Annotated in this window: 238 protein-coding genes, 2 tRNA genes, 1 other RNA gene, 1 pseudogene and 1 riboswitch (1 of these 243 cut by a window edge); of the genes and pseudogenes, 118 read left to right on the forward strand and 124 right to left on the reverse strand. The window is 40.0% G+C overall.

From position 1 onward, the window contains the following. Window positions 1–218: 218 nt before the first annotated feature. Complete coding sequence (gene thiE / locus N0B29_RS04450) at window positions 219–863, forward strand: thiamine phosphate synthase (RefSeq protein ID WP_263832504.1); 645 nt, start codon at window positions 219–221, stop codon at window positions 861–863. Between the two features lie 116 nt (window positions 864–979). After that, window positions 980–1966: an acyltransferase family protein gene (locus tag N0B29_RS04455; protein WP_263832505.1), complete on the forward strand. Its 987-nt coding sequence runs from the start codon at window positions 980–982 to the stop codon at window positions 1964–1966. A gap of 48 nt (window positions 1967–2014) precedes the next feature. Here the strand turns inward: N0B29_RS04455 and N0B29_RS04460 are convergent, their stop codons facing one another. Together N0B29_RS04460 and trhA are read right to left on the reverse strand one after the other, a co-directional pair. Beyond that, complete coding sequence (locus N0B29_RS04460) at window positions 2015–2524, reverse strand: ferritin family protein (protein ID WP_263832506.1); 510 nt, start codon at window positions 2522–2524, stop codon at window positions 2015–2017. Between the two features lie 79 nt (window positions 2525–2603). After that, window positions 2604–3245 (reverse strand): PAQR family membrane homeostasis protein TrhA, encoded by a 642-nt coding sequence (gene trhA / locus N0B29_RS04465; protein ID WP_263832507.1) that lies wholly within the window; start codon window positions 3243–3245, stop codon window positions 2604–2606. A gap of 134 nt (window positions 3246–3379) precedes the next feature. On the opposite strand from trhA, the gene N0B29_RS04470 reads away from it, so the two are divergent. The 4 genes from N0B29_RS04470 (at window position 3380) to N0B29_RS04485 (ending at window position 6869) form a co-directional block, all read left to right on the forward strand. Continuing rightward, entirely contained in the window at window positions 3380–4006 is a 627-nt protein-coding gene (locus tag N0B29_RS04470) for a LysE family translocator (RefSeq protein ID WP_263832508.1), read from the forward strand. Between the two features lie 165 nt (window positions 4007–4171). Further along, window positions 4172–4915, forward strand: a complete 744-nt coding sequence (locus N0B29_RS04475; RefSeq protein ID WP_263832509.1) for a (Fe-S)-binding protein — start codon at window positions 4172–4174, stop codon at window positions 4913–4915. Beyond that, window positions 4912–6285, forward strand: coding sequence for a lactate utilization protein B (locus N0B29_RS04480; protein ID WP_263832510.1), 1374 nt, complete (start codon window positions 4912–4914; stop codon window positions 6283–6285). Before N0B29_RS04475 ends, N0B29_RS04480 begins: the two co-directional genes overlap by 4 nt. Next, window positions 6282–6869, forward strand: a complete 588-nt coding sequence (locus N0B29_RS04485) for a LutC/YkgG family protein (protein WP_263832511.1) — start codon at window positions 6282–6284, stop codon at window positions 6867–6869. The genes N0B29_RS04480 and N0B29_RS04485 overlap by 4 nt, the downstream gene beginning before the upstream one ends. Before the next feature lie 154 nt (window positions 6870–7023). Here N0B29_RS04485 and N0B29_RS04490 read toward each other — a convergent pair whose 3' ends face one another. Continuing rightward, window positions 7024–7929: a DMT family transporter gene (locus N0B29_RS04490; RefSeq protein WP_263833326.1), complete on the reverse strand. Its 906-nt coding sequence runs from the start codon at window positions 7927–7929 to the stop codon at window positions 7024–7026. Window positions 7930–8010: 81 nt separating this feature from the next. Between N0B29_RS04490 and N0B29_RS04495 the strand changes: the two genes are divergently transcribed. Further along, a complete protein-coding gene (locus N0B29_RS04495) occupies window positions 8011–8661 on the forward strand; it encodes an arylesterase (protein ID WP_263832512.1) in 651 nt (216 codons plus the stop codon). Here N0B29_RS04495 and N0B29_RS04500 read toward each other — a convergent pair. Then, on the reverse strand, window positions 8644–8895 hold the full coding sequence (locus N0B29_RS04500; protein ID WP_263832513.1) for a hypothetical protein: 252 nt from the start codon (window positions 8893–8895) through the stop codon (window positions 8644–8646). The genes N0B29_RS04495 and N0B29_RS04500 overlap by 18 nt on opposite strands. Before the next feature lie 131 nt (window positions 8896–9026). Here N0B29_RS04500 and N0B29_RS04505 point away from each other — a divergent pair, with 131 nt between their 5' ends. The 4 genes from N0B29_RS04505 to N0B29_RS04520 all read left to right on the forward strand — a co-directional run bounded on the left by N0B29_RS04505 (window position 9027) and on the right by N0B29_RS04520 (window position 12369). Then, window positions 9027–10844: a putative nucleotidyltransferase substrate binding domain-containing protein gene (locus N0B29_RS04505; protein ID WP_263832514.1), complete on the forward strand. Its 1818-nt coding sequence runs from the start codon at window positions 9027–9029 to the stop codon at window positions 10842–10844. A 1-nt stretch (window position 10845) separates the two neighbouring features. After that, entirely contained in the window at window positions 10846–11457 is a 612-nt protein-coding gene (locus N0B29_RS04510) for a 3'-5' exonuclease (RefSeq protein ID WP_263832515.1), read from the forward strand. 140 nt (window positions 11458–11597) lie between these two features. Continuing rightward, window positions 11598–11915, forward strand: coding sequence for a YMGG-like glycine zipper-containing protein (locus N0B29_RS04515; RefSeq protein WP_263832516.1), 318 nt, complete (start codon window positions 11598–11600; stop codon window positions 11913–11915). A gap of 268 nt (window positions 11916–12183) precedes the next feature. After that, window positions 12184–12369: a 3'-5' exonuclease family protein gene (locus tag N0B29_RS04520; protein ID WP_263832517.1), complete on the forward strand. Its 186-nt coding sequence runs from the start codon at window positions 12184–12186 to the stop codon at window positions 12367–12369. On the opposite strand, the gene N0B29_RS04525 is transcribed toward N0B29_RS04520, so the two are convergent. Continuing rightward, complete coding sequence (locus tag N0B29_RS04525) at window positions 12366–12764, reverse strand: RrF2 family transcriptional regulator (RefSeq protein WP_263832518.1); 399 nt, start codon at window positions 12762–12764, stop codon at window positions 12366–12368. The genes N0B29_RS04520 and N0B29_RS04525 overlap by 4 nt on opposite strands. Window positions 12765–12985: 221 nt before the next feature. On the opposite strand from N0B29_RS04525, the gene N0B29_RS04530 reads away from it, so the two are divergent. From N0B29_RS04530 to arsB, 5 genes are all read left to right on the forward strand, one after another. Next, complete coding sequence (locus tag N0B29_RS04530) at window positions 12986–13573, forward strand: cupredoxin domain-containing protein (protein WP_263832519.1); 588 nt, start codon at window positions 12986–12988, stop codon at window positions 13571–13573. Next, on the forward strand, window positions 13570–15225 hold the full coding sequence (locus N0B29_RS04535) for a cbb3-type cytochrome c oxidase subunit I (protein ID WP_263832520.1): 1656 nt from the start codon (window positions 13570–13572) through the stop codon (window positions 15223–15225). The genes N0B29_RS04530 and N0B29_RS04535 overlap by 4 nt, the downstream gene beginning before the upstream one ends. A gap of 51 nt (window positions 15226–15276) precedes the next feature. Further along, window positions 15277–15885 (forward strand): hypothetical protein, encoded by a 609-nt coding sequence (locus tag N0B29_RS04540; RefSeq protein ID WP_263832521.1) that lies wholly within the window; start codon window positions 15277–15279, stop codon window positions 15883–15885. A 77-nt stretch (window positions 15886–15962) separates the two neighbouring features. After that, the gene (locus tag N0B29_RS13000; RefSeq protein ID WP_318526689.1) at window positions 15963–17540 is read left to right on the forward strand and encodes a methyl-accepting chemotaxis protein; all 1578 of its coding nucleotides are present in this window, start codon (window positions 15963–15965) and stop codon (window positions 17538–17540) included. A 299-nt stretch (window positions 17541–17839) separates the two neighbouring features. Then, the gene (arsB, locus tag N0B29_RS04550) at window positions 17840–18895 is read left to right on the forward strand and encodes an ACR3 family arsenite efflux transporter (protein ID WP_263832522.1); all 1056 of its coding nucleotides are present in this window, start codon (window positions 17840–17842) and stop codon (window positions 18893–18895) included. Between the two features lie 48 nt (window positions 18896–18943). Here the strand turns inward: arsB and metE are convergent, their stop codons facing one another. Further along, a complete protein-coding gene (metE, locus tag N0B29_RS04555; RefSeq protein WP_263832523.1) occupies window positions 18944–21139 on the reverse strand; it encodes a 5-methyltetrahydropteroyltriglutamate--homocysteine S-methyltransferase in 2196 nt (731 codons plus the stop codon). Window positions 21140–21260: 121 nt separating this feature from the next. On the opposite strand from metE, the gene N0B29_RS04560 reads away from it, so the two are divergent. The 5 genes from N0B29_RS04560 to N0B29_RS04580 all read left to right on the forward strand — a co-directional run bounded on the left by N0B29_RS04560 (window position 21261) and on the right by N0B29_RS04580 (window position 24190). Beyond that, the gene (locus tag N0B29_RS04560; RefSeq protein ID WP_263832524.1) at window positions 21261–21398 is read left to right on the forward strand and encodes a hypothetical protein; all 138 of its coding nucleotides are present in this window, start codon (window positions 21261–21263) and stop codon (window positions 21396–21398) included. 105 nt (window positions 21399–21503) lie between these two features. Further along, window positions 21504–21698, forward strand: coding sequence for a hypothetical protein (locus N0B29_RS04565; RefSeq protein ID WP_263832525.1), 195 nt, complete (start codon window positions 21504–21506; stop codon window positions 21696–21698). 19 nt (window positions 21699–21717) lie between these two features. Further along, the gene (gene htpX, locus N0B29_RS04570) at window positions 21718–22575 is read left to right on the forward strand and encodes a zinc metalloprotease HtpX (RefSeq protein WP_263832526.1); all 858 of its coding nucleotides are present in this window, start codon (window positions 21718–21720) and stop codon (window positions 22573–22575) included. An 87-nt stretch (window positions 22576–22662) separates the two neighbouring features. Next, the gene (locus tag N0B29_RS04575; RefSeq protein WP_263832527.1) at window positions 22663–23034 is read left to right on the forward strand and encodes a cupin domain-containing protein; all 372 of its coding nucleotides are present in this window, start codon (window positions 22663–22665) and stop codon (window positions 23032–23034) included. After that, window positions 23024–24190 (forward strand): YbfB/YjiJ family MFS transporter, encoded by a 1167-nt coding sequence (locus tag N0B29_RS04580; RefSeq protein ID WP_263832528.1) that lies wholly within the window; start codon window positions 23024–23026, stop codon window positions 24188–24190. The genes N0B29_RS04575 and N0B29_RS04580 overlap by 11 nt, the downstream gene beginning before the upstream one ends. 8 nt (window positions 24191–24198) lie before the next feature. On the opposite strand, the gene N0B29_RS04585 is transcribed toward N0B29_RS04580, so the two are convergent. Continuing rightward, entirely contained in the window at window positions 24199–24735 is a 537-nt protein-coding gene (locus N0B29_RS04585) for an RBBP9/YdeN family alpha/beta hydrolase (RefSeq protein ID WP_263832529.1), read from the reverse strand. 94 nt (window positions 24736–24829) lie between these two features. Between N0B29_RS04585 and N0B29_RS04590 the strand changes: the two genes are divergently transcribed. Next, the gene (locus N0B29_RS04590) at window positions 24830–25378 is read left to right on the forward strand and encodes an isochorismatase family protein (protein WP_263832530.1); all 549 of its coding nucleotides are present in this window, start codon (window positions 24830–24832) and stop codon (window positions 25376–25378) included. Window positions 25379–25404: 26 nt separating this feature from the next. Here N0B29_RS04590 and N0B29_RS04595 read toward each other — a convergent pair whose 3' ends face one another. The 11 genes from N0B29_RS04595 to folD form a co-directional block, all read right to left on the reverse strand. Then, the gene (locus N0B29_RS04595) at window positions 25405–26244 is read right to left on the reverse strand and encodes a CheR family methyltransferase (protein WP_263832531.1); all 840 of its coding nucleotides are present in this window, start codon (window positions 26242–26244) and stop codon (window positions 25405–25407) included. Then, window positions 26244–26813: a CheB methylesterase domain-containing protein gene (locus N0B29_RS04600; RefSeq protein ID WP_263832532.1), complete on the reverse strand. Its 570-nt coding sequence runs from the start codon at window positions 26811–26813 to the stop codon at window positions 26244–26246. Before N0B29_RS04600 ends, N0B29_RS04595 begins: the two co-directional genes overlap by 1 nt. Before the next feature lie 155 nt (window positions 26814–26968). Next, window positions 26969–28420 carry a leucyl aminopeptidase gene (locus tag N0B29_RS04605; RefSeq protein ID WP_263832533.1) on the reverse strand — a complete coding sequence of 484 codons (1452 nt, stop codon included), beginning with the start codon at window positions 28418–28420 and terminating at the stop codon, window positions 26969–26971. Continuing rightward, window positions 28410–29099: a DedA family protein gene (locus tag N0B29_RS04610; RefSeq protein WP_263832534.1), complete on the reverse strand. Its 690-nt coding sequence runs from the start codon at window positions 29097–29099 to the stop codon at window positions 28410–28412. The genes N0B29_RS04605 and N0B29_RS04610 overlap by 11 nt, the downstream gene beginning before the upstream one ends. Window positions 29100–29103: 4 nt before the next feature. Beyond that, a complete protein-coding gene (trpB, locus tag N0B29_RS04615; protein WP_263832535.1) occupies window positions 29104–30309 on the reverse strand; it encodes a tryptophan synthase subunit beta in 1206 nt (401 codons plus the stop codon). After that, a complete protein-coding gene (locus N0B29_RS04620) occupies window positions 30309–30866 on the reverse strand; it encodes an adenine phosphoribosyltransferase (protein ID WP_263832536.1) in 558 nt (185 codons plus the stop codon). Before N0B29_RS04620 ends, trpB begins: the two co-directional genes overlap by 1 nt. A gap of 147 nt (window positions 30867–31013) precedes the next feature. Further along, window positions 31014–31346, reverse strand: coding sequence for a hypothetical protein (locus N0B29_RS04625; protein WP_263832537.1), 333 nt, complete (start codon window positions 31344–31346; stop codon window positions 31014–31016). Window positions 31347–31348: 2 nt separating this feature from the next. Continuing rightward, entirely contained in the window at window positions 31349–31777 is a 429-nt protein-coding gene (rpiB, locus tag N0B29_RS04630; protein ID WP_263832538.1) for a ribose 5-phosphate isomerase B, read from the reverse strand. Window positions 31778–31864: 87 nt separating this feature from the next. Next, on the reverse strand, window positions 31865–32518 hold the full coding sequence (locus tag N0B29_RS04635; protein ID WP_263832539.1) for a site-2 protease family protein: 654 nt from the start codon (window positions 32516–32518) through the stop codon (window positions 31865–31867). After that, window positions 32518–33345, reverse strand: a complete 828-nt coding sequence (gene lepB / locus N0B29_RS04640) for a signal peptidase I (RefSeq protein ID WP_263832540.1) — start codon at window positions 33343–33345, stop codon at window positions 32518–32520. The genes N0B29_RS04635 and lepB overlap by 1 nt, the downstream gene beginning before the upstream one ends. A gap of 13 nt (window positions 33346–33358) precedes the next feature. Further along, window positions 33359–34198 (reverse strand): bifunctional methylenetetrahydrofolate dehydrogenase/methenyltetrahydrofolate cyclohydrolase FolD, encoded by an 840-nt coding sequence (folD, locus tag N0B29_RS04645; RefSeq protein ID WP_263832541.1) that lies wholly within the window; start codon window positions 34196–34198, stop codon window positions 33359–33361. A gap of 70 nt (window positions 34199–34268) precedes the next feature. On the opposite strand from folD, the gene N0B29_RS04650 reads away from it, so the two are divergent. From N0B29_RS04650 to recG, 7 genes are all read left to right on the forward strand, one after another. After that, complete coding sequence (locus tag N0B29_RS04650; protein ID WP_263832542.1) at window positions 34269–34613, forward strand: c-type cytochrome; 345 nt, start codon at window positions 34269–34271, stop codon at window positions 34611–34613. A gap of 61 nt (window positions 34614–34674) precedes the next feature. Next, window positions 34675–35961: a glutamate-1-semialdehyde 2,1-aminomutase gene (hemL, locus tag N0B29_RS04655; protein ID WP_263832543.1), complete on the forward strand. Its 1287-nt coding sequence runs from the start codon at window positions 34675–34677 to the stop codon at window positions 35959–35961. Beyond that, window positions 35958–36260 (forward strand): AtpZ/AtpI family protein, encoded by a 303-nt coding sequence (locus N0B29_RS04660; protein ID WP_263832544.1) that lies wholly within the window; start codon window positions 35958–35960, stop codon window positions 36258–36260. Before hemL ends, N0B29_RS04660 begins: the two co-directional genes overlap by 4 nt. Further along, the gene (locus tag N0B29_RS04665; protein WP_263832545.1) at window positions 36244–36750 is read left to right on the forward strand and encodes a hypothetical protein; all 507 of its coding nucleotides are present in this window, start codon (window positions 36244–36246) and stop codon (window positions 36748–36750) included. Before N0B29_RS04660 ends, N0B29_RS04665 begins: the two co-directional genes overlap by 17 nt. Beyond that, window positions 36734–37783 carry a dehypoxanthine futalosine cyclase gene (locus N0B29_RS04670; RefSeq protein WP_263832546.1) on the forward strand — a complete coding sequence of 350 codons (1050 nt, stop codon included), beginning with the start codon at window positions 36734–36736 and terminating at the stop codon, window positions 37781–37783. The genes N0B29_RS04665 and N0B29_RS04670 overlap by 17 nt, the downstream gene beginning before the upstream one ends. A 44-nt stretch (window positions 37784–37827) precedes the next feature. After that, entirely contained in the window at window positions 37828–39078 is a 1251-nt protein-coding gene (locus N0B29_RS04675; protein WP_318526690.1) for a M16 family metallopeptidase, read from the forward strand. After that, window positions 39065–40903: an ATP-dependent DNA helicase RecG gene (gene recG, locus N0B29_RS04680; RefSeq protein ID WP_263832548.1), complete on the forward strand. Its 1839-nt coding sequence runs from the start codon at window positions 39065–39067 to the stop codon at window positions 40901–40903. The genes N0B29_RS04675 and recG overlap by 14 nt, the downstream gene beginning before the upstream one ends. A 2-nt stretch (window positions 40904–40905) precedes the next feature. Here the strand turns inward: recG and hpf are convergent, their stop codons facing one another. From hpf to fliW, 6 genes are all read right to left on the reverse strand, one after another. Further along, window positions 40906–41430 carry a ribosome hibernation-promoting factor, HPF/YfiA family gene (gene hpf / locus N0B29_RS04685; protein ID WP_263832549.1) on the reverse strand — a complete coding sequence of 175 codons (525 nt, stop codon included), beginning with the start codon at window positions 41428–41430 and terminating at the stop codon, window positions 40906–40908. 90 nt (window positions 41431–41520) lie between these two features. Beyond that, window positions 41521–41982: a type II secretion system protein gene (locus tag N0B29_RS04690; protein ID WP_263832550.1), complete on the reverse strand. Its 462-nt coding sequence runs from the start codon at window positions 41980–41982 to the stop codon at window positions 41521–41523. Next, window positions 41982–42917: a type II secretion system protein gene (locus N0B29_RS04695; RefSeq protein WP_263832551.1), complete on the reverse strand. Its 936-nt coding sequence runs from the start codon at window positions 42915–42917 to the stop codon at window positions 41982–41984. Before N0B29_RS04695 ends, N0B29_RS04690 begins: the two co-directional genes overlap by 1 nt. Further along, a complete protein-coding gene (locus N0B29_RS04700) occupies window positions 42914–43600 on the reverse strand; it encodes a type IV pilus modification PilV family protein (RefSeq protein ID WP_263832552.1) in 687 nt (228 codons plus the stop codon). Before N0B29_RS04700 ends, N0B29_RS04695 begins: the two co-directional genes overlap by 4 nt. Further along, window positions 43600–47805 carry a PA14 domain-containing protein gene (locus N0B29_RS04705; protein ID WP_263832553.1) on the reverse strand — a complete coding sequence of 1402 codons (4206 nt, stop codon included), beginning with the start codon at window positions 47803–47805 and terminating at the stop codon, window positions 43600–43602. Before N0B29_RS04705 ends, N0B29_RS04700 begins: the two co-directional genes overlap by 1 nt. Before the next feature lie 61 nt (window positions 47806–47866). Continuing rightward, window positions 47867–48262: a flagellar assembly protein FliW gene (gene fliW / locus N0B29_RS04710; protein ID WP_263832554.1), complete on the reverse strand. Its 396-nt coding sequence runs from the start codon at window positions 48260–48262 to the stop codon at window positions 47867–47869. Window positions 48263–48428: 166 nt separating this feature from the next. Between fliW and N0B29_RS04715 the strand changes: the two genes are divergently transcribed. Continuing rightward, window positions 48429–49076 (forward strand): outer membrane protein assembly factor BamD, encoded by a 648-nt coding sequence (locus tag N0B29_RS04715; RefSeq protein ID WP_263832555.1) that lies wholly within the window; start codon window positions 48429–48431, stop codon window positions 49074–49076. A 115-nt stretch (window positions 49077–49191) separates the two neighbouring features. After that, window positions 49192–51615, forward strand: coding sequence for an endopeptidase La (gene lon, locus N0B29_RS04720; protein ID WP_263832556.1), 2424 nt, complete (start codon window positions 49192–49194; stop codon window positions 51613–51615). A gap of 47 nt (window positions 51616–51662) precedes the next feature. On the opposite strand, the gene rpsR is transcribed toward lon, so the two are convergent. From rpsR to N0B29_RS04750, 6 genes are all read right to left on the reverse strand, one after another. Next, window positions 51663–51929, reverse strand: coding sequence for a 30S ribosomal protein S18 (gene rpsR, locus N0B29_RS04725; protein WP_041959792.1), 267 nt, complete (start codon window positions 51927–51929; stop codon window positions 51663–51665). A gap of 106 nt (window positions 51930–52035) precedes the next feature. After that, complete coding sequence (locus N0B29_RS04730; RefSeq protein WP_263832557.1) at window positions 52036–52542, reverse strand: single-stranded DNA-binding protein; 507 nt, start codon at window positions 52540–52542, stop codon at window positions 52036–52038. A gap of 13 nt (window positions 52543–52555) precedes the next feature. Next, complete coding sequence (rpsF, locus tag N0B29_RS04735) at window positions 52556–52966, reverse strand: 30S ribosomal protein S6 (RefSeq protein WP_263832558.1); 411 nt, start codon at window positions 52964–52966, stop codon at window positions 52556–52558. 119 nt (window positions 52967–53085) lie between these two features. Further along, complete coding sequence (holA, locus tag N0B29_RS04740; RefSeq protein WP_263832559.1) at window positions 53086–54072, reverse strand: DNA polymerase III subunit delta; 987 nt, start codon at window positions 54070–54072, stop codon at window positions 53086–53088. Then, window positions 54065–56011 (reverse strand): VacB/RNase II family 3'-5' exoribonuclease, encoded by a 1947-nt coding sequence (locus tag N0B29_RS04745; RefSeq protein WP_263832560.1) that lies wholly within the window; start codon window positions 56009–56011, stop codon window positions 54065–54067. The genes holA and N0B29_RS04745 overlap by 8 nt, the downstream gene beginning before the upstream one ends. Continuing rightward, the gene (locus N0B29_RS04750) at window positions 56008–56820 is read right to left on the reverse strand and encodes an HDOD domain-containing protein (RefSeq protein ID WP_263832561.1); all 813 of its coding nucleotides are present in this window, start codon (window positions 56818–56820) and stop codon (window positions 56008–56010) included. The genes N0B29_RS04745 and N0B29_RS04750 overlap by 4 nt, the downstream gene beginning before the upstream one ends. 140 nt (window positions 56821–56960) lie before the next feature. Here N0B29_RS04750 and ilvC point away from each other — a divergent pair, with 140 nt between their 5' ends. Genes ilvC through N0B29_RS04785 form a run of 7 tightly spaced genes read left to right on the forward strand, consistent with a single transcriptional unit; the run spans window position 56961 to window position 62346 of the window. Beyond that, complete coding sequence (gene ilvC, locus N0B29_RS04755; RefSeq protein ID WP_263832562.1) at window positions 56961–57983, forward strand: ketol-acid reductoisomerase; 1023 nt, start codon at window positions 56961–56963, stop codon at window positions 57981–57983. A gap of 19 nt (window positions 57984–58002) precedes the next feature. After that, a complete protein-coding gene (gene minD / locus N0B29_RS04760) occupies window positions 58003–58812 on the forward strand; it encodes a septum site-determining protein MinD (protein ID WP_263832563.1) in 810 nt (269 codons plus the stop codon). Further along, window positions 58809–59048, forward strand: coding sequence for a cell division topological specificity factor MinE (minE, locus tag N0B29_RS04765; RefSeq protein ID WP_263832564.1), 240 nt, complete (start codon window positions 58809–58811; stop codon window positions 59046–59048). The genes minD and minE overlap by 4 nt, the downstream gene beginning before the upstream one ends. An 8-nt stretch (window positions 59049–59056) precedes the next feature. Continuing rightward, entirely contained in the window at window positions 59057–60199 is a 1143-nt protein-coding gene (locus tag N0B29_RS04770) for a divergent polysaccharide deacetylase family protein (protein WP_263832565.1), read from the forward strand. After that, the gene (locus tag N0B29_RS04775; RefSeq protein ID WP_263832566.1) at window positions 60199–60969 is read left to right on the forward strand and encodes a DNA-processing protein DprA; all 771 of its coding nucleotides are present in this window, start codon (window positions 60199–60201) and stop codon (window positions 60967–60969) included. Before N0B29_RS04770 ends, N0B29_RS04775 begins: the two co-directional genes overlap by 1 nt. Before the next feature lie 9 nt (window positions 60970–60978). Then, the gene (locus tag N0B29_RS04780) at window positions 60979–61785 is read left to right on the forward strand and encodes a sulfite exporter TauE/SafE family protein (RefSeq protein ID WP_263832567.1); all 807 of its coding nucleotides are present in this window, start codon (window positions 60979–60981) and stop codon (window positions 61783–61785) included. Window positions 61786–61815: 30 nt separating this feature from the next. Continuing rightward, window positions 61816–62346: a hypothetical protein gene (locus N0B29_RS04785; RefSeq protein ID WP_263832568.1), complete on the forward strand. Its 531-nt coding sequence runs from the start codon at window positions 61816–61818 to the stop codon at window positions 62344–62346. Between the two features lie 21 nt (window positions 62347–62367). On the opposite strand, the gene N0B29_RS04790 is transcribed toward N0B29_RS04785, so the two are convergent. Next, window positions 62368–63558, reverse strand: coding sequence for an L-serine ammonia-lyase (locus N0B29_RS04790; RefSeq protein ID WP_263832569.1), 1191 nt, complete (start codon window positions 63556–63558; stop codon window positions 62368–62370). Between the two features lie 156 nt (window positions 63559–63714). Between N0B29_RS04790 and ruvX the strand changes: the two genes are divergently transcribed. Genes ruvX through thiS form a run of 5 tightly spaced genes read left to right on the forward strand, consistent with a single transcriptional unit; the run spans window position 63715 to window position 67184 of the window. Beyond that, a complete protein-coding gene (gene ruvX / locus N0B29_RS04795; protein ID WP_263832570.1) occupies window positions 63715–64122 on the forward strand; it encodes a Holliday junction resolvase RuvX in 408 nt (135 codons plus the stop codon). Beyond that, window positions 64115–64723 (forward strand): trimeric intracellular cation channel family protein, encoded by a 609-nt coding sequence (locus tag N0B29_RS04800; protein WP_263832571.1) that lies wholly within the window; start codon window positions 64115–64117, stop codon window positions 64721–64723. The genes ruvX and N0B29_RS04800 overlap by 8 nt, the downstream gene beginning before the upstream one ends. 41 nt (window positions 64724–64764) lie before the next feature. Continuing rightward, window positions 64765–65952: an aspartate aminotransferase family protein gene (locus tag N0B29_RS04805; protein ID WP_263832572.1), complete on the forward strand. Its 1188-nt coding sequence runs from the start codon at window positions 64765–64767 to the stop codon at window positions 65950–65952. A gap of 9 nt (window positions 65953–65961) precedes the next feature. Next, window positions 65962–66987, forward strand: a complete 1026-nt coding sequence (locus tag N0B29_RS04810) for an SAM-dependent methyltransferase (RefSeq protein WP_263832573.1) — start codon at window positions 65962–65964, stop codon at window positions 66985–66987. Then, window positions 66987–67184, forward strand: a complete 198-nt coding sequence (gene thiS / locus N0B29_RS04815; RefSeq protein WP_263832574.1) for a sulfur carrier protein ThiS — start codon at window positions 66987–66989, stop codon at window positions 67182–67184. The genes N0B29_RS04810 and thiS overlap by 1 nt, the downstream gene beginning before the upstream one ends. On the opposite strand, the gene acpS is transcribed toward thiS, so the two are convergent. From acpS to N0B29_RS04840, 5 genes are all read right to left on the reverse strand, one after another. Then, the gene (gene acpS / locus N0B29_RS04820; protein ID WP_263832575.1) at window positions 67181–67555 is read right to left on the reverse strand and encodes a holo-ACP synthase; all 375 of its coding nucleotides are present in this window, start codon (window positions 67553–67555) and stop codon (window positions 67181–67183) included. The two genes, thiS and acpS, sit on opposite strands and share 4 nt — an antisense overlap. Beyond that, the gene (gene fliL / locus N0B29_RS04825; protein WP_263832576.1) at window positions 67552–68097 is read right to left on the reverse strand and encodes a flagellar basal body-associated protein FliL; all 546 of its coding nucleotides are present in this window, start codon (window positions 68095–68097) and stop codon (window positions 67552–67554) included. Before fliL ends, acpS begins: the two co-directional genes overlap by 4 nt. Before the next feature lie 63 nt (window positions 68098–68160). After that, window positions 68161–69516, reverse strand: coding sequence for a DNA repair protein RadA (radA, locus tag N0B29_RS04830; RefSeq protein ID WP_263832577.1), 1356 nt, complete (start codon window positions 69514–69516; stop codon window positions 68161–68163). Next, on the reverse strand, window positions 69509–70396 hold the full coding sequence (ftsY, locus tag N0B29_RS04835; RefSeq protein ID WP_263832578.1) for a signal recognition particle-docking protein FtsY: 888 nt from the start codon (window positions 70394–70396) through the stop codon (window positions 69509–69511). The genes radA and ftsY overlap by 8 nt, the downstream gene beginning before the upstream one ends. Further along, window positions 70397–70945, reverse strand: a complete 549-nt coding sequence (locus tag N0B29_RS04840; protein ID WP_263832579.1) for a TlpA family protein disulfide reductase — start codon at window positions 70943–70945, stop codon at window positions 70397–70399. Window positions 70946–71133: 188 nt separating this feature from the next. Here N0B29_RS04840 and N0B29_RS04845 point away from each other — a divergent pair, with 188 nt between their 5' ends. The 6 genes from N0B29_RS04845 to N0B29_RS04870 all read left to right on the forward strand — a co-directional run bounded on the left by N0B29_RS04845 (window position 71134) and on the right by N0B29_RS04870 (window position 77272). Beyond that, window positions 71134–71793 carry a 5-formyltetrahydrofolate cyclo-ligase gene (locus N0B29_RS04845; RefSeq protein WP_263832580.1) on the forward strand — a complete coding sequence of 220 codons (660 nt, stop codon included), beginning with the start codon at window positions 71134–71136 and terminating at the stop codon, window positions 71791–71793. Then, window positions 71699–73255, forward strand: coding sequence for a ribonuclease Y (gene rny / locus N0B29_RS04850; RefSeq protein WP_263832581.1), 1557 nt, complete (start codon window positions 71699–71701; stop codon window positions 73253–73255). Before N0B29_RS04845 ends, rny begins: the two co-directional genes overlap by 95 nt. 56 nt (window positions 73256–73311) lie before the next feature. Further along, window positions 73312–75120, forward strand: a complete 1809-nt coding sequence (locus tag N0B29_RS04855; protein WP_263832582.1) for an ABC transporter ATP-binding protein — start codon at window positions 73312–73314, stop codon at window positions 75118–75120. Next, window positions 75098–75769, forward strand: a complete 672-nt coding sequence (locus tag N0B29_RS04860) for a lipid-binding SYLF domain-containing protein (protein WP_263832583.1) — start codon at window positions 75098–75100, stop codon at window positions 75767–75769. The genes N0B29_RS04855 and N0B29_RS04860 overlap by 23 nt, the downstream gene beginning before the upstream one ends. 8 nt (window positions 75770–75777) lie before the next feature. Then, window positions 75778–76341 (forward strand): DedA family protein, encoded by a 564-nt coding sequence (locus N0B29_RS04865; RefSeq protein ID WP_263832584.1) that lies wholly within the window; start codon window positions 75778–75780, stop codon window positions 76339–76341. A gap of 271 nt (window positions 76342–76612) precedes the next feature. Further along, the gene (locus N0B29_RS04870) at window positions 76613–77272 is read left to right on the forward strand and encodes a LexA family transcriptional regulator (protein WP_263832585.1); all 660 of its coding nucleotides are present in this window, start codon (window positions 76613–76615) and stop codon (window positions 77270–77272) included. 49 nt (window positions 77273–77321) lie between these two features. Here the strand turns inward: N0B29_RS04870 and N0B29_RS04875 are convergent, their stop codons facing one another. The 3 genes from N0B29_RS04875 to N0B29_RS04885 form a co-directional block, all read right to left on the reverse strand. After that, on the reverse strand, window positions 77322–77816 hold the full coding sequence (locus N0B29_RS04875; protein WP_263832586.1) for a peptidylprolyl isomerase: 495 nt from the start codon (window positions 77814–77816) through the stop codon (window positions 77322–77324). A 62-nt stretch (window positions 77817–77878) separates the two neighbouring features. Beyond that, window positions 77879–80029, reverse strand: coding sequence for a hypothetical protein (locus N0B29_RS04880; RefSeq protein WP_263832587.1), 2151 nt, complete (start codon window positions 80027–80029; stop codon window positions 77879–77881). Continuing rightward, the gene (locus N0B29_RS04885) at window positions 80005–81294 is read right to left on the reverse strand and encodes a response regulator (protein WP_263832588.1); all 1290 of its coding nucleotides are present in this window, start codon (window positions 81292–81294) and stop codon (window positions 80005–80007) included. Before N0B29_RS04885 ends, N0B29_RS04880 begins: the two co-directional genes overlap by 25 nt. Window positions 81295–81421: 127 nt before the next feature. Here N0B29_RS04885 and N0B29_RS04890 point away from each other — a divergent pair, with 127 nt between their 5' ends. Beyond that, window positions 81422–82114 (forward strand): response regulator transcription factor, encoded by a 693-nt coding sequence (locus N0B29_RS04890; RefSeq protein ID WP_263832589.1) that lies wholly within the window; start codon window positions 81422–81424, stop codon window positions 82112–82114. Here the strand turns inward: N0B29_RS04890 and N0B29_RS04895 are convergent. The 4 genes from N0B29_RS04895 to N0B29_RS04910 all read right to left on the reverse strand — a co-directional run bounded on the left by N0B29_RS04895 (window position 82095) and on the right by N0B29_RS04910 (window position 88372). Beyond that, window positions 82095–83834: an EAL domain-containing protein gene (locus N0B29_RS04895; RefSeq protein WP_263832590.1), complete on the reverse strand. Its 1740-nt coding sequence runs from the start codon at window positions 83832–83834 to the stop codon at window positions 82095–82097. The genes N0B29_RS04890 and N0B29_RS04895 overlap by 20 nt on opposite strands. Continuing rightward, complete coding sequence (locus N0B29_RS04900; protein WP_263832591.1) at window positions 83824–85998, reverse strand: ATP-binding response regulator; 2175 nt, start codon at window positions 85996–85998, stop codon at window positions 83824–83826. Before N0B29_RS04900 ends, N0B29_RS04895 begins: the two co-directional genes overlap by 11 nt. Window positions 85999–86002: 4 nt before the next feature. Beyond that, complete coding sequence (locus N0B29_RS04905) at window positions 86003–87220, reverse strand: sensor histidine kinase (protein ID WP_263832592.1); 1218 nt, start codon at window positions 87218–87220, stop codon at window positions 86003–86005. 99 nt (window positions 87221–87319) lie between these two features. Then, window positions 87320–88372, reverse strand: coding sequence for an FIST signal transduction protein (locus N0B29_RS04910; RefSeq protein WP_263832593.1), 1053 nt, complete (start codon window positions 88370–88372; stop codon window positions 87320–87322). A 136-nt stretch (window positions 88373–88508) separates the two neighbouring features. Between N0B29_RS04910 and N0B29_RS04915 the strand changes: the two genes are divergently transcribed. After that, window positions 88509–88910 carry a PAS domain-containing protein gene (locus tag N0B29_RS04915; protein WP_263832594.1) on the forward strand — a complete coding sequence of 134 codons (402 nt, stop codon included), beginning with the start codon at window positions 88509–88511 and terminating at the stop codon, window positions 88908–88910. Here the strand turns inward: N0B29_RS04915 and ybaK are convergent. Next, complete coding sequence (gene ybaK / locus N0B29_RS04920) at window positions 88907–89386, reverse strand: Cys-tRNA(Pro) deacylase (protein ID WP_263832595.1); 480 nt, start codon at window positions 89384–89386, stop codon at window positions 88907–88909. The two genes, N0B29_RS04915 and ybaK, sit on opposite strands and share 4 nt — an antisense overlap. Then, entirely contained in the window at window positions 89383–89994 is a 612-nt protein-coding gene (locus N0B29_RS04925; RefSeq protein ID WP_263832596.1) for a hypothetical protein, read from the reverse strand. Before N0B29_RS04925 ends, ybaK begins: the two co-directional genes overlap by 4 nt. A gap of 253 nt (window positions 89995–90247) precedes the next feature. Between N0B29_RS04925 and N0B29_RS04930 the strand changes: the two genes are divergently transcribed. Both N0B29_RS04930 and N0B29_RS04935 read left to right on the forward strand, forming a co-directional pair. After that, window positions 90248–90574: a hypothetical protein gene (locus N0B29_RS04930; RefSeq protein WP_263832597.1), complete on the forward strand. Its 327-nt coding sequence runs from the start codon at window positions 90248–90250 to the stop codon at window positions 90572–90574. A 101-nt stretch (window positions 90575–90675) separates the two neighbouring features. Further along, window positions 90676–91059: a hypothetical protein gene (locus tag N0B29_RS04935; RefSeq protein WP_263832598.1), complete on the forward strand. Its 384-nt coding sequence runs from the start codon at window positions 90676–90678 to the stop codon at window positions 91057–91059. Between the two features lie 61 nt (window positions 91060–91120). On the opposite strand, the gene N0B29_RS04940 is transcribed toward N0B29_RS04935, so the two are convergent. The 4 genes from N0B29_RS04940 to N0B29_RS04955 all read right to left on the reverse strand — a co-directional run bounded on the left by N0B29_RS04940 (window position 91121) and on the right by N0B29_RS04955 (window position 92433). Next, window positions 91121–91462, reverse strand: coding sequence for a hypothetical protein (locus N0B29_RS04940; protein ID WP_263832599.1), 342 nt, complete (start codon window positions 91460–91462; stop codon window positions 91121–91123). A 148-nt stretch (window positions 91463–91610) separates the two neighbouring features. Beyond that, entirely contained in the window at window positions 91611–92120 is a 510-nt protein-coding gene (locus N0B29_RS04945) for a thermonuclease family protein (protein ID WP_263832600.1), read from the reverse strand. A 145-nt stretch (window positions 92121–92265) separates the two neighbouring features. Then, a tRNA-Met gene (locus N0B29_RS04950) sits at window positions 92266–92341 on the reverse strand. A gap of 17 nt (window positions 92342–92358) precedes the next feature. Further along, window positions 92359–92433 (reverse strand) — tRNA-Gln (locus N0B29_RS04955). 91 nt (window positions 92434–92524) lie between these two features. Between N0B29_RS04955 and N0B29_RS04960 the strand changes: the two genes are divergently transcribed. The 3 genes from N0B29_RS04960 to N0B29_RS04970 are packed head-to-tail and all read left to right on the forward strand — an operon-like array spanning window position 92525 to window position 95793. After that, the gene (locus N0B29_RS04960) at window positions 92525–93547 is read left to right on the forward strand and encodes a bifunctional 3,4-dihydroxy-2-butanone 4-phosphate synthase/GTP cyclohydrolase II (RefSeq protein ID WP_263832601.1); all 1023 of its coding nucleotides are present in this window, start codon (window positions 92525–92527) and stop codon (window positions 93545–93547) included. Between the two features lie 23 nt (window positions 93548–93570). Next, the gene (locus N0B29_RS04965) at window positions 93571–95262 is read left to right on the forward strand and encodes a monovalent cation:proton antiporter-2 (CPA2) family protein (protein ID WP_263832602.1); all 1692 of its coding nucleotides are present in this window, start codon (window positions 93571–93573) and stop codon (window positions 95260–95262) included. A 36-nt stretch (window positions 95263–95298) separates the two neighbouring features. Beyond that, entirely contained in the window at window positions 95299–95793 is a 495-nt protein-coding gene (locus N0B29_RS04970) for an META domain-containing protein (RefSeq protein WP_263832603.1), read from the forward strand. On the opposite strand, the gene N0B29_RS04975 is transcribed toward N0B29_RS04970, so the two are convergent. Genes N0B29_RS04975 through N0B29_RS05005 form a run of 7 tightly spaced genes read right to left on the reverse strand, consistent with a single transcriptional unit; the run spans window position 95784 to window position 102026 of the window. Next, entirely contained in the window at window positions 95784–96470 is a 687-nt protein-coding gene (locus tag N0B29_RS04975; protein ID WP_263832604.1) for a histidine kinase dimerization/phospho-acceptor domain-containing protein, read from the reverse strand. The genes N0B29_RS04970 and N0B29_RS04975 overlap by 10 nt on opposite strands. After that, window positions 96457–97224, reverse strand: coding sequence for a metallophosphoesterase (locus N0B29_RS04980; protein ID WP_263832605.1), 768 nt, complete (start codon window positions 97222–97224; stop codon window positions 96457–96459). The genes N0B29_RS04975 and N0B29_RS04980 overlap by 14 nt, the downstream gene beginning before the upstream one ends. Before the next feature lie 9 nt (window positions 97225–97233). Next, window positions 97234–97776 (reverse strand): YceI family protein, encoded by a 543-nt coding sequence (locus N0B29_RS04985; RefSeq protein ID WP_263832606.1) that lies wholly within the window; start codon window positions 97774–97776, stop codon window positions 97234–97236. Next, window positions 97766–98767, reverse strand: a complete 1002-nt coding sequence (locus N0B29_RS04990) for a hypothetical protein (protein ID WP_263832607.1) — start codon at window positions 98765–98767, stop codon at window positions 97766–97768. Before N0B29_RS04990 ends, N0B29_RS04985 begins: the two co-directional genes overlap by 11 nt. Next, the gene (locus N0B29_RS04995) at window positions 98760–100337 is read right to left on the reverse strand and encodes a heme-copper oxidase family protein (protein WP_263832608.1); all 1578 of its coding nucleotides are present in this window, start codon (window positions 100335–100337) and stop codon (window positions 98760–98762) included. Before N0B29_RS04995 ends, N0B29_RS04990 begins: the two co-directional genes overlap by 8 nt. Then, window positions 100321–100947, reverse strand: coding sequence for an ABC transporter ATP-binding protein (locus N0B29_RS05000; protein ID WP_263832609.1), 627 nt, complete (start codon window positions 100945–100947; stop codon window positions 100321–100323). The genes N0B29_RS04995 and N0B29_RS05000 overlap by 17 nt, the downstream gene beginning before the upstream one ends. Continuing rightward, on the reverse strand, window positions 100944–102026 hold the full coding sequence (locus N0B29_RS05005) for an ABC transporter permease (RefSeq protein WP_263832610.1): 1083 nt from the start codon (window positions 102024–102026) through the stop codon (window positions 100944–100946). The genes N0B29_RS05000 and N0B29_RS05005 overlap by 4 nt, the downstream gene beginning before the upstream one ends. A 136-nt stretch (window positions 102027–102162) precedes the next feature. Between N0B29_RS05005 and N0B29_RS05010 the strand changes: the two genes are divergently transcribed. After that, complete coding sequence (locus N0B29_RS05010) at window positions 102163–103050, forward strand: 3'-5' exonuclease (protein WP_263832611.1); 888 nt, start codon at window positions 102163–102165, stop codon at window positions 103048–103050. 23 nt (window positions 103051–103073) lie between these two features. Then, the gene (locus N0B29_RS05015) at window positions 103074–103922 is read left to right on the forward strand and encodes a toll/interleukin-1 receptor domain-containing protein (RefSeq protein WP_263832612.1); all 849 of its coding nucleotides are present in this window, start codon (window positions 103074–103076) and stop codon (window positions 103920–103922) included. Here N0B29_RS05015 and N0B29_RS05020 read toward each other — a convergent pair. From N0B29_RS05020 to N0B29_RS05035, 4 genes are all read right to left on the reverse strand, one after another. After that, complete coding sequence (locus N0B29_RS05020; protein WP_263832613.1) at window positions 103917–104357, reverse strand: methyltransferase family protein; 441 nt, start codon at window positions 104355–104357, stop codon at window positions 103917–103919. The two genes, N0B29_RS05015 and N0B29_RS05020, sit on opposite strands and share 6 nt — an antisense overlap. A gap of 64 nt (window positions 104358–104421) precedes the next feature. Further along, window positions 104422–104730 carry a DUF6172 family protein gene (locus N0B29_RS05025; RefSeq protein ID WP_263832614.1) on the reverse strand — a complete coding sequence of 103 codons (309 nt, stop codon included), beginning with the start codon at window positions 104728–104730 and terminating at the stop codon, window positions 104422–104424. Window positions 104731–104797: 67 nt separating this feature from the next. After that, window positions 104798–105190 (reverse strand): thioredoxin fold domain-containing protein, encoded by a 393-nt coding sequence (locus tag N0B29_RS05030; protein WP_263832615.1) that lies wholly within the window; start codon window positions 105188–105190, stop codon window positions 104798–104800. Between the two features lie 155 nt (window positions 105191–105345). Beyond that, window positions 105346–107451 carry a TonB-dependent siderophore receptor gene (locus N0B29_RS05035; protein WP_263832616.1) on the reverse strand — a complete coding sequence of 702 codons (2106 nt, stop codon included), beginning with the start codon at window positions 107449–107451 and terminating at the stop codon, window positions 105346–105348. A 189-nt stretch (window positions 107452–107640) separates the two neighbouring features. On the opposite strand from N0B29_RS05035, the gene N0B29_RS05040 reads away from it, so the two are divergent. Then, window positions 107641–108015 (forward strand): YbgC/FadM family acyl-CoA thioesterase, encoded by a 375-nt coding sequence (locus N0B29_RS05040; protein ID WP_263832617.1) that lies wholly within the window; start codon window positions 107641–107643, stop codon window positions 108013–108015. On the opposite strand, the gene N0B29_RS05045 is transcribed toward N0B29_RS05040, so the two are convergent. From N0B29_RS05045 to N0B29_RS05075, 7 genes are all read right to left on the reverse strand, one after another. After that, a complete protein-coding gene (locus tag N0B29_RS05045; protein ID WP_263832618.1) occupies window positions 108012–109310 on the reverse strand; it encodes a hypothetical protein in 1299 nt (432 codons plus the stop codon). The two genes, N0B29_RS05040 and N0B29_RS05045, sit on opposite strands and share 4 nt — an antisense overlap. Next, window positions 109307–109969 carry a uracil-DNA glycosylase gene (locus N0B29_RS05050; protein WP_263832619.1) on the reverse strand — a complete coding sequence of 221 codons (663 nt, stop codon included), beginning with the start codon at window positions 109967–109969 and terminating at the stop codon, window positions 109307–109309. Before N0B29_RS05050 ends, N0B29_RS05045 begins: the two co-directional genes overlap by 4 nt. Before the next feature lie 35 nt (window positions 109970–110004). Then, window positions 110005–111000 carry a leucine-rich repeat domain-containing protein gene (locus N0B29_RS05055; RefSeq protein ID WP_263832620.1) on the reverse strand — a complete coding sequence of 332 codons (996 nt, stop codon included), beginning with the start codon at window positions 110998–111000 and terminating at the stop codon, window positions 110005–110007. Continuing rightward, complete coding sequence (locus N0B29_RS05060; RefSeq protein ID WP_263832621.1) at window positions 110993–111250, reverse strand: hypothetical protein; 258 nt, start codon at window positions 111248–111250, stop codon at window positions 110993–110995. Before N0B29_RS05060 ends, N0B29_RS05055 begins: the two co-directional genes overlap by 8 nt. A gap of 4 nt (window positions 111251–111254) precedes the next feature. Next, window positions 111255–112367, reverse strand: a complete 1113-nt coding sequence (gene nifV, locus N0B29_RS05065) for a homocitrate synthase (RefSeq protein WP_263832622.1) — start codon at window positions 112365–112367, stop codon at window positions 111255–111257. An 18-nt stretch (window positions 112368–112385) separates the two neighbouring features. Continuing rightward, window positions 112386–113813, reverse strand: coding sequence for a nitrogenase cofactor biosynthesis protein NifB (nifB, locus tag N0B29_RS05070; RefSeq protein ID WP_263832623.1), 1428 nt, complete (start codon window positions 113811–113813; stop codon window positions 112386–112388). A 64-nt stretch (window positions 113814–113877) separates the two neighbouring features. Beyond that, on the reverse strand, window positions 113878–114969 hold the full coding sequence (locus N0B29_RS05075) for an HD domain-containing phosphohydrolase (protein WP_263832624.1): 1092 nt from the start codon (window positions 114967–114969) through the stop codon (window positions 113878–113880). Window positions 114970–115089: 120 nt separating this feature from the next. On the opposite strand from N0B29_RS05075, the gene N0B29_RS05080 reads away from it, so the two are divergent. The 4 genes from N0B29_RS05080 (at window position 115090) to N0B29_RS05095 (ending at window position 119254) form a co-directional block, all read left to right on the forward strand. Further along, window positions 115090–115758 carry a response regulator transcription factor gene (locus N0B29_RS05080; RefSeq protein WP_263832625.1) on the forward strand — a complete coding sequence of 223 codons (669 nt, stop codon included), beginning with the start codon at window positions 115090–115092 and terminating at the stop codon, window positions 115756–115758. A gap of 96 nt (window positions 115759–115854) precedes the next feature. Continuing rightward, the gene (locus N0B29_RS05085; RefSeq protein ID WP_263832626.1) at window positions 115855–117636 is read left to right on the forward strand and encodes a two-component system response regulator; all 1782 of its coding nucleotides are present in this window, start codon (window positions 115855–115857) and stop codon (window positions 117634–117636) included. Continuing rightward, on the forward strand, window positions 117624–118835 hold the full coding sequence (locus N0B29_RS05090; RefSeq protein WP_263832627.1) for a sensor histidine kinase: 1212 nt from the start codon (window positions 117624–117626) through the stop codon (window positions 118833–118835). Before N0B29_RS05085 ends, N0B29_RS05090 begins: the two co-directional genes overlap by 13 nt. Then, window positions 118835–119254 carry a response regulator gene (locus N0B29_RS05095; protein ID WP_263832628.1) on the forward strand — a complete coding sequence of 140 codons (420 nt, stop codon included), beginning with the start codon at window positions 118835–118837 and terminating at the stop codon, window positions 119252–119254. Before N0B29_RS05090 ends, N0B29_RS05095 begins: the two co-directional genes overlap by 1 nt. On the opposite strand, the gene N0B29_RS05100 is transcribed toward N0B29_RS05095, so the two are convergent. From N0B29_RS05100 to N0B29_RS05110, 3 genes are read right to left on the reverse strand one after another with little or no spacing between them, the layout of a single operon-like run. After that, window positions 119219–120451 (reverse strand): FprA family A-type flavoprotein, encoded by a 1233-nt coding sequence (locus N0B29_RS05100; protein ID WP_263832629.1) that lies wholly within the window; start codon window positions 120449–120451, stop codon window positions 119219–119221. The genes N0B29_RS05095 and N0B29_RS05100 overlap by 36 nt on opposite strands. Next, window positions 120423–120806: a NifB/NifX family molybdenum-iron cluster-binding protein gene (locus N0B29_RS05105; RefSeq protein WP_263832630.1), complete on the reverse strand. Its 384-nt coding sequence runs from the start codon at window positions 120804–120806 to the stop codon at window positions 120423–120425. The genes N0B29_RS05100 and N0B29_RS05105 overlap by 29 nt, the downstream gene beginning before the upstream one ends. Window positions 120807–120809: 3 nt before the next feature. After that, entirely contained in the window at window positions 120810–121187 is a 378-nt protein-coding gene (locus N0B29_RS05110) for a DUF362 domain-containing protein (RefSeq protein WP_263832631.1), read from the reverse strand. 231 nt (window positions 121188–121418) lie between these two features. Between N0B29_RS05110 and N0B29_RS05115 the strand changes: the two genes are divergently transcribed. The 3 genes from N0B29_RS05115 to mmuM are packed head-to-tail and all read left to right on the forward strand — an operon-like array spanning window position 121419 to window position 124996. Beyond that, entirely contained in the window at window positions 121419–122735 is a 1317-nt protein-coding gene (locus N0B29_RS05115; protein WP_263832632.1) for a nitrogenase component 1, read from the forward strand. Next, window positions 122723–124015, forward strand: coding sequence for a nitrogenase iron-molybdenum cofactor biosynthesis protein NifN (gene nifN, locus N0B29_RS05120; RefSeq protein ID WP_263832633.1), 1293 nt, complete (start codon window positions 122723–122725; stop codon window positions 124013–124015). The genes N0B29_RS05115 and nifN overlap by 13 nt, the downstream gene beginning before the upstream one ends. 45 nt (window positions 124016–124060) lie before the next feature. Continuing rightward, on the forward strand, window positions 124061–124996 hold the full coding sequence (gene mmuM, locus N0B29_RS05125) for a homocysteine S-methyltransferase (RefSeq protein ID WP_263832634.1): 936 nt from the start codon (window positions 124061–124063) through the stop codon (window positions 124994–124996). A 2-nt stretch (window positions 124997–124998) separates the two neighbouring features. On the opposite strand, the gene N0B29_RS05130 is transcribed toward mmuM, so the two are convergent. Continuing rightward, entirely contained in the window at window positions 124999–126840 is a 1842-nt protein-coding gene (locus N0B29_RS05130; protein WP_263832635.1) for a mechanosensitive ion channel domain-containing protein, read from the reverse strand. Between the two features lie 194 nt (window positions 126841–127034). Between N0B29_RS05130 and N0B29_RS05135 the strand changes: the two genes are divergently transcribed. The 10 genes from N0B29_RS05135 to N0B29_RS05180 all read left to right on the forward strand — a co-directional run bounded on the left by N0B29_RS05135 (window position 127035) and on the right by N0B29_RS05180 (window position 132114). Further along, a complete protein-coding gene (locus tag N0B29_RS05135) occupies window positions 127035–127391 on the forward strand; it encodes a NifB/NifX family molybdenum-iron cluster-binding protein (RefSeq protein ID WP_263832636.1) in 357 nt (118 codons plus the stop codon). Between the two features lie 4 nt (window positions 127392–127395). Continuing rightward, entirely contained in the window at window positions 127396–127827 is a 432-nt protein-coding gene (locus tag N0B29_RS05140; RefSeq protein ID WP_263832637.1) for a NifX-associated nitrogen fixation protein, read from the forward strand. Between the two features lie 12 nt (window positions 127828–127839). Then, the gene (locus N0B29_RS05145) at window positions 127840–128358 is read left to right on the forward strand and encodes a flavodoxin (RefSeq protein ID WP_263832638.1); all 519 of its coding nucleotides are present in this window, start codon (window positions 127840–127842) and stop codon (window positions 128356–128358) included. 24 nt (window positions 128359–128382) lie between these two features. After that, window positions 128383–128715, forward strand: a complete 333-nt coding sequence (locus N0B29_RS05150) for a nitrogenase-stabilizing/protective protein NifW (RefSeq protein ID WP_263832639.1) — start codon at window positions 128383–128385, stop codon at window positions 128713–128715. Beyond that, window positions 128705–129073: a nitrogen fixation protein NifZ gene (locus N0B29_RS05155; RefSeq protein WP_263832640.1), complete on the forward strand. Its 369-nt coding sequence runs from the start codon at window positions 128705–128707 to the stop codon at window positions 129071–129073. Before N0B29_RS05150 ends, N0B29_RS05155 begins: the two co-directional genes overlap by 11 nt. A 127-nt stretch (window positions 129074–129200) precedes the next feature. Further along, window positions 129201–129539 carry a hypothetical protein gene (locus N0B29_RS05160; RefSeq protein WP_263832641.1) on the forward strand — a complete coding sequence of 113 codons (339 nt, stop codon included), beginning with the start codon at window positions 129201–129203 and terminating at the stop codon, window positions 129537–129539. A gap of 10 nt (window positions 129540–129549) precedes the next feature. Continuing rightward, complete coding sequence (locus tag N0B29_RS05165) at window positions 129550–129846, forward strand: 2Fe-2S iron-sulfur cluster-binding protein (RefSeq protein WP_037961522.1); 297 nt, start codon at window positions 129550–129552, stop codon at window positions 129844–129846. Window positions 129847–130003: 157 nt separating this feature from the next. Continuing rightward, window positions 130004–131230, forward strand: coding sequence for an RNA polymerase factor sigma-54 (locus N0B29_RS05170; RefSeq protein WP_263832642.1), 1227 nt, complete (start codon window positions 130004–130006; stop codon window positions 131228–131230). After that, window positions 131227–131586, forward strand: a complete 360-nt coding sequence (locus N0B29_RS05175) for a nitrogen fixation protein NifQ (protein ID WP_263832643.1) — start codon at window positions 131227–131229, stop codon at window positions 131584–131586. Before N0B29_RS05170 ends, N0B29_RS05175 begins: the two co-directional genes overlap by 4 nt. 9 nt (window positions 131587–131595) lie before the next feature. Then, complete coding sequence (locus N0B29_RS05180) at window positions 131596–132114, forward strand: GNAT family N-acetyltransferase (RefSeq protein WP_263832644.1); 519 nt, start codon at window positions 131596–131598, stop codon at window positions 132112–132114. A gap of 229 nt (window positions 132115–132343) precedes the next feature. Here N0B29_RS05180 and N0B29_RS05185 read toward each other — a convergent pair whose 3' ends face one another. After that, a complete protein-coding gene (locus N0B29_RS05185; protein WP_263832645.1) occupies window positions 132344–133345 on the reverse strand; it encodes a hypothetical protein in 1002 nt (333 codons plus the stop codon). A gap of 203 nt (window positions 133346–133548) precedes the next feature. On the opposite strand from N0B29_RS05185, the gene blaOXA reads away from it, so the two are divergent. Next, window positions 133549–134319, forward strand: a complete 771-nt coding sequence (gene blaOXA / locus N0B29_RS05190; RefSeq protein ID WP_263832646.1) for a class D beta-lactamase — start codon at window positions 133549–133551, stop codon at window positions 134317–134319. A 29-nt stretch (window positions 134320–134348) separates the two neighbouring features. On the opposite strand, the gene N0B29_RS05195 is transcribed toward blaOXA, so the two are convergent. Beyond that, window positions 134349–135401: an OmpA family protein gene (locus N0B29_RS05195; RefSeq protein WP_263832647.1), complete on the reverse strand. Its 1053-nt coding sequence runs from the start codon at window positions 135399–135401 to the stop codon at window positions 134349–134351. Next, window positions 135401–136561: a MotA/TolQ/ExbB proton channel family protein gene (locus tag N0B29_RS05200; RefSeq protein WP_263832648.1), complete on the reverse strand. Its 1161-nt coding sequence runs from the start codon at window positions 136559–136561 to the stop codon at window positions 135401–135403. The genes N0B29_RS05195 and N0B29_RS05200 overlap by 1 nt, the downstream gene beginning before the upstream one ends. A gap of 182 nt (window positions 136562–136743) precedes the next feature. Here N0B29_RS05200 and N0B29_RS05205 point away from each other — a divergent pair, with 182 nt between their 5' ends. The 4 genes from N0B29_RS05205 to N0B29_RS05220 all read left to right on the forward strand — a co-directional run bounded on the left by N0B29_RS05205 (window position 136744) and on the right by N0B29_RS05220 (window position 139830). After that, window positions 136744–137631, forward strand: coding sequence for a CHAD domain-containing protein (locus tag N0B29_RS05205; RefSeq protein ID WP_263832649.1), 888 nt, complete (start codon window positions 136744–136746; stop codon window positions 137629–137631). 2 nt (window positions 137632–137633) lie between these two features. Beyond that, the gene (locus tag N0B29_RS05210; RefSeq protein WP_263832650.1) at window positions 137634–138137 is read left to right on the forward strand and encodes a M48 metallopeptidase family protein; all 504 of its coding nucleotides are present in this window, start codon (window positions 137634–137636) and stop codon (window positions 138135–138137) included. Between the two features lie 48 nt (window positions 138138–138185). Further along, window positions 138186–138908, forward strand: coding sequence for a hypothetical protein (locus tag N0B29_RS05215; protein ID WP_263832651.1), 723 nt, complete (start codon window positions 138186–138188; stop codon window positions 138906–138908). Window positions 138909–139023: 115 nt separating this feature from the next. After that, a complete protein-coding gene (locus N0B29_RS05220; protein WP_263832652.1) occupies window positions 139024–139830 on the forward strand; it encodes a PhzF family phenazine biosynthesis protein in 807 nt (268 codons plus the stop codon). Window positions 139831–139864: 34 nt separating this feature from the next. Here the strand turns inward: N0B29_RS05220 and N0B29_RS05225 are convergent, their stop codons facing one another. Next, entirely contained in the window at window positions 139865–140746 is an 882-nt protein-coding gene (locus N0B29_RS05225; protein WP_263832653.1) for an EamA family transporter, read from the reverse strand. 151 nt (window positions 140747–140897) lie between these two features. On the opposite strand from N0B29_RS05225, the gene N0B29_RS05230 reads away from it, so the two are divergent. Further along, a complete protein-coding gene (locus N0B29_RS05230) occupies window positions 140898–141779 on the forward strand; it encodes an AraC family transcriptional regulator (RefSeq protein WP_263832654.1) in 882 nt (293 codons plus the stop codon). A gap of 28 nt (window positions 141780–141807) precedes the next feature. Here the strand turns inward: N0B29_RS05230 and N0B29_RS05235 are convergent, their stop codons facing one another. Then, window positions 141808–142281 carry a hypothetical protein gene (locus tag N0B29_RS05235; protein WP_263832655.1) on the reverse strand — a complete coding sequence of 158 codons (474 nt, stop codon included), beginning with the start codon at window positions 142279–142281 and terminating at the stop codon, window positions 141808–141810. Between the two features lie 143 nt (window positions 142282–142424). After that, on the reverse strand, window positions 142425–143342 hold the full coding sequence (locus tag N0B29_RS05240) for an alpha/beta fold hydrolase (RefSeq protein ID WP_263832656.1): 918 nt from the start codon (window positions 143340–143342) through the stop codon (window positions 142425–142427). A gap of 215 nt (window positions 143343–143557) precedes the next feature. Here N0B29_RS05240 and N0B29_RS05245 point away from each other — a divergent pair, with 215 nt between their 5' ends. After that, window positions 143558–144511 (forward strand): DMT family transporter, encoded by a 954-nt coding sequence (locus N0B29_RS05245; RefSeq protein WP_263832657.1) that lies wholly within the window; start codon window positions 143558–143560, stop codon window positions 144509–144511. A gap of 53 nt (window positions 144512–144564) precedes the next feature. Further along, on the forward strand, window positions 144565–145092 hold the full coding sequence (locus N0B29_RS05250; RefSeq protein ID WP_263832658.1) for a hypothetical protein: 528 nt from the start codon (window positions 144565–144567) through the stop codon (window positions 145090–145092). A 30-nt stretch (window positions 145093–145122) separates the two neighbouring features. Here N0B29_RS05250 and N0B29_RS05255 read toward each other — a convergent pair whose 3' ends face one another. Both N0B29_RS05255 and pdxR read right to left on the reverse strand, forming a co-directional pair. Then, window positions 145123–149490: a transporter substrate-binding domain-containing protein gene (locus N0B29_RS05255; RefSeq protein ID WP_263832659.1), complete on the reverse strand. Its 4368-nt coding sequence runs from the start codon at window positions 149488–149490 to the stop codon at window positions 145123–145125. A 250-nt stretch (window positions 149491–149740) separates the two neighbouring features. Continuing rightward, window positions 149741–151126: a MocR-like pyridoxine biosynthesis transcription factor PdxR gene (pdxR, locus tag N0B29_RS05260; protein ID WP_263832660.1), complete on the reverse strand. Its 1386-nt coding sequence runs from the start codon at window positions 151124–151126 to the stop codon at window positions 149741–149743. Between the two features lie 102 nt (window positions 151127–151228). Here pdxR and N0B29_RS05265 point away from each other — a divergent pair, with 102 nt between their 5' ends. Next, window positions 151229–151597: an FMN-binding protein gene (locus N0B29_RS05265; protein ID WP_263832661.1), complete on the forward strand. Its 369-nt coding sequence runs from the start codon at window positions 151229–151231 to the stop codon at window positions 151595–151597. Window positions 151598–151605: 8 nt separating this feature from the next. After that, window positions 151606–152214, forward strand: a complete 609-nt coding sequence (locus tag N0B29_RS05270) for a pyridoxamine 5'-phosphate oxidase family protein (RefSeq protein WP_263832662.1) — start codon at window positions 151606–151608, stop codon at window positions 152212–152214. 45 nt (window positions 152215–152259) lie between these two features. Here the strand turns inward: N0B29_RS05270 and N0B29_RS05275 are convergent, their stop codons facing one another. Continuing rightward, window positions 152260–155130 carry a DUF2135 domain-containing protein gene (locus N0B29_RS05275; protein ID WP_263832663.1) on the reverse strand — a complete coding sequence of 957 codons (2871 nt, stop codon included), beginning with the start codon at window positions 155128–155130 and terminating at the stop codon, window positions 152260–152262. A 51-nt stretch (window positions 155131–155181) separates the two neighbouring features. Continuing rightward, window positions 155182–156039, reverse strand: coding sequence for a D-amino-acid transaminase (gene dat / locus N0B29_RS05280; RefSeq protein WP_263832664.1), 858 nt, complete (start codon window positions 156037–156039; stop codon window positions 155182–155184). Between the two features lie 257 nt (window positions 156040–156296). Between dat and N0B29_RS05285 the strand changes: the two genes are divergently transcribed. Beyond that, a complete protein-coding gene (locus tag N0B29_RS05285; protein WP_263832665.1) occupies window positions 156297–156881 on the forward strand; it encodes a hypothetical protein in 585 nt (194 codons plus the stop codon). A gap of 184 nt (window positions 156882–157065) precedes the next feature. Next, window positions 157066–157650, forward strand: coding sequence for a hypothetical protein (locus N0B29_RS05290; protein ID WP_263832666.1), 585 nt, complete (start codon window positions 157066–157068; stop codon window positions 157648–157650). 211 nt (window positions 157651–157861) lie between these two features. Here N0B29_RS05290 and N0B29_RS05295 read toward each other — a convergent pair whose 3' ends face one another. Then, complete coding sequence (locus tag N0B29_RS05295) at window positions 157862–160003, reverse strand: methyl-accepting chemotaxis protein (RefSeq protein WP_263832667.1); 2142 nt, start codon at window positions 160001–160003, stop codon at window positions 157862–157864. Between the two features lie 205 nt (window positions 160004–160208). On the opposite strand from N0B29_RS05295, the gene nifH reads away from it, so the two are divergent. The 4 genes from nifH to nifK all read left to right on the forward strand — a co-directional run bounded on the left by nifH (window position 160209) and on the right by nifK (window position 164728). Further along, window positions 160209–161120: a nitrogenase iron protein gene (nifH, locus tag N0B29_RS05300; RefSeq protein WP_263832668.1), complete on the forward strand. Its 912-nt coding sequence runs from the start codon at window positions 160209–160211 to the stop codon at window positions 161118–161120. Window positions 161121–161238: 118 nt separating this feature from the next. Further along, window positions 161239–161598 carry a hypothetical protein gene (locus N0B29_RS05305; protein WP_263832669.1) on the forward strand — a complete coding sequence of 120 codons (360 nt, stop codon included), beginning with the start codon at window positions 161239–161241 and terminating at the stop codon, window positions 161596–161598. Window positions 161599–161709: 111 nt separating this feature from the next. Then, window positions 161710–163164, forward strand: coding sequence for a nitrogenase molybdenum-iron protein alpha chain (gene nifD / locus N0B29_RS05310; protein WP_263832670.1), 1455 nt, complete (start codon window positions 161710–161712; stop codon window positions 163162–163164). A gap of 10 nt (window positions 163165–163174) precedes the next feature. Further along, on the forward strand, window positions 163175–164728 hold the full coding sequence (gene nifK / locus N0B29_RS05315) for a nitrogenase molybdenum-iron protein subunit beta (protein WP_263832671.1): 1554 nt from the start codon (window positions 163175–163177) through the stop codon (window positions 164726–164728). 26 nt (window positions 164729–164754) lie between these two features. On the opposite strand, the gene N0B29_RS05320 is transcribed toward nifK, so the two are convergent. The 3 genes from N0B29_RS05320 to N0B29_RS05330 are packed head-to-tail and all read right to left on the reverse strand — an operon-like array spanning window position 164755 to window position 166824. After that, a complete protein-coding gene (locus N0B29_RS05320; RefSeq protein WP_263832672.1) occupies window positions 164755–165156 on the reverse strand; it encodes a hypothetical protein in 402 nt (133 codons plus the stop codon). Beyond that, a complete protein-coding gene (locus N0B29_RS05325; protein WP_263832673.1) occupies window positions 165153–166202 on the reverse strand; it encodes a sensor histidine kinase in 1050 nt (349 codons plus the stop codon). Before N0B29_RS05325 ends, N0B29_RS05320 begins: the two co-directional genes overlap by 4 nt. Continuing rightward, window positions 166189–166824 carry a response regulator transcription factor gene (locus N0B29_RS05330; protein ID WP_263832674.1) on the reverse strand — a complete coding sequence of 212 codons (636 nt, stop codon included), beginning with the start codon at window positions 166822–166824 and terminating at the stop codon, window positions 166189–166191. The genes N0B29_RS05325 and N0B29_RS05330 overlap by 14 nt, the downstream gene beginning before the upstream one ends. Window positions 166825–166955: 131 nt before the next feature. Between N0B29_RS05330 and N0B29_RS05335 the strand changes: the two genes are divergently transcribed. Both N0B29_RS05335 and N0B29_RS05340 read left to right on the forward strand, forming a co-directional pair. Then, window positions 166956–167288, forward strand: coding sequence for a DUF1104 domain-containing protein (locus N0B29_RS05335; protein ID WP_263832675.1), 333 nt, complete (start codon window positions 166956–166958; stop codon window positions 167286–167288). Window positions 167289–167435: 147 nt separating this feature from the next. Continuing rightward, a complete protein-coding gene (locus N0B29_RS05340; protein ID WP_263832676.1) occupies window positions 167436–167915 on the forward strand; it encodes a ribonuclease HI in 480 nt (159 codons plus the stop codon). A gap of 104 nt (window positions 167916–168019) precedes the next feature. Here the strand turns inward: N0B29_RS05340 and N0B29_RS05345 are convergent, their stop codons facing one another. The 10 genes from N0B29_RS05345 to N0B29_RS05390 form a co-directional block, all read right to left on the reverse strand. Further along, window positions 168020–168310: a sll1863 family stress response protein gene (locus N0B29_RS05345; protein ID WP_263832677.1), complete on the reverse strand. Its 291-nt coding sequence runs from the start codon at window positions 168308–168310 to the stop codon at window positions 168020–168022. A 43-nt stretch (window positions 168311–168353) separates the two neighbouring features. Continuing rightward, window positions 168354–168650, reverse strand: a complete 297-nt coding sequence (locus N0B29_RS05350; protein WP_263832678.1) for a sll1863 family stress response protein — start codon at window positions 168648–168650, stop codon at window positions 168354–168356. A 266-nt stretch (window positions 168651–168916) separates the two neighbouring features. Continuing rightward, window positions 168917–170059: a methyl-accepting chemotaxis protein gene (locus tag N0B29_RS13005; protein ID WP_318526691.1), complete on the reverse strand. Its 1143-nt coding sequence runs from the start codon at window positions 170057–170059 to the stop codon at window positions 168917–168919. Between the two features lie 118 nt (window positions 170060–170177). Further along, a complete protein-coding gene (locus tag N0B29_RS05360; RefSeq protein ID WP_263832679.1) occupies window positions 170178–171602 on the reverse strand; it encodes a glutamate synthase subunit beta in 1425 nt (474 codons plus the stop codon). Window position 171603: 1 nt separating this feature from the next. Next, window positions 171604–171951 carry a hydrogenase maturation nickel metallochaperone HypA/HybF gene (locus N0B29_RS05365; protein ID WP_263832680.1) on the reverse strand — a complete coding sequence of 116 codons (348 nt, stop codon included), beginning with the start codon at window positions 171949–171951 and terminating at the stop codon, window positions 171604–171606. Window positions 171952–171957: 6 nt separating this feature from the next. Then, window positions 171958–172431 (reverse strand): 4Fe-4S dicluster domain-containing protein, encoded by a 474-nt coding sequence (locus tag N0B29_RS05370; RefSeq protein WP_263832681.1) that lies wholly within the window; start codon window positions 172429–172431, stop codon window positions 171958–171960. A 1-nt stretch (window position 172432) separates the two neighbouring features. Continuing rightward, window positions 172433–173521: a hydrogenase large subunit gene (locus N0B29_RS05375; RefSeq protein WP_263832682.1), complete on the reverse strand. Its 1089-nt coding sequence runs from the start codon at window positions 173519–173521 to the stop codon at window positions 172433–172435. Further along, complete coding sequence (locus N0B29_RS05380) at window positions 173514–174008, reverse strand: NADH-quinone oxidoreductase subunit C (RefSeq protein ID WP_263832683.1); 495 nt, start codon at window positions 174006–174008, stop codon at window positions 173514–173516. The genes N0B29_RS05375 and N0B29_RS05380 overlap by 8 nt, the downstream gene beginning before the upstream one ends. Then, on the reverse strand, window positions 174009–174434 hold the full coding sequence (locus N0B29_RS05385) for a 4Fe-4S binding protein (protein WP_263832684.1): 426 nt from the start codon (window positions 174432–174434) through the stop codon (window positions 174009–174011). Beyond that, the gene (locus tag N0B29_RS05390; RefSeq protein WP_263832685.1) at window positions 174431–174844 is read right to left on the reverse strand and encodes an NADH-quinone oxidoreductase subunit B family protein; all 414 of its coding nucleotides are present in this window, start codon (window positions 174842–174844) and stop codon (window positions 174431–174433) included. The genes N0B29_RS05385 and N0B29_RS05390 overlap by 4 nt, the downstream gene beginning before the upstream one ends. A gap of 174 nt (window positions 174845–175018) precedes the next feature. On the opposite strand from N0B29_RS05390, the gene N0B29_RS05395 reads away from it, so the two are divergent. Beyond that, window positions 175019–175582, forward strand: a complete 564-nt coding sequence (locus N0B29_RS05395) for an HDIG domain-containing metalloprotein (protein WP_263832686.1) — start codon at window positions 175019–175021, stop codon at window positions 175580–175582. A 1-nt stretch (window position 175583) separates the two neighbouring features. On the opposite strand, the gene N0B29_RS05400 is transcribed toward N0B29_RS05395, so the two are convergent. Together N0B29_RS05400 and N0B29_RS05405 are read right to left on the reverse strand one after the other, a co-directional pair. Further along, complete coding sequence (locus N0B29_RS05400; RefSeq protein WP_263832687.1) at window positions 175584–176360, reverse strand: NYN domain-containing protein; 777 nt, start codon at window positions 176358–176360, stop codon at window positions 175584–175586. Window positions 176361–176400: 40 nt separating this feature from the next. Then, complete coding sequence (locus N0B29_RS05405; protein ID WP_263832688.1) at window positions 176401–177624, reverse strand: MFS transporter; 1224 nt, start codon at window positions 177622–177624, stop codon at window positions 176401–176403. A 312-nt stretch (window positions 177625–177936) separates the two neighbouring features. On the opposite strand from N0B29_RS05405, the gene N0B29_RS05410 reads away from it, so the two are divergent. Both N0B29_RS05410 and ldhH read left to right on the forward strand, forming a co-directional pair. Next, complete coding sequence (locus tag N0B29_RS05410; RefSeq protein ID WP_263832689.1) at window positions 177937–178500, forward strand: LutC/YkgG family protein; 564 nt, start codon at window positions 177937–177939, stop codon at window positions 178498–178500. Further along, on the forward strand, window positions 178497–180623 hold the full coding sequence (gene ldhH / locus N0B29_RS05415; protein WP_263832690.1) for an L-lactate dehydrogenase (quinone) large subunit LdhH: 2127 nt from the start codon (window positions 178497–178499) through the stop codon (window positions 180621–180623). The genes N0B29_RS05410 and ldhH overlap by 4 nt, the downstream gene beginning before the upstream one ends. Window positions 180624–180665: 42 nt before the next feature. Here the strand turns inward: ldhH and N0B29_RS05420 are convergent, their stop codons facing one another. The 6 genes from N0B29_RS05420 to cstA form a co-directional block, all read right to left on the reverse strand. Continuing rightward, the gene (locus N0B29_RS05420; protein WP_263832691.1) at window positions 180666–181142 is read right to left on the reverse strand and encodes an FKBP-type peptidyl-prolyl cis-trans isomerase; all 477 of its coding nucleotides are present in this window, start codon (window positions 181140–181142) and stop codon (window positions 180666–180668) included. 19 nt (window positions 181143–181161) lie between these two features. After that, window positions 181162–181575: a YiiD C-terminal domain-containing protein gene (locus tag N0B29_RS05425; protein ID WP_263832692.1), complete on the reverse strand. Its 414-nt coding sequence runs from the start codon at window positions 181573–181575 to the stop codon at window positions 181162–181164. Next, window positions 181572–182699, reverse strand: coding sequence for a pyridoxal phosphate-dependent aminotransferase (locus tag N0B29_RS05430; RefSeq protein ID WP_263832693.1), 1128 nt, complete (start codon window positions 182697–182699; stop codon window positions 181572–181574). The genes N0B29_RS05425 and N0B29_RS05430 overlap by 4 nt, the downstream gene beginning before the upstream one ends. Before the next feature lie 78 nt (window positions 182700–182777). Then, complete coding sequence (locus tag N0B29_RS05435; RefSeq protein ID WP_263832694.1) at window positions 182778–183821, reverse strand: CobW family GTP-binding protein; 1044 nt, start codon at window positions 183819–183821, stop codon at window positions 182778–182780. Next, window positions 183802–183999 (reverse strand): YbdD/YjiX family protein, encoded by a 198-nt coding sequence (locus tag N0B29_RS05440; protein ID WP_263832695.1) that lies wholly within the window; start codon window positions 183997–183999, stop codon window positions 183802–183804. The genes N0B29_RS05435 and N0B29_RS05440 overlap by 20 nt, the downstream gene beginning before the upstream one ends. A gap of 61 nt (window positions 184000–184060) precedes the next feature. Further along, entirely contained in the window at window positions 184061–186184 is a 2124-nt protein-coding gene (gene cstA, locus N0B29_RS05445) for a pyruvate/proton symporter CstA (RefSeq protein ID WP_263832696.1), read from the reverse strand. 340 nt (window positions 186185–186524) lie between these two features. Here cstA and N0B29_RS05450 point away from each other — a divergent pair, with 340 nt between their 5' ends. The 5 genes from N0B29_RS05450 to N0B29_RS05470 all read left to right on the forward strand — a co-directional run bounded on the left by N0B29_RS05450 (window position 186525) and on the right by N0B29_RS05470 (window position 191802). Further along, window positions 186525–187652 carry an aldo/keto reductase gene (locus tag N0B29_RS05450; RefSeq protein ID WP_263832697.1) on the forward strand — a complete coding sequence of 376 codons (1128 nt, stop codon included), beginning with the start codon at window positions 186525–186527 and terminating at the stop codon, window positions 187650–187652. 1 nt (window position 187653) lies between these two features. Further along, a complete protein-coding gene (locus tag N0B29_RS05455) occupies window positions 187654–189291 on the forward strand; it encodes an L-aspartate oxidase (RefSeq protein WP_263832698.1) in 1638 nt (545 codons plus the stop codon). Between the two features lie 10 nt (window positions 189292–189301). Beyond that, window positions 189302–189511, forward strand: coding sequence for a putative nitrogen fixation protein NifT (gene nifT / locus N0B29_RS05460; RefSeq protein ID WP_263832699.1), 210 nt, complete (start codon window positions 189302–189304; stop codon window positions 189509–189511). A 79-nt stretch (window positions 189512–189590) separates the two neighbouring features. Further along, on the forward strand, window positions 189591–190988 hold the full coding sequence (locus tag N0B29_RS05465; protein WP_318526692.1) for a sigma 54-interacting transcriptional regulator: 1398 nt from the start codon (window positions 189591–189593) through the stop codon (window positions 190986–190988). After that, window positions 190975–191802: an SIR2 family protein gene (locus N0B29_RS05470; RefSeq protein ID WP_263832700.1), complete on the forward strand. Its 828-nt coding sequence runs from the start codon at window positions 190975–190977 to the stop codon at window positions 191800–191802. Before N0B29_RS05465 ends, N0B29_RS05470 begins: the two co-directional genes overlap by 14 nt. Before the next feature lie 22 nt (window positions 191803–191824). Here the strand turns inward: N0B29_RS05470 and N0B29_RS05475 are convergent, their stop codons facing one another. The 3 genes from N0B29_RS05475 to N0B29_RS05485 form a co-directional block, all read right to left on the reverse strand. After that, the gene (locus tag N0B29_RS05475; protein WP_263832701.1) at window positions 191825–192217 is read right to left on the reverse strand and encodes a class II SORL domain-containing protein; all 393 of its coding nucleotides are present in this window, start codon (window positions 192215–192217) and stop codon (window positions 191825–191827) included. Window positions 192218–192508: 291 nt separating this feature from the next. After that, the gene (locus N0B29_RS05480; RefSeq protein ID WP_263832702.1) at window positions 192509–193354 is read right to left on the reverse strand and encodes an HdrB C-terminal domain-containing protein; all 846 of its coding nucleotides are present in this window, start codon (window positions 193352–193354) and stop codon (window positions 192509–192511) included. Between the two features lie 9 nt (window positions 193355–193363). Further along, complete coding sequence (locus tag N0B29_RS05485) at window positions 193364–194041, reverse strand: DUF5644 domain-containing protein (protein WP_263832703.1); 678 nt, start codon at window positions 194039–194041, stop codon at window positions 193364–193366. Window positions 194042–194233: 192 nt separating this feature from the next. Here N0B29_RS05485 and N0B29_RS05490 point away from each other — a divergent pair, with 192 nt between their 5' ends. The 5 genes from N0B29_RS05490 to N0B29_RS05510 all read left to right on the forward strand — a co-directional run bounded on the left by N0B29_RS05490 (window position 194234) and on the right by N0B29_RS05510 (window position 200690). Then, entirely contained in the window at window positions 194234–195058 is an 825-nt protein-coding gene (locus tag N0B29_RS05490; RefSeq protein WP_263832704.1) for a thiamine-phosphate kinase, read from the forward strand. A gap of 17 nt (window positions 195059–195075) precedes the next feature. Then, window positions 195076–196161 carry a tRNA pseudouridine(13) synthase TruD gene (gene truD / locus N0B29_RS05495; RefSeq protein ID WP_438874158.1) on the forward strand — a complete coding sequence of 362 codons (1086 nt, stop codon included), beginning with the start codon at window positions 195076–195078 and terminating at the stop codon, window positions 196159–196161. A gap of 12 nt (window positions 196162–196173) precedes the next feature. Further along, window positions 196174–196511, forward strand: an RNA gene (rnpB, locus tag N0B29_RS05500) — RNase P RNA component class A. Window positions 196512–196537: 26 nt separating this feature from the next. Further along, window positions 196538–197716, forward strand: coding sequence for a cation:proton antiporter (locus N0B29_RS05505; RefSeq protein ID WP_263832705.1), 1179 nt, complete (start codon window positions 196538–196540; stop codon window positions 197714–197716). Window positions 197717–197732: 16 nt separating this feature from the next. Continuing rightward, window positions 197733–200690: a bifunctional diguanylate cyclase/phosphodiesterase gene (locus N0B29_RS05510; RefSeq protein ID WP_263832706.1), complete on the forward strand. Its 2958-nt coding sequence runs from the start codon at window positions 197733–197735 to the stop codon at window positions 200688–200690. Between the two features lie 27 nt (window positions 200691–200717). Here the strand turns inward: N0B29_RS05510 and N0B29_RS05515 are convergent, their stop codons facing one another. After that, window positions 200718–200969, reverse strand: coding sequence for a helix-turn-helix domain-containing protein (locus tag N0B29_RS05515; RefSeq protein ID WP_263832707.1), 252 nt, complete (start codon window positions 200967–200969; stop codon window positions 200718–200720). Window positions 200970–201067: 98 nt separating this feature from the next. Between N0B29_RS05515 and N0B29_RS05520 the strand changes: the two genes are divergently transcribed. From N0B29_RS05520 to N0B29_RS05555, 8 genes and pseudogenes are all read left to right on the forward strand, one after another. Further along, on the forward strand, window positions 201068–201664 hold the full coding sequence (locus N0B29_RS05520; protein WP_263832708.1) for a GGDEF domain-containing protein: 597 nt from the start codon (window positions 201068–201070) through the stop codon (window positions 201662–201664). A gap of 35 nt (window positions 201665–201699) precedes the next feature. Beyond that, a riboswitch (TPP riboswitch) is annotated at window positions 201700–201809 on the forward strand. Window positions 201810–201892: 83 nt separating this feature from the next. Continuing rightward, window positions 201893–202696, forward strand: a complete 804-nt coding sequence (thiD, locus tag N0B29_RS05525; RefSeq protein ID WP_263832709.1) for a bifunctional hydroxymethylpyrimidine kinase/phosphomethylpyrimidine kinase — start codon at window positions 201893–201895, stop codon at window positions 202694–202696. Beyond that, window positions 202693–203904 carry a putative hydroxymethylpyrimidine transporter CytX gene (cytX, locus tag N0B29_RS05530; RefSeq protein ID WP_263832710.1) on the forward strand — a complete coding sequence of 404 codons (1212 nt, stop codon included), beginning with the start codon at window positions 202693–202695 and terminating at the stop codon, window positions 203902–203904. The genes thiD and cytX overlap by 4 nt, the downstream gene beginning before the upstream one ends. After that, window positions 203883–204686, forward strand: a complete 804-nt coding sequence (gene thiM / locus N0B29_RS05535; protein WP_263832711.1) for a hydroxyethylthiazole kinase — start codon at window positions 203883–203885, stop codon at window positions 204684–204686. The genes cytX and thiM overlap by 22 nt, the downstream gene beginning before the upstream one ends. Window positions 204687–204760: 74 nt before the next feature. Further along, window positions 204761–205276, forward strand: coding sequence for a ferritin-like domain-containing protein (locus N0B29_RS05540; RefSeq protein WP_263832712.1), 516 nt, complete (start codon window positions 204761–204763; stop codon window positions 205274–205276). A gap of 705 nt (window positions 205277–205981) precedes the next feature. Continuing rightward, window positions 205982–206248 (forward strand): annotated as a pseudogene (locus N0B29_RS13055) (methyl-accepting chemotaxis protein); the annotation flags it as partial. 66 nt (window positions 206249–206314) lie between these two features. Next, window positions 206315–206656: a CZB domain-containing protein gene (locus N0B29_RS13060; RefSeq protein ID WP_263833328.1), complete on the forward strand. Its 342-nt coding sequence runs from the start codon at window positions 206315–206317 to the stop codon at window positions 206654–206656. A gap of 38 nt (window positions 206657–206694) precedes the next feature. Next, window positions 206695–207435, forward strand: a complete 741-nt coding sequence (locus N0B29_RS05555; RefSeq protein WP_263832713.1) for an MBL fold metallo-hydrolase — start codon at window positions 206695–206697, stop codon at window positions 207433–207435. Window positions 207436–207438: 3 nt separating this feature from the next. Here the strand turns inward: N0B29_RS05555 and N0B29_RS05560 are convergent, their stop codons facing one another. The 8 genes from N0B29_RS05560 to N0B29_RS05595 form a co-directional block, all read right to left on the reverse strand. Beyond that, window positions 207439–207732, reverse strand: a complete 294-nt coding sequence (locus N0B29_RS05560; protein ID WP_263832714.1) for a hypothetical protein — start codon at window positions 207730–207732, stop codon at window positions 207439–207441. Between the two features lie 31 nt (window positions 207733–207763). After that, window positions 207764–209596, reverse strand: a complete 1833-nt coding sequence (locus N0B29_RS05565) for an ABC-F family ATP-binding cassette domain-containing protein (protein ID WP_263832715.1) — start codon at window positions 209594–209596, stop codon at window positions 207764–207766. 145 nt (window positions 209597–209741) lie between these two features. Next, window positions 209742–210536, reverse strand: a complete 795-nt coding sequence (motB, locus tag N0B29_RS05570) for a flagellar motor protein MotB (RefSeq protein ID WP_263832716.1) — start codon at window positions 210534–210536, stop codon at window positions 209742–209744. An 11-nt stretch (window positions 210537–210547) separates the two neighbouring features. Next, window positions 210548–211321, reverse strand: coding sequence for a flagellar motor stator protein MotA (gene motA, locus N0B29_RS05575; RefSeq protein WP_263832717.1), 774 nt, complete (start codon window positions 211319–211321; stop codon window positions 210548–210550). 125 nt (window positions 211322–211446) lie between these two features. Beyond that, the gene (locus tag N0B29_RS05580; RefSeq protein ID WP_263833329.1) at window positions 211447–212178 is read right to left on the reverse strand and encodes a TIGR03915 family putative DNA repair protein; all 732 of its coding nucleotides are present in this window, start codon (window positions 212176–212178) and stop codon (window positions 211447–211449) included. Further along, on the reverse strand, window positions 212178–213410 hold the full coding sequence (locus N0B29_RS05585) for a putative DNA modification/repair radical SAM protein (RefSeq protein ID WP_263832718.1): 1233 nt from the start codon (window positions 213408–213410) through the stop codon (window positions 212178–212180). Before N0B29_RS05585 ends, N0B29_RS05580 begins: the two co-directional genes overlap by 1 nt. A 97-nt stretch (window positions 213411–213507) precedes the next feature. Continuing rightward, window positions 213508–214137 (reverse strand): NAD(P)H-dependent oxidoreductase, encoded by a 630-nt coding sequence (locus N0B29_RS05590; protein ID WP_263832719.1) that lies wholly within the window; start codon window positions 214135–214137, stop codon window positions 213508–213510. A gap of 82 nt (window positions 214138–214219) precedes the next feature. Then, a complete protein-coding gene (locus tag N0B29_RS05595) occupies window positions 214220–215569 on the reverse strand; it encodes a cryptochrome/photolyase family protein (RefSeq protein WP_263832720.1) in 1350 nt (449 codons plus the stop codon). A 120-nt stretch (window positions 215570–215689) separates the two neighbouring features. Here N0B29_RS05595 and N0B29_RS05600 point away from each other — a divergent pair, with 120 nt between their 5' ends. Continuing rightward, window positions 215690–217816: a methyl-accepting chemotaxis protein gene (locus N0B29_RS05600; protein WP_263832721.1), complete on the forward strand. Its 2127-nt coding sequence runs from the start codon at window positions 215690–215692 to the stop codon at window positions 217814–217816. On the opposite strand, the gene N0B29_RS05605 is transcribed toward N0B29_RS05600, so the two are convergent. The 6 genes from N0B29_RS05605 to N0B29_RS05630 are packed head-to-tail and all read right to left on the reverse strand — an operon-like array spanning window position 217817 to window position 224214. Further along, window positions 217817–218764, reverse strand: a complete 948-nt coding sequence (locus N0B29_RS05605; RefSeq protein WP_263832722.1) for a YbgA family protein — start codon at window positions 218762–218764, stop codon at window positions 217817–217819. Between the two features lie 56 nt (window positions 218765–218820). Continuing rightward, window positions 218821–220119 carry a phenylacetate--CoA ligase family protein gene (locus tag N0B29_RS05610; RefSeq protein ID WP_263832723.1) on the reverse strand — a complete coding sequence of 433 codons (1299 nt, stop codon included), beginning with the start codon at window positions 220117–220119 and terminating at the stop codon, window positions 218821–218823. 15 nt (window positions 220120–220134) lie between these two features. Next, window positions 220135–220569 carry an ACT domain-containing protein gene (locus tag N0B29_RS05615; RefSeq protein ID WP_041957393.1) on the reverse strand — a complete coding sequence of 145 codons (435 nt, stop codon included), beginning with the start codon at window positions 220567–220569 and terminating at the stop codon, window positions 220135–220137. After that, on the reverse strand, window positions 220569–221867 hold the full coding sequence (locus tag N0B29_RS05620; protein ID WP_263832724.1) for a phenylacetate--CoA ligase family protein: 1299 nt from the start codon (window positions 221865–221867) through the stop codon (window positions 220569–220571). The genes N0B29_RS05615 and N0B29_RS05620 overlap by 1 nt, the downstream gene beginning before the upstream one ends. Continuing rightward, entirely contained in the window at window positions 221864–222400 is a 537-nt protein-coding gene (locus N0B29_RS05625; RefSeq protein WP_263832725.1) for a 2-oxoacid:acceptor oxidoreductase family protein, read from the reverse strand. The genes N0B29_RS05620 and N0B29_RS05625 overlap by 4 nt, the downstream gene beginning before the upstream one ends. Before the next feature lie 2 nt (window positions 222401–222402). Beyond that, window positions 222403–224214 carry a thiamine pyrophosphate-dependent enzyme gene (locus N0B29_RS05630; protein WP_263832726.1) on the reverse strand — a complete coding sequence of 604 codons (1812 nt, stop codon included), beginning with the start codon at window positions 224212–224214 and terminating at the stop codon, window positions 222403–222405. A gap of 214 nt (window positions 224215–224428) precedes the next feature. Between N0B29_RS05630 and N0B29_RS05635 the strand changes: the two genes are divergently transcribed. Next, window positions 224429–224596, forward strand: coding sequence for a symporter small accessory protein (locus tag N0B29_RS05635; RefSeq protein ID WP_263832727.1), 168 nt, complete (start codon window positions 224429–224431; stop codon window positions 224594–224596). Next, a complete protein-coding gene (locus tag N0B29_RS05640; RefSeq protein ID WP_263832728.1) occupies window positions 224596–226236 on the forward strand; it encodes a sodium:solute symporter family protein in 1641 nt (546 codons plus the stop codon). The genes N0B29_RS05635 and N0B29_RS05640 overlap by 1 nt, the downstream gene beginning before the upstream one ends. Window positions 226237–226372: 136 nt before the next feature. Here N0B29_RS05640 and N0B29_RS05645 read toward each other — a convergent pair whose 3' ends face one another. The 3 genes in view from N0B29_RS05645 to fliD are tightly spaced (at most 15 nt apart) and all read right to left on the reverse strand, a layout consistent with a single transcriptional unit that may run on beyond the window. After that, window positions 226373–226624 (reverse strand): hypothetical protein, encoded by a 252-nt coding sequence (locus tag N0B29_RS05645; RefSeq protein ID WP_263832729.1) that lies wholly within the window; start codon window positions 226622–226624, stop codon window positions 226373–226375. Continuing rightward, the gene (gene fliS, locus N0B29_RS05650) at window positions 226611–226988 is read right to left on the reverse strand and encodes a flagellar export chaperone FliS (protein ID WP_263832730.1); all 378 of its coding nucleotides are present in this window, start codon (window positions 226986–226988) and stop codon (window positions 226611–226613) included. Before fliS ends, N0B29_RS05645 begins: the two co-directional genes overlap by 14 nt. A gap of 15 nt (window positions 226989–227003) precedes the next feature. Next, a protein-coding gene (fliD, locus tag N0B29_RS05655; RefSeq protein ID WP_263832731.1) for a flagellar filament capping protein FliD crosses the window boundary here: on the reverse strand, window positions 227004–228076 show its 3' portion. Its footprint extends 610 nt past the window's final position; 1073 of the gene's 1683 nt are visible here — the last part of the coding sequence; its start codon lies off the right edge, out of view — the gene reads right to left on this strand; it ends in the stop codon at window positions 227004–227006.

Raw genomic sequence — 228076 nt, forward strand, 5'->3', positions numbered from 1 at the left:
AATTGAGAAGATCAATGTGATCTCTAAAGAGAATGTTGGAAGTATCGACAATGTCTCTCAAGCATCAGAACATTTACATGTAATGACTGAAAATCTCAACAATGAGCTTGGGAAGTTTAAGTCGTAAATGATCCTCTTTGCCCACGTTGTATCTCACTACGTGGGCAATTTAAGCTTTGAGTCTGTACAATCTTTGTTAAAAAAAACAGAGAGTATGCATGTTAAACAAAGAACTCCTCAAGGGACTTTATGTCCTTACCGACGCAACACTTACCCCTACTGAAACGATGCTTGAACAAGTTGAACGTGTTTTAAAATCGGGTGTAAATATCATTCAGTACCGTGATAAATATGCGAGTGATGAAGAAGCTGAGAAACAGTGCATTAGACTTCAAGCCTTATGTGATTATTACGAGGCGATTTTTATCATTGATGATCGCTTAGAAATCGCCCATCGCATCAATGCGGATGGTCTACATGTAGGCATGGATGATGTAAGCTATGAAGAGGCTAGGGAACTTTTGGGAGCCGATAAAATCATTGGTGTTTCGTGTTATGGTGACATTGAGCGTGCAAAAAAGTACGCGGCTCTTGGAGCAGATTATGTTGCCTTTGGTGCGTTTTTCCCTTCGCCTACAAAACCACTCGCACACGTGGTGGAACATGAGGTTCTAGGTGCTGCAAAAGCTGAGTTAAATGTTCCTATTTGTGCCATTGGTGGCATTAATGAAGAAAACATCCATTGGCTTTCACAGTATGATATTGCGATGTATTCGGTGATAAGTGCAGTCTATCAAGAAGATGCTATTGAGGAAAATTTAGAAAAATTACAAGCAAAAATAGACTTTTTGCAAAACAAATAAAGCACCAAGGGTGCACGGGCTTTCTGCCGAAGAAAACCTAGTGTTAACGTAGTTTTTGAAGCTTTGCTTTAAAAACGTGTTTAAAGTTCTGCAAGAACTCTAATAAAGGAGCGGGCATGATTTTGGAAAAGTTTGATGTCTCCATCACCAATGCGAGTAAAGGAATGGCGCTAATGCTTATTTTATGGCATCACCTTTTCTATGAGAAGCCAGAGGCTGGCTTTATCGTGTTTCAAGCAGCACTTTTAGCTAAAGTGTGTGTGGGCATTTACGTTGTGCTCAGTGGTTATGGTCTGGCAGAATCGGTGAAGAAAAAAGGGCTTGAATTAGGGGCATTCTATAAACGAAGACTCCTTAAACTCTACATGAATTACTGGCTAATCGCGCTTATTTTTGTGCCAATTGGCGTATGGTTTATGGGAAGAACCCTTTCAAGTGTTTATGGCGAGCATGTTTTTCAAGGCTTCATCATTCAAATGCTAGGGCTTCACATGTTCACGTGGGTGAGTTATGGTTATAACGCTACGTGGTGGTTTATGAGCCTCATCATCGTACTGTATGCGATCTTTCCGTTTGTGAATACACTCACTAAAAAGTACCATCTTTGGTTTTTGGCATTGACGGCGCTACTATTATTTGCACCGATTCCTCTTGTCAACGACTGGATTTTTCCGTTTGCCGTAGGTGTCTATCTTTCGCATAAAGATGGCTTTGTCAAAATGATTATTTGGTTTGATAAACAAGGCAAGTGGCGTTTTTTAACGCTGGCAATTTTCACAGCGTTTGCGGCATGGTACAGACAAAATGGTTGGCTTTTCGATAGCATAAGAGCCGATACTTTTTTTGGAATTTTACTCATTCTTTGGACAACAGAGCTGATTGTTTTTTCTTCTTGGGCAAAGAAGGCATTTGAGTTTGTAGGGGTTCATTCGTTCAATATCTTTTTATTTCATACATTCATTTACTACTATTATTTCCCGAATTTTATTTACAGCTTTAAATATCCTGTGGTAATTTTTGCGGTACTTTTAGGTGTTTGTTTAGTGGTTTCTGTGGGAATTGAAAAGTTTAAAAAGAAAATAGGATTTGATAAATTGATCTAACGCAAAAAGGGAAAGATAACGCTCTTTCCCTTTTTACATGTAAACGCTTTAAAGCGTTATTTTTTGGACAAATTTTTCGCTCATGTGATTAAACTCCGCGCTTTCAATCCAACTCTCTGGTGCTGAGATATACTCAACTAAATTTTCCAAAAGAACATAGTGTGCTCTCTCTTCTTCTGCAATGCGTAGAAATGCAGCTTTTTGTTCGCTATCTTCAATCATAAGTGCTTTTTCTATGTAAAACTTGTAGCTGTTCTCTTCTGAGCGTAAAGCGCTTTTGTAAAACTCTATTTGGTCTTGGCTAAAACGAGGAGATTGATTCTCTTTTCGCATTTTTTCGAAGATGTTTTTTGTATGGCTAAAAAGATCGACACTTGGTTGTGTTGGGATGATTTGATTTTTGTTCATTCTATCAAATACAATGTAATGTTTCACTTCTTCATCTGCAAGCATTGTCAGAATTGACTTTACACCTTTGTCTTTTGTTTTCTCCGCAAGCTCTCTGTAGTAACGTTCGCCGTCTTTTTCGACTTTCATCGCGTATTCGTAGACATTCATCGTACACCCCTTTTGTGATATTTCGATAGATACTTATTTTATAGAGTATCTAGGATAAAAATCTGATAAAGAATTATGCTTAATTCAAGATCAACATTAAAACTGCAAAGAAATGGCAAATGCTTCCACCTAGAACAAAAAAATGCCAAATGACATGGTTAAGATACAATCTCTTCCATACGTAAAAGAGAATCCCTATGGTATAAACAAGTCCTCCCGCGACTAAAAGAGATAAAAGGAGCGTGTCAAGGTTTGCTAACATAGGTTTTACCGCTACCACGACCATCCATCCCATCAGTGCATATAATGCTAAAGAGAGACGTCCAAATCGCTCTGGATAAAAAAGCTTTAAACTCATACCAATACTTGCAATCGCCCATGCAATACCAAATAATGTCCAACCAAAAGCTCCTTTAATCCCTAAAAGGCAGATGGGAGTATAGGTTCCGGCAATGAGAATATAAATGGCGCAATGATCGGCTTGGCGCAAAATAGATTTTATTTCGGGAATACGTATAGCATGATAGAGCGTAGATGTTCCATACATAACCATTAAAGAGAGTCCAAAGACAAGCGCACTTGCAATTTTTGCACCATCGCCACTTTGTCCTGCAAAAACCGTTAAAAGTGTAAGCGCACTGACGCTCAAAAGAAGTCCTATCCCATGCGTAATGCTATGCCAAATCTCTTCCATGAGAGAATAAGAATGGGTTTCATCCATTAGGGGTGCTCCTTTGTCATTAATGGCTCATTATACTCCGAAATAGTCAATAGTTTTTCTATAATGTATTGAGAGTATAATCTAAGGCAGATGTCGATACAATTTTGTATCTTTACATGTAAAAGGAGAGTGTGATGCTCGAGCTTCAAACCATTATGATGTTTGTGACTGCTTCAACGCTTTTAGCGCTAGCTCCTGGTCCTGACATACTTTTTGTTTTAACCCAGTCGATGACAAAAGGAAGCCGCTCAGGCATTGTGATAGCACTGGGTCTTTGCAGTGGACTTATTTTTCACACAACAGCCGTAGCGCTTGGTGTTGCAGTGATTTTTCAAACTTCCATTCTTGCTTTTACTATTCTCAAATTTGTGGGAGCAGCGTATCTTTTATACCTTGCTTATATGGCTTTTAAAGATGCCAGTAAGAGTAAACTAGAGTCTGACAAAAGCCCACTGAGCCTTAAAGCACTCTATAAGCGTGGCATTTTTATGAACATTACTAATCCGAAAGTTTCCATTTTCTTTTTAGCCTTTTTACCACAGTTTACGAACGCTGAAATTGGGAACGTAACCGCTCAAATCTTTACACTTGGGGCGCTTTTTATGCTTTGTGCTTTTGTGGTCTTTAGTCTCGTCTCTCTTTTAGCGGGTCGTGTGGGTGCATGGTTTGCTCAAACCAAAAGTGGCGAGAAGATTTTAAACCGTGCGGCAGGAACGATCTTTGCGGTCTTGGCGCTCAAATTAGCCTTTGCGTCAAAGTAGGCTTGTACGATGAAAAAGTCTCAGCTTTTAGCCATCATTCTTGCACTTTTTGCAGGAGTGTTACTTATTGAAATTTTTTTACAAAATATCTTAGGCTCATAAAAAAATATCATACGCTTGTTCGACCTAACTGTTACGATAAGCCAAAAAATTATGGGAGTCTGTATGAAAATAGGTCTTTTTATCCCCTGTTTTATGAATGAGTTATATCCTGAAGCCTCTATGGCAACGCTTAAAGTGCTGGAGAATTTAGGATTGGATGTGGAGTACCCACTTGAACAAACGTGTTGTGGACAAGCACAAGCCAATACAGGTTGTGCCAAAGAGACAGCCGTTCTTGCAGAACGATTTTTTAAAATCTTCAAAGATTATGACTACATCGTAGCCCCTAGCGGAAGCTGTGTCAGTATGGTGCGCCATAACTACGCGCAGTTTTTAGAAGGAAGGGATGGTTTTGAACGGATGCGAAGCCATACCTATGAACTTGTTGAGTTTTTACATGATGTTGTTAAACCAACCTCTATGAATGCTACCTTTCCTCACAAAGTAGGCATTCACAACAGCTGTCATGCTCACAGGGAACTTGGACTTGCTAGCATGAGTGAGAAAAATGTACCCGAATTTTCCAAAATCAAAAATTTACTGGATAAAGTAAAAGGCATTAGCTACTCAGAACTGACACGCAAAGATGAGTGTTGTGGTTTTGGCGGTACGTTTGCCATCACCGAAGAGGCGATGAGTGTTGCGATGGGCAGAGCACGTTTGCAAGATCATCTCGATGCAGGAAGTGAGTACATCACAGGCGTGGATATGTCGTGCTTGATGCACATGCAAGGGGTGATTGATCGTGAAAAGATGCCACTTAAAACCATTTATATCGCCCAAATTTTAGCAGGAGATGTCCAATGAGTCACAACCATCCTGAACTTGCCGAAAAATTTGCCAGCAACGTTGAGCGCATGAAATGGCACGACAAAGCACTTTGGTTTGTCCGTGTTAAACGCGACACTCAAGCAAAAAGCTTAGACGAGTGGGAAGCGCTTCGCAATACGGCTGATAAAATCAAATCGCACACGCTTAGTAATTTAGATGAATACCTTGATATCTTTGAGAAAAATGCTCTTGCACGAGGTATTCGCGTGCATTGGGCCAAAGATGCGAAAGAGCACAATGAAATTGTTTTAGATATTTTACGCTCTAAAGGTGTGAAGATGCTTGTAAAGAGCAAATCCATGCTGACCGAGGAGTGCCATCTTAACCCATACCTTGAAAAAAATGGCATTGAGGTGGTCGATACCGATCTTGGAGAGCGCATTGTACAACTGCGAAATGAGCCACCTTCCCACATCGTTTTACCTGCGATTCACCTCAAAAAAGAGGACGTTGGAACCACTTTTGAGAAGTTTTTGAAAACAGAAAAAGGCAACTCTGACCCGACGTACCTCACTCGTGCCGCACGTGCGCATTTGCGTGAGAAGTTTTTAGGGGCGGATGCTGCGATGACTGGTGTGAATTTTGCTATTGCTGAAACGGGTGGCATTGTCGTGTGTACCAATGAAGGCAATGCTGACTTGGGGGCAAGTTTGCCAAAGCTTCATATTGCGTGTATGGGCATTGAAAAGATTATTCCTCGCCTAAAAGATCTCAGTGTTTTCACACGCTTACTCGCTCGTAGCGCAACAGGTCAGCCCGTTACTACCTACACGTCTCATTATCATGGCGCAGTCGAAGGTGGCGAAATGCACGTGGTTATCGTGGACAATGGGCGATCCAAAATCCTCAGCGATGAGCGTTATGTCAAATCACTTCAGTGTATCCGTTGCGGTGCATGTTTGAACACATGTCCGATTTATCGAAGAAGTGGAGGGTATAGCTATGGTTATGTGATCCCAGGACCCATTGGCTCAACACTAGCCCCTAGCCGTGATTTGAAAAAGTATTATAGTTTGCCATTTGCCTGCTCGCTTTGTTCTTCGTGCTCAAATGTTTGCCCTGTCAAAGTCGATTTGGCGCAACAGCTTTATCTCAAACGCCAAGATGTGGTGGATGCGGGGTATTTGAGTCCAGTCAAACACAATGCCTTAAAGATGGCAACATGGCTGATGTGTCGTCCAAAACTCATGGATTTAGCAGGGTTTATGGCGCGCAAGATGGTGCCTATCTTGCCACGTTTTCTTGTCTATTCAAAATTCAATCTGTGGGGAAAAAATAGAGAGTTACCACCATTCCCAAAAAACAGTTTTAAAGAACTTTACAAAGCAAAAAAGGGTATTAAATGAGTTCACGTGAAGCCATTTTAAAAGCGATCAAAGAGGGTAAGCCACGAAGTGAAAACGCTTTGCCAGAAGTTAATATTCTTCACACAACGTATGAAGATTTGGATGCTAAGTTTGCAACGACGCTAGCCAGTGTGGGTGGTAATGCGGTTCATTTGGAAGACAAACACGCCATAGAAGCCTACGTTAAAGAGCATTATAAAGATGCAGCCGTGATCGTCTCAACCGTAGAAGGCTTGTCAATAAACACCAAAGAACTGAATGCAACGGACGATCCGCATACGCTAAAAGACGTTGATTTGGCGATCATCAAAGGCGAATTTGCCGTGGCAGAAAACGGCGCGGTATGGGTGAAAGAGGCAGATGCAAGACACCGTGCGCTCTATTTCATCGCTCAAAAGTTGATGATTGTTGTTCCTAAAGGTGAACTTGTCCACAGTATGCATGAAGCCTACACCAGAGTGAATTTTGATGCAAAGGATGTTTTTGGTCTTTTTATCAGTGGACCATCCAAGACAGCTGACATCGAGCAATCTTTGGTTATCGGAGCGCATGGCGCTACTGAGGCATGTGTGGTGTTCGTATAATAATGCTATACGCTTTCAAAGCACAGCTCTGAAAGCTACGTTAACACTGGGTTTCCTTCGGCAGGAAGCCCATGCACCTTTGGTGCTTTTACTTCTTGCAAAATAGATTTTGCAAGAAGTCTAATATCGATACCTCTCTTTTTACATGTAAAGACTAAAGAAGTTTCTCTTTGGCACGAAATCTAGGAAGTTGAGAGATAATAATTCCCCCAAAGATCACAAAGCTTGCCATCATTTCCGTTTGACTAAGCACTTCTCCCAAAAGAATATAAGCCAGTAAAACCGTAAAGACAGGAATGAGGTTGACAAACACAGATGCTTTTGAAGCTTCAATGCGACCAAGGGCAAGGTTAAACATGCCGTATCCTCCAAGCGTAACCACAATGCCTAGATAGCAAATCCAGCCAACGACTTCTCCTGTAATGGTCATAGGAAGTGTTAGATACTCCCAAAGTGCCAATGGCGCAAAAAAGATTGTACCTATAAACGTTTGGATGGCAGTCAAGAAAAGGGCTGAAAATCTTTGGCTGAGGTAACGCACCGAGATGGCATACCATGTACCACAGACCATTGCACAAAATTCTAAGAGATTCCCTAAAAGTGGGTTACTGGCGTGTTCGCTGCTTTGTGCGCCAAGACTGAGCCAAACAGCTCCTGAAACGGCAAGAATAGAGCCGATGACGACGCGCTTGCTAAGATACTCTTTGAGCACGAAACTTGCGGCTATGGCAGTCATTAAAGGCATCATAGAAGTGATCATACCTGCTTGGGAAGCGGTGGTCAGTTGCAGTGCTTTGGCTTCAAAGATAAAGTAAAGGCATGGTTCAAAGAGCGTGAGCAAAAAAATGTATTTGACATCTTTTTTCGTAAATTCAAGTTTGCAAAAGCCTTTGATAAAATAGACAAAACAGAGACTGGCTACCAGCATACGACCAAACATCAAGCTCATAGGTCCCAGCGGTCCTAAAGCGGCTTTAAAAGCAATAAATGAACTCGCCCATGTCAGCATAGCGGTGAGTAAAAATAAAATGCCAATCAAATCAATGCGTTGTTGCTTCATCACGTAATCTCTTTATTAAAAAATGTTTGAAATTGTATCTTTTGTTTGCTAAAACCATCTGCCTTGGTGTACAATGTACGCATGGAACTTTTCAACCTACGCAACATCATTCTTATCATTGTTCTCATCGTAGGTATCAACTATTACAAAAGCAGACAAGAAGTTGATGTGCAAAGTCTCTCTTTGCCACTCGATACCAAAATACTCGCTTTTGGCGATAGCCTGACGTTTGGATATGGCGCACCCAGAGATAAAAGCTACCCCTCTGTGCTGGTTGAGCTTTTACATGTAAGCGTGATCAATGAAGGTATTTCAGGGGAACTCAGTGCGCAAGGATTGGAGCGATTGCCAAGTGCTCTTGAGCGTCACAAACCCGATATTTTAATTCTTTGCCATGGTGCAAATGACATTTTACGTAAACAAGATCTGGTACAAACCAAAATTAATCTCGACAAAATGGTCAAAATGGCAAAAGAGAAGGGCATCTATGTCCTTATAGTGGGCGTTCCAACCTTTGATATTTTAAACTTTAACGTGCCTTCCTTTTACTATGAAGTTGCCAAAGAAAACAACATTGAGATCGAAGATAGCAGTTTAAAAAAGATATTTGACAATGAAACCACGCTTAAATCTGACAAAGTGCATCCCAATGAACAAGGCTATGAATTGATGGCAAAAAGCATCGCGCGCATACTCAGCGAAAACTACCACCCATCAGCGAAATCGTTTTAAAATTCCTTTGAGGTACTCTTCAGCTAAAGTCGCTATTTCAGCTTCAGAGAGCGTAATAGGTGTCGTTTGACTGGGTACATTGTTAAGAAGTACAGAAAGTTGTGTGCAGGTTTTAAAAAGCTCTTCAGGACTCATTTTTACCATAACATGTAAAACATCACTGGGGAGATTTTTGGGCTCTAATTGATGAAGCGCGGTCAAGTTGGCTAAAAAAGTTTCGATCGTTGGGTGCAAGTTCCTATCCTTATTTTTTGTGTGCAATTATGCCACATTCTTTGTTTAACTTCTTTATTAATTTTACGGTGTAAGCATTTTTTGGCTCGCACCACGTTACAATCAAAGTCACTCTCACTAAAGGGCTTTGCATGAGTATGTACGATCTTGAGGCATTTTTACGCTCCATTCACCCGTTTCAATTGCTTTCCAAAACAGAGATAAGCAAAGCCATAAGTGCTATGAACATTGCTTACTACAAAAAAGAGACGTTGCTTCTCTCTCCTTCAAAACCCTCCGAATTTCTTTACATCATCATCAAGGGTGAAGTAGGGGAGTATAACGAGGATGAACTTCTTAAAGTTTACAGTAAATCCAACTCGTTTGATGCTGATGCACTCATTTATAACAAAAGCGAGAGTAGTTTTAAAGTGCTGGAAGAACTCATCTGTTACGAGCTTAAAAAAGAGGATTTTCTCTCTTTGTTGGACTCAAATGCAGCCTTTAAAGCTTACTTCATTCAAGACCTTGCCAACAAAATCCAATCTGCCAAAGCTAAAGAGTACACCACTGAACTTTCAGGTTTTATGATGGCGCGTGTGCAGGACAGTTACTTGCATGAACCGACCATTGTTGAGAAGGATTGTTCCATTATGGAAGCTTTAAAGCAAATGGAAGCGAAAAAGAGCAGTTGTATCATCGTACGTAATGGCGATGGCTATGAATATGGCATTGTGACCGATAGCATCGTGCGTCGTCATGTGCTTTTTGAAGAGTACGATAAACATGCCGAAATTGGACCTATTGCGCTTCATCCCATCATCACCATCGAAGCCGATGACTATCTTTTTAACGCACTTCTGGCGTTTACAAAGCATTCTATCAAGCGCATCGTTGTGACACGCGATGGCGAGATTATCGGTATTTTAGAACAGCTTGATTTGCTAAGTTACTTTGCCAACCACACCTATTTGGTTGCCGTTCAGATCCGAAAAGCGACGAGTATTGAAGAGCTCAAGCAAGCCAGCAGTGATCTTATTAACATTGTTAAAAAGTTACATGTAAAAGGGACAAAGGTTGATTATATTGCGAAGCTGATCTCTGAGATTAACGAGAAAATTTATGAAAAACTCTATGGTATGATCGTTCCAGAGGCGCTTGCCAAAAAAGCGTGTTTGATCGTCATGGGTAGTGAAGGACGTAAAGAGCAGTTATTGAAGACCGATCAAGACAATGCGCTTATCATTGATGATGGGATGGAGGAAAGCCTTTATACACCTTACATGCAACGCTTCACCGAAACGCTCATCGACTTTGGTTTCCCACGTTGTGAGGGAAACATCATGGTTTCAAACCCTTATTGGTGTAAGCATTGGAGTTCTTATCACAAGGAAATCGTAAGGTGGTTTGATGCTCCTACCATGGAAGATGTCATGAACCTTGCGATCTTTTTTGATGCCATCCCCGTGGCAGGCGATGCGTCGATGTTACGTAAACTCAAAGCTGAAGTGTTTGAACATATCGAAGAGCAGAGCCCTTTTTTAGCCAACTTTGCCAAAGCTGCCACGGCATTTGAAACACCTATCGGCATCTTTACAACTCTTATTTCGGAAAACAATAAAATCGATGTCAAAAAAGGTGGCATTTTCCCCATCGTTCAAGGTGTTCGCGCCCTTGCGTTGGAGCATAAAATAGAGCCAACCGATACCGTAACACGCATCAAAAAACTAGCAAAGCTCGATGTCATAGACAGCGATTTTGCGGGTGCTCTCATCGAAGCGCTCGATACGCTTTTGAACTTACGCCTCAAAGAACGATTGGCAAGGGGTGAAGACAAAGGGCTTGACAACTTTGTCAATATTGAAAACCTTAACCAATTAGAGCTAGAGCTTCTCAAAGACAGCTTTAAAATCGTCAATAAATTTAAGAAGTTTTTGACGCACCATTTTAAACTCTCGATGGTAAGCTAGCATGTTCGCCTCTTTTTTTAAAGCGCGCAATGCTAAAAAGCTGAAAAACGAGCAGTACCGCTTTTTATTTGAAGAAGCCCCCGAAGATGAGGTCGTGGTGTTCGATACTGAAACCACAGGACTGAACCCTAAAAAAGATGAGATTCTCTCCATCGGAGCGGTGAAGCTCAAAGGCAATAAAATCTTGATGTCCCAGAAGTTCGAGCTTTTTGTCAAACCCACACAGGAAGTAAACGAGCAGAGCATCAAAATTCATCAGATTCGCAATATTGACCTACAAAATGGGTGCGAGCCCCGTGAAGCCATTACGCAATTTTTACACTTTATAGGCTCACGCCCACTGGTTGGCTACTACCTTGAGTTTGATATGAAGATGATCAACAAGTACGTCAAGCCCTATCTTGGTATCAACGTGCCCAATCCCCAAATCGAAGTCTCAGGACTCTACCACGATAAAAAGATAAAGTTCATTCCCGATGGTGTGATAGACCTGCGCTTTGATGTGATGATGAAAGATCTGGGCTTGCCCATTTTTGGGAAGCATGACGCGCTCAATGATGCGGTGATGACAGCGATGATGTATATTAAACTTCAAAATATTGGGAAGGTTTAGGGAGGTTTTTGTTTTACATGTAAACGTTAAAAGTTTAGCTCCAGTATGTTTGACTCCCATACTTTGTTTTTAGGTAGAGATGACCATTATATGACCGTCCTGATGGTAAAATTCTTGAGGAAAACAAAAGGAGTAAGAATATGAAATCAAAATGGATTTTAGGTGTATTGGCTTTTGTTGCCACTACAATGTTGAGTGCTGGGGATATTGATGGTGGAGCGGTAGTCGGCAGTATGGTTGGCGCAGGAGTTGGTTCAGCGGTCGGCTCGGCAGCAGGCGGTAAAAATGGCGCTATCATCGGTGGTGGAGTTGGTGGGGCCGTTGGTGCTGCGGTAGGCAGTAGTGAACCTGCAAAAACAGAAACACATGTTGTACATAGAGATGTGGTCTATGAGGACCATGAGCATCATGATAATGGAAAGCATAAAGGGCACCATAAGCATCACGATGACGACTAAATTGTGATGATAACTTTTAAAAATACTGATTATGTGATAGATACAATCGCGTAATCAGTATGCGAAGTTTTGCACTGAACTGGAGAAGTTAAATTACTTCGGAGTTTTGAACAGATATTTCGAAAACGATAATTCTTGCAGTAATACCCCTAAATCGATAAATCAGTCTTTCCCTCCCCACCATAAAGAAAAAAACTAAGCTAAATTTTTTCATTATACGAGGGCTAAACTTTTAAACAAGTACGTCAAACCTTGGCTTGGTATAAACGTGCCCAATCCCCAAATCGAAGTCTCAGGACTCTACCACGATAAAAAGATAAAGTTCATTCCCGATGGCGTGATCGACCTGCGGTTTGATGTGATGATGAAAGAGTTAGGCTTGCCTATTTTTGGGAAACATGATGCGTTCAATGATGCGGTGATGTATATTAAACTTCAAAATACAAAACTTTAACACTTTCTATGAAGATCTTTGAGGGTAGAGTTTTTAAACATTTCATCAATAAGCTGTTTAGGTTTTGACCAACATTCGTGCAATGCACAATGTTCTCCTTGTCCACATAGACCTTCTCCCATAATGCAAACATCATCATTAAGATCGTTCATGGCTTCTAAAATATCATAGAGCGTTATCTCATCAACAGGTTTTGCAAAGATAAATCCACCATTTTTTCCTCTGGTAGAACTAATAAATCCAGCTTTTCCTAAATTGGTCATAATACGAGTGAGGTATTTGTAAGGAATTTTCAATGTTTCAGAAAGTCCTTTTGCCGTATGCTGCTCTTCTTCATGGAGGCTCATGTGAGACAAGATACGTAGGGCGTATTCTGAAGTTGTTTTTAGTTTCATGGTATTCTCCGTAAAATCGTGAGCTTCTTTAGATAGAAAAATTAATGTTATTGAGCGAAGAAGTCATCTGTATTGTATAGAAAAAATATTAAACACAGATAACACAGCCAATATAGTATTTTTAAAATAAGAAACTATCAGGAATTTTTAATTTTTGCTTTAGTAGTATTGCATTGTTAAATACTACATCAAGGTAGTAATAATACAACAAAGGATGAGGCATGACGTTTTTGAACTCTTTAGAGTTGTTGGCATTCCATAACGTTGCGTATACAGTGTATTCAGTGCTGATTATCGCAATTATTGCTTGGTTTGGTTACAACCTTACACGCAGTGAAAAAGCTGAACCTATGGTGCGTATCCCTTTTTATGGGTTTATTGCATTTTTAGTTGCGGCGGGTGTTGGACATCACATTTTTACTTACAATGTGGTTCCTTGGGTTGCGCAGGACATTATGCGTGAAAGCATAAAGCCTGATCAGGTTTATAAAGTGACGATTGAAAAACATCAGTTTCAACTTCCAAGTGAAAAACTAGTCGTTGAATGCGGGCAAAAGGTGTTATTTGACGTAACCAGCCAAGATTTGGTTTATGGTTTTGGGTTGTTTAGAAAAGACCATACGATGGTCACCCAAATGCAGGTTAATCCAGGTTCAAAAAATACTATTTTATGGACATTTCACGAAAATGGTGTTTTTGACTTGATGTCAACAGAGTACTCTGGCCCTAAAGGCAATGGTATGTTCGTACCAAGTATTATGGAAGTCAGAGGCTGTAAGACAAACGTAGCTCAAGGAGGTTCTAAATGAGTTTTATGAATGATCTCATTCATGGTGCAGACAGTAAATTTGATCATACGAGTCTGAATGCTTTACAAAAAGCAACCCTTCGAGCGGTTGTTGTCTCATTTTTATTTTATGGGCTTGCAGCATTAGAGGGTATGATTATGCGTGCGGCGTCAATAGCGCCTTCTATCAAACCTGTCAATGGTAGTGTCGATCATTACTTTGCGATTATGACGGTGCATCCTATTGTTGGTATTTTTGGGTCAACCTATCAACTGGTTTTTGCAGCATTTCTTTTCTTAGTGCCGTTTTTAACAAAAAAGCCTTTGTATAGCATTAAATTGGCCAATGCTACATGGATTTTAATTACGATTGGCACAATGGCATCTTGGTTAGCTTCATTTGTCTATAACTATGCGCCATTGTACACACTTTACTGGCCATTGCCTGCCGATACAACACAGTTTAAAGCGATTGGTGGTGTGATGTTTATCGTAGGTGTTGCACTCATTATGGTGGGAACATTACTGTTCATTTACAACATTTACGCAACAGTGTTCTCAAAAGTAGGCGTACATAAAAACAAAACAACGAAAGAGCTTTTGATTTCTGGTTTTGGTATTGACGGTATGTTAAACCTCGTTCATAAATTGACTGGAAAAGAGCCATACTCAAAAGAGCCTGCACTCTCATTACCCGTTGTTGCTATCTTTAGAGGAACGGTTGATACGTTCCTAGATGCATTGGTTATTTTATCGGCGGGTGTTTTGGTATTGGTTTATCTTTTTGCTGATATGGGTGGCGTTAAGTTAGATGTGGCTTCCATTGATGCACTTTTATATAAAAACTGGTTCTGGTGGGGACTCGATCTTGTAGCCGATGGCTTGGTGCTTATCTATGTTGCGGGCTCATGGTATCTTTTAGCAACGCTGATTACAGGGCAAAAACTCTTTATGGAGAACGTTGCGCGTGCAGCGTTGATGCTTGAACTTTTGGTTTCGTGGATGGTCTGGTCTCACCACTTGCTTGCAGATCAAGGTCAACCTGAAATGATGAAACTCATCTCAGGTGAGATGGTCACCGCATTTGAGCTTCTCACACAAGGTTTAGCACTTTTCATTACGCTTGTCACACTTTGGAAAGCGCGACCACTTAAAATGACAATGGAGCTCAAATACCTTCTTGGGGGTTTGATCGGCTTTGGTTTAGCTGTTCCTGCGGGTATCATTCAAGCTGATATGGCAATGAACCGTGTGCTTCACAATACACAATGGATCATCGGTGCGCACGTTCATATCGCGATTATCGTTGGTCTTTATATGACACTTTACAGTGCTGTTTATGTGCTTTGGCCGCTTGTAACCAACAATGCGAAACTTTGGAGTACAAAACTTGCCAATGCGCACTTCTGGTTGCACCTCATTGGTGGTATCGGTATGGGTGCATTTATGGGTATGGCAGGACTTGATGGTATGCTTAGACGTCATCTTTATTTCAATGGCGAATACAATTTCTTTATGATTCTTGCAGCAATTTGTGGCACGATGTTGCTTGTTGCTTGGCTTCTTTTCTTGTTCAACGTCATTATGTCTGTTGGGCTAAAAGGTCTTATTGGTATCTTCTTACCATCTCATAATAAAGAAGCAAGTTATGGCATTGAGCCAGCAAATGCTTAATCTTTTTCGCACCGCTTTATGCGGTGCGATCTTAGTGATAGAGTGTGAGCGATGATACACTTAGAGCGCGTTGCGCGAGAGATTAAAACAATAGGTCTTTATGACTTGGTCTATCAAGATGTCGAAAAAGCGCTTGGTAAAAAGCATATTGAACTCATCGATATTGAAAACTGCTTACAAACACATCCCGAAATTCTGGAAGCTTACAAACAAACCAACCTCGAATATAACATCAGTAACATTCACATCAAAGCGATTGATGAAGCGAGTGTTACTCTTACATGTAAAGATGACGTCAAACGTGTTAATGCCAATTTAGCAAAACTTCGTCAGATTGAAAAATATACAATAGATTTTGAACAAAGCTCCATCTTGGTCATTATCATGTCTATTGAATTTTTTGTCCTCTTTTCCGTGCAATATTTTATTGTCTTACTCAATCTAAAAGAGTGGCAATGGGAAATTTACGGTGTTTTTGGACTCTCCGTGCTTTGGGCTTGGTTGTATGCTAAAAAAGAGCGCAAAAAATTTGAATGCCATGCGCGTCATTATGCACAACTTTACGAAGAGACACTTCAACTTTTAGATGAACTTGAAACACATGGGTGTATTCATAAAAAAAGTTTAATGATTGAAGAGAGTAGCGAAGATCATATTTAGAAGTGTCTAGAATTTTTTGAAAATAAAGTTAAGGGATAAATATGTTTTTTGCGACGATTAAAAGAAAATTGTTTCTTATGTTGAGTATTTTATTGATAGGCGTTGTGATTTTAGGGTACGAAATTGTACTATTAAGCCATGATGGGAAAATGGCAGCAACAAGGCTATGGATCATTGGAAAAGTCGAGACACATGTGGCTCAAAGTATGATGGAATTAAGAGGCTTCCAACTTTTTACTGATTCGAAGCGATTGGAAGCATTTGAACAAAATTATAAAGAATCACTCTCATCGATAGATACACTTTTTCCCATTTTACTTGCAAAAGTAAATCAAGATAGAATTTCCACACTGAAACGCGATGTCGAGAAATGGTATTCTATTAGTGGGCAACGCATTGTGTTGCTACAAAAATATGGATCTATTATTCAAGAGAACTCTTTTGCTCAAACAAACAAGGCTGAATATGAAGCGTTTAAGACATTAACGCTCCAATCTGCGGCACTTTTTGATGCTATTATTTATCAAACAAATGTATTGGGCGAGAGTGTGAAAGAAGTTAATTTTGATAGCCTTGATAGCAGTGCAATGACGGGGAAAATAGCTCTGGGCGCCGTCTCGTTTTTCTTGCTTCTCCTTTTTGGAATCACCAACCAAAGCATTCAAAAATCTGTTATCAACGCAAAGCAATGGATAGAGTACATTCAAAATCATAAAGATTTACATGTAAAGATAGAAACAGGTTCAAACGATGAGATTAATGACACTATGAACTCGTTAAATCTGCTTTTAGATGAGATAGCACAAACGCTTAATGTTGCAAAAAATAACGCTATTGAAAATGCCTCTGTTGCGGAGGAACTTTCACAAACAAGCTTTCAAATTGGGCGAAGGGCGGAAGAAGAAGCAGGCATTGTGACCGCAACGACTCAAGAGGCGCAACAGGTTTTAGTGCAGATGGAAGAGATGAACCAGAGTAGCTATGAAGCAGAAAATATAACCCTTCAGGCACAAAAGAGTTTGATGATCGCACAACAATCTTTACATGAGACATTGACGCAACTTAATGAAACTGTTCAAATTGAAGCAAAAATGAATGATCGCCTCAATCATCTTTCAACCGAAGCAGTTCAAGTCAAGTCGGTTTTAAATGTTATTAGTGAGATAGCCGATCAAACCAATCTTTTAGCCCTTAATGCTGCTATTGAAGCGGCACGCGCGGGAGAACATGGACGCGGTTTTGCCGTAGTGGCAGATGAGGTGCGAAAATTGGCAGAGCGAACACAAAAAAGTCTATTGGAAACCAATACGACAGTCAATTTGATTGTTCAGTCCATCAACGACATTAGTGGCGAGATGAATGCAAACAGCGTACGTATTCATGCACTATGTGATCTTTCTGAAAAAGTTTCGCTTCAAACCGATGAAGCTGTTTCAATGCTCAATCAAACTACAGATGTCACCCATCATGTCGTTTTGAAAATGAAAGCGAACATGCAACTTGTTAATGACGCTGTTATCAATAAAATGAGCTTAATTAATGAACTCTCAAGCTCAAATGCGAGAAGTGTTGAAGAGATTGCATCTTCTGCCAAATACGTATCGACTTTGGCAGAGTCACTTAGTCAGTCTCTCGCTGTTTTTAAAACAGCATAAGGATGAGGAGAAATTCTCCTCATCCCTTGAGTTTTTAAACTACAATCAGGGTTAATCCAAAGCTCCTCTTGAAGAATCACTTACAAACGTACCTTGGCTACTCACTTATTTTCAACACTTAGCACACGTAACAAATACATTTAGAGTATGCTATGTTCATGCTATGAAATTGATATAATATTATTTAATAAATGTTTGAGATAAAGTTGCTGGGTCAAACTGGCTCATTTACATCGGTTGTTTGTTTCTACGAATGAACAATTTAAATCAATATATGTTGATATGTAAAGGATGTTGTAATGGAAAATGAATCTACAAAACCCGCTTCGGGCATGGGCTTTTTTGAGCGTTATCTCACCGTATGGGTGATATTGTGTATTATCGCGGGTGTGGCTATTGGTCAGTTTCTTCCTATCATTCCACACACCTTGAGCCGTTTTGAATACGCCAATGTCTCCATTCCTATAGCCATTCTGATTTGGCTTATGATTTACCCGATGATGCTCAAAATCGACTTTGCGAGTATTTTGGATGCGGGTAAAAAACCTAAAGGGTTGTGTATTACGTGTACGGTCAATTGGTTGATTAAACCTTTTACCATGTATCTTATCTCCGCTTTCTTTTTTAAAGTTCTGTTTGTAAACTTTTTGCCTGAAAATCTCGCCAATGAATACTTAGCCGGTGCGATCTTACTAGGAGCAGCACCTTGTACGGCAATGGTGTTTGTATGGAGTCATCTCACCAAAGGCGATGCTGCTTATACCTTGATCCAAGTTGCCGTCAATGACCTTATCTTGCTGATTGCATTTACTCCCATTGTGGCTTTTTTACTGGGTGTGAGCAATGTATTTGTACCTTATGACACTCTGTTTTTATCGGTCATTTTGTTTGTAGTCATTCCCTTGTTAAGCGGTTATCTCTCAAGACGGTACATCATCAAGCACAAAGGGCTTGGTTACTTTGAAAATGTGTTTATTAAAAAATTTGATAAAACCACCATTCTTGGGCTTTTGCTGACGCTTATTATTATCTTTACGTTTCAGGGCGATGTTATTTTAAACAATCCTCTGCATGTTCTTTTGATCGCTATTCCACTCACCATTCAAACCTTTTTTATTTTTTATATATCGTATGGTTGGGCACGTGTATGGAAGCTTCCTCATAACATTGCTGCACCTGCTGGAATGATCGGGGCGAGTAACTTTTTTGAGCTTTCCGTAGCCGTAGCGATTACTCTTTTTGGCTTGCAATCAGGTGCAACATTGGCGACAGTTGTGGGCGTTCTTGTGGAAGTCCCTGTTATGTTAGCACTGGTACGCGTTGCGAACAATACTAGACATTGGTTTGAAAAGTAAAGAAAAAAACGTGAGCTACGAGAGGAAAACTCCCCTCGTAGCAAACGCTTAACGCGCTAAATGCACGGCTTTAATCATGTTGGTTAAAGCCGCTTTTGTCTCACTCCATCCTCTTGTTTTAAGCCCGCAATCAGGGTTAATCCAGAGTTGCTCTTTAGGAAGCACTTGCAAGAACGCTTTGATCTGCTCGCTCATCTCCTCCACACTTGGAACGCGAGGCGAGTGGATGTCATACACACCCGGTCCAATTTGCGCTTTGTAGTTTGCTTTTTGAAAGACTTTAAGTAGCTTATTGCCACTGCGTGAAGTCTCGATGGTGATGACATCGGCATCCATGCGCTCTATCGTGTCGATGATGTCATTGAAGTTGCTGTAACACATGTGCGTGTGAATCTGTGTTTGATCCCATGCAATCCCAATTGAAGCTTTGAAACTCTCCACCGCCCATTTTTCATAGGCTTTGATTTTCTCTTCGCGCAGAGGATACCCCTCCTTGAACGCCGCTTCATCGACTTGAATGATCTTGATGTCATGACGTTGAAGCTCATCGACCTCTTCGGCGATTGCACGTGCGACTTCAAAAGCAACTTCACTTTTAGGAATGTCATCGCGTACAAATGACCAGTTGAGAATGGTCACAGGCCCTGTGAGCATGCCTTTCATTGGCTTATCGCTCAAGCTTTGCGCATAAACCGTCCAGTCGACGCTTAGAGATTGTTTACGGCTCACACTTCCATAAAGAAGAGGTGGCTTGACACAACGACTGCCATAGCTTTGAACCCAACCATTTTCACTAAAGGCAAAACCCTCTAAGAGTTCACCAAAGTACTCGACCATGTCGTTGCGCTCGAACTCGCCATGTACTAAAACATCCAGTCCCAGTTCCTCTTGGAGCTCAACGCACTCTTTGATCGATTCTTTTAAAGATGCCTCATACTGCTCACGTGAAATCTCACCTTTTTTATAGGCATTGCGCACGGTTCTCGTCTCTTTAGTTTGAGGAAACGAGCCGATGGTGGTGGTAGGGAAAAGTGGCAGATTCAGCTCTTTTTGTTGTAAGGCAAAACGGGTAGCGTAAGGTGATCTGGTGTAGGCAATGGCACTGTTTTTAACCGGAGTTGCTTTTTTAGCGCAGATGCTAGCAACAGGTTTTTCTCTTTTTTCCCAAAGGGTATTGATCTGCTCTAACTCTTCAAGTTTTTCCAGTGCAAAACTGAGGCGACTTTTAGCTTCAGGTGCCATTTTCTCTTCAAAACGGGTTGAAAAAGGTACATGTAACAGCGAGCATGAAGTGGAAATAATGATTTGCTTAGGATCAATTTTTTCGCTTATTCTTTCCAACAATTCATACGTTTTTGAGGCATTGTTTTTCCAAACATTGCGCCCATCGATGAGCCCAGCAATAAGTACTTTATCGTTTACATGTAAAAGGGCATCCAGATTTTCTTCACCGTAAACAAAATCAAGCCCAATCGCCCAAATAGGGCAGTTCCCTAAAATGACAACGGCTTCATTGGCACGATCAAAATAGGTCACTACGGCGATTTTTAAGTTTTTGCTGACACTTCCTAATGTTCGATAAGCAATTTTAAGCAGGCTTAAAAATTTTGGTTCTAAGCTTTTTGCACATAAAGGCTCATCAAATTGTACGACGATGTTTTCGCCTAAACTTTCAATGGCTTTTAGCACTTTGATATATGCCTCAAGAATTCCATCAAAAAGTGAAAAAATATCGCTTCCATCAATAGAATTTGAGAGTGCTAAGAAAGTCAATGGTCCGATCAGGTTTATCTTAGGATTGACGCCATGCTCTCTAGCCTCAAGATACTCTTCTGCAATTTTGGAGATGTCAACGTGAAAGTTCATGTTGGCATGAATTTCAGGCACAATGTAGTGGTAATTGGTGTTAAACCACTTGGTCATCTCCATTGCTGCACGTTCATCGTCGCCTCTTGCCATTGCAAAGTAACGCGCTGTTTTATCTTCAATATTTGCAAAGCGTGAAGGAATGGCTCCTAGCATTACGGTAGTGTCAAGCATCGTGTCGTACAGACTAAAGTCATTGCACGAGATAAAGTCTATATGACGCTCTTTTTGGTAGTTCCAATGGCGTGCACGCAATGTTTTTGCAACTGTTTTCACCGCTTCAAAATCTGTTTTTCCTGCCCAATACGCCTCTAATGCGAATTTGAGCTCACGTTTTTCCCCAATGCGAGGGAAACCGGTAACATAAGTTTGTGACATACTTCTTTTCCTTGTTCATTTACACATCAAAAAAGCACTGCTTTTTTGATAAATTAAGCCAGCGCATGCATGCGTGGCAAAGCTCGTTGTTTAATGGTTGAAAGAAAGGAAAAAGGGGAGGATGAACACCGGTTCGGCGGAAGCTGAAGTAGCGGGAGTGGCAGTTGCATTTACGTCTTTTTTTGGCACGCTTTATGGCAGAGTGGGCGCGTTTTGCAAACAGTCGACTGCATTTGCACAGTCTTGGGCGGTACGATGAGACAAATCCGAGAAGAGCAGCGCTAAGAGGTGGCGGATCGTCCTCAACGGCTTCTTGGTCACACGTGTCGGCAAAGAGGCGGGTGGTATGCAATAGGCGTGTTTGATGGCGTTTGGTTTTGTATTCAATCGTAGAAGCTTGAATAGAAGCGAGCCTAAAGTAGCCCTTTTTGCCAAAGCCCAGAGGCAGTCTCACGTGTTGTGCATCCTTAAATTTGATGGCGGCATTATAGCACAATGGTTTACATGTAAAAATTGTGCGAAAAATTATTTACCAATCTTGGGTAAAATGAGTGTTTAATTTTCTCAAAGGAACGCAGATGGAAGTCATAAAAACGGTTGTCCTATTGACCTTGATGACACTCTTATTTGTCTGGGTTGGTGGCATGATGGGAGGAACGCAGGGCATGCTTATCGCTCTTGTGATGGCAGGTGTTATGAACTTTGTGAGCTATTTTTACTCTGACCAACTTGTCTTGCGCCACTACAATGCTGTGCCTGTGTCGCGTCAAGAAGCCAATGGACTTTATACTATTGTTGAGCGTTTAAGCCAAAAAGCCAATCTTCCGCTTCCTCAAGTTTACATTATTCCCGATTCAACGCCCAACGCGTTTGCCACCGGACGCAACCCAAAACATGCCGCAGTTGCAGTCACCGAAGGGCTTTTACAGCTTTTAGATGATGAGGAGGTTGAAGCGGTTTTAGCGCATGAACTCAGTCATGTAAGACATTATGATATTTTAGTGGGAACCATTGCCGCAACCATCGCAGGAGCGATTGGTGTGATTGCCAATATGTTGCAATTTGGAGCTATCTTTGGAGGTGGCGATAGGGAAAATAGACCAAATCCTATTGTAATGATCGCTCTTGCCATCATTTTGCCTCTTGCGGCAGCGGTGATACAAATGGCGATTAGTCGCAATCGTGAATATATGGCAGATGAGGGAGCGGCTCGTTTGACACGTCATCCAGAGTGGCTTCAAAGCGCACTGGCAAAACTTTCGAACTACAACCGACAAGGCATGGTGCATGAGGCAACGCCAGAGAGTGCGCATCTGTTTATCGTCAATCCTTTTTCGGGTAAAGATATTTCGTTTGCTTCGCTTTTTTCAACGCACCCATCTACGGAAGATCGCATTGCGCGACTTGAAGAGCTCAAATTAGAGTTAAAATCATAAGGCGAACTTAAAATCTTTGCGCTAAAATGAGCTATATTTTAAGGTAAAAAGTACATTACCATCTACATTACATGTAAAGGATATAAGATGAAAAAATCACTCCACGAAATTCCAAGTACACCGCTTCAAGCAGGCGAGGGTGCGAGTATGCAAATGCTGATTTCTCCAGAAGTTGCGCCTCATTTTGCGATGCGCAAATTTGTTCTTAAAAAAGATGGACACATGCCATTTCATACCAATACGGTTGAACATGAGCAGTATGTTTTAAAAGGCAAAGCCAGAGTTCAAATGGGAGATGAGAGTTTCATCGCTGTAAAAGACGACATTATTTTTGTCCCAGCAGGTGTGCCTCATTCGTATCATGTAATTGGCGATGAAGATTATGAATTTTTATGCCTCGTTCCAAACAAAGATGACACAATAGAGATGGTTCCCACAGGTTCAATCAGTGGCTGTTAGAGCGCACTTACAACCAATTGTCGCAGGCATTTTGGTTGTATTTGCCTGTTTAGGGCTAGCTCGTTTTGCGTTTGGTATGATTCTTCCTAGCATGCAAGGCGAGCTTTTGATGAACGCTACTGAAGCTGGCATTGTTGGCAGTGCCAATTTTGTGGGTTATTTTATAGGTCTTTTTGTCACATCACAGTTTTACCGTAAATTTGGTGCGGCAACACTGATAACACGTTCTTTACTAACCCAGGCGATCAGCATGATCTTTATGGCACTGGCTCCCAACTACTGGAGTGCGGCGATGATTTTTGCCGTAACGGGTTTTTTTGGAGCGCAGGCGAATATTGCGATTATGACTTACATTGCTCAAGTTGTTCCCTCTCATATCAAAGGACAAGCAACAGGCTTGGTGGTTGCTGGGATTGGCTGTGGCATTATTACCAGCGGTATCATTGTTCCGTATCTTGAATTTTTTCCTTTCCCTGAGTGGCGGGTAGGGTGGAGCTTGTTTGCGCTCATCATTGTGTTGATCGCTTGGTTTGCACACGGCACACTTAAAGCGTTTCCAATTCACAGTTCCCTCTCTTCTCATCACGATAGCCTTGAGTTCAAAACGATTTTAAGTTCACGTGCCTTCTTGAAAACAGGTGTTCTGTTTGGAATTTTTGGGATGACTGCCATTATGTTTATGACCTTTTTTGTCTTGACGGCCGTTCGTAAATGGGGTGTAAGTACGGAGATTTCAGGGACATTTTGGTCAATCTTAGGCATTGCGAGTCTCTTCTCAGGACCTTTGTTTGGTTTTGTGAGTGATAGAATGGGGCGCTACAAAACGCTTGGAATTCTTTTTTTAGTGCAAGCAACAGCGCATGCTATGCTCGCTTCAACACTTCCTTCTGGTTGGCTTTTTGTCTCCGCAACACTCTTTGGGCTTTCTACTTGGGCAGTGCCTTCCATTATGGCCACTTTAAGTACGGAGTTATTTGGCACACAGCATACGGCACGCATTTTGAGCTTGCTTACGCTCTTTTTTGGCGTAGGGCAGATTGTAGGGCCTTTGCTTTCAGGCATAATGATTGATTTTACAGGCGATTTTAGCGTGAGTTTTATAACCTCTGCACTCTGTTTGCTTGGTGCGATGATTATTTCATGGATAAGCCTCTAAAAAGAGGATTATTCACGTTGGAGTTGCTTTAAGTAGACAAGACCTTCTTCCCAAAGTCCTAAATTGCTAGCAGTGTTGATATGTCCTTTTTCGCCAATATTTACAAAATGACTTCCCCATGCTTTGGCTAAATCTTGCGCGTAAGTAAGGCTTCCATAAGGGTCATTACTGCTTGCGATGATGATGCTTGGAAAGCCAAAAGATAGCAGAGGTGTTTGTTCAAAACCTTCGGCAATACGTGGAAATGAGCTTGTTGTTGGATCGGGTGGCGCGACAATCAGTGCGCCTTTGATGCGAGTGTGATTTTGAGAAGCTGCCCAGTGCGCAAGAACTAAACAGCCAATACTATGCGCAACAATAATGACATCTTGACCTGCTTGCTTAACACTTTTTTCAAGTTTCTCAACCCATTCTTGACAGATAGGATGCTCCCAATCACGCTGTTCTACGCGTTTGAAATCAGCATGTTCTTTTTCCCAAAGTGTTTGCCAATGCATTTCTCCTGAGCCTTGATAGCCGGGTAAAATCAGTACCGATGTTGCCATAAATCCCTCATATACTAAAATAAAAATGTATTGTAGTCTAGCATGACTTAAGAGAGTCTAGGTTATGATAATATCAAAAAAATAAGGAGTTTTGATGCGTCTAAATCCTGAACAGACCGCTATGTTGCTCGTTGATGTTCAAGAGCGTCTTTTCCCCCATATTGAGGGGCATGCGTCTTTAGAGAAGCATTTGGTAGTCTTACTCAAAGGGCTTCAAACTTTCAATATTCCCATTCTGTGCAATCAGCAATACACGCAAGGTCTTGGCGAGACAATTCCATCGCTATGTGCATTGTTGGACGATAAAACGGTGTATGAAAAACGTACATTTAGCTGTTATCAAAACGAAGAAGTCGTCAATGCTGTCATTCAAAGCGGAGCGAAAAGCATCATACTTGCAGGAATTGAAAGTCATGTTTGTGTGTTACAAAGTGCGCTCGATCTTTTAGAAGCGGGATTTGAATTAATCGTGTGTGTGGATGCAATGGGTTCTCGAAAAAGGCATGACCATGAGATAGCGCTTCGCCGTATGGAGCAAGAGGGAGCAAGACTATGTACCACAGAATCACTTCTCTTTGAGTTGCTTCAAAGCGCGCTTCATCCAAAGTTTAAAGAGATAAGTAGCCTCGTTAAAGCACTCTAAATCTTTTACATGTAAAGAAGTTTGAACTACTTCTTTACATAATAGGAGAGTCGGTTGTCGGTGTGTTTGGTAAAGTAATGATTATCGGGGATAATGTCAGCATGCCCTAAAAAGAGCTTGCCCTCAGGCTTAAGAAGGGTAGCAAAGCGTTCAATGGTTTTAAGGCGAAAATCGTCATCAAAATAGATGAGCATATTGCGTGAGAAGATGATGTCAAATTTGCCTAGTGAAAGAAACTCATGCTCAAAAATATTGACTTTTGTAAACGAAATGGAGGAAAAATACTCTTTTCTCGCGTGATAATAACGATCTTCATGCGTGAAAAATTTGTCTTTAAGACGCTCTTCTAATTTGTGCAATGAACGCTCCGAAAAAACGCCTTTTTGTGCTTTGTCAATCGCTTCTGAGTTAATGTCAATGCCTGTAATGCTAAATTCTCTAGGCTCTCTGCGACGTTCTTGAAGCATCATGGAGAGAGAATAGACCTCTTCACCCGAAGCACAAGGAGCGCAGAGAATTTTGACATTGGGAATGGCAAGTGCAAAGGTCACGGCTAGATCCAGTTGGGACTCTTCCCGGTAAAAATAGGTTTCGTTGACGGTGACCAAGTCAATGAGGTCTTGTCTGAGTGTTCGATCCGTTTGGAGTGTCTCAAAGAGCTTGCGAAAACTATAAATCTCTTTGCGTTCACAAAAGAGACGAAGCTTGGTTTCGATGACACTATTTTTAGAAAACAGATCAACGCCAATTTCGCGTTTAATGTAATGCAAAAGGTCTTGGAGCCCAAATGTATTGAACTCTTGGGGTGTTACGACTTCTTGTTTGGTCGCAGTCGCTGGCTCTTTTTTTCGATTCCAAAAAAACATCAAGATTCTCCAAATTTTTTAATGGTTTGAATAATATCGTCCAATGGTAACGAAACGATATTAGGATTAATTTCCATAGCACGTTTTGGCATACCATACACTATAGCGCTTTTTTCACTCTCAGCAATACATTGAGCCCCATTTTTTTGCAATTCACTGAGCCCATTGGCACCATCATGCCCAATTCCTGTGAGTAAAACTGCTAATATCTCCGCGTCTTTAATGTACTCAACCGCAGAAGAAAAAAGAGTGTCAATGCTTGGATTGTAAGGCGTTTCTCCCTCAGCAATAGGCTCTATTTTAGGTGAAAAATCACCTTTGATGAGATGGCAATTTTGAGGACAAATATAAATATTGGTGTTACTTAATGGCATTCTTTGATTGATGGCATGAACAGGAAGGCTCAGTTCATTTTGAAATTGGCTAATAAAGCTGGGAATAAACGTTGCATTCATGTGTTGTGCAATAACAATAGCACCATTATACGTTGGGGAAATCGCAGATAAAATCTTTTTAAGATGACCGGGTCCTCCTGTAGAGGCTCCGATCAACACAATTTTTGGTTTCATAAAGCTCCAAGTCTTCTTATTAGAGTTCTTGCAAAACTCTAAACACGTCTTTAAAGCAAAGCTCTAAAGACTACGTTAACACTGGGTTCTCTTAGGCAGAGTGCCCACGCACCTTTGGTGCTTTTACTTCTTACAAAATGTGTTTTGCAAGAAGCTTATTTTTTGTTGTCTTCAAACATCCAGTAAAGATTCATTCTAACCCCTGCTCCGCTTGCGCCAAATTGGTTGTATCCCCACGCTTTTTCAAGATAAGCAGGTCCTGCAATGTCGAGGTGAAGCCATTTGTCTTTATTTTCATCTTCAATGAAATTATCTAAAAATAACCCTGCTGTAATGGCACCACCGTAACGGCTAGAACTGATGTTTGACATATCGGCGACTGAGCTTTTGAGTAGTTTTTTAAGGTATTTGTTAAAAGGCAAGACACCACTAAGTTCACCACTGGTATCACTTGCTTTTCGCATAGAGTGTTTAAGCTCGCTGTTGTGACCCATAATGCCTGTTGTGTATTCGCCAAGTGCAACAACGCATGCACCCGTAAGTGTAGCCATATCAACCAGTAGGTCAGGCTTTAGCTCTTGTGCGTAGCACAGACAATCGGCCAAGACTAAACGACCCTCAGCGTCTGTATTGCGCACTTCAATCGTTTTACCGTTCTTGGCAACCAGTACGTCATCGGGTTTATAAGCATTACCACCGATCATATTTTCGGTCGCGCCAATAATGGCATGAATTTCATAAGGAAGCTCAAGGGTTGCAGCTGCTTTTAAGATAGCCATAACAGCCGCCGCGCCGCTTTTATCCGCTTTCATAGTGACCATGTGCTCACTAGGTTTTAGGCTTAGTCCACCGCTATCGTACGTTAAACCTTTACCCACATAAACCAGACGCTTTTTAGCATTTTCAGGCTTATAGGTAAGATGAATGAGGCGAGGAGGGTGTACACTGGCACGATTGACGGCAAGGAACGCGTTCATGCCTTGCTCTTTTAGAAAATGCTCATCCATCACTTTACATGTAACATTTGGAATGGATGTTAACGTTTGCGCAGCTTCTGCAAGAGCAATCGGTGTCATGTCATTGGGTGTTGAATTGACAATCTCTTTGGCAAAGTTAGTCGCTTCGGCAACGGCTGTGGCTGCGCGAAGGGCTTTGTTAGCTGTTTCCATTGAAACATCTGTTCTGCTGTAATCTTCCAAACAGATCGTAATTTTTTCAAGTTTTGAAGGCTCTTTTTTGCTTTTATAAGCATCAAAAGTATAGCTTCCTAAGATGAAACCTTCTACGAGTGCCTTGATGTTCATACCAGGGCAATCATGAGAATACGTTCCAATCGCCAGTGTTTTGAGATTTGTTTTTTTGATACTCTCAAGTGCTTTAGAAGCTGCAAGGCGAATCTCATCAGCATCGAGCGAGTCACATCCAACATAAAGTGTTTTACTTGAAGGTATAAAAGCACTCTCTTCACTTTCGCCTTTAAATCCTAAAAGTTCCAAAGTCTCTTTATCGATAACCCATGTATGGGTTAAATCTTTATTAATAACAAAAACGATTTTAGCGTCAGCGGATGCGCTATTTAATTTTTGATTGATAACTTCAATTTGCATGTTTTTCCTTAAATGTCTTGTCGGTTACTTTGTGAAAGTAGTAAGAGATGCCACCACCAATGATTCCCGCTAATGGGAGGGCGAAGTACCAGTGATCTTTTGCCCAGTGGATAACGATGAGAATTTCTTGACCAAAATACCATGTAGGTACGATGGTAAGTGCTGCCCAAAACCATGCTGAGATAAGATTGATTAAGGCAAACATTTTTCCACTGTACCGTGTCAGTCCTATGGAGATAGGAATAACCGTGCGTAAACCATAAAGGTAACGCTGTGCGAAAATAATAGGCCAGCCATGTTTTTTCAAAAGAAGATGTGCGAGAGCTAGTTTGCGACGCTGACTTCGGAGTTTTTTATAGACAAATTTTTTATTGAATCGGCCAATGTAAAAATAGACCTGATCCCCCGCAAACCCACCCAGTCCTGCCACGAAAATTGCAATGAAAAGATTCATATCTCCTGTATGGGTAAGAAGTCCTGCCATCACAAGTCCCATCTCTCCTTCAAGCATTCCCCAAAAGAAGAGAATGATATAGCCATACTGTTTCATAAGGTAGATAAATTTATTTTCTAACCCTTGGACAGGAGCCATGTATAAAACATAGCCCAGTGTTGAGAGAATGACGACCATGAAAAGGGTAAAAAGTTTTCCAGAGTGCTTATTGAAAAATTCACTCATCTTTTTATCCTATGTTTAAAATAGATTTTGCTTGCACCATGTCTTTATCACCACGTCCAGAAAGATTGACGATGATGACTTTGTTTTTGATCTCATCTTTAGGGATTTTTTTCAAATAAGCCACCGCATGAGCACTCTCAAAAGCAGGGATAATACCCTCTTTACGGCTCAACCATACAAACGCATCGAGTGCTTCTTGATCGGTAATGTTATCGTAATGAGCCACGCCTTGCTCTTTGAGGTACGCATGTTCTGGTCCAATGCCAGGGTAATCAAGTCCCGCAGAAATAGAGTGCGCCTCTAAAATCTGTCCATCATCATCTTGGAGAAGGTAGCTCATTTGACCGTGAAGGACACCAGGACTTCCTTTAGCAAGAGAACAGCCGTGTTTATCGGTGTCAATGCCAAGACCTCCTGCTTCGATGCCTACGCACTTAACACCCTCATCACCCAAGAAGTGACTAAAGATACCCATAGCGTTACTGCCACCACCAATACAAGCAACAACCATATCGGGAAGACGTTTTTCTTTGACTAAGATTTGCGCCTTAGCTTCATAGCCGATGATCGCTTGAAAATCACGTACCATCATAGGGTATGGATGAGGACCTGCAACCGTTCCAATGATGTAAAAGGTGTCTCTTGCATGAGTTACCCAGTAGCGGATCGCCTCATTCATAGCATCTTTAAGGGTTCTACTTCCACTTTTTACGGCATGCACTTTAGCACCCAAAAGCTTCATGCGAAAGACGTTCAGTTCTTGTCGCTCGACATCTTTCTCCCCCATAAAGATTTCACATTCAAGTCCTAAAAGTGCTGCAACGGTAGCCGTAGCAACACCGTGTTGTCCTGCACCAGTTTCTGCGATAACACGTTTTTTACCCATCTTTTTAGCGATTAAGCCTTGAGCGATGGTGTTATTAATTTTATGAGCACCCGTGTGGTTAAGGTCTTCTCGTTTAAGATAGACTTTTGCTCCTAACTCTTGTGAAATATTTTTGGCGTAGTAAAGCGCAGAAGGGCGTCCTACATAATCTTTCATGTAGTGTTCAACTTCGCTCCAGAAGTTTTCATTGAAGCGAAGAGTCTGGTACTCTTTTTCAAGTTCAATCAGCACAGGCATTAATGTTTCAGGAACATAACGTCCTCCAAAAATACCAAAGTGTCCATTTTGATCAGGATCGAATTTAGAAATTCTAGGAATATACATTAAAACACCTCTAAGACGGAATAAACAGAAGTGTTCTTTTTGATGTCAAGATCACCTTGCAAAAAGGTAAGGTTGATGATAAAACAGGCCTCAATACACTTTGCTCCAGCTTTGTTGATAAGGTTTACGGCTGCTGTTGCAGTACCACCTGTTGCAATAAGATCATCGATCAAAAGAACTTTTGGTTGAGCGATGCCAGCGGAAGTAAAGGCATCAATATGAATTGAAACAGCATCAACACCATATTCTAAAGAGTATTTTTCACTAATGGTTGTGTAAGGAAGTTTGCCTGGCTTTCGAATAGGAACGAAACGCGTTTTAAGACGCGATGCCAAAGCTGCACCAAAGATAAATCCACGACTTTCAATACCCGCAATATAGTCAATCTCCATTTGAGAATAGCGATCAACTAAGTGATCCATCAAAAGTGTAAATGCTTTTGCATCGCCTAGAAGGGTTGTAATATCCTTGAATTTAATGCCTGGTTTTGGAAAGTCTTCGATTTCTCTAATAGAATTTAAAAGATAAGTTTTATCGGCTTCACTTAAATGACTCATACAATAACCTTTTTTATTTTTATACGCTTTTTAAGCAAAGCTTAGAAAGCTACGTTAGCCACTGAGGCGCTAAAGCTTGCCTCTTGCGAGGCAGAAAAATGTTTACATGTAAAACGAGAAAAGTAAAATACTTCCAACATAAATTTATTATAAAAGTGCTTCGATTTTTCCTTCGAGCTCTTTGATATGTTGGCGTAGCTTATCGCCTTCCATGCGGTATTGACTGTTACGGGTACGAAGTGATTTAAGGTCATTTTTGACCTTTTTAAGTTCATCACTTAAAATATCAATATTACCCAGTGAGCGTTGAAGCTGTACTTGATATTTACGGATGACTACTTCGGCATCGTTGAGAGTTTGTTTGACGACAATATTACTGCGCTTCTCTTTGCGTAGAAGCGTTTTGAAGTAAAACACCATAATCAACAAATAGATACAAGCGGAAAAAAGTACCGTTGCTACAACCCAGTCAAATGCCATGGTTATAACTCTATTTTAAGAACGCGTTCAGCGTGTCTACCACCCTCGAATGAGGTAGTACACCAAGCTTTAAGCATGGACTCAATAACACCTAGTCCCACGATACGCTGACCAAAACAGAGTACATTGGCATCATTGTGTGCTCGCGCCATCTCAGCTGTGTAAGCATCATGACAAAGGGCTGCTCGAATACCAATATGTTTATTGGCAGCCAAGCTCATACCGATGCCTGATCCACAGATAAGAATGCCTTGTGTGCCACTGTTCTTGAGAACTTCGAGGCAAAGAGCGTGTGCGTAGTCAGGATAATCAACGCGCTCATCGTTAAAAGGTCCAAGATCAATGACTTCGTGCCCCATGTGCTGAAGCATGACAATGACATCGGGTTTGATGGCGATGCCTGCATGATCGGTTGCGATAAAAAACTTCAAGGAAATGTCCTTCTATAAGGTAATAAGGACGATTATAGCACAAGGATTATTATAAATTCCAAAAACAGACTCTCCTTAGAGAGCCTGTTAATATAACCATCCGATAACGTAGCGAATTGGTAGAAAAAAGTAGTGTGAAAGCGGGGTTGCAATGAAAATAATAAGAATGATCATGCCATAGCGTTCCATGGATTCATAAAAGCGCACAATAGGAGTCCATTTCATAATCATCGCAAAGTACGTCAACGCATGTGAACCATCAAGAGGTGGAACAGGATAGAGGTTGAAAAGTCCTAAAACCACATTGTAGATTAACGACTGGATTAAGAAATAGACAAAGAAATATTCTATCAGCGTATTGACTTCGTGCAGGTCTTTAAAAAAGCTGAGTAAGCCTGCGCATAAAAGTGCGAGCGTAAAGTTGTAAGCAATGCCCGCTAAAGCGACGTGAATGGCAGCCTTATAGCCGCCATTGCGAATCACCGTAGGGATAAAAATAGGCACAGGTTTTGCCCAACCAAACATAAAAGGAGCACCGCTAAAAAAAAGCACAGCGGGCACGATGATGGTTCCTACAATGTCAACATGTACAATAGGGTTGATGCTAAGGCGACCTTGATATTTAGCGGTTGTATCGCCATAACGGTACGCGACATAGCCATGCATGATTTCATGCCCAATAATAGCCATCATAAGGGCTAAAACAGTGGCAACGATCTCAAGAATGTGAATATTGTCCATTACAAAAAGCTCTCGTCGTATTGCATAGAGTCAACAAAACGGCCTATTCGGTTCCATCTGATTTTGTAGTCATCATCCCATGAAAAATAGATAAACCAAGGTTTTCCTACAATAAGGCTATACGGGACACTTCCCCAAAAACGACTGTCATTAGAGTGGTCACGATTATCGCCCATCATAAAAAAGTGATCTTTTTCAACTTTCGCATAAAACGCATTAAATCCATATCCTGATAGGCTAGGAAGCTCTTGGACAAGGGCTGGTTTCATTGCAAGTTGATTGGCGCCTAAATGTAAAACCATTTGTTGGAAAAGATTGATAGCGTCATCGTAGTGGATGCCATGAAATTTCTCAATGTAAGGGTTGTTTACCCAGAGTTTGCCAGCAATAGTTTTGATCTTCGCTTCAGGATAATTGGCTTTAATGTACTCATCACCTTCTGAAAAATGGATATAAAGGTTTTTTTCTTGGAAAAGAATCTCATCGCCCTCTGTGGCAACACAACGCTTAACATAATGTACTTTTTCATCTTTTGGATAGCGAAAAACAACAATGTCTCCACGTTGGGGACGACTGCCTTCTATAATGTGCCCATTACCTTTAAAATCGGGCAATACAGGAACTTCTATCCAAGGAAGATGTGGCGTTGCAATGCCATACGAGAATTTTTTAACAAAAAGATGATCGCCAATAAGCAATGTTTTGATCATTGACCCACTAGGAATGACAAACGCTTGCGCGACAAAGAAAATAACAAATAAAACGATAACAATCGTACCTGTCCAACTGTTGGAAAAGGTATAAAAACGGTTTAGTAAATTTTTCATAGATATCCTAATGTTAACGGTGATGTGCAGCTTTGATGGTGTTTTCCAACAACATTGCGATGGTCATAGGCCCAACTCCGCCAGGAACGGGGGTAATGTAACTGCATTTTGGTGCGACATTTGCAAAGTCAACGTCACCTACGATGCGTCCGTCTTCGGTTTTATTGATGCCAATATCAATGACAATCGCACCCTCTTTAATCATATCTTCGGTAATAAGGTTTTGCTTACCCACTCCCACGATGACAAGGTCAGCCTTCTTCGTATGTGCTTTAAGATCTTTGGTGAAGATATGGCAAATATCAACCGTTGCACCTGCATTTAAAAGAAGGTTCATCATCGGTTTTCCAACGATATTGCTTGCACCCACGACGCAGGCATCAAGACCTTTTGTGTCAATTTGATAGTGTTCTAAAAGACGCATTACACCCAGAGGGGTGCATGGTACAAAACTGTCCAGTCCAGCAACCAAACGACCAACATTGAAGGGATGAAAACCATCAACATCTTTTTTAGGATCAATCGCTTCAATAATTTTTGTGGTATCGATATGTTTTGGAAGAGGGAGTTGAACGAGGACACCATCAATATTTGGATTGTCGTTAATCATAGCGATAGTCTCTAGAATTTTCTCTTGCGAAATCGTCGTTGGCATCTTATGAATGATGGAGTAAATGCCCGCAATATCACACGCTTTTTCTTTCATTTTGACATAGGTTTGGCTCGCGGCATCATCGCCGACTAAAATCACGGCAAGACCTGGTGTTACACCTTTTTCGCCTAGTTTGATACTCTCTTTTTTGAGTTCAAGTTTGATTTGATCTGATAGTGCTTTTCCATCGAGGATCTGCATTCAAACATCCTTTTAGTTCATTTTTGATACTATACCAAATTACGAATAAAGAGAGGATAAAGCAGTTTTGATGCGATTTTGGCTTACATGTAACGTGTTACTATTTTTGTTTATAACACCACTTTTAAGTGAAGATTTTATCTCTAAAATGGAATACGCAAAGATGCTTTATTCCAATCCACGAGGTATTGGATGCAACAAATGCCACGGTGAAAAAGGTGAAGGTGCGGTCATCTCAAAATACTCATCCAAAAACAGAGATGTTGTTCTTGAAGCGCCCAATATAACCACGGTTTCAAAAGAGCGTTTTTTTCAAGCACTGACCTCTCAGCACAGAGTGATGCCAACATACTTTTTAACATGGCAAGAGATCGACAGCCTGTACTATTATGTTTCCAGTGAAGTCAAAAAGTAGAAAGTCGTTTGTTTAAAAACTTTCTGTAAAATAATATAAAAATAACGAGAGGAAATGAAAAATGCACTATGATAAAAGCATTAAAGCGTATGAAAAAGCTAGAAATGTTATTCCTGGCGGAGTAGATTCTCCTGTACGTGCGTTTAAAAGTGTGGGTGGAACGCCCTTGTTTATTAAAAAAGGTGAGGGTGCGTATCTTGTCGATGTCGATAACAATCGTTATGTTGATTATGTTCAAAGTTGGGGTCCACTGATTTTTGGGCATGCTAATAAAAAAATTGAAAAAGCGGTTATTAAAGCGGTTAAAAAAGGACTTAGTTTTGGTGCTCCTACCAAAGCGGAAACCAAGCTGGCAAGCCTTATCTGCTCACTCTTTCCTGAAATGGATAAAGTGCGTTTTGTCAGCAGTGGCACCGAAGCGGTTATGAGTGCGATTAGACTAGCGCGCGGCTTTACATGTAAAGATGACATTATCAAGTTTGAAGGCTGCTATCACGGACATAGCGACTCGCTTTTAGTCCAAGCAGGAAGCGGTGCGGTTACTTTTGGGTGCCCAAGCTCTCCGGGTGTTCCTGCCGATTTGACGAAACATACACTTTTAGCAAAATATAACGACATCAAAAGTGTCAAAGAGTGTTTTAAAAATTCTAAAAACATTGCTTGTATTATCATCGAGCCAATTGCGGGCAATATGGGTTTTGTTCCTGCCGATGCAAAATTTTTGGAAGAGCTTAGAGCTTTATGCGACAAACACGGAACATTGCTGATTTTTGATGAAGTTATGAGCGGATTTAGAGCAAGCCTCAGAGGTGCTCAAGGTGTTTACCAAACCGTGCCAGACTTGGTGACGTTTGGTAAAGTTATCGGTGGAGGAATGCCTGTGGGTGCGTTTGGTGGACGTGCTGAAATCATGGATAAACTCTCCCCAGATGGTCCCGTATACCAAGCAGGTACACTCAGTGGAAATCCTGTAGCGATGGCGGCGGGACTTGCTTCTTTGGAGCAAATTATTGATGAGTCTGATTTATATATAAGACTAGAGAAAAAAGCGAAAAGACTTGTTGAAGGGCTTAGAGATGCGGCTGCAATTTCGGGCATTACCCTTCAAGTAGGCGCTATTGGCTCAATGTTTGGCTTCTTCTTTAATGAAAAACCTGTGAAAAATTTTGATGATGCCCTAAAAAGCAATACAACATGTTTTGCCGCCTTTCATCAAGGTATGTTGAGTGAAGGTTTTTACTTTGCATGCTCGCAGTTTGAAACAGGCTTTATTAGTGATGCCATGAGCGATGAAATGATTGAAGATACCATCGAAGCGGCAATAAAAGTATTTGAAGAGATAGCATGAGCGAAGAGAAAAAACCAAAATACGGTAAACTCATTGAAGGTGCTGAACAGCTCTCATTAGGTATTTCTATTGTCGTCGCTGTTTTGATTGGTATTGGTGTTGGAATGCTTATGAGCAACTGGTTTAATACACCATGGCTTCTATGGGTCGGTGTTTTTTGGGGCGTTGGTGGAGCGATCCTCAATGTCTATAAAGCTTACCAAAAAAATGTTGCTTCCTTGGATGAACTCAAAGATGATGTAAGGTATAAAAAATACCAACAACCCAAAGATGATGATGAAGATGAAGACGACAAGTAGGCTTTTGCGCTTTTACCTCATGGGTGATGTTCTTGTCATTCTTCTCTCTTTGGTGCAAGGCGGAGATTGGCTACTCAACACGCAAATAGCTTTTGCATGTTCACTGCTCATCACAATGGCATCGTTTCGCTCGTATCATACATTTGTTCAAAGACGAGTCGATGCAGGACTCATTCCCAATGATAAATTTGACAAGTATTATGAAGATGACAAAGAAGATGATGAGGATGATGAAAAAGAGAGCGTTGCTCCAAGAGTCTCTAAAATAGGCTTTAAACAGAGCTTTCAAAATCTTGCTTTAAGCTATAAAAGTGCGCTTTCACTGTATCGTATCCTCTCGTATGGCGTACTTTTCTTGGCGGTGCTTTTTTTAATTCGCCATGATAACTTGGATGCGATGGCATTTTTTGTGGGACTCAGTGTGGTGCCACTTTCGAGCTTTTTATCTGTTTTTTTTGTTAAAAAGGGTTTGAATGAAACGAATGAGTAATGAAGAAGCCTTACGTCTGATTCGTGAGGTAGACCTTAATACATTAGGGGAAATGGCGTTGAAGCGAAAAATGGAGCTTCACCCTGAAAATTTGACCACGTTTGTTGTTGATCGCAATATAAACTATACCAATGTTTGCTGGGTTGATTGTAAATTTTGCGCTTTTTATCGTCACCATAAAGAAGATGAATCTTATGTGCTCTCTTTTGAAGAAATTGGTCAAAAGATTGAGGAATTGATCGAGATTGGTGGAACGCAAATTCTTTTCCAAGGCGGCGTTCATCCAAAGCTTAAAATCGAATGGTATGAAGAGCTCGTAGAGTGGATTAGTACGAATTACCCTAGCATTACCATTCATGGATTTTCAGCCATTGAAATTGATTACATCGCTAAAATCTCAAAGATCAGCTACCAAGAGGTTCTGTTGCGTCTTCAGAAAAAAGGACTTTACAGCATACCAGGAGCAGGAGCTGAGATACTGAGTGACCGTGTCCGTGACATCATAGCCCCTAAAAAATTAGGGACTGAAGAGTGGCTGGGTGTGCATAGAGCCGCCCATAAAATCGGTATGCGTTCAACGGCTACAATGATGTTTGGAACCTTAGAGAGTGATGAAGAGATCATTGAGCATTGGGAAAAAATCAGAGAGCTTCAAGATGAGACAGACGGCTTTAGAGCGTTTATCATGTGGAGTTTTCAAAGCGACCATACCAAGCTCAAAGAAGAACATCCTGAAATCAAAAAGCAGTCATCAAATCGTTACCTCAGGCTTTTAGCCGTCAGTCGTTTATACCTCGATAATTTTAAAAACATCCAAAGCTCATGGGTGACGCAAGGCAGCTACATCGGTCAGCTTGCCCTCATGTTTGGAGCAAACGATCTAGGCAGTACGATGATGGAAGAGAACGTCGTCAAAGCAGCAGGAGCAGCAAACCGCATGAATCAAGCGGAGATGATTAAACTCATCAAAGACATCGGTTCTATCCCTGCCAAACGCGATACTTCGTACACGATATTGGAGAAGTTCGCATGAAAAGAGTATTTTTTACAATAATGATTTTGTTACAAGGAGTATTAGTGAGTCAAGAGATTAGTCAAATCAATGTCAATGGTGTGGAAATTCCTATCGTATTTGAAAAGGATGCCTCACTTCCTCTGGCTTCGATACAACTTGTGGTTAAAAATGCGGGTAGCATGGAAGATGCGCATAATGAAGGTGTTGCCAAATTTTTAGCAGCAATGCTGGGCGAAGGTACCAAAGAGATGGGTGCAACGGCATTTGCAGAAGAGCTTGAATTTCGTGCCATTAGTCTAGGTGCTCACAGCGGTGTTGAAACCCTTGTCTTTGAAGCATCTGCCCTAAAAGAGCAGTTCCCTTATGCTATGGATATGCTTAAAAAATTGCTTAAAAGTCCGAACTTTACCAAAGAGAGCTTCGATAAAATCAAGCTTCTAACCCTTGGAATGCTTTCCAATAAAGAGAGTGATTTTGACTACATCGCCAATCTCAATTTGCAAAAACTCATTTTTGAAAATACGCCATTTGCCCATGCGTACAGTGGCGATGTGAAAAGCATTAAAGCACTTAAACTGAAAGATGTTGAGAATTTTTACAAAGAACATGTGAATTTGGAGAGTCTTATCATCGTTGCGGGTGGCGATATAGAACTCGAAGAGGTGAAGAAACTGCTTCTTCCGGTGTTGGCTGAAATCAAACATGGAAAACGCCGTGACATGGCTTACTTTGATGCTAATAAAAATGCAAAAGAGCTGATTGTTTCTAAAGAGAGCGAACAAGCGTACATCTATTTTGGTGCTCCTTTTTACATGAAAAGTGGTGATGAAGAGGCGTATAAGGCCAAAGTAGCAAGTTTCATTTTAGGAGAGAGTGGTTTTGGAAGTCGTTTGATGGAAGAGGTGCGCGTGAAGCGAGGTTTGGCATATTCAAGTTATAGTCGAACGAGCATAGGTAAATCAAACAGTAGTTTTACAGGACATCTTCAAACGAAAAATGAGAATTTGGATGAAGCTAAAAAAGTGGTTGCCGCTGAAATTAAACGTTTTGTGGATGAGGGCGTTACAGAAGATGAACTTGCTCAAGCAAAACGCTTTTTACTTGGGAGCGAGCCACTTCGCAATGAAACGCTTTCTCAGCGTCTTTCTCGCGCATTTTTTGAGTATTATGGTGGATTTGAGTTGGGACATTCTAAAAAGCAGTTAGAGAAAATCGAGAAATTAAGCCTTGAAGAGCTTAACCGTTTCATTAAAAAACACGATGAGATCACAGCCCTTAGCTTTTCGGTAGTCACGAAACGTGAAAAACCTTGATCTTGATCCGATCGATAAGGAACGCTTTAAAAAAATAGGGGTAGTAACGCTACTGGATTTAGCGCTACTCCTCCCTCATTCTTATGAAAACACAACCCTTTCTCCCACACCGCTTTTAGAGCAAATCAACACCTTACATGTAAAGGTGATTTCGCTCAAACAAAGCCCTAAAGTTTTTCAAATTCTCTTTTATGTTGAGGCATGGAAAACGCATCTTGACGGTGTCATTTTTGCGGCAAAACCTTACCATAAAACACTCTTTAAAGTGGGGAATGAGCTTTATATTAACGGGAAAGTGCAGTACAATGGTGGCAGGATGCAGATGGTACAGCCTAAAATTGTGACAACCATCAACACCTTAATACCAAAGTATAAAACAACCCTTCAAAACAAAACGGTTATAGCTTTGATGGAGTGTTATCTCACCCTTGATGCACTCTTAAATGAGGGCTTACATGTAAAAGAAGCCGAGAGTATTTTAAGCTTGCATAGACCTAGTGCCAAAGAGGCAAGTACCATAAGCAGTTTTGGTTACTCGGAATCCATACAAAAAGTGTTGAAATATGTCGAAATTCATAACTACCTCAAAAAACTCTCTGGTAAAAAGGTGAGTTTTCCCTCTTGTGCAAAACTTGATGGCGATGAAAAACCGTTCATCGCCTCGCTTCCTTTTACGTTAACGACCGATCAGCAAAAAGTCATTGGTGAGATCAAAAATGATTTTTTAAGTGAAAATGCTGCCAAGCGTGTCATTATGGGTGATGTTGGCTGTGGTAAAACCATGGTTATCTTGGCATCAGTTATGATGGCGTATCCTAAAAAATCTGTTTTGATGGCACCAACCACCGTACTTGCCAACCAACTTTTTGAAGAGGCAAAGAAGTTTTTGCCTTTACATGTAAAGAGTATTTTAGTGACACAAGAGGCAGAGAGTAAAGATCCTTTAGAGAATTTTGATTTTATTATCGGCACACATGCTCTTTTGTATAGGGAACTTCCAGAGTGTGCGCTTGTGATGGTCGATGAACAACATCGCTTTGGTACGAAACAAAGAGCACTCCTTTCAGCACTTGTTTCAAAACAGGCGTGGCATCCGCATTACTTACAGTTCTCAGCGACGCCGATTCCAAGAACTCTGAGCATGATTCAGTCTTCCTTGGTTGATTTTTCATTTATTAAAATGCTTCCATTTCCAAAAGACATTACCACCAAAGTGATTGTCAAAAAAGATTTTAAAGCGTTGGTTGAGCATCTCAAAAGTGAAATTGCACACAATCATCAGTGTATTATCGTCTATCCTTTGGTGGAAGAGAGTGAGATGGTGAACTACCAGTCCATTGATGAAGGGCGTGGTTTTTGGGAGAAAAATTTTGAGAAAGTCTATGTAACGTATGGGAAAGATAAAAACAAAGAAGAGATATTAAAAGCCTTTAAAGAGGAGGGCAATTTGCTCATCTCTACGACAGTGGTCGAAGTGGGTATATCGCTTCCAAGGCTTTCAACCATCGTTATCGTCGGTGCAGAACGATTAGGGCTCGCTAGTTTGCATCAACTTCGTGGACGCGTAAGTCGAAATGGTTTAAAAGGATACTGTTACCTTTATACCAATTTAGCCAAAAGCGAGAGGCTTGAAAAGTTTAGTCAAACGCTTGATGGTTTTGAGATCGCGGAGCTTGATTTACAGTACCGCCAAGGTGGTGATGTGGTGGAAGGAAGCATCCAAAGCGGTAAAAAGCTGGTTTGGTTTGAAATGGGTAGCGATGAGGAAATTTTAAAAGAGGCGAAAAGCAGAATAGAGGAGGCTAAAAGCCTCCCCAAAGCTTAGGTTTAATAAAGTCCGAATCTTCCATCGGTTTTTTTATACATAACGCGGAATTTATCTTCCATATCGTGGAAAACGATAAATTGTCTATCTGAGGCTTTGAGTTCATTCATAGCATCTTCAACCTCGACAGGTTTATAGCTGTTAAGACGCATTGGAACGATCTCATCATCACTTCCTTCAGCATTCTCGACAACTTCAGGTACAGCAACAATACCTTCAATTGGTTTATGGGTATTAATTTTATCGTGGTGACGTCTAAGCACTTTTTTTGCTCGTTCAATCGCAAGATCTACCGCAGCATAAACATCTTTATCTTTTTGTTGAATAACAACGGTGTTTTTATGTGCCATGTTAATAGCAAATTCGACATTAAAGCCTTTTTTGCCATTTTTTTCATCCGCTGAGATCACAGTACGCACAGAGATAATGTCCAAATTGTATTTGCCAAGAGCATCAACTGCTCCTTCGATATAAGCCTTGATTGGCTCGGTCAAATCAAATTGTTTTCCTACGATACTTGTGTTCATCTTGTCTCCTTTTCCTTACCCTTTTCGGGGTTGATAAAACAAGTATAACAAAACGAACCTTAAAGCAAAAGGAGGTTTGAAAGGCTAAGATTAGGGCTTTTGGATAGTGCGGCGATGAAGACGAATTGGCTCTGAGGAGATGTTGTTATCAGTATTCGTTGAAACAATTGTGTCGATGATAACGGTACGATTGGAGTCTGCTGTTTCAACCAAGTCACTAAGGATATTGCAGTTGTTATTGGAAGCTGTAGCCAAACCTCTCCCTAAGTAATTAATTGTGACATTGATGTCAAAAATGGCATTTGCTCCCGCTTTTGGGTATTGCGCATTAATAGCATTCAGACAACCATTAGTCGTGTTGATATCATGCCCACTAATCGCAAGAAGCGCGAACTCAGTGCCACTTTGCACGAGGAGTTCAGCTTGTTCTCTTAAAAAGAGATCGGTTGTTTGTTTGGTTGAGAAGCTCGAAAACGAGAGTGCAAGAGCGGCGATAGAAGCGACAAGCACTATAAAAATAATTGCGGTTATGAGTGTAAATCCTCTACGCATTAGAATATTACCTTTTCTTTACAGGCACTAAAATCAAAGTCGCCACTTTGGTTATTGTCATGAATACAAAGTTTGATACGCACAACATCTCCTTCTTGGCGAATTCTAAAGGTACTGACGTGTTCAGAAAGGACAGAGGTTGTTCCATTTGCTGTATATGTTTCGCCTTGCCAAGGTTGATAATTATAGACAAGCGTAAGGTTGAAATCACTGGCATTGCCAACAGGTACGAGTGCATAAGCGGTATGCGAGAGATAGTACTGCTCGAAGAGATCACCAGAACCAACACCATCGTTATCAAAATCGGTCAAATTGTCATCAGCAGGAATATGTAAGCGGGTATTGGCTCCAGCAACTTTCGAAACGCGAACCGTATAATTCCCACCACCTTGTGAATAGTAGCTGTTAACATTATAAAGAGGTTTAGAATTTTTGAAAATGAGAGCTGGTAAATTTCCATTTTCATTGTTCATATCGACGTCACCGTTTGTGAGTGCCAAAATGATATCGCGTGCAAAATCAAGTCTACTACCAGGTGTTTCCAATGTTCGTGTGGCAAGCTTGGTATTGTTACTATCCATATCGATAAATCCACTCCACCCTGGCACAACAGAAACACCATCATGTTCACCTAAAAAGCTTTCATTGCTAATGCCAATCCATTCAATCGTTCCATAAGTACCATCAGCACTTGGAAGAGGAACAATACTTCCTGGTTTGATAGCTCTTACACTATCTTTAATGCGGTATTGTAATCGTTTGGCTATTTGCTCTAGTACAATTTCTGTTTGGCTTTGCAGACGATTTATAGCGCGGGTACGCAAATAGTTTTTATATAAACTCGCCACAATCTCTGCTCCAATACTCGCCACAATACCAAAAACGACGATAACCATTACCAATTCTATCATAGTAAAAGCGGAGTGTTTTTTCATTGGTAAGGCCTTGATGGAAGAAGAGTTGATTCACCTATGTTGCATGAAAAAGCCCGTAAAGTTATAGCACTTTGTGCTCCAGCAACTTGAACAGAAATCGTTTTAATGTTGGTAATAGTTGCATTGTTGTCAGGATTTAACACAAAAGTTCCCAGCGTTGATGAAGTATAGTTTGCAGCATCTGCAGCATAGGTAACAGTCGTGGTTAAGTTAAGATCAAAAATATAATCTAAATTTTGAGCATCTTCGCCTGCTGTAACCGTTAGAGCAATAGCTGGCAAGCCACTAAAATCATCAATGTCATCTAAATCTCCACCATCAGAACCAATAGCAGACGCAGATCTATTATTTAGAGCTACTGTTGCATCATACAATTTACGTCTATTGTCGGCATTGATATGACCTATACGCTGATTGGTTGTTCCAATGCGTCCTAGTTCTGGATCGCCATTGGTAGTATCTAAAACAAACGAGCGCTGTGCAGTTGCATCATAGCTTTTATCATCCCATTCGTAGGTCAAAATATCGCCTATTTTGGCTTTCGCAGCAAGGATGGCTTCTTGTTGCATAGCAAAGGCATTGTTGTTTTGTACTTGGGTGAGAATGAGTGGTAAGCTCATGACGACTATGCCCATGACAACTATAGCAACAACTAATTCGAGCATCGACATTGCAGAACGCATTACCATTCCATCCTACGGTTCGTTCGTGTAGAAGTGTTAACATCCACAGTTTGACCAAGCTTTCCTTCTCCTGCCCAATTTCCAGGACGTGTGAATTCAACATTAAAATCATTGGTTGCAGCGTTAGCGTTGAAAAGGTTGAACAGTAACCAAGAAGAAGGCGTCATTTGTATACGGTCAGTGTAAGGGGCTAGTGTTCCAATTGGTAAGGAAAGCGTATTTGCTTCAAATCCATTAACAATAGCATTTGACGCATTTGGATTAACAATTGTTGTTCCTCGTGGTGTAAAGGCTGTTACTTTACCATTTGTTAAATCATTATGCAAGTTGTTTTGATACCAGTTGAGTGAAATAGGGCTTTGGGAACCTGTGATATTAAAATCAGCTTTATTACAGTTTGAATTACAATAAACTTCATAACGAATTGTTGCAGGAATGGGGCTTTGACCTCGATAATCTGTAGAATTTACCCTACCATAGTAAAAAAGAGAGCTTTGGTTCAGGTCTGTAGTTCCTTTAATTGTATCGGTATCGGTTACATTGAGGTCACGAAGATTAAGCTTTATAGGATTAGAAGATTTTGTAGTATTCCTATCAAAATTGAGTTTAAGATTTAGTTTTGCTGTACCATTAGTGTCTGTTCCAAAAATATTTTTGCTAATTCCTGCAAGGTTTAGTCCTGCATTAATAAGAGAAAACCCCGATGTTGAAGTATTGGTCTCTAAAAATTTGATTTGTGTAATGGAATTAGCAGGAGAAACTGTAAGTGCATCATAAGAGATATTGTAGTCTGTAGCTTTTGCATAACAAGCACTGTTATAGTTTGTTGCATTAGTGTCTAAAAACGATTTAGCAGTAATGGTAACATTAAGCTCTGAAGACATATTCAGATCATTTGAAATATAGGTAAAATTGCCATCATTGTAATTCTTAAACGTTGAAGCCAATGAAAAATGATCTGGAGTATAAGATATATTTTGATCAAATGGTGTTATATAGCGTTGAGAATCTGATGTATCACTTCGATCAATGTATGCGAATTCTGTGCCAGATGTTTCTCTCATTTTTACATTAATAATCCCTATTTCACTATAAACAAGATCATAAGTAGCAAAACCATCTATTAAAGGGACGGAGGTTCCTGTTATATTATAACTTCCTGTCAGACAACCTGTTTTTGTTTCAATGTATTCAAAAGGAGCACCTTGTGTATAGTTTAGAGCTGCAGCATCGGCATCATCTTTAGCATAAAACGAAACAGTGTATGTTTTTCCAGCTTTATATGGAGTTGCTCCTGTAATAACAAAATCAAACTTATTGGGTCTTACTGCAAAATCATCAGAATCGACAGATTTACAATACGTCTCTTTACCCGATATGCATGTAGCCGTATTGCCTGTTTTTGTCCAGCAATCTGTCCATTCTTGTGTGTCCAAAGAACAGTACTTAAATTTGACAAATAGCCTTTTTTTTGCTTGTGGCCATATCTGATTTCCTGATGGCCAACTAGAAGCAGGGAGTTCAAATCTACCTGTGGTTTTTAATGCATTAAATGACCCTGATCCATTTCTCTTTATATCACCAAAATAGTGTATGTCTCGAGGCGTTTCAGTAGATCCAACCATATAGGTATCATCCATAAAAATACCAACACTCACATTGCGATTAGCTTCAAGTGCTGTTAAAGAGTCATTTAAAATAGCGATATCAAGGCTGAAAGGTCTGTTGACAACTTTTGTTTGAATCGCTGTATTAGTAGCTTCACTGCCCGAAGCAACCGAATGTTCAATCGCTTTAAAGGGTCCAAGTACAAGTCCATAACGTGTGGTAAAGTCATAGTTGTCTTCTGCCATACACATGTAATCGTAGTAAGCATAACGAGCGTCGTAGTCATCCAGATGTCTTACTCTTCCATTACTATCAAATAAAAAGTTGAGCCAAGCACCACCAGTATAGTTACCATTCGGCTCATAGTAGGGGTAGTCTGACGTTGAATGATCAAAATTGACACCCGCTCCTGTCCTTGAGATAAACCACTCATTGGTTTTATTGAGATCTGCTGCACCTAAAATAGAAACCCAACCTTTAGCACCCATGGTTGCTGAAAAAGGATATGCGCCATCTGATGAGTTTGTATCGGTCGTTGAATATATTGCTTTTGCAGATGAAATACCTAATTCTGATGTGTTTAGCCCCCAACTGTAATAATCCCTATTGGCATCACCTCCATCATTACTGACACGTGCATAATCTGTTGCAATTGCGCTAATGTTGTGCATGGGTGAGCCGCTCATCCATCCTGGAGAATGATTGTCAGTGCCGTTATTTCCTTTCCACATTTTGCTTGCACCTGAAGAGTCATGGTTGCCATTGTAAGGAAAATAGACACCAAAGGAACCATACGGCCAAATAATACTACTTTGTTCTGAGGCTAAATAGTAATGATCATTCATAAAAACATTATATTTTTCTTCAATGGTGCCGGTATAGTGTACCCATTCCGATTTTTTATTGTATAAAAATGCTCTAACTCTCTCAAAAGTGTCTTCATTGTTGGGGACAAAAGGGAAAAGCCCAAACTTTGAGCATGTATCACTTTTATTGACCAAATCACTTTTTGTATTAGTTACTTTTCCATCCATTGCCAAAGAAAATGTCCATACCCAGTTTAGGTCGGTCTGATACCAACAGTAGGTAACAATAGGGCGACTAGCAGATGTAATATCAGTAGCGTTATAACTTCTTGCTTTAGAAAAAGGTGAAATCCAATAATGCCCTTGTATAGAAGAGCTGGCTAAAAAAGTTGTTGGCACAGCTTCTGCCATCGTTTTACAGCTTTTTTGTAAGACTTCATTTCCGTCATAGACTAAATAACGGTAATCATCCAGTAGTTTTAATTTCATCTTATCAATATTACAGATGGCTTTATTATCGTAATCAAGGCTATTAATTTTGACATCTTGCCCATAATAGGCAGTTCTTAGTTTTGCTTGTGTACAGTTTGAGATGGTTGTATTGCCCCAGTCGATAGCAAAAGGTGTAGCTGTCAAGTTAATATTACTAAATGAAGAGCCCATCGTTTGAAACGTACTGACTGTTTGAGGAGATCTTAATGAAGGATTGACAATGACATCCAGTGTGTATGCATTAATTTCTATAGCTTGAAAAGGGACTCCATTAGTTGTAGCTTCATTATAATAATTTGTACTACCTAATGTATTGCTATTAAAGACAAAGTTATTCGAACTATTTTTATTTGGGAGGGCTATAAAATCGCGATTGTTATAGCAGTAAATCTCAATCGATTTGTTGATGTCATTATAAGGGTTAACAACATGAAAGCCATTAGAAAGTGCATTTGTGCCACAGTATCCCATGTCATCATTGATGATAGTACCTGTAGCAGTTGCTCGTGCAAGAGTTGCGTTGACTTCATTGGAAAGTATGATGGTGAATGTCTCATTATTTTCTACTAGAGTATCGCCTTTAGTGAGTACAGAAATAATTTTTGTGAGATTTGCATCTGATGAGCGAAAAAATAGTGTTCCATTTGTAGCGTTATAATCGCTTCCTGCCGTTGCAGTTCCATCCAATGTCGCGTACTGCACAGACGCGTTTGCCGCTTCTGAAATGGTAACAGTGAAGTTCATATTGCTATAGCTGGTATTGCCTTCTGTTAGATTTGCATCGGCAATAGTTATTAAAGGATACGTGCGAAGGTTTGTTGATGGAACAATTTGAAAAGGAATAGATTTATTATTTTGCCAAGCAAAATGAGCATAAGCTCCTCCACCACCTTCTTGAAAACGAATTTCAATAGGATAAGTACCTGCATTCAAGTTATTAATCGAAAAATTATTATATGATGTATCTCCTCCTGTCCATGTTCCGTTGCTATAATATTGCGTTCCATTAATTTTAACACTCATAAAATCATCATGTGCGCAATAAAAAGTATAATTCGCTTTTTCTGGGATGATAATATAGCCTGACCAGATAATGCTAAAGTTATCATTATTGATAGAGCCAGAAGGACTCCCATATCCCCAGCTAAAATCGATAATTGAATCTGTTCGTATGAGTGTAACAGGTTCTGTATAACTAGTATTGTTATAGTATTTACCCGTTAAACCATTTGCGGCATTTAAGTTTGAAATAGAGATTAACAGTAAAAAAAATAATATTAAAAGGCTATTTTTTTTCATACATCACCTCTTGAATCTTTACATGTAAAGGTTTGAAAACGGGTACAAAGTAGTACACGTTTTACTCAGATTTTTCTTTATTCAAAAATTGTGAAATACTTTCCATTAAGCCAAAATCAGGATAGAGGTTTGCGTCTAAAACAACTTGTGCAACGCTTCCATTGTCGACGTTAAAGACAAGTGGCGCAATAAAATTAATCGTTGAAGTCTCGATAGGGGTTGCAATAATCATAATGTTTAAAATAAGAATGTTGGTTTTTTCATTAATATCAAGGAGTGCTCTAAAGTACTCAGGAATCTCAAACTCGTAAGGACGAATCATAAAAGGATTGATAAGGACAAAGGTTGTTGCATCAGATTTTGAGATAAATTTCACAAAAAAATCATCGACTTTTTCAAGTTCAGCTTCTTTAATGGTTTCAAATCCAGGGATCGGTGCTTTAACAGAGAAGATCATACTATTCCTTTTGCAAAATAATTATTTTATCTATTGTATCATTTTGTACGTTAAATGAGTCAATAACCTCAAAACAAATCGTCTCAAATGGGAAAATATCTATTTTTATTTTAGGATAACAAAAAAGAAGATACAATAGGTTTTTTTAACACAAAGGATAGAGTGAATGAAGATAGCAAATGTTCTTATTGTGGCGTCATTGATGGTTTTAATCAGCGGTTGTGCCTCCAAAGATAAAGAGGTTTTCAATATGCCAGCAACCTATTGGTATGAAGAGATTGCCAAAGAGATTAAAGCTCAAGATTTGGAAAAAGCAGACTCGCGCTACACTTCTTTAGCCAGTGAGCATATCGAATCTCCACTACTTCCTGAAGCAATGATGATGTTAGCCAATGCACATATTCAAGACGAAGAATATGTTTTGGCAAATTTTTACCTTGATGAGTATCTTAAGCGTTATGGTAACAAAGCCAATGCTGATCATGTTCGTTATATGAAGATCAAAGCTAATTATGAAGCATTCCCTAACCCAAATAGAAATCAACAACTTCTTTTAGATACCATTGTTCAAACAAAAGATTTTTTAGCGAAGTATCCAAATTCGAAATTCCGCCCTTTGGCTGAGACTATTTTGGTGAGATTGCAACTAGGTGAGTACTTTTTAGATGAAAACATCAAAGATCTCTACTCACGTGTTGATAAACCAGAAGCATCTAAATCATTTGAAGAAAAATTGAAACAATCTTCTTTGGGTGAAGCTAAAATCGTAGAACCAAACATCCCTTGGTATCGTTCTTGGTTTGAAAAAAAGTAGACAACAAAACTTTTTATTTACTTCTTTACTATACAATCTAATTATCGCATAAGAGCTTGGCTCTTATGCTCTTACATGTAAAATACCAAAAACACAATATGACGGAGGTTGAGAGATGAAACTCAGTGACTATACCGCATTCCCAGCGGACATTCCTATTGTCGTAGAAGACAATCTATTTTTATATCCTTTTATGATTTCACCACTTTTTTTAACCGATGAAGAAAATATTCGCGCGGCTAATGATGCATTAGATCACAATTCCTTAGTCATGGTTTGTACAGCAAAATCGGGTAGTGAGCATGGGCGCGATTTTAATGCGATTTATCCAGCCGGTGTCATCGGCTCTATTATGCGCAAAGTTGACCTTCCTGATGGAAGAGTGAAAATTCTTTTTCAAGGCATGCAAAAAGGCAGAATTATAAAAGAGCTCACGAGCACACCCCTTCGGGCAACAATCGATTTGATCCATACGCATCGCTCTGAGGCTATGAAAGTTGAAGCGACGTTGGCAGTTTTGAGAGAAAAAATTGCGCTTTTAGGAAGCTTGGGAGGACAATTTCCACCTGATTTGATTAAAACGATTGAAGATAACAATGACATTCATCGCATCACCGACCTTGTTGCAAGCAGTATGAAACTCAAAAAAGAGCAAGCTTATAAGCTTTTTATCGAAGAAGATGATGAAGCTAGGTTGTTACAACTTATTGACTATGTCATTGAAGAAATTGAGTCAAGCCGTTTGAAAAAAGAGATTAAGACTAAAGTGCATTCTCAGATTGAAAAAGTGAATAAAGAGTATTTTCTTAAAGAACAACTCAAACAGATTCAAAAAGAGTTAGGAACGGACAATCAACGCGAAGAAGAGATTGAAGAGTATCGCAAAAAATTAGAAACTAAAAAAGAGCACATGGACGAAGATGCGTACAAAGAGATCAAAAAGCAGATCGACAAGCTTTCTCGTATGCACCCAGATTCGGCTGATGCCAACTTAATTCAGAGCTATCTTGATTGGGTTATTGAGATACCTTTTGGAAAAGCAGCGAAGAAAAACCTTGATGTTTTAGAAGTTAAATCACAACTTGACAAAGACCATTATTCGCTTGAAAAGCCAAAAGAACGCATTGAAGAGTTTTTTGCTGTACGCGAGTTGCTTTCAAAACGTGGCATTGCAGACAAATCAGCGAATGGTGCTATTTTATGTTTTGCAGGCCCTCCAGGTGTGGGTAAAACCTCTTTGGCAAATTCGATTGCAAAAGCGCTCAAGCGTAAACTTGTACGTATTGCACTGGGCGGTCTAGAGGACGTCAATGAGTTAAGAGGTCATAGACGCACGTACATTGGTGCGATGCCAGGGCGTATCGTGCAAGGCATCATCGAAGCTGGAGAGATGAACCCTGTTGTGGTACTTGATGAGATCGATAAAGTCGCACGAAGTTTCAGGGGAGATCCAACAGCGGTTCTTTTAGAAGTGCTTGATCCAGAGCAAAATAACAAATTTAGAGACTATTACCTAAACTTTAACATTGATCTTAGCAAAGTGATCTTCATTGCCACTGCGAATGAAGTAGGCTCTATCCCTGCACCGCTTCGTGATCGTATGGAGTTTATCTTTGTGAATTCGTATACGCCACAAGAAAAGTATGAAATCGCTAAAAAATACCTCATTCCTCAAGAGCTGAAAAAGCATGGTTTGAAAAATAACGAAGTGAATATTTCTAAGCCTACATTACAGCTGGTTATTGCAAATTATACACGAGAATCAGGGGTAAGAAATTTACGTCGTAGAATCGCTGATATTTTACGTAAAGTGGCGAAACAGCTTTTAATAGATCCAACGATTGATAAAGTGAGTATTACCCATACTAATTTAAAAGAGTACTTGCCAAAAACCGTTTTTGAAATCGATGAAGTCGATAAAGAAAACAGTGTTGGTATCGTTAATGGACTTGCTTGGACGAGTGTCGGTGGCGATGTGCTCAAAGTTGAGGCGATTCGCATTCAAGGAAAAGGCGGCATTCAGATCACAGGCTCACTCGGTGATGTCATGAAAGAGTCTGCCAAAATAGCACTTAGTGTGGTTAAAGTCTTGATCGATAACGGCAAGATAGACGTACCACTTTCCATTATCCCAACAACAGGGACGGATAAAGAAGATACCGCTAAGAAGATTGAGCCAAGCGATGTGTACAGACGCTATGACCTTCATATACATGTACCAGAGGGTGCTACGCCAAAAGACGGCCCAAGTGCGGGTATTACCATGGCAACAGCGATTGCTTCGATACTGTGTGATAAAAAAGTCAAAAGCGATGTGGCGATGACGGGTGAGTTGACCTTAACGGGTAAAGTACTCCCTATTGGTGGACTTAAAGAAAAACTCATAGCTGCGTACAAAGCAAAGATCAAAACAGCATTGATTCCTAAGAAAAACTATGAAAAAGATTTGGACGAAATTCCTGATGAAGTCAAAGAGAAGATGAAGATTATCCCTGTGTCTAGGGTAGAAGAAGTCTTGGAATTTGCGTTAGTGAAATAAACAAGAGAGAAGCTAGATGGGAGACCATCTAGCTTTACATGTAAGGCTTATTGTTGTAATTGCTCGAAAGGAACAGCAACAACTTTTTGAGTGTCAATGATGTATGGGATAACCGCTGTAGCACGAGCGCGTTTGATCGCTAGTTCTACCATCTCTTGATGTCTTTTGCAGTTACCAGTTAAACGACGAGGCATGATTTTGTATCTCTCGGAGAGAGAATGTCTCAAAATTTTTGCATCTTTATAGTCAACGTATTCTACTTTTGCTTCACAGTATTTGCAGTATTTGCGTGCAAATTTTCTTTTCTCTGCCATTTTTTATCCTTTACTTATTTTTATCACGACTCTTAGGCAAAGCCTAATCGTCACTAAAGCTTGCCTTTTTCAAGGCAGATATTTTTACATTGTTATGTAAAAATAGCTAAAACGGTATTTCGTCATCGTTAATATCGATGCTCGGAATTTCATGACCACTATATTCAGGAGTAGATTGTCTTGGATAGGCTGCGGGTTTTTGTGGGTTAGCGTTATAACCTACGTTTGGCGTAGCTGAAGGCTCACCATAACTTCCACCCATCTCTGCACCGCCTTCTTGTCCAGCACCACGTGAATCAATCATCTGGAGTGTTTCAACAGTGATAGAGTGCTTAGAGCGCTTTACACCTTGTTGATCAGTCCATTGATCGAGTTTCAAACGACCCTCTACCAATACTTTTTTGCCACGGCTTAGGTATTGATTCGCGATCTCTGCAGTACGTCCAAAAAAGGTGATGTCGATAAAGCACACTTCTTCACCTTGACTTCCATCTTGCTTTTTAAAGCGACGATTGGTCGCAAGTCCAGTGGTACAAACAGCGCCACCATTAGGTAGGTAACGAAGTTCGCAATCACGTGTGAGGTTACCAAGCATAATTACTCTATTGAACATCATGGCTCCTTAATTAAGCTTCAGTTGTAACAACAGTTGGTTCTTCTACGATCTCTTTAGCTTCAACAACAGCAGCAGGTGCTTCACTTTTTTTAGTGATTTTCTCAACTTGTTTGTTCCAGAATCTAAGTTCTTTTTGATTTTCAAATTTAACAGTCATAAAGCGAATAAACTCTTCAGTAATTCTGATAAGTCTCTCAACTTCAGCAATAGCAGCTGTAGGAGCAGTGAAGTAGAATACTACATAAGTTCCGCGCTCAAATTTATCGATTTGATACGCAAGTTTGCGTGTACCCATCTCAAGTTTTGCAGTGATTACTGCACCATTTTTCTCTAAAATTTCTTTTAGATAGTTTAGTTTTGCTTGTAGTTCTTCTACAGTTAATGTAGGTTTTACTACAACAAGCAACTCATAATGTCGCATCGTTTCTCCTTCTGGATTTCACCCAAATAGATTAGTATTTGAGTAAGGATTTTTTAGAATAGGCGTGGATTATACTGTAAATCACCTTATGCATTTCTTATTTCGCTAAGTCGGGAAGGTTATAAAGAACTTTGAAGTTTAATTAAACGAGAGAGAAGATAACTTGTTTTTTCAACATTTCCCATTTTTTTGAGGCGGTATTCAGCATCGATCAATAGATTAGAAAGCTTATGATAGGTCGCAAGATCAATCTTGATAGAGTGCTGGGAGCGTTGCGCTGCTAACTGTGGAGGAAGAGGGTAGCCAAGAATGGCCTTAGCATCGAAGGCACCGTTTAATTTAATATAAGCATGGAACAAAAAGAGCTGTGTTACATGGGCTTGAATAGCGTTTATAATTCTAATTTCTTCGACGCCATCACCTTCAACAAGGCGTTCAAACTCTTCTTTGATGTCTTTTTTCTCAAGTAGTTTTGTAATGAAATGATCCATGGAAACAGACCCAAGTCCATAGACAAGTGTGTTAATATCGTTGATTCCAATTTCGCGATTTAGCACCAAAAGTTTTTCGCATTCATTAACACACAAAGAGAGATCTTCGGTGTGGATCATGTAGAGGTGCTGCAGGGCATAGCGGTCAATGGAAAGTCCAATGGCATGGGCATGGTTGTGCAGTAGCTGTATGGCTTCATTAAACTCGGCTTTAAAGAGGCGTACAAAAGCACCCTCATTTTGTTTATCGAAGAGCTTGGTAAGTGGGGTTGCTTTTTTATCTTCTCCAAAATATTGGTAGATAAAGTAGCTTGAATCATTTTTGGTACACAATCCAACGAGTGTCTCAATCTCTTTTGTGGGAATCGTTTTATCGGTTTTAACAATCAAAATATTGCGATCGCCAAAAAGAGATGACTGGGAGAGAAAATTCTTCGCAGAACTGAAGTTGTACTCATCAAAATACATCATCACTTTCTCTTCGCTTCCCGCATTTAAAAGAGTCAAAAGTTGTTGTGCAAGCACGTTGTTTTGGTATGCGCATGCACCGTACAAAAGAGTTGATTTTGGGGCTTTATTCGCTTTTAAAAGTCCTTCAAATTCTCTTTTATACATCAAAACTCCTCGTTACTCTGGCGTAAATTCTAGCGGTTGCAATATTACTCTCGACAATTTTAATTTCAATACGTTGGAGCAAATGGACATCATTGTCGAGTAAAAAGATGCGAGCACCTTTAAGTTCATCGTCCAGTTTCGCAATAGGATTTTGTTCGGTTTCAACGACAATGGCTTTGAAATTATCGCCTACATGTAACGCCATATAACGCGCAAATTTACGGTCCATAAAATCCCACGCGACTTTGTCACTCTCTCGTTCTAGGTTACTAATTTTTTCGCACAGCGGTGCAATGTCTTTAAGTAAGAAGGTGAGCTTTTTCTCATCATTCGCCATCTTCGCTTTTAACAGACGGTGCAACGTAAGATCACTGTATCGTCTAATTGGGGAGGTGAAGTGTGTGTACATATCAAAGCCAAGTCCAAAGTGTCCTTTGTTCTCAGGCTCATAAATTGCCTTTTTTTGACTTTTGATGATGAGTTTATCGACTTCTTCACGAAGTCCTAACGTATCAGCTTTGGCTTGAATTCCTTGGATCATCTTAGGAATATCAGCACTTAGTTTTGCATTAATGCCAATAAGGGCTAAGTCATTTAAAAGCATTTCCATTCGTTCATACGACGGGCTATCGTGTGTTCTAAAAATACCAAAGCCCAGTTTTTTTGCTGCGGCTTTATTGGCTAAAAGCATACAATCTTCAATCAAACCATGCGAAGGTGTCTCTTCTTCTATGGTTGTGGAAAGGAGGTTTTGGTGCTCATCAACCCGCATTCGCACTTCGGAAGAACGAAACGAGAAGGCATTTTCAAGCCTCATGTCTCGCAATTTTTGGGTGAGTGAATGCAAGGGTAAAAGATACGCTAAGATTGTTTTATCTGCAGCATCAGCCTCATCGGTTTTACCTTGTAAAAATTGGTCTATTTTTTCATAAGTATAGCGCTTGGATGAATGAATAATACTTTCAAAAAGTTCCTCTTTGAGCGGTTTACATGTAAGAGGATCGAGCGTGATTTTAAAGGTATAAGCAAGGCGGTCGACATTGGGTTTTAGGGAACAGATGTTTTCACTGAGTGCGCGTGGAAGCATCGGAATAGATTTGTGGGGAAAATAGATCGAAAAGCCGCGTTCAATGGCTTCTTTATCGATAGGTCCCATTGGATAAACGTATTCACTGACATCGGCAATAGCAACGTAGAGCGTGTGGTTTTCGACATCAAAATAGATGGCATCATCAAAATCTTTCGCGTCTACGGGGTCGATGGTGCAAAAAGGCAAATGAGTGAGATCAACACGGTGCGGATAGTACGATTTTTCGACAAAATCACCGTGGCTTTTGGCTTCCGTTTCGGCTTCTTTAGAGAAAAACTCTTTTTTATCAAAAAGAGCTAAAGAAATTTTTTCATCGACCAATGGGTCGTTCAATACGCCTAAAACTTCTTCAATGACATTGGTAATGTTATCAATCTTTAAAACGCTTCCAAGTGGAAGTTGCTTGAGTGATTTTTGGCTGGCAGTAATGTCAAAAATAGACTCATTTTTAACATTAATCCCAACGACTTTACCTTTACTCATCTTCGTGTAAACAATGCTTTTTGCAAAAGCGCGTTGGGCAATGTAGACAACAACAGCTTTGGCACGTCCTCCTCGTTTATTGGCGACGCGTTTTGCGACAACGAAATCGCCACGCATGGCACCATGCAGGTCTTTCGCTTCAATGATAATGTCTTTTGAACGCGTAGGTTCCAAAGAGCTTAAAAATCCTGTTCCACTAAAAGCCACGTCCATTTTTCCGACGAGATGGGAAGAATCGAGTACATAAAGATCATTTTTAGCAACCAGTGCTCGAAGTTGGATTAAGGTTTTAAAATGAGGGAGAAAAGGGGAAGGCACATCTTTTTGTGCCACCCCTTGGCTAAGGCTTAAAAGAAAGTTTTTCACTGTTTAAATTGCTCAACGGTTTGTAAAAATGGCTCAGTGTTTAATCCGTACTCTTCAAGAAGTTTGAGTGAGCGATCAATCGATGTCTCATCAAGTTGTCCAAAAATATTAATACTGTTTTTAACAATATTGAGTGCAGCAGAAAAAGCACGGATGTGCTCTTGCGCATTTTCTGGGTCATTCGAAAATTTAATGGATTCGACCAGTTCAGCTTCTAAATTCCATTGTTCAAAAATTTTTGCTGTAATCTCTTCGTTTGAAAAGCCCACATACTCTTTTTCTAAGGCTGAAAGTTCATTGGGTGTTCTAACAGAGGCAAGCGCTGCTTTAAAAGCACCATCTTTTTGTTGCTCAATGAGCTCATGCGCAATGATGATTTTGCCAACTTCCATCATAAAAGAAGCAGGTTGAAGAACATCGAGCATTGCCTTATTGACTTTTGAGTACCACTTAAACATGAATGTGCTTTGAAGCGTACTAATTTCTAAAAAAGTGGTGTTCGATAAGTGGTATGGTGCAAGATCAATTTTGATGTTTTGTTTGATAGCACTAGAAAGGGCAAAACCACGTACGGTTGCCATGCCAAAAAGCGATACCGCATGAGCGATATTTTTAATTTCCCTGCTAAAGCCATAAAGAGGTGAGTTGGAGGACTTTAAAATGTTGGCAGTTAGCATTGGATCGCTCTCAACGACTTTGACAAGATCGGCTAATGAGCTGTTTTTATCGACGCAAATACGCTGTATTTTTAAAACCGTATCATCAAGAGGCGGAAGCGCTTTGATTTTTTTTAAAATATTTTCGTCCATAAGTGATTCCTAGTGATTTGTTTATGACCAAATTCTATCTCTTGTTGGTTTATAGTTTCCTTTGTTCATTTACATGTAAAGTTTTTAAGTAACTATTCTGTAAAATGCCGACATTTAATATTACATGTAAGGATTGACAAATGGCAATAACCGTCTTTTATGACAAAGATTGTGATTTAAGCATTATTCGCTCTAAAAAAGTTGCGATGATTGGTTTTGGTTCTCAAGGACACGCACATGCAGAAAATCTTCGTGATAGCGGTGTAGAAGTCGTTGTAGGTCTTAGAAAAGATGGTAGTTCATGGGCAAAAGCGGAAGCAAAAGGTTTCCGTGTTATGACGGTAGGTGAAGCGACAAAATACGCTGATGTTATCATGATCTTGTTGCCAGATGAGATGCAAGGTGATGTTTTTGCATCAGAAATTAAGCCAAACTTGAGTGAAGGTAAAGCGATTGCGTTTGGTCATGGTTTTAACATTCACTACGGTCAAATCATTACTCCTAAAGGTGTTGACTGTATCATGGTTGCTCCAAAAGCACCAGGTCATACCGTAAGAAGTGAGTTTGTAAACGGTGGTGGTATTCCTGATCTTATTGCAATCGATCAAGATGCGACTGGTAAAGCAAAAGCACTTGCACTTAGTTATGCATCTGCAATTGGTGGCGGAAGAACTGGTATTATTGAGACGACTTTCAAAGACGAGACTGAGACCGATCTTTTTGGTGAGCAAGCTGTTCTTTGTGGTGGTGCTACTGCACTTGTAGAAGCAGGTTTTCAAACATTGGTAGAAGCGGGTTATGAGCCTGAAATGGCATACTTTGAGTGTTTACATGAGCTTAAACTTATCGTTGACTTGATGTATCAAGGCGGTATTGCTGATATGCGTTACTCTATCTCTAATACAGCAGAGTATGGTGACTATGTGAGCGGAAAAAGAGTTATCAACGCTGAGTCAAAAGCAGCAATGAAAGAGATTTTGGCTGAGATTCAAGATGGTCGTTTTGCCAAAGATTTTATTTTAGAGCGAAAAGCAGGATACACTCGTATGAACGCAGAGCGCGCTAAAACGGAGAGAAGTCTTCTTAACAAAACAGGCGAAAAACTTCGTTCTATGATGCCTTGGATCACCTCTAAAAAAATCATCAATAAAGACAAAAATTAAATCGTACTAAAGAGGTTACATGGGTATAGTTATCACCGTAACGTCTGGTAAAGGTGGGGTGGGTAAATCCACTACCACCGCGAACCTAGCCGTTGGACTTGCAAATTTAGGCAAAAAAGTTGTTGCGATTGACTTTGACATAGGTCTTAGAAATCTTGACATGATCTTGGGACTTGAAAATCGCATTGTGTATGATGTGGTCGATGTTATGGAAGGTCGTTGTAACCTTGCACAAGCCCTTATCAACGATAAAAAGTCTAAAACACTCTATTTTTTACCTGCGAGTCAAACCAAAGATAAAGATATTTTGAATAAAGATAAAGTTAAAGCATTGATCGAAAATCTCAAAGAGAGTTTTGACATCGTTATGATTGACTCACCTGCGGGTATTGAAAGTGGATTTGAACATTCTATTTTTCTAGCCGATCGTGCACTCATCGTTTCGACTCCCGATGTAAGTTCTGTACGCGACGCGGATCGTGTTATTGGTATTATTGATGCTAAAAGTGAGCGTGCTAAAAATGGTTTAGAAGTTGAGAAGCACATTATCATTAACCGTATTAAGCCAGAGATGGTTGATGCGGGCAATATGCTCAGTGTGGATGATGTTCTAAGTATCCTTGCACTTCCACTTATTGGTATTGTGCCTGATGATGAAGATATTATTACATCAACGAACACAGGCTCACCAATTGTGAATAAAGATAAATCACTCTCAGCAGAAGCATACCGTAACATTGCACGACGTATTTTAGGCGAAGAGGTCGAATTTTTAGACATTCGTGTGAAAAAAGGACTTCTCTCAGCACTCAAAGGAATTTTCAAATGAGTTTCTTCAGTGATCTTTTTGGAAAGAAAAAAAATACGGCAGATGTGGCAAAAAATCGCCTTAAAATCATGCTTTCCCATGAGAGAGCGAGTTGTAAGTTACCTTATTTAGACGATCTTCGCAACGATTTGATCGCTGTTATTAAGAAATATACCAAAGTGGAAGATGTTAAAATCACCTCCCACAACAATCAAAATCTCGAGCTACTAGAAGTTGAAGTCATTCTTGGAAAGTAATTGCATTTATGGTAAAAAAAAATAAAGAAAATCAAAAAACAGAAGAGGGTATGCCTCTTACAGAGATAAAGTCCGCTCAACTTAGAAAGTATAGTTTGCTTATAATGCTTATTTTTACGCTTCTACTGACAGCTTTTGGTGTGTATATCTACATGACTACTTCGTACGAACGCTACAAAATAGTTCAAAAAGACCAGATGTCCGCTAATGATGAATTGATGCGTAAGATGAAGCAGATGTTAGATGATGAAAAAATGCGTCAAGCATCGCTGCCTCAACCACCATCGACTCCTCTTGTTGAAGCCAATGTGACAGAAAGTAATCAAAGTAGTGAAAAACCTGTTGAAAACAACGAGACACACACGACTCCTGTTGTGGTGCAACAGACTCCTGAAGAGGAGAGTAAGACGCAAGAACTCTCCGAAGTCCATGATTATCAGCGAAGTATCAAAGAGAGTGGAAAGCCAGCGCGCCCACACGAAGTTGTTCGTAAAAAATACCCAGAAGGAACAACGCCAAAGCTTGCCATTATCATCGATGATGTTTCTTTCGCTTGGCAAACACGCTCCATTAAAGAGATACCGTATAAAGTGACTCCTTCATTTTTTCCTCCAACAAAAGGGCATCCTGATACTGTACGTTTGTCGCATGATTTTGAATTTGCGATGATCCATCTCCCCATGGAGTCAAAAAACTACTCTTCGCCTGAGCCTGAAACACTTAACGCGGTTGATTCAAGTGAGGTGATTGAGAAGAGAATTAAACGTATAAAAGCGTTGTTTCCAGAGCTAATTTATTACAACAACCATACCGGTGGTTCCTTCACAGCAGATTACAATGCAATGGATCGCTTGGTGAAAGTTTTGAAAGAGAATGGTTTGGTGTTTGTTGATAGCCGCACCGTTGGTAACAGTAAAGCGCCTGAGATTACGAAAAAATACGATATGTTTCTCTACTCAAGAGACGTTTTTCTCGATAACTCACTTGATAAAAACTTGATTCGTACGCAACTGAGAGAAGCTGTTACAAAAGCTAAAAAACATGGTTATGCCATTGCAATTGGACATCCGCACAAAAATACTTTAGAGGTTTTAAGAGATTCGAAAGAGCTCTTAGAAGGTGTGGATTTGGTTTATCTAAAAGACTTATAATGATCCAAACGATAGACTTTCATGTCCCTGAATTGGAGATAATGAAAGTCTATCCAAAACCGCTTTACTACCTCGGTAATCCTGCTCTTTTAAAACGCCCTAAAATTTCTATCGTGGGTACTCGCCATCCCATTGCTTACACAAAAATTTACACACAAGAGATTGCTCGAAAACTCTCCCTTGCAGGTGTCTGCGTTGTAAGTGGCGGAGCGCAAGGCGTTGATGGGCTAGCGCACTTTTCTGCAGGGGTTGAAAACACGATAATGGTTGCAGGAACGGGTTTAGATATTCGTTATCCCTCTTTACATGTAAAGCTAATTGAGGGGATTGAAAAAGAGGGGTTGGTGCTCAGTCAATTCGAGGCAGGGCAACCCTCACTCAAATGGAATTTTCCTCTGCGCAATGAACTTGTTGTAGCCCTTGGTGACGCGCTTATTGTCACACAAGCCGATCTTAAAAGTGGCACAATGCACAGCATAGAGTTTGCTCTTAAAATGCAAAAGCCTATTTATGTGCTTCCACATCGTTTGGGTGAGAGTGAAGGCACAAACTGGCTTCTCTCCAAAGGGTTGGCCACACCTATTTATGACATTGATGCGTTTGTCGCTCTTTTTGGTAAAATTGATGTTACATGTAAAGATGATTTCCTCATCTATTGTGACACACATCCGCTCTACCACGATGCTGTCGCAAAATTTTCACAAAAAGTATTTGAATATGAATGTTTGGGTAAAATAAGAGTTGAAAATGGACGCATTCTACGCGCGTAAAGGAAAAGTATGGGTTTTGAATGGATTTTGGCATTTTTAGCTTTGGGCTTAGTCGTTGGTTTTATGGCGGGATTACTTGGAATCGGTGGAGGAGGCATTATGGTGCCTGTTTTGACCTCAATTTTCTTAGCGCAAGGTGTTCCTGTGGAGCAAGTTGTCCACATGGCACTTGGAACCTCAATGGCATCCATTGTTTTTACATCCTTTGCCAGTATGCGAGCACACCATAAAAAAGGTGCTGTGATGTGGAATGTTGTCAAATATATGGCTGGTGGCGTTGTCATTGGCACTTTTGCGGCAACGTTTCTCGCAACCTACATGAAATCTGTTCATCTTGCCATCTTTTTTGCTATCTTTATGGCGTATGTTTCCATTCAAATGGCGATCGATAAAAAGCCAAAACCAAGCCGTGAACTCTCAACTCCTGCTTCTTTGTTCAGTGTGGGCTCACTGATTGGCATAGTCTCCGCTTTGGTTTCCATCGGAGGAGGCTCACTGACTGTTCCTTATCTTGTGTGGCAAAATGTGGATTTGAAAAAGGCAATAGCAACGTCTGCAGCCATTGGATTTCCACTCTCCATAGCGGGCACGGTTGGTTACATCGTTAATGGCATGATGCACAGCTCCGGTAGTGGAGCAGAGATGATGTTAGGATTTGTGTATCTGCCGGGTGTTGTGCTTATTTCAATTGTGAGTTATTTTACTGCCCCGTTGGGTGCAAAGATGGCACATACCCTTCCTGTTGGCAAACTCAAAAAGATTTTTGCTTTACTTCTGATGATACTCAGCATTAAAATGCTCACGTCTGTCATCTAAAATATTTTTACATGTAAAGAGGAAAATATGATGCGAAAAGGTTTTTTACTGACACTTTTACTTCCACCGTTTCTTATGTGCGCGAGCAGTAGCAATCTTTTTGATGAAAATAAGCCGCTTGTTGCCCTAAGCAGTTGCATGGAGCGCGTTGAGATCAAAAATAGTCATACCCCTGTTGATCTATTTAAATCGAGTGCAAAGTGCATTGAAGAAGAAAAATACCCTCAAGCAGTTGAGCTTTATCTGGTGGCGACGGCGTATGGCTATTTTGATGGAGCACGTGTGGTTGATAAAAGCACACGACAAGTTTTAGATACGCTCAAAACAGAAATTTTTGGACCACTCGATGCCAATAAGCGCAACCAGTTTGCAGAAGTTTTACGTACTAAATTGGACGATATGAAATCAAGCTGCAACTTTTTAGAAAAACTGGGAAAGCCGACCTATTATCCAAAATACATGGTACAAAATGGTGTCACACGTGGTGATGGACTTATTTTGAATTATGATGCAAGAGTGATCTGGGAAGATACCCGCTTTAGCTATTTGAAATGCCCGTAAATCATCTTTACATGTAAAGCTCTAAAGATAACGTTTGGCTAGACCTCCGAGCGAAGTCTCTTTGTAGTTGGTGTTCATGTCTTTTCCCGTTTCGACCATCGTTTGGATGATCTCATCAAAACTTACTTTATGCGCTCCATCGGTGTATGAGGTGTATTCTGCTGCGTCAATGGCGCGAATGGCCGCCACCGCGTTGCGCTCGATGCAGGGTACTTGCACGTAGCCTGCTATGGGGTCGCACGTCATACCAAGATGATGCTCTAACCCCATCTCTGCCGCATAATCAATCTGTTGTAAATTGCCGCCAAAAAGATACGATGCCATGCCTGCTGCCATCGAACATGCCACACCTACTTCGCCTTGACATCCCACTTCTGCACCCGAAATGGAGCCATTGAATTTTACGATATTCCCCAAAAGTCCCGCAACGGCAAGAGCACGCAAACAGTCAATTTGATCTAAGTTGTAGAGTTCTTTAAGGTAGCGAAGGACAGCAGGTACGACCCCACATGCCCCACAAGTGGGTGCTGTCACGACAATATTGCCAGACGCGTTCTCTTCACTGGTGGCGAGGGCATAGGCGAAGATGATGCCATGTGCTCGTTTTTCTTCTTTTCGTGCTTTGGCAAAGAACATGGGAGCTTTTCTGGGGTATTGGAGAATGCCTGGCAGAACGCCGGATTGTTTCAATCCTCGATCGATTGTAGTCTGCATGCTCGCCCACACCTCGGCAAGATACTCCCAAATCGCTTCGCCTTCGTACGTTTCGACGTATTGCCACAGCTCTTTATGCTCTTTTTCGCACCATTTTATAATCTCGCCAAGCGTTGTGAGCGGATAGATCGAAGGCTCAGGTGTAGCACTCTCTCCCGCTTCTTTAAGCGCACTGCCTCCCACGCTGTAAACTTCCCAAGAGCCTAGTAGCTCTTGTTTATTGTCAAATGCTTCAAAAAACATGCCATTGGAGTGAAACGGTTTGGTGATGTCGGGGCGAAAAAGGATTTCAACACCCTTCGTTGCTAAGGCTTGATGCAAGGCATCATCGGTTAAGTGACCACGCCCTGTGGCGGCAAGCGAGCCAAAAAGCGTGACGCGGTACAAAGAGGCATTTGGGAAGCGTTTTTTAAAAAGCGTGCCAGCGTTATAAGGTCCCATCGTGTGGCTAGAAGAGGGTCCATGCCCAATGCAGTAAAATGATTTGAGTGATTGCATGACACACCTTTTACATGTAAAAATTGTGGTGGATTATAGCACATAAACAGATTTTCATTTCGAGAGAATGCTTAAAAAATGAGCCAATAAAAGGTGTAAAGAGCGCTTTAAATCAATCTTAGATAGAATTAAGTCATTCCAATAAAGAGCAAATTCGTGAAAAAAATAGCAAGTATTGATATTGGGTTGAAACGTATTGGTGTGGCACTCTGTTTGGCGGCGGGAATTGTCTCACCGCAAGAGGCGATATTGCGTAAAAATCGTGACCAAGCCGCGCGCGATGTTGATACTTTTTTAAACGAATGGAGCATCGAGCTTCTGGTTGTAGGACTTCCAAAAGGCGGCAGTAGCAGCGAAGAGATGGAGCGGCGCATCAAACACTTTGTAAGCCTGCTAAAATTTAGCGGCGAAGTGGTGTACCAAGACGAGTACGGCTCAAGCAATGAAGCCAAAGAGATGATGCAAGGTGTCATTCGTCAAAAACGTGATGGACGCATTGACTCTATGGCGGCAAAAGTCATTTTAGAACGCTATTTGGATGCAGAAAAGGCGAGTCATGGTTGAGCTTGAAGTTGCCGAGATTATCGGTACGGTTGCTTTTGCGCTGAGTGGTTTTTACGTAGCAGTCAAAGAGAAGCTTGATCTTTTGGGTGTTTTTATTGCTTCCTTTTTGACAGCACTTGGCGGAGGTCTGGTACGCGATATGCTAGCCGATCGTCCTCCTTACACTTTTACGCATCTATTGCCTTCTTTCTTGGTGATTGCCGTGATCGTTTTGAGTGTTCTTTTGCAATTGCACCGTAAAGATGAGATTGAAAAAAAAATCTATTTTATCATTAGCGATACGTTAGGGTTGGTCTCTTTTTCGATTTCTGGAGCGTTGATTGGGTTGCAAGTAGGGTTTAACTTTTTTGGTGTGGTACTTTTAGCGCTTGTAACCGCTGTTGGAGGTGGTGTCATTCGAGACATCTTGCTCAACCGTGTACCCTTACTCTTAACCAGTGAGTTTTACGGTACGGTCTCGCTTTTAGTAGGGGCGATTTTGTTTGTGTTTGCGCAGTTTGACATTGGTGGATATGTACCTGTGATGGTCGTATTTGCTTTTGGCGTAGCGCTTCGGTTGCTGGCGTATTATAAACAGTGGAATTTGCCCAAAATTGGGTAAGGTTTTTTTTGCTATAATTGCGTTTTTTAGAGGAGTACGTGATGGATTTTGAAACAATGGATAAAGAGTATGTGTTGCAGACGTATGCGAGAAACTATGTCAATTTTAAACACGGTATTAACGCAACACTTTTTGATGATAAAGGCAGAGATTATATCGATTTTACGAGCGGTATAGGTGTGGTCAGTGTAGGACATGGCAATCAAAGACTTGCCGATGCGATAAGTGAGCAAGCACGCAATATCATTCATACGTCTAATCTTTACATGATCGAACCACAGGCAAGACTCGCCAAAAAAATCAATGAACTTACAGGCTTTGATGTTGCGGTCTTTTTTGGAAACTCAGGCGCTGAGGCGAATGAGGGAGCCATTAAACTAGCACGCAAATACGGTGAGAAAAAATTTGCCAATAAAAAATATAAAGTCTTAACCCTAGAACACTCGTTTCACGGAAGAACCATAACAACGGTGAAAGCAACAGGTCAAGAGAGCTTTCATAAAACGGCTTTTGCACCGTATCCAGAAGGATTTTCATACACAAAAGAGATCGCAGATCTTTACAATGCTATCGATGATGAAACGGTTGCCGTCATGATCGAACTCGTGCAAGGCGAGGGTGGCGTTAAAGCGTTTCCAAAAGCAGACATTCAAGCGTTGGCAAAGTTTTTAAAAGAGAAAGAGATTTTGCTCATTATCGATGAAGTGCAAAGTGGCGTCTTTAGAAGCGGCGAGTTTTTAGCGACATCTCTTTATGAGATTGAGCCAGACATCATCACGCTTGCAAAAGGTCTTGCGGGTGGCGTGCCTATCGGTGCGGTTGTGACCAAACACAAAGACATCTTTGAAGCGGGAGATCACGGCAGTACGTTTGGAGGAAACTTTCTCTCCACACGCGCAGGACTTGAAGCGTTAACCATCTTAGAAGAGTACAAACAAAGCGGTATGCTGGATGAGGCACTGATCTATTTTGATGAGAAACTAAAATCTACATGTAAAGCATTTCCAGAGCTTTTTGAAAGCGTAGAAGGACTTGGTTTAATGCGTGGTATGAGATGTCTTAATGGCGACATCTTAGCCAGTGTCATCAAAAAAGCGTTTGAGCATGGTGTCCTTGTACTCAAAGCGGGCAAAAATACGCTTCGTTTCTTGCCACCACTCACGATCTCTAAAGAAGAGATGGATGAGGGCTTTAAACGTCTAGAGAGTGCGTGCAAAGCGCTTTTGTAAAAGAGATACGTGAAATTTAGCGAGTATATGCAAACGTGGCTCTATGGCAATGAGGGCTACTACACTAAAGAGCGAACCATTGGAAAAGAGGGTGATTTTTACACCGCTGTGAGTACGAGTATGTTCTTTGGTGGATCTATTGCTAAACGACTGATTTCAACCATTGAGTGTGGGTTTTTAAGCCCAACTTGTCATGTGGTTGAGATCGGCGCGCACAAAGGCTATTTGCTTGCCGATATGATTCAGTTTATCTATACCCTCAAACCAGAACTTCTTCAAACCCTTACATTTATCATTGTTGAGCCTTTTGGCGCGAACCAAGCGATGCAAAAAACGTACTTTGAAGAGGCATTTGGTGATGCCATAAAACTTTTACATGTAAAGTGTTTGGAAGCGTTTACATGTAAAGAGGCATTCTTTGTTGCCAATGAGATTTTCGATGCTTTTTCGTGTGAACTCATCAAAGAAGATCAAATGCTTTTTATTGAAAATGGAAAAGCTTTTTTTGATGTAATGGATGAAGAAACGAAGGGAAAAGCGGACGAATATGGCATTCACAAAGGAGAGCTTTGTTTAGGGTATGAGCCTTTTGCAAAAGCAATGAGTCACTGTTGTGGACGCTTTGAATTTGTCACGTTTGATTACGGCGAAAAAGAAGCGAGAGATGATTTTTCACTGCGTGTTTATGCGAGCCATCAGGTGTATCCTTTTTTTGCACTCACCGATTTAGTGGAAGAAAAGCTGCGCGAACAAAATGATTTTAATACCTTTTTTGCCAATTCAGACATTACGTATGATGTCAACTTTAGTCATCTTTTTCATGCCTTTGAAAAAAGCGGCATCAGAGTGCATGACTATGGCACTCAGATGAAAGCGTTAGTCGATTTTGGATTGATTGAGCTTTTAGAACTGTTTGCTAAAAACGTTTCAGAAAAGCAGTACGAGATAGAATTAAACCGTATAAAAACATTGATCGATCCCTCTTTTATGGGCGAGCGATTTAAAATGGCGTGTTTTCGCAAAGGAGAAGTGTAATGCAATTAATCATCAATGGCGAAAAAAAAGAGAGCAAAGCCAAAACAATCAAAGCTCTTTTGGATGAACTAGGCATTGAGAGCAAAGTGATGGCAGCGGCAGTGAATATGAATGTCGTTAAAAAAGAGCAGTGGGAAAGCTATGAGCTTGCGGAAAGTGATAAAGTGGAATTTCTACAGTTTGTGGGTGGCGGTTAATGCCAAAGTTGGCGGGTGCTTTTTTGACCTTCAATAATCACTACAGCGATAGCAAAGCCGTTGTCATGAGTGATGGAGAGCGAAAGATCGGTTATTTCATACATTTCAATCAAATGACGTGAAAGCGTAAAGTAGGGTGCATTGCGTGCATCTTTGTAGAGTTTAATGTCAAAAAATCCGCATTGTTCACTAATCCCAATGCCAAGGGCTTTCGAAACAGCCTCTTTCGCGGCATAAAATCCAGCAGTCGTAGCATCGTTTTTAGCAAGAAGTATCTCTTCGGGGGTTAAAAATTTAGCAAGCGCCTTGTCTCCAAAGCGCTCTTTGAGTTTTGTAATTCGTTCTATCGAAACGAGGTCTATACCGATCATTGAACCACGAAATCTGTAAAGTAGATGTTTTTGACTTGTCCATCGGAAAGATTTTCATTGATTTTATCAAGCACTTCTTCTTTGAGCTTGTCTTTGCCTTTAAGTGTGCTAATTTCTTCAAATGTTTTAGAAGAGAACGTACGAATGATAATGTCTCTAATCAACGATTTTTTATGATCCATCTCAGGCTGAAGTTTAACGTCACTGAGTTCTAAATCGACAGCAACTTTTAAAAAGCGGTTACCGCTTTCACTGAGTAAGTTGACAACAAATTGTGCCATTGGGTACATCGGACCTATAGCAAGGTGATCGGTTGATTTTTTGCTACTACTGCTTTTTTTCTTCTCTGTTTTCACATCTGGGGCATGTGCCGCTGTTGACGCTGCTTCTTCATGACTACTACTGCCTAAAAGTAAAAAAGCCGCCGCACCTCCACCTACAAGGAGTACTACCAATAAAACAATAACAATGATGAGAACCATATTGCCTTTGGGTTTCTTTTCAACTGCGACGTCGCCATCTTCAGGTTTTTTACCAGCCATTCTTCTTTCCTTTTTTACATGTAAATATGCTTTTCACATATATCGTTTAATTTTGTGAAAAATTTACATCCATTCGATTAATTTTGAAACTTCATCGATATTATAACACTTGATTCCCTCAATTTTTTCCAATGGAAGGGATGGAACAACTGCTTTTTCAAACTGCTGAGACTTCGCCTCTTTGAGTCTAAGATCAAGGTTGAAGATGTCACGTACATCGCCAATCAAGGAGACTTCACCTATGAAGATGGTGTCTTTGCTAATAGGGCGATTGCGATATGAGCTAATAATCGCTGCAATAATGGCAAGATCGGCAGAGGTTTCGCTGATCTTAATCCCTCCAGCGATGTTGATATAGACATCGTATTGATTAAGAGGCAGATCAAGCTTGCGCTCTAAAAGTGCCAAAAGCATAGTAAGGCGGTTGAGTTCATATCCGGTTGCACTGCGTTTGGGGTTGGGGTAGCCACTATCACTCACCAATGCTTGCACTTCGAGCACGATGGGACGGCTTCCTTCCATCAAAACGGTGATAGCAGAGCCCGCTTGTGCTTTGCCACGAGTAAAAAACTTTTTAGAAATGTCTTTAGCGCTAACTAATCCCGCTTTGGTCATCTCAAAAATGCCCACTTCGCTGGTTGTGCCAAAACGGTTTTTAAAACCTCGAAGCAATCTGAGTTCGCGTGAAGAGTCGCCCTCAAAATAGAGCACCGTATCAACCATGTGTTCAAGCACACGAGGCCCTGCGATAGAACCCTCTTTCGTAATATGCCCGATAATGAAAATAGCGATATTTTTATCTTTGCCATAACGCATCAACTCAAATGTAATCTCTCGGACTTGTGAGACACTTCCTGGCGCTGAGGCTACTTTTTCGCTGTAAATAGTTTGAATTGAATCAATGATGAGGACTTCAAATGCGTGTTGCTCAAGTTCTTTAAAAATCGTATCGAGTCTGATTTCAGAAAGAAGGTAGAGATTTGGGTAGTTACTGTCAACACGGTTAGCGCGAAGTTTGATCTGGCTTGAAGACTCTTCGCCACTCACATAGAGAACTTTTTTACCCTCTTTGGCAAGGTTTCCCGCAATTTTTAAAAGCAGGGTTGATTTCCCCACACCTGGGCTTCCACCAATGAGCGTGAGACTTCCTTGAACAATGCCTCCACCAAGAACGAGGTCAAGCTCGCAATCGCCTGAACTGTAGCGCTCAATCTGTTCAAAACTTACTTCCGTAATAGGAATAGCGTTACTTTGTGTACTGGTCGTAGGTTTGGAGTTAATCTCTTTAAGGACTTCTATCTGTTTATCGCTCAGTTCTATATACTCATCCCATGCACCACAATTTGGGCATTTACCAAGCCATTTGGCACTTTGATGTCCACAGGCTTGGCATTCAAAAAGAATCTGTTTCTTAGCCATGGGTACTAGTAAAAATAGAGTCTAAAATCGTGTTGATGTAATCATCTGCATTAAAAGGTATGAGGTCGTCTCGTCCTTCTCCCACACCGACATAGATAATAGGAAGTGCCAATGCTTTAGCTATGCCAAAGAGAGAGCCACCTTTAGCCGTACCATCAAGCTTCGTGATGATAATCGCATCAATGCTAATCATTTCATGAAAGGCTTTTGCTTGGTTAATGGCAGAAGTGCCTTGTGTCCCATCTAAGATCAAAATCTTACGGTGAGGAGCGCCACTCAGTGCTTTATCACAGATACGTACAATTTTTTTAAGTTCATTGGCAAGATTGACTTGGTTGTGTAACCGTCCTGCAGTATCGATGATGACATGATCAATCTTGCGAGCAATAGCGGAACTGATGGTATCGTATGCAACAGCTGAGGGATCATGCCCTTGTTGTGTAAAGATGATGCCAACATCAATTTTTTCTGCCCAGCTTTTAAGTTGTTCAATCGCTGCGGCTCTAAACGTATCAGCAGCTCCTAAAAGCACACTTTGATTCTCTTTTTTATAGTTGTGAGCCAGTTTTGCAATGGTCGTTGTTTTTCCTGCACCATTGACGCCAATCACAAGCTCGACAAAAGGCTTTTGAAGCGTTTCAATGGACGAAGTAGTATCGTATTTAAAATAGGCTTTGAGAACACGCTCTACATCAACACGTGCTACATTTTGAGAAGGGGGAAGATAGTAAATAATCTCTTCCACGAGTTCATAAGGAATATCAGACTCAATTAAAATCTCTTCTAAAAGCGTTTTATCAATTTTTTCGACTTTTTCAGGGAGTATCTCTTTGATGACTCCAAGAGTTTTACCCAGTCCTTTTTTGATTAGTCCAAACATTTAAAGCACTTTTTTGATGTCGGCGTCGATCATCTCTTCGGGGATGGCACCTACATAATGTGTGGAGTATTTACCTTCTTTGTCATACAAAAACATTAAAGGGATATTTTTAACGCCACCCGCACTTTGCGCAAATTTGAAGTTTTCGATACCGTTTGTAATGATGTAATTAATGTTATTAAATTTCACAAAACTGCTGATTTCTTCATTGGATTTGTTTTCTTCTAAAAGAACACTAATAATGACCAAGTTCTCTTTATATTTTTCTTGAAGGTTATTAAGATGCGGAATTTCAGCTTTGCAAGGTGGGCACCATGTGGCAAAGAAATTGACTAAAACGACTTTATTTTCATATCCAGAGAAGCTAAAACCTTTTTCAAGAGGGGTAACAACAATCTGTTTACCTGAAATATCTTGAAGTACAATCTTTTCATTTTTAATCTCTTCTTGCACTTTCGTTGATTTATCTTCTGTTTTCTTTTTTTCTGAAGAACATCCGCCCAAAAAGAGCATAGAACAAGCAATAAACACAGCAAACCAAAACTTCATCATGATCCTTTAATTAAGAGTTTCTATAGAACTCTGTTTGATATGCTTTCAAAGCAATGCTTAGAAAGCTACATTAGCCACTAGAGCGCGTGAACTTGCCTCAAATGAGGCTAAAACTTCTTGCAAAACGACAAGAAGTCTATTATAATGGCTATGATTGTATTCAAACATGCCTTAAAGTGACAACAATGCAAAAAATTAAGTTCGAAACAAAATCAGAATTTCGCTCCTTCGCAAGAGCCAAACTTTGTTCATTGCGCAATTCTTACAAGCGCGATAAAATAGTCGAAAAAAATATTTTGGATCTGTTACATCACGTTAAAGCTCGTTCGGTTTTACTCTATGTTTCATTGCCTATTGAAGCCAATACGCAGGGCATTATTGCTACATGTAGACGAAGAAAATATAAGGTCTATGTTCCGTTTATGGAAGGTATTAGTTTCAAGATGGTAAAATGGAGATTGCCTTTGAGTACAAAAAAATTTAACATTGAAGAGCCTAAAAACTCTTTTGCTGTTAAACCAAAAATTGATTTTGCGATAGTGCCCGTCATTGGGGTTGATGGGGCATTCAAAAGAATTGGTTTTGGAAAAGGGATGTATGATCGATTTTTCGAGTCTCTTGCACCAAAACCTCCAATAGCATTTGTTCAAAAGGAGTTTTGTATGACACAAAACCTTTTATCAGAAGAACATGATATTGCAGCAGATATTTATTTAACCCCTTATAAAACTATTATTAAAAGAGGGAAAAATGGTTCTAGAGTCACTAGCGGTAGGTGGAGCTGCTGTAGTCAGCGGCGTTGCAGGATTTTTCATCGCAAAAAAGATGGAAGCTGCCAATTATGAGATACACGTTGCCCAAGCCAGGGCTAAAGCGAAAGCGATTGAACACGAAGCGGAGTTAATCCTTAGTAGTAGTAACATTAAAGTTAAAGAAGCCGAATTAGAGGCTAAACGCAAGTACGAAGACCGTACGATCACTCTTAAAAAAGAGCATTCTGAGAAGATTTTAGAGCTTGATAAAAAAGAGCGTGGTTATAAAGAAGAACTCAAAAAAATTACAAAAGAACGTGAAGATTTACAACTTTTACAGACCAATGCAGCCTCTTTGTTTGATGAGGGAAAGCAGCTTAAAGAAGAGTACAACATTAAGGTCAATGAAGCACTTGTTGTGTTGGAACGCTCATCGGGTCTGACACAAAGTGAGGCTAAAGAGATTGTTTTAGCCAAAGTTGAAGAGCAGTCTCGTGCTGAAATTGCGCATACGGTTAGACGCCTTGAAGAAGATGCAAAACAAGACATTAAACGTCGTGTCAATTATATTTTAGCGCAAGCAACAACGCGTTTTGCGGGTGAATTTGCGGCTGAACGTCTTATCAATGTGGTTAATATTAAAGATGATGAACTCAAAGGTCGTATTATTGGTAAAGAGGGTCGCAATATCAAAACCCTTGAGATGCTTTTAGGGGTTGATATTATTATTGACGATACTCCAAATGCGATTATTTTAAGTAGCTTTAACCTCTATCGTCGTGCAATTGCAACCAAAGTCATTGAACTTTTGGTTCAAGATGGCAGAATTCAGCCTGCGCGCATAGAGGGTATTTATGAGAAAGTCAAAGATGAATTTGACCAAAGCTTGACCGAAGAGGGTGAAAATATCATCATCGATCTTGGTATTTCTAAAATGCATCCAGAACTTGTAAAGCTTATAGGTCGTCTAAAATTTAGAGCAAGTTATGGTCAAAATGCACTAGGTCACTCTCTTGAAGTGGCGCACCTTGCAGGTATTATTGCGGCAGAAACGGGTGGCGATGTTCTGCTTGCTCGTCGCGCTGGTATCTTACATGATATCGGTAAAGCGTTAACCCATGAAACAGCAGGAAGCCACGTTGATTTGGGTGCAGAAATTTGTCGTCGTTATAAAGAGCACGATGTCGTTATTAACGCTATTTTTGCGCACCATGGACATGAAGAACCAACTTCGGTTGAAGCCGCAGCTGTCTGTGCTGCCGATACGCTCTCCGCTGCACGTCCAGGGGCACGTAGAGAAGTTCTTGAGAGTTTCTTGAAACGTGTTCAAGATATTGAAGAGATCGCAAAAAGTAAGCAAGGTATTAAACAAGTGTATGCGATTAATGCGGGTCGTGAGATTCGTGTTATTGCCAATGCCAAATTAATTAATGATGACGAAGCTGTACTTTTAGCCAAAGAGATTGCTCAAGAGATTGAGAGTAAAGTGCAGTACCCTGGTGAGATTAAAGTCAATGTCATCAGAGAGTTACGCGCTGTTGATTTCGCGCGCTAAACACTTTTACATGTAGAGGAAATTTCCTCTACATTCTGCTTCTTAATGGAAATCTAATGCACAACACACTCTATACTTTCAAAACCCTTTTTCACGAGATGAAGCGCTATAAAAAAGAGTTGATCTTTGCCAATGTTGTAGCTTTTCTAGCAGTGCTAGTGAGCACACCTGCACCTCTTTTGATGCCAATGTTGGTGGATGAAGTATTACTCGGCAAAAAAGGCTTTTTAACGCATAGCATTGATACTTTGTCGGCGCAAAACAACCCCGCTTATGTTTACATTGCTTCTGTTTTGTGTGTTGTTGTGTTGCTCAGATTTTTTTTCTTTTTATTGAACTATTGGCAAACGAAACTGTTTACGATTGTTTCTAAAAATATCGCTTTCAAAATGCGTAAAGATGTGTTAGCACACTTAAGCCATGTTGCAATGAATCAATTTGAATTTTTTGGTTCAGGTAAAGCAGCTTCACTGCTTGTAACCGATGTTGAAACCATTGATAATTTTTTAGGTGTTTTTGTCAGTCGTTTAATTATCTCAGTGTTTACCATTGTAGGGGTAGGTGCTGTGCTTTTGATGATTCATTGGCAATTGGGACTTTTTATCTTGATTTTAAATCCAATAGTTATTCTTTTTACAACCAAATTGGCAAAAAAAGTAGCAAAACTAAAAAAAGAGCAAAATAAAGCATTTGAACTTTTCCAAGACGCTCTTTTAGAGACGCTGGATATGTTTGTACAAATTCGCGCAACCAATAAAGAGAGACTCTTTTTTGATAAAGTTGAGCAACATGCTAAAACAATTAAAGAGAGCTCAATCATATTTGGCTATAAAAGTGATGGTGCTAACCGTCTTTCTTTCCTTGTTTTTTTATCAGGCTTTGAACTTTTTCGAGCGGCAAGCATCTTTGTTGTTGCCTATTCGGATTTGAGTATTGGTTCAATGCTTGCTATTTTTGGTTATTTATGGGTAATGATGCCACCTATTCAAGATATTTTGAATATCCAATATACTTACCATAATGCAGGTAAAGCACTGGATCGTATTAATGAAATTATGAGATTAAACACAGAAGAGAGAGGTTTACATGTAAAGAATCCCTTTTCACAAAACAGTACCAATGCAATTGAGGTCAAAAACGTCAGCTTTAGCTACGATGGCGGTAAAAAGATTTTAGAGGACATTAGCCTTAGTATTCCAAAAGGCTCAAAAATCGCTATAATAGGGGCAAGTGGAAGTGGAAAAACCACGTTGGCTCATTTGTTAGTTGGGCTTTATCCTCTTGAAGCTGGTGATATTTTGTTTGATGGTATTTCAATCAAAGAGATTGGCTTGGATGTGGTGCGTGAGCATCTCTTTTTAGTGTTACAAAATCCACAACTTTTTAATGCTTCTATGGCTCAAAATTTGATGATTGATGCAAAAACGGATAGAGGGTTGATCAGCGAGGCACTTCAAATTGCTCAGTTGGAGAGTTTTGTCAGCGAATTGCCCGATGGGCTAGACACGCAAATAGGCAAGCATGGCATTAAACTATCAGGTGGTCAAAGACAGCGCCTATCCATTGCGCGCATGGTGTTGCAAAATCCTAACGTGGTTATCTTGGATGAGTCCACATCGGCTTTGGATGTGCATACAGAAGCAAAACTCTTTAATGCGCTTGAAAACTATCTTGAGGGCAAAACGACAATTATTATTGCCCATAGGCTTAGTACCATTAAAAAGGCTGATTTTATCTATGTCCTTGACAAAGGAAAAATTGTGGAGTCAGGAACACAAGAAGCATTGATGCGCCAAGAGGGTGCATTTTATGAATATGTTGTACAAAATAGAAGGAGTAAAAATGATGAAAAAATTATGGCTTAGCCTACTGATGGGATTATTAATTTCCACAGCACTCTACGGTTCAGCAGAAGAAAAATTACTTGATTCTTCCAATGCCCTTAAAAATATGATGCGCGATTCTAAGATTAGAATTCCTCAAAAAGTCTTAGATAACGCTCAAGCGATTGCAATTTTTCCCGCTACCATTGAAATTAGTATGTTCCTAGGTGGTAAAACGGGCAATGGCGTTATGGTTGTACGTCGCAGTGACGGCTCTTGGAGCTATCCTTTCTTTGTCAATTTGGGAGGGGCTGGACTTGGTTTCCAAGTGGGCGTTGAGAAAAAAGATATCTTGATGATTTTCAAAAGCACAGACAGTGTGAAGAAGCTTATGAACAATAAAATTACACTGGGTGTTGACGCATCTGTTGCTGCTGGTCCTGCGGGAGATAGTGCTGGCAGAGGTAGCGAAACTGACTTTAAATCGGAAGTGTATACCTATACCAAAACACAAGGTGCTTTTGTAGGTGTTTCATTTGATGGCTCGGTTATGAACCATGACTATGATCAAAATATTGAGCTTTATGGCAACAATATCACCCCTGAGCAGATTATAGAGTCTGATGGTTTGCTTTCATCGTATGCTATTGAGGAATTTCTCAAAGCAGTGCGTAAGCTTACAAGCTACTAAGGATTCGTGTGGAAGATATTCTTAGTTCTCTCTCAACGTATGGTTATATTATACTTTTTGCGTACTCTTTTGGCGGCGGCATGATAGCAATCATCGCCGCAGGAGTACTCTCTTATGCAGGCAAGATGGATCTTACAACCTCGATCGTTGTAGCGGCATTTGCTAACGCTATTGGCAGTACTTTTTTATTTTACATGGGGCGATACAACAAAAAAGCACTTATACCCTACATCAAAGCACATAGACGAAAACTAGCGCTCAGTCATATCTTGATGAAAAAGTATGGTGACAAGATCATCTTTATTCAAAAATTTATCTATGGGCTTAAAACGTTAGTTCCTATGACGATAGGACTGACAAAATATCCACAAACTAAATTTCATATTATCAATACGATTTCAGCCATTTTATGGGCGGTTATATTAGGTATAGGAAGTTTTAGGGCAGGGGAGCTTTTAATGCGTATTGCTGCTTATTTCTCAGACAATACAATACTCGCTCCACTTATACTACTCTCCATTGTTGGAATAATCTGGTCTTACTTCCAATACGCTACCAAAAAAAAGCATTAGCATTAGCCCTAAGAGACTTCATACACGTGAAGTCTCTTATTTAAAATATCTTATTACTCAAAACAAGCATTTTCTGCTCGAAGCGATTCATAAATTCATTGTATGCTTTACGTGAGTGACTGATGGTACAGATTAAACTTTTCATAGAAGGCTCCTCTGTTTTAGACTTTTTTCAAAAGGTTATGAAAGAAGTCTATTAAATTTTCATTATTGTAATAAAATTTGAAAATATGCTATAATAATATTTCAAAATGAAATGTTGGAGGATGAAATGCCAGATATTTTAGCTGTTTTGCATAAAGTTAAAGATATTCTCTCTCAAGAGTTGGGCGAGCGCAAAGTCTTTGACAAAGATGTTGCCGAAGCGCTTGGTATCAATCAACTGACGCTTGCTACTATGAAAAATCGTGCCAAAATTCCTTATAAAGAGATTTTAGAGTTTTGTGCTAAACGTAAAATTTCGATCAATTGGCTTTTATTTGATCAAGTGGTTGAAAGCTTGCAAGCCGAGACTGATAAGTTTGCTCGCGTACACTATTTTAGAGATATTTACGCTTCTGCTGGTGGAGGTGCTCTCAACGAAGAAGAAGAGGGTGAGATGATGTACCTCGATGAAGAGATTGTTCAAAAGCTCGGTGGCATTGGAATGATCAAATACATTCAAGCGATTAATGTGTTGGGCGATTCAATGGAGCCAACGCTTTACAGTGGCGATGTTGTTTTTATCAATAAAGAATATACCAATGCTCGTAAGGCTGGCATTTATGTTGTTTCAACGCCCGTAGGTCTGTTTATTAAACGTCTTCAACTTCATGCCAATGGTACGGTTGCCCTTGTCTCTGACAATGAGGCGTATGCTCCTGAGATTATTAACGCTGAGGATGTTCAAGTGATTGGTAAAGTGGTTGGGAAGTTATCGGCGAATGTTTAAAATGCCGTCTTACATGTAAAGCAAAAATGCTTTACATGTAAAGATTTTTTTAGAGTTTATCTTTGATTTCGATGGTGATCATTTTATCGTTTTGAGCGATACTATCAAGCACTTTGAAGCTCTCTTTGTCGTCTTTCTCAATTGCACCAAATACAGTGTGTACGCCATCTAAGTGAGGACAATCAACAAAGCAGATGAAAAATTGGCTACCGCCAGTATTTGGACCTGCATGTGCCATTGAAAGCGAGCCACGTTTGTGTTTACTTTTTTGACCTTTACATTCGCACGCAATATTCCAACCAGGACCGCCAGTTCCTCTACCACTTGGACAACCGCCTTGTGCCATAAAGTTTTTAATGACACGGTGGAAAATGAGCCCATCGTAAAATTTGTCATTGGCAAGTGTTGCGAAGTTAGCGACTGCAATAGGTGTCTCTTCAGGGTTTAATTTAATGACGATATCACCTTTTTCTGTTTTGATAATAGCGTATTGAAAAGCAGCCAATTGCTCTTTTGTGTAGTCGTATGTTTTAAGTTTGCTCATCGTTTAAAGCCTTTATGATTAAGTTAAGTGCGGATTATAACAAGCGATTCCTATAAGCTGTATTAACCCTTTTTGTTAACCGATACATTTATGCGTGTTAAGACATTTTTAGGATAGACTGGGTCTTGCGGTGGAGGCGAAGCAATGATAATATGTTGCAGCACACTCATCTTTTGACTCTCTTTTGCAAACTCGACCAATAGCTTATCCATAGGAAAAAACTGTAGGTATGTTAAAAAGGACTTTTCCCAGTCAATTTCATTATCCATTAAATTTTTAGCCTCTTTGAATTGTGCAATATAGATTTTTTTCATAATATTGGCAACATTTTGTTTGCAGATAGAGATATTCATATAAGGCTCAATGTTGTTAAAGACCTTCTCATATTCTCTTGCTTCAACCAGCGCCATTTGTTGATTATGAAAAAGCTGCTTCATCTCCTCAAGGGTTTGCACCAATGCGTAATGACTTTGAAGTTTGAACTGTTCTTGTGTTTTAACGGCTTCAAAAAGCATGTTGTTAGACACTTGATGCTCTAAAATGAGTAGAGCTTTGGATGCTTCTTTAAGCCGATTGGCTTGATTTTGATAAGGTCTAAACTGATGCAAGATATCCGCTAAGATCAAAGATTGCTTGTAATTTTTTTCCTCTAAATATTTCAGTGTTTCTTGCTGTAAACGTTCTCCTACTTGAAGGACTTTTTGGTACAAAGAGGTCGCTTCTAAGAAGTTGTTTTGGGCGACCAGTCTAAAATAAAAGTTAAAATTTTTCTCTTTAACGGAAGATTCTGCCAGCGTAAAGATACCTGAGCGTTTGAGCATATTTTCGATGAGTTGCTTTTTCTCTTCGACTTCTAAAAAGAGTTTAAGACTCTCTTTGGCAGCCTCTTTATTGAGCAATGGTTCACGCGCAAGGAGGATTTGTGCTTTCTGGAGACTTTTATTCCACAGAGCTTCTATTTGAGCAAATATAGAGCTTTTTCTAAGTTCTGGTTTAAACTTGACAAGATCATACGCAGGTGCATAGCTCATACTTCTAAAATATCTTTGAAGTGCTATAAGATCAGGCTGTAATGCTTCAATTTCGCTAAACTCAAGTTTACATTTTGGATGAAATAAGAAGGGTTCAGCGATCTTTTGTGCTTGCTCAATTTCGCCACGAGAGAGAAGATTCATGATGGTTTCTTTCTCTTCAAGCCAATATTCATAGATTTTTTTGGTCTCTCGATGCGACATGAGAAAAATATTTTTTTGAAAAAGAAGACAGGCGTTTTTGACCTGTTTGAGCTTGATAAACGTAATAAATTGCTCTTCGAATTCTCTATGATTGTAAAAGATAAGTTCGCCTGTTTTGAACCCCATAATAAAGTATTTTTGGGTTCGTGAAAGCGTTGTTACACCATAATAAGGCAATTTGACTTGGTATAAAATATCAAGGGTTTTAACATAAACGGCAAAAAGTATCGATTCACGCGTGCCAATATAAACAAATTTCTTACTGTGAGAAAGCACCATAACAGAAGGCCAGACACTTTCATCTAAGACCATTTCTTTGACAATTTTGCCTTTGAAAAGGTCGATTTTAAGTATTTTACCATTTCGTGTAATGGCAAGAAGCGTTTGGTCGTCCACAAAAGTCATCATTTCGATGACTGCATTTAACTTTTGTTCAAATACGATTTTAAAGCTATTGATTTTGTAGATGATAAGTTCGCGTGAAAAAGAGGCACGTGCAGCAAGGCTGTACTCTTCTGAGATCGCTACAGCACTGATGGAATCACTTGATACAGGAAGTTCAGCTTGAATAGTACCATCTTCGGGACTGATGATGTAACTGCGACCTCGTTCGTTACCTGTAATGAGAAAAAGGTCATCTTCACTAAGGGCTGCTTTACTGACGGCTTGATGTTGGTTGTAATGAAAAGAACTGATAGGCATGATTTTAGCGCGCGTATCAATGACATGTTCCAAGCTTTGTTCTGAAAAAGAGACATAAGCAAAGTTGTGTCCCACGGCAAAAGGGCGTTTATAGTAATCGAAAAGGTTTTGTTGGTATTGGCTAGAAAGAGGCGTACTTTTGGTGATTTTTAGTTCATTAAGGTCTATTTTGTGCAGATGGCACTGATTGTCAATGACATGTAAAATCGATTCATCGGCGACACTCGCACAGGAGATTGCCGTATGAAAGGCTATCTCTCTTGAACTTGGCAGCATAATTCAAAGTCCTCTTGTTTGACGATACAGATCATATAAGCCTGAGGTTTGTATTGACTGATTTTGACTAAAACTTCCAGTATATGCCCTATGGATTTTATGACACCTTTAAAGGTAATATCACCATCATAAGGCCAATTGTTTTTTATAGACTCTATACTGGTAAAGTAGTCCATTTCTTCAAATGTGATCAACTCTTTGAGCTGGAGTTCTTGGGTTGTAAGCTTCAGCAGAAGAGTCTCATCAATGTGATTGCTTACGATCTCCTCAAAAAGGGCATTATAGTTTTCTAAGATCAGATTATCGGTTAAAAGTGCCGATGCAAAAGGAATCTGTTTTAAAAGCTCATCTTCTTTGACGTCCATCGCAAGGCTTAGGTTCGCCTTAGATGTCTCTTCATTGTTTTTGTAGAGTTCGGTGAGGTCTTGAACTATGCTGATAAATTCAATGATTTCACCTTGAGCATCTAAAATAGGGACAATGGTTTTATAGTGATACAAAGGGGTTAACGTGCGTGTTTGATTGATCATAAGACCTTGCCACGTTTTTTTAGCTAAGATTGTTGTCCAAATATCAGAGTACAATGTTTTTGCATTCGAAGGGTGGCTGATGATGTCGTGTTTTTTCCCGATAATTTCTTCTTTGCTATAACCTGTTGCCTTACAAAAATTGTCATTGACATCAGTAATGATGCCATTTTTATCGGTAATGGAAACGATGGTCGCTTTATCAAGTGCCTCTTTGTAGGCTTTTAAAATAGAATTTTTAAGATCAAGTGATTTGGATTGGACGTGGGCAATTTTTTTAAGTTTTTCATTAGTGATTTCTAAGTCATGTTTGTATTGAATCAACTCTTTATCTCGTTGTATACGTTCAACAATGGTATGCAATACGCGAAATATTTGCTCACTTTGAAGTGGTTTTGTAATGAAATTATCGACACCTAAGTTGATAAGTTTCATAAGATATTCGCTCTCATTGTGTGCAGAAGTGACGAGAATAGGAAGTTTAGGATAGAGCATTTTGATTTGCTCAATCATCTCAATGCCATCCATAACAGGCATTCGCATATCGGTAATAATGAGATGGTAAGACTCTTGTGCAAGCTTTTGAAGTCCCTCTTGCCCGTTGGTTGCTACATCTACTTGTGCAAAAATATCACTTAGAAAAAGACTTACCTCTTCACGAAGAGAAAGATCATCTTCTACGTACAATACTTTTAACTCTTTGCTCCAAGCGATAAGCTGGTCGATAGGGTTTTCCATTACGGTTCTCCATATGGATTTGATGGGCTTATTATATACTTTTGGCGTTGTATTTGTGTTGTATTTTTTGCTATACTTTCTCCGATTGCTCGTTTTTAAGCGAGAATTTACTCATTGAGGAAAAAAAGTGCGCGAATCGTTATCTTTACTCCTTATCGAAGATGATGTCTCTTTGAATGAAGAGTTAGGCATCTTTTTAAGCGATTTTTTTGATACGATAGATTCATGCGGTTCTGCGGAAGAAGCGTATGCCAAATACCTTACGTCTTCTTACGATCTTGTTATAACAGATATTCAACTTCCCAATCAAAACGGTCTTTCTTTAGTCGAAAAGATTAAGAAAAAAAATCCTTCACAGATGGTCATTGTTATCTCGGCGTATAAAGAGGTGGACTATTTTCTCAAAAGCATTGATTTGGGGATTTATAGCTTTCTCACCAAGCCGTTTGATTCTCAGCTTCTTATCAATACGATGATCAAAGCGACAAATCAGCTTCGTAATCAGAAAAGTAAACCGGATTCTTCGCTGGTTTATCTGCATGAAGGAGTAAGTTTTGACATGAAAACAAAAGCTTTACATGTCAATGAAATGCAACAAGAATTGACAACGAAAGAAGAGCTTTTACTCTATATCTTAGTCAAAAATGCCAATACCTTTGTACGCAATGAACAGCTTGCTCAAACAATCTGGCAAAGTGATGAAGTGAACAACTCAACCCTTAGAGCTTTAGTTAAGCGACTGCGCGATAAACTTGGGTATGATGAATGTATCATTAACCTCAAAAATCGAGGGTATAAACTTACTGCACATCTTTCATAGGTAATTCTAAAGGAACATTGAAAAAATAGCCTTGAGAGTAATCGACACCCAATTGTCTAACCATCTCAAACTCCTCTTTTGTCGAAACATACTCCGCAACGACTTGTATCCCCATTTTTTTAGCCATTAACGCAATGGATTCTACGATGTCTTGATTACGAGGATTGGTGTCAATGCCTTTGATAAACTGTCCATCAATTTTAATAAAATCCACACCCAGATTTTCCAAGCGATTAAAATTGGAGCGGTCACTTCCAAAATCATCAAGGGCAAGAAGATAACCCATATCTTTAAGTACTTGCAAGTTAAGCAGTGGGAGGTGGTTGATGTCGCTGATGATGATATCTTCCAAAATCTCAAATGTGACCAATGCAGGATCAATCTGGTAAAGCTTTTGCTTTGCGATCAAAAAGTCAAGAAAGGTTTGATTGAGCAGATCCTCGTTGGTAATGTTCAGTGAAAATGCAACATTTTGTCCGGAAAAGATTTTAAACGATTTATTGATCATAATGCGTGTTAGATTGCTCATAAGTCCACTACGTCTCGCCGCTTCCAAAAAATGAGAAGGAGAGATGATCTCACCATCATCTTCAATACGTGCCAAGCACTCATATTTGGTAATTTTTTGCGTCACATTATCGACAATAGGTTGAAAATAGGGCACAACACGGTCTTCTTCGAGTGCAATGCGAAACTTTTGAATCCACGTGGTTTCGATTGTGGTGCGTTTGAGAAAAATATCTTGGGTGTTGTAGATGTTGTATTGATTAGGAATACCGCGCATACGAGCTTCACGTAGCGCAATACGTGCATTTGGCAATAACGAAGCTGGTGAATTAGAGGTTGCAATGCCGCATGAGAGTGTAATGTAAACGGGTTTCTCTTTGTCTTCACCAATAGGTGTTTCTCTAAAAAATGCTTGTATTTGAATCGCGACAAACTCTGGATTGATGATCTGTGGATCGAAAATAATGACAAACTCATCAGAATTATAACGGTAGAGATGAACATCTTGTGAGAGATTGTACTGTAAATATTCACCGACTTTAAAGAGCGCTTCATCGGCAAATTCTGCGCCATACGTTTGGTTGATAAAGCTGAAATTATCGATGTTGTAAAGCATAATGGTCAGTTGATGATCTTGTTGAAAATTGTCTAAGAAGTGATAGAGCATCGTAGCATTCTGAAGTTTAGTCACTTTGTCTACGGTTAAAAATTCATGTACGATCTGAGAGTTTTGTGCAAGTTGTAGACTCTGCTCTTCTAATGTTCTCTGTAATATCTCTTGCTCTTGCGCTTTTTCTTTACGCGTTTTCACTAAAGAGGCGACTTTATAAAGTGTTTCAATGAGCTGATCAAAGTCGATAGGTTTTAAGATATATCCATTGATGTTGTTGCGGATACTCTCTAAAAAGTATTCTGTTTCATTGTGCGCTGAAACAACGATGATCGGCTGTTTTGGATTGATGGCTTGAATGCTTCTAATCAGATCCATACCATTCATGTGTGGCATATTAAGGTCGGTGATGATGATATCGTAACCATTTTCTTTTTCATTATAGAGCTTTAATGCCTCTACACCATCGGTTGCTTCATCGATCTCGGCGAAGAGATCAAGCAGAAGTGCTACGGTGTTTTCTCGCAATACCACATCATCTTCGACGTATAAAATACGCAAAGTTGAGGTAATGTCGACTAGATCTTTAAGGCTAATTTGCACTGTATTCTCCACGAATTTTAATTATAAATTTTGCACCTTGTGGTGTATTGATAACATGTAAAGAGCCATGACAGTGCTCTTCGATAATTGTTTTGGACATATAGAGTCCCAGACCTGTACCATTTTTTTCTATTTTTGTAGAAAAATAGGGGTCAAATATTTTTGGAATATTTGCCTCAGGAATACCACCTGCATTATCCTCAATCTCGATCACAAAGAGGGCATTTTCTTCATACGCATTGATCCATATAGTACCATCTTCTAACTTTTTTTCAAGTATGGCATCTTGTGCATTTTTTAAAATATTGATTAAAACTTGCATCACTTGGGTCTCATACGTAATGAGTTCACTTTTAGAACTATTATTTACATGTAACGTTATCTTATGCACATCCAAACTCTTGCCAATGATTTTGATCGCTTTATCAATAATGGTAGATAGTAAACTTTTTTCACAGTGCTGTTCAGGCCTAAAAAAGTTCCTAAAATCATCAATGGTGCATGTTAAAAATTGGATGTAATTTTCGATTTTACCAATGGCATTGTTTAAAAACTCCTCTTGGTCAATTCTTCCTTGCTCACTTTTTAAGTCAAATTTTTTAAGACTTTGTTTGAGCTTGATACTTGCCGTCACCGTAGAGATAGAGCCAAGCGGTTGACGCCATTGGTGTGCAATCATGCTGATCATTTCGCCCATCTGCGCGAGTCTTGATTGGTAAAGCATCATTTTTTGGGTTTCCATATTTTCGATGACGCCCTCTTTGATTTTTTTATCCATAGAGTCGTACAGCTCTTGCAACTCATGGCTCATGGCGGTAAAGTTGTCTAAAAGTGTGTTGATCTCTAAGATATTGGAGCGAGCTATTTTGGTTGCGATAAGCTTATCTTTAAACTGTTTAGTTGCCTCAATAAGATCGTACAGAGGCGAGAGGATCTGGGTTGAGAATTTCTCAGCACGAGAAAGCAGTACAAAGAGGAAAACAAGGTAGAACAGAGCCATCAAACCAAGTGCAAAGTAGCCTATTTTATCGGTTTTTGCTTTCAGTTTTGTGCTATTGGCAAGCAATGAATCTTGATCAAGCAAGAGAATAAATTTCCAATTGGTTTGGGGAATTGTATTTTGCGTAATGATAAAATCACTCCCTTTACCATGAAATTCAGAAAGACTGTTATTTTCTTGAACGATACGGCCAAGTGTCATTGCAAGTGCATTGGTTTTATTGGTAAAAAGATTGAAGTCTTGCGGTTTGCTAATGGTATTGGCTATAGGCGCACTATAGGTATGCGATTTAAGCTCTTTAATGCCAAGATGAATTTCGAGTGCTTCATTCATTCCCAAAATTTGCCCCTCTTCATTGACAAGCATCGCCATTGAAGTGTAGGGAAGTTTAATGGAGAGAATATTGTTGATGAGTTGATCTATCGTAACATCAATGCCTACAACGCCCTCTAAGAAGTCTCCTTTGTACACAGGTGCAATGGCACTGATCATCCATCCAAGCCCCGCTGGGTCTAGGTAGGCACTTGTCCAAACCACTTTTTTTGAAGGGTTGTGTATTTTATCGGCTAGGTAGTAAAAATTAAATGTTGGAATGTCCATGTCATGGGTGTATTGACTTAAAGCATCTGGCATAAAAGGGCAGAGTCTGTTCATGGAGTCATAGGAGTTAAAATAGACCTGCGCAATGTTTTCATTGGTCTTTAAAACAGCATTATAAAACGTATCGAGCTTTTCAGTGGCAATGGCTTTTGCAAGGCGATTTTGGCTTCCTTTTTGAACATCAGAGAAAAAGAGGGTACATGAGTCATCGTGTTTTTTTGTATTGGTGATGACACCGTTATTCATAAGGGTATACGTACTATCTTTGGTGTTTACATGTAAAGGATCAAAAGAGGTAAAAAAGTTTTCATGCTCTTTTTGAAACAAGAGGGTAATGTTTGAAATCGTTTTAAATTCATTATTGATAATGGTAGCCGAACGATTGCTAATCTCTTGAATATGTACCTTTGTCTCTTCAATGAGAGCATTTTTAGTGGTTTCATTCACATAAGAATTACTCCAAAAATACGCCCAAAGCAACATCACTTCAATAAGAATTAAAGGGAAAATGATTGATTTTAAATACTCTTTTTTGATGAGTTTTGAGAGCGTATTTTGTATCATCTGCTTATCCTTCTTTTAGCTTGATAATGAATTTTGCTCCAGCTGGACTGTTGGTTGCTATTATTTCGCCTCCACAATGCTCTTCAATGATGGTTTTTGACATATACAGACCTAGTCCTGTGCCATTTTTTTCCTGTTTAGTTGAAAAATAGGGTTCAAAAACATGTGGCAATACAGACTTAGGAATACCTCCAGCATTATCTTCAATACAAATAGTCTGCCATATTCCTTCAGATCCAATAGTAATGGTAATATGAGGATTGGGTGTCTCTCGCTCTTTGATGACATCTTCTGCATTTTTGAGAATATTAAGAATGACTTGCGTGACTTCGTTGGCATACGTAAAAATTTCATTGGTAGCATGTGTTTCGATGCTAATGGTAATGCCATTAATCTCTAAAGCTTTACCAATGATCTCTAAAGTACGGTTGACCAACTGCGAGAGTGTGACGCTCTCCTTTTGTTTGTTGGGTTTGAAAAAATTGCGAAAGTCATCAATGGTGTGGGTCAGAAATTGGACATAAGATTCGATCTTGCTCATCGCTTCATTCAAAAAGAGTTTGCTCGCCTCTTGTCCCTCAGGCGTTGAGTAGTCAAAGCGGTTTAGTGTGATTTTGAGTTTGATAGACGCTGCAACTGCAGAGACAGAGCCCAAAGGTTGGCGCCATTGATGCGCAATCATACTGATCATCTCACCCATCTGCGCAAGACGAGATTGTTGTAAGATATGCTTATCTTTTTCTCTATTTTTGGCAACTTCTTCTTCGATGCGGCGTTCAAGTGTTTGGTTGATTTCAATGAGTTCTAAATGGTTTTGACATGCCCGTACCGCATTTTCAAGTTTTGCATGAAATGAGGAAATGATGGCTTTGATAAGTTCAAGTTCAACGATCGTCGCCTCAAAAACAAATACGATCCAATCTTCTCCCATCTTTACATGTAAAAGGTGCTTACCACTTGGAGCATCGAAAGTGATCATCTCATCATACATGTTTGCCGAAGGGGTGACAAAGAGATCACTAAATGCTTTTTTACCATGTAAACAGATCTGCTTATATGTTTGAGTGCGTTTGTTATATTCCCAATATACAGACGCAAGAGCGCCTGTTTTGCGTGAAAAGACTTTCAAAAAATGTTTGACCATCTCTTCGAGTTGAAGTGATGTTCCTATTGCACTAACACATTCAAAAGTAATTAAAAGTTGTTCATTGAGTTGCTGCATCAAATGCCTCCTGCGACACACATTTGCTAAAAGAAAATCATTGATTTTGCATCAGAGTAAGATACCATAAAGATGCTGATACCCGCAAATCATTCAAAATTAAAGTGTGCCTACAACACATGTGTTATTATAAAATTCGATGCCTTCTTGATTGGCATTAGCTATTTCACCTAGGCTTAACATCCCCCAAATCATCGTCTCTTTTGGGTAGGGCTTTGCAATGGCTTTAACCTCTTGTTTAAACTCATTATCTAAAAAGCAAAAACGTGAAATACAATCAACGAGTAATACCGATGAAATGCGTTCTTCTTCAATGCCATCACGGGAAATGTATGCTGCTTCTTGAGCGGCTTTGATGAGGTCTTCTTTTTCGCCTTTTAAGATCGATAAAACAGAGTTTGAGTCTAATTTACCGACTAAAACGATATTCTTGCCATCTGTGGTAACAGGTTCGCGGACAATAAAGTCTCTATTATAACGCACAATTCCCAGTGGATAACGTTGAGAAATCTTGAAAAACGGTGTGTTTTCAAAGCGCAAATCGCTATCTTTCTCAATCGCTTCTTTATAGATGCTAAAGGCATCTTTAAAGTTGATTTTTTCGACAACATTTTCATGACAATTCGTAGCAATAAACGGACCTACAAGAGATTTCCATCCATGCTTAACACCAATACCTATGGAACTTGTAGAGGTAATAATAATGGCAGAATTCATATAAAAACGGTACATATCAAACATAATAGGCTCTTGGATAAGATTTGATGTCCCCGCTCCTCCACCTATAAGTTTTGCCTTTGCTGGTAATTGAGAGTAAAATTCCTCTAAAAAGTCATCAATTTGTGTTGAAAATGCATCGACGATAGTGAAGATAGAGTTTGTATCGGGCGATGGAATAAATTGGCGTGGGGTATCCATATCGACAATTTGCATTGAAGTTGTGGGGCTGAGTTTTGCCGCAACAATGCCTTTTTCATACGTTTTACCTTTGAAAATAACCCTTGGGAAAATGGCTCCACACATAGATACATCTTGATGTTTTGGAATATCTAAAAATGGAGTTTCTTCCGCAATGAGGAGTAAATAAGAACCTTTTTCAAGCTTTTTGTTCAAATCCTCAATGCGCTTAAAAAAAGAGATACGTTCAAACATCGTCTTCTCCCAGATTTTGTTATGAGAATTTTATACTACAAGTGTGACAAACGCGTTGTAAAAATAAATACAACTCCTTTGCAACACTTGCACGTTATGATTTTATTAACTAATCAAAGGTGAAGGATGTGTATCGATGGAAGAGATGCAACAACATTATATTAATACGCTGAATTATGCAGGGCATGGCGTATGGGACTGGAATACTATAACCAATGAGATCTTTTTTTCGCACCAATGGAAAAAAATGCTAGGTTATGAGCCAGAAGAGATTGCCAATAACCTAGAAGAGTGGCGCTCACGCATCCATCCTGATGATTTTAACCAATGCCTCAATGAGCTTGCCGCTTTATTTAGTGGGCAGAATGAACGTTACCGTAATGAACATCGTATGCTTTGCAAAGATGGAACATATCGGTGGGTGCTTGATCAAGGAAGTATCGTAGAGAAAAATGTAGATGGTATTCCTGTGCGTATCATTGGAACTTACACAGACATCGATGATCTAAGACGTGCTCTAGAAGAAAAAAACAGTTAAGTTTTAATCAACGCTTCACATGTAGCTTTTGAAGCTTCAATGAGCGCATTAGGCGCAAGGCAGAGTTGTACACCTCTAAGACCTGCACTTACATAAACTTTTGTATGCTCATGAATTGAGCTGTCGATGAAAGTAGGATAAACTTTTTTCATAGCCAGTGGCGAACAACCACCTCTGATATACCCCGTAAGTCCCAAAAGCTCTTTTACTGCAACTAACTCACAGCGTTTTACTTTGGCAACTCTGGCTAAGGCTTTTAGGTCGATTTCTGCTTCGGCTGGAATGCATGCAACAACGATATGCTTGGCATCGTCGCGTGCTACAAGTGTTTTAAAAACACATTTTGGATCAACGCCCAATGCTGCTGCGGCATGTGTCGCACTAAGATCTTCCTCATCCACTTCATACGAAGTCATCTCATAAGGAAGTTTTAACGTATCTAAAAAACGTGCTGCATTGGTTTTTTTTAGGCTCATTTCTCGACCTTTTTATAGGTCGTTTTGACGCCTAAGAGATTGGTTTCGATGGTCTTATCGCCCGTGATGTAAAACGTAATGCCTGTGTTTGTTGCTGGGTCTATGACATTGATTTTGGTAGGATCGATGTCGTACTTCACCATCGTTGTAATATTAAGCGCTTGGATTTTGTCTTTAGTAAACTCAATGTCACCGACAGGTAAAAAGATATTTTTTCCTGTCGGTCGCCATTTCCCAATGAGAGGATTGGGTGTTTCACGTAAGGCAAAAACTAAAATAACAGATCCTATGAGTGCCGTAGCAATACCGAGAACAATTTTGGGATGGTGTTTTGGATTCCAGTCGCGCTCTTTCATACATTGGCGCATTTTTTCTAAAACAGATTCTCTTGTAGCCGCTTGGTGCACTTCAACACGTGGCTCTTGATACACTTTTTGTGATTCATACGCATTTTCTTCTTCAAGTTGACGGAAAAACTCATCTTCATCTTCTTGATTTAAAGGGTCTTTGAGGACTTTCTTTTTATTTTTTTGGAGTTTGTCAGGGTCCATATAATCAAGCGTTTCATCTTCTTTGACTTCAAAAAATTTCATAAATTTAGAAAACATTGTTTGCCTTGTGTATTAATCTCTGTGTGGAAAAATTATAACATGAGATTCTTTTAAGGACGATGAGGGCGCGAAAAATCTTTACATGTAAAAGAAGGAGCAGGCTTTTAAATGCTATAATAATGGTAGAGCAATAAAATCCTGTAAAAGAGAACCTATCAAAACAAAACCCATAAAACCAAAATCAGCAACTAAAAAAGTAGCACCAAGAGCACGAAGAGCTACGGCACAGAAGAGTCCTAAACGTTCCTCATTGCTTTTAAATCTCTTAGCAAGCGCTCTTGTTATTTTTTTTGTAGCGTTTGGCATTAAATACGCCATAGACCATACGATCAATTACAATCCATTGCTTGGAAAGTGGAGGGCACAAACCGCTTTAGGGATTATGGAAATAGAGTTTGACCGTAGTAGCATCTCCTCTTTTGGCACCAAAAATCCTGTAACGTATGATGTTTCAGAAAACAAAGTCATTGTGATTGATGATACCATCAAAGTAGGTAATACCTATAAAATTGTTGATGAAAATACCATTTCAACAGAAATAGGTGGATTTAAAACCGTTTATAAACGGGTGAAGTGATATAATGGTCTGTTTTAAAAGAGTCGACATAGGAAGTGATTGACTTCAAACTAAAATCCTAAGAGACAATTTGTATTTATACGAAAAACAAGGCCTTTACAATGTTCCATAAAGAAAATAACACGCTCGACCTACTCGAACAATTCTCCCAAAATACTCAAAAAACGAATCATGCCGAAGATGATAAAAATAAAATCATGTTTCGAGAATTAGGGCAATTTATATCCAAAACGGATAAACGAGGAAGCAAGAGTAGTTTTGGTATAAGCACTTTGATTTGGTATGCAATCATTGCTGGTATTCTCTTTTTTGCATTCAGAGAAATATTTTTTCTCAACCAAATCAATAATTTCTCAGATGTTATCTCGACAATCAATAAAGTGATTGTCGAGGGAACCAATACAGTAACGGAAACAATAACAGAAATACAAAAAGCCGCCAATAAAGCTTCTCAAAATGCAAGTAATCAAAAAGAAGAGAGATAATCGTCGATAAAAAAAGCCTTTCTATCGACGTAAGTGGTTATTATAACTGAGGTAGAGTTTTTTATGGAACAGGTTGTATAACCACACTAAATGGCATGTTGTTGTGTTTTTGACTGGATTCTCCATGTATTGTAAAAGTGTTGTGAAGCTCGTCAAATTTATACTCTTGATAACGTTGTGAAAATCCCGTGTGGTACTTATGCGAATCGAACTCACCAATGGTAATGGTGTCAACGTATTCTGGATTGTTCATATAAAACGTAACGGTAGCGATGGAAGATTCTACAAGGTCATGGTTAATGTAGTAATTGACTAAAAATTTCTCTTTTCCAACACCTAAATCATAAGTTATTTCATTTTTATCTAAAAATGCCTTCATCATTGCATTTGCTGTGTCGCCCATTCAATCCCTTTTAACTTCATATTCTACAATTTTATATTTTCTCATTTGTATTTTATCTTAAAGATGATGATTAAGGTATGACATTTCAGAAACGATCAAAACTAAGTCGCTCATACGTGTGCATAAAGCTTTAACCAAATCTAGTTTGCTATCGACACCATTTATTCATCGCATCAAAATTGATTGCCCAAAGACCTTTTTTCGCTTCTTTGGCACTTTTCAAATCTTTTTCAAGTTCGCCAGGGTAGGCAACTTTTTTATAGATGCACGCGTAACCATCTTTAATGATTTGAGATGAATAGTCTACTCCATCCTTACTTACGGTTGCTAGCATGCGTCCTGATTGATCTTTTTTGTCTGAGTCAACGACAACTTTGTCACCTTTTTTAAAAAACTTGGAAGCATACTCACTTGCCAATTTTCCTAATTCTTGTTCATCTTTAGCCAAGATACCCGCTCTCTTGGCATCTTTTTCAAGCTTTGTACCACTGTTTTTTAGAGGTGTTTGTATGTAGAGCACTCTAACTTTTTCTTCTTTTTTATCTATCATTATATGAAAGACTTCGCCATCGGTGACTTTGGTTACGATTCCCGTACTTTCTGCTGCAAAAAGAGGTAGGGTTGAGAGCATAGAAGCAATGACCAATTTTCTAAACATGCTATTCCTTTTGAAGGGTTGTTTTTTTCTTAAGCGGATTATAGCATTTTGGTACAAAGCTTGTGTTTTGAAAAGAAGAAATCGATAAAAAAGTTAAATTGACTTTAGAAGTTTTATTTGTGGAAGTTAAGTAAATGAAGAAAAATGGTTGCGGGAGCCGGACTTGAACCAGCGACCTTCGGGTTATGAGCCCGACGAGCTACCAACTGCTCTATCCCGCGACGGAAGATGTAAAAGGTGGATGGGGTAAAGGGATTCGAACCCCTGAATGACTGGACCAAAACCAGTTGCCTTACCGCTTGGCTATACCCCAATGCCTTTAACGAGGTGAAATTATAGTCACTTTTAATTTGTTTGTCAAGGGGAATTTACTATAATCAATGAAATAATTTTTTGGAGCGAAAATGCCGATACAAAGAGTCAAACAAGCGATAGAAGATATCAAGCATGGCAAGATGGTAATGATGGTGGACGATGAAGATAGGGAGAACGAGGGAGACCTTGTTTACGCTGCAACATTTTCAACTCCTGAGAAAGTTAACTTTATGGCTTCAGAGGCCAAAGGCTTGATTTGTGCTCCTGTCACCGAAGAGATTGCAAACCGTTTGGGACTCAATCCCATGGTGAAAAACAATGACTCTCAGCATGAGACAGCCTTCACCGTTTCAGTGGATGCACGTGTATGTACGACGGGTATTTCGGCTTATGAGCGTGACATTACGATCAAAATTCTTGCAGACTCACTCTCTCAACCTTCTGAGCTTGTAAAACCAGGTCATATCTTCCCGCTAATAGCGCGTAAAGGAGGAACACTTGTTCGTACTGGGCACACAGAGGGGTCGGTTGATCTTTGCCGTTTAGCAGGGCTTTGTGAAGTTGCAGTCATCTGTGAAGTCATGAAAGAAGATGGACACATGGCACGTCGTGATGATCTTGATCTTTTTTGTAAAAAACACAACATTAATATTGTGTATATTTCTGATATTGTGGCGTATCGCATGCAGTCTGAATCATTGGTGCGTGAAATTTTTTCTTCCAATGTTCAGTTCTTTGGCGCGCAAACACGTAAGATTGATATGGTAGACCACGAAGGCAATCACCACATCGTCTATGCTTTTGGCGAGATTGGCAAAACAAGTGCCGTGAAGTTTCACCATATTTTGCCAGATAATGAGCTTTTTGCTGATGAACAAAAGTACCAAGGTATTTTAAAAGCGATTGAGTATCTTAAAAAGAACAATGGTGTTTTCATCTTTGTCGATAGCGAATACAGCACAAACCAAGAATTACGTGAGTTTGGCATTGGGGCTCAAATTCTTAAAAAGCTGGGTATTGAAAATATTGATCTTATTTCGATTACAAAACATAAAGATTATGTTGGTCTTTCAGGCTTTGGGCTCAATATCAATCAAGAGATCGTTCTATAATCTTTACATGTAAAGGGGTGTGAATGGATTTTTTTCTTCTTTCATCACTCGTACTTTTAGCTGTGACTGCCATTATGGTGACCATCTCCAAACATATAGGGCTTGGCTCCATCTTGGGGTTGCTTATTGCTGGAATTATTGTAGGACCTCACACCCCAGGTCCTATCGTGACAAGCGAAGTGGAGAATCTACGCCATTTTACTGAATTTGGTGTGGTGTTACTGCTCTTTGTCATCGGTCTTGAGATGCAACCTTCCAAGCTTTGGTCGATGCGAAAAGAGGTTTTTGGCTTAGGCTCACTTCAAGTCATCGCCTCTGGCATTGTGCTGGGGCTTTATATGAATTTTTTTGTTGATCGTTTCAGTGTCGCAATGCTTTTAGGCTTCACGCTGGCTCTTTCTTCTACCGCGTTTGTTATGCAATTGTTACAAGAAAAAGGGGAGGTTGCCAGCGAGCATGGTAAAAGTGCTTTTGCGATTTTGCTCCTGCAAGATTTGGCGGTTGTTCCTCTTTTAGCCACGCTTCCTTGGCTTGCTCAAAGCCAAGAAAATACGCAGAGTTCATGGATAGAAAGCATTGTAATGGTCATCTCAATGGTCGCATTGCTGATTGTTTTTGGACGTTATATTATTCCTAAAGCACTCGACAAAGTGGCAAAACAGCGCAATAAAGATGCCTTTTTACTTTTGACGTTACTGAGTGTTGTGCTCTCCGCATATTTGATGGATCATGCAGGGCTTTCAATGGCTCTGGGTGCGTTTTTGATGGGTATGTTTCTCTCCACTTCACGCTATAGCTATCAAATCGAGTCTAGTTTGGAGCCTTTTAAAGGCATCTTGATGAGTCTCTTTTTTATCGCCGTTGGCATGTCCATTGATTTTAAAGCTATTATGAATGATCCATTGGTTTTTTCTGAGCATGTGGTCATGATTTTGGTGCTAAAAGCGGTTGTTATTTTTGGGTTGATGCTTGCCTTTGGTGCTTCAAAAAGTAATGCCATCAGATTGGCATTTTTGCTTAACCAAAGTGGCGAGTTTGGTTTTGTTCTTTTTGGCGCGGCTAAAGCGCTTGGAATTATCGACGATCAGCTCTTTGTTGTTGGCATTGGTGTTATTTCTATTAGTATGTTGGTAACGCCTGTGCTTTACAATTTTGGGTGTAAACTGGCTCATAAACTTACCAATGCCTCACCTTTTTCATACCTCCATGCTGATGAAGAGAGTGAACAAAAAGTGGTTATAGCTGGGTATGGCAATACGGGTAAAGTGATTGCAAAGATGCTTAAAAACAGCTCCATCCCGTTTATGGTTTTTGATGTAAACCCTACCGAAGTCGCCATCGGGCGCAATGAGGGCTTACCTGTTTTTTTCGGCGACATCACGGATTTAAAGCTACTCAACACCATCAAGCTGGAACAAGCTTCGATGATCATCGTTTCAATTGACCACAGTTTAAATGCCATCAAGGTTGTGAAGCACATTAAGGAGTACTATCCGCACATTAAGATTTTAGCACGTGCTTTAGACATCAAAGCGATGGATAAGCTTCTTTTAGCAGGGGCTAACTGGGTGATTGCTGAGACGCTTGAGAGTAGTATTCGAACAGGAGCAGAAGCGCTGAGTCTTATGGGATCTTCACCTGAGGAGATTCATACGCTTTTAGAGGCTCTACGAAAAAACGAGTATGAGCTGATCCGTGAAATGACTAAGGGCTAAATAATGTTTACATGTAAAGATAGAAAGGAGCGTAGAATGCGTCGTTTGTCGGCTACTTTGAGCACTTTGCTCGCTGTGAGCATGATGGTAGGTTGTGCGGCATCCTCATCTCAAGATAATCAAACAGAAGCGATGAGTGTCGATGTTAACCAAACTGGCGCTGTCGACATTGCTTCAGAGGTAAGGTTACAAGAAGTGTACTGGAGACTGATAGGGGTAGAGGGTAAAGCGGTTCTTCAAAATGCCAATGAGCGCGAAGCCTACATCATTTTAAAATTGGAAAAACAGCGACTCCAAGGCTTTGGTGGATGCAATATTTTAATGGGAAGTTACGATATAAGCGAAGCGGAACACAAAGTACACTTTTCGCGTGTTGCTTCAACCATGATGGCATGTCCTCGCTTGTCTGACGAGTCTGCTTTTTTAAAAGTATTGGAGCGCGTTGAGCATTATCGTATTCAAGATGGTGTTTTACTGCTTCAAAAAGAGGGTAAAACGATGGCGACATTTGAAGCGGTTTATCAGCCTTGAGAAGGCACTTTCTTCGTGCAACACGCTTTACGCATTTCTAAAAGGCTTTTGGTGTGCGAGCCAAGCCCTTCAAACGCATTTTGAGATTCTAAGAGATCGTATTCTGCGAGAAAAAGTAGGTCTTCCATAATCTTTTGAAGTGCCATAATTTCCACCAGTTGGTCTTTTAAAACGCTTTGATACTCTTCATTCGAACGCTCTTTTCGCAAAGCTATTTCGATTTCGCCTCGCATGATGGTTAGGGGTGTGCGTAGTTCATGTGAAGCATTGGTATTGAACTGTTTCATCGTCATGAACGACTCTTGCAGTCTCTCAAGCATTGCATTAAATGCGTGCGCCAGTTCGTTAATCTCATCGTTGCAAGGACGTTTTTGGATGCGCAATGAGAGGTCTTTGTACGTAATCGCTTGAATGTCTTTAAGCATCTCTTTGAGAGGTTTAAAATACCGACTCATCAAAAAATAACCACCAATACTCGATAAAATTAAGATAAATGGGTCTAGTATCCACATTCGGGTCAAAAAGTGCTCTATTGCTTCATGGGTTTGAAGCGTACTGTAGAGATTTTCACGCAGGTTGTTCTCGACATAGACATACAAGGCATAGTTGAAGCTGGCTAAAACAAGCGTCTGAACGAGCAGATACCACAACAGTAATTTCACTTTAATGCTTGACATTTTGTCCCTTTGTTAACCTGATAATAACCACTTCACTGGGAGCATGGAAACGAAAATTAAAGCCCCAACTGCCATACCCTGTGGTCACAAAGATTTGCGTTTTACCCTGCTGATGCAAACCATGAAGATAGGGCTGAAAAAGCCTGACGATATAGCCAAAAGGGTAAATTTGCCCACCGTGCGTATGCCCACTGAGTTGTAAGTCTATGGGGAAATTTTTGGCAAAACGGATGTCTTTAGGTTGATGGGCAAGTAATATGGCAGGCACGTCGGGATTGAGGTTTGAGAAAAGTTCTTTTTCATGGCGTTTGATGCCAAAATATTGACTAAACGCATCGCTAAGACCGACAAGTTGTAGCGCTTCACTACCTCGATGGAGCGTAATAATGCGGTTGTCTAAAAGTATAAATCCAAGCGCTTCAACCTCTTTTGCAAGTGTTTTACATGTAAAAGTAAGGTCGTGATTGCCACTGACAAAATAGACAGGATGTTTGATCTTTTTGAGAATTTCAAGGTGCGCTTTGATGTATTTGACGTTTGTATCGAAAAGGTCGCCCGTGAGGGCAACCATATCAATCTCAAGATCGTTGATTTTCTTCACTAAGTGTTCAAGCGCATGAAGTGGTGTTTTTGCGTTTACATGTAAATCGCTTAGATGCACCATTGTAAAGTTTTCAAAGGATGAAGGTAGTCTTTCTATCTCGACAAACATCCTTTTAAAATTGAGCTTTTCATACGCCTTTTCAAACATCATGAACTACTTTTAATTCTTTGCTAACGTAAGGTCGTAAGAGATGACGACTTCATCACGTACGCTTAAAAAAAGCAAGGTTGGCGGCTCGATGCCAAACTCGCTCATCTTGATGCTAAAGCCGCCTTTGAGTTTAAGAAGATCACTTTGATCGGTAATGTCAGCTTTTGTGTTGATCTCTTTGATCTGTTTATTGAGGGTGAGTGTCCCTAAAAGATGGTAGCCATCAGCCTCTTTTTTAACCTCTTTGAGTTTAAACATTGTGCTTGGATGCTCTTTTACATGTAAAGCTTCATACATGTGCTCATCACGTTTTTCATTTTCACTTTTGAGGTTTATAAGATCCATTGAGATTTCACCTTTAAGTGACTCAAGGGCTGCATCGTCCATATTAAGTTTAGCCGTGATGTGACTGCATTTAGGCGCAATGTTGCTATCTCCTAAGATTTCTGTTTGAGCCCCAATAACGCCCTCTTTAAAATTAAGCTCACGAGCGAAAGAGGCACTGGTAAGAAGTGATGTGGCAAGAACTGCCAAAGCGATTTTACTGAACATTGTTGATCCTTTTTTGAGAAGTTTGATAAATAAAGTTGTAGATTTCGGCACATAAAAGCACACAAATCATCATAACACCAATATAGGTGTAACCAAACAGCGCACTCATAAGTCCGCCGCCACCTGCGATCCAGCCGGTAAAGACCATAATCATCCCCAGCACTCTGAGGTTTCCCAATGAGGAGAGTCTCTTCATGATGATAAAGTTATAGTACGAAATAACAAACGGATAAACCATGCTTAGAAGTATGGCTTCGCGTGCCGCATAGAGCATGTAACTGAGTGCAAACAAAAGAGCGATAATAAAATGATGATGCTCTTTGAATGTATCGCGAAGCAGATACGCCGCTGCCATGCCAACAAGATGAAAAACAAGAATGACATGCCATGTCTGCGCTCTCCAAATCGAAATATCGCTACTTCGTGAAAGCGTTTCAAAGAGATTGGCATCTAAAAATGCCCAGATTGCCATAGCTAAGATGGCATAGACACCAAGATGCTCTGACTCAATTTCAACAGTACGTTTTGGTAAACGGTCTATAAAAAAGCTACATGTAAGCGCAACAAACGAAAGAGCAATGGCGAGATTGCCCCGCAAATGTGGCTCGTAGGTAAAGAGTGCCGTAGCGATAGCATAAGTGATACCAAGAGCTATTGCAATTTCAGTGTATCGCCATTTGGTCAGCTTGATAAGAAGCGGCGCACTCATGCCAAGGCTAATGCCCAAAATACCTAAAACCACAAGGTTTAACGAGGGGTAAAAGAGCGAGCAGAGTGCTTGAAGTCCCACAAAAAAGATGATCTTTTTCTGGTCAGTATCAAGGATGCCAAAAGAGCGATAGACAAGTAAACTGCCCATTACCCCGCCTAATGGAAGCGTAAAAAATGCACGAATATCGGAGTGAAACACTTCGACAATGCCCGTTTGTGCGATGAGCAAATAGTAGCAAAACTCACTCGCGACAAAGAGCGTAAAGAGAGCATTAAACATAAAGCCTCCTTTGTAATTTTGATGCAAAAATGACATAGACAGACGCAAAAGAGAGGTCATACACAGCGATAAGCATCGCTTCAACACCTAACTGGTGCGAAAGATAAAGTGACAAAAACATGGCAGAAACGGCGATACGGTTGAATGCGCTTATTTTGGCAAGGATCTGAGCAAATGGCGGATGCATTAAACCAAAAAGGTGAAGGATGCCAGTGGTTGTCATAAAGGCAAAAACGATGTACTCATACTTTCCTTCAAAACCAAATCCCAAAAGAGGGTAGAGGGTTGAGGCAAAAGCAAACAAAAAGATGCCACCGAGTGCGTCAGAGAGAAAGCCTGTAAGATGGTAGAGTTTAAGCGTATTGATCTTGTCAACACTCAGCCCCAATTGCGGGTAGAAAAAGCCCATCGTCACAAGCAAGATAAAAAGCCCGCAGAGCATACGAATCGTCCATAAAAGGCTAATGTCTGCTTGCATAAAGCCCGCTTCCATCATACCCGCCATGGAAAGAGCAATAAGCATGAGCGTAAATCCAAGTGTGTAGAAGAGGCTAAAAGATTTATGGTTGAGCTTTTTAAGGTATGGGGAAACTACTGCCATTGCCATAAAAAAGATGTTGACACCCATAGCGATGTGCGCGTGTGCCACAACAAGGTCATTGCGGTGAAATAGCCAGCGAATGGAAGGGATAAACAAGATGTTTCCCTCGATGTCCACAAACAAAAAAGAGTAAACAGCGATGACTAAGAAAGGGTTGTTTTTAAACGTGATCTTCGCGTCACTGAGCCATTTAATCAAAAGGGGCACATAACAAAGGGTAAGGTACTGGAAAAACCACTCTTGATTGTAGCTAAGATCTCCTATAAAGATGCGATGTGCCACAGAGGCGATGTACCCGACTAGCGGAATAATCCACATGGCATGGTACTTCGCCACAAACGTCTCTTTGGCATGGAGTTTGATAAGCAGATAAAAAATAGGAATCAGCGTGTAACTCATACCCAGTGTATTGTCTCCATGCGGGCCTACGATGGTTTTCTCCACTTGTCCGATGACAGGGTTCATAAGCACCAAAAGCGCGATAGGCGAGGCGATAACAAGGTATAAAGAGACTTTGATCCATAACGGAATGACTTTGTACTCTTTGATGTAGTCATACAGCGCTAAGATGTAAAAAACACCTGAAAAGGCGAGAATGAAGTTGAGTTCATACGCAAAGTCATAAAAAACAAGCCCACGGTGAACGCCCATCAAAAGGCTAATGGTCATAAAGACCAAAAAGATGCACCAAAGGGTGAAGTAGATTTTTAGTTTTTCAAGCCCTTTTTCACTGTGGATGTTCTCTTTTTCCATTAAAACAAACGGCAAAAATGAGAGCATTAACGGCACAAAACCATACAGCATCAACGAAACATGCACACTTCTGGCATTGACCGCTGAGAGTGTGGAGGAGGGCAAGAAGTGCCCTAAAAGATTGAGCGAATACTCAAACCCAAATGCCAAGCCAAGCACTAAAAAGAGTGAGCCTATGAGAAAGGCCTTTTGTATAAAACTAGAGAATTTTTCCATCTTTTACCTCGATAATTTTGTCTGCATAATCTGATACTTTGCGGTCGTGTGTCGCGATGATAATGGTCGTGCCACTTTTGGAGAGCGTTTTGAAAAGCTCATAGATATTTTGCGAATTGTGTGAGTCTAGGTTTCCCGTTGGTTCATCGGCGAAGATGATTTTTGGTTGGTTGACAAGTGCTCTAACAATGGCAGCGCGTTGGCGTTGTCCGCCTGAAATCTCATCTGGGTATTTGTCTTTAATCGCTTCGATGTCGCATTGCTTAAAAAGTGTATCAATGTAAGGGCTCTTGTTGTTAATTGCTGCAAGCTTGATATTTTCCAAAATCGTTAAATAACCGATGAGGTAGTGAAACTGGAAGATAAACCCCACCTCTTTTTGACGAAACGCATCAATGTCTTTGATGAGCGTGTATGCTTTTCCCTCAAAGAACAGTTCGCCATGACTTGGGCGAAGCAGGGATGAAAGAATGGAAAGTAGAGTAGACTTTCCACCGCCACTTTCGCCCACAATAGCGATGAAATCGCCACGTCTAGCTTCAAAGTTGACGTTATCAAGTGCGAGGTCATTTTTGTAGTAATGCGTAATGCCATGAGCTTCAAGTATCATAGCGCACCCCTTTGAATGAGGATGATCGGGTCGATCTTTGAAGCACTATAGGCTGGAAGCAATGCGCCTAAAAGTGCCATAAAAAGGGAAAAGCAAAAGACAGCGATGATGGTTTCTAAACTTAGCTCACCATTGACATAGCCTTGAAATTTTTCAATGTGCGCGATCATAAAAAGTAACGCTTTGGAGAAGAGAAGCGCTGAGATAAAACCAACGCACGTGATGACAAACGTCTCACCAACGACCATACTCATAATAAAATTGGACGACTTACCGATGGCTCTTAAAATGCCAAATTCGCTTCTTCGCTCATTGATCGTAATGCTAATAAGACTTGCAATGCCAAGCAGTCCCATCAAAAAAGCCACCGCGCTGATGACGTTGGAGGAGGTTTCGATGATTTTGAATTGATTGTAATTGTCCACAAACTCATGCGTGGTTTTGGCTTCGATGTCTGAACTTTGCGCGTTGATGTTTTCAATAAGTGTGTTGGCTTCATATCCTCGCTCCATGCTGACGAGCAAGATGGACGCCTCTTTATTAAAGATAGCACTTGCATCCTCGCGATTGAGCACAGCGCCACCGTCTTCAAAGCCCACGCCATTTTCAAAGATGCCTGAAACAGTGAATGTTTTGTTTGAGATAGAGACAAATTTGGGTGAATGAAGTCTTGCATTGATGTTTTTGCCCAGAATGACTTCGCCTTTTTTAGGGTAAATGCCCTCAGTAAGTGCATAGGTTTTAAAACGATTTTCGCTTACACCGTAAATGGCAGCAATAGGTAAGTCGTTGATAGGGCTAGCACCCAGAATGAGCGCATACACCTCTTTAACGCCAGCGATAGTTTTGATTTTGTCTGCAAGTGAAATGTTGACATCGCTGAAAAAAGTATCGGCGATTTTGGCTTGTGTGACGATGATGTCGCCTTCGGTTTTAAGCATCGTGGAGTACATACCGATGATACCCCTTGAAATCGAGGTTATCATAAAGATAGCCGTGATTGCAACGGTGATGCTTATATAAATAAGAAATGTTTTAAAGCGGTTACGATTCAGCGCTTTGAAAAAAAGTCCAATCAAGAAAATTCCTTGCGAGTAATAATTTAATGACAATTTTAGAAAATAAAGATGAACTGAGTATGAATTTTCTTTACATGTAAAACATTTGAAAGCTATACCGAAGTACAATGCACACAATGTTGCAAGAGGGAGCGTTATGAAAATCATTGTTTTAGACACCGAAACCACAGGCATGATGGAAAAAGACCGTATCTGTCAGCTTAGTTATTTAGTTTTAAATGAAGAGTTTGAGATTGAGGAGATTCATAACGATCTGTGTAAGCCGCCACTTCCTATTTCATTCGAGGCGATGGCGATTCACCACATTACCCCTGAAATGCTTGAAGGTGAGCCAACGTGTGTGCAAACCAAAGCTTTTAAAAGACTTTTAGAGCTGAACTCTGCGACCAACATCATCGTCATTCAAAATGCCGCGTTTGATCTTGGTATGCTTGCCAAAGAGGGCTTTACTTCGCAGATGAATCTCATCGACACCTTTCGCATTTTACGCGCGTATTACCCACAAGATGGCTCATCCTTTAGCTTGCAGTATAAACGCTATCAATGGGGACTCTACCGTGAAGAAGAGGCTCTAGCCAAAAAACTTGGCATCACCATCAAAGCACACGATGCTCTTGGCGATGTCATTGTTCTAAAACACCTCTTTGAAAGGCTCTGCGAAGAACACTCCATGCCAAAGATGATCCTTTTGTGCTCCGAGCCTATCGTGCTAAGTCACATTCCTTACGGTAAAAACAAAGGCAAAAAGTTCGTCGATGTCGCTAAGAGCGATCGCCAAGACCTCCACTATATGCTAAACGCCAATGGACTCGACGCCGATGTCAAAGCCTCCATTCTTCACGCACTTGAGAGCACTAAAGAGAACGTCACTTTGACCATCGGCTTTGGCAAATACGCAGGCAAAACGCCAGAGGAAGTTTTAGAGATAGATAGAAATTACCTTTTATGGATGGTCAATAAGATGGATAATTTGAATGCAGAGCTGAAAGAGGCGATAGAGAAGGTTTTGGTTTCGTATCCGTAAGTTTACATGTAAAGGAAAAATATATGACAACAATTCGAGAGTATTTTGATACAGATGCAAAAGCCTTAAATGCTGTAAGTGAATGGGCAATTGGTAGTAATAATGGTTCAAATCTGATTAACGTTGTTGGAAAAATATCATACCGAATTGAAGAGTATATAAAATATTGGTCATTTTATTTTCCAAAGAATTCTACGACTGACTATATAAAATATATGCTCAGTTTGAAAGAAGTTACAAAATGTCACTTGGAAAAAGAGCCTTCACAAACAATAGGATATACGGATAGTCCTGAAAGATACAAACTTGAAGACTTTCATTTTACGAAACGAATTTATATTTATATTGATGAAGTTATAACAAAAGAGCAGATAATAGAAATAGTAGATCATGGGAAAATATTTGGATTTAGTGTGATAATTAGAGATAAAAGCTATGCAAAAGAAAAATCAGAATTAATGAAGCCATTGGCTTTTATATCTCATGATTCAAGAGACAAGGATACTTTGGTTAGAGAGTTGGCACAAGAAATGTACAGTTTGGCATGTCCTATATGGTATGATGAATATACCTTGAAAGGTGGAGATAATTTAAGAGAAAGCATCGAAAAAGGACTTAAAGAAGCAAAAAAATGTATTGTAATTCTTTCTAAAAATTTTATTGAAAATAACGGTTGGACAAAAACTGAATTTGAAACGATTTTAGTGAGAGAAATATATAAAAACGAAAATATTTTAATTCCTATTTGGCATGGGGTTAGTAAAGATGATATTTATGAATATTCACCCCAATTATTAAATAGATTAGGACTTAATACAAATAAAGGGATTAAGGTACTTGCAAAAGAGCTAGTAGATTTGATTAATTTATAAAACAAACGGAATAATTCTTTTCGTTTTTTGCCTATAGTTTTTATATTCGTTAGATTGCTCCATCCACAGCATCTCTTCTTTTTGAGCTTTCAAAAACAGCGTTACAACTAAAAGGGCGTAGATAAAAAGACTCAGCAATGTAGGTTTAGACACCACAACTCCAAGCATTATTACTAGTACGGAAAAATACATAGGATGTCTGATGTATCGGTAAGCTCCTGTGGTGATGAGCGAGGCGTTTGCTTTGATCTCGGGGGTGATGTTGAAGTTTCCAAGTTTGTTGTATTGTAGCGCGTAGATTCCAAAGCATGCACCTATGAAGAAAAGGAGCAAAGGAAAAATGCTCGGTATGTGCAAGCCATGTTTTATAAGTAAGATTGCGATGAAGATGAATTGTAACGATACTAAGATGTAAGAGTAGCTTTTGCTCTTCATTTTAACTCTTTGTGTAAACATTGCAAAGCCCCAATTTTAAGTATTGAAGCTTTACATGTAAGGATTATTTTGTCTCTTCTACCTTAGCAGGAGTGGCTGGTTTTTTAGCAGGTTTTGCGATAATCTCAACATAACACTCGCTCCATTTTTCACTATGAGCTTTGTCGATTTCGGCTGTAAAGTCAGCGTGGTGAATGACGTGCGCTGTTTCGCTATTTTTTCCGAATTTACAGTCAAAGTCCCAGTAGTGGAAGCCTTCGGGTGTTTTTTTGGCGCGTTCACGTTTGAGGTATTTGCGGATTTCGTGTTTGATGGACTCTACAAGTCGGTCACTGTTTTTGTTTTCTTCTTGAATAAGAAATATTTTTTTCAAGGATTGCCTTTTAGGGTGTTAATTTTTGAGTTTGCTATTGTACTTTATTTCACCTTTGAGTGCTTGTTTATTTGAATTCTGCTTTATAAACTTCATCTAAGATTTTCATAAATGCGGTTGGCTCCATGTATCCTGTATAGCCATCAATAAAGGCAAGCCCTTTTGGTGACATAATCGCATTTGCAGGGACATATCTTGTGCGCAAATCAGCGGGCAAAGTAGGGTCCATTTGATTTAGCGTGACAAAAACATATTTTTTGTCTATTTGCTTTCGGTAGGTAGGGTTGTTAAAAACCTCTTTTGCCATCTGTTTACAGTAAGGACAATCCTCACTGACGATGTTGACAAGAATGAGCTTTTTTTCTTTAAAGGCTTTGGCACTTTCTGCCTCTAAAAAGCTAGCTTGTAAGGCGGTGAGACTAAGAATTGTAACAAAGAGAGCTTTGAGTAATGTGTTCATCGTTTTTACCTTTGCAAGGATGTCATTGTATAAAACTACCTTAACAAAACTCTAACACAAGCTTTATAAAAGCATATTGAAGCATGAAAGAAGTTTGCGCTTTGTGGCATTAGGCGAATATCTTGATATGCAAAATATTCGCCTCGTTTACGAGATTAAAAAGAGTATCTCATCGATAACATGGCATTTCTTGGTGCGCCGTAAACATACCAGTTTGCTGGTCCATTGCCAACGCCTTCATAGTAAGTTTTATCAAACAGGTTGTTGATGTTGAGTTGAAGTTCAGTGTGCTTGTCAAGTTGGTATTTTGCCATTAGGTTGACCAGTGAATATGCCCCTTCTTGGATGTAGGTTGTTCCACTGCCAATGTAAAATTTACTGTAATAATTGAGCCCGCCACCAACACTTAGTTCATTGTTCACTTTGTACTTAGTAAACGCTGACATGGTTGTTCGAGATGCATTGGTGCTAAACTTGTCACCTTTTGCGTCTTCTGCTGAAAAATTTGCCAAACCAAAGGCTAAACTCCATCTATCGGTCAAATCGCCCGATGCGCCGACTTCAAAGCCTTTGCTCGTAACTCCTTTTGCGGCTTCATAAGCCCACTCTCCACTTAATAGTTTGATGCCATTAGTCGCTACATTGTCTTGGACGATTTTGAAAAGAGAAAACGAAGTAGTTAACCTTCCTTCAAAGTATTCACCCTTAATGCCTGTTTCATAGCTTTTGCCTACGATAGGATCAAGATAGCTTCCAGAAATATCTTTGGCATTTTGTGGTTTGAAGATGTCGGTATAACTTACATACACAGAGTGGTAGCTATCAAGATTGTACACAAGTCCTGCATAAGGTGTTAATTCACTGCTAAAGGTTCTCTTTGCAACGGATGGGTCGTCTTTTTTGTATTTCCAGTCAGAGACTCTAATCCCAGAGATAAGTTTGAGGTTTTCACTTAGCGAAAAGCGTCCTGCAAGGTAGCTTCCCAATTGCTCTATCTTTTCATCGGGGCTTTCTGTAAATGCTACGGATTCAAGTGCATTTGGAATGGTGAAGTGGTAGAAATTGAAGGTTGGAGCTGGTAAGACTTGTCTATCTCTGAGCTCTTTTGTTCTTTCATTGTATGAAAAACCTGTTATCACTTCATGCGAAAGCCCAAAAGTGGTAAATGGAAAGCTGAGGTATGCGTCAAGATTGGTCTCATCAAAAGTCGCTTCGGTGGAATAGTTGTTATAGTTAAGTCCAGCTCCTGTTATTTGATTGATTTTCCCTCTGATTTGAACGGTGTTGGTATCTCTATTGGTACGAATAAATGAAGACGAGAGATTGAGTGAAATGTCATCATAAAGGTACTGTTTGAGGCTTCCAAAAACTTCTTTGGTTTCTAAGTTGGAGTACGTCCAATCAGGTGTCAGTGATGTGGAGCGTGAAAAGTTTGTATAGGTATTGTCTGTATAAAATGCAGGTAAACCAAAACTCCAAACACCTTTGTTTTGCAAGTCTTGATAGGTCGCTCCAAGAGAGAGTATTGTCAAATCACCCAGCTCCGCATCGACAATACCGTAAAATATCTTATCTTTTTTGTGAAAGTTGTCATAAAAAGCGTCCGAGTCTTCATTTTTGATGATAAAACGGCTTCTAACATGCTTATCTTCTGTTATGGGTGCAGAAATATCTAGGGATTGGGAGTAGTCGTTCCATGAGCCTGCATTGAGCGAGATGGTGCCTTGTACTTCTTTACTGTTGGCATGTTTACGAATGAAGTTCATCGCCAAGGATGGGTCTCCTTCACCTGTGGTAAGCCCATTGGCACCTTTGACAATCTCAACTCTATCGTAAATGATAGGGTCAAAATTTTTATCATTGACGGTTGAATACGTCGGTACGCCATCAATTTTAAAGTAGTTCAAGCTAAAGCCCCTGACAAATGAGACATAGTTGTCACCGCCTCGGTTGTTAATGGTAAGCCCAGGGATAGCAGCTAAAACATCGTGAAAGGAGTTGATTTGTCTATCTTCCATCTCTTGTGATGTGATGACACTGACATTTTGTGGGGTCTCTTTGATAGATAAATCTAACTTCGTTGAGGTGTTCATAGAACCAATAGTATAAGAATCTACTTCTTCAGTTGTTGAATAATATTGTTTAGCAGCTGTAACTTCAATTGAATCTAATAAGATTATTTCGTTCGCTAAAAGAGGTGTATTGAGTGCAATGGTAGCAAAAAAAGATAATGTAATAACCTTTTTTTTATTTTGGTACATAGACGTTCCTTAAATACATGAGTCAATATAAATTTAATTTATATTTTAAAAACCTAGATTTTTACTAATAAAAATTAAAATAGTGTTAAATAGTATTATTTAAAAAGAGTGCTAAAATAGAAAGTGCTGTTAAAGAGATGGTTTTGTACAATAAAAGAAATGAAACAAATGCCTAAAATAAGGAATGAAATGAAAACACGTGTTTATTACGATGACACCGATGCGGGAGGTGTGGTTTACCATGCCAATTACCTCAAATTTTGTGAGCGCGCTCGTAGCGACATTTTTTATGAGCATGGCAAAAGCCCAGCGATAGATGGTGGTCATTTTGTGGTCAAGCATCTTGAGGCAGACTTTATACGTTCAGCAAAGTTAGGGGATCTTTTAGAGGTCAAAAATGAACTCATTGAGCTTAAAAATGCTTCGCTGATTTTAAAACAAGAAGTTTGGAGAGATGAAGAAAAACTCTTTGCGATGACTTCCACTCTTGCGTATGTTAAAGAGGGAAAGCCATGCAAAATTGATGAAGAGACAAAAGCCTTTTTTAGAGGACTTTTTACCTAGTTTTCGCGAATAAACTCATTGCGACCAGGTTGGTAAAGCGAGGTGTTATAGACCACTTGGTTGCCTGAGATTCCTTCTTTAAAGGTTCTTGAAATTTTACCATCAAAGAACTGCTGACAGAGATAATCCGCCCCAATCGTTGTAGAGTAATTTACCCAGTCATAAACAATGTCATGTCCAAACATGGTGTTGATCTCTTCCAATGCTGGTGGCGCTTTTTGAATAGAGTTTGCGATATACATGTGATCTCTGTCTTCATACTGAGTGAGTGTTAAAAGCAGAGGATTGTAGTTGATCTGTGTTGAAAGTAGGGCATAAGGGTGAATGTCATTGGCGCGAAGTTGAGATGCAATCAAGCTTGATGTAACCAGCGGTGTGTTGAGATAAAGCGATGCGTTATTTAAAGAAGTATTGCCTTTAAAGAGTTGCTTGAAGTTAACTTTGGCATTTTCAACACGTTTTTCATAAAAGACACGGTTACTGTTTTTCTTAATCATTCCATTGAGTTGGTAACTTAGGCTGCTGCCATCTTCAAAAGTACCTACACGCTCATTGGCTTTTTCAGCTAACAATGCGATTTGCTGGTCATAGTCAATGCCACCAAAGATGATGTTACTTCCTGCACTACGAACGTTTGATTTTGTAAGTGTTGGGATAAACACAAGCTTGTCTGAGACACGACCTGCAATAATATTGGCACCTTCAGGCGTTACAGGAGCAATGATATAGTTGTACCCACCGGCTTGAATGTCCGAGAGTGCTTTTGCAATGGATTCTTCTCTCTCATCGCCTGAGTTAAAGACATTGAGATCAAAATAGTAGTTTTTATAAAGTAGATATGAAATGACTGAGTTAACAGAGGTGATCGCATACTTTTTGATGGTTTTTTGAGGCACAAGAACGGCAATTTTAATCATCGTACTGTCATCATTGAGTGGGCGCGCCATTGGTGGTGCAATAACAGGTTCAAGTGGTTGATCTATTGTTTTTTCAACGGTAGTGCTTGGTGTCGGTGTTGCCATAGCAAGTGTGGTTGAGCTAATTGTATTGTCAATGGTCACTGGTGCAGAAGATGGAAGTGTCTCTGAGCTTGCTGGTGTGCTTGGCGTTGGAACGGATTTTACTTTTTCAGATCCTGGGTAAGTTGCTGTACTTTTTTGATTAACAGTTGCACCTTTTTTAGCACTGGCTGAAAGGTTATAAGTGCTTGGTTTATAGGGTTCTGGTTTAGGACTTGTTGTTGTACAACCTGCAAAAATAAATAAACTGAGGGTCAATGTCAACCAAAATCTCATAACATACTCCTTACTTTTAACATATCTGCAAAAACCTCTTTTTTCGCACTGGGGTTTCGCAGTAAAAAACTTGGGTGAAACGTTGGGATCAATTTGGCTTCACCAAAATTGAGCACTGTTCCACGTATTTTATCGATAGGTGTATCATACTCACCTGTGAGATGATGAAAACTGACGGGTCCAAGAGCAACGATGATTTGCGGTCGAATCGTTTGGATCTGCTGCATCACATAGGGTTTACAACACGCAACTTCTTCGGGTGTTGGAACACGATTGTCCGGTGTTTTACATTTTAAGATCGTGGTAACGTAGACCTCTTCTTTAGGGATGAGGAGGACTTTTTCGATCATATTTGCAAGCAATTCACCGCTTTTGCCCGAAAAGAGCATACCGGTTTCATCTTCACTGACACCAGGATTGTCGCCGATGAACATGACCTTAGCTTTGAGATTACCTGCACCAAAAATGACGTTCTTACGACTCTTTGATAGCGCGCAGAGATGACACTGTGCAACACTGCTTTTAAGCTCTTCTAAATTGTGCGACAAGACAGGTTGTTTGCTTTGAGAAAGTGGTCTATACTCTTGAAAGTATTCAAATCCCATCGCCCTGTATTGGTACAAAAGTTTTAAAAGTCTTATTTTTTCAATGTGAGTCATTCTTATATGGTAGCCAAGCAGGAGTTAAAATATCCTTATTCGACGTCGCAGTACTCTAAAGAAGGCAGGTTTGGCTTTTGAAGATTGTTATTATTGGCTATAAAAAGATTTTTGAGATTTTTGAGATTTTTAATCGAGTTTGGAAGATTACTTAAGAGGTTTTCTTCCACATCGAGTTCATAGAGATGTGATAAGTTTCCGATGCATTCAGGGAGGTTTTTAAGGCGGTTAGCACTCAAATCCAAAGAGGTAAGTTTGGAGAGTTTGCACAGTGTATTTGGCACACTCTCTAAGAGGTTGTTTTCTAAAGAGAGGATTTGCAAATCTTCTAGTTTTGAAAGGTCAAAGTCGATGGAGGTGAGATGGTTGGAGGCAAGGTTGAGTTTGACCAGCATGTCGTGTGCCTCTAATGAAGGAAGATTTTGTAAAAGATTCCCCTCTAAGATGAGTGTTTCAAGCTCTTTTATTTCACCCAGCGATTGGGGCAATGTTGTTAATTTATTGAACGAAAGATCTAAATAATAGAGCGATTGCATTGAGCTAAACACATCAGGGAGAGTACTAAAGTAATTGGTGTCCAAGCTTACATGTAAAAGTTTTTTGAGGTTTTTAAAAGCACCATCTAGATGGCTTAGGCGATTGACTGCAAGGGTTAAACGTGTTAAATTCGTCAGATCGTAAAAACTTTTTGGAAGTGAGCTTAACTGGTTGCCATTGAGGTTTAAAATAACCAAAGATAAAAGTTCGCCAAAGGTTTCTGGCAGGCTTTGCAACAGATTGTTTTCGCACTGTAAATTGCGAAGATTTTTAAGCGAGCAAATGCTTTTTGGAAGCTCGCTTAGGCGGTTACCCGAGATTTTAAGCACACTAAGGTTTTGCAACACTCCAATGCTTTCAGGCAGGCTTTTGAGCTTTTTACGACTCAGATCAAGAGTGGTGAGGCTTTCAAGTTTTGAGAGTTCCCGAGGCAGAGTATGCTCTAAGCCTTGGGATTTAACCCAGTGTGCAAAATCGCGAATATTCTCACTCATCACTCTCTCCTTGCTCAAATCTATTGTTTTTTTGATCGATCAAAAAGGCAATCTCTTCATAGTCAATTTCACCAAACTCTACCATGTTAAACAGTGCCATCAAAGGGCGTCTGCAACAGGTTTGGTTGCATTCGGTTACCAGTTTTTTGGCTTTTTTATAGGGCAGGGTGGTGGATTTGAAAATATCAATGGCATCTTGAATGGTTTTTTGTCCGCATTCACAGATAATTTTAGAAGCATACTCTTGCATGGATTTATCCCGCTTTTGAAGCGATATAGAGCGCTTTTAGCTCCTTTTTGTTCAGAACTTTTTTACGCTTTGTGACCATCTCACGCACTTGTGGAAGCATCTTGTTGATGACCTCGTTTTCAGGCTCATAGCCCATAGCACGCAAATGGAAGAGAAGCGTTGAACTGCCCGAATGTTTCCCAATAGGATAACTTCGCTTCATCCCCACGCTTTGAGGTGTAAAGGCTTCATACGCTTTTTCGTGCTTGATCATACCATTGACATGGATGCCTGATTCGTGTGAAAAGATGTTCTTCCCAACAATTGGCATCGTGGCAGAGATACTCTGATTGGAAGCTTTCTCAACCAGTTGCACCACGTGTTTAAGGGCATCTGCATTGATGACGCGATTTTCTCCAAAAAGGTGCGCAAGGCTCATTAAAACCTGTTCAAAACTGGCGTTTCCTGCACGTTCACCCAGACCAATGACCGTTGTGTTAACACTCATAGCGCCCGCTTCAAGACCGCTAATAGCATTCGCCGTTGCCATACCAAAGTCATTATGCGTGTGCATTTCGATCTCTAAAAGATTGAGGCTTGAAAGGTAGGAGATATGCTCATAGATTTGATGTGGGCGCATAATGCCCACGGTGTCGCAGTAACGGAAGCGATTGGCTCCCACACTGGCTCCTAGCTCCATCACCTCTTTGAGAAAACCCAAATCTGCTCTGGAGCTATCCTCACCACCGATGCAGGTAAAAATACCCTCATTTTTGCTTACATGTAAAACTTCTTCGAGGCTTTTTAAGAGACGTGCTTTGTCGCCTCCAAACTTCGCTTCGATGAGAATGTCAGAGACAGGGATGGAGAGATCAACGGCTTTTAAACCACATGCAAGCGAGGCTTCAAGGTCACTCATCGTGGCACGATTCCAACTCATAATGCGAAGAGGCAGATCAAGGGCTAATATCTCTTTGATGTCGGCTTGCTCTTTCGCTCCCATCGCTGGAATACCCACTTCTAGCTCATCCGCACCTGCCAAATAAAGAGCAGAAGCAATGGCGATCTTCTCATCAGTATTAAACGCGACATACGGTGCTTGTTCGCCATCCCTAAGTGTGGTATCGTTGATAATCATCGTGTATTCCTTTGCTTCTTATGAAGCAGCAAAAAAGTGTTTACGCACTCCCTTTAAGACAGAAAGCTCAATTGGCTCATCCGCAAAACTCTCATCACACGTCAGGTGAATGCTCTCTAACTCTTTTTGTGGGCACTCACCAATTTTTTGGGTTAAAAGAAGATGACAATCAGAGAGTGCGTTTTTGATCTCTTCTATTGGATAGCTTCCATCGCATCCCTCTTTACCCATGCAGTACGATTTTTCGACTTTACGGTGCATGATAAATTTGATCGCCTTATCGCCCGCTTCGTAGATAAGAAACTCTTTGGCGCTTCCAAAGTGATCGTTAATGAGACCATTTCCGCGTGTTGTAACAGCGACAAGCATGGTATTGCCATTGGAACTCAGTTCTTCTTTATTGGCAACTTCTTGGCTGATTTTTCCATTCGCCGCTCTTAAAGCTCTTCGCCATGTTTCAATGTTTTCATGCGTTTTCATACGTTGGTTAAGGTTGTAATGGTGCGAAAGTTCTTCAAAGCTTTTGTCAGCAAAACTCTCTTTAAAAAATTCATCGCTTCGATCTTCTCCTAAAAGTCCTACCGCATCAGCGCGACATTGGCGACAATGGCGCATCAATTTGACATTGACATCACACGCTTCTTGTGCCTTCATAAGCTGTTTGTGACTGGCACTAGGAACGCCATCTAAGCCAAATTTAGTACCGAATTCTGGTTTTGAGATGATGGGCATTACATTTTGAATGAAAACACCCAATTCTTTAACTTTTTTAGCAACGAGATGAAGATGTTCGTCATTGATTCCTGGGATTAAGACAGAATTGACTTTAACTAAAATACCTCTTTGAACCAACATCTTAATACCAAGAAGCTGCTTTTCAAGTAAAAGTTTAGCGCCCTCAACGCCACGGTGTTTTTTGTGCTCGTAAAATACCCACGGATAGATTTTGGAGCCGATTTCACCGCTTTCATCAACACTGTTGAGGGTTACTGTAACATGTTCAATGTTGTACTTTGCAATCTCATCAATATGTTTATGGATCATCAAGCCATTCGTTGAAAGGCAGAGTTTGATGTCAGGAGCGTACTTTTTAAGAAGTGAGAAGGTCTCAAAGGTTTGCTTAGGGTTTGCCAGTCCATCGCCAGGTCCCGCGATGCCAACAACGCTGAGTTGTTGGATGAGTCCGCCTACATGTAAAACCTTTTTAACAGCTTCTTTAGGAGTTAATTTATAGCTCGTAACGCCTGGGCGACTCTCGTTGGAGCAGTCGTACTTGCGGTTACAATAGTTGCATTGAATGTTACAAGCAGGAGCAACCGCTACGTGGATACGCGCATAATGTTGGTGGGCATCTTGGCTATAACAAGGATGGTTGTTAATTTTTTGCAAGATGCTAGCATGAAGTTCATTTTGGGTGTTTGTGGATGATGTACAAGAACAACTCATGTGCGATCCTTTAGAATTTCTTTACTCTAAAGTTTGCACAAAGTGTTCCTTAGAAAAGGAACGGTTAGTCTTTTAACTCCTGATAAATCGTACGAATTCTTTCAATATTTTCATTAAAAAGAGTTATTAAAGCAGGGTCAAAATGAGTACCGCTATTTTCGTTGAGTAGGGCATGTGCTTTTTCAAAACTCCACGGTTCTTTGTAAGGGCGAACCGATATAAGCGCGTCAAAAACATCGGCAATGGCAACAATACGACCAAAAATAGAGATTTCCTCGCCTTTTTTTGCATGAGGGTAACCACTACCATCCCACTTTTCGTGATGCTCAAGTGCAATGAGTGCGGCCGCTTTAAGGTACTCGTTCTCTTCATCAAAGAGAAGATCATGTCCGAGTTGTGAGTGTGTTTTCATAATCTCAAACTCTTCAAAGCTCAGTTTATCGGGTTTGAGCATAATTTTATCGGCAATGCCAATTTTGCCTGCATCGTGCATAGGAGCGGCTAATTCAATTTTATAGATATCATCTTTATTTAAGCCATACTTTTCGGCTAAAAGGGCACTGTAAAGTCCGACACGTTTAGTGTGTTTAGAGGTTTCTTGGTCTTTAAATTCAGCAGCAGATGCTAGTTTATTGATAATTTTCGTTTGTGTGTCTCGCAGTTTGTCATACAAAATCGCATTTTCTATGGCGGATGCCGCGTAGTTGGAGATAAGCAGCAAAAGTTCAGCATCTGAGTTGGTAAAAATGCCATCTTTTTTATTCAGCGCTTGGAAAACACCAATGGTATTTTCTTGGTTGTCAAGAAGCGGAACAGCAAGAATAGTATGTGTAAGATAGCCTGTTTTTTTATCTACATCTTGATTAAAGCGATAGTCATTGTAAGCGTCAACAACAATTTGAATCTCTTTTGAGAGAGCAGCATTGCCAGCAACGCCTTTTTTTGTGCTAATGCGGATAGGTTCAGTTCCGTGTGCCACTTTAGACCAGAGTTCTTCTTTATGTGCATCGTGAACGAAGATAGAACAACGATCCGCTTGTAGAATGTCCCTTGCAAAATTTGCAATGGATTCTAAAACATCATTCAAACTTTTAGTTTTGTTAATGACTTTGCCAAAGTCTAATAAAATAGCAAGTTGTTTTTCCGCTGAGTTCATAGGTGTCTCTTAATGGAATTAATGTAGAGTATTATAACAAAAGTTTCAAAATATTATTTGCAAAATTATTAGCTTTATGTATAATACAAAAATAAGATAAGGTTTGGAGTAGTTATTACAATGCAAAAGAAAATTAAAGTCCTCTTGATCGAAGATGACTATGAGGCGGCAGGACAGGTCGCGCAGTATTTGGAAAGTGTAGGTTTTGAATTAGATATTTCAGAGACAGCCGTTGATGGTCTTTTAAAGCTTTCTGCTCAACATTATGATATTTTGTTGTTAGATCTTAGCCTCCCTGATTTTAGTGGATTCGAAGTGATTAAACAAATCAACAATCAAAATATTATTCCTATTATTGTATTGAGCTCGCATTCTAATCTCGAAGCTAAAGTGCAGGCATTTCGTTTTGGCGTTGATGACTACTTGTGTAAGCCGTTTATGCTCGAAGAACTCGAAGTTCGCATGTGGGCGATTTTGAAACGCTGTTCCATGATTAAACTTGAATTTAATAAAAATAATCTTGCCATAGATTATAATAACCAAACGATTTTACTCAATCAAAAGCCCGTTTCACTGACAGCCATTGAGTATAAAATCCTTTCTTTCCTCATAGAGAACAAAAATAGAGTTGTTTATCGTAATGTTTTAGCAATTCATCTCTCGTCTTTGAGTTCACCGCAATCTTTAAACTACCATATTCAAAACATTCGCAAAAAGCTTGGAGATGATCCAAAAAAGCCACGTTATATCATGACTGAGTATGGAACAGGATACCGTTTAGTGTTATAAAAGCGTTACATTCCTTATAATCCTCATAAGAAACTGATAATAAGCCATATTTTTGGAGTATAATCAAACTATTGATCCGAAAATATGAGGCAAATGATGGATACATCAGCAATGCAGAGTTTAAAATCTCGCTGTAAAAACATGCGAATTTTATACATTGAAGACGACGAAGTTACACGAAAGTATACCCATTCTATTTTAAGTGAGTTTTTTGATTTTGTTGATATTGCCAGCGATGGGCAAAGTGGTTACGATATGTTTGTCGATGCCGAGATCGCGATTCCTCATTTAGGTCTTACCCAAGAGCTTAACACACAACGTTACAACCTTGTTATTACAGACATTAAAATGCCAAAAATGGATGGCATTGCTCTGATTGCTAAGATTCGTAAAATTTGTAAAGAGACGGCTATTATTGTCACGTCAGCACATAATGATGCGGAGTATTTGATCGAGACGATTCGCTTGGGTGTGGACGGTTACATTTTAAAGCCCATAGAACTTGACCAACTCTTAGATTCCCTTGCTTCAACGATTGAGACGATTTTAATTAAAGAAGAACATAGGGCTTACACGAGCTCACTCAAGCAGACCATTGCGTTACAACAGTCTGCACTTGAGGAACAACTTCATACCGATGCACTAACCAAATTGCCTAATAAAAATACGTTGGATCGTATATTAGAGCAGATCCAGCCTGTTGAAGTTCCCTCCCTTTTTCTCATTAACATTGATAATTTTAAAAATTACAATAAACTTTATGGCATTGATGCGGGGAATGAAATATTAGTAGAATTTGCACACCATCTTAAGGCCATTGCTACCTCTCTTTGTTATGATGTTTTTCGTATCTCTTCAAATGAATTCGTCATGCTTCGCCTTGATACACAACTAGACCCTGAAAAAATCTACGAAGATGTGACGCAAACCCTTGAAGTCCTTGATGGCATTGAGATTAAAGTGAAAGAACTGAATGAAAAAATATTAGTCAATATTTCAATGGGCGTAACATTTGATCAAGAGAACCTTTTTAGCAAAGCTTTTACCGCACTTGATTTTGCAAAAAGAACAGGTAAAAACTTTGTTGTCTATACCAGTAATTTAGATGAAACAGAGTCTTTAGCAAATGATTTTTATTGGCAAGATGTTATTGCCGATACGCTTGATAAAGACAATGTCGTGCCTTTTTTTCAACCTATTTGCAATCAAGAAGGACAAATTATAAAGTACGAAGCACTCATTCGTATTCGTACCAAAGATAAGTTAGAGCAAGAACAGTATGTTTCGCCTTACTACTTTTTAGATATTGCGCGCCGCACACGACAATACGATAGTCTAAGTCATCGTATGATCGAAAAAGTGTTGGAGATGATGATAGCACACCCTACCGTGACATTTTCCATTAACTTTAGCTTTAGAGACATGCTCAACAAAGAAATTCGAGATCTTGTACGTTCAAAAATTATTCAGATGCAGGAAGAAAACCGAGCCATCAATCTTGTTTTTGAAGTAGTTGAGAGTGAAAAAGTGATCGACTACAATACCATTATAAATTTTCTAAAATACATTAAGTATGACAATGCACCGATTGCTATTGATGACTTTGGGACGGGTTATTCCAATTTTACGCATTTAATGGAATTAAATCCAGGGTATCTCAAAATTGACGGTAGTTTGGTAAAAAATCTTGATACGGATATGAAATCGTTGAAACTTGTTAAGGGCATTGTCTCCTTTGCAAAAGCTTTACATGTAAAGACAATTGCTGAGTATGTGCATAAAAAAGAGATATTTGATATTTTAGTAGATATAGGTGTCGATGAGTTTCAAGGCTATTTTATTGGTGAACCTTGTCTGGAGCTACAATGTCGTCTTTAACACCAACAATTATTCTTTTTTGCATAGGAGTGATCCTTCTTTTGGGTGCAATGTGGATCTCTCTGCTTTTAAAACAGCGTCAAAAATTTAAACAGCTCATTGACTTTGCCATTGAAGGAATGGTTGTTTCCCAAAAAGGGCATGTTATCGAAATCAACGACCAAGCATTAAAAATCTTTGGAGGCAATGACAAGCAAGAGATTCTTGGCAAGCCAATGTTGGATTTTGTTGCACCTGCTTCAAAAGCATTGGTTCAAGCACAATCTACGTTGAATACGGATATGTATGAGTGTGTATTGTTGCGTAAAGATGGAACGCCTTTTCCCGCGCTTGTGAGAGGTTCTATCGTGGAAGGGTTTGGAAAGACGATGCGTGTTTCAGCTGTTATTGATCTGAGCGAACTCAAAGAAGCACAGTATGCACTTCAAACACTTAATGGTAATTTAGAGATTCAAGTGCAAGCACAAATCGAAAAAAATCGTCAACAAGAGATGATGCTTTTCCAACAATCCCGTCATGCACAAATGGGAGAGATGATCAGTATGATCGCGCATCAATGGAGACAGCCACTCAACGTACTCTCTCTTTTGGCACAAAACATTGTCTTTAAATACAAACTTCAAAAGCTTGATGAACGTGTTATGGATGAGTTTAAAGAGGACTCTATGCGCCAGATTTTGCAAATGTCTAAAACCATTGATGATTTTAGAGACTTTTTTAAACCTGACAAATCAATCAAAATCTTTGACATCAATCAACAGTTAGCGCATGCTGTGGAAATGGTAAGGCCAATCGTTGCAGCCCACGGTATTGAGCTTAGTTTTCAAGGCGAGAATGGATTGAAGGTTGAAAGTTTCCCGAATGAGTTTGGTCAGTCCATCATCAACATTCTTAACAATGCTAAAGATGTTCTTTTAGAGAGTTGTGGTGAGTTTACAAAACAGATTACAGTTGAGGCAAAACGAGGGGAAAACAATACCGTTGTTATCACGATAGAAGATAATGGCGGGGGGATTGATGAAATGGTTATGCCTTATATTTTTGAGCCTTATTTCTCAACCAAAGGTGCAAAACATGGTACTGGGTTAGGGCTTTATATGACTAAAATTATCATTGAAGAACACATGCATGGTCGCATAAGTGTCGTAAATGGCGCTGAGGGCGCTAAATTTGAGATTGTTCTGCAAGGGTTAGCATAATGGATTTGAGTCGGCTAAAAGGGATACGTCCCTTAGTTATAGAAGATGATAAAGATGTATTAGAGTCGCTTTTTTCGATTTTCGATACGGTTTTTGATGAGTTTTATATTGCACGTAATGGCGAAGAGGGGTTATACCGATTCTACAAAGATATACCGGATATTATTATTACCGATTTACAAATGCCTTTTATGAGTGGCTTTCGCATGATGGAACGTATTCGTATTGAAAATAAAGAGATTCCTATCATCATCACTTCAGCCCATAACCAAACAAGTCATATTGAACAAGCGAAAGAGTTGAAGGTCAATGACTATATCACCAAACCTTATGATATAGACGAATTATTTAAGAAAATTTATGAAAGTTGTTTTCCCAGTCACCTAGGCAAGATCGATCTCGACCAATTTACCATTTAAAATCTCAGCAAACTCTACACCAAACTGATAACATTCTTCAAGTTCGGATTGACTTGGAATCAGTTTTATTTTAAGGGGTGCAAGCGGAGGAACGCGAAGCTTGAGGGATTTGAGGCGTGCTAAGATATGATCAACCGCTTCACCACTCCATCCATAAGATCCAAACGCACCAGCACATTTTCCTTGCTTATCTAAAAACATCAAACACGAAAGCAGATCCCACACAGGTTTTGGAGCATCGGCATTGATGGTGGGTGTGCCTATCAAAAACCCATCACTCTCTTCTAAAATCTTAATCATATTGGGCTCTTCGATAGACGCTAAATCATATAGATTGGTTATAACGCCCTTAACACTTTCACTCCCCTCCATAATCATCTGCGCCATCTCTTGCGTGTTTTTATAGCTGGTAAGGTAAAAGATAGAGAGAATTTTTTTGTCCGTTTTATGATGTTCGACTTTATGACTCCATTGCCTATACGCTTCAATATACTGCTGTGGCTTTTCGCGCAAAATAGGTCCATGAAGAGGCGCTATAAGCTCGATTTCAAAACGCTCATAGAGTTTTAGCGCACTTCTGACATAGCTTTGAAAAGGGCGCATAATGTGGTCGTAATAGTACTGAAATGCGTACGAAAAATCGCCCACTTTGTCATTAAAAAGGCGTTTATCGTAGTAGTGTGCGCCAAAGACATCGCCGCTAAACAGCAGTTTATCTTCATGCACATAACTGCTCATTGTCTCTGGCCAATGCAGATAAGGTGTGGTGAGAAACGTGATGGTTTTGCCACCCATTGTGAGCTGCTTGTTCGTCCAAATCGTCTCAAAATTGATCTCATCGGTATTGGTGAGAGCTTTAAGCATCGTCGTGGCTTGGGGTGAGATGAGCACTTGAGCATGCGGAGCTCTGCGGATCAGCTCAGGCAATGCGCCAGAATGGTCAGGCTCAATGTGATGGATAATGACGTATTTGATCTCATCATACGAGCATAAAGCATTTACATGGTGGAAAAATTCGTCTTGAAACTCTTTTTTAACGGTATCGACAATAATAACGCCCTCAGCAGTTTTGATGAGATACGCGTTATAACTCGAACCATTAGCGGTTCGCATAACAATGTCAAAGGTTCGAATATCGGGGTCAAAAACACCTATAAAATAGATGTCCTTAGCGATGGCTAGGGGAAGATGCGTCATGGAGAAACCTTTGCATCCAAAGAGGCGGATTGCTATTTTTTAATGTAATAAGCATGTTTAAAAAGGTATCAATGCGCTCGTTCTCTTTCTCCGTTTTAAGCACAAAAATGCCAGAACCCTTGACCATGAGTGAAGCACGTGGTCCGATGTGCGAAGCGCACAAGATGTTGGCATCTTCTAAGCATTCGATCTTGTAGGCAAGTTTATCACTCTCTTCAGCTAGCTCATTGGGTGATTCGAGTGCTTTTAAAAAGATAAATGAGTCGCCTTGTATCTCATAGAGATAGTAGCATTTACACCAGCCAAAGTGGTCATTGACATGAATGTTATCGGTGGATGCAAATGCTATTTTCATCTGTTAACCTGCTACTGGAGCGTGTGCTTGACGATCAGCGATAGAGATCGCTTCACGGTAAGGTTTTGGTGAAACTTCTGGGAACATGATGCCGTTTTTCTTATGCTCACGAATGCTGTAGATGCCACTCTCATGACCTGCCACATAGTACGCATTGTATTCAGCCGTATAAGGCAGATCCCAAACGATGGCACCCTCTGTTGGACACGCATCGGCACATTTTGGCACTGTACCATCAGAGCACTCAATGCACTTTTCTGGTTTGACGTAGGTATTGTCACCATTAACCGGTGAGTCGCTTGCACTGACGATTGCAGTTGCTGGACACTCGTCGATACAACTGTCACAATTAATACAAAGTTCTGTAATTCTTACTGCCATGATGGATCCTTTTGATGGGAATGGATTAGTAACTCTAAAAAGCCTTGCTTAAATGTACCCACAATGCGAAAAGGGCTTCATCACACCGTGGGCGTTGAGTAAGGGTTTTTAAAGGTACACGCCACTGTCTTTGCAAGAGGTGTTCCATAAGAATACTTTTTTCTAAATTTTCTTAAATGGAATACATTATGCAAATCTATAATTATGGTAAATAAAAAACTGATCAAGGATTTGTTAAACGAGAGTGCTTGTTCTCATAACAAAACCAAAAAAAGTAGCTGTGACAAACCCAAACCTGGGGCGACAAGCGGAGGGTGTGCGTTCGAGGGGGCGCAAATATCACTCTTTCCTTATGCGGACGCTGTGCATTTGGTGCATGGCCCCGACACTTGTCTTGGCGCTTCATGGGAGACTCGAGCGACACTTACAAGCTATGAAGGTGAAAACAATACTCCATTAGGCTATTGCACCAATGTCACCACGCAAGACATCATTTTTGGTGGTGACAAGAAGCTTGCGGACGCTCTTTCTTACATCGTAGAGCATAAAAATCCTAAGGCAATTTTTGTCTATGAAACCTGTGTGACAGCGATGATCGGTGATAACATTGACTATACCTGTAAAACTGCACAAGATCAGTTTAACATTCCTATTGTAGCGGTGCATGCACCCGGTTTTGTGGGCAGTAAAAACTTAGGCTCTCGTCTTGCGGGTGAAGCGGTTTTGGACGCGCTTGTGGGTACGCGTGAGCCTGACAGTATTCATCCGTTTGGCATTAACTTGATCGGTGATTATAACGTGACGGGTGATATGTGGCAGTATAAGCCTATTTTGGAGCGTATTGGCATTAAAATCGTCTCAACCCTCTCAGGTGATGGTCGCATTGAAGCGATCCAAACAGCTCATACAGCAAAGCTCAATGTCATCGTCTGTGCGAAGTCTTTGGTCACCTTGTGCCGAAAAATGCAGGAGCGCTATAACATCCCTTATGTCAGCGTCTCGTTCTATGGTAAACGTGACACCTCAAACGCGATTCGCTCCATCGTCAACGCGTTTGGCGATGCGGAATTGATCGCTAAAGCCGAAGCGGTTATTGCTGAGGAAGAGGCGAAGTTGACAGAGCGTTTGAAGTCTTATCATTTGATGCTTAAAGGCAAAAAAGCCATCTTAAACACCGGTGGAAATAAGTCATGGTCGATCGCTTCTGCCCTTCAAGACATTGGCATCGAAGTGGTCGCAACCTGTGTTCAAAAAGCCACCGAAGAAGATGTCGCCATAGCGAGTGAATATGTTCCCATCGTTTTTAAAAACCCCGGTGCTGAACAGCCAAGATTGATTGATGAGCATAAGGTGGACATTTTGCTTGCGGGTGGTCGTAGTCTTTACACGGCGATTAAAAAACGCATTGCCTTTGTCGATGTCAACCAAGAGAAAAAAGTGAGTTATGGCGCTTACGGAGGGCTTGAAAACCTTGCTATTGATGTCTGTGCCGCACTTTCAAATCCTGTCTTTAAACTTGTCGCAAAGGAGGCACCATGGGAGCTATGATTAACATCAAAGAGTTTAAAAACACAACGCTCAAACCTTTACATGTAAACCCTCTCAAGCTCTCTCAGCCGATGGGTGCGACGCTCGCATTTTTGGGCATTAAAAACTGTATGCCTTTGATGCACGGAGCGCAAGGGTGTGCTTCGTTTACGAAGGTGCTTTTCACGAGGCACTTTAACGATCCTATCGCCATTCAAACCACTGCGGTCAATGACATTACCGCTGTTATTGATGGAGGAGAGAAGGGCATCTCTGAGGCGGTTGAGAACATCACTAAAAAGGTAACGCCTGATTTGGTGGGGCTTTTTACAACGGGTATGACCGAGACCAAAGGCGATGACATCAAAGGTGCGACACTGCTTTTAAAAGAGAAGCAAAAAATGGTCTATGTGCATACGCCTGATTTTGAGGGTGGGCTTGAGAGTGGGTGGAGTTTGAGTGTTCAAAACATCATTACGCAACTCATTGCGCCTTGTGCCCGTGTTCGTAAAGACAAAGCACTTCTCATCCCCAATGTCAATCTAAGCCCCATTGAAGTTGAAAAACTCAAAGAGGCGTTAGAGCTTTTAGACTTTGAAGTTTTGGCTCTTCCAGACCTGAGCGATTCGCTCGATGGACACTTGGGTGTCAAACAAGGCGCACTCAGCAGTGGCGGCATTAGCGTTGCGCAGATTGAGGCCTTAGGCGATGCGGGCGTGGTTATTACGGTAGGTCGCTCAGTTAAAAAATGCGGTGAGCTTTTTTGTGAAAAGTACCCTCAAAGTACGCATCTTCATTTTGACAGTCTGATGGGCTTAGAAGCGAGTGATGATTTTTATGCCAAACTTTTAGCTTACATGGGCAGCAAAAGCGTACCCAGTGTCGTAAAGCGATGGCGCGCACGTTTGCAAGATGTACTTTTAGATACCCACTTTTCACTGGGCAAGGCAAAGATCATCATCGCCGATGAACCCGATAGTGCTTATGCCCTCTCTAAAGCGCTTAGGGAAGCTGGAGGGACGTGTGAGGCGTATATTTCCCAGCGTAGTGAGGTGCAAGAAGCCTTTACATGTAAAGTTGTTATTGGCGATTTGGAAGAGGTCGAAAAAGCCCTTTCTGCGGCAGATATGCTCATTACCAACTATCATGGGGAGCGTTTAGCGCATAAGCATCATAAAGCCCTGCTTATTCGAGGCTTCCCCAATTACGAGCAAGTAGGTGTTGCCCTTCGCCACAACATTTTGTATGAAGGCAGTTGCGCCTTTTTATGCGAAACAGCCAATCTTTTAGGACATCATTAAAAAAGTGGTGATAGTATTACCTCACTAAAAACAGAAGGATAGTGTATGAACCCTATTGAGGCAATACTAAGAAAGCAAAAAGTGCTTATCATTGATGGTGCGTTTGGTACGGAGTTGGAGCGTAAAGGTTACGACATTAACGACTCGCTTTGGTCAGCGAAGTTTTTGATGGAAAAACCTGAAGCCATTGGCGAAGTGCATAAAGACTATCTTGAAGCAGGTTCAGACTGCGTGACAACGGCGAGTTACCAAGCGAGTTATGAAGGTTTTATGAAGCGAGGTATGAGTGAAGAGGAAGCCAAAGCGCTCATTCAATCTTCGGTTAAAATCGCTCAAAAGGTGCGCGATACGTTTTGGAGCGAAACCAAAAACCATGACAAAAGAGAAAAACCTTTAGTGGCAGCTTCGGTTGGACCTTATGGTGCTTACTTAGCCGATGGCTCAGAATTTAAAGGCAATTATGGACTGAGTCAAGAAGAACTGATGAACTTTCATCGCAAACGACTCTCTACACTCATTGAAGCAAAACCCGATCTTTTGGCGTTTGAGACGATGCCTTGTTTGATTGAGGTACAAGCGTTGTGTAAACTACTAGAAGCGTTCCCCGATATGTATGCGTGGGTGAGTTTTAGTGCCAAAGATGGAACGCATATCAATAGCGGTGAGTGTATACGTGAATGTGCGCAGTTTCTGGATAGCCAAAAGCAAATCATTGCTATTGGCATCAACTGTACCGCACCTAAATACATCGAATCGCTCATAAGTGAAATCAAGACGGTCACAACAAAACCCATCATTGTTTACCCCAATGGTGGGTCAATCTACAATGCGCTGACTAAAACATGGGATGGGCTTTCTCAAAGCGCATCGTATGGGAAGATGGCGCATACATGGTATGAAAAAGGAGCACGCATCATCGGAGGATGTTGTCAAACAACGCCCGAAGATATAGCGCAAGTTGCACAGTGGGTTAGACCATAAAATTAACTCGGACTCTCTGTCCTTTTCTCTTTTGAATCAAGCGAAAAACGAACATTTTCATCAATGCTTTTGATATGTAAATCGTGTTGTGGAAAAGGAATTTTTATACCATGTTCGTTAAGGGTGTTATAGATAAGAATAAGAAAGCGTGAAATCGTTTTGCTTGGTGCGAGGATTTCTTCACCATGTATCCATACTTGAAGCATAAAATCAACACTGCTACTGCCCATTCCTGTCATAAGGACATTGGTGTATTTTTCAGGGGTATTCATGACATCGCCATACGCACGTTTTTCAACAGCATTAATAAGAACCTCTATGACGTGTTCAGGTTTTGTTCCATAAGCAACACCAAAGGGAATATCAAAGCGTTTTATTTTATCGTGCATCGTCCAGTTAATAACGTTGTTTTCAATGAAATTGCGATTGGGCACAATGACGTCGATATTGCCGTTAGTATTGAGTGTGGTGGAGCGCATACGAATATCGAAAACATGACCACGTAAAGTATCGGACAGCTCAACAAAATCACCAATTTTAATGCTTCGCTCGAACATCAAGATAATGCCAGAAACAAGGTTCGAGACGATATTTTGTAAACCAAAACCAATACCTACTGAAAGCGCACCTGCAACAAGAGCAATCGAAGAGAGGTCTATACCTAAAACATTTAAAGCGATAAAAAAGGCAGTGATAATGATAATGTAATAACCAAGATTGGCCAAAATGGTTCGCGTTGCTTGGTTGATCGATTTGCTATTGTTGGCAATTTTTTTAATACTTGCTTTGTAAAATCCACCCCCAAAAACACCAATAAGAAAAATCAAGAGGGCTAGAATAAGTTTAAAGGTCGCAATAGGTGTGCCATTTACGGTAAAAAGAGGTTCACTAAACATGAGCCAAACTGTTTTAAAAATAGTTTTAAATTCTTGCGTTGTTGTGCCTGTAATTGTATTGATAGTGCCAAAATAGTTCTTTTCCATACCATGCAAAAGAGTTGCCATCGCTTCTTTGATTACATTGGCATTTTCTAAGGTTAAAGCGCAATCAAGCATATTTTTTTCTAACGCAAAAGCCTTTTCATCTTTGACTTTTAAGGCGCTTGAAAATTCTAAAAACAGAGAACTTATCGTTGCTCTAAGTGCCTTGTTGTAAGCATCTTCTTTGCTACTGATCGCTGCGGTTGAAACACCTCTATCACGTGTATCACCTAAGAGTTCAAAACGCTCTTTTCGCACCAAAAAATTATCGATGGTAGCCCGTAGTTTTGAAGCTTCCTCTTGGATTGCTGCTGTTTTTTTCGCTTGATTTTCTGGATCAAACAGGATGTTTTTTAGAGATTCACTTAATATCTTTTCGAGAGAGAGCATTTCATTAGCGATCATTTCATTTTGATCTTTAAACTCTTGCAATGATTTTGTGTACAGAGCACTTTGAAGTTGGAGTGTGCGCTCTGAAGTTGTATTGCTATCTAAACTTTTGATCTCTTTGGTTAAGGATTTTATTTTAGTATCAATAGATTTTATTTTTTTAGCAAGAGAATCTTTTTTGATAGCATCATCAATATAACGATTAAAAAGAGTGCTGTACTCATCAAGATTTTCAGGTGAGTTCAATACGCTTTTAGTAACGTTTGAGGGAAGCGTGTCAATCAGCTTTTCAAGTAATACTTTTTGTAAAGCAATTTCATCATTCGATACTTTTGACTCTTTGAGTGTTTTTAAAAGATTGACATAGACTGATTTATCCGCATTGATTAAAGAGGTGTTCTGGTCATCTGCAAGAGCAGTGTTTAACAACATCACTACTAAAAATAGAAACGATTTTAAGATACGCATAGCCATCTAAATTCTCCAAAGATAAATAAAAATTATATATTTTTTACATAAACAATTATACCTTCAATGTGTTTAAAGCATATTCCAAAAGGTATTAAAGTCTTACTTCATTTCCTCATTCAGTAATTATGTATCAATATTCACCTACGGAACACTTCTTGTAAATGTATGTGTAACGTTTAGCATAGGAGGATAAAAAGATGGTCAAGGTAGCGTTTTTTACAAACGATCTTAAAAACATTGATGCCCATTTTGGCTCAGGAGAGCAATTTGCCGTGTACGACGTAGGGGCAACAGGATTTAATCTTCTTGATGTCGTTCAAACAGGTGAAGAGCGAACAGAAGGCAGAGTCGAGATGTTGCAACATGAAAACGTTGACATTATGTACTGTGTCGAAATTGGACCTGCTGCGGCTGCTAAAGTGGTCAATGGCAAGATCTTTCCTATCAAATACAAAGAAGTTGTGAGTATTGAGACAGAGCTGAATAAACTTCAAACCATGATGGCAACCAATCCTCCACCGTTTATCAAAAAAATCTTAGAAGCGAGAGGATAGAGCGATGAATGAACTTGAAAAGTTGTTCATCGAAACGCTGATTTCTCAGATTCGGGCACTTGACCAATTTGGAACATGGGCAAAGAAGAGTGATGAAGAGGTGCTTGGCGAAAAGTACATCAAAACCAAAGAGCAACTCAAAAACATTCCGATTATTGCAGACATTGATGAGATGCAGATCCAAGATATTCGCCTTATTTTCCAATCCATTGCACTCGCTTTTGAGCTCAAAACGGGGGTAATGTGTTCTGTGGTGATGGAGATGAGTCACGAAGGGTTTGGGCGTGCTGTGGTGTTAGCAGAAAAAATTGCCATCACCAATAAATTTTTCAAAGATGCCCATCGTTACAGTTTTAGAACATACGAAGATCTCATCAAAGAGGGTGGCAAGATGTTAAAAGATGCCATCGAAATTTATGAGACGTATAAAAAATAATTAGGATAGAACATGGCAAAGGTTGGTATATTTTACGCAAGTGCGGGCGGCAATACAACACTAATAGCGGAAGCTTTAAAAGAGGCTTTTGAGGTCGAGGACGATGATTGTGTCTTGATGGAAGATGACTTTGACAGTGTCGAACAGTTTGAAAACTACGACGTGCTTTTCCTTGGAACTTCCACGTGGGGACAAGGCGATGTACATTTTAGTTGGGTTGACGCACTTTTTGAGATTACGTCTGAAAATATCAGCTTTGCAGGCAAAACCGTTGCGTTCTTTGGCGCTGGAGACAGCAAAACACATAGTGAGCATTTCTGTTCAGCCCTTGGTAAATTTTATCAAATCTTTACCAAAGCAGGAGCAAAAGTCATCGGTTTTGTGGATAAAGAAGACTATAACTACACGGCATCTTTAGCTGAAATTGGCGATAAGCTTTGTGGATTAGCTATTGATAACATTAACGAAAAAAGCAAAACGAGTGAGCGCATTGAGAACTGGATAGAGCAGTTACAAAGCGAGCTTTCATAAAGTCAGGTTAAAAAGGATATGGGCATGAAAACGCTAAATGATTTTTATCAACTCAAAGATGCGGAAGATTATTTCCATTTTTTTGGTATCGAGTATGACAAACATATTGTCGCAGTCAAGCGTTTTCATATTATGAGAGAGTATGGAGCATTGGTTAAAAAAGGGTTTGAAAATTTTAATGGCGATGAAAAGTACCTCATGGACTTTTTGAAGTTTGCTCTGATGCGCGTCTATATGGACTACAAACATGGGCACGCTCCAAGTGCGGCTGAGGTTTGGGGCATGATCGAAGACGGAAAAGCCAAAGGGTGTTTGGCATGTGCGATCTCATCTGAAGGAGGAAACTGTGCTTGCTAGTGAAGAAGTTGTTTTGCACAACACGGTGATGGCAAAACTTTCAGGTAAAGATGAAGAGAGTGCCAAGTTTTTTCTCGGGCAAAAAGTGAAACTTTTGGAAGATGTCAAGAACGATGGGACTTATCCGTATCTTGGGATTGGAGAGGTGATGATTAAAAAAGGCTCCATTGGGTACATCCGCACCATTGGAGAATTTTTACAAGTCATTCGTGTCTATGAAGTTCATTTTTTAGATGCCGAAGCGGTCATCGAAGTGATCGGGTGTAGGGAACATGAGCTTGAAGCGATGGAACCTTACCGTGACCTTGAAGCCGAAGAGACAGAATGGATGATGAATCATTATAAAACTAAGTCGTAAATTCTGCCTTGTAAAAGGCAAGCTTTAGCGCCCTAGTGGCTAACGTAGGCTAGTAAGCTTTGCTTAATAGCCGTTATAAAAATAAAAAATAAGTAGTAAAAAATCTTAGTAAGGAGGGGAAAAAGTCATGGCAAAAGTAATCTTTATGCATTTTGATAAAGAAAAAGATGGTATCTATGATGCCAAAATAGGCGAGCCTGTTGTGCGTCTAGCAAAAGAGAAGGGGATTCCTATCACTTTTGATCCTAAAGATCATTCGACATGTTTGGTCAGCGTTGAGAATATCAGCGATGAAGAGCCAACAAGCTACATGGAAGACGAAGAGCTTGATGAGCTTGTAAAACTCGGTGCCATTACGCAACAAGATGCAGATATCTGCCAACAGTTTACCGTTAGTCCTAAAGTTCGCATCGCTTCGATGATGATGATTAAGGGCGATGTTTTGATTAAACCATTTAAGAAGTAAAGGATAAAAGATGACAACAAGAGTAGAAATTATCAACGATTTTTTAGCAATTAACGTAAAACCAGGCGCAACCATTCAAGATGTCGTCGAAGCAAGCGGTAGTGCACTTCCTTTCGGCTGTCGTGATGGTCAATGTGGTACGTGTGTGGTTGAAATCGTACAAGGTATGGAGTTTTTATCACCTAAAAATGAGAAAGAGTTTAAAGTTCTCAAAGAAGTATGTGCGGGCACATGTTCAGAAAATTCACGTCTTGCATGTCAGATGAAAATCGACAAACCAAACGGCGTTGTACGTATTAAATACTAAGATATATCCTGCAAAAAACACTTTTCAACGCCACAGCAAAAAAGCTTTGGTGTGGCGTTGAGATTCTCCACAATTTCTCAAAAAATCTCTTTTGTTTGCATAAATTTTAATCATAAATTATGATAAAAAGTATCCACTCTTTAGGCATAATTGACGCATGAGAAGTATCAACCTAGAATTCAAACAGAAGCAGAGCTTAAACCTCTCTTTGAAACTTTGGCTCCCACTGTTACAGCTTCCTCTTCAAGAGTTAAGTACGCACTTAGAGACATTGTCGTACGAAAACCCTTTTTTAGAGGTCAAGCGTCCTTTCGAGCAAAACCTAGGCTCTAGCCATGGCATTGTCGAAGAGTTGGTACTTGGCAGTGAGTCTTTGCATGAAAAAATCATCGAGCAGATTGTACCGCCACTTTTTCCAACACCTATTTCACAAAAGGTCGCTCACGAGATACTGTGTGACATCAACGAAGAGGGCTATTTTGATGGTGACATCGAAGCGATCGCGCAGACGTGTGGGGTTTATACGGAGTATGTTGAGCGCATTCGTCAACGTTTCTCCAAGCTAGAGCCGTATGGCGTCGCGGCACTCGATAGTAAAGAGTCGTTTGTGTTTCAACTCGATGCTTTAAGTGATGACATTGATGATGAGCTTTATAACCTTGTAAACAAGATGATAGAGCAGATGGCAAAGGTCGATAAATTCTCGAAACATGGACGTTTTGAAGAGGCTAAAGCGATCATTAAAAAGTTTGCAAACCCTCCTGCTGTGGAGTATCAAGCAGCACCAAAGCAGATCATCCCTGATTTTTACGTGGAAGTGGGTGATGACATCAAGCTACGCATCAATAATGACTATTACCCTGACATTCTCATTACCGATCCGTTTTCAAGCAAGAGTGAGAACATCAAGGAAAAACTCAAAGAGGCACGCGACATCGTCAATCTCTTAGAGCTTCGCAAAACAACGCTTTACAAGATCGTGCTTTTGGTGGTGGAAAGACAGCTTTCCTTTTTTGTTGGTGGTGAGTTAAAACCGCTTAATATGAGCACACTCGCAGATGAGCTCTCTTTTGCGGAATCTACCATATCACGGGCTATTTCAAACAAATACATTGAGTCAAAGCAGGGCATTTTCCCGCTTAAATCATTTTTTACCAATGCGGTCGCGACCAAAGAGCTTTCCAGCTCAGAGATAAAGAATTTTATCAATCAACAGATAGAATACGAAGATAAAAGTGAGCCACTCACCGATGATGAGCTTTTGGAGCGCATTGAAAAGCGTTTTAACATCAAGATGGTCAGACGTACCATCACAAAATACCGCAAATTGATGAACGTAGCCTCATCCAAAGAGCGTAAGAAAATTTATAAGGTACAAGCATGAGCACCACAATAGAGAGTATAGAAAACAGATACACTCAACTTGAAATGATAAAACTAGAACGTGAAGTGACTATGTTTTTACAAGGCTATGCCAAAAATCGTTACTCTAAGTACGTCATAGCCCCACATATCGCAGCCATGTCTTTACAGATGAACCATCTTTACGAAGCGATGGGTTTTAAAAACCGTGTACAGATGGGAAAGTACATGAAGTGCCATTTTCCAGAGCTTGTTGTACTCAAACCTGTCGATAAACTTTGGAAAAAATTTATCTTCGATTCCATCAGCAGAGTCGCTCCTTTTTGCTTTACATGTAAAGATAATTCTAACTGCTTTGCGTGCCAGTTGGCAGGGTAAGGAAAAGCGATGATTCGAGTCGCAAATGAAAGTGATTTGGAAGAAATATTAGCAATTTACAATGATGCAATTTTAAATACCACTGCGGTTTATACTTACAAAGAAAAAGATATACATGAACGCAGAGAATGGTTTTTAAGCAAGAGCGAAAAGGGGTATCCGGTTTGGGTGTACGAAAAAGATCATCGCGTGGCTGGCTTTGCAACGTACGGTTCTTTTCGAGAATGGCCTGCTTACAAATATACGGTTGAACATTCTATTTACGTTCATAAAGATTTTCGCAATTATGGCATTGGAACTATTCTACTTAAAACAGTGGTAGAAGATGCTCAAGAAAAAGGGTATGCCACCCTAGTTGCAGGCATTGATGCCTCTAACGCCAACAGCATTCATCTGCATGAAAAATTAGGCTTTGTCTCCGCTGGGCTTATCCATAAAGCAGGGTATAAATTTGGGCAATGGCTTGATTTGGCATTTTATCAATTGATACTTGCTGGACCAGACAATCCTAGTGAAGGAGATCGTTAGTCTTCTGGTCCTATCGTCATAAAAGGGTTGTGTACGATTTCCCATAAATGACCATCGGGGTCTTTAAAGTAGACTTTGCCATATCACTGACACCTAAGGTAATCATACTCATGTAGGGTTTCATTGTTTTCCTTTTTACATATAACCCCCGCCAACGGCTTTGATTATCAGTTGGCGGGGTAATTCATCACTTTGTGCCTTACATGTAAAGCACAAAGTTAATGTCTCATTATTGATTTCTAATGTCAAACGTTTCGCTTTTGGATGCACCAAAAAGTTTGAAATATTCCTCATCGCTTAACACTTTTTGATACTCTTTAAGTTCTTCATTAAAAAGTTGATTTAACGCATCAAGATCAAGTTCCGCAGATGTTGATTTTAATGCTCCCTTATCGCTTCCCGCCCTTTTGATCCTATACTGTTTGTCAATTTTAAAAAGGATTGCTTTTCGTTCTTCCGAAATATCGCCAAGCTTCTCTTTGATGTTAAGCTCAAAAAGTTTTTTGAGGTAATCACTTTCGAATGATGTAGGCATATCTTTTTCGTTTGTTTTTTGAATATAGTCATGGTAAAGCTCTATTCTAGGATCGGTTGGTTTCAGCGAGCTTTTTAGATTGGTCGTCTTTTCACCGCTCCAAGGCATATCCTCTTGTACTTTTGTCAAACATTGTGACCAAGCGTATTTCTTTTTTCCCTCTTCACATCTTGATGGGCTTAGACTATACCAACAAGCACTATTTGTATCGAGTCCGTATGTTCCGTATACTTTTTCGATGAGTGTATAAAAAGGAACGTTGTGTACCGTTTTTCCCGTGTAGTACAGCCCTCGATTGGTTGCATTCCAGCAGACGCCAACGATGGCATAATAGTGTTCATGCGGCCAAATACAAGGCGCCTCAGTCATAATGTAGTTGAGCGTTGATATATCGATACATGTTCCATTTTGATCGCATTTCGTGGACGTATCCGCCAATACATCTCCACCGCTATCGCCTCCTAATGCTTTCCACGCGTATCGTGTTCCATTATCATCGAATGCTTCAGGGTAAGTGTGGTGAGCAATTTTTTGCATCAATTTACCACCTAATGGATAAAAACGTGCATCCATCTGATTGCCCATTTGATGCTGGATAGGGGCAGGGGCAATTTCTTTATTGCTAGGACTTTTGAGCGAACAAGCACTCAACATAAAACCAACCAAAACAATCAAGACTATACTAAAGACTCTCATAAATACCTCCTTTTTTATTTGTCAATTCATTTAACACTAATATGCAGAGTGTTGTCAATAAAAGTTAAAGACAGAATTGTTCTATATGCAAGAACGTTGCCTTATGAAACTTACATAATCTTAATCTAAATGGATATAAATTAAACTTTTACATGTAAAGGTAAAAAGGTATAATTCTTACGCAATAACCACAAAGGAAGTGAATGTTTCATAAATTATTTTTAGTACTGGGTTTGGTTTACTCTTTACACGCCGAAGATGCAGTCATAGCCAAACTTTTTGAGAATGAAAATATAACGGGTACGATGATTATTGAATCATTAGATGGCACTGAGCGGTATGTTTACAATGATGAGCGAGCGAAAACGCCTCTGCTTCCTGCTTCGACTTTTAAAATCCCCAATACACTTATTGCGCTAGATGAAGGTGTTGTGAGTGCTGACTCTATCATTCCTTGGGATGGCGTTGAGCGAAGTGTGAGAGCGTGGAATCAAGACCAAACACTCAAATCTGCCTTTAAAAGTTCTTGCGTCTGGTGTTATCAGCTTTTTGCACGCGACATAGGACTGGAGCAGTACAATGAATATCTCAAAAATCTTCACTATGGCAATGAAAAAACAGGACCAGAAGTGGATCGTTTTTGGCTTGATGGAGAGCTTCGCATTACCGCGTATGAGCAAATTGCCTTTTTGAAAAAACTTTACAACAATGACTTACCTTTTATACAAGAACATATCGATCTGCTCAAAACTATTATGATAGACATGCAGGGAGAAAATTATATTATCCGAGCTAAAACGGGCTGGGCAACGCCAGAAGATGGAGAGCATCATGGTTGGTATGTGGGTTATGTTGAGAGCTCAAAAGGGGTTTACTTCTTCGCAACCAACCTTCCCATACCTTCAAGCGATGAGCTTCCACTGCGTAAACTTATGACCGTAGAAGCACTTAAAAACAAAGGAATTATCGAGTAAAAATCTTTACATGTAAAGAGTAGAAAAGACTACTCTTTACGATTTAAAAAAGTTTCGATCTCTTCGATGGCTTTTTTGTTGGAGAGGTTAAACTTGATCTCGATGCGCCTCGAAGCCTCTTTATCTTCCACACCATTTTTCAAGATAAGATCACTGTATGACCTGCCGTTTGCGCTAAGGTATTTTTGAAGCATGGTTGTTCGTTTTTCATCGAGCGAATAGATAAATGCCATAACCGAGTAAGCTCTTTTTTGCGAAAGATCAAGGTTGTGCATGTACGACCCATCGGAATCAGTATGTCCTTCGATGACGATATGGTCGATGTTTTCACGTATAGAATTGTCATTGAGCAAAACATCAAGATAAGGCTGAAGTGTCTCTTTGAGCTGTTTTTTGGCTTCAGGTTTCAGTTCATACGAACCGACATCAAAGAGCACCGAAGAGGGCAGGCGAATCGCTCCGCTGTTAGGATCAATATTGATTTTCTTGCCCAGCTTGTTTTTCAGCTCTTGTATGACTTTGATGCGAATACCAGTCAAGTTTTTAATGCGCGCTTTGGTGATGTTCAGGTCTTCAACCAACTGCTGATGAGAGGCAGTACTTTCAAGCAATTTAGCACTTAAAAGCGCAAGTTCACCCTCTTTGAGTTTGAGTGTTTGTGTCGTCGTTCCAAGCTCCATTTGGCTTGCCACAAATTCACCTTTGACTTCATCGCGAGCAAGCTCAGTATCGAGCAGAAGTTTTTTCAGATTTTCGATTTCTCTATCGCTTAATTGCAATTTGGCATTTGTCTCATCCAGATTGGCTTCTTTTTGAGCGAGCAACTCTTGTGCGATTTGCAAAGAGGCGCTTGTTTGGTTCATATCAGAGCGCAATCTCAAAAAGTCACGTTTTTTCTGTGTGAGTTCTGCTTCGCTTTGTTCTAAACTTTGCTTTTGATGTTTGAGATCTGTTTGCACGTAAACGTACTTCACGACAATCGCCCCAATCAGCAAGATAAAGACAAACAACAGCCCCGCCATCAAGTCGGCATACGAGACCCAGAAGTTTTGGTCAGAACTTCGTGAACGGTTGTAACGCATTATTTTAACGCATCCATTTTCAAGATGATCTCTTCAGTTTCAGCATCAATCATCTTCAAGCTCTCTTTGAGCGACTCAACCTCTTCGTTTTGCGCAGGAAAACTTCGCGCAGTGCTGGTTTCTTTAAGGGCGCGAAGCACTTCTTGGTTGGTGGTTATCATCTCCTCATTGCTCTCAAGCATCTTTACATGTAAAGCGGTTGTCTTTTCGTTGAACGAATTGAGTTTAGTAAGCATCTCTTCATGCAGATGCACCAAATCGCGCTGTTTTTCTTGTGAACGTGAAAGTGCGTCCATACCCTCTTTGATGTGTTCCGCACCTCTTTTGACCGCCGCAGCTTCAAGGGTGAGCATCTCATCAAACAGTTCAAATTTCGCTTCGATATTTTTACCCAAACGCTCAAAAAAGTCGCTCGAACTTAGATGCTCAAACATCTTCCCGATACGCTCAAAATGTTGGAGATTTTCTTGTACGTAGGCATGTTCTATCTCTTCTTTTGTCCAAAAAAGTGAAGCGGTTGACTCTTCGATAAGAGCAACCTCTCTATCAAAGCGACTCAGTCCTCTTTTTTCAAAGAAAATCCACCAAAGAGAGAGCAAGATGCCGTAAATGGAGACGTAAAACGCTGTGCCCACACCGCTTAACAGAAGGGAAATTTCATTTTCCAAAGCACCCGCGTTTTGCGATGAAAAATCAGGTAAGGTGATGGCAATCGAGATAAATGTACCCAAAATTCCCATAGTTGGGAAAATGCTCGCCGCTACTGAGGCGTAGTTGTCATTGCGAATGCGTTTGGCGTAAGTGTCGATGAAGTTTTGAAATGAGGCATTGGACTTGAGTGTCTCACCAATGGGCATCAAATTTTTGGTAACATACTCATGGAGTTCTGTTTGAAACTCTTTGGAGTAACGTCTAAACGTGCAGGCGCCGAACTCGCCATTGTGTTTTGCAAAAATGAGCGCAACAATATAAATAAATCCAATAAGCACGATACTGTGAATACCCACTTTAAAATGCAAAATGCCTAAAAATCCCAGTAAAAAATAGAGATACGCCAATGTTGGCAACAAAATGAGTTTGAGGTAAACCATAGCACAATTACGTTTTGGCGCCTCAAGCGCGGCTAGATTTTGAAGCGTTTCACTCATATTTTCTTGCATTGTAAAGCCTTTATAGAAGAACGGTATTTTCGAGTCACATTATAACGCGCTTTGGTATACAGATGTTTAACAAGAGGTTGACATTAACGTGGAATTAATCTAAAAAGACTACAATTTTTCATATCAATAAAAGATCATGTCGACTCTTTAATCTCCTGTTTAAACATACTAAGGTGGTCAAAATGTCCTCCAAAACGCTCAAACTGAATTGCCACAGTGTTAAGTCTTTGCTGAAAAATACACTTTCAAAAACCACGCAGAATATGATGACCTATTTGAGTGATTTTTTACAGACCAAAGAGCCTGAGAGTTTACACCAATACCGAGTCAACATCCGTATGGCGCGCTCTGTTTGTCTTGAATTGAGTGACTTTATGGAAGAAAAACGTAAAAATAAGCTCGATAAAATTCTTAAAACCTTACAGCAAGAGACAAACGATATGCGCGATATTGATGTTTTTATAGAGTGTATTGGAGCGTATAAAAACAGCGTTGATCCGCAATGTTTGAGCGAATTTGAGGGCATTGAAGCCAAACTAAAAGCAGAAAAAGAGGAAGCATACAAGGCGTTTGAAGCCAAGTACACAGAAGCGTTTCAAACACACATAATGACACAACTTCAAAGCCTCCAAAACGATGATTTACTCTGCTTGCCAAAGTCGGAGGAAAAGCTTTTCAAATACATCAAAGAGATATTTTTTCATCGTCTCAAAAAGATCGCCAAAGCTTCTAAAAAACTTACTCTTAGCGCACCCAATGAGCGCTTTCATAAACTAAGACTGCACTATAAAAAACTTCGCTACAATGCCGACGCTGTAAAGCTAAATCAGTTTTCAAAAAGCTTCAAACCTCTTCAAACTGCCTTTGGAAACGTGCAAGACAAAAACAGTCAAATCGAGCGCATCAAGCACTACAACGTGGCGCACAGTGTTTGCTTAGAGCAGATCATCGCTCTTTTAGAGCAAGAGCTCATCTTGGACAAGCAGGCGTGCATCGAAAAATCGAGCAAAGAGAACATCGTAAGAATGAAAAATTCCCTTGAAAAAATCTTTACATGTAAAGATTCCTAGCCGTGCCAAATTTAGAATACATCGCCCATTACCCAGAACACCTCAAAGAGCAAATCCGCCATCTCATCACGACAGAGAAGCTGGGCGCGTACCTGCTTTCAAAGTACCCAACCACCCATAGCATCTCCAGCGACAAAGCACTTTACACCTACGTCATGGAACTAAGAGCTGAGTTTTTACGCAAAAGTGAGCCCATCACCAAAGTGCTTTACGATGGCAAAATCAACGACATCAACGACGCCTTAGGCTTGCACCGTGTCACCATCAAAAACTACGGCGGACGCCTACGAAGTAAAAGCGAAATCCGCGTGGCAACCCTTTTTAAAAGTACGCCAGAACCCTTTTTAAAGATGATCTGTGTGCATGAACTTGCTCACTTAAAAGAAAAAGCGCATAACAAAGCCTTTTACGCGTTGTGTGAAAAAATGGAGCCAAGCTACCATCAGTTGGAGTTTGATGTCAGGCTTTATTTGACGCATTTGGACTTGTTTGGGAAGTTGTACTAGGAATTATTTTATGATAATATTTTATACTTAATAAAATAAGGCTTCATCATGGAAATAAAAAAAATCACTTTGTTTTTAATAGGATTAGTGTCATTTTTATCTGGTGCAATTAGTCTTTATACTTTTTCAGATCAAAAATTTACTGATATTTTTGGTTCTACAGATGATAATATTCAAATTACAAAAATGCAATTAATTCCTTCCTCTGATTTTTTTAAGCAAAAAAGTGATTTTTATGCAGATACTAATATTGCAATTACAGCAAGAAACTTTGGTAATAAAAAAATACAAATTACTTCTTATACTTTGGATATTATTGGTGATAAATCATTAATAGGTGGGAACATTGCTTTAGGCAAAAATATATTAGATGAAGATGCAAAGAAATCAAATTCTATTTTCATTGAAGCTGGTGAAGAAGTTACTTTTTATTTGTCAAAAAGTTTATCATTAAAAAAAGTAATGCCTTTTTTTGAGACTTCTAGTTTTCAAGAATCAATATATAGTCATTATAATAAAGATTTTTATCTATTACATAATGTTGATATAACTCCAAAATTTAATCAATATTTATTAACAACTTATCACAATGCAACATTAAATCTAAGATTATTTACAGGTTATAATAAATTGATTAAAGATCATAATGTTGTTATTGCAGATGGAATTACAATGTTTGAAAATACTGGCAAGTTTCAACATGATGTTTTTTTGGCAAAAGCTTATGCTATTCAAAAGGGTGACTATGATGATAGTAATCGATTCAAGTAAAAATATTCAATAGTTGGCGAATAAATTTTTGTAGGAAAGACATAATTTGATGTCTCCCTCTTTATCTTCAAATATAATACTATATACTTTTTATCTAAAATTAATAGGCTATACAATGAAACTCTCCCAATTCCCCATCTACATCATAGATGCCTTCACCAAAGAACTTTTCAAAGGCAATCAAGCCGCTGTTGTGCCACTTGATAGCTGGCTACCTGAAAGTGTCATGCAAAGCATCGCTTCTGAGAACAACCTCTCTGAGACAGCCTTTTTTGTGCGAAATGATGCCGGTGTGTATGAGATACGTTGGTTTTCACCGCTTAAAGAGATTGACTTTTGCGGTCATGCGACGTTGGCGAGTGCGTATGTCATCTGTAACCATCTTGGTGAAAAAGGCACTCTCAAATTTTGGGCAAAAGCGGTCAATACCATTGAGGTCAATGAGCGTGAAAATGGACTTATCGAGATGAGTTTTCCTAACCGTGCGCCTGAGCTTTTAAGCGAAATCCCCAAAGCATTAAAAACGGGGCTTTCCATAACACCGCTTGAATTTCACAAAAACCAGCAAGCTTACTTTGCGGTGTATGCAAGCGAGGATAATGTCAAAAATGTTGTCCCTGACCTTGAGAAGCTCAAAACCCTTGCACCGTTTGATGTGGTTGTAACAGCTCCGAGCGTAGCGTTTGATTTTGCTTCGCGCTATTTTTGGCCAGCTAATGGTGGTGTCGAAGACCCCGTAACAGGCTCCATCCATGCAGGACTTGCACCATTTTGGGCAAAGCGTTTAGGCAAAGACAACCTCGTGGCACTTCAAGCTTCCAAACGCACGGGTGTGCTTTACTGTCGTGTGCGCGAAGAGCGCGTTTTTATCTCGGGTGCATGCAAAGAGTATTTGGAAGGCAGCATTAGCATTACCTATTAGGCTTTACATGTAAAGAGACATCATGTGATGTCTCCTATTGGTCAAAGCTTCTTTTGAACTGAAAATTACCGCCAAATGTATTGACGATAAGACCTGAGATAATCAATACACAAGCGATGATCTTCAAGCTTCCTATTGGCTCGTTGAACACAAAGTAAGAGCCAAGTAAGCCAAATATAGGCACTAAAAGCGATAGCGGTGCTACGCTTGATGCTGGGTATTTGTGCAGGAGCGAATTCCAAACCCAGTAGCCCATGAGTGTTGTAGGGTACACTTGAAAAAGGATGGAAAAGATGGCTTTGCCATCGAGATTTTCAAAAAAGTTTACAAACACAACATCGCCTTGCGTGAGGTATGCCAACAAAAAGAGAGGAATTGGCGAGAAGATGCTCGCATAAATTAAAAAGGCAAAGACCTCTTTGGTTCCCGCTTTTTTGACAATGACATTGGCAACACTCCAAGAGATGGCACCCACAAGCACCAAAAAAAGTCCCAAGTAAGTCACCGTTCCATCGGTAATGCTGATGATAAAAGCAATCCCCGCAAGTGCAGTTACAAAGCCAAGTTTTTTATGCAGTTGGATTTTCTCATGCAAAACGATAGCGCCTAAAATGACCGTAAAAAAAGCACTCAGTTGCAACACCAAAGAGGCAACGCCCGCTGATATACCAAAGTAAATCCCCAACGAGACCATGCCCCACAGTCCAACGCCAAATATGAGCCCATAGCTTGCGATATACACCATCGAGACATTGGGTTTTTTGATAAAAAAGATGAGCGGTATGGCACAGAGCAAAAAGCGAAGCCCTGAGAGCATAAAGGGATTGAGTGAGAGGAGCCCTAGCTTGATGATGGAGAAATTAATCCCCCAGACAAAGGTAATGAAAACTGCCAGCAGGAAGTCTTTTTTTTGCATGAAATGCTCCCAATAATTTAATGTTGGTGAAATCATAGCCGTAAAAAGAAATTAATTCTTCACTATTGTTGCTCTAAAAATTATCTATTTGTGCTTATAAAATTGTCATATTGTGCTAAAATTCTTACATGTAACGTGCAAGGATGGGAAAATGCGACGAAAAGAGACCAATTTAACGCACAGCAAATTAGCCAATGATCTGCTCAACTATATCAATAACCACATCGAAACGCAGATCAACATTGATGATTTAGCGGTTGAGTTTGGGTTGAGCAAATTTCATTTTCACCGCATTTTTAAAGAGCAGACGGGAAGCAACATCTACGAAACGATTCGCTCTGTTAGGCTGCAAAAAGCATCCAATCTACTCATCACCAACAAATACTCAACCATCACCGAAATCGCCAATATGTGCGGTTACAGCTCTCAAACTTCATTTATTCGGGTGTTTAAAGAGCGCTTTTCCCAAACGCCAAAACTGTGGCGCAATGGCGGCTACAAAGCGTACTCGAATGACATATTAAGTGGCACATGCAATGCCTTACTCACCCATACCGACTTTTCGCATTTGGAAGCCAAGATAGTCAAAACAAATCCCAAAAGTGTTTACTACATCAGGCAAAAAGGTTACAACCGACAAGCGGTGCAGATATGGCAAAAGATGATGGCATGGGTCTACACCAATGAGATAGAACAGTACGAGCAAATCGCCATTTACCATGACAACCCCATCATTACGCCACTTAATGAGTGTTCTTACGTAGCGTGTATTGCGCCCTTGGATGGCAAAAAGTTGAAAAATACCAGCTTACCTCTATTTGAAATGTACGATGGACTTTGTGCAACATTTGAGGTAGAGGGGCAATACAACGATATGCTCAAACTCATCCAATGGGTGTACCACGAGTGGCTTCCTGAGAGTGGATATGAAGCGATCACGATTCCCTCGTATACGATCTTTGAGAAGAACCATTTTTTAAGCGATGATGGGTTTTTTAAATGTACGTATTACCTACCTGTGCGGTATGTTTAGGCTTTACATGTAAAGATTTGGCAAGGCGCTACATTTTGATTTTGGTCAACTCTTCTCGCTCTATGGTGGCGCTTAGTTTTTGGTAAACGCCTAAAGAGACGATTAAAATGGCGGAGACAAAAAGCAACCAAGCTGGGTAGATTAAAAGCGCCATGCTCTCTGTTCCTGCTTTGAAGATATAGACTAAACCTTCGATGCTGACGGCGATAGTGATGATGACGATGATCTTTGTCAGTGTACGTCTGGCTTCTCTTGGATCACGAAGTTCTTTGTTCATAAAGACCTCTTCTTCAATCATATACTGTGCCACATCAATAATCGCCGCGGAGATGACGATAGCGCCAACGGATTGAAGCATCCTTGGGATAAACTCGCCTTTGAGTGGAATACTCGCGATAACTTCATAAACCGCCCAGCCCATAATGAGCAAAGACATGATGATAAGAATCAAAGCAGCAAAAAGATGAATAGAATTGAGTAAAAAAGCAAATAATCTTTGCATGGAAGCTCCTTAGAAGGCGAGGGTTTGTTAGCAGGGTAGGAAGTAGTTTTCATTATAGGCTTATGATACTTAAACGAAGTCCGTGAATGAGGTTTACATGTAAAAGAGCAGAGGCACTAGAAATGCCTCTGTGGTAGCGTTATTTAGGGTTTTACTTTTTTCTCTTCCAAAAATTTCAACAACGCTTCTAAAACAACTTTTGGCTTTTCTTCTGGTACAAAATGCCCGCAATCTTGCACTCCAAAGCCTTGAACGTCTGAGGCGTATTTTTGCCAGTCTTCCAGTACGTTCCAGATGTTGCCAACCACGCCATTGGCGCCCCAAAGAACGAGGAGCGGTGTTTTGATGGTAAAAGGTCTGTCGATTTTGTCGTGCTCCAAATCAATACCAGCCGAAGCTCGGTAATCTTCGCTAATGCCATGCACCGTCGCAGGGTCAGAGTAATGGCGAATGTACTCTTGCAAAACATCTTCTGGAAAGTTTTTTTGCGCTTCAGGTGTGGCTTTTTTGAGGAGATTGTTTCGTATGAAATACTCAGGATCAGCCCCCAAAAAGCGCTCAGGAAAGTCATACGCTTGTATGTAAAAGAACCAGTGCCAGTATTTTGTTGCGAACTCACGGTTGGTCTGCTCATACATGTCAAGCGTTGGGAGTATGTCCATCATGGAGCAAGTGAGCACTTTTTCAGGGTGATCAAGCATCAAACGGTGGCACACACGCGCACCTCGATCGTGTCCTACGATGTGGAACTTTGAAAAGCCTAGCTTTTGCATGACGCTGACTTGGTCTTGCGCCATAACACGTTTTGAGTAGTTGGAGTGGTCAGGTAACCCTTTGGGTTTAGAGCTATCGCCATAGCCTCTAAGGTCGGTAGCAACAACGGTGTATTTTTTAGCAAGCTCGGGGGCAATGTCTCGCCAGATGAGATAACTCTCAGGATGCCCATGAAGCAGCAAAATGGCTTCTTCACCGCTTCCTCCAATAAGCGTGTTGATCTGTATATTATCACCTACATCAATTTTTTTTCGCTCGTAACCTTTGAAATAGTCCGTTATAGCCATTTTATCTCCTGCTTGCAATATGTGATATTTTATCACATCTGAAAAAAATAGGCTTTAAAATCTTTACATGTAAAGAAATATATGCGCGCTCTTTTCGTGAGGTAACGTTTTAGTTGAATGTTCTTTCAAAGCGTCTATTTTTAAAGCAATGGTTTGAACACATTGTTTTGCTGAGTGGGTATAATGCACGCTAACGAATTCACAGTAGGATTTTTATGGTAGCTTTGATCGCACTTGGTTTACTTTCAGCCCTTTTTTTTAGCTCAACATTTGTGCTGAATCGTCTTATGAGTTTAGAGGGCGGTCATTGGGTTTGGTCTGCATCGCTTCGTTACGTTTTTATGGTTCTGTTTTTACTTATTGTCATTCGACTTTTTCAAGGCAAAAAACCTCTTACGGCACTCTTAAAACTTTTTTACGCGCATTGGCTTTTTTGGACGGTGGCGGGGAGCATTGGGTTTGGTTGTTTTTACGCACTTTTGTGTTTTAGTGCAGATTACGCACCCGCTTGGGTCATAGCCGCTACGTGGCAGCTTACCATCATCGCTTCGTTGTTTGTCTTGATGCTTTTTGGCAGAGTCTTTCCAAAACGTATTTGGGTGTTTTCGACCATCATTGTCATAGGGGTAGGGCTTATTAACACGTCGCATACCATTGAGCATTTTCACTTTGTTGAGTTTGCAAAAGGTGCTTTTCCTGTCCTCATTGCGGCATTTTGTTATCCCTTTGGAAACCAACTTGTTTGGGAGTCCAAACACGGTCACAAACACTTTCCAAAGATCGACTCGCCTCTGGTTGAGAATGCCTTTAACAAAGTCTTGTTGCTATCCTTAGGCTCGCTTCCTTTTTGGTTCGTGCTTGTTCTGTTCATCAACCCACCAGCACCTAGCTTTGGACAAGTGCTCAACACCTCCTTGGTTGCACTTCTCTCCGGTCTTGTTGCCACCACACTTTTCTTACTAGCACGCCATCGTGCGCATAAGTCCAGTGAATTAGCTGCGGTTGATGCAACCCAAGCGAGTGAAGTCATCTTTGCTCTTTTGGGTGAGATGCTCTTTTTAGGAACAGCACTTCCGAATGCACAAGCATGGTTTGGCATGAGTTTAGTGTTTGTAGGACTTGGTTTTTTTATCTATTTTCAAGAAAAAAAGAGTCTTGTTGATGATTGATTCATAAAAATGAGTTACAATACCGAAAAAGATGATGACAAGGACTTATGGGAATGAAAACGCTTAAAAAAGCATGTTTGATGGTGACTCTATTTTTAGGTTTGTATGCGTATGCCGCAGAAACTCAAAAGTTGGCACTTCCTTTTAATATTACTCCTGAAATGTACGCCTCATTTATGGCACAAAATCTTGCGGGTAGTCTTCCGCATACGTTTAAACATAAAGACCTCTCTTTGGTTGTAACCAAAGTCTATGCCCTTCAAAACAAAGTCTTTTTCCAATCTACAACTAAACAATATAAACAAATTCTTGATGAGTTAAACACTTACCATACACTTCCAGATGATCTGAAAAAACAGTGTAAAGACTTCTCCAAAATTGCAATGGTCGATAAAGGCGTTGAGTACTATCTCAGTGTTGAAGAAAATGAGAAGAAGTTTGTCGTCAAATATGACAAAGACGCCTGTTCAGAGAGTTTTGACCCTGCACAAAAGATCTTTATAGGTGGCTATAACCGCTATGGTTATGATATGAATGGCATGAATAAAAAAGAGAATCTCGCTAAAAGATCTTCGAATTAACGTAAAGAATTTTAAAGGCATCATAAATATTTAGATGCCCTTGAATGCATTCTTTATTTCAAGGAATTTGTCAATATTTTGAAAGAAAATATCGACGAGTTTTGGGTCAAAATGTTTACCTCTTTCTTCTTTGAAAAATTCAAATATGGTTTCATTTTTCCAAGCTTTCTTGTACACTCTGTCATGACCTAGTGCATCAAAAACATCCGCGATAGCTGTTATTCTGCCATAAATATGTATTTCTTCACCTTTAAGTCCTCTTGGATAGCCCGTACCATCGTATTTTTCATGGTGTTCATGCGCTATGATAGCGGCAGCTTTCAAGATGGTTCTGTGAGAACTTTTAAGCATGTCATATCCAAGTTCCGCATGGGTTTGAATAATCTTAATTTCTTCAGGTGTGAGTTGTTCTGGTTTATTTAAAATGGCATCAGCAATGGCGACTTTTCCAATATCATGCATTGGGCTTGCAAGTTTTATGATATCAGCTTCTTTATCGGATAAACCACAGTATAGAGCAAAAAGTCGTGAGTACTCAGCAACTCTTTTGACATGTTCTCCCGTTTCTTCAGACCTTGCCTCACCAATAGCGCCCATTTTAAAGATAATTTCTTTTTGAGTGTCTTCAATCTCTTTGTATAAAAGTTCTACTTTGTTTTGTGCAGTAATATCTTGTGAAATGATAGTATGGTTTAAAAAATTTCCGTTTTCACGATACTCTTGGAAAAGATTTGTTTTTGTCCAATAGGTTTTGCCAGATTTGCTGGTGTTGATGATTTTTCCGTGCCAAGGTTGCTGATTTAAAAATGCTTTTTTAAAAGATTTGAGGGTTCTTTTATTGGTTTTATTGCTTAAAAGAGTGATGCTCTTACCGAGTAATTCTGTTTGCGAATACTCAGAAATTTTACATAAAGCCTCACTAGCATAGATAATTTTTCCTGTTTCATCAAGTTTGAGGGCAATCACATTGTGATCAAAAGAGTTTAACAATTTAGCGAGCTCTAACGTTTTTTGATGGACAAGATATTTGAGTCTTTGGTTATAAATAAATCCTAAAATAATAACCAAAACGAGTGCTCCAGCAATTTGATAAACAATGGAATAGTCTACTTCTGTATTGATCTTTGTTTTGAACCATTTATCTTTGATCGTTTGCTTTTGTTCATAGTTCATTGAAGCTAGAACTTTGTTGATGATCGTAATAAGCTCAGGTTGTGTTGAATGGGCAATAAACAAATGCGATGTTGACTCTTTTGCAATACCAACGATTTTCAGACTAGGAAAATCTTCTAAAAGAAAAGGAACCAATGCTTCATTTGCAATAAATGCAGTTGCTTTTCCTTTGGCAACTAAAAAGAGTGCTTCTTCTGCAGTTTCAGTTTCAATAATGGGAATATAGGGGTATAAGGCTTTTAGAATGGTTTGTGCATTTGAAAGCTTTATGACGGCAACGGAGCCTTTAATATTTTTAATACCATCCGTAAAGGCACTTTTTTCATTGGCAATAATAACAAGCCGCAATGTCATCATCTCATCAGAAAGGATAGAAGAAAATGCCTGTGAATCGAAGTTGTTCGCAGCCACGATAAGATCGATTTCATTGTTTTGAAATTTTTCATACAGTTCTTCTCTAGTTTTTACGGGCGATTTTAGCTGAAATCTAAGACCGCTTTTTTGTTCAATAACTTTTAAAAAATCAATATAGGTACCATTAATGACCTCTTTGTTATTAAAATACAAAGGTTTCGCAAGTAATCCAGCAAAACGAATAGAAGGATTGTTTTTAATAAATGCTTCCTCTTTTTGCGTAAAGAAAATTTTTTCTAAAAAATCGAGCTTTTTATAGGTTTCTTTTATATCTGCATAGTGACTGAGGTGCTCAAAGAGTTTTAGGTTTGGTATGATGGCATAGTTTTGTGCATATTGTTTGAGTTCATTATCATCAAAATAAATATGAACATAACCCACTTTATTGGGAATAAGGGAGAGGTTATAGAAACTATTGTACTGTGAGAATGTATTTGATTCACTTTTGGTATGTGATACGAGGAGCACATTCTCATTGTTAAACACATCGATTTTTTGAATATAAGGTAAGGTTGAAAAGGCTGTCGTAATGTCTTGAATTGCTTTAACATCTTCTGTAAAAATTGGTTTGGCAACCAAGGATGAAAAAAGTGTACTAATTGTTGCTTTAGCTTCTATATTGGTTTCAAGATAGTGATAAAAAATGTCTGCATATTGTCCAGAATTTTTTAGTTCCTGTAACTTTTTATTGAAAAAATCTCTCAAGTTCTTTTCTCTAAAAGCGACAGTATAACTATTTTTGTTCGGGAATAGAGCATGAAACTGATAAGTTTCAGATGCGTCGCTATTGAGTCTTTTAAGATACCAAAGGAACACATTTTTATCGATAACTAATACATCTGTTTTTTTTCTGAGAAAGGCTAATACTTGTTCGTCTTGTTTTGAGGTTTCTATGTAAGTTAAAGGTCTATTCTCAGGATTGAATTTCTTTTCGTATTCTTTACCTAAAGATTTGTATGCGCCCTCAAATGCAATGATTTTTTTATCTTTCAAGTCTTCAATGCTATTGATTTCAAAATGATCTTCTTCTCTCGTAATAACAATGTTTTCAAAATCAATCAAAACATCCGAATAGTAAAAGGCAGCATCTTCTTTTTGTTTTACACCTACGGCAATATCGAGTTTAATGTCTTCTGTCATAGCTTTTCCCATCTCTTCACGAGAAAGAAATTTTTCAGAAGAGAGAATCACATCGCCTTGATCCATGATTCTTTTGATGATGTCGTATTCAATTCCTTTAACAAGAGATTGGTCTATCGTGTAAGGTTCTCTATCTTTTATAAAAGCCACATTGACATTTTTTTTAATAGCTTGATGAAGCCATTTGTCAATAATATTGTTTTTCTCTTCGGGTGGAATACTGTTGAGTGATTTATTGATAATGGATTGTAGGACTATGTTATCTTTTGTCGATAAAATATGTAAATTTTTTGCTTCAATACTGTTTTGAAAAATAGGCTTAATGTTTGTAATGAGTAATTTTTGAAGAAAATTTTGAGCAACGATTTGGGCTTCAAAAAAAGCATCTACTTCGTTATTGGAGACTTTCATAATGGCATCTTCAAGGCTGGGTGTTTCAATTATTTTTATTTTTGGAAATTTCTTGCGAATGGGCTCAATGGTACCAAAGCCTTTTTGTATCGCTAGTGTTTTACCTTCCAAGTCTGCAAAGGACTTGATTGTTTGGTTGTCTTTATTAACATAAATTGTATTGTAGATTTGTGTATAAGGATCGCTAAAAAGACCGTATTTGGCTCTCTCCTCTGTGTAGTATGTTGCAGGAAGAATGTCGATTTTTCCCTCTTTGAAATCATGCAATAACGCATCCCATAATCCAGAAACGAGCTGTGTTTTGAGACCTGATATTTGAATGACCCTCGTGAGTAATTCTCCAGTAATCCCTTCAATGACATAGCCATCATGTGTCGAGATCATAGGAGCCCAATTTTCAATACCTATTTTGATGGCAGGTGTATTTTTAATGTAGTTAAGCTCTTCAGATGTAAAGATTGATTTGCCAATATTTTGATCAAACCACTTCTCTTTGAGTAGTCGCATCTGATTTTTAGAGATTGAATTGATCCCTTTTGTAATAATCTTTGCCAAAATAGGTTTACTTTTATGTGTTCCAATAGTATATTCACCCGATGCAGTGTAAAAAGGAGCAGAAATTTTGAGTCCCATTGGCTCGAGATCGTGGTTATTGACACCTTCTAGGATCGCACTATGCACCTTTCCTTTTTGAACAGTTTCTAAAATTTCTTTGACGGTTGGTGCATGTACCAATGTGACTTGCGGTGCTTCTTTGAGAATAATATCATTGATGATATTGTTTTTTTCCGTGGCAACTATTTTTTTATCCAAGTCAGATAGTGATTTGATAGTATAGTCATTTTGACGAGTAATGATATAGGTGGGGGCTTGATGATAGCTAGGCGAAAAATAAAAGATACTTTGTCTTTCTTTGGTATTGGAGAGTGAAAGTATGCCATCAACTTGACCTTTCACAGCTGCATCATAAGCGTTTTCCCAGCCTGAAAACAATTTTATCGTAAGATTGATATTGAGATTTTTATTGATTTGCGCAATTAAGTCAGCATCAAATCCTTGAATATTGCCTTTGTTATCATGAAAGGCAATATTCCCAGCATCAGTCGTTGCAATAACAATAGTTGGGTTTTGAGAGAGCCAATTTCTTTCTTCCTGTGTTAATCCAAAATCGTTTGAGGGTTGATTGCTAGATTGCGTGCTTGTTGTGGGCGAAGCATATAAAACACTAAAAAGCAGAACAATAAAATATAAAATTTTCAATCCAATGTCCCATCTTAGAAATCTAAACTAGAGCGTTTTAATGATTGATAAGCTTTAAAATAAATAAAGTTCAAGTCTTTTAAATGCTATGAATCAGTTATTATATTTTAACGAATGGTAAGGGATGAAATGGTTTATTTTATGATGCAAGTATGTGACCAAAAAGTGACTTTTGCGTAAAATATGACAAAGATACGTATTAAGAGTTTTGATTTTGCACAAAATATAACCGTTAAAAAAAAAGGCTCTTTTATGCTGCAAGTGTTCTTAGCCATATTTTTTTAAGTAGCAAAATGGCATCTTCTATTTCTTCTTCCTGCAAGCCGCCAAAACCCATTTTTATCGCTTCCCACGCATCACCGTAGTCATCACTACCCAAATAAAGTTTGACACCTTCTTGTAGTGCATTGGCTCTTAGTTTTTGTAGATTGATGCTGATGGTTGGTCTAATCATAATAGCAAGCCCACCACCTTCGCTGATAATTTCTATCATATTGCCTAGCGCTTTTTTTAATGCTTCTCTCATGAGGTCGTGTTTTTTACGATTGAGTGTACGAATTTTACGTAAATGTCGTTCCCAATGACCACCTGCCATAAATTGCTCTAACGTTTTTTGGGTAGAAAGCGCTACACAACATCGTTGATGACGCATCTGCCATAGTTTTTTAAAAGCTTCTAAATAACGATGAGGAAGAACAAGGTAACTGATACGCAAAGCAGGAGAGAGTGATTTGGAAAAGGTTCCAACATAAATGACTCTATCGTCGTTGTCAAGCCCTTGCAGTGAAGGAATAGGGCGATTTTGGTATCTAAGCTCACTGTCATAGTCATCTTCGATAATAATGCCCCCAGTACGTTTTGACCAATTCAAAAGTTTGGCACGGTTGGAAATTGGCATATTGACTCCCGTAGGATACTGATGTGATGGCGTAATGTAAACTAGCTTGGCCTCAGTCGTTTCGAGTTGATCGATATTTAAGCCACTGTGATCTACATCAACAGGTGTGATGGTGTAACCATAATCTGTAAATATTTTCTCAGTAGCAGGGTACCCTGGATGCTCGATAGCAATCTCGTTGAGTTGATTGACAAAGAGTGCGGCGATCAAGCTCATGGAGTCGTTAAACCCTCCACAGACGATAATTTGAGAAGCGTCACAAACGACACCCCGTGACTTGATCAGATACTTTGAGATTTCAGCCCTTAGTCCTAGTTCTCCTTGTCTATCACCATAAGCACCAAAATCCAATTTTTCTTCCATCGCTTTGATAAAAAGACGTTTCCAAAGTTTTAAAGGGAATGTATCATGCGTTAGACGTGCAGGGAAAAAGTCATAACGTAGAACCATTTTTGGTTTAGTATTAGTTTGATAGGTCACGCCCGCATCGTAGTGAGGTTCCAGTAACGTATCGGCAACAAAATAACCACTTTTGGGAACACTCTCGATGTACCCTTCCGTATAGAGCTGTTTATAGGCTAATTCAACGGTGTTCTTGCTGATTTTGTATTCTGTTGCGACTTTACGTACAGAGGGTAGTTTTGATCCGTACGAGAAGCTATTGCCGATCTCTTTTTTGATTTCATTATAGAGTTGTATATAGAGTGGTTCGCTTTTTTCTTTATCTAGAACGAACATAACTGTCCCCTAAAATATTTCATTAACTGGCTCTTGTATAGAGTACAGTTTGAGAATATAATACCACAATTAGAATTTAAAGTAGTCAAAAAGGGGAGTCAAATGGTTTCAGATACATTAAAAGCAGTCATGCAAAAAGAGGGAGTTGTTGCCATCGTCGCTCAAGGAAAAGCGTTTCCTCATGTTGTCAATACATGGCACTCTTATGTAAGTGTAGGGAACGACAGTTTTATCGTTCCCGTAGGTGGAATGCACGGCATGGAAGAAGCTTTGAATCATGATAACAGAGTCTTGGTCACCGTTGGCAGTAAAGAGGTTGAGGGTTTGCATGGAATGGGTACAGGTTTTTTACTCAGTGGTCATGCAAAGATGATTTCTGATGGTGAAGAGTACGCTCTTATGAAAAAAAATTATCCTTGGGCAAGAGCCATTATGAACATCACCATTTTAAATGCCATACAAACAGTTTAGGAAACACAATGAGAAGATCAGAATTTGAAGTCCACGATAAAGCCGTATTTGAAGAGTTGTTGGCGACATGTGAGTATGGAACACTAAGCCTAATTGATGAAGATGAGCCGTATGGCGTACCGCTTAATTTTGTTTGGTATGAAGAGAGTCTCTGTTTTCATGGCTCTAAAGAAGGACGAAAAGCGGAGGTGTTTAGAAAAAATGCAAAAGCGAGCTTTAGTGTGGTTAAGGCACTTTCACTCATTCCTTCGTACTTTAGCAATACCCGCTCCGCTTCACCTGCAACGCAATTTTTTATCTCAGTGCAGATTACAGGAAAGATTGAAGTGGTTGAAGATGTTTCTACAAAATGTGCGATGCTCACGGCACTTATGCAAAAACTTCAGCCAGAGGGCGGGTACGATGCTATTGAAGTAACAAATCCTATTTATACCAAAATGGTTGAGCAAACAGGGCTTTTTCGCCTTATGCCAGAGTCCATCTCTATCAAGTTCAAAGCTGGGCAAAACCTAAGCGAAGAACGCCGAAATTTGGTGATTGAAAAATTGCTTGAGCGCGGTGAACCGCTTGATCTTTTGAGTGTAAAACTCATCCAAGAGGCAAATAAAAAAGCGTAAAACAAGAGGAAAGAGGCTTTACATGTAAAGCCTCTTTTAACGCTTTTACTCTCCTACTGTAAATGTTCCAACAAAGACATCTTCACTTCGTCCTTTTAATCGTAAGATGATGTGCTCATCTTTTTGATGATCTGTTCCAAAAGCCGTACTAAGCGTGAGCATAAGAGTCGTATATGGCGTTACAATCTGTTGGCGCGTTCCGTAAAAATGCGCTTTTACCGTGTATGTTCCCTTTTTTGCTTTTTTGAGAATAAACTCTTCTGGTCCATAGCCTGCTGTAAAATCGCGCGATATACGTCCACCTTGATAGCTTAGGGTGTGCCCATAGTAGATTTTTTCATCATTGGGGTCAATCACCCATAAATCCATATCCGAATCATCCGCATCCCAAGTAAGAACAGCTCGCAAGTCGACAGGAAGGTTTTTAAGAAGGCGTTGGTCGAATTTTGAGGTGTCAAGGTTGGTAGAGTTTGCAAGGAGGGCATTAAGTTCACCAAGAGCGATAAGGTCAATGTCGGCAAAACGACTCTCCCACTCAGTGCTGACCACTTCCCATAAGGTATCGACTGCTTTTTGTCCTTCACCCATTTTGGCATATAAAAGCCCCAAATCTCGCCAAGACTGCGGCTCATGCGGCGAGAGTTCCAAAACACGTTTGAGCAAAGGCAATGCGCAATCAAACTGATTCATCTGTTGTAGACGGTATGCCAAAATACGTAAAATATGTCTGTTTTCAAGCTCCATCTCGGCGATGTTTGAGAGAATACGAAGTGCGAGAGTCTCCTCTTTATTTTCAAAAAAGATTTGGGCGACATCAAGGTAAAAAGCGGTACTTTTAGCGTAATTTGGCTTTTCATCCAGATAGATAGCATAGCGATCTTCTGGCTTTGCTTCTTTAATACGTTTAGCATAAGGGGCATTAGGCTCATATTTTTGTAGTTGAATGGAAAGTACTGAAGAGGTTGGATTTTCCGCACTCATAGAAACTGAAGATGATTTTGCCATGCTTTCTCTCATGGGGGCAGCACTAGAGACTGCCATAGCCATCATCGGTGCAGAAGTTACGGCAGATGCTTTTACTTCTTCTGGAGGCATGTATTTTTTATCTTCTTTTGGAAACTCTTTTCCCCACCAGAGTACTTTGTCATTGAAACGAGAGACTAGGTGGTCAAGATGTTGACTTTTTTGTGCGTGAGAATTGAGCTCATTTCTTGCTTTGATCTCAAAAAATGCTTCACGCATTTGTCCTTTTGGTGGCAAGACGTCATAACGCAAGTACTCTTCAAAATTCTCAAGAACGATAAGAGAGGTATAGGCAGTTACCAAACCAAATTTTTTACCCAGTCGTATAATTTCAGCTTTGTGAAGATGGCTTTGTGCTTCAAGCTGTGTAATGCGTTGCTTTGCCCACTGCCTAGCGGCAAAACTTGGATGTTGTGTTGCATCTTGCGTGTGAAGCACAAAGGTTTGATTGATGCTATTGCCATCGGGATTTTGGCGAGTAAGGGTCAGGGTTGCTTTATCGCTTAGTAGCTTACCTGAGATGGTGATACGACCATGTTCTGGATAACATGAGTTTAAAACAAGTGCGTCAACATTGTTTCCTGTCATGTTGGTAATGCGTGTAGTGCGCCTAGTAATGCGTTCAAGAGCTTCTTCTTTAGAGAGGGTTAGAATGTCAAGGAATTGTCCATTGTTTGACTCTGCAAGCTGTTGTAGAAAAAGGCTATTGTTAAATGGTGATGCGTTAATCGTATAAAGAGGCACAGGTGAAGAGATCTCACTCATCTCTTTCCAGTTAGCCAGACCATCCGAAAAAAGTAAGGCAACACTTTCAGATTTTGGTAACTCTTTAGGCACACTCCATGCACCAGCATTGGTAGCGCCATCGTAAGCAATCGTTTCCAGCACATGGCGTAGTTGTGCCCAATCACTTCCTTGAATGTCAAAAAGAAGAAGGGGTTCTGCTTCATTGCGCACAATACTTAACGAAACATGGCTTGTTTCCTCTTTGGGAAGTTGTTTAAAATAGGTTTCTAGGAGTGCCAGCTCTTTAGCATGATCTCTCTTCTCACCAGAGCTTGAAGCATCCCAAATAAGGGCTAGGTTTTTTGCAGGTTTTTGTGAAAGTGAAATCCAGTGCAAAGGAAGCTCACTGACAAAGTAGCGTTCATCTTCAAAAGAGGAGACTATCGTATGTGACTCAATAGAAGGTTTCCAAAGCGCAATGGGGCGTTTTGTGAGTTTAGAAAGAGGTTTTTGACTATTAATCTTTATGCCATTTTTTAAAGCACTGATAGTGCTCTCTTCTAACATACCTTTTTTAATAAGATTCTCTTTTGATATGCCATAGAGGCTAAGGGTAAAAGAGCTTTTTTTGAGTGAAGGAATCTCGAAAGATAAAGGTGTATAGTATGTGAAATAACCACTGTTATTAGGGCTTAGTGTTTCAACAATATCAAGCCGTATGGTACGTTGCTTCTTGGGCAAAATGGGGTAGAGTCTTAGTTTGAAGTTGTTGCTCACAGTCTGTGAAAGAAGTGCTGGGTCGGCGTTTCGTCTCTCAATCGCTTCAAAGACTTCCTCACCACGTTGTTTTTCAATGGCAGAAGAGGGCATCATAGTATGAGATTCATCTAAAGATTCAAGAGCAAAACTCTCTATCACCTGTCCCTCTCTCAGTGGAAATTCTAAATTTCCTTCTAGCTCATTATTATTGGGATTGTAAAAGGTAAGGGTAACATGGCTGGTTACAATGGCACCGATCACTTCCGTTTCTACATGTAAAGCATTGATTTGAACGGGAACTTTTGCCATTGGGACAATAAGAAGAGGTGGAATACTTGGAGCCTCAAGGGCAAACAGAGTGTGTGTAAGCACAAACACCACAGACACAACTTTCAAAAAGGCTCTCATGATGTACTCCTAAGAAGGTAAGAAAGGCTTTGTTTCCAAAGCCTTGGTTTTTTATGCTATTGATGCCTCTTTAAGTGCGGCTTCAATATACATTTCACGAAGTTTTTTAACCATAGGACCTGGTTTTCCACTGCCAATTGCTTTACCATCAATCTCGATGATCGGTAAAACGAAAATAGTAGCACTTGCCATAAATGCTTCATCAGCATTTAGCGCTTCTTCAATGGTAAATAAACGTTCTTCGACTTTAATGTTATGCGCTTTTGTGTATTCCATAAGAAGTTTTCTGCGAATACTTGGCAAAATGGCATTTGAAAGAGGACGTGTGATGATAACACCATCTTTAATGATAAACGCCGCTGATGAAGTTCCTTCAGTCACAAAACCATCTTCAACCATCCAACCCTCGTACGCACCTTTTTGGTGTACCTCTTCTTTAGCCAAAACTTGACCTAAAAGAGAGATAGATTTGATGTCTCGACGTTTCCATCTGATGTCAGCAACACTGACAACTTTAATACCTTTGTCTGCAAGAGGATTTTTGATGATCTCTTTTTTAAAGGTAAATGCCATAAACGTTGTTGGAGTATTTTCAGGGAAGTAGAATTCACGAGGTGCAACACCACGTGTCACTTGCATATAAATGCCACCTTCCACAACATCATTTTTAGCAATCAAAGTGTCTAAAATAGTTTCAATCTCTGCTTTGCAAAAAGGCGCTTTAAGACCAATTTTGCTCATGCTCGCATTGAAACGCTCATAAAAAGGCTCTTTATCAATTACTTTTCCATTAATAACAGGTACAACTTCGTAGATGCCATCACCAAAAAGATAACCACGATCAAAAATAGATACTTTGGCATCTTCCTCTTTACAAAAATCTCCGTTCAAAAAAACAATACTGCTCATTACAAACTCCATAGGAAAATATGTGAAATTGTACCAAAAGGTTTCTTAGCCATCTGTGCAATAAGTAGGCAATGGTTTTTTCTTTACATGTAAAGAGTTGAAAAAGAAGTTTATGCGTACTATATTTTTCTTTTTAAAGATTAAATAGATATTATTTTTGACGGGTATTGGAGTTTGTGTCAAATTGGGTTAGGGTAGAAAAGTTTAGCTCTTTTTTGATTGCTCCTTTTAAACATTAGATACACAAGGAGTATAAAATGAAATTAATTTCGAGCGTTATCTTGGTAATGTTCCTTATAGTGATAAGTGGATGTTCCTCCAAATCAATTGTTTTACGAAAGGCTCCAGAAGAAGGTGTTCAGACACAAGGTATAAATATTCTTTATAGAACATCAACATTTGTTCAACAAAATGCGACAAATACAGAAAAAATTTCAGCTGTCACTAGCCCAACTCATCCAGAAGCAGAAAGATTAGGTAAAGATATCAAAGAACGTATGCTTCTTGATTTTAAAAATAAAGGCTTTGATTCAAATTTTGCAACTATAGACTTATTGCCTGGAATCGAAATGACACCTATGAAAGATTTATTTCCATCAACCTCTTCAAAAGATTATTACACATTGATTATAACTCCAGTGAAAGAACAGGTACTTTGCTATCAGACCTGTTCAACAACTTATACTGTTTCGTTAAGTTTGAGAACTCCTCTCTTAAATAAAGAAGTTTGGAACCTTAGATTAGTACAATCAGATATATCTTCATCAGATATAATGCCTTTTAAAAATAATCAATTTATTGATGACATGACAAATGCTGTTTTAACTGTGGTGCATCATTAGTGGTAAAAGTGATGTAAAGTGGATAGGCTACTTTACTAAAATTAAGCAATAAAATCTTTACATGTAAAGTGAAAAATTTAAAAAGTAGCCTGTCCCCGTTTACCATGCCCATTTACACATTTACCCCATTTACAGGCTGTTTCATATATGATGTATGTTAAATAAATAGTTGGGTGTAACAACAATGATGAAATCAAGGAATCTGCTGTACTTCTTTTTGCTCATTGGATTGTGCGGCTGTTCCGCTATTACGACCAAGCACGTTGGAACCATAGTATCACCTGAACCGGTAAATTATGCCTGGTGGCTTCGCACAGAGTTCGTACCGGTTCATAAACAGATTCGGGGCATTCCTTTACATCAATTGGATTCCTCATGGTATCTGGCTTCGGAACTTACGTCAGAATCCATTCCTAAGGAACTGCTCTATGATAACGGAACTGACATCATGAAAGAAAATGGAGTTTCATTTTCGCGTTTCGGTGACTTTAACCATGACGGGGTCGAGGATCTTGCTCTTATTGGTGTTTACCAAAATGAGACCGGACAACGAGGAAGCTTCATTTTGATCCTTACCAAAGACACTGCCGGGAATTGGCAAAAGTCATTTCTTGAAAATCTGGGCGAGCCAAATTTTGCTGCTTTGTCAAAAAATGATCCAATGGAAATTTGGTTTTGTATGTACTGCGATTTTGGTGTCAATGTGCTTTGGGATAAAGAGAAAGGGGAATACGGCTTAAAATCGTTCCAAGGAGAGGACGAAGATTAAAATCACCCAACAAACGGGTCAACCGAATATTGGGCTCGGAGCTAAACTTTTAACTTTCTAACAATGTATCGCAAAAGAGGAAGGCTACTTTCGTATCATAAAAAGTAGCCAGTGCCGAATGGCACATGGCTCAAACGATTTTTTTCAACAAAACTGATGGATTACGTGGCACGAAAATCAAGTGATTAAAGCCCTAAAATAGGGCTTTAACTTATGTTCTGAATTTATTGAGGATGGCGTTGAGTTGGGTGGTGAGTTCATTGAGGTGCTCACTCGCCCCTGCGATTTCTTCCACACTTCTGGTATTTTGCGTTGATAACGTATTGATTTCTTCGATTTTGGAAACGATGGTATCGATTTTTTCACCTGTTTGGATGTAGTCGTTAACCGTTTTTTCATTGAGTTTGGTTGCAACATTCATCATAGAAACAGTGTTATCCAGTTTGCTTTCCACATCCCCCGCGAGCGTGTTTAATTCTTGGATTTGTGTTGAATTAACATTCATTCTCTCTGAGCTGTCCGTGATAGCTTGAACAATGACATTAATGGTTGTGTTGATTTCAACCAAGCTTTTTTGGGTGCGCTCTGCTAAGTTGCGTACTTCATCGGCAACGACTGCAAAGCCTCTTCCATGCTCTCCTGCACGTGCAGCTTCGATGGCAGCATTGAGTGCTAGAAGGTTTGTTTGATCAGCAATATCGCCGATGACGGTAAGAACATTTTTAACTTGGTCGGCATCAGAGTTAAGTTGTTGGATTTTTTGTGCAAGTTCTTGCTCTGTTTGTGCGCTCTCTTGAACACGCTGTCCCAGTTTTTGAAGGAACTTACGAGCACTTTGGAGTTCATTATTTGCCTTAACAATCTCTTCTTTTGAAGCTTTTGCTTCATTGACGGAAGAGACAATTTCTTGTTTGGTCTCGCTTGACATGTGTGTGGCTTGAGAAATGATGATTGAAGAGTCTTCCACGCGTTTGCCCACTTGCAGGGTTGTCGCTGAGAGCTCATGCGCAATCGATGCATTTTCAGAACTGGTGTCTTTTGCTAATTTGATGGTTGAGTGAACTTTATCGATAAATTGGTTAATCTCATGGGAAGCATCACCAATTTCATCTTGATTTTTAATAGCTAATTTTTTGGTTAAATCACCATCACCCGTTGCCAAATCATGGGCAGTTTCTTTAAGGCTTAAAAGAGGTTTGGCAATAATACTGGTGGTAAGAAAATAGATTGCAATAATAGCCAGTAAAGCAACGATAAAACCAACGACAACTTGCAATAAAGCATTATTATAAAGTCGATCGGTCATGTCTTTATCAAGCACCAACGCTTTAGCCAATATAATTTCACGTGGCACTTGAATCAAAACTGCCCAAGGTTTACCTGTCTGTCCAAGCTTGATTGGGGCAACCGTTTCTATCATGCCACTCTCATTGTTGATACGAACTAACTCTTTACCTGCTTGAATCGCTTTATAAATCTCTTCCCAACCTTTAGGCATCACTTGTTTAAAATGACCTCCAATCATAGAAGGGTTCTCACTTTGGGCTACCAACAGACCATTGTCTGCAATGATGGAGACTTGCCCATTAGATTCAAATAATGCTTTATCAGCTTTTTCAGCAATTTTTTGAACAAAGTCTAAGTTATAGTCAGCACCGGCAACGCCATAGAATTTACCATTGACAGTAATTGGCACAGACATTGTCGCAAGAAACACTTGCTTACCTTGTACGATGTAAGGCAAAGGTCCAAGAACACTCTCTTTATTCTGCTCACGTGGGGTAATATACCATCCACCTTTAAGAACACCATTAGGATGCTTGTCGTAGGTGTCGTACTCGACTAACGGTTGAACGGCAATATTGCCTTTGTCATCACGCGTCCAGTAAGGGGTAAAGCGCCCAGTCGTTGGATTATTGCCGTCTTTGTCCACACGAAAGTTGGCATCAGCGCCATCGATTGCATTTGGCTCCCAACAGGAGTAGGTACCATTAAAGCTCTTGTTGCTTTTCAATACATTGAGAAGCACAGCATTGAGCTGGTCGCGGCCAATGCCCAGCGCTTCTTTACCATCTTTAGGTTTGAGTTTACTCACTTCAAAGGTATTAGCCATCGTACGAGCAGCATCCAAAGCCAACTCCAATTCAGCTTGAATAGTACCACTTTGCTCGCCAGCTAAATTTTGTAGTCTCTCCATGTTAAGCTCTGTTAACAAAGAAGAAACCTCCGCGGAAACGCGATCTTGTGTTCTCGTAGATGAAAACAACCCGTAACCCACCAATAGAATAACTGCTGAAACCAAGCAAAGCCCGGCTATCAAAACAATCTTCGTTTGAATCGACTTAAATATCATGATATGCTCCTTTTTTATTATTATATAATTTTGTATTAAAAAACTATCTTAGATGAAAATTGATTTAAAGTCAATCTACATGTAAATATTTTACTTTTAAATATTTTACTTTTATATTTCTATAATTTTTTTTTCTTCTTTTTTTTCTACGGAACACTATATGCAAAATGTACAGCGAAGTAAAAAACTCACAAAGGAGAACAAAATGGCTGAACTCAGACAAATTGCTTTTTATGGCAAAGGCGGAATTGGTAAATCTACCACTTCACAAAATACACTCGCGGCAATGGCGCACTACTTCGGTAAAAAAATTCTTATCGTTGGATGTGATCCTAAGGCAGACTCTACACGACTTATCTTGCATGAAAAAGCACAATGCACCATTATGCAACTAGCAAGTGAAGCAGGTACTGTTGAAGACCTAGAGCTTGAAGATGTATGTAAACCAGGTGCTGCTGAGTTTGATCCGGACAACACAGATATTACAGAAGGTTTTATCATGTGTGCAGAATCAGGCGGTCCAGAGCCAGGAGTTGGTTGTGCAGGTCGTGGTGTTATTACAGCGATTAACTTCCTTGAGGAAGAGGGTGCTTATGACCAAGATTTAGATTTCGTCTCTTACGACGTTCTTGGTGACGTTGTTTGTGGTGGATTTGCGATGCCAATTCGTGAAGGTAAAGCACAAGAGATCTACATCGTTATGTCAGGTGAGATGATGGCTATGTATGCGGCGAACAACATCTCTAAAGGTATTTTGAAATACGCAAACACCGGTGGTGTTAGACTTGCAGGACTTATCTGTAATGCACGTATGACGGATCGTGAGTATGACTTGGCAAAACACTTGGCTGAACAAATTGGAACACAACTCATTCACTTCGTACCAAGAAGTAACCACGTACAACGTGCAGAGCTTCGCCGTATGACGGTTGTTGAGTTTGCAGATAAAACAGACCAAGCATTTGAGTACAAAGAGCTTGCTCGTAAAATCATCCACAATGATCTAAAAGTGATCCCTAAACCGTTAGAGATGGATGATCTTGAGGCGTTGTTAATGGAATTTGGTTTGGAAGAAGAAGTCGAAGCAGACGCTATCGGCAAAAAAGCATCAGCATAAGCCATTGATGACACGCTTTTAAAGCAAAGCTCTAAAAGCTACGCTAACGCTGAGTTTCCCTCGGCGTGAAGCCCACGCACCTTTGGTGCTTAAAAAATAAAAATGTAAGGAGCATATTATGTTTATTTGCGGATACCACTTCCCAGCATCTTTGGGAAATAAAATTAGTCATGAACAAGTTATCGAAAGAGTTACAGCAGAAGTTGGCGATCTTTCAGATGTTAGTTACGCAATTCTTATTAGCGAAAATCGTGATGGCATCAAACAAGAAGACCTAAAAGTTGAAAAAGGATCATTCCTTTTTACCGCATTGGCTGATTACTATAAAAAATCAGACATTGAGGGTGAATACAAAATGATTTATTACACCAACAAGTATCAAATGAGTGAGATTTCAAAAGCAGTCGATGGTGGCGCAACAGCAGATGTTTGCAAAAAGCTTGATGATATGCTTCTTTACAGAGTTAAAGTCGCTTAATCAGACATAGCACCAAGGGTGCGTGGGCACTCTGCCAAAGAGAGCCCAGTGATAACGTAGTCTTTGGAGCTTTGCTCTAAAGGCGTGTTAAAAAATGAAAAGGAAAAGAGCATGACAACAGAAACACTACTAAGCCAACAAGAAGCCGCCATCGCGGAAGTTCTTGCTGCTTACCCTGAAAAGGCGCAAAAAAGTAGAGCAAAACACCTTGGCGTTGATATGCCTGAGGGTGTTAAAGGTGCTTGTGATGCAACCAAAAGCAACAAACAAACCGTTCCAGGTGTCATGTCTCAAAGAGGTTGTGCCTACGCTGGAAGTAAGGGTGTTGTTTGGGGCCCTGTGAAAGATATGATTCATATCTCTCACGGACCAGTTGGTTGTGGTCAATATAGCCGTGCAGGTAGAAGAAACTATTACATCGGAACAACTGGCGTTGATACGTATGTAACGATGAACTTCACAACAGATTACAATGAAAAAGACATCGTTTTCGGTGGCGATAAAAAACTTAAAGCCGCACTCGCAGAGATTGACGGACTTTTCCCATTGAACAATGGTATCTCCGTACAAAGTGAGTGTCCTATCGGTTTGATTGGTGATGATATTCAAGCGGTAGCCAAAGCGTATAAAAAAGAGTCAGGTAAGCCTACCGTTGCGGTTTCGTGTGAAGGTTTTCGTGGTGTTTCCCAAAGTCTTGGTCACCACATTGCGAACGATATGCTTCGCGATGAGGTTTTACCTGATAACTCTTATAAAAAAGACTTTGAGTCAACTCCGTATGATGTTGCGATCATTGGCGACTATAACATCGGAGGAGATGCTTGGAGTTCAAGAATTTTACTTGAAGAGATGGGGCTTCGTGTTATTGCTCAATGGAGTGGCGATGCGACTTATAAAGAGTTAACCATCGCTCCAAAAGCGAAAATCAACCTTCTTCACTGCTACCGAAGTATGAACTATGTTGTTCGTCACATGGAGCAAGAATTTGGTGTGCCTTGGATGGAATATAACTTCTTTGGACCAAGCAAAACAACAGAGAGTTTACGCAAAATTGCGGCATTCTTTGATGAGAGTATTCAAGCTAAAACTGAAGCGGTTATCGCAAAATACACAGCTATGACAGACGCTGTCATTGCTAAATACCGTCCAAAATTGGAAGGCAAAACCGTTATGTTGTACGTCGGCGGATTACGTCCTCGTCACGTTATCGGTGCTTACGAAGATTTGGGAATGAAGATTATTGGAACAGGTTATGAGTTCGGACATGGTGATGACTACAAACGTACCAAAGATGAGCTTAATGGTACAACCTTGATCTATGACGATACCAACGAGTACGAATTAGAGCAATTTGTCAAAAGACTCAAACCTGATCTTGTAGCCAGCGGTGTTAAAGAGAAGTACGTTTTCCAAAAAATGGGATTACCATTTAGACAAATGCACTCTTGGGATTATAGTGGTCCGTATCATGGATACGATGCCTTTGCAATTTTTGCAAAAGACATGGATTTGGCGTTGAACTCCCCAGTATGGGCTCACACCAAAGCACCATGGGAATCTAACTAAGGAGAGCACAATGCAAGACGTAGAAAACATAGTAAACGGGCAAAAGCTCTTTTTAAAACCAGAGTATCAAGAAGTTTTCAAAAACAAAAAACAGTTTGAGGGTCATGCAGGCGCTACAAACCCTGAAAAAGTAAAAGACATTGCTAAGTGGACAACAACATGGGAATACCGTGAGAAAAACTTAGCACGTGAGCACATCACGATCAACCCAGCTAAAGCGTGTCAACCTTTGGGTGCTGTTATGGCAGCCCTTGGTTTTGAGAACACCATGCCGTATGTTCATGGTAGTCACGGTTGTGTGGCTTACTTTAGAAGCTATTTTACACGTCACTTTAAAGAGCCAACACCTTGTGTATCTGACTCAATGAGTGAAAGTGCAGCGGTATTTGGTGGTTTGGCGAATATGAAAGAGGGTTTACGTAACTGTAAAGCGCTTTACAAACCAGACATGATCGCGGTTTCGACTACATGTATGGCAGAAGTTATCGGTGATGACTTGAACGCTTTTGTTATCGGCGCTCGTAAAGATGCTGAGGGTGAGCTTGACAACACGCCAATCCCAGCGGCACACACACCTTCATTTGTTGGTAGCCACGTTACAGGTTATGACAATATGATGAACGCAATCCTTCAAGAACTCAACATGGTTGAAGAGGGCGTTGAAGTAGAAAAAGATAGCGAACGCATCAACATCATTCCAGGGTTTGAGCCATACCTTGGAAGTTTGAAAGAGGTGAAAAAAATCGCTTCTATGTTCAGCGACAAGATTGTGATGCTTGGTGACCATGAAGAGCAATGGAACACTCCAGCAGGCGAGTACAAACTTTACGCTGGCGGTACACCTTTAGCGGTTGCAAAAACAGCAAGAGGCGCAGCTGCTACGATTTCTTTGCAAAAGTACTCAACACAGGCTACTGCAAAGATGATCAAGGGTGATTGGAAACAAAACTATGTTACATGTAATCCAATCGGTCTTGCTGGAACAGATGCGTTTGTAATGAAACTGAGCGAGCTTACAGGCAAGCCAGTACCAAAAGAGTTGACACTTCAACGTGGTCAACTTGTCGATGCTATGCAAGACAGCTATCCGTATATGCACGGTAAGAAATTTGCCATCTGGGGAGATCCTGACTTCTTGTTAGGCGTTGTCTCTTTCTTGGTTGAAATGGGAGCCATTCCTACACATGTTCTTTGTCATAATGCACCACGTAAAAACTGGGAAAAAGAGATGCAAGCGATTCTTGACAAATGTACTTTCAAAGAAGAGTGCAACATTTGGGCAGGTAAAGACTTGTGGCATTTAAGAAGCCTTCTCTTTACCGAGCCGGTTGATTTTATGATCGGTAACGTTTATGGTAAAGAGCTTTACAGAGATACCAAAATACCTTTGATCAGAATTGGTTTCCCAATTTTTGATAGACACCACTTACATAGATACTCTATCAGTGGCTACGAAGGTGCGCTAAATCTTTTAACTTGGATTACCAACTCCGTCCTCGACGCGTTGGATGAAGAGACAAAAGATATTGGCAAAACAGATTATTTCTTCGACTGCGTCAGATAAGTTGAGAGCTTCGGCTCTCTTCTTTTTTATTTTCCGCCTTTTCCACCACCACCTTTGCCTCCATTGCTTCCTTTTCCACTTCCACTTCCACTTCCACTTCCACTTCCATTGCATGCTCCAGAAGAAGCACTAGAACTGTTTCCATTTGAGCCTCTTCCTGTAAGTGCATTGATCTGTTGTGTTGTTACATCCTCATTTTTTTCAGCATTGAGCGTAGACATCATCTGTTCTCTTTTAGCTTCATTTTCGATTCTTGCACGCTCTTTAATCGCTTGAATATAACGATGACGGTACTGTCTTGGGGCATTTTGCATCTGCGTGCTCAGTTCTTCAATAGTTTTGGCATTTTGTATCTCTTGGGCGACATCATTTTCATCAAGGGCATAGAGGCATAAAACCAGCAAGCAAAACAGCGTTAAATGTTTCATGCTTTTTCCTCTTTTGAGAAGAGGAGTGTGATCGATGTTCCCATCTCAGCATTGCTTTCCAGCGTAATGTGAATAGCTAAAATATCGCACAATGTTTTAACAATATTGAGCCCTAATCCCAGCCCTTTTTCACTCTCTTTATAGTAGCGCTCATAGACAAGATCACAGCGCTTGATACCCATACCTGTATCGCTAATCGTGACAACATTTTCTATATTACGTAGGGTGACTGAGCCATTTTTGCGGTTATATTTGCAGGCATTTGATATGAGATTATCAAAAATCCTTGCAATAGAATCAGGATCGCTATGGATGATGCAAGGCTCTGTTTCAAAGATAAATGTCAGTTTTGGGTAAAGCTTTTGATAGAGTTTTGCTCTTACATGTAAAAGTTTTTCAAGATCAATTTCGCTTTTTTTGGGAATAAATCCTTGATGCAAAACTTCAAGATTACGGTACAAAGAAGCTATCGTTTTTGCCGCTAACTCGATACGCTCTAAGGCTTCAGATGGAGCTGTTTTGGCGATGGATTTGGTATTTAAAAGTATCGAAGTTACGGGTGTATTGAGATCATGAATCATATCTTTTAAGAAACTTTCCAAAAGATAGAGTGCATGCCTGAGCGGATAAAGTGCGTAAAACGAGTACAAGAGTGAAAAGACAGTGATGGTACATAAAAGAATGCTATAGATCAAAAGCACTTTGTTAAAAAGAGTATGAATCTGGGCATTGTATTCTTCATAAGGCATAATGACTTTGAACATGGAATTTTTCGTACTAGGGATGGCAAAATACCCGCACATATCGTTACCGCATGGTTGTAAATTGAGCTCATCTACAGTATTGTCGTAAGGAATGACATCAACTTCAAAAGTGTAATTTTGAAAATCATACGTAAAAGATTTCATTTTTGAGAAGATCTGTTCTTCTAAAATATGTTTTTGTTCACTGAAATAAAAATAGGCAACAAGCGTGGTTGAGAGCATCAATGTGGCAAAGAAAATGCCAAATGTTTTAAAAAAAGCCTCTTTCTCATACTTTTTCAAGGCGGTATCCTATGGCTTTGACATTGATGACATGTAAAGAAAAGCGTTGTTTGAGCTTTGTAATATGCACACGAAGCGCAATGTCGCTTGGTTTTTCCATCACATCAAAAAAACTCTCTTTAAGGATGGTTTGACCCAGATTTCGCATAAGAAGGTCAAATATTTCTTTCTCAACAAAACCAAGATCAACTTCTCTTTCATTGTGAAAAACACGTTTATTTAAAAGGTCATACGTTATTTGACCATACGAAACAAGAGGATTTTTTTTGACGATATGTGCTTTGATGCGCACTAAAAGTTCATCAAACTCAAAAGGCTTTTTGATGTAATCATCACAAGCATTATCGAAAGCTTTCGTAATGGTTTGTATATCTTTATAGGCACTGATAAAAAAAACGGGTGTGACATCGCCACTTTCACGTAAGAGTTTGAGCAGATCAAGACCATTTAGAAGTGGAACGTTGATGTCAAAAAGATAAAGATCAAATGAGCTTTCGTATGAATAATTTAGTGCCTCTTCTCCATCACTGGCATGTATAACTTCAAAACCTTCACCCCTAAGTAAGCTTTTGAGCGTTTCACATAAAAGGTAGTCATCTTCGAGAAGTAAGATTTTTGACATTGATCTCTCCTTGCTCAAAGGATAGCAAATATCTGTTAACGAAGTGTTAAAGTAAAAAAATTTTATCCTTAACACTTGGCTAACACACAAATTATATAGTTACATTATAACAAATATCAAAGGAGGCTATGATGAAAAAGAGTTTAATCTGTGCATGCTTTATTGGCATGAGTGTTTTTGCAGCTGACTATTCAGCGATGAGTGCAACGGAGCTAAGTGCTATGCGAGGAACGGTTCCTGCCGAAGATAGAGCTTCTTTTCAAGCGGCTATGCAAGAAAAAATGCAATCCATGAGTCAAGAAGAGCGCCAAGCTTTTACACAGTCTCGTACTTCAAACCCAGCAACGGGGAACATGGGTTCCAATTCTGGAGGGATGAACGGCAGTGGTAATGCAAGTGGTTCAGGCATGGGCGGTAGCGGTATGGGTGGCAATGGAAAAGGTGGTGGACGAGGAGGACGATAACGCTTCTTCGTGATACGCTGAGAGCTTCGGCTCTCTTCTTTTTTCAACTGATCTTACATCTAAACTATGATACTATGACCTCTTCACGTTTTCAATAGTAAAGGATGGTATATGGGTAGAGATGATTTTAGTGTGACAAACACATAAATGTCGCGCATTTGGCTTTTTAGCGATGGCAGTGTCAATACGCAAACCCATGTAGGTTTTGGTGCGTATGTTATCGTCCATGAAGATGCACCTTTTGATGCACACAGCGCTTTACATGTAAAGGTAAAAGCATTTACACAAACCTCTTCAACCAAGCTGGAACTTCAGACACTGTTGTGGGCTTTAGAAGAGGTGAAAGTCTTTGGAAAGCCCATCATCATTCATACTGATTCACAAAATATCATTGGGTTAGAAACTAGGCGAGAGCGGTTTGAGCGCAATGGCTATGAAACGAAGCAAAAGAGGGTTCATGAACATGCTAAATTGTATCAAGCGTTTTATGCGATGATGGATAGTGTGGAGTGTTCTTTGGTGAAAGTGAAAGGGCATAAGCTTACATGTAAAAAAGATGAAGTGGATCGTTACTTTACGCTTGTTGATCGCGCAGCACGTGAGGCACTTCGACAAAGTGGTCTTTAACTGTTTACATGTAAAGCAAAAAGCACGAGAAGCGTGCTTAGAGTTGTTACAGAATTTATGAATGAGAAAGTTGGTGAGAACTTTCTCTTATTTAGAGGCAAAGATTATTTGCCAAAGTATTTTGAAGCGTGGTGCATTGTTGACTTTGTGGACTGCCAAATGGACTCAACACCTTTTTTCAAAGCGTCAAATTTATCTTCAGTCGCATCTACAAGCTCTGCAAGTTTGGTTTTACCCTCACTCATTTTTTCTTCAAGTTGTTTGATCTGTTTGTGCATTTCTATTTGAGCATCTGCACTCGCACCTGAAGCTTCTGCTTTAAATTTATCAATTTGAGCTTTACAGGTATCGAATTCTGCTTGTATTTTTTGTTCATAGAGTGCTTTATCATTCATAATAAGTCCTTTTTAAATAGTATGTGTATATATATTGAAAACGTTATGCAGTTGCTTTGAACTTCTCAGCAGTGTCTTCAAAAGTGCTGCTAATGGACTCCCACGTTATTTCAAAGCCTTTTTTGGTTGACTCAAAGTTGCTTCCTGATGCTTTGTGTAACTCTTCAAGTTTAGTTTTTCCCTCTTCAAGTTTGCCCTCAAGGATTTTAACCTGTTTGCCTAGTTCCACTTGGACATGGGTTCTTGCGGCTAAAGCTTGTGTTCTAAAGAGGATCATTCCTGTTTTCCACTCATTAAGTTGTATCTGTTTCGTGTGTTGGTAAAGTTCTTTACTGCTCATTGGAGTTCCTTGTTTTGGTTTATTGTTTGAAGATACGCTTGCATTAGAATTTTTGATTCTTTGTTTTGGTTGTTAGATGTGGAGTAAAGGGTTGAATCCTAAAATGCACAGAGTATTGGACGCTGACTTATCTGTTTCACTATACTCTTATTTTGGAGATTGCGGTGGTTTAGAGAAATATAATACAGAGATAACCTAATTCATTACGAAAGTACCCATTATCAATTTTTGAGAACGGTTTGAGAGGTTACATGTAACCTCTCTTTTTAGACTTTAAATTCGTTCAGCTTTTCTTGGAGTGTCACGCCCCATTTATCAAGCACGGTTGTGATTTCCATAATCTCTTCACTTTTTTGATAAGTTGCATGAAAGATTGTCTCTATTTGCAGTGAAGCTTCTTTGATTTGCTCCGTTTCTTCTTTGAGGTTGACGGATTTTGTTGCAATATCATTGGAGAGCGCTATGTTTTTATCGGCTACGTTGACGAGTTGCTCGAGTACAACATTGGCATTGGTAGAGACATCTTGAAGAATGTTGATTTCAGAAGCATTGTCTTTCATCTGCTGGCTGATGGAGGTGATGGAGCTCACGATGGAAGTAATGGTTGCATTGATCTCTTCAAGGCTTTTTTGTGTCTTCTCCGCCAAGAGTCTGACTTCATCGGCAACAACGGCAAATCCACGACCGTGTTCACCTGCACGCGCTGCTTCAATGGCGGCATTAAGTGCCAATAAATTGGTCTGATCGGCGATATCGTCGATGACGCTGAGAATATTTTTGGTTTCTTGGGTATCTTTACTCAAAGCATTGAGTTGTGTGACGAGAAGATTCTCTTTTTGAACACTTTGAGCAATCTTTTCACCTAATTCGATGATGTTTTTTTGTGTATCGCCAAGGTACGTACCGATCTGTTGCATCTGTACTTTACTCGCATGCGCATTGTGACTGATGTCGTCAAAAACAACTTGCATGTTGTTGACATGCTTGGTGCTCTCATCGATGATGATCTTCTCTTTTTGGGTTTGAGCATGAAAAAACGAGACGATTTGTTGCAGTTGCGCTGAGATTTGGCTGTGTGTTGTGGCATGCGCTTGAAAGCCAAGAATGGCATGTCTTATTTTCTCTTTAAAAAAGACAACGGAGTCAAGCATTTTGGCAGATTCAGCATTGAAGCTGGTGTTGATCTTGATCTCTTTGGTCAGATCCATTGAGGCTAAGGCTTGGTTGATTTTAACACTTAGATCCACGCCCCATTTTTTTTCATCAATATCATGCACGATGAGGATAATGGCAATAGCATATTGAACAATTGCCCCTAGGGTACTGGTTGTAAAAAAATAGGCATTGAGTGGAAGGATCAAAAAAGCTGCAATGTGGATAACTCTCATTCTAAGAAACAGAGATTTCATTGTATTTCTCCTGTATGAAATAGAATTCACATTCTACTTCATACGAAAAAATAAAAGATTGATCTGTATCAAAAAATAGGATAAATTTACTCTCTTTTTTAAAATAACCTCAAAATCTTTACATGTAAAGCTTCTGATCTTCTACAACGCCAAGTTTGCGAGCGATGGCTACCGCAGCCGTTCTGCCATCAAGTGCGGCATTGACAACGAGGTTTGCGCCTCTGACCACATCACCACCCGCGAAAATGAATGGATGAGAGGTCTCTTTATTCTCATCGACGATGAGGGTGTTTGAGCGTCCAACAGAGAGATTCAGTTCATCGTAAAAGCTAAAATGTTTTGCCTCAAATCCAAGGGCTAGGATGATACTGTCCGCTGGCAAGGTTTGAACACTATGCGGCTTGGTTTGCAGGCGTTTGTTCTCATCGGTATAGGTTTCCATGATTTCAAGTCCAGTAACGCGATGTTCATCATCCACCAACGCTTTTTTAGGAAGGGCGTTAAAGATAAACTGCACCCCTTCTTCTTTGGCATTAATGACTTCGGCGCGACTTCCAGGCATACTCTCTTCACCCCTACGGTAGACACACGTCACACTTTTGGCTTTATGACGAATGGCAGTACGAAGCGCGTCCATTGCAGAGTCGCCTCCGCCAATGACCACAACGTGTTTGTTGCGCAAGATCGATTTTTGAAGGGCATGGTCGAAAAGGTTTTTTTGTGTTTGCGTAAGAAGCGTCATGACTTGATGCACACCGTTAGCATCTTCGTTTTCCATATCGGCACTACGACCTTTTGGCACGCCTAAGCCCAAAAAAACGGCATCAAATTTCTCTTGAAGCTCGCTCAAACTTACATCTTTGCCCACTTCGGTATTTAGATGCACTTTGAGTCCCGCTTTTTTCATCCACTCAAAACGCCTTAAAATGACACTTTTGGGTAGTTTAAAGTTGGGAATACCATACATCAAAAGTCCACCCACGCGGTTTTCTCTCTCATACAGCTCGACTTCAATGTTCGAGCGTAGTAAAAATGTCGCACAGCTAAGACCTGCTGGTCCACTACCGACAACGGCAACTTTAAATTTACGCCCCTCTGCCTGACCGTAATCGGGAATGGCACCTTGCTCGTACGCTTTTTCGTTTAAAAAGACTTCGACGTTGCCGATAGAAACAGCATGGTACTCTGTCTTTTCCAACGTACAAGAGCTTTCACAGAGCCCTTTTTTAGGGCAGACACGACCCAGAATTTCAGGAAAAGGAGATCTGGCATTGGAGAGTTCAAAGGCTCCTAGATAGTCTTTTTCATACGTTTTTTTAAGCCATCTTGGGATGTTGTTGTTCAAGGGACAGCCTGTGCGGCAAAACTTGAATTCACTTTCAAGTCCACGTAAAAGATCGATGGGGCATTGCAGACAGCGGCTTGCTTGTGCTTTTGCCTCGCTCTCTTCAAAGTTATGATATATAGGGTAATAATCCTCAACACGCTCCTCTGCGGGACGTTTTTTGGGATAGGCTTTTGCGATTGTTTTATATTCTCTCATGCTATTCCTCTATGATCTCTATACTTTTTACATGTAACTCTTGTCCGCCTATCATGGCGACATCCTCGCTATAACATTTTGGACAGATAAAATGGTTCTCACTTACAACACTTTTTTCATGACAAGACGAGCACAAAAGTACCACGTCACACAGCTCTATGCTTAGAGTTGCATCGTGGCAGATGGTCTCTTCTTTAAAGGTATCAAAACACTGTTCCAAAAAATGAATTTCAATGCCACTCAACCTTCCGACACTCACTTGTAGATGTTTAATGGCTTTGGCATGATGCTTTTTCGCCTCTTTTTCGCACAAATCAATGAGTGACGCGACGATGGTATATTCATGCATAAAAACTTAGCCTTTTTGCGCCATTAACATTGTGTACTCGTCGTAATCCACTACCGAAATGGCACTGGTGGTACAGACGCGAATACATGAAGGTCCATCGATGCGATCAAAACAGAGATTGCATTTGACTGCAACTCTACGATCTTCTTTTTGAATCATTGTGATAGCGCCATAAGGACACACCAACGAACAAGTACCGCATCCCACACACGCCTCTTCATGAATCTTGATAAAATCATCCATCTTCTCAATGACACCATGTGGACATACCGCTAAACACGAAGGTGACTCGCAGTGCATACACTGAAGCGGAGAGGTTTTGCCCTCAAACTTGATAACACGGTTACGAGAAATAAGCGGTAGTTTGGTCTCATAAGCCTCTACAAAGGCAATGCCTTGGAAACTTGCCGCACAGGCTAACTCGCAACTTAAACACCCGACACATTTGGTACTATTTGCCAATATAAAATGGTTTCGCATCTTAACGCTCGGTACAAGAGATACAAGGATCGATGCTGTTAAAAATAAGTGCAACATCGTCAATGCTGTTGTTTGGCATCATCACTTTGAGTGCCTCCCAGTTCATGTAGGTTGGAACTCGCCACTTCATGCGTTCAGGCTTTCGTGTGCCGTTGCTTTTGAGGTAATACACCAACTCTCCGCGAGGCGCTTCGGTGCGAGAAGTCGCTTCACCCTCTGGCAAAAGTGTTTTTACATGTAAGGCTATATCTCCTTGCGGAAGGGCATCTAAGGCTTGGTGCAAAAGCTTCATGGATTCTAAGATTTCATACAGTCTTACTTTGGCGCGAGAGAGGACATCGCCATCTTTTTGCAAGATGACATCAAAATGGAGTTTGTCATACGCGGCGTAAGGGGAACGTTTTCGCACGTCATTATTCACACCACTTGCCCTTGCAACAGGACCTACAACGCCAAGTTTTAGCGCATCTTCGTAACTGAGCACTCCAACACCGCTGAGTCGTGAGATCAGCGTTGGATCCGTTTCAAAAAGAGCGATGAACGCTTCGACTTTGCTTCTGTTTTTATCCAGTGTCGCTTTGATAGAAGCGATCAATTTCTCATCAAGGTCAAATTTCACGCCACCGATGGTGTTCGCACTGAGATCCATACGGTTTCCCCAAATGGCTTCTTTGAGGTCTTGAAAATCCTCGCGCGTTTCCAAAAACTGTGTCATCAGAGCTTTATTGTGAATGAGATGTGAAAGCATGCCAAGATTAAAGAGATGGCTTGCAATGCGCTTGATCTCATCGGCGATAACACGAAGGTAAAGGGCACGCTCAGGAAGTGTTATATTGGCGATTTTTTCAACTGCCATACAATAGGTAAAAGGGTGGTTGTTGGAACAGAGCGCACACACTTTTTCGGTGATGATAAGGTTTTGTAAAAAGTTTCGTTGAAGCACGATAGACTCGATGCCACGATGAACAAAACCGTTGATCATATCGACACTTTTGATGGTTTTACCATCATCATTTGGCTCGATTTTAAAATAAACTGGCTCTTCGAGGGCAACGTCAAAAGGTCCCAAAATGACTTTTGTTTTATCCATGACGCACTCCTTCTTCAGCTTTGACTCTGCTCCAAAGCTCTTGGCTCACTTTGCCACTCATGGCTGAGGAGAGCGAGTAGTACTCTTGCAAAACACTCTCTTTAATGGACTCATCTAAAAAGAGGCGTTTAGGGTTGGGATGATTGACAATGGCGATGCCATAGATTTCGGAAAGTTCCCTCTCTGTCCAGTCCGCACTTTTAAACAGAGGCGTGATGGAGGGAACGCTTTTGTCGGTGATGCGCAGTTTAAGATTGAGCATGACACCATTGAGGTCGAAGTGATAAACAAGTTCGTGTTCATCCTCTTTTTGGTATGCGGTGATCATGCACACACGTGCATTGAGTGTTGCAAGAATTTCGGCAAGCTCTAAAAGCAATTTTTTATCGGCAATTTCACACCAAAGGCTATCGCTATTGGGTTCAAAATGACAACGAAGTGCCATTGATTTTGTCATATCATTTAACTTTACATGTAAAGATTTCATTTAAAGGACTCTCTTTGCAAAAGTATGGTCACGTCTGCATTTTGGGCAAAGGCTAAAGAGTGTTGTAAGCTCTTCATTTACAGTGGCAAAGCCTTTTTGCAGCAAGGTTTTTGGGACGTTTATCATAGGTTCATGACATTTGGGACATTCACCATACTCGACCGTATTGGCAGTAATGGAGGTGTATTTTTCACTTTGGGGTGTCGTCTCTGCAAGTGTAGAGCTAAGTGTTATAGCTCCCGTTGGGCAAAAATAGGCACAGTTGCCACACAACGTGCAGGTGTTGTGCCAAATGATGAAGTCGTAGCTTTGTTGGGGTGCAACGCAGGAGATGTTGATCGCTCCTGCTGGGCAGACGAAAACACATGTCTGACAGAGTACGCATTGCTCTTTATCAAAAGCAACTTTTCCTTTATAGGTGTTCATGCGCTTACCTTCACTTTCCAAAGCTCACAGGCTTTAATGAGTCCATCAACGATCGTTTGAGGAGAAGGTGGACAGCCAGCGATATTGACATCGACATTGACAAAGCGGTCTAATGGCCCTTCAATGGAGTAACTATCGCGAAAGACACCACCGCTAATGGGGCAAATACCCATAGCCACAACGATTTTTTGCTCAGGCAAACGTTTCAGTGTTGCTTCTAAAAAAGGTTTGGATCGTGTGGTGATAGACCCCGTGACGATGACAATGTTTGCCTCTTCAGGGGTGTTGGTGTAAGTGCAATGAAGGGTGTCAAAACCAAACTTTGGAACAAGGATGCTTGCAAGCAGCTCGACATCACAGCCATTACAGGAGCCTGCGTTGATACGATAAACGTTAATATTATCTACCATAAAGGGTCTCTTTAGTTTATAGTTTTTTACTAATATTAATTCAATCAATAAAGATTGTTTTAAAGTTGGTATTGTAACACAATAATGAATGGATTGAGACATACAAAAGAGCTTTTTTCTAAAATCTTTACATGTAAAACGGTAAAATGCTTTATTTATATGGAAAGGATGAAAATGCCAAAAAGAGAAGAGGCGTTGACACTGTTAAAAGCCTATAACGGCGATGCACTTGTTACACATGGACTTGCTGTTGAGGGGACGATGCGCTATTTTGCAAAAAAAGCGGGCGAAGATGAAGAAAAATGGGGTATCGTAGGGCTTTTGCACGATCTTGATTATGAAAAATACCCTGAACAGCATTGCCATAAAACAGCAGAGATTATGCGAGAACATGGCTACTCTGAAGAGATAATACGGGCTATTATGTCGCATGGCTTTGGTTTTTGCACCGATGTTGAACCTCTCTCAAAAATGGAGAAAACCCTTTATGCCGTTGATGAACTCACAGGTTTGATTACCGCGTGTGCGTTGGTTCGTCCAAGCCGTTCTGTGATGGATTTGGAGCTTTCCTCTGCGAAAAAGAAGTTTAAAGACAAAGCTTTTGCCGCGGGTGCTAGCAGAGAAGTCATTCAAAAAGGAGCTGATATGTTAGGTGTCAGCGTTGATGAACTCATTGTTGACGTTATTGCCGCTATGAGAGCCATTGCTCCAAGTCTTGGGTTGGAGCTTAAAAACTAATCTAGCGACGACGCCTCTTAGCAGGAGCTTTTTTGACAATAGGGCGATAATCGACAATGGTTGTTGTCCCCTTTCCAGGGTAGCGATTCATTTCGAACTGTTCACCCAGTTTTGCAAGGAGAGATGTCAGTTTACTAGAACCATAGGTGCGTGGATCAAAGTCTGGTGATTGGCGTTTGATGTACGCACCAGCTGCCGATACACTTGCCCAACCCTCATCATCTTGCGTTTTTTCCCAGCCTACATGTAAAAGTTTTGCAAGCTCTTTTAAGCTGTCTTCATTGGTTGCTTTTGAAGGTTTAAGTTCGGGTGTGCCTTCCAATGTTTCTGTGTTAACGCTAAGATTTTCGGTGAAGATAAAGTCGTCACAGGCATTACGAAAGGAGATAGGCGTTTTGTGCTCACCAAATCCAAAAACGTAGATTTCTGATTCTTTGAGGCGAGAGGCTAGCTTGGTAAAGTCACTGTCACTTGAAACGAGGGCAAAGGCATCAAATTTTTGAGTGTAGAGTAAGTCCATCGCATCAATAATCATCGAAGCATCGGTTGAATTTTTCCCTGTGGTGTAAGCAAATTGCTGGATGGGCTGCACGGCAAGCTCGTTGAGGCTCTCTTTCCAGTTTTTGAGGTAACTGCTCGACCAGTCACCATAGGCACGCTTCACGATGATATGCCCGTGTGTCGAGAGTTCTGCAAGGATGAGCTCAAGCTTGCTTTGTTGAGCATTGTCCGCATCGATTAAGACAACGATTCGTTTCTCTTCACTAATATTTTTCATGCTTATGCCTTTAAAACGTAGTTATGAAATTATAGCTTAGTTATGATGGCTTGGTGACTTTTGTAGCTTTCCATAAATAAGGTAAAAAGAGTGCAATGATAATAAGGGCTGCACACCCCTCTAAAAGAAGCGTCTCGGCCGCTCCAAGATAATGCGAGATTGAGCCTATCAAAAGCGCGCCAAGAGGTTGCATGCCAAAAAAAGCCATTGCAAAATAGCTGATGACTCTTCCTCTCATAGTGCTATCTGAGGTTGTTTGAAGCAGGGTATTGATAATGGTAACATGTAACATCATGCCAAAGCCCGCAACAATGCAAAATAGATAGGAAAAGAGTAGGGTATGTGAGAGTGAAAAAAGGAGTATACCCAAGCCAAAAAGTGTGGTAGCGATGATGAGCAACTTTCTAAGGTTACTGGTGTGTTTAAGTGAAGCTAGAAGTATCGCGCCACTGAGAGCGCCAACGCCCACAAAACTGTTAAGATAGCCATAAATCGAAGCATCCCCACCCAAGGTCTCTTTGGCGATAATCGGAAACAAGGTCGTATAGGGAAGTACGAGCAGGCTCATCACGCAGAGCAGTAAAACCAATACACCAAGGGACGGAGTAGACTTGAGATAGCGCAGACCATCATTAAGATCAGCAAGCATCTTTTGGGTACGTGCTTGAGGAATATGCGCTGGAAGTTTCATCATAAGTAATGAGATGATGACAGCGATAAAACTAAGGGCATTGAGCATAAAACAGATGCCCGCTCCAAAGGTTTCGAGTATAAAACCTGCAAGCGCAGGTCCGATGAGACGTGCTAGATTGACCATGGTCGAATTAAGCGCTATGGCATTGCTGACATCTTCTTTTTGCTCAACCATATAATGCACCAAAGACTGACGTGCTGGAACATCAAACGCATTGACAATACCCAATAGAACACTAAGACAAATCAACTCTAGCACAGAATAATCCGTAAAGACAACCACCAACGTCATCGCAATGGCTTGCATCATCGAGGCAATCTGTGTGAAGAGAAGTACTTTAAAACGATTGTATCTATCGGCAATCGTGCCACCTAGAAGCGAGAGTAAAAAAGAGGGAAACTGAGAGGCAAAAACACTAAGACCTAGTATAAAAGCAGAGTTCGTTTGCACATAAATGACCCAATAAACAGCCGTTCGCTGCATCCATGTGCCCATCAAAGAGATGGACTGTCCTGCAAAAAAGAGTCGGTAATTTCGGCTTTTAAAAGCCCTAAAGGTGTGAATGTTCATGATGTAAGTACTCTTTAGTTGAATACGGAAATTATAGCGGAGTTAAGGTTTGAAATTGTTTTACATGTAAAGACAATTTTGCCACAATCCTTTGATGCAAAAAGTTATCTTGATCTTGCAAATTTTTTTCGTGTAGCATAAAGTAAATAAACCCCCTATCTCCTCTTTATAAACTTCATAATCTCATACAATCGTCATTTGTATGAGATAGAATATTTGCATATTTAACTTAAATGATATAATTTATATATCTTTAAGTTTAGTCTTTACATGTAAGTAAAAAATATCTCATAATAACAAGGAGACACGCGTATGTTTGAAAATTTCAAAGCAAGGGCTGAAGCATCGGGCAATACCGAAGTAAAGCGTTTTGCGACAACCAAAGAGGCACTTGGTTTTATTGAAGAGTTCCTTGCAAAAGAAGAAGTGAAAGATGAGCCGGGCTCTTACGCTGTTTGGGCAAAAAGTCCCATCTTGAGCCAATTTGATAACAAAGCGATGGCGGAAAAATTTCCAGGTCTTCATTTTGAAGTGACCAAAGAGCTAGCAAAAGGTGCAAAAGTGGGCATCACGCAGTTAAAGTGGGGATTGGCAGAGACAGGTAGTATGGCACAAGACTCTACCGATATTGAGCAACGCCTTGCGTCTGCGCTTGCATGGATTCACGTAGCAATTCTTCCTACGTCAAAAATCATTGCGGATATTCCTGCGTTGATGACAAAAATGCACCCAAAAAATGACAAATACATTACCCTCATCACAGGTGCGAGTAAAACGGCAGATATTGAACGTGTGCTTGCTATTGGTGTTCACGGACCTGAACGATTGGTTATAGTGTGTGTCGATGATTTAGAGTTAGAAGGAGTACAGTCATGAAACAAGATATGTCAGCATCTATCCACAAAGCCCTTAAAAATCAAAACCTTGCAGGTATTTTAGACCGATGGAATTACCCAGCGACACGTGCTAAAGCATTTGAAGGTATCGATTTTGAGGCATTACGAACTAAAATTGCAGATATTAAAGGTGAAGCGGCTGGTCATCTTGATGAATTAGCCGAGACATTTAAGAAAAATGCAGAAGCCAATGGCATCAAAGTGTTTCGTGCCAACAGTGCTGAGGCAGCACGACAATACATTGCCGATCTTTGCAAAGAAAAAGGTGTCAAAAAGATTGTTAAATCAAAATCAATGGCAACCGAAGAGATTCATCTTAACCATTTCCTTGATGAATTTGGCATTCAATCTGATGAAACAGACTTGGGTGAATGGATTTGCCAGCTTGCGCACCAAACACCTTCCCACATGGTTATGCCTGCACTTCATCTCACCAAAGAGGAGATTTCAGACCTTTTTGAGGAAGAGACCAAACAACCTTTGGACAATGACATTCAAAAACTCGTTAAAGTTGCACGAAAAGCGATTCGCGAGAAATTCTTTGAAGCCGATATGGGAATTTCTGGTGCCAATATTGCGATTGCAGAGACAGGCTCTATCGTCATCTGTACCAATGAAGGTAACGCGCGCCTTGTAACAACACTTCCAAAAGTACACGTTGCGTTAGTGGGACTTGAAAAACTTGTTCCTCACTACACTGATGCTGCGCCTATTTTAGCCGCACTTCCTAGAAATGCGACGAGTCAGCTTTTGACCAGTTATGCTTCCTTTATCTCTGCTCCAACACTCAATGATGATGGGTCTATGAAAGAGGTGCATATCGTTTTGATGGACAACAATCGCACCAAAATGGCACAAGACCCTAAATTTAAAGAAGCACTTCAGTGTATTCGTTGTGCGGCGTGTTTGAACGTCTGCCCAGTGTATCGTTTAGTGACAGGACATGTTTTTGGTGACATCTATACTGGTGGTATTGGTACGATTTTAACAGCATGGTTCAATGAGTTAAAATCAGCCGAAGATATTCAAGCGCTTTGTATCGGATGCGATAAATGTAAAGATATATGTGCCGCTAAAATCGACATTCCTGGACTCATTTTAGAGATTCGTCATCGTGCTGCTGAGAAAGAAGGTTTGCCGTTTATCTATAAAACTGCGCTTGAAGTCATCAATAATCGCAGAGTCTTTCATGGCATGTTGCGTGCAGCTTCTGTGCTTCAAAAACCATTTGTGAAAGAGGGATTTATACGACACTTACCGATGTTCCTCTCAGGTTTGTCAGAGTATCGAAGCTTACCATCCGTTGCACCGGTTCCATTCCGTGATCTTTTTAAAACGATCAAACAACCAAAATGCGATGAAAAGGCGGTCTTTTATGCAGGCTGCGCGCTTGATTTTGTTTACCCAGATGCGGGTGTGGCAATTGTCAAGATCTTAAATAAAGCGGGTATTGAAGTACTCTTCCCAGAAGAGCAATCGTGCTGTGGTATTCCTCACTGGGGAAGTGGCTCGTTTGATATGGCAGCCGATGCCGCAGAGCGAAATATCTTGCCACTTTTAGAGGGCGATCCTAAGTATATCGTGGTAAGTTGTGCCAGTTGTACCACCGCTTTGAAAAAAGAGTGGGCTAAAATTCTCAAAGAACAACACAGAGAGACATTGATTCCTAAAGCCAATGAAGTCTCGTCAAGAACCTATATGTTCACCGAATTGGTTGACAAGCTCATTAAAGAAAAACGCTTGACACCAAAAGAAGGCATAGAGCTTCATACGTTAACGTACCATGACTCTTGCCATGCTAAACGTCATGTGGGTATTTACAAAGAGCCGAGGGCGGCGCTTAGTGCTGCTGGGTATGAAATCAAAGAGATGAATGAGTGCGATACCTGTTGTGGTATGGGCGGTTCTTATACGATTAAACAACCTGAAATTTCAATGCAAATGCTTAAACGAAAGCTTGAAAACATTGAAGCAACAGGTGCTGAATTTGTCTCTGCTGAGTGCCCAGGTTGTTTGATTCAATTACGTGGTGGACTTGATAAAACAGGTTCTAAAATTAAAGCAATACATCCTGCGGAATTGATGGTCGATAAGTTTAAATAATGTTCTACAAGAAGGAAGAGCTTTTGGCTCTTCCTTCTCTTTTTAAGATCTTGCGTGCTCTTCTTTAATCTCTTTTGCAGTGGCTTTACGAATCGCTAACACCGTGGCTGTAAAGATAACATCAATGCCTGCAAGTGGGTGGTTTCCATCTAACGTGACATTGTCTTTGGTGATCTCTTTGATGGTATATGAGATTTTTTGATCTTCTACGGCTTCGTCTTCATCTTCAATCACTTCGATAAATTGCTCACCGACATAGATGTTGTCATCAAACTCACCACGCTCTTCGATGGTCACCAAGGATTCATCGTATTCGCCAAAGGACTCTTTGGGTGTGAGTTGTACCTTGATGCTATCGCCTACTTTTTTACCATCGAGCGCTTGTTCGATTTTGGCGAAAATGTCATTATAGCCGCCATGAAGGTAAATGAGTGGATCTGCACCTGAATCAAGCAGGTTTTTAGTGGTATCGGTGATGGTGTATTCGAGTGTTACAACAGAATTTTTAGAGATGGTCATTTTGTTTTCCTTTTTGGTGTTAATTTATTTTTTGAATAAACCAGTCAAATCGTCCTGAGCAGGTTACAATCTCATTGGTATCTTTTATCTCCACGTCAACGCTGATATATGCGCGACCTTTTTTTGCCAATTGCTCTTCAAATTTTTCTTTCATGGCATTGTCAATGTGCGCCAAACCATAAATCTCACCTGTCGCTGGTTTTTTGAATTTTATCTCTGATTCTCTTAAAATAGGCACTACATGACCAGAAAGATGTGGAAACATCTTCTGCAACGCCTCACCACTAAGGGTTTCAGCAAGTGTAAATTGTGCGCTTGCATGAACGGTTTGGATATGGTTTTCATTGCTTTTATTCAGTGGTAATGTTAAATAGCCATCACGATTACGGCTTAACCCTACTTTTTGGACAAATGGTATTTCTAACACATTCATCGTTGCGTTCCTCTTTTGTGCAAATAATCCCTGAGCCTCTGCACACCTTCGCTCATGTGCTCAATACTTCTTGTGTAAGCAAAGCGAAGGTAGTGATTTGTGCCATTGCTTCCAAAGTCGATGCCCGGTGTCGTTGCGACGTGGATGTTTTCCAAAAGCTCTTTAGCAAAAGCAAAGCTATCATCGGAGTACTTTGAGATGTTTGCCCAGATGTAAAAAGCACCTTCTGGTTTCGCGTCGATCTCAAAAAGTTGTGAGAGTTCAGCGTATAAGAAGTCGCGGCGGGCTTTGAATTCGGCTTTGATGGTTGTAAGGTAGCTTTCATCAAAGGCTTCAAGTGCTCCGTATTGGCTCAGTGTGGGTGCTGAGATAAAAAGGTTTTGTGCGACGATCTCGGCATGGCGTACTTGCTCTTTGGGGACAATCACCCAACCCAAGCGCTGACCAGGCATACAGTAGTATTTGGAAAAGCCATTGATAACCAAAACATTTTTTCCAAATTCAAGCGCACTGTGCGCATTTTCTTCGTAGGTCAGACCATGGTAAAGCTCATCGGAGATAAACGCTATGTTATGGGCTTCGCAGTACTCAACGAGTTCTTTGAGATTTTCTTTGGTGTAGATATTTCCCGTTGGATTGGCAGGCGAAGAGATTTGCAGAGCATCTAGCTCATGTGATTTCAAATCCTTTACATGTAACTCAAAATTATCCTCTTTACCGATGGGCATAAACTGAGGTTTGATGTCAAGAAGATGTGCAAAATTTTTGTAACACGGGTACGAGGGATCACTTAGTCCTAGCGTTGCTTCGCCTTTAAGTGTAAGGGCATAAGCGATTAAAAATGCACCGCTGGTTCCCGGCGTTAAGAAGATTTGGTCGATGTCTATTTTTACATTGTAGGTTAAAGCGTAATGCTGTGCAATTTTTTCACGTAAAGCAATTAAACCGTGGCTTTGCGTGTAGGAAAATCGGTTCTCATCAATGCTTACATGTAACGCTTTTTTAACATTAGGAGAGGGTGGAAGGTCGGGCTGTCCGATCTCAAAATGAATACTATCTGGAAACTTTTCAGCCTCTTTGACAATGTCCATGACAATAAAAGAGCTCATTTCTTTGCAACGCATATCATTACCTTTGGATTTTAAAACGGATATTATAGCTCATTTGAAAGAAGAGGGAAACGAATGCTTCCCTTAAAAAGTTTACGAAGCTATGGTTTGGAGAAACTCGGTTTTGAGATCTTCGTAAGGAAGATAACGACCAATGACGACAAGTAAAGATTTGCGCTCACCCTCAAAAGGGGCTCCAAAGTCGAAACCAACAACTTTGTGGACACCTTGAACGATTAAACGGCGTTCATCACTATCCACCGCAAGGACACCTTTGTAACGTAGCATATCGTTGCCGTATATTTCGACAAGATTTTCCATAAATGCACCGATTTTTTTGATGTCAAGCTCACCTGCTTCAAAGACATAAGAGGTGATGTCATCGCTCCAAGAGTGTGTCTGCTTTTTGGTGCTAAAGCTTTTAAACTGGATGTTTTGAACATCTTTAGCTTGGTAGAAACCTTGGTTTACATGTAAAGAATCACTCAGATCAAACGCCCCAATGCCTATCCAAATCTCTTTGGGTAAAGCACCCTGAAAGGCTTCAAAAATTTCGGCTTTTGCGTTAATAGCATTGATGCGAGAGAGAACGATCTCTTTTTGTGCTTCATCGATGCTATCAGCTTTGGTAAGGATGATACGATCGGCAAAGCCGATTTGAGAAGCGGCAACACGGTGTTCATCAAGTTGCTTGATGATATGAATACTGTCCACGAGCGTTATAACCGCATCAAGCATGATGCGCTCACGAATAATCTCATCAACAAAAAAAGCTTGAACGATGGGTGCAGGATCAGCCAGTCCGGTTGTTTCTAAAAGCAGGCGATCGGCTTTAAACGTGCCAGAGTCTATTTTTGCAAGCAATTCGTGAAGTGCTTGGGTTAACTCGCCTCTGATGCTACAACAAACACAGCCATTGCTCAGTTCAACAATTTCCACATCGGCATCTTTTTTAAGCAATGCTCCATCAACATTAACAGCGCCAAACTCATTTTCGATGATAGCAATGCGTTCATTTTTGTTGTGTTCTAAAAGGTAGTTGATGAGCGTCGTCTTACCTGCGCCTAAAAAACCTGTCAAAAGCGTGACAGGAAGAGGTGCAAAAGCTAGATTCTCATCAACAACAACGTCCGCCATTTTTGCCTCCATATCGTGCTTCAACACGCTCTCTGTAAAATTCTTCATAACTCATAGGTGTTTGTTCAGGATGTGTGAGACGGATATGTTGTACATACGTATCATAATCAGGCATACCGACCATCAAACGTGCGGCTTGACCCAAATATTTACCCGCTTTCGCAAGATTTTCAAACATTATTTTTCCTAGTCAAAGATTGCACAAAGAGGTGATGAAACACCTCTTTGTGATTGTAGATTTAGTGTGCTGTACCGCTTATGATTGCTTCTGCATTTGCAGGCATTGGAGCATAAGGGACTTCATTTGTTGTAGGTTGATCAGATTTAAGTGCTTTAAGGCACGCTTGTACCGTAAAGCCAATCATTGCAACAACAACGACCATAAAACCAAGAATCAAAACACCATCAAGTTGGTTGTTAAAAATGACTTGTTCAACAGATGCTTGAGATTTAAAGACCGCATTGGGTTTAAAGTTACCACTTGCAAGAAGTGCTTGAAGTTGGTTTGCTTTAGCAAAGAAGCTTACCGCTGGGTCAGAGCTAAATGCTTTTAACCAACCTGCACTCATCGTACAAATAACCAACCATGTCGCTGGAACAATAGAAACCCAAGCAAAGGCTTGTTGTTTCATTTTGAAAAGAACCACAGTACAAAGCATCAATGCGATTGCGGCAAGCATTTGGTTTGTAATACCAAAGAGTGGCCATAAGGTATTAATACCGCCTAATGGATCAACAACGCCCACATAGAGGAAGTAACCCCATGAAGCAACAACGAGTGCTGTTGCAAGTAAGTTTGCAAACAAAGAGTTTGTTTTTTTCAAGTTTGGATTGATAAGTCCTAGTAGATCTTGCAACATAAAACGCGCTGCACGAGTTCCAGCATCAACCGCAGTCAAGATGAAAAGAGCTTCAAATAGAATCGCGAAGTGGTACCAGAAAGACATGGAACCCAGTCCGCCAAGTGCTTGGTGGATGATTTTAGCCATACCAACCGCAAGTGTAGGAGCACCACCAGCACGAGAAATAATACTTTTCTCGCCAACTTCTGCTGCAATTTGAGTGAGAATATCTGGAGTAATTACAAATCCCCAATTGCTAACGGTTGTAGAAGCTGCTGCTGCAATGTCCGCTAAACCTGTTGGGTTAAGTGCGCCCATTGGGCTGTTCATTGCAAAGTAAACACCTGGATCAATAATAGAAGCTGAAATGAGCGCCATCATCGCAACGAATGATTCCATAAGCATACCGCCATAACCGATCATACGTGCTTGTGTCTCATTAGCAAGCATTTTTGGTGTTGTACCTGAAGAGATGAGGGCGTGGAAACCAGACACGGCACCACATGCAATGGTAATAAACAAGAATGGGAACAAACTACCTGCCCATACTGGTCCATGACCGTCAAAAGCATATTTTGTGACAGCAGGCATTTGCATATTTGGCATCATAATAACAATACCAATTGCTAAACCAACAATCGCGCCAATTTTTAAGAAAGTAGAAAGGTAATCACGAGGTGCCAAAAGAAGCCATACAGGAAGTACAGCAGCTATGAAACCATAGGTAACCAATGCCCATGTTAAGGCAACACCGCTAAGATCAAAGTAAACTGACCATGTTGGGCTTTCTGCTACTTGTCCACCTAGGATAATTCCAAAGATAAGACCAGCAATACCAAAAACAGAAGCTTCAAGAATACGACCTGGGCGAATAAAGCGGAGGTAGATGCCCATAAAGAATGCTAATGGGATAGTAAATGCTACTGTAAAGGTTCCCCAAGGACTGTGTGTAAGTGCTTTAACAACAACCATTGCAAGAACCGCTAAGATAATGATCATGATCATAAAACAAGCGATCAAAGCAATAACACCAGGAATGGTTCCCATCTCTGTTTTAACAAGCTCACCAAGTGATTTACCATCGCGTCTTGTGGAAACAAAGAGAACCATATAGTCTTGTACAGCACCTGCTATAACAACACCGATTAAGATCCAAAGCATACTCGGTAGGTAACCCATTTGAGCTGCTAAAACAGGTCCAACGAGTGGACCAGCACCTGCGATTGCCGCAAAGTGATGACCAAAGAGAATGACTTTGTTCGTTGGAACATAATCAAGTCCATCATTATGACGAAATGCTGGCGTCATACGTGTAGCATCAACTTTTAAAACCTTATCTGCAATGTAAAGGCTGTAGAAGCGGTATCCAATCAAATAGACACATACTGATGCTGTTAATACCCACATGGCATTAATCGATTCACCCCGATTTAATGCAATATAACCAAATGCAAAAGCACCCAAAATGGCTACAAATAACCAAGCTATCTTCGTTGAAGAGCTTGTACTGTTTGTCGACATATTTTACCTCCGTATAAAATTTGCAATCGTAGAGCATGAAACGTCAAAAAAATTGACATTGCTAAAGCATCTGCTAAATCAAATGCCATAACAACGGTTGAAGGTAGCATATATTTTTTTAGATTAGGTTTAATTATTCTTTTCTTTTAAAAAAATAACACTTAATGTTTCAAAAAGTGTTTTAACTTTTCTTATCTGAAAAATTTGATGTTTATTCTGATCTAAAACATCTATTTAAGAGTTCTCTTTTTAAGATTTTGCAAATACTCATTAAAGACAGGATGGTATACGGAACGATTCTTGTATATGCTTATAAAAGCTCAATTAAAAGAGGTTCATAATGCGTTTTACTCATGCAACACCTGAAGCAACTTATGGTTTTGCCAAACGTTTTTCACATTATAAAGACTTTTATGCAAGGCATAATGGGCTTATCTTCTCCAAGCTTGGTTTTGGAACCTTCAAAAAAGAGCCTTACAAAGAAGAAAATTATACATTTGACTATAAAGATGCCTTAAAGAGTGCCATACAAGGCGGTGTGAATGTCATTGACACTGCCATAAACTACCGTTATCAACAAAGTGAACGTGAGATCGGCGAAGTGCTAGAAGAACTTTTTGACAAGGGTGATGTAAAGCGCGAAGAGTTGATCATCTGTTCCAAAGGTGGCTTTGTCCCACTTGATTTTCCTTTTCCTGAAAATCCTTATGCGTGGATTCATGAGCATATTATTCAAAAAGGTTTGGCAAGTCCTGAAGAGATCGAGCTTGATCAACATTGTATGAGTCCTGCTTTTTTACAAGACTCGTTGGAACGCTCTTTAAAAAACTTACATGTAAAGTGTTTGGATATCTACTTTTTGCACAATCCAGAGACCCAACTGACTAAAATAGGCTACGACCAGTTTCTCAAAAAGCTTGAAGAGATCTTTGCATGTTTTGAAACGATGGTCAGTGAGGGAAAAATCAAAGCGTATGGTTTAGCGGTTTGGAACGCTTTTACTTATGAAGAAGGCAATAGCGAGTACATTCGCCTTGAAGATGTCTACGATGTCGCTTGTCGTGTAGGCGGCGCTAATCATCATTTTAAGTACATCCAGCTTCCTTTTAACATTGCTAAAACCCATGCATACAGTGTACCAAACCAAAAGATGCGCGATGGCAACTACTACACACCTCTGCAGGTAGCGCACAAGCTAGGGCTTGGTGTGATGAGTAGCACGTCATTGTTGCAGATGCACCTTTTTCAAAAACCTTTTAAGCCTGAAATCGGTTTTCTTTTGGATTCCAAGATGGAGCTGCAAAGCGATGTTCAGCTTGCCCTTCAGTTTGTACGCTCAACTAGGGGTATTGTAACTTCGTTGTTTAGTTCAAGTAAAAGTGAACATGTAAGGAGCAATCTAGGCATTGCTACGATAAATGCCACCAACAGTGCCAAATACAATCTTCTATACAAAGTGGAGCGATAATATGACGTACGATGTAATTGTAATAGGCTCAGGCATCGCAGGTCTCATGGCGGCGATCGAGGCAAAGAGTGAACACAACAGTGTTGCTATCATCACTAAAAGCAATATTTTTAAATCCAACAGTTCGGTTGCGAGTGGGGGTATCAATGCTGTTTTAGATGAAAATGATGAAGCTGAAATTCAAAAACACATTGACGATACGATGAAAAGCTCGAAAGATCTTGGCGATAGTAAGGCTATTAGTTATCTTTGCCATCAAGCACCGTTGATTATTAAAAAACTTGTTAAGTATGGTGTTGCGTTTGATCGTGATGAAAATGGCAAGATACTGCAGAGAAGTTTTGGTGGCGGTAGCTCGAAACGTACTTGTTTTGTGGGCGATAGCACGGGGTCAGCCATCACTCAAGCATTGATTAAAAAAGCAAAATTGGTAGGTGTTGAGTTTTTAGTCAATCACTTTGTGATGGACATCACTAAGATTGAAGAGTATGTGAGTGGTGTGGTTGCACTTAAAAAATTAGACTCAACAGTAACCGTTTATCCTGCAAAAGCAGTGGTGTTTGCAGGCGGTGGGTATGCGGGAATTTACAGGGGTTTTAGCACCAATGCCCAAGACTGCACAGGAGATCTTTTAAGCGTAGCGCTTCGTGCTGGTTTAAGTCTTAAAGATATGGAATTTGTGCAGTTTCACCCCACAGGTTTTGCTAAAACAAGCTACCTCGTCTCTGAGGCAGCAAGGGGAGAGGGTGGACATCTAGTCAACTCTGATGGAGAACGTTTTGTCAATGAACTAGGCACTCGCGATGTCCTTGCACGTGCCATTTTTGAACAGATGAGAGCGGGAAAAAAAGTCTATCTTGACATGCGTCATATCCCCAAAGACGTCCTAGAGACACGTATTCCTTCGTTGTATAAAAGTGCTTATAACCAAGTAGGCATTGATCTATCAGATGAGCTTTTAGAGATCAAACCTGTGGCACATTACAGTATGGGAGGTATTGCCTCTTCGATGACAAAAAGTGAAATTAAAGGGCTTTTTATCTGCGGAGAGAGCGCAGCTCTTGGTGTTCATGGCGCTAATCGTTTGGGTGGAAATTCGCTTTTAGAAGGCGCCGTTTTTGGAGAACTCGCAGGGAAAAAAGCGAGAAAGTATGCTTTTAATAAAGAGTTTTTACCCATTGATTATAACGTGGTGATTAAAAATATGAATTTGGTACAGCGCATTTTTGATGGAGATTGTTCCAAGAATTTCAATGCAATGCGCATCTCTGTGGGGAAAATAATGTTTGATAAAGCGGGCATTTTTCGTAATGAAAGCTCCTTACAAGAAGCATTTGATTACATGAAATACCTTCGCCTTGAGTCCAATACGCTTCACTGCATCGACAAAAGCAAGCACAATAACGTTGAACTTATCTCAATTTTAGAACTTAGAAATGCGCTTGAACTCTCTGAAGCAATCATTCTTTGTGCTATGCAAAGAAAAGAGAGCAGAGGGGCTCATTTTAGAGAAGACTTTGCCTTTACAAGTAAAGAGGGAAATCGTCATGTTCTTATTAAAGAACTTCAAAAAGGGTTTTTTAAAGTGCATTACGAAGAGAGTGGATTGACCAAGTGGCTCAAGAAAATTTTAACATAAGGAAAAGGCAATGGCAAAAGTAATGCTTCGAGAAGAAAATGGAGAAATTTGTTTTTATATCGCTAAAAAAGACATGGAAGAGACTATCACTGAAATTGAGTTTAACAGTGAAGAGAAGTGGGGCGGTGAAGTAGTGCTGAGTAATGGTGAGACATGGTGGATTCAACCAAATCCTAAAAAACTCCCTAAAGAAGAGGTCTGCAAGAAGTTGTCTGATTAAAATATAAACATAAATACTGGACGTTAAGTGTCCATCTTTAACTATAATATTTTAATCAGATTGAGAAAAGGAGTGAAAAATGGTTCCATTTGAAGCTAAGTGTGGGGATTGCCTTACCACTAGAGAACTTATGACACTCTACGAGACAGCAACAGTCGTTTCTAACTCGTTAGATTTAGTCGCTTCACTCGAAAAAGCATTACAGATTTTAAAAAATAGATTGCATTTAGAAAAATGTGTCATACATACGCTGAGTGAAGAAAATCTTTTAACGGTTTACGCCTGTATTGATTTTAGCAAGCACCAAAAAGAGCTTGCGACTTATAAGTTAGGTGAGGGTGTGACAGGCTTTGCAGCGGAAAGCAAAGAACCTGTTGTGATTGAAAATTTACATAACGATATGATGTTTCTAAACAAATCAGGTAATCGTGACCAAAATGCACTCTCTTACATCGCGGTTCCTATGTTGGTTGATCAAGAAGTCATTGGTGTTTTGGGGGCAAGTATCACTAAAACAACAGCGATTGATTTTGAAAGTACGATTCGTGTTTTGACTATTTTAAGCTCTATTTTTGCACAGTCTATCAGGTCGCATGACATCAATCTCAAAGAAAAAGAGCGCCTTAAAGAGCTCAAACTTTACTATAAAATGGAGTGGGACTCAAAAGTGCACAATTTTGGTGATATTATCGGTGAGAGCCCAAAAATGAAGAGTGTTTATAACGTTGTTGAGCGTATTGCTGAAAGCAATGTGACGGTTTTAGTACGGGGTGAAACAGGAACGGGAAAAGAGCTTGTAGCCGCAGCGATTCATAAGCGCTCAAAGCGTCGTGAAGAGCCATTTGTTAAACTGAACTGTGCTGCCATTACCGATACACTCATTGAAAGTGAACTTTTTGGGCATGAAAAAGGGGCGTTTACCGATGCCAAAGAGGCACGCAAAGGACGCTTTGAACTTGCCGATGGTGGAACACTCTTTTTGGATGAAATCGGCGATATCTCATCCTCTGCCCAAGTCAAGCTTTTGCGCGTTTTACAAGAGCGGGAGTTTGAGCGTGTAGGTGGAAGCAAGACCATCAAGGTCAATGTCAGGCTGGTTGCCGCAACGAATAGAAACCTTGAAGAAATGGTGAAAAACGGCACGTTTAGAGAAGATCTTTACTACCGTCTTAACGTCATTCCCATAGATTTACCTCCACTTCGTGAACGTGGTAATGACATTGCGCTTTTGGTCAATTTCTTTTTGCAAAAATCAATGAACAATCATAAAAAAAGAGTCATCATTACCGATGAAGCAATGGATATACTCTGCCAATACACATGGCCTGGCAATGTTCGTGAGCTTGAAAATACGGTTGAGCGTATCGTGCTTATGGGTAATGAATATGGCATTAGTGCCGACGAAATGTTACTTTTACTTCCAGCCTTTAACCAAAAATTAATGTGTCAAAGAAGGATCATGAGTGAAGAAGAGTGAATTAGAAGCACGCATTAAAGAAGGTAGTTTAATTCCTTTTCTAGGGATGGGTGTCTTTAAAGAGACCAAAACAGAAGAGGGGGAGCAACTTCCATTTGATAGCGACTCGATGATTTTGCGTCTTAATGGCGGAAGGGCGATGTCGCCTCGCTTGATGTATGAATACTCGCGTGCGGCGATGAGCCTAGAACAGCGCAAAGGGCGACCTTTTATTGAGCAGATGACACATCATATCTTTACAGCAAAACCTTACCCAATTCCTGAAGTGTACGTGTGGCTTAAAACCTTGATGCCACACTATGTGGTCGATCTTAACCTTGATGATTCACTTCTTAAGCTTTACGCGGATGTTGATCACTTTTTGATTACAGGGGTGAGCCGCATTATGGCTGGGTATGATCGTTTTATTGTTTACATGTACACTTCTTCCACTAAAGCGTATCATCGCGTTGAAAAAGAGATGTTAAATCCCATGATTCCCATTCTTTTCAAACCCTTAGGATGCACTGTTCCTGAAAAAAGCTTTATTATTAGCGATGCTGACTTTGTCGATTGGTTGACTGAAGCGATGGGCGGTTACGCACTTCCACCGTTTCTCAAAACCTTTAAAAATGAAAAAAGCTACCTTTTTTTAGGGATTGATTTTGATCGCGATACGTATCGTATGGTGGCAAATGAAGTCACACTTGGCTTGGATGGTGGCTATTTAGTGAATGATAAAAAAGAGATGAGTAAAAAAGAGGAGAAGTTTCTAACGTCTCATAAAATTGAAAAGTTAGAAACTTCATTAGAAAGTTTTTTAAAGGGTGCCTAATTTTAGGCAGCCTTGATATCTGTTATTCTTCGACAGTCACTTCGACAGGTTCGCTTTCCCAAACACCGTGTTTTGTGCAGTAGCTTTGCGCAACAAGCGTTAGTTTTTTACCGCTTGGAACGATGCTAAACGTAACTTCTGCTTGTCCTTTTTTGTCTTGTCCTCCAAGAGTTCCTGAAATAAAATCAGCACGTGCTAAAAGCACATCTGCATTATAAAGTTGTACATTTGCGATGTAGTGATCAAAATCATCAGGGTGTGTATAGGCATTGCCAACTTTTACGGTAATTTTAAAAGGTGCATTTTGTTTAGCAGTGCTAGCACAGGTAATGAACGGAGAGTGTCTATCAATATAATCTTTTCGTGCTTCTCTCTCAACAGTATCGATGTCAACGTAACGATTGATTTTTGGCATTTAGAACTCCTTTTTAATAATAGATTTTTTTCATAACCCATTGAAACAAGAGTATTGCTTATAGCACATCACTTTTTAAAACTAAAAACATCGCCATAGCTTTGGCTATGACTCAATTTTGAGTTTTAAAAATTAATGCACTCTAAATAAACTCTTTATGGTTTCAAGGGTTATGAAAAAAATCTAATAAGTTTTGAAATAATAATAAAGTCTCACACAAACATCTCTTAAGAAAGGGATAAAATAAGTCTTATTTAGAATGATTTAAGGGTAGAGAAATCTACCCTTGTATTAGATAAGTGTAATAGCTACTTTATGTTGATCAAGACCGATGCTTTTTTTATCGGTATTGCCAAAAGCAAGAAGAAGGAGTTCCGCAAGGCTTAAAACGCTCAGTCCAATATCGCGACCTGCTGTTTTTTCAAGCTCTTTTTGGTAGAAATCAAACATTACAAAGCTTCGTGCATCGCTTACAAGAATAAAATCTGCAGCATTGTCAAACATATCGAGCATTGCTTTAGCGCCAAGTTTTTTAGCCAGTAGAGAAGACGCGTCGTAAACCTCAAAGCCATCACTCTCATACATACTAGCGTGTTTAATAGATTTGAGTTTGATAAGATCAAGTAAGTCTGGTATAAACTCTGCCTTGCTGTATTTTTTAGCACGACACGCGTTTGAGCCTAAAAAGAGGGCTGCTTGAAAATTTCCAAATGGATTTTTGAGCAAAGTTGTTAGTTTTTCTCTACCCACTTCTTCTAGAAGAAGTTGCTCAAGTGAAATAACATTCACATCTAAATTTAACGCTAAGTTTTTTTTCTCTAAACGGCTAGCGATTTCAAATTTGAGATTATCGTCATTTAAAAGAATCTCTTTGGTATGGGCATGGCAGATAAGAGAACTTTGTTCAAAACAGAGAATATCACGTTTTTGCTCAGCTGCTAAGGTGAGATTATATGCATAATGCTCTAAAAACTTGAGACGATCCAAGCCCATGTATTCACTGCCAAGATCGGCTTTAGCATTTTTAAAAGAAGGTGCATCAATGTTTAAAAGGTCTATGAGTTTTCGTGCAGCTGTGATCATTGGAGCTGTTTTTTCACGTTGGATAATGGCATCAAAAAGAAAATAGTTTTTCATGGTTACTCCTTACAAAAGATCAATGTGATGAGAAAATTTTTCGACAAGTGGGTTAGCAAATGGTCTAAGTTTCATCACTTCATTTTTAAGTTCAGTGATTTTTTTCTCGACATCTGCACCACAAGGGTAAATTTTCTTACACAATCTTACATGTAAAAAGACGCCAGTATGTTCATTGGCAACGATTTCTAGAATTTCACGTTTGTGTTCAGGGTGTTTATGAATCATGTCGTAAGCAAAGGCAAAAAGTGCATCGCCTTGATAGTCTTCAACCAAATCAAGTACGCTTGAAGCGTAGTGATAAATGAGGTATTGTTCAAACAGGGCTCTATCTTTTCCTGCAACAAAAGTGCATAAAAGGTCAAAGCTTCGATAAAAATCATCCGTGTTGATAATCATATCTTTGGTAACACGTTTAGTGTTAAGTGGCTCTATGGTGAGTGATTTTCCAAACGAGTTGATAATACCATCAATTGAGGCATTAGTAAAAAGAGCTTTTCCATTGATTTTCAGGGCAGATAATTCGCCTTTTGGGTAATCAAAACTGCAATCTTCCATTTGAATAAGCGCTAAAAGATCGTTAACATTTTTGTTTCTATCAATCGTGATAAAATGTTTTTTATAGTAAGGTAAAAAATCCGTTTTAGCGTCAAAGCGAAAGACGCTGAGGGCGAGCGTACACTCCATATTTAAGGACTCCTTTTAGATGTATCTTTCCATAATAGCGCAAGATTACTTGTAAGATTCTGTTACTTAAAAGTTAACTATGAGACGTGTTTTAGCCTAAGAGAGTGTTGTTACTTTTTTGTGATGATCTTGCCTAATGGCTTCTTAATGCATAACATCCTACAATAGGAGAGTTTTATCAAAGAGGATTTTATGTCAAAAGAGGCATTTTTTATTTCAGAATTTTCCAGTAAACACATCGGCGATGATGGTGCTGTTATTGGGGATTTTGTTTATTCCAAAGATCTGTTTTGCGAAGATATTCACTTCAAGCGTTCGTGGATGAGCTTAGAGCAGATAGCCCAAAAAAGCATGCTGGTTAATATCTCCGATGCGATTGCTATGAATGCTAAACCTAAGTGGGCGCTTATCGGCGTGGTAATGCCGAAACATTTTACGTATGAACAATTGCGTGAATTAAGTACTGGGTTTCAAAATGTAGCACAAACGTATGGCGTTGAGATCATTGGTGGCGATACAACAGCAGGCGAAAAGTTGATGATCTCCATTACCATCATCGCAAAACGTCCTTCGAAAGTGCTTTATCGAAGCGGTGCGAAATACGGAGATTTGGTCGCCTTTACAGGTACATTAGGTCACTCTTACAAAGAGTTAACCAGACTTTTGCGCGGTGGGCATATCGGCAAAGATTCACGCTTTATGAAACCAGCGTTAAGGGCAGATTTTCTTTATAAAGTTGCCAAACACTTAAATGCAGGCATGGACATCTCTGATGGTCTTTCAAAAGACCTCTCAAGGCTTTTAAAAGCTAGTGGTAATTTAGGCTTACATGTAAAGCATAAAATGCCTAAACGAACGCTCTGTAGCGGTGAGGAGTATGAGATGCTTTTCACCTTTGATGCCCGTAAAAAAGCTATCATTAAGCGCATAGCAAAGCAGAGACGTACACCGATTACTATTGTAGGACAAGTAGCACGTAAACACTATGTTTGCCGTTGTAAAGAACACCATTTTTAACCCATTTAAGGATATTTATGATTAGACAATTTTTTCTCTCCCATTCGCCCATTAATGCGATGTTTACCAAAAATAGCAGTGACTTCGTGGTCAATGAAATTCCTCTGTATCCTTTTAGTGGTGAGGGCGAGCATCTTGTTTTACATGTAAGAAAAAAAGACCTCACGACATGGGATATGTTGCAATACTTAAGCGAAGTAACAGGATGTAAAGTGCGTGATTTTGGTTATGCAGGGCTTAAAGACAAAGATGGCATGACAACGCAGTACATTTCGTTGCATAAGAATTTCGAGCCAAAACTTGCTACTTTTTCGCATGAAAAGATCAAAATTTTAGATAAAACCTACCACAATAATAAAATCCGCACAGGACACTTAAAAGGCAATCGCTTTTTTGTCCGCCTTAAAAAGGTTAATCCTATTGATGCGAAAAAATTGCAAGATGGACTCAAAAAGATAAGCAAAGAGGGGTTTCCTAACTTTTTTGGCTATCAGCGTTTTGGCATTGATGGCGACAACTATATCAAAGGCAAAGCAATTTTAGAAGGAAAACGCAAAGAGCGTAACCCTAAGATGAAAGAGTTTTTTATCAACGCTTATCAAAGTCATCTTTTCAATAACTGGCTTAGTAAACGTATTGAAATAAGCCGTTTGATTGAAGAGTTTAATGCCGCCGATGCAACTCGCGCGACCAATTTACCCAAAGAGCTCGTCGAAAGCCTTAAAAAACAGCCACAGTTTTTCAAACTTCTTCATGGCGATGTTTTGCATCATTATCCTGCGGGGAAGGCGTTTGTATGCGAAAATGTCGAAGAAGAATTACCCCGCTTTTTGGAACGTGGAATTACCATCGCAGGCTGGCTTGTGGGTGGCAAAAACATTAGAGCTGAGTATGAAGCAGGTGTCATAGAGCAGGAAATTTTTAAAGAAAGCGAGCCATTTTTAGACAAAATCAATGGAAGTAGACGTTTTGCATGGACTTTTGCAGAAGATGTTGAGGGTGTCTATAAAGAAGAAGAGGCATGGTTTGAAATGCACTTTTCATTGCCTAAGGGCTCCTATGCAACCGTAATTATAGAAGAGCTAATAAAAGATACGCTATAATCTGCCCTTCAAAAGGTACAGTAGGTGATTGCTTGAGATTTCACGCTCAAGAGGAAAGTCCGGGCTGCATGTGAGACATGGTTCCGTCTAACGGACGGCTAGGGTAACCTAAGGGATTAGTGCAACAGAGAGTAAACTACCTAGAATTTTTCTAGGAAAAGGTGAAACGGTGGGGTAAGAGCCCACCAGTGCTTTAAGTAATTAAGGCAGCTATGTAAACCCAACCTGCAGCAAGAAGGGATGGTTTTGGTCTCACACACGATAAACCCTTCGCTAGAGGTCTATCGTAAGATAGATCGTAGATAAATAATCACCCACGACAGAACCCGGCTTATCGCTGTACCTTTTGTCAACAAAGCCTAAAAAAAGGATGTTTTTGGAAAATCTTATCTTTTTAGCGCATGTTGTGCTTTTGATGGTACTTTCTCCTATTATTTCTCGCGTATTTCGTATTCCTACTCCTGTTGTTGAGATTTTACTTGGCTCGTTTGCCGTTTGGGCAGGTTTTTTGCATGTAGGCAATGAAGTTTTTAGAAGTCTCGCCAAAATTGGCTTTTTGTACTTGATGTTCCTAGCGGGTCTTGAGATCGACATTCAACGTTTTCTTCACTACCGAGACCGTTTTTTAAAAAAAGCACTTCTATATTTTATCTGTCTTTACAGTATCTCTTTTATCATCTATCTCTCTTTTAACCTTTCACCTGTGTATATCGTTGCTATTCCTATCGTTTCTCTGGGCATGATTATGGCACTTATTAATCAGCATGGCAGGGAACACAAATGGTTGGAACTTTCACTCATTATTGGTGTCATTGGAGAGCTGATTAGTATTGGGGCATTGGTTATTTTTGATGGTGCGATTACCCATGGTCTTGGGTGGCATTTTTTCAAAAGTATTTTAATCCTCATTACAGTTCTTTTCTCTTCGTATTTCCTTTATCGCATTCTCAAAATTATCTTTTGGTGGTATCCAAACCTTAAGCGCCTCATTATGCCAAACGACGATACCATGCATCAAAGTTTACGCTTTAGTATGGCACTTTTTTTCATTTTGTTAGCTCTCATGCAATGGCTCGAAATAGACATGGCGCTAGGTGCTTTTATGGCAGGCATTTTCATTGCAAACTTTTTTGCGCATAAAAAAGAGCTTCCACACCAACTCTCAGCATTTGGCTTTGGTTTACTAGTTCCATTTTTCTTTATTTTTGTAGGCACAACGCTCGATTTAAACTTAATCTTTAGTGCCAATATTTTAACCCACGCTTTATGGATTGTTGTTGCAATGGTGGGCGCGCGTCTTGCGAGCTCTTTTGCGGCATATTACAGTTATCTAGGGTTTCGAAGTACGGTCTTGTTTAGCCTCGGCGATTCGATGCCATTGCTTTTTTTGGTTGCCATCGCTACGATTTCAGTCAAAAATGGAGCTATTGGCGAAGAAGAGTATGCCTCATTTATCGTAGCTGCTTTGATTGAGGGTATTGTTATTATGACGTTGATTCAGTTTTTAATGTTTCTTTTTAAACGCTTCGATAGGAAAAATGAAGAAAAAAATTAACTAAGGGGTATAAGAGATGAGAGTGCGCCAAAAATTAAGTTTGTTTCACTATTTTCACATCATCACTTTAATTCTTTTTTTAACTTTTGCGATCATCTTTTTTTCACTCAATTTTTACAATGCTAAGGTTAAGTTTGAACGCGATTCTGAGCGTCTTCAAGCCAATTATATTGAAACCAAAAAAGGTATGCTTGTCGCAAAAATTGAGCATTTTTTAGATTATATTGCAAAAGAACGCCAAAAGACATATATCCATACACAACAGATAGTTAAATCACGCGTTTATGAAGCCCATGCGATAGCAACGCAAATCTATGAAAAATATAAAAATACCCATGATGATGCTTTTATTCAAAAGCAGATTATTGAAACCCTTCGCCTCTTGCGCTATGAAAACAATCAAGGTTACTATTTTATTACGCGTTTAGATGGTATATCGATGCTTTTTCCCTTTAGTCCAGAATTGGAAGGGAAAAATATGTTTGACTCACACAATGATCAGATGGTTTTGGCTAATCAAGGAATGCTTAATATCTTCAAAACAGCAGATGAGGGGTATTATGATTATCTTTGGAGTAAACCTTCTTCTAAGGATCAATTTAATTTTAAAAAAGTCTCTTACGTCAAAGTTTTTAAACCGTACAATTGGGTTATTGGTACAGGGTTTTACCTTGATGATATGGAGCAGAAGATCAAAAAAGAGATTGTGAATGATGAAAAGCGTCTGATCACTGATAAAGAGAAAGGTGATTATATTTTTATTGGAACATGGGATGGTGTTGGTTTAACGTATCCTGCTAAAGATCAAAATATTTCACATCTTCAAGATGGCAATGGAAAATATTATATTCAAGAAATTATCACGAAAGTAAAAGAGGGCGGTGGGTTTGTTGAATACCAAACACTAGAGCGCCACCAACTCGTATCACAAAAAAAGCTGAGTTACGTTGTGCCTCTTGCAGACTGGCAATGGTACATCGGTACGGGTGTTTTTATCAATAACCTCAATCAAGAGATTCAGATACTGCGTAATGCCATGTCAGAAGAGATACAACGCGCATTCTACTCTATCATCGTATGGTTTTTAGTTTTTAGCTTTATTGCAGGTATTTTATATTTTTACATTAGCCATAAAATTCGTAAAGACTTTGCTCTTTTCATCAATTTTTTTGACTCATTAGCCAACAAAGACGAAGTTATAGACCCTGCTTCACTCAAATTCAAAGAGTTTGAAGAGTTGGCAAAGCATGCCAATACGATGCTTAAAGCAAAAATTTTTACTAATAAGCATTTAGAACAGTATAAAAAAATTGTTTCAAGTTCTGATGACTTTTTAGCTTTAATTGATCGTAACTACACCTATCTTGCGATCAGCGAGGCGTATCAGAAGTTTTTTAATAAGCGTACTGAAGAGATACTTGGGCATACCATGCCAGAGCTTCATGGATCACAATATTTTATAGAAAATCTTAAACACCTAAGTGATCGAGCTTTGTCTGGAGAGACTTTTGAAGATGAATTTTGGGCACTTTCGGCTTATGGAAAACGCTTTTTGCATACCAAATATTTTCCTTATTATGAAAACGAAGGCGATGTTCTTCCCATGGCGTATGTGGTTTCTGCACGCGATAATACTGAGAAAAAAGCAAATGAAGATCGCTTGCTTGCTTCCGAGAAAGAGTTGGAATTTTTAGCGCATAATGATGCACTGACAGGACTTCCAAATCGTCTGCTTTTAAGCGATAGAATTGCTCATGCGATTGAAAACAGTAAACGTCAAGGCGGTATGATAGCGGTCTGTTTTATTGATCTTGATAACTTTAAAAAAGTCAATGATAGTTATGGACATTCCTACGGTGATGAGATTCTCAAACAGTTTGCACAGCGTGTTCAAGGAAAAATTCGTCATTGTGATACGCTTTCACGCGTTGGTGGTGATGAGTTTATTTTGTTAGTTGAAAATATTCAAGAGAAGCATGAAATAGAGATTATCCTCTCCAAAATTCAAATGATTTTTGAAGAGCCTTTTATCAATAAAAAGCAAAAATTCTTTCTCTCTGCCAGCATGGGCATTAGTCTCTATCCAGATCATGGTATTGATGGTGAGACACTGATTAAAAATGCAGATACGGCAATGTACAAAGCGAAAGATGCGGGTAAAAATACGTATGCCTTTTACACGCTTGATATGACCGTAGCATCATACGAGCGCGTTGGTATGGAAAATGCCTTGCGTGAAGCGATTAAAGAGAAGCAGTTTTTGGTTTATTATCAACCACAAATGGATCTTAAAACCCATAAACTTATTGGACTCGAAGCGCTTCTTAGGTGGAACCACCCTTTAGAGGGAATCTTAGCGCCAGGGCGATTTATTGCTTTTACTGAAGAGACGCATCTTATTGTTGAGATTGGGGCATGGATATTAAAACAAACATGTATTGATCTTGTCGGGCTTCATCAAGAAGAGCTCTTTAAAGGGACAGTTTCTATCAATATCTCGGGTGTGCAGATTGAATTTAGTGATTTTCTTAAAACACTTAAAGAGACGATAGAAGAGACGAAAGTTGACCCTTCCATGCTTGAGATTGAAATAACAGAATCTTTTATCATGCACGATCCTGAACGTTGGATTGCACTTTTAAAACAGATGCAAAATCTTGGTATGAACATTGCCATTGATGATTTTGGAACGGGGTACTCTTCTTTAAGTTATCTAAGAAAACTTCCTATCAATAAGCTCAAAGTTGATATGTCATTTGTCAAAGACATCCCGAATCTTGAAGATGCGTGTGCCATCGTAAACTCTATTATTAACTTGGCTCAAAATATGAAAATTACAACTTTAGCGGAAGGTATTGAGCGGAAAGACCAAGAGAGCTATCTTGCTGAACATGGATGTGAGCAAGGGCAAGGATATTTATATGCCAAACCGATGAGTTTAGTAGAGCTCAAACATTGGATTAAAAAGCTTTAGATTTTTTGAAGTATGGAAGAAGTTTATTTATAATTTGAAAAACTCACATATATCCACTTCCAAAATGGTGGCTATTTTGTATAGATGTTCTATATTGTAATGCTTATTTTCCAATCCTGCTTCAATTTTAGCAATTGTACTAACCGATTTATGTCCTATTGTTAGGGCTAAATCTAACTGCGTAATCTTTTTTTCTTTACGAATACGTTGAACATTTTTTGCTATCATGCGGTGAAATTCTCTAATTTCATTTGGTAAAAATTCATGATGAGTTTTCATTGTCTTTCCCTATAGTGAAGTATAGTCTAAGTCTATAATGGTTACAATGTTTTTAAAATTCCCTATAGTGAAGTTTAAAAAAGAGGTATGGTGCGTTAATGGCAGAGTATTCGTGTATTAGTATTATTACGATAGCATGCACTGTATTATGTATCATTTGTTTTGTATTGGTGAAAATTATTTATCATCAAAAGCGCCAAGTTATGGATTTGCATCTACTTACGCAAAAAGATGAATTAACTCAAGCCTATACAAGACGCTATTTTTGTGAAATTTTAGAGTATCACCTAAAGTTAATTCAAAGGTACAATAACTCTTCTGCTGTTTTAATGATAGATATTGATAATTTTAAAGAGATAAATGATACGTTTGGACACCCCTTTGGTGATAATGTTTTAATACAAGTCGTACGAGAGTGTAACCATGCGTTACGTGAAAGTGATGTGATAGCTCGCTATGGTGGTGATGAATTTATTCTCTTGTGCCCTTTGATCACTCATGAAGACCTCATCATTATCGCACAACGCGTTCAAAATGCCTTACGTGATTTCCAAGGAGTACCTATCACATTAAGCGTAGGTGCATGTCTATTTGAAAAAACGTTTAGTGCATCGCATATTATTCATTCCGCTGATAAAGCTCTCTATAATGCTAAAAAAAATGGCAAGGATAGAATCGAATTTCTCATCCCTTGAAAATCGTTTTAAATCAGAGTACAATTGTCCTTAATCGTTCGTGCTAGGAGGGCTGGTAAACCAGCTGAGATAAAGAATGGTGATTCTTTGATCCTTGTGACCTGATCTGGGTAATGCCAGCGTAGGAAAGCTCAATCAAACCAACACACATCCTCTTTTGATACCTTCTCACAACTTTCATAATCTTTACATGTAAAAGTAATTTAATTCATTTTAAGAGGAAAATATATGAAACATTGTTTAACCATAGCGGGTTCGGACAGCTGTGGCGGAGCGGGCATTCAAGCTGACTTAAAAGCTTTTAGCGCCAATGGAACGTATGGCATGAGCGTTATAACCGCAATTACTGCGCAAAATACGCAAGGTGTATTTGATGTGCAAGACATTAACCCCTCTGTGATACAGCATCAAATCGAAGCAATTTTTGATGATATTCGTGTCGATGCCATTAAAATCGGTATGGTCTCTCGCCCTGAAACGATTGAGATCATCGCAGAAACGCTTAAAAAATACCCCTTACCACCTTTAGTAGTTGATCCTGTCATGATTTCCAAAAGTGGGTATGACCTATTACAACCTGAAGCCAAAAAAGCACTCATCGAAATTCTTTTACCGATGGCAACGCTTATCACTCCCAATCTTCCTGAAGCGGAAGTGATCGTTGGTTATAAGATCGATACGATTGAATTGATGCAAAAAGCCGCCGTTGATCTGCATAAACTGGGTTGTAAGTACGTGCTGGTTAAAGGAGGGCATTTGGAAAATGATGCCACCGATGTGCTTTATGATGGCGAGCAGTTTTATCTTTTACACTCTAAACGATTAGAGACGATTAACACGCATGGAACGGGTTGTACGCTCTCTTCCGCCATTGCGGCTAACCTTGCCAAAGGTTTACATGTAAAGGAAGCAGTTGAGGAAGCCAAAGCGTATATTACCGAAGCGATCACACATGGATTTAAACTAGGGCATGGCGTGGGGCCAGTGCATCATTTTTACGCACTTTACAAAAAAGCAGGAGTTGAGGCATGATGGAAGAAAAGACCACATTAAGTGGATTTGGACTTTTTGCACTCTGGTTTGGTGCCGCTGTGTCAATGGCAGAGATTTTTACGGGCGGACTTATAGCGCCACTTGGGTTTAGCGAAGGTTTAAAAGCGATTCTTTTAGGACATCTTATCGGTGGTTTGATTCTTATTTTGGGTGGCTACATTGGAGCTAAAAGTAAGCTTCCTGCCATCATGTCTACACGCATCTCCTTTGGGCGTTATGGTTCGTATCTTTTTTCGTTTTTAAATGTGCTTCAACTCATTGGCTGGACAGCCGTGATGATCATCTCGGGTGGGCGTGCTGCGAATGAGCTTGGCATTAGTCTGTTTGGATTTGATAGCATCAATACCTGGGCGATAGCCATTGGTGTTTTTATAGGACTTTGGATTTGGCTTGGAAAAGTAGGGTTTCAAAAACTCAATGTCGTTGCTGTTGTTCTTCTTTTTGCGCTCACATTGGTTTTGTGTGGCGTTGTTTTTCAGGAGGGAAGCATTTTACATGTAAAGCCCACGGGTGAAATGAGTTTTGGCTCCGCGCTTGAATTGAGTGTCATTATGCCGCTTTCATGGTTACCACTCATTTCAGACTATACACGTTTTGCGAAGAGTAAAAAAGGTGGACTCATCGGCAGTTTTACGGGGTATTTTGTAGGAAGCTCTTTGATGTACGCCATCGGTCTTGCCATCGCGCTTTATGCGCAAGATGCAAGTGTGGGAACGATGATGATGGCACTGCATTTAGGCTTTGCCGCTCTTGGCATCGTACTTCTCTCCACCATTACAACGACCTTTTTAGATGCCTACTCAGCAGGCGTAACGTTTACGAACATTTTCCCCCAAATGAGCGAGCGAAAGATCGCGCTTGCTATGGCACTCATTGGTCTTTTGGTAGCACTTTTTACACCTATAGAGCAGTATGAAACCTTTTTATACGCCATAGGTTCTGTCTTTGGACCGCTCTTTGCCATTTTGCTGAGTGACTATTTTATCTTTAAAAAAGAACAGATCGAGCCTACTTTATCTTTACATGTAGGCTCATTCATTGTGTGGGCAATGGGTGTTGTGCTTTATTATTGGTTTATGACACTTGATTTAACGCTGGGATCAACACTGCCTACAATGCTTGCAACGAGCACGATTTTTATTATTTCAAAAAAGGCGATCGCATCATGGACATTAAAGAGCAACTAAAAGAACAATTTATTGCATTGCAAAGTAAGCGAGCTTTGGTGCATCACATTACCAATTATGTCACGGTCAATGACTGTGCCAATGTTGTTCTTGCCATTGGTGCTTCACCGATTATGGCAGATGAAATGCGCGAAGTTGAAGAGATGGTAAGTATTTGCGATGCGCTGGTTTTAAACATTGGAACGGCGAACGAGCGCACCATCACTTCGATGCTTAAAGCGGGAAGTGCTGCGAACGCTAAAGGCATTCCTGTCGTGCTTGATCCTGTGGGTGTGGGTGCGACTTCTTTTCGTCATCAAAGTGTGGCAAAGTTGATGGAAGCCATACACTTTAGTGTCATTAGGGGCAATATGGCGGAGATAAAAACCATCGCGGGGCTTGAAGCCAAAAGTGCGGGAGTAGACTCGCTGGATCAAGAGAGCGATGGCGGTAAAATCGCTATGAGCTTGGCGCAAAAGCTAGATTGTGTGATTGCCATTACCGGTAAAACAGACATTGTATCAGATGGCAGAGTTTGCTATGCACTGGAGAATGGTGATGTTGCTTTAACTAAGGTAACAGGAACGGGATGCATGAGTACTTCACTCATTGGCAGTTTTCTAGGGGCTTCAAGAAATGCCTTAGGTAGTGCCATTGCTGGCATCTTAACGATGGCAATTGCAGGTGAAATAGCCGATAAGAGCAGTGGCATGGGAACATTTCACACCTCCCTTATTGATGCCATCAGTCAAATGGATGTGAAAACTATTGTGGATAAATGTAACATAAGCTTGATTAAATAATAAAAATTATTATTTAATATATAGTTTAGTTTTTCTGCTGTAAGATTGTACCATTACCATCAAAGGAGTCAATCATGGCAAGAGTTGGAAATTCAATTATCAAAGGGATCGAGGTTCAAGAAATCATCACGACACTTAATCGTGCCTATGCCGATGAGTGGTTAGCGTACTATCAATATTTCATTGAAGCAAAAGTGGTCAAAGGGCTGATGAAAGATGCAGCCATAGCAGAGCTTGTGCAACATGCTGCTGATGAATTGCGTCATGCCACAATGTTAGCCGATCGCATCATTCAGTTAGGGGGTGCTCCACTGCTTCATCCCGCGGATTGGCTCAAACAGACCAACTGTGGTTATGATGCTCCCAATGATTTTGATGTAGTCGCTGTTTTAAATGACTCAATTAAAGGGGAGCAGTGTGCGATTGCTACCTACTCAAGCATTGTTGATCTCACACGCAATAAAGATATCGTCACTTATGACTTGGTTTCACAGATTTTAGCTGATGAAGTAATGCACGAAGAAGATTTGCAAAATTTACATGATGATATTACTGAATTTATCAGCAATCTTAAGAAATCTATGAACTAGATTTCGTACCAAACTTTCGTTAAAAAGTGGGTAAGTATGAGTAAGATATCATACTTACCTTTCCTAATTTATACTCAAAATATATCTAATTTCCCAATATTAAATAAAAATTGAACATTTTTCATCATCATTTGGTTACTTTAAGTTACATCAATTAATTTTAAAATGAAATATTTTTTCACATTACGCATAAGTGACCGAAGTATGACCAATGCAATGATAGCATTATGAGTTTTGATTTAATTGTGACGAAAAAAATAAAGTAATAAATAAGGGGCGCATGTGTTTGGAGGTAAGAGTAGGGCATTAGAAGAGGTAAATCAAAATTTAGTTAAAGAGAATGAAAATCTTAAAAACGAGATTTTGTCTCTTAAAAATGAAATTGAAAAGTTGAGTGAGAAAAATTCAGAAAATCAAGGTACGATAAACGAAAATCGGCTCATTTTAGAGTTAAATAGTATTATGAGTGATGGATGTAAAGTTGGTATAAGCGAAATTCAAAAAGATATTGAGCAAAATTTGGCAGCTGCTAAAGAGATTGCGAGCATGGGTGGTACCACTGTTTCAACGATAACAATCCTTGACGAAACATCTTCAGAGCTGATTGCTTCACTTTCGCATATTAATGAATCAGCGAGTGAGTCAAGACATCTTGCTGAAAATCTTCATCATAGTGTGGATGAGATTTCGAGCGTTATCAATCTCATTAAAGACATTTCCGATCAAACCAACCTTTTAGCGCTCAATGCAGCCATAGAAGCGGCACGTGCAGGTGAACACGGACGTGGTTTTGCAGTGGTTGCTGATGAAGTACGAAAATTAGCAGAGCGAACGCAAAAAGCAACATCCGAAGTTGAAATGAACATCAATGTTTTAAAACAAAATGCGGGTTCTATGTTCAGACAAAATGAAGAAGTTGAAAACGTTGCGTTAGCGTCAAATAAACATATTGAGACATTCAAAGTAGAACTAAATAATATTCAAAAAAGCGCAATTGAGATCCAAAAAGACTCAAATACAATTTCTTATGCGATTTTTGTGGCACTAGCGAAGTTAGATCACGTTTCATTTAAAGCTAGAGGATATGGCGCTATCTTTAATAGAGACTATCAGCAAATGGTGGATCACCATAATTGCCGTTTGGGCAAATGGTACGCAGGTATTGGAAAAGAAACGTTCCAAAATACCTCAGGGTATAAAGGTCTTGATGATCCCCATAAAATTGTTCATGAGTCCATCAACAAAGCTATCGCATATCTTGCGGAGGGAAATAGTTCAAATGATGCTTCAGTTGTGATTAACTCTTTTAAAAGTGCGGAAAATGCCTCTTCTAAACTCTTTGAATTGCTCAACCAAATGTTAACAGAAAAGAGTCAGTAGTTTTTTGTATAATTTCACATCTAAGATAAGGTTACTATGTGAAATTTGAGTTTTTAGGAACAGCCGATACAGGGGGAATTCCTCTGCATCGATGTCAGTGTGAGATTTGTGAGAGCGCAAGGCTAAAAGGAGTGAGCAATCGTTCCAGCAGTGCTTATTTGGAGCTGGATGATGGTAGCGTCATTCTTTTTGACGCAGGGTATGATCTGTTATGTGATCGGTTCAATAAAAAGCATATCAGGGCAGTTTTTCTCACGCATTTTCATGCTGACCACTGTTTTGGGCTTATTCGTCTGCGTAAATCTGCTGATACCATTATCTGTTATACTCCAAATGACACACAAGGCTTTGGTGATCTTTTTATTCATAAAGATTCTATTGACTATCAAGTCCTTCAACCTTTTGAAGCCAAAGAGATTGAAGGTGTTAAAATTGTAGCTCTTCCTCTGCTTCATTCTAAGACGACACATGGCTATGTTATCTTTACATGTAAAGGTGTGGTAGCGTACTTGACAGATTGCGCAAGCATACCTGAATCTTCACTTGCGTATCTAAAAGCACAAAAGATTGATCATCTTTTTTTAGATGCGGCCTATACGCCATATTTTGAATCAAAGAAACATTTAAACTGGGAAAGTGCAGGGGAGTATATAGATGCTATTAAGCCTAAAAACGGTTATTTAATTCATGCGAGTTGTAAAACCTTACTTCCTTTACATGTAAAGAAAATAAGGCTGAAATACCCTTATATAGAACAAGGATTTACGATTGAGGTGTGAAGATTACTCTTCATCCTCATCGTCTTCAAATTCTTCTTCTTCCTCTTCAAAGTAGATGTTGTCTTCATTACCATCGTAGTTATAGTCACTTTGATAAATCGGATCGTCTTCCTCTTCATCAAACTCATCATCTTCATCTATTCCCTCTTCGTAGTCTTCTTCATTCATCAAAATATCTTCAACTTTGTCGAGAAACGCATCAATGTCACCATTAAAGAGATGCTCAAATCGCATCGCATCGAGGATGAATTCGCTAGAACAGCCGCTCTCTAAAAGGAGCTCTTTTAAGTCACGCATACTTTACCTTTGCTTTTTTCGCAATTCTACACTAATTTTGGATGTTTTTCAATTGCATTTCATAGCTCTCAAAGAGCTCATCATGGTTTACATGTAAGGTTTCAAATTGCTCATAAAGCTTTTCAAGCTCGGCTTCATCGCTTTTTAACTCTTTTGAAATTCGCCCAAGTTCGCCGATGTCATTGCTAGAGGAACACGCCACCAAGGCTTCGTTTTTGGATTTCATAGCCTCTTCAAGCTTCATAATTTTTGCTTCACACTGTTCGATCTGCTTTTTAAGAGGAGAGAGTTTAGAACTTCGCTCTTGAATAAGCTTTGTGCGCAGTTTCTTACTCTCCACATAGTCATTATTGGCTACTTTTTTGGGTGCAATGTCAGTCTCTTCTTCCCAGCCAATTTTCTCTAAAAACTCATCGTAATTACCATCAAAAAACTCTGCTTTATCATGGTGGAAAATGATGAGAGCATCGGCTAATTTGTGAAGCATCATTTCCGAGTGGGTGACAATGATGGTAGATCCCTCAAAGTTTTTAATAGCATCACACAGTGAGTCAATGGAGTACATATCAAGGTGGTTGGTTGGCTCATCTAAAAAGAGAAGATTGGCAGGTGTCGCGATGATCTTTCCAAGCATAACACGACTGCGCTCGCCTCCGGAGAGAATGCTGATCTCTTTTTCTGCCATTTTGCCGCTAAACATCATACCACCACAGATGGCGCGCACTTTGGTAATCCCTAAAAGTGGATCAACCTCATAAATTTCATCAATGATGCTGTTTTTAAGATTGAGCCTTTGGATATTTGTTTGCCCAAAGTGTGCAAATGCTGTTTCAGGATGGAAGGAAAGTGTGCCTTGTTGTAGCGGTAATTCGCCTGCTAAAACGTTTAGGAGCGTTGATTTTCCTTTGCCATTTTTACCGATGATCGCTAAACATTTTCCCTTTTCAAGTTTGAAAGAGAGGTTTTGAAATAAAGGACGTGCTGGGTCATATCCAAAGCCTATATTTTGGGCATCAAGTACAATTTTAGCGGGAGTCTTTTTGTAGTTAAAGTTAAATGAGAGATTGCTTTCCTCTTCAAGATCATCCATCTCTCCCATTTTCTCGAGCTGTTTGGCTTTACTTTGCGCCATAACCGCTTTGGAAGCACGGGCTTTTTGACGTGTTACAAAGTCTTCAAGTTCCGCACGTTTTTTGTCTAAATTGGCTTTGGTTTTAAGGTAACGCTCATCGTCTTCTTCCAACTTGGCGTAGTACTTGTGACTGTTTCCCTCAATCATCATCAAACTTTTACGACGAAGTCCCATCGTGTGTGTAGTGATAGCGTCCATAAAGTCACGATCATGGGTGATGAGAATGATCTCACCCTTAAACTCTTTGAGGAAGTTTTGCAGCCAGCGCATCGAGACAATGTCAAGATAGTTGGTTGGTTCATCTAAGAGAAGTAAAGAGGGGTTTGTTGCCAGAAGTTTGACTAAATTGAGGCGAATTTGATAACCGCCAGAAAAGCTCATAGGGTCTTTGTCTAAATCTTCTTGAGAAAAACCAAGTCCAAAAAGCATCTTTTCGATTTTGTAAAGGTCAAACGCTTCATCACCAGGCAAGGCAGAAGCACACTCTTCGCGCACTGTTTTATGGGTAAATTCGATATGTTGGCGAAGTGCGCCTATGGTGTAATTTTTAGGAATGAGAATATCGCCTGAATCTGCTTCTTCTTCGCCTAAAAGAATTTTAAAAAGGGTAGATTTACCAGAGCCATTACGACCAACAAAACCTATTTTATTGCCATGTGCTAGTGTAAAGCTGATATTTTCAAAAAGGGTTTGTGCCCCAAAATGTTTGGAAAGATTAGTGACTTGAATCATATAAAAACTCATTACATGTAAAAATTTTTGCTTAGTGAAAAGCGAGTGGTATTATAAAAAAAGTTTTGCAAGAACTTGATTAAACGCTACGACAAATAAGGCAAACTCTATCCCTTTGCCGATAGCGTAGTTTTTAATTAAGTTGTTATTCTGCTTTCTTATTAAGCGTATTGAGTGTGTCTAGGATAGACTCTTTTTTGCTTGAACTATCAGGTCCTGAGATGCGCATGGTGAACTCGACACGACCATTTTTTTCACGACCTTCGGCTGTATCATTGGTCGCAAGCGGTTTGGTGTCACCATAACCTGCTGAACTTAAGCGATCTTTGGCAATGCCATTGCGAACGAGGACACGAATAACAGCATTTGCACGTGCGCTTGACAACTCAAGGTTGTCTTGAAATTTAGAGCCGCTTGGAAGTGCTGATGTATCTGTATAACCTTTTACGATTACTTCAACATTTTTTGGAAGCATTGCGATAATGTCAGAAACACGTTTTAAGAAAAGCATGGAGTCACTATTGATAATTTCTGCTGATCCTGCTGAAAAAAGAAGTTTGGTAGGGAGTTTTAAAATGGCACCATCAATTTTTTGCTCCAAAGAGCCTTCTCCAATGTTCATTTTTTCAATCATTTGCGCCATTCGAGCAATCTCTTCAAGTTGTGCAGAAGTTCCTCCTGCATTTCCTTTGTCTTTATCTTTTGCTGCATCGCCAGATTTGAGACTCATACTCATAACAGGCGTTGCTTCTTCAGGTTTAGCACTGTAATCGTAGATTTTGACAAACTCTTCTTTGAGTGCTTTCATCTTCTCTGTATTGGTTGAGGCAATAGCAAAAAGGGCAATAAAAAGTGCGAGCAAAAGACTGAAAAAGTCAGCAAAGGGTACTGCCCACTTCTCACCCGCTTCGCATTCAACTTTTTTACATTTTTTACCCACGTTATCGTCCCTTATTTGTCAAATTGGCTTTTTTTCTCTTCGAGTGGAGAGAGATAGTTAAGAAGTTTCATTTCCAGTGTACGAGGATTGTCACCGTGCGAGATGCCTAAGATACCCGCTAAAATGACATGTTTTTCTTTGATAATATCTTTTGATTTTCCTTTGAGTTTATGTCCCCAAGGACCTAGAAAGATGTATGAGCCTGCAATACCAAAAACGGTTGCAGTAAACGCACCACCAATACCATTTGCCATTTCTTGTGGATTGTCAAGTTTTTGAAGAGCGAGAATTAGACCTAAAACCGCACCAATAAGTCCCATAACGGGGCTCGTTTCACCGGCATGTACCCAGTAATGCGCTGCACCATGATAATACTCTTCCGTCTCTTCAATAAGAATCTCTAAAGTCTCTTCAATTTCATGAGCTTCAACACCATCAACTGCCATACTAAGACCTTTTTTGAAAAACTCATCATCCATTTGGTTTGCATGAGATTCAAGAGCCAAAATACCATCACGACGTGCAATAATAGCAAAATCAACGATTTGCTTAATGCGTGCATGAAGATCAACAGAGGACTTTTTAAAAATAACTTTAAACTCTTTAAATGCCCCTTTGACGTATTCTTGTGGGGTGGCTGTCATAGCTGCTGCCATAGCGGTTGGAATAACGATAATAAATGAAGTAATATGAAGAATATGGATAGGATTTCCACCTTCCATAATATCGCCAGTAGAAATTGTGGTAATGGCAAGTACCATTCCCAAAATGACGGTTAAGTCCATACGTTATGCTCCAAAAAATAATATTCAAACACTTTCAAGCATTATCGGTTAAAATACGAAAAACTTTACATGTAAAACAATGATATAACAATATTCCTTAGATAAGATGTTGTTTTTTTGCTTTTTTAGGCATGAAATTCACTCATATAAGTACGGTAAAGCAGAGGAACCCAATTTTGTTGAAGTTTTGGATTGTACCTACTTTCCACAGCGGCTGCTTTAAAAAAGCTCTTCCATAACGCTTTAAATTTCTCTTCATCGCTTGAATACGTTGGAGCATCAAAAGAAGCAATAGAGCGAATTTCTCGTAATTCATCATTTTTCACAAAAGCAAGAGAACGTTTAACATCGTGGATAATAAAAGGGATCTTTCCTAATCGTTTGGCAAAATGATCGCCTAAAAAAGGGACAATGTTAAATTTCGTCTCAATTTTGGCATACAATGTGCCATCGTCCAACTCCTCAAAGCGCGTAAATCCATACATCTTATGCACCAAACACAAAAGCTCTTTTTCAAGGTTCTGAATGTAAAAAAGATGGGCATTGTTAATGTTGCGAAGCTCTTTGGGATTTTTAAAGCCGATGCGAAGATACTCCAAAAGTGCCATTTCATGCTCCCTCGTGTCGCATAAAAAGATATTAAAAATGGTGCGTTGTTGCTCTTTTGTAAACTGTTTTGTGATACCTTCTAAGACTTTGCGCGCTTTTGCTTCATCGGTAAAAACTTCATGAAATCGTTCAAATAAAAGAGATCCAGGCATTTTTTTGACAATAGTGCTTACCTGTAACTTCTCATAATAAACCTCATAGACTAAACTCAAAAATCCTTCAAAACTACCATCGTAAAGTAAGATCATCACAGCTCACCCGTGTAGATAGATGTATCGAACAAGGTAGGCTGGATGATGTTCGATCCTTGATGAATGAGGGCTAGCTTGATCTTCTCTTCATATAGACTAGTGCTTCTATGAAAGTCTTTCCCCGCGATGATGAAATAACGTGCTTTTTTAAGGGAAATTTTGAGTTTCACGAGGTCTTCAAAACTAAGCTGTTTAAAACGTCTCGCTTGTAAAATTTTCAAAGCACCACGTATCCCAATGCCAGGAATCCGCACCAAAATCTCTTGAGGCGCACGGTTGACATCAATGGGAAAAAGATGAAGGTTTGAGAGAGCCCAAAATGTTTTGGGGTCAAACTGAATGTCAAGGTTTTGGTTTTCACTCAAAATCTCATCATACGAAAAGCCGTAAAAACGTAACAGCCAATCGGCTTGATAGAGCCTATGTTCACGAAGCAAGGGAGGCTTGGAGAGCTCAGGAACAGGCAGATGTTTATGGTTATTGACCGCAATGTACGCAGAGTAATAGACGCGTTTCAGTAATGCTTTTTGATAGAGCGATGAAGAGAGTTTTAGTATCTCAAAATCACTCTCACTGGTTGCGCCTATAATCATCTGCGTGCTCATAGAGATGGGCTTTGAGGAACGTTCCATCGTGATGTCACGTGCATGTTTTAGCGGGGAGAGAAGCTTCTCTTTGGTTTTATCAGGAGCAAGTAGGGCAAGGCTTTTGGAGCTTGGAAGTTCAATGTTGGAGCTGACACGATGCGCTAAAAGTGTGGCTTCTTCGATGAGTTCTTTGGAAGCTCCTGGGATGAGTTTGACATGAATGTATCCATTAAATCGGTACTCATGGCGTAAAATGCGCAACGTTTGAAGTAGTAAACTCATCGTATGGTCTTCATTTTTGATGATGCCAGAGCTTAAAAAGAGCCCTTCGATGTAGTTTCGTTTATAAAAATTGATGGTAAGTTCGGCGAGCTCTCTTGGCGTAAATGCGGTTCGTGGGGTGTCATTGCTTACGCGGTTGATGCAGTAGGCACAGTCATAAATGCAAACATTGGTAAGCAAAACTTTTAGAAGCGAAACGCATCTGCCGTCACTGGTAAAACTGTGACAAATGCCACTGTTGTGGGTGCAGCCAAGCTCACCTGTTTTATAGTTGTTCTCACTGCCACTAGAAGAGCATGAGACATCGTATTTGGCACTGCCTGCTAAGAGTGAGAGTTTATCTTCGATGGTTAATTTCATGCAGGCATGATAAAACTTTTTTACATGTAAAGGCAAAAATATTTCAAAATGAAATGAAGAAGAGTGAAGAGCCTAATTTCTAGGCTCTGGAAGTAACTTACTTAATAAACTCAACCGCTTCGTTAAAAGGAACTCTTAATTGAGTGGATTGTGGGTTGATGCGATACCCAAATGGAAGCACCATTGATAGTTGGTATTTGCTCGCATCAAGTCCTAAAATGGCTTCGACTTTTTCTTTTTCAAAGCCTTCAATAGGGCAAGAGTCGATGCCGATGTACGCTGCTGCTGTCATCATGTTACCCGCTGCGATATAACTCTGTTTTGAAGTCCAAGCGTAGATGTTTTTATCAGAACTTAGAGTCTCTTTGAGGTGGTTAGCGTAGAGGTTAATGTAAAAATCTTTTTTCTCTTGTGGCATCTCGCGTCTTCCAAAACGAAGCGCTGGTATACCACTTTCAACTTTAACAGCATCAATCGCCGCTAAAATGATGACAAGGTGTGAGCAAGTTGTCACTTGAGGTTGATCCCAACAGACTGGGCGCAGTTTTGCTTTGAGCTCTTCGTTGGTAATGACCAAAAATTTCCATGGCTCCATACCAAATGAAGAGGGCGACTTGTGACCTGCTTCTAAGATAAAATTGATCTGCTCATCGCTGATCTTTTTTGTTTCGTCAAATAGTTTGCACGCATGGCGAAAGTCCATCGCTTTGGTAAAGTCATTTTGCATCGAATGTTCTCCTCTATATTTTTTAAAATCATAACGTCTACAAACTTTATTTTCTCTTACATTACTTTTGGTAAGTATTGAATTAAGAAAAGGCGCTTAAAAAACGTTTTCGTGCGCTTTCATGCCCTATGATGGGCTTTGGATAGCCTGCAATATCATGCGTCATTAAGTACGCTTCTTTGTGTAAATAAGTGGCTGGAATATCGCGTAATAATGGAAGGTGGTGTTTGATGTAGTGCGCTTCTTTGTCAAACTTTACTGATTGCGCGTAAGGGTTAAAGATACGAAAATAAGGTTGTGGGTCGATTCCTGTTCCAGCGCACCATTGCCATGAAAGTATGTTTGCCGACGCATCATAATCCAAAAGATGTTTCGCAAAAAACGCCTCACCTTTTTGCCACGGCAACATCAGATGCTTAGTAAAAAATGACCCCACCACCATGCGAGCACGATTGTGCATCAGCCCAGATGTTAGAAGCTCCGTGATCGCCGCATCAATAAGCGGATAACCCGTTTGAGCAGAGATAAATCGTTCATACACTTCGGTGTCATTTGAAATAGGTGGAGAGTATTTATAATTCTCCCATGCAAGTTTGGGGAAATGGTAGAGCAAATAAGCATAAAATTCACGAAATATAAGCTGCCTAAAAAAGGGTTCAGTGTTATGACCTTGTGCTTTTTGAGCGGTTAAAAAGCGTACGACCTCTCTGATGGAAACGGTACCAAAACGAAGATGGACACTTAAATGAGACGTGGCATTCACGTTAAGAAAGTCACGTTTTTCATCATACGAATCTAGTTTACATGTAAAGATTTCTAACGCCTTTTGAGGCTCTAAAATGTTTACATGTAAAGGCTCAAATCCAAGACTTTCAACCTTTACATGTAAAGGTGTTTTTGTTTCGCTTTTGATACTCCAAAGCTCGTTATACTCGAAGTTTACAAGGCTTTGATTGCCTTTTTTGTATTTTAATGCGTAAAATTGTGTGTAAAGTGCTTGGCAAGCACGGTAATATGGGGTGAAAACAAGGTAAGGAGAGCCGTCTTTTTTAAGCACTTCATTGGGCTCAAAAAGGTAACAATCATTGAGTGCATGAAAGCTTAGTTGCTCTGCGATTTTAGCATCACGCTCTTTGGCGCAAGCATCATAATCCACACTGGCATAGACATCATGGAACCCTAGTGTTTTGAGGTAGGTAAAGACATCATGTGGCGTACCATAAAAAAGAGCAAGGTCAAGCCCCATTGCTTTAAGGTCAGATTTGAGTTTAAGTACCTGCTCAAAAATAAACGAGACTCTTCGATCATTTTTCTCAAGACCATTAAGAATGTTTGTATCGAAAATAAAGAGAGGCAAAACTTCTCCATCAATCGATAATAACATCGAATCTTGAATGCGTAAATCGCGTCTAAACCATAATATTTTTTTCATACAAATTTTATCCTCGTTTTGATGTAACTATTATAAATAAATTAAATATAAAATCCCATTTTTATCCAAGCTCATTCGATAGAATGGAGCCCAAATATAGGTTTAGGATGGAGTAAATTAATGTCTAATTATTCGCTCAAGATGAGAATCTTAATGGTTTTTGTCGTTTCAATTGGTGTCATGGCACTGATCTTTTTAACGATGGTTGTCCGTGGTATGTATGGACTTGGAAGTACGCAAATGAAAGATCAATCCGAGCTGATAACAAATCTTAACAAACAAGAGGTCAAAAACTACCTTCAAATCGCCCAAGAAGCTGTTAAAGCTTCCTATGAAAAGACACGGGACGATAACATCGTTGACATGATTAAAGAAGATGCCGTGATGTTTGAAGATGTCTTAATGGCAATCTACAATGAGAAAAAAGGTTCCATGAGTGAAAAAGAGCTGAGAGATCTTTTGATTCATATTATTCAAAGCTATCGTTATAACAAAGGTGCAGGTTACTTTTTTGCGTATACACCAGAAGGCATAAACATAGCGCATGAAAGTAAAAATCTGATTGGTAAAAATTTGATTGATCGTAAAGACATTAAAGGTAATTATACGGTTAAAACCATTATCGAATCAGCAATGCCTGGTGGGAACAATATCGCTAAATATTACAGCAAAAACCCGCTTACCGATGAAGTTGAGGGCAAGATTTCGTACAACTTCTTTTTCAAACCACTTGGCATCATCATCGGAACAGGCGAGTATATGTCCATCATCAAAGCCTACCATCAAGAACGTGCCATTGAAGTGCTTTCAAGTTTAAAATACGGCACAGGTGGTTATTTCTTTGGTATCAAAAAAAGTAAAGACGGTTACAATGTCGTCTTTCATGGTGCAAACTCAGCATTACGTAACACCGTGTTTGATCTTAGTGAAAAAGATATTAACGGTGTGATGTATCGTAAAAAGCTGGTTGAAGAGAGTATGGCGCATGAAAATGAAGGTGCTTATATCTCGTATAACTTTCAAAATCCAACGACAGGCAAAATCGAGCCGAAGATGGTGTATGCTAAGTATTTTAAAGATTGGGAGTGGATTTTAGTTTCAAGTATCTACCTCGATGATGTTGAAAAAAACATCGCAGAACAACAGAGTAAAGTCGATGGAAATATTACGGGATTATTGACAAAACTCATTCTTTCGGGTGTTGTGATGGTTATTATCATCTTTGGTGTCATTTATATGGTTTTAGGGCGTGTTGTCAATCGTCCGCTTGATTCTCTGACCCAAAAAGCGGCTGATCTTGCCAGAGGAGAAGGAGACCTTACATGTAAACTTGACGTTGCAGGACAAGACGAGATAGGCAAAGCGGCAACACAGATCAACCATTTTATTGAAAAAGTGCATCATACGATGGTGTCTGCAAAAAACGCAAGTAGTGAAAATGCAACACTTTCCAACACGCTCTCTTCAATCTCGCAAACGATGAGCCAACGCGTGGAGCACTCAACACATTTGATTACAGATGCTACGAAAATTTCTCAGACATTACGCCATGAGATTGAAACCTCTGTTGGAGAAGCAAAACGTTCCAAAGATGAGATCACTAAAGCAAATGAGAACCTCAAGAATGCGTGCAAAGAGATTGTGATTCTTGGAGAAAAAGTAGAGCAGAGTGCTCAAACAGAGATGGAGTTAGCATCACGTATGCGACAACTGAGTTCCGATGCAGAACAAGTTAAAAGTGTTCTTACGGTTATTAGCGACATTGCCGATCAAACCAATTTATTGGCGCTTAATGCAGCCATTGAGGCGGCGCGTGCGGGTGAACATGGTCGTGGCTTTGCGGTTGTTGCTGATGAAGTGCGAAAACTCGCAGAGCGTACGCAAAAAAGCCTGCTTGAAATCAATGCAACGATCAATGTGATTGTTCAAGCCATTATCGATTCGGGCGATCAGATGAACCAAAACTCTGAACAAGTGCAAGAGCTAACCCATACCGCACAAATGGTCGAAGAGAAGATCAAAGAGACCACAAGTATTATGGAAATGGCAACTAAAATGAGCGATAAAACAGTCAATGACTACATTAAAACCGAAAAAAGCATTGATGTGATCGTCGAAAAAATCGAAAGCATTAACACGATTTCTGATCAAAACGCTAAAGGATTAGAAGAGATCACCGTTGCGAGTGGAGACCTTCGCCAGATGGCTGAAAATCTCAACGCAACACTTTCGACATTTAAAACGTGATCATTTGCCTTCTTGAATAAAAGAGCGAAGTGAGAGGTCTTTAGGGTAGGGGTTTAAAAACTTCTGCCCTAAAAGATAGGTTGTATTGTACTTTTTAGCTAAAAATTCGATCGTACTCATCACCGCGATCAGCGGAATAATCTCATCGCGAAACTCTTCGATTTGAAGATGTAACTCTCTTTTTTCGTTCCCCTCTAGCTCTTTTTTGAAAAATCCCACCAGATGTTGAAGCACATTGACCGTTTTACTAATCGAGCCTTTAGTAGCAATCGTCTTTTTAAAAAGGGCGATGTACTCTTGTGTTATCTCTTGCAAGGTCCTTTTGTCGTGATTTGCGACGATTTTACCCAAAAGACGGTAGTTTGTTTCGTGTTTGCTTTGCAGTAAAAATTTATACGCAGTATGAAATGCCACAAGCTCTTGCATGGTTTTGATCTTTTTTTGAAGCCGCATTGCATCATGGTAAGCAAAAAGCTGCATCACAAAATTTTCCCTTAGCCAAGGGTCGATCAAACGCGCCTCTTCCTCGATGGGAAAATCCACAAAATGCTCTTTACATGTAAGCGCAAAAAGCCCATCTTTTTTCCCTTCACTCATCTCACCACTATAATATTTGGTGCTACCAAGTCCACAACTGGGCGATTTTGATTTCAAGATAATACCGCAAATCTCTTCGCTTTGGATATTGTGTAGTTCATGCGCTATCGCATCATTCATCGCTTGGGTAACATCGTTTTTGGAAAAGACAGTGATGACTTTTTTGCGCTCATTGTCTAGCACGATGCGTATAGTCTCACGAGGTGTTCCAAAGGCTAAATGCTCAGGACAAAACGGTATGAATGAGGCGTACTTTCCAAGCTTGTCAGTAATAAAACGATCTCTTTGACCCGTTTTATCGTAACGAATAGGCTCGCCCAATAAACAGGCTGAAACAGCAATTTTGAGCATGAAAGTCCTTTGTGGGAATTTTACATGTAAAGCCCAAAGACTTTACATGTAAAAGATTATTTCGGTCGTTTGTCCACCACTCTCACTGCTTTCCCCTCACTTCTTTGCAAAGATTTAGGAGCGACGAGTTTGACTTCGACATTGATGTAGAGATTGTTTAAAAGAGCGTGTTCAAGGTTTTTCTTTAAACTTCCAAGGTAGCTCATATCGTCGCTGATGAGATGCTCATCGAGCTCTACGTCAACTTCGAGTTTATCGAGGTAGCCTTTTTTATCGGCGATGATTTGGTAGTTGAGCGTGATGCCTTCTTGTTTTGAGAGGACATGCTCGATTTGCGATGGAAAGACGTTCACACCGTTGATAAGGAGCATATCGTCGCTTCTGCCTACAATGCTCTCAATTCTGCCGATAGTTCTGCCACAGCGACATGGAATGCGTGTCAAAGAGGTGATGTCACCCGTTCGGTAGCGAATGATCGGCAAACCTTGTTTGGTAAGCGTTGTGATGACAAGCTCACCGCGTGTGCCCTCTGGCAAGACTTCGCCCGTTTCAGGGTTGATGATCTCAGGGTAGAAATGGTCTTCGTGAATATGAAGCAGGTTTGAGTGTTTGCAGTTACACGCGACACCTGGTCCTATGATCTCGGAGAGTCCATAAATCTCGTGGTAATCAATGCCCCAAATATGGGCTATCTCGTTTTTAAGCCCTTCACTGGTTGGTTCTGCTCCGAAAAATCCCACACGTAGTTTGAAATCTTTGTGAATGTCGTAACTCTCAGCTTGTGCCACTTCTGCCATGTGCAAGGCAAACGAAGGTGTTGCTGTGAGTACCGTTGCGCCAAAGTCTTTTAAAAGCAAGAGTTGGCGAGAGGTAAAGCCCGTGGAGCTAGGGATGACGGCGATTTTCATGCGTTCTGCGGCGTTATGAAAGCCTAGACCACCCGTGAAAAGTCCATATCCGTGAGAGTTTTGCATGATGTCTTGGCATGTCACACCGCCCATCGTAAAGGCTCGACCCATCACTTCTGCCCAGATGTCCATATCGTGCTCTGTGTAGCCTACAACGGTGGGTTTTCCTGTGGTTCCACTGGAGCTGTGGATGCGTACGATTTGGTCCATATCGACTGAGAACATACCAAACGGGTAGTTGTCGCGAAGGTCTTTTTTCTTCGTAAAGGGGAGTTTTGCAAGATCTTCTAAAGACTTCACATCCTGCGGTAAAACACCGTGTTCGTCAAATTTTTTTTTGTAAAAAGGAACGAGATGATAGACCCTAAGCAGTGTCTCTTTGAGATGTTTTAACTGCCACGCTTGAAGTTCATCTTTACACAGACTTTCGTTTTTACTAAATGTCATTGGTTTTCCCAACCTTTACATGTAAAAATGTTTGGCTTGAACGATCTCAATATTTTTAGCTTGCAATGCTTTTATAGCATCATCAAAGCGATCTTTATCGACGCTGAAAATGAAAATACCCGTACTTGCCTCATAAAAGCTGTACGTGTAAAGAATGTTAATGCCAGCCTCTGAAAGCGCACTCACGGCTTTGTCAAAGCTTCCCACAACATCTTCGATCTTAACGCCAAAGACATCGGTAAAACGTACGCTAAAGCCTTCATCTTCGAGCACGGTTTTGGCTTTTTCAGGATTGTCCACGATGGTGCGAACCAAACCAAAGTCGGTCGAGTCTGCGAGTAAAATGGACTTGATAGAGATGCCATTTTTGGAGAGAATATGGGTAAGAACAGAAAGCTCACCTGCCTTATTTTCTAAAAAAATCGTTAGTTGTTTAATGTTGCATTTCATTATAGACTCCTTTTATCGATGACGCGAACGGCTTTGCCGATACTGCGCTCTATGGTTCTTGGCTCAACAAGTTTTATATCTGCGTTAATGTAGAGATTGTTCAACAGTTCATGTTGGATTTTTTTCTTCAAAGCTTCGAGTGCTCCGATGCTATCAAGAGGCATATCTTCGGTCACTTCCACCATAATTTCAAGTTTATCGAGGTAGCCTTTTTTATCGGCGATGATTTGGTAGTTAAGCGTAATGCCTTCGATGTTGGAGAGTACATGCTCAACTTGCGATGGGAAGACATTGACACCATTAACGATGAGCATGTCATCGACGCGTCCCATAACACTTTTCATACGCACGTGCGTTCTGCCACACTTACATGGAGTCTGGTCAAGAGAGGTGATGTCACCCGTTCGGTAGCGAATGATGGGGAATGCTTGCTTGGTAAGACTGGTGATGACCAACTCGCCTTTTTCGCCATACGGCAACACTTCTCCCGTTTTAGGGTCGATGATCTCTGGGTAGAAATGATCTTCAAAAACGTGTAGATCTTTGCTCTCAAAACAGTTAGAAGAAACACCCGGTCCGATGATCTCAGAGAGTCCGTAAATCTCGCAATAGTGAATGCCCCAAACACGGGCTACTTCTTCTTTGAGTCCCAGACTTGTAGGTTCTGCACCAAAGATGCCGCATTTGAGTTTGAAGTCGTTTTGGATGTCGTAACCCTCAGAGACTGCCGCTTCTGCCATGTGTAGAGCGAAAGAGGGTGTAGAAGTTAAAACGGTTGCTTCAAAGTCTTTCATCAACATGAGTTGGCGTGACGTAAAACCACCACTGCTTGGAACAACGGTTGCACCGACGGTTTCAGCGCCGTAGTGAAGTCCAAGACCACCCGTGAAAAGTCCATAACCATAAGCGTTATGTGCCGTATCTTCGCTTGTGACACCTGCCATAGTGAAAACACGTGCCATCACTTCATTCCATGTGTCCAAATCGGCTTTGGTGTAGCCAACAACAGTTGGTTTTCCCGTCGTTCCACTACTGCTATGAATGCGCACAACTGCATCTTTTTTAACGGCAAAAAGCCCAAAAGGGTAGTTGTCTCGAAGGTCTTGTTTCTTTGTAAATGGAAGTTTTACAATGTCATCAATAGAATGAATATCGTTAGGCGTGATGCCAAGCTCTTCAAACTTCTTTTGGTAAAAAGGTACATGCGCATAGACACGAGCAACCGTGTCTTGCAGCCTCTTTGTTTGAAGTTCGGTGAGTTTATGGCGTGGGAGCGTCTCTTCTTTTGACCAGATCATTTGTTATCCTTTGCATCATCGATTCCTTGATGGAGAACGACAATGTTTTTATCGGCTACTTTGGCATTCATAAGTCTAATGGCTTCTTCGATCTCTTTACATGTAAACGGAAAATGTGGATCGAGGGCAAGCGTAACGCCAAGCATATAGACGTTAAGTGCATCGATGGGAAACTCATTGGCTTTTGCTTTTTTAAACGCGTCAATGCTGTGAGTTTCAAAGTCAACTTTCGGGAAATTTTTAGGTGCATTCATCACGATGACACCTTTTTCTTTGCTCAGATACTGAATGTTGCGAAGTGCTTCATTGCCTTCTAGTGCAATTAAAAGATCGGCTTGCCCTTCATCAATCGCTGGGGCGTAAAAATCACCGATTTTAACGTAGCACGACACAGAGCCTCCGCGTTGGCTCATACCATGATTTTCAGTTCCAAGACATTTTTGGTTTTTAATCGCAGAAGCAATGCTTAAAACTTTGACCAAAAAGACAGCGCCTTGTCCGCCAATTCCTGCGATAACAATTTGATACTTCATGGCTACTTCTCCTCTTTTTTTACAAACGCATCAGTCGGGCAGATGACATCAAGGCATGAACCACAACCTGCACATAAGAACGGGTCAATCTCCATTTTGCCAGCATCGTTGTAGTGCATTGGTGGGCATTTGTAGTTGGTAATACACGAATCACACGCGACACATTTGTCTTCATCGACTTCGACAACCACGTTGCCAAGACGACCCGTTGCATTTTCTTTATCGAGTACGCAAAATTCACGCACAACCGCAACGACAGGAGCCGTAGCGGTTTTATACATCTCTTGAAGTGACTTCATAAAGTCAACGGTTTTGTTCAAGTCTTGCTCATACACATACTCATGGCAACTGACGCCACATCCTTCAACAATGCGTTTGATGTCGATTTGGTGAGGATTGGTGCGTTCTGGTGTTGTTTGACGACCTGTCATGGCAGTCGTGGAGTTGTCTAAAATGACAAGAATAAATTTGTGGTTTTGATACACAGCGTTAATGAGTGGCGCAACCCCTGAGTGCATAAAGGTACTGTCTCCAATGGTTGCAATAACAGTTTTATCAGGATCAGAGATGCTAAAACCACTCGCCATGGAAATGCTTGCACCCATACACAAAATGGTGTCGATTGCCGCTTGATTGAGCCCTAGCGTGTAACAGCCGATGTCTGAGGTATAGATAGACTTTTTCTTTTTAAAGACTTTAGTAATGGCATAGTGAACATCACGGTGAGGACAGCCTGGGCACATATTGGGTGGGCGTTTAGGAAGTTCAAGGTCGTATTTTTCACTTTTGTACGCATGACTTGGAGCTATAACACCCGCATTTGCAAAAGCGGAGAGTACTTTGTCTTTGGAAAACTCATCAATAACATGAACATGCTTAGTCAGTTTTCCATAGAGTTTTGGCGAGCTTAACTGCTCTTCGATGCACGGAAAGCTCTCTTCAAAAACAATGACTTTGTCGTAGTTGACAAAGAGTGCTTCAAGTTTTTCTTTTGGAAGAGGGTAGGGCATATCGAGTTTGAGTACATCGGCATGAATATCAAGTTCGCTAAGAGCTTCTCTCACATAACCATCACCCGTTCCACTGGTAAGGCAGAGAACATTTTCGCCTTTAAGCGCATGGGTTTTAGGCTTAATGAGATGATCCCAGTTCCATGCTTTGATGGCTTCTAAACGATCAATCTGCTCTAAGCCTTGTCGAAATCTCCCAGCAGGTGGTACAGCACCCCAACGAGGAATATTGCGTTCAAAATCACCTTCATTGGCTTTTACATGTAAGCCATCATCGACCTCGCAAATCTCTCTGGCGTGGCTGACACGCATAACAGGGCGTAACATGACAATGGATTCAAATTCATGGGAAAGTTCAACTCCTAGTTTAACCATGTCATAGGCTTCTTGCGGCGTGGAGGGGTCAAGCACAGGAATGCGCGCAAACTTGGCAAAACTTCGGCTGTCTTGTTCTGTTTGAGAAGAATAAAAACCTGGATCATCACACGAAATGAGAAGCATAGCACCTTTAAGCCCGATGTAAGAAGCACTCATTAAAGGATCGCTCGCCACATTAAGTCCTACTTGCTTCATGGTAGCACAGGTACGTTTGCCAGAAATGGCTCCAGCATAAGCGACTTCAAAACCTACTTTTTCATTGGTTGCCCATTGCGCGTAAGCTTCTAATTTATTTTTGTCTCGAAATTTTTGAAAATTTCCCAAAATCTCACTTGAAGGTGTCCCTGGATAACCCGAGACCATATCGACACCTGCGTGAATAAGCCCTAAGGCAATTGCTTCATTCCCCATCAAAATTTGTTTCATCGTGTTGTGCTCCATCGCTTGTACATAGTAATTTTAAAGGGTATTGAAACTAAGATTATAAATTACTTATCTAAGAAGCTTTGACAAAATCATTACATGTAAAGTGGGCAATTTTGAAACCTTATAACTTTTTTATAATCTATTAAGGATAAAAATAAAGTTTCGTTAAAGCAATTTATATTACTTTGAAGAACTTTTATAAGGAGATGAAGGCATGGGAACATTTGATCTTGGGGTTGGGACGGCGTTTTGGCTGATGAATGCGAGTGCTCTTTTGTGCGTTATTTACGGGGTAATATACTGGAATAAGGACAAAGAGGAGAAGGTGTTAAACACCAAGTCTTGGGATAAAGATGAAGCTAAAATCAATAAGGAGCTATGATGAATTTAATTGAAAATATTGTCATTATACTTTATCTTGCAGTCCTTGGGTATTTGGGTTTTGTAGGATATAAACAGACGAAAAGTTCAGCGGATTATCTTATCGCAGGTGGCGATACGCATCCCTTTGTTATGGCACTCAGCTATGGAGCAACCTTTATCTCTACAGCTGCTATTGTAGGTTTTGGTGGTGTGGCGGCATGGCTTGGTAATTCACTGCTTTGGCTTACCTTTTGTAACATCTTTATCGGTGTATTCATCGCGTTTGTGGTTTTGGGCAATCCGACGCGAAAAATGGGTATTCGTCTAAACGCACACACCTTTCCTGAATTACTAGGGCGCCGTTTTAATTCTAAGTTTATTCAGATGTTTGGCGGTGTTTTAATTACCGTTTTTATGCCTTTGTACACATCGGCAGTTCTCATTGGCGGTACAGAGTTCTTGGTGGCTTACTTCAAAGTGGATTATCATTTGGCACTGCTTGTGATGTCGGTGATTGTAACGGGTTATGTGCTTGCGGGTGGTCTTAAAGGCGTTATGTTAACCGATGCGTTGCAAGGTGTCATTATGTTCGTTGCAATGGTCATTCTTTTGGTGATGGTTTTTAATTCTGTTGGTGGTGTTGATGTTGGATTCTCGAAACTAGAAACCGTTTGGAATGAAACGGTGGCATCGCTTGGGAATGTTAACATTAAAGATCTCAAAGCAGGTAGTCCTGATTTTATGATGAAGCTCTCTATGAACTGGGGATTTCAAGGTTGGAACAAAATGCCTGTTTTCCTCTCAGAAGGATGGCTCTTTGTTATTACGACGATTACGATGGGTGTTGGGATTGGCGTTTTAGCACAACCACAGTTGGTCGTTCGTTTTATGACCGTTAAGAGTAAAAATGAGCTCAATCGTGCGGTTTTAATCGGCGGTGTTTTTATCATTGCAATGACGGGAATTGTTTTTATTGTTGGGGCACTTACCAATGTTTGGTATTATGATTTTAATGAGGGAAAAAATGCGCTTCAAAGTGCTGGTGGTATTGGTAAAGTTATTCCTCATTTTATTAATGCCGCAATGCCAAAATGGTTTGCATTTATCTTTTTATTTGCACTCATTTCAGCGGCAATGAGTACGCTCTCAAGCCAGTTTCATGCAATGGGAACAGCGATAGGTCGTGATGTCTTTGAACAGATTGCGGGAAAACACAACCCAAATTCACTCTTAATTACCCGCGTGGGAATTATTGTCATGATCGTCATTTCGGTAACACTTGCTTATGTTTTTGATAAACAGCCTGCGATTATCGCACGTAGTACGGCAATCTTTTTTGCGCTGTGTGCGAGTATCTTTTTACCGACCTATTTTGGTGGACTTTTTTGGAGAAGAATGACTAAAAAAGGAGCAATCGCTTCAATGATTGTCGGTACAGTCGTTACCACGTTTTGGCTCTTATTTGTTCACTTTCAAGAAGCCAAAGAGTTGGGTCTTTGTAAAATGATCTTTGGTGTCAACACACTCTTAACGGGTAAAGTGACCTTTGTCGATGCCATGATCGTTGCATTACCGCTCTCAGCGTTAAGTGCTGTTATTGTCTCATTGATGACAAAACCAGAGAGTCCTGCTTTAATTAAAAAGTGTTTTGAAGATTAGACATCTTGCAAAACTCAATTTGCAAGATATTAAAGCACCAAAGGTGCGTGGGCTTTATGCCGAATAAAACTCAGTGTTAACGTAGTGTTTGAAGCTTTGTTTTAAACGCGTGTTAAGAGTAGAGGAGGGTAAATTTTTACCCTCTGTATTCTTGTAGGTGTGATTCGGAAGATGTTTCAATAAAATGACGTGTTTTTTTAAGTTTTTGCATCGCATCAAATGTATTTGCTTTTTCTCGTTCCATAATAATCAATGCTTCTTGAATCAATGCACATGCTGTTTGTGCTTCCTCAATCGTTTCAAAATGAGGTACACTCTCAATAAGTTCACCAATATTTGTGTAATTTTCTTCTATGATAGCAATCGTGAAATTTTTAATCCACGACATACTCGGTCTCTTCTTTCCATGCTTGTAACAGTTCTCTTGCAACATTAATAACTTCATCAAGTTTCGTTGTGTCATTGTGCATATTGGCTTCTGCAAGAAGTTTGACTTGGTGAATATAAAGACCACTGAGATAATGCGCTATTTGTCCTCCGTCGTAATTGAGAGAGTTGATAAGCTCTGTATAGATGGCAGATGTACGGTTGATCCAATACGTTCGTTTTTCGATATTGCCATCTTCAATGGCTTTTTTGGCTTGTGAAGCAAAGCGTAAAACGCCTTCATATAGCATTCTAATCAACTTTTCAGAAGATTCAATGGAGGCGTTGTTTTGTGAGTAAGTTGAATAGGCTAAATTGGTGTACATAATGATTTCCTTGAATTATTTGCTAACGTATGACTGTTTAATAATGCTAGAGAGTGAACTAAATTGGTTGTTTAGTTTACTAATGATGCTATCATAGGCAGCAAATTTTGTTGCCATTGCTTCATACTTGGAATCTAAACGTGAAACAGCAGTTGTTCTTGTCGTCGTCAATGCTTTTTTTTCAGTTGTTAAACTTTTGTTGTACTGAGTCAAGGTTCCATCCGTTGTATTAACATAGCTTTTAAGCATATTATTAAACGTTGTAAAGAGACCGTCTTTTGTATGAGGCGAAGAGTAAACATTGGTTGCTTGAAGCCCTAAAGAAGAGAGTGCTGTGCTATTGCCTGTGATAACAATATCCGCACCTGCATCACCTTTTAGAACAATGTTGTTATTGGTTCCAAGACTCGCATTAATACCTGTGATTCCTGCATTGCTGATAGCCGTTTTGATGGCTGCTAAGTTATCTGCTATAGTTGAAGTTGAAAGTGTTGTAAACGTAATTGCTTTACCATTAATCGAAAACGCGTCAGCACCTATACTTAATCCTCCAGCAGAAACAGCAGAACCGCTATAAGATGTTGTGCTATAGGTCGTTGAACCGAAAAAATAGTCTTTAACATCAGCGGGATTGGCAGCTACTTTGGCATTGAATGTTGTTGCATTAAACTCAAGTTTGCCTTCGGTATTCATGCTGACGCCATAGTCACTAAGACCTCTACCTTGACTATCAATTCCTAAAACTTGTTTACGAATATCAGTACTTAATGAGTTGATTTGCGTAACGCCTTGAAAGGTACCAGCAGTTTTTGCTGTTATATCGTAAGCCGTGGCACTTTTGAGTTTTGTCATTAAGTCATTGTATGACGTAACGAGTGATTTAAGATTGGTTGTAATATTGGTCCAATCTTGTGTAACTGAAACAGTTGTATTTGTAGAAGCATCTTGTGCTTTATTTAACGTAATGCTTGCACCTACAACAAGATCATCAATCGTATTAGACGTACGTGTTACCGTTACTCCGTTATAAACAAATGAAGCATCTGATGCGGTTTTAAGATGATTAGCACTTTGATCTAGTCCCAAAT

The sequence above is a fragment of the Sulfurospirillum oryzae genome, assembly GCF_025770725.1.
Classification (GTDB): Bacteria; Campylobacterota; Campylobacteria; order Campylobacterales; family Sulfurospirillaceae; genus Sulfurospirillum; species Sulfurospirillum oryzae.

Excerpts from the sequence above, each read along its gene's own strand:
- N0B29_RS05350 (WP_263832678.1), bottom strand. The coding sequence starts at position 168,650 with ATGAGCAGTAAAGAACTTTACCAACACACGAAACAGATACAACTTAAT.
- N0B29_RS05490 (WP_263832704.1), top strand. The coding sequence starts at position 194,234 with ATGTCAAAAGAGGCATTTTTTATTTCAGAATTTTCCAGTAAACACATC.
- radA (WP_263832577.1), bottom strand. The coding sequence starts at position 69,516 with ATGGCTAAGAAACAGATTCTTTTTGAATGCCAAGCCTGTGGACATCAA.
- N0B29_RS04935 (WP_263832598.1), top strand. The coding sequence starts at position 90,676 with ATGTTCCATAAAGAAAATAACACGCTCGACCTACTCGAACAATTCTCC.
- trpB (WP_263832535.1), bottom strand. The coding sequence starts at position 30,309 with ATGTATATTCCTAGAATTTCTAAATTCGATCCTGATCAAAATGGACAC.
- N0B29_RS04575 (WP_263832527.1), top strand. The coding sequence starts at position 22,663 with ATGAAAAAATCACTCCACGAAATTCCAAGTACACCGCTTCAAGCAGGC.
- N0B29_RS04805 (WP_263832572.1), top strand. The coding sequence starts at position 64,765 with ATGGATTTTGAAACAATGGATAAAGAGTATGTGTTGCAGACGTATGCG.
- N0B29_RS05340 (WP_263832676.1), top strand. The coding sequence starts at position 167,436 with ATGTCGCGCATTTGGCTTTTTAGCGATGGCAGTGTCAATACGCAAACC.
- fliS (WP_263832730.1), bottom strand. The coding sequence starts at position 226,988 with ATGTACACCAATTTAGCCTATTCAACTTACTCACAAAACAACGCCTCC.
- N0B29_RS05205 (WP_263832649.1), top strand. The coding sequence starts at position 136,744 with ATGTCCTCCAAAACGCTCAAACTGAATTGCCACAGTGTTAAGTCTTTG.
- acpS (WP_263832575.1), bottom strand. The coding sequence starts at position 67,555 with ATGATCGGTATAGACCTCGTTTCGATAGAACGAATTACAAAACTCAAA.
- hemL (WP_263832543.1), top strand. The coding sequence starts at position 34,675 with ATGCACTATGATAAAAGCATTAAAGCGTATGAAAAAGCTAGAAATGTT.
- N0B29_RS05480 (WP_263832702.1), bottom strand. The coding sequence starts at position 193,354 with ATGAAAAACTATTTTCTTTTTGATGCCATTATCCAACGTGAAAAAACA.
- dat (WP_263832664.1), bottom strand. The coding sequence starts at position 156,039 with ATGAGCAGTATTGTTTTTTTGAACGGAGATTTTTGTAAAGAGGAAGAT.
- minD (WP_263832563.1), top strand. The coding sequence starts at position 58,003 with ATGGGTATAGTTATCACCGTAACGTCTGGTAAAGGTGGGGTGGGTAAA.
- N0B29_RS05475 (WP_263832701.1), bottom strand. The coding sequence starts at position 192,217 with ATGCCAAAAATCAATCGTTACGTTGACATCGATACTGTTGAGAGAGAA.
- N0B29_RS05600 (WP_263832721.1), top strand. The coding sequence starts at position 215,690 with ATGTCTAATTATTCGCTCAAGATGAGAATCTTAATGGTTTTTGTCGTT.
- N0B29_RS05405 (WP_263832688.1), bottom strand. The coding sequence starts at position 177,624 with ATGAACATTCACACCTTTAGGGCTTTTAAAAGCCGAAATTACCGACTC.
- N0B29_RS05150 (WP_263832639.1), top strand. The coding sequence starts at position 128,383 with ATGAAAACGCTAAATGATTTTTATCAACTCAAAGATGCGGAAGATTAT.
- N0B29_RS04670 (WP_263832546.1), top strand. The coding sequence starts at position 36,734 with ATGAAACGAATGAGTAATGAAGAAGCCTTACGTCTGATTCGTGAGGTA.
- nifD (WP_263832670.1), top strand. The coding sequence starts at position 161,710 with ATGACAACAGAAACACTACTAAGCCAACAAGAAGCCGCCATCGCGGAA.
- N0B29_RS05580 (WP_263833329.1), bottom strand. The coding sequence starts at position 212,178 with ATGATCTTACTTTACGATGGTAGTTTTGAAGGATTTTTGAGTTTAGTC.
- lon (WP_263832556.1), top strand. The coding sequence starts at position 49,192 with ATGAAACTCAGTGACTATACCGCATTCCCAGCGGACATTCCTATTGTC.
- N0B29_RS05625 (WP_263832725.1), bottom strand. The coding sequence starts at position 222,400 with ATGAAGTATCAAATTGTTATCGCAGGAATTGGCGGACAAGGCGCTGTC.
- N0B29_RS05320 (WP_263832672.1), bottom strand. The coding sequence starts at position 165,156 with ATGAAACATTTAACGCTGTTTTGCTTGCTGGTTTTATGCCTCTATGCC.
- N0B29_RS05235 (WP_263832655.1), bottom strand. The coding sequence starts at position 142,281 with ATGCAAAGATTATTTGCTTTTTTACTCAATTCTATTCATCTTTTTGCT.
- N0B29_RS05030 (WP_263832615.1), bottom strand. The coding sequence starts at position 105,190 with ATGAACACATTACTCAAAGCTCTCTTTGTTACAATTCTTAGTCTCACC.
- N0B29_RS05220 (WP_263832652.1), top strand. The coding sequence starts at position 139,024 with ATGAAACTCTCCCAATTCCCCATCTACATCATAGATGCCTTCACCAAA.
- ldhH (WP_263832690.1), top strand. The coding sequence starts at position 178,497 with ATGAAACAAGATATGTCAGCATCTATCCACAAAGCCCTTAAAAATCAA.
- N0B29_RS04715 (WP_263832555.1), top strand. The coding sequence starts at position 48,429 with ATGAAGATAGCAAATGTTCTTATTGTGGCGTCATTGATGGTTTTAATC.
- N0B29_RS05185 (WP_263832645.1), bottom strand. The coding sequence starts at position 133,345 with ATGAGAGTCTTTAGTATAGTCTTGATTGTTTTGGTTGGTTTTATGTTG.
- N0B29_RS04495 (WP_263832512.1), top strand. The coding sequence starts at position 8,011 with ATGGAACTTTTCAACCTACGCAACATCATTCTTATCATTGTTCTCATC.
- N0B29_RS05435 (WP_263832694.1), bottom strand. The coding sequence starts at position 183,821 with ATGGCGGACGTTGTTGTTGATGAGAATCTAGCTTTTGCACCTCTTCCT.
- N0B29_RS05045 (WP_263832618.1), bottom strand. The coding sequence starts at position 109,310 with ATGAGATTTTGGTTGACATTGACCCTCAGTTTATTTATTTTTGCAGGT.
- N0B29_RS05075 (WP_263832624.1), bottom strand. The coding sequence starts at position 114,969 with ATGAACTCAGCGGAAAAACAACTTGCTATTTTATTAGACTTTGGCAAA.
- N0B29_RS05170 (WP_263832642.1), top strand. The coding sequence starts at position 130,004 with ATGAGAAGTATCAACCTAGAATTCAAACAGAAGCAGAGCTTAAACCTC.
- N0B29_RS05015 (WP_263832612.1), top strand. The coding sequence starts at position 103,074 with ATGACAACAATTCGAGAGTATTTTGATACAGATGCAAAAGCCTTAAAT.
- N0B29_RS04700 (WP_263832552.1), bottom strand. The coding sequence starts at position 43,600 with ATGCGTTCTGCAATGTCGATGCTCGAATTAGTTGTTGCTATAGTTGTC.
- N0B29_RS05370 (WP_263832681.1), bottom strand. The coding sequence starts at position 172,431 with ATGCGAAACCATTTTATATTGGCAAATAGTACCAAATGTGTCGGGTGT.
- N0B29_RS05240 (WP_263832656.1), bottom strand. The coding sequence starts at position 143,342 with ATGGCTATAACGGACTATTTCAAAGGTTACGAGCGAAAAAAAATTGAT.
- N0B29_RS13005 (WP_318526691.1), bottom strand. The coding sequence starts at position 170,059 with ATGAAATCTCTGTTTCTTAGAATGAGAGTTATCCACATTGCAGCTTTT.
- N0B29_RS04975 (WP_263832604.1), bottom strand. The coding sequence starts at position 96,470 with ATGTCAAGCATTAAAGTGAAATTACTGTTGTGGTATCTGCTCGTTCAG.
- N0B29_RS05215 (WP_263832651.1), top strand. The coding sequence starts at position 138,186 with ATGGAAATAAAAAAAATCACTTTGTTTTTAATAGGATTAGTGTCATTT.
- N0B29_RS05080 (WP_263832625.1), top strand. The coding sequence starts at position 115,090 with ATGCAAAAGAAAATTAAAGTCCTCTTGATCGAAGATGACTATGAGGCG.
- N0B29_RS04530 (WP_263832519.1), top strand. The coding sequence starts at position 12,986 with ATGACGTTTTTGAACTCTTTAGAGTTGTTGGCATTCCATAACGTTGCG.
- N0B29_RS05645 (WP_263832729.1), bottom strand. The coding sequence starts at position 226,624 with ATGTCGTGGATTAAAAATTTCACGATTGCTATCATAGAAGAAAATTAC.
- N0B29_RS05085 (WP_263832626.1), top strand. The coding sequence starts at position 115,855 with ATGGATACATCAGCAATGCAGAGTTTAAAATCTCGCTGTAAAAACATG.
- N0B29_RS04560 (WP_263832524.1), top strand. The coding sequence starts at position 21,261 with ATGAACACCGGTTCGGCGGAAGCTGAAGTAGCGGGAGTGGCAGTTGCA.
- N0B29_RS04565 (WP_263832525.1), top strand. The coding sequence starts at position 21,504 with ATGGCGTTTGGTTTTGTATTCAATCGTAGAAGCTTGAATAGAAGCGAG.
- pdxR (WP_263832660.1), bottom strand. The coding sequence starts at position 151,126 with ATGTTCGTTCTAGATAAAGAAAAAAGCGAACCACTCTATATACAACTC.
- thiM (WP_263832711.1), top strand. The coding sequence starts at position 203,883 with ATGGACATTAAAGAGCAACTAAAAGAACAATTTATTGCATTGCAAAGT.
- metE (WP_263832523.1), bottom strand. The coding sequence starts at position 21,139 with ATGTCACAAACTTATGTTACCGGTTTCCCTCGCATTGGGGAAAAACGT.
- N0B29_RS04965 (WP_263832602.1), top strand. The coding sequence starts at position 93,571 with ATGGATTTTTTTCTTCTTTCATCACTCGTACTTTTAGCTGTGACTGCC.
- N0B29_RS13000 (WP_318526689.1), top strand. The coding sequence starts at position 15,963 with ATGTTGAGTATTTTATTGATAGGCGTTGTGATTTTAGGGTACGAAATT.
- N0B29_RS05245 (WP_263832657.1), top strand. The coding sequence starts at position 143,558 with ATGGTAGCTTTGATCGCACTTGGTTTACTTTCAGCCCTTTTTTTTAGC.
- thiE (WP_263832504.1), top strand. The coding sequence starts at position 219 with ATGTTAAACAAAGAACTCCTCAAGGGACTTTATGTCCTTACCGACGCA.
- N0B29_RS04980 (WP_263832605.1), bottom strand. The coding sequence starts at position 97,224 with ATGATGTTTGAAAAGGCGTATGAAAAGCTCAATTTTAAAAGGATGTTT.
- cstA (WP_263832696.1), bottom strand. The coding sequence starts at position 186,184 with ATGTCGACAAACAGTACAAGCTCTTCAACGAAGATAGCTTGGTTATTT.
- nifH (WP_263832668.1), top strand. The coding sequence starts at position 160,209 with ATGGCTGAACTCAGACAAATTGCTTTTTATGGCAAAGGCGGAATTGGT.
- N0B29_RS04800 (WP_263832571.1), top strand. The coding sequence starts at position 64,115 with ATGGTTGAGCTTGAAGTTGCCGAGATTATCGGTACGGTTGCTTTTGCG.
- N0B29_RS05040 (WP_263832617.1), top strand. The coding sequence starts at position 107,641 with ATGAAAACACGTGTTTATTACGATGACACCGATGCGGGAGGTGTGGTT.
- N0B29_RS04860 (WP_263832583.1), top strand. The coding sequence starts at position 75,098 with ATGATGAAAAAATTATGGCTTAGCCTACTGATGGGATTATTAATTTCC.
- N0B29_RS04985 (WP_263832606.1), bottom strand. The coding sequence starts at position 97,776 with ATGTTCAGTAAAATCGCTTTGGCAGTTCTTGCCACATCACTTCTTACC.
- N0B29_RS04780 (WP_263832567.1), top strand. The coding sequence starts at position 60,979 with ATGGGTTTTGAATGGATTTTGGCATTTTTAGCTTTGGGCTTAGTCGTT.
- N0B29_RS05375 (WP_263832682.1), bottom strand. The coding sequence starts at position 173,521 with ATGGATAAAACAAAAGTCATTTTGGGACCTTTTGACGTTGCCCTCGAA.
- N0B29_RS05335 (WP_263832675.1), top strand. The coding sequence starts at position 166,956 with ATGAAAAAGAGTTTAATCTGTGCATGCTTTATTGGCATGAGTGTTTTT.
- N0B29_RS05485 (WP_263832703.1), bottom strand. The coding sequence starts at position 194,041 with ATGGAGTGTACGCTCGCCCTCAGCGTCTTTCGCTTTGACGCTAAAACG.
- N0B29_RS05635 (WP_263832727.1), top strand. The coding sequence starts at position 224,429 with ATGGGAACATTTGATCTTGGGGTTGGGACGGCGTTTTGGCTGATGAAT.
- arsB (WP_263832522.1), top strand. The coding sequence starts at position 17,840 with ATGGAAAATGAATCTACAAAACCCGCTTCGGGCATGGGCTTTTTTGAG.
- N0B29_RS05605 (WP_263832722.1), bottom strand. The coding sequence starts at position 218,764 with ATGCTCAAAATTGCTGTTTCAGCCTGTTTATTGGGCGAGCCTATTCGT.
- N0B29_RS05165 (WP_037961522.1), top strand. The coding sequence starts at position 129,550 with ATGACAACAAGAGTAGAAATTATCAACGATTTTTTAGCAATTAACGTA.
- N0B29_RS04960 (WP_263832601.1), top strand. The coding sequence starts at position 92,525 with ATGCCGATACAAAGAGTCAAACAAGCGATAGAAGATATCAAGCATGGC.
- N0B29_RS05145 (WP_263832638.1), top strand. The coding sequence starts at position 127,840 with ATGGCAAAGGTTGGTATATTTTACGCAAGTGCGGGCGGCAATACAACA.
- N0B29_RS05425 (WP_263832692.1), bottom strand. The coding sequence starts at position 181,575 with ATGAATGTGTTAGAAATACCATTTGTCCAAAAAGTAGGGTTAAGCCGT.
- N0B29_RS04875 (WP_263832586.1), bottom strand. The coding sequence starts at position 77,816 with ATGAGCAAACTTAAAACATACGACTACACAAAAGAGCAATTGGCTGCT.
- N0B29_RS04905 (WP_263832592.1), bottom strand. The coding sequence starts at position 87,220 with ATGCAGCAACTCAATGAACAACTTTTAATTACTTTTGAATGTGTTAGT.
- N0B29_RS04595 (WP_263832531.1), bottom strand. The coding sequence starts at position 26,244 with ATGTTTTTTTGGAATCGAAAAAAAGAGCCAGCGACTGCGACCAAACAA.
- fliL (WP_263832576.1), bottom strand. The coding sequence starts at position 68,097 with ATGGCTGGTAAAAAACCTGAAGATGGCGACGTCGCAGTTGAAAAGAAA.
- nifN (WP_263832633.1), top strand. The coding sequence starts at position 122,723 with ATGGGAGCTATGATTAACATCAAAGAGTTTAAAAACACAACGCTCAAA.
- N0B29_RS04610 (WP_263832534.1), bottom strand. The coding sequence starts at position 29,099 with ATGAGTGAATTTTTCAATAAGCACTCTGGAAAACTTTTTACCCTTTTC.
- nifB (WP_263832623.1), bottom strand. The coding sequence starts at position 113,813 with ATGAGTTGTTCTTGTACATCATCCACAAACACCCAAAATGAACTTCAT.
- N0B29_RS05620 (WP_263832724.1), bottom strand. The coding sequence starts at position 221,867 with ATGATCTGGTCAAAAGAAGAGACGCTCCCACGCCATAAACTCACCGAA.
- cytX (WP_263832710.1), top strand. The coding sequence starts at position 202,693 with ATGATGGAAGAAAAGACCACATTAAGTGGATTTGGACTTTTTGCACTC.
- N0B29_RS05365 (WP_263832680.1), bottom strand. The coding sequence starts at position 171,951 with ATGCATGAATATACCATCGTCGCGTCACTCATTGATTTGTGCGAAAAA.
- N0B29_RS05285 (WP_263832665.1), top strand. The coding sequence starts at position 156,297 with ATGAAATTAATTTCGAGCGTTATCTTGGTAATGTTCCTTATAGTGATA.
- N0B29_RS05420 (WP_263832691.1), bottom strand. The coding sequence starts at position 181,142 with ATGACCATCTCTAAAAATTCTGTTGTAACACTCGAATACACCATCACC.
- N0B29_RS04690 (WP_263832550.1), bottom strand. The coding sequence starts at position 41,982 with ATGCGTAGAGGATTTACACTCATAACCGCAATTATTTTTATAGTGCTT.
- N0B29_RS05565 (WP_263832715.1), bottom strand. The coding sequence starts at position 209,596 with ATGATTCAAGTCACTAATCTTTCCAAACATTTTGGGGCACAAACCCTT.
- rpsR (WP_041959792.1), bottom strand. The coding sequence starts at position 51,929 with ATGGCAGAGAAAAGAAAATTTGCACGCAAATACTGCAAATACTGTGAA.
- N0B29_RS04635 (WP_263832539.1), bottom strand. The coding sequence starts at position 32,518 with ATGGACAATATTCACATTCTTGAGATCGTTGCCACTGTTTTAGCCCTT.
- N0B29_RS05610 (WP_263832723.1), bottom strand. The coding sequence starts at position 220,119 with ATGACATTTAGTAAAAACGAAAGTCTGTGTAAAGATGAACTTCAAGCG.
- N0B29_RS05225 (WP_263832653.1), bottom strand. The coding sequence starts at position 140,746 with ATGCAAAAAAAAGACTTCCTGCTGGCAGTTTTCATTACCTTTGTCTGG.
- N0B29_RS05180 (WP_263832644.1), top strand. The coding sequence starts at position 131,596 with ATGATTCGAGTCGCAAATGAAAGTGATTTGGAAGAAATATTAGCAATT.
- N0B29_RS04490 (WP_263833326.1), bottom strand. The coding sequence starts at position 7,929 with ATGAAGCAACAACGCATTGATTTGATTGGCATTTTATTTTTACTCACC.
- N0B29_RS05330 (WP_263832674.1), bottom strand. The coding sequence starts at position 166,824 with ATGTCAAAAATCTTACTTCTCGAAGATGACTACCTTTTATGTGAAACG.
- nifT (WP_263832699.1), top strand. The coding sequence starts at position 189,302 with ATGGCAAAAGTAATGCTTCGAGAAGAAAATGGAGAAATTTGTTTTTAT.
- N0B29_RS05265 (WP_263832661.1), top strand. The coding sequence starts at position 151,229 with ATGGTTTCAGATACATTAAAAGCAGTCATGCAAAAAGAGGGAGTTGTT.
- holA (WP_263832559.1), bottom strand. The coding sequence starts at position 54,072 with ATGTATAAAAGAGAATTTGAAGGACTTTTAAAAGCGAATAAAGCCCCA.
- N0B29_RS04915 (WP_263832594.1), top strand. The coding sequence starts at position 88,509 with ATGGAAGAGATGCAACAACATTATATTAATACGCTGAATTATGCAGGG.
- mmuM (WP_263832634.1), top strand. The coding sequence starts at position 124,061 with ATGAACCCTATTGAGGCAATACTAAGAAAGCAAAAAGTGCTTATCATT.
- N0B29_RS05270 (WP_263832662.1), top strand. The coding sequence starts at position 151,606 with ATGAGAAGATCAGAATTTGAAGTCCACGATAAAGCCGTATTTGAAGAG.
- N0B29_RS05140 (WP_263832637.1), top strand. The coding sequence starts at position 127,396 with ATGAATGAACTTGAAAAGTTGTTCATCGAAACGCTGATTTCTCAGATT.
- N0B29_RS04840 (WP_263832579.1), bottom strand. The coding sequence starts at position 70,945 with ATGAAGTTTTGGTTTGCTGTGTTTATTGCTTGTTCTATGCTCTTTTTG.
- N0B29_RS04460 (WP_263832506.1), bottom strand. The coding sequence starts at position 2,524 with ATGAATGTCTACGAATACGCGATGAAAGTCGAAAAAGACGGCGAACGT.
- N0B29_RS05230 (WP_263832654.1), top strand. The coding sequence starts at position 140,898 with ATGCGACGAAAAGAGACCAATTTAACGCACAGCAAATTAGCCAATGAT.
- N0B29_RS05440 (WP_263832695.1), bottom strand. The coding sequence starts at position 183,999 with ATGTTTGAAAATCTTGCGAAAGCGGGTAAATATTTGGGTCAAGCCGCA.
- N0B29_RS04910 (WP_263832593.1), bottom strand. The coding sequence starts at position 88,372 with ATGTTTGAACGTATCTCTTTTTTTAAGCGCATTGAGGATTTGAACAAA.
- ilvC (WP_263832562.1), top strand. The coding sequence starts at position 56,961 with ATGGCAATAACCGTCTTTTATGACAAAGATTGTGATTTAAGCATTATT.
- N0B29_RS04995 (WP_263832608.1), bottom strand. The coding sequence starts at position 100,337 with ATGGAAAAATTCTCTAGTTTTATACAAAAGGCCTTTCTCATAGGCTCA.
- N0B29_RS05465 (WP_318526692.1), top strand. The coding sequence starts at position 189,591 with ATGGTTCCATTTGAAGCTAAGTGTGGGGATTGCCTTACCACTAGAGAA.
- N0B29_RS05090 (WP_263832627.1), top strand. The coding sequence starts at position 117,624 with ATGTCGTCTTTAACACCAACAATTATTCTTTTTTGCATAGGAGTGATC.
- N0B29_RS05455 (WP_263832698.1), top strand. The coding sequence starts at position 187,654 with ATGACGTACGATGTAATTGTAATAGGCTCAGGCATCGCAGGTCTCATG.
- N0B29_RS05595 (WP_263832720.1), bottom strand. The coding sequence starts at position 215,569 with ATGAAAAAAATATTATGGTTTAGACGCGATTTACGCATTCAAGATTCG.
- N0B29_RS04470 (WP_263832508.1), top strand. The coding sequence starts at position 3,380 with ATGCTCGAGCTTCAAACCATTATGATGTTTGTGACTGCTTCAACGCTT.
- N0B29_RS04620 (WP_263832536.1), bottom strand. The coding sequence starts at position 30,866 with ATGAGTCATTTAAGTGAAGCCGATAAAACTTATCTTTTAAATTCTATT.
- N0B29_RS05520 (WP_263832708.1), top strand. The coding sequence starts at position 201,068 with ATGGCAGAGTATTCGTGTATTAGTATTATTACGATAGCATGCACTGTA.
- N0B29_RS04785 (WP_263832568.1), top strand. The coding sequence starts at position 61,816 with ATGCGAAAAGGTTTTTTACTGACACTTTTACTTCCACCGTTTCTTATG.
- N0B29_RS05400 (WP_263832687.1), bottom strand. The coding sequence starts at position 176,360 with ATGAAAAATATTAGTGAAGAGAAACGAATCGTTGTCTTAATCGATGCG.
- N0B29_RS05430 (WP_263832693.1), bottom strand. The coding sequence starts at position 182,699 with ATGCGTTGCAAAGAAATGAGCTCTTTTATTGTCATGGACATTGTCAAA.
- N0B29_RS04855 (WP_263832582.1), top strand. The coding sequence starts at position 73,312 with ATGCACAACACACTCTATACTTTCAAAACCCTTTTTCACGAGATGAAG.
- N0B29_RS05345 (WP_263832677.1), bottom strand. The coding sequence starts at position 168,310 with ATGAATGATAAAGCACTCTATGAACAAAAAATACAAGCAGAATTCGAT.
- N0B29_RS05295 (WP_263832667.1), bottom strand. The coding sequence starts at position 160,003 with ATGATATTTAAGTCGATTCAAACGAAGATTGTTTTGATAGCCGGGCTT.
- N0B29_RS04525 (WP_263832518.1), bottom strand. The coding sequence starts at position 12,764 with ATGAAACTAAAAACAACTTCAGAATACGCCCTACGTATCTTGTCTCAC.
- N0B29_RS04695 (WP_263832551.1), bottom strand. The coding sequence starts at position 42,917 with ATGAAAAAACACTCCGCTTTTACTATGATAGAATTGGTAATGGTTATC.
- N0B29_RS04540 (WP_263832521.1), top strand. The coding sequence starts at position 15,277 with ATGATACACTTAGAGCGCGTTGCGCGAGAGATTAAAACAATAGGTCTT.
- N0B29_RS05095 (WP_263832628.1), top strand. The coding sequence starts at position 118,835 with ATGGATTTGAGTCGGCTAAAAGGGATACGTCCCTTAGTTATAGAAGAT.
- N0B29_RS05615 (WP_041957393.1), bottom strand. The coding sequence starts at position 220,569 with ATGAAATGCAACATTAAACAACTAACGATTTTTTTAGAAAATAAGGCA.
- N0B29_RS04665 (WP_263832545.1), top strand. The coding sequence starts at position 36,244 with ATGAAGACGACAAGTAGGCTTTTGCGCTTTTACCTCATGGGTGATGTT.
- N0B29_RS05020 (WP_263832613.1), bottom strand. The coding sequence starts at position 104,357 with ATGAAGAGCAAAAGCTACTCTTACATCTTAGTATCGTTACAATTCATC.
- lepB (WP_263832540.1), bottom strand. The coding sequence starts at position 33,345 with ATGAAAAATTTACTAAACCGTTTTTATACCTTTTCCAACAGTTGGACA.
- N0B29_RS05540 (WP_263832712.1), top strand. The coding sequence starts at position 204,761 with ATGGCAAGAGTTGGAAATTCAATTATCAAAGGGATCGAGGTTCAAGAA.
- N0B29_RS05305 (WP_263832669.1), top strand. The coding sequence starts at position 161,239 with ATGTTTATTTGCGGATACCACTTCCCAGCATCTTTGGGAAATAAAATT.
- N0B29_RS04900 (WP_263832591.1), bottom strand. The coding sequence starts at position 85,998 with ATGATACAAAATACGCTCTCAAAACTCATCAAAAAAGAGTATTTAAAA.
- N0B29_RS04485 (WP_263832511.1), top strand. The coding sequence starts at position 6,282 with ATGAGTTCACGTGAAGCCATTTTAAAAGCGATCAAAGAGGGTAAGCCA.
- N0B29_RS05510 (WP_263832706.1), top strand. The coding sequence starts at position 197,733 with ATGAGAGTGCGCCAAAAATTAAGTTTGTTTCACTATTTTCACATCATC.
- N0B29_RS04730 (WP_263832557.1), bottom strand. The coding sequence starts at position 52,542 with ATGTTCAATAGAGTAATTATGCTTGGTAACCTCACACGTGATTGCGAA.
- N0B29_RS05135 (WP_263832636.1), top strand. The coding sequence starts at position 127,035 with ATGGTCAAGGTAGCGTTTTTTACAAACGATCTTAAAAACATTGATGCC.
- rny (WP_263832581.1), top strand. The coding sequence starts at position 71,699 with ATGGTTCTAGAGTCACTAGCGGTAGGTGGAGCTGCTGTAGTCAGCGGC.
- N0B29_RS05050 (WP_263832619.1), bottom strand. The coding sequence starts at position 109,969 with ATGACTCACATTGAAAAAATAAGACTTTTAAAACTTTTGTACCAATAC.
- N0B29_RS04845 (WP_263832580.1), top strand. The coding sequence starts at position 71,134 with ATGCAAAAAATTAAGTTCGAAACAAAATCAGAATTTCGCTCCTTCGCA.
- N0B29_RS05515 (WP_263832707.1), bottom strand. The coding sequence starts at position 200,969 with ATGAAAACTCATCATGAATTTTTACCAAATGAAATTAGAGAATTTCAC.
- N0B29_RS05380 (WP_263832683.1), bottom strand. The coding sequence starts at position 174,008 with ATGAAATCTTTACATGTAAAGTTAAATGATATGACAAAATCAATGGCA.
- N0B29_RS04600 (WP_263832532.1), bottom strand. The coding sequence starts at position 26,813 with ATGAAACCAAAAATTGTGTTGATCGGAGCCTCTACAGGAGGACCCGGT.
- N0B29_RS04870 (WP_263832585.1), top strand. The coding sequence starts at position 76,613 with ATGCCAGATATTTTAGCTGTTTTGCATAAAGTTAAAGATATTCTCTCT.
- N0B29_RS04940 (WP_263832599.1), bottom strand. The coding sequence starts at position 91,462 with ATGGGCGACACAGCAAATGCAATGATGAAGGCATTTTTAGATAAAAAT.
- N0B29_RS05105 (WP_263832630.1), bottom strand. The coding sequence starts at position 120,806 with ATGAAAATAGCATTTGCATCCACCGATAACATTCATGTCAATGACCAC.
- N0B29_RS05290 (WP_263832666.1), top strand. The coding sequence starts at position 157,066 with ATGATGAAATCAAGGAATCTGCTGTACTTCTTTTTGCTCATTGGATTG.
- N0B29_RS05410 (WP_263832689.1), top strand. The coding sequence starts at position 177,937 with ATGTTTGAAAATTTCAAAGCAAGGGCTGAAGCATCGGGCAATACCGAA.
- N0B29_RS05175 (WP_263832643.1), top strand. The coding sequence starts at position 131,227 with ATGAGCACCACAATAGAGAGTATAGAAAACAGATACACTCAACTTGAA.
- N0B29_RS04925 (WP_263832596.1), bottom strand. The coding sequence starts at position 89,994 with ATGTTTTCTAAATTTATGAAATTTTTTGAAGTCAAAGAAGATGAAACG.
- N0B29_RS04480 (WP_263832510.1), top strand. The coding sequence starts at position 4,912 with ATGAGTCACAACCATCCTGAACTTGCCGAAAAATTTGCCAGCAACGTT.
- N0B29_RS05160 (WP_263832641.1), top strand. The coding sequence starts at position 129,201 with ATGGCAAAAGTAATCTTTATGCATTTTGATAAAGAAAAAGATGGTATC.
- N0B29_RS05630 (WP_263832726.1), bottom strand. The coding sequence starts at position 224,214 with ATGAAACAAATTTTGATGGGGAATGAAGCAATTGCCTTAGGGCTTATT.
- N0B29_RS04475 (WP_263832509.1), top strand. The coding sequence starts at position 4,172 with ATGAAAATAGGTCTTTTTATCCCCTGTTTTATGAATGAGTTATATCCT.
- blaOXA (WP_263832646.1), top strand. The coding sequence starts at position 133,549 with ATGTTTCATAAATTATTTTTAGTACTGGGTTTGGTTTACTCTTTACAC.
- N0B29_RS04790 (WP_263832569.1), bottom strand. The coding sequence starts at position 63,558 with ATGCAATCACTCAAATCATTTTACTGCATTGGGCATGGACCCTCTTCT.
- rpsF (WP_263832558.1), bottom strand. The coding sequence starts at position 52,966 with ATGCGACATTATGAGTTGCTTGTTGTAGTAAAACCTACATTAACTGTA.
- N0B29_RS05100 (WP_263832629.1), bottom strand. The coding sequence starts at position 120,451 with ATGACGCATCTTCCCCTAGCCATCGCTAAGGACATCTATTTTATAGGT.
- N0B29_RS04660 (WP_263832544.1), top strand. The coding sequence starts at position 35,958 with ATGAGCGAAGAGAAAAAACCAAAATACGGTAAACTCATTGAAGGTGCT.
- N0B29_RS04750 (WP_263832561.1), bottom strand. The coding sequence starts at position 56,820 with ATGGACGAAAATATTTTAAAAAAAATCAAAGCGCTTCCGCCTCTTGAT.
- N0B29_RS05055 (WP_263832620.1), bottom strand. The coding sequence starts at position 111,000 with ATGAGTGAGAATATTCGCGATTTTGCACACTGGGTTAAATCCCAAGGC.
- N0B29_RS05195 (WP_263832647.1), bottom strand. The coding sequence starts at position 135,401 with ATGCGTTACAACCGTTCACGAAGTTCTGACCAAAACTTCTGGGTCTCG.
- N0B29_RS04990 (WP_263832607.1), bottom strand. The coding sequence starts at position 98,767 with ATGTTTAATGCTCTCTTTACGCTCTTTGTCGCGAGTGAGTTTTGCTAC.
- N0B29_RS04590 (WP_263832530.1), top strand. The coding sequence starts at position 24,830 with ATGCGTCTAAATCCTGAACAGACCGCTATGTTGCTCGTTGATGTTCAA.
- truD (WP_438874158.1), top strand. The coding sequence starts at position 195,076 with ATGATTAGACAATTTTTTCTCTCCCATTCGCCCATTAATGCGATGTTT.
- N0B29_RS05110 (WP_263832631.1), bottom strand. The coding sequence starts at position 121,187 with ATGGCAGTAAGAATTACAGAACTTTGTATTAATTGTGACAGTTGTATC.
- N0B29_RS04970 (WP_263832603.1), top strand. The coding sequence starts at position 95,299 with ATGCGTCGTTTGTCGGCTACTTTGAGCACTTTGCTCGCTGTGAGCATG.
- N0B29_RS04705 (WP_263832553.1), bottom strand. The coding sequence starts at position 47,805 with ATGAAAAAAAATAGCCTTTTAATATTATTTTTTTTACTGTTAATCTCT.
- N0B29_RS04880 (WP_263832587.1), bottom strand. The coding sequence starts at position 80,029 with ATGCTGCCAAGTTCAAGAGAGATAGCCTTTCATACGGCAATCTCCTGT.
- N0B29_RS04625 (WP_263832537.1), bottom strand. The coding sequence starts at position 31,346 with ATGGCATTTGACTGGGTTGTAGCAACGGTACTTTTTTCCGCTTGTATC.
- N0B29_RS05275 (WP_263832663.1), bottom strand. The coding sequence starts at position 155,130 with ATGAGAGCCTTTTTGAAAGTTGTGTCTGTGGTGTTTGTGCTTACACAC.
- N0B29_RS05640 (WP_263832728.1), top strand. The coding sequence starts at position 224,596 with ATGAATTTAATTGAAAATATTGTCATTATACTTTATCTTGCAGTCCTT.
- N0B29_RS04650 (WP_263832542.1), top strand. The coding sequence starts at position 34,269 with ATGCGATTTTGGCTTACATGTAACGTGTTACTATTTTTGTTTATAACA.
- N0B29_RS05360 (WP_263832679.1), bottom strand. The coding sequence starts at position 171,602 with ATGAGAGAATATAAAACAATCGCAAAAGCCTATCCCAAAAAACGTCCC.
- hpf (WP_263832549.1), bottom strand. The coding sequence starts at position 41,430 with ATGAACACAAGTATCGTAGGAAAACAATTTGATTTGACCGAGCCAATC.
- N0B29_RS05585 (WP_263832718.1), bottom strand. The coding sequence starts at position 213,410 with ATGAAATTAACCATCGAAGATAAACTCTCACTCTTAGCAGGCAGTGCC.
- folD (WP_263832541.1), bottom strand. The coding sequence starts at position 34,198 with ATGCAGATCCTCGATGGAAAAGCACTATCAGATCAAATCAAACTTGAA.
- N0B29_RS05250 (WP_263832658.1), top strand. The coding sequence starts at position 144,565 with ATGAAAACGCTTAAAAAAGCATGTTTGATGGTGACTCTATTTTTAGGT.
- N0B29_RS05385 (WP_263832684.1), bottom strand. The coding sequence starts at position 174,434 with ATGAACACCTATAAAGGAAAAGTTGCTTTTGATAAAGAGCAATGCGTA.
- N0B29_RS04885 (WP_263832588.1), bottom strand. The coding sequence starts at position 81,294 with ATGGAAAACCCTATCGACCAGCTTATCGCTTGGAGCAAAGAGTTAAAA.
- minE (WP_263832564.1), top strand. The coding sequence starts at position 58,809 with ATGAGTTTCTTCAGTGATCTTTTTGGAAAGAAAAAAAATACGGCAGAT.
- trhA (WP_263832507.1), bottom strand. The coding sequence starts at position 3,245 with ATGGATGAAACCCATTCTTATTCTCTCATGGAAGAGATTTGGCATAGC.
- fliW (WP_263832554.1), bottom strand. The coding sequence starts at position 48,262 with ATGATCTTCTCTGTTAAAGCACCGATCCCTGGATTTGAAACCATTAAA.
- N0B29_RS05590 (WP_263832719.1), bottom strand. The coding sequence starts at position 214,137 with ATGCAAAATGACTTTACCAAAGCGATGGACTTTCGCCATGCGTGCAAA.
- N0B29_RS05010 (WP_263832611.1), top strand. The coding sequence starts at position 102,163 with ATGAAAATCATTGTTTTAGACACCGAAACCACAGGCATGATGGAAAAA.
- N0B29_RS04510 (WP_263832515.1), top strand. The coding sequence starts at position 10,846 with ATGTTCGCCTCTTTTTTTAAAGCGCGCAATGCTAAAAAGCTGAAAAAC.
- N0B29_RS04585 (WP_263832529.1), bottom strand. The coding sequence starts at position 24,735 with ATGGCAACATCGGTACTGATTTTACCCGGCTATCAAGGCTCAGGAGAA.
- N0B29_RS05200 (WP_263832648.1), bottom strand. The coding sequence starts at position 136,561 with ATGCAAGAAAATATGAGTGAAACGCTTCAAAATCTAGCCGCGCTTGAG.
- N0B29_RS05450 (WP_263832697.1), top strand. The coding sequence starts at position 186,525 with ATGCGTTTTACTCATGCAACACCTGAAGCAACTTATGGTTTTGCCAAA.
- ftsY (WP_263832578.1), bottom strand. The coding sequence starts at position 70,396 with ATGTTTGGACTAATCAAAAAAGGACTGGGTAAAACTCTTGGAGTCATC.
- htpX (WP_263832526.1), top strand. The coding sequence starts at position 21,718 with ATGGAAGTCATAAAAACGGTTGTCCTATTGACCTTGATGACACTCTTA.
- N0B29_RS04535 (WP_263832520.1), top strand. The coding sequence starts at position 13,570 with ATGAGTTTTATGAATGATCTCATTCATGGTGCAGACAGTAAATTTGAT.
- N0B29_RS05060 (WP_263832621.1), bottom strand. The coding sequence starts at position 111,250 with ATGCAAGAGTATGCTTCTAAAATTATCTGTGAATGCGGACAAAAAACC.
- N0B29_RS04605 (WP_263832533.1), bottom strand. The coding sequence starts at position 28,420 with ATGCAAATTGAAGTTATCAATCAAAAATTAAATAGCGCATCCGCTGAC.
- N0B29_RS05130 (WP_263832635.1), bottom strand. The coding sequence starts at position 126,840 with ATGGCTATGCGTATCTTAAAATCGTTTCTATTTTTAGTAGTGATGTTG.
- N0B29_RS05390 (WP_263832685.1), bottom strand. The coding sequence starts at position 174,844 with ATGGTAGATAATATTAACGTTTATCGTATCAACGCAGGCTCCTGTAAT.
- thiS (WP_263832574.1), top strand. The coding sequence starts at position 66,987 with ATGCAATTAATCATCAATGGCGAAAAAAAAGAGAGCAAAGCCAAAACA.
- N0B29_RS04945 (WP_263832600.1), bottom strand. The coding sequence starts at position 92,120 with ATGTTTAGAAAATTGGTCATTGCTTCTATGCTCTCAACCCTACCTCTT.
- N0B29_RS05000 (WP_263832609.1), bottom strand. The coding sequence starts at position 100,947 with ATGATACTTGAAGCTCATGGCATTACGCATTACTACAAAAATGACCTC.
- N0B29_RS04515 (WP_263832516.1), top strand. The coding sequence starts at position 11,598 with ATGAAATCAAAATGGATTTTAGGTGTATTGGCTTTTGTTGCCACTACA.
- ybaK (WP_263832595.1), bottom strand. The coding sequence starts at position 89,386 with ATGAGCCTAAAAAAAACCAATGCAGCACGTTTTTTAGATACGTTAAAA.
- nifK (WP_263832671.1), top strand. The coding sequence starts at position 163,175 with ATGCAAGACGTAGAAAACATAGTAAACGGGCAAAAGCTCTTTTTAAAA.
- N0B29_RS05560 (WP_263832714.1), bottom strand. The coding sequence starts at position 207,732 with ATGCGTGACTTAAAAGAGCTCCTTTTAGAGAGCGGCTGTTCTAGCGAA.
- N0B29_RS05035 (WP_263832616.1), bottom strand. The coding sequence starts at position 107,451 with ATGTACCAAAATAAAAAAAAGGTTATTACATTATCTTTTTTTGCTACC.
- N0B29_RS04770 (WP_263832565.1), top strand. The coding sequence starts at position 59,057 with ATGGTAAAAAAAAATAAAGAAAATCAAAAAACAGAAGAGGGTATGCCT.
- N0B29_RS04505 (WP_263832514.1), top strand. The coding sequence starts at position 9,027 with ATGAGTATGTACGATCTTGAGGCATTTTTACGCTCCATTCACCCGTTT.
- N0B29_RS04455 (WP_263832505.1), top strand. The coding sequence starts at position 980 with ATGATTTTGGAAAAGTTTGATGTCTCCATCACCAATGCGAGTAAAGGA.
- nifV (WP_263832622.1), bottom strand. The coding sequence starts at position 112,367 with ATGATTATCAACGATACCACACTTAGGGATGGCGAACAAGCACCGTAT.
- thiD (WP_263832709.1), top strand. The coding sequence starts at position 201,893 with ATGAAACATTGTTTAACCATAGCGGGTTCGGACAGCTGTGGCGGAGCG.
- motA (WP_263832717.1), bottom strand. The coding sequence starts at position 211,321 with ATGGACTTAACCGTCATTTTGGGAATGGTACTTGCCATTACCACAATT.
- N0B29_RS05395 (WP_263832686.1), top strand. The coding sequence starts at position 175,019 with ATGCCAAAAAGAGAAGAGGCGTTGACACTGTTAAAAGCCTATAACGGC.
- N0B29_RS04775 (WP_263832566.1), top strand. The coding sequence starts at position 60,199 with ATGATCCAAACGATAGACTTTCATGTCCCTGAATTGGAGATAATGAAA.